The organism is Paenibacillus sp. S02 (assembly GCF_019454065.1).
Classification (GTDB): domain Bacteria; phylum Bacillota; class Bacilli; order Paenibacillales; family Paenibacillaceae; genus Paenibacillus; species Paenibacillus polymyxa_B.
In genome coordinates, this window is the sequence record NZ_CP073682.1 from 5,503,187 (window position 1) to 5,733,872 (window position 230,686).

Annotated in this window: 221 protein-coding genes, 1 pseudogene and 4 riboswitches (2 of these 226 cut by a window edge); of the genes and pseudogenes, 56 read left to right on the plus strand and 166 right to left on the minus strand. The window is 47.0% G+C overall.

Features of this window, described 5'->3' with window-relative positions; all coding sequences use genetic code 11:
- From KAI36_RS24440 to KAI36_RS24625, 38 genes are all read right to left on the minus strand, one after another.
- Positions 1–661: the 5' portion of a flagellar hook-basal body protein gene (locus tag KAI36_RS24440; RefSeq protein WP_220026246.1), read on the minus strand. It extends 167 nt beyond the left edge of the window; 661 of the gene's 828 nt are visible here — the first part of the coding sequence; the start codon lies at positions 659–661; its stop codon lies beyond the left edge, outside the window.
- Positions 662–674: 13 nt separating this feature from the next.
- A complete protein-coding gene (locus KAI36_RS24445; protein ID WP_220026247.1) occupies positions 675–1,559 on the minus strand; it encodes a flagellar hook-basal body protein in 885 nt (294 codons plus the stop codon).
- A 121-nt stretch (positions 1,560–1,680) separates the two neighbouring features.
- Positions 1,681–2,679, minus strand: coding sequence for a rod shape-determining protein (gene mreB, locus KAI36_RS24450; RefSeq protein WP_013312317.1), 999 nt, complete (start codon positions 2,677–2,679; stop codon positions 1,681–1,683).
- Between the two features lie 171 nt (positions 2,680–2,850).
- Entirely contained in the window at positions 2,851–3,138 is a 288-nt protein-coding gene (gene spoIIID, locus KAI36_RS24455) for a sporulation transcriptional regulator SpoIIID (protein ID WP_007432737.1), read from the minus strand.
- Between the two features lie 201 nt (positions 3,139–3,339).
- Complete coding sequence (locus KAI36_RS24460; RefSeq protein ID WP_220026248.1) at positions 3,340–4,080, minus strand: M23 family metallopeptidase; 741 nt, start codon at positions 4,078–4,080, stop codon at positions 3,340–3,342.
- Positions 4,081–4,150: 70 nt separating this feature from the next.
- The gene (gene spoIID, locus KAI36_RS24465; RefSeq protein WP_220026249.1) at positions 4,151–5,590 is read right to left on the minus strand and encodes a stage II sporulation protein D; all 1,440 of its coding nucleotides are present in this window, start codon (positions 5,588–5,590) and stop codon (positions 4,151–4,153) included.
- 227 nt (positions 5,591–5,817) lie between these two features.
- A complete protein-coding gene (gene murA, locus KAI36_RS24470; RefSeq protein ID WP_013312320.1) occupies positions 5,818–7,173 on the minus strand; it encodes a UDP-N-acetylglucosamine 1-carboxyvinyltransferase in 1,356 nt (451 codons plus the stop codon).
- A 323-nt stretch (positions 7,174–7,496) separates the two neighbouring features.
- Positions 7,497–7,748, minus strand: coding sequence for a DUF1146 family protein (locus KAI36_RS24475; RefSeq protein WP_013312321.1), 252 nt, complete (start codon positions 7,746–7,748; stop codon positions 7,497–7,499).
- A 346-nt stretch (positions 7,749–8,094) separates the two neighbouring features.
- Positions 8,095–8,508, minus strand: a complete 414-nt coding sequence (locus tag KAI36_RS24480) for a F0F1 ATP synthase subunit epsilon (RefSeq protein WP_013312322.1) — start codon at positions 8,506–8,508, stop codon at positions 8,095–8,097.
- A gap of 69 nt (positions 8,509–8,577) precedes the next feature.
- Complete coding sequence (atpD, locus tag KAI36_RS24485; protein WP_013312323.1) at positions 8,578–9,978, minus strand: F0F1 ATP synthase subunit beta; 1,401 nt, start codon at positions 9,976–9,978, stop codon at positions 8,578–8,580.
- A gap of 121 nt (positions 9,979–10,099) precedes the next feature.
- Positions 10,100–10,966 carry an ATP synthase F1 subunit gamma gene (gene atpG / locus KAI36_RS24490; RefSeq protein WP_023990707.1) on the minus strand — a complete coding sequence of 289 codons (867 nt, stop codon included), beginning with the start codon at positions 10,964–10,966 and terminating at the stop codon, positions 10,100–10,102.
- A gap of 214 nt (positions 10,967–11,180) precedes the next feature.
- A complete protein-coding gene (atpA, locus tag KAI36_RS24495; protein WP_013312325.1) occupies positions 11,181–12,695 on the minus strand; it encodes a F0F1 ATP synthase subunit alpha in 1,515 nt (504 codons plus the stop codon).
- A gap of 19 nt (positions 12,696–12,714) precedes the next feature.
- Complete coding sequence (locus tag KAI36_RS24500; RefSeq protein ID WP_029518507.1) at positions 12,715–13,260, minus strand: F0F1 ATP synthase subunit delta; 546 nt, start codon at positions 13,258–13,260, stop codon at positions 12,715–12,717.
- On the minus strand, positions 13,257–13,745 hold the full coding sequence (atpF, locus tag KAI36_RS24505) for a F0F1 ATP synthase subunit B (protein ID WP_023990709.1): 489 nt from the start codon (positions 13,743–13,745) through the stop codon (positions 13,257–13,259). The genes KAI36_RS24500 and atpF overlap by 4 nt, the downstream gene beginning before the upstream one ends.
- A 109-nt stretch (positions 13,746–13,854) precedes the next feature.
- Complete coding sequence (atpE, locus tag KAI36_RS24510; RefSeq protein ID WP_007432750.1) at positions 13,855–14,079, minus strand: F0F1 ATP synthase subunit C; 225 nt, start codon at positions 14,077–14,079, stop codon at positions 13,855–13,857.
- Positions 14,080–14,184: 105 nt separating this feature from the next.
- The gene (gene atpB / locus KAI36_RS24515; protein WP_013312328.1) at positions 14,185–15,009 is read right to left on the minus strand and encodes a F0F1 ATP synthase subunit A; all 825 of its coding nucleotides are present in this window, start codon (positions 15,007–15,009) and stop codon (positions 14,185–14,187) included.
- A gap of 29 nt (positions 15,010–15,038) precedes the next feature.
- Positions 15,039–15,419, minus strand: coding sequence for an ATP synthase subunit I (locus KAI36_RS24520; protein ID WP_013312329.1), 381 nt, complete (start codon positions 15,417–15,419; stop codon positions 15,039–15,041).
- Entirely contained in the window at positions 15,412–15,666 is a 255-nt protein-coding gene (locus KAI36_RS24525) for an AtpZ/AtpI family protein (RefSeq protein WP_013312330.1), read from the minus strand. Before KAI36_RS24525 ends, KAI36_RS24520 begins: the two co-directional genes overlap by 8 nt.
- Before the next feature lie 171 nt (positions 15,667–15,837).
- Positions 15,838–17,007, minus strand: a complete 1,170-nt coding sequence (wecB, locus tag KAI36_RS24530; RefSeq protein WP_220026250.1) for a non-hydrolyzing UDP-N-acetylglucosamine 2-epimerase — start codon at positions 17,005–17,007, stop codon at positions 15,838–15,840.
- Between the two features lie 110 nt (positions 17,008–17,117).
- Positions 17,118–17,747, minus strand: a complete 630-nt coding sequence (upp, locus tag KAI36_RS24535) for a uracil phosphoribosyltransferase (protein ID WP_013312332.1) — start codon at positions 17,745–17,747, stop codon at positions 17,118–17,120.
- A 353-nt stretch (positions 17,748–18,100) separates the two neighbouring features.
- Positions 18,101–19,366: an ABC transporter substrate-binding protein gene (locus KAI36_RS24540; RefSeq protein ID WP_220026251.1), complete on the minus strand. Its 1,266-nt coding sequence runs from the start codon at positions 19,364–19,366 to the stop codon at positions 18,101–18,103.
- A gap of 15 nt (positions 19,367–19,381) precedes the next feature.
- Positions 19,382–20,218: a carbohydrate ABC transporter permease gene (locus tag KAI36_RS24545; protein ID WP_220026252.1), complete on the minus strand. Its 837-nt coding sequence runs from the start codon at positions 20,216–20,218 to the stop codon at positions 19,382–19,384.
- Positions 20,218–21,099, minus strand: coding sequence for a carbohydrate ABC transporter permease (locus KAI36_RS24550; RefSeq protein ID WP_076294025.1), 882 nt, complete (start codon positions 21,097–21,099; stop codon positions 20,218–20,220). Before KAI36_RS24550 ends, KAI36_RS24545 begins: the two co-directional genes overlap by 1 nt.
- Positions 21,100–21,275: 176 nt before the next feature.
- Positions 21,276–22,526: a serine hydroxymethyltransferase gene (locus KAI36_RS24555; RefSeq protein ID WP_013312336.1), complete on the minus strand. Its 1,251-nt coding sequence runs from the start codon at positions 22,524–22,526 to the stop codon at positions 21,276–21,278.
- 120 nt (positions 22,527–22,646) lie between these two features.
- Complete coding sequence (locus KAI36_RS24560; RefSeq protein ID WP_220026253.1) at positions 22,647–23,234, minus strand: TIGR01440 family protein; 588 nt, start codon at positions 23,232–23,234, stop codon at positions 22,647–22,649.
- 220 nt (positions 23,235–23,454) lie between these two features.
- A riboswitch (ZMP/ZTP riboswitch) is annotated at positions 23,455–23,536 on the minus strand.
- A gap of 78 nt (positions 23,537–23,614) precedes the next feature.
- The gene (locus tag KAI36_RS24565) at positions 23,615–24,199 is read right to left on the minus strand and encodes a low molecular weight protein arginine phosphatase (RefSeq protein ID WP_029518516.1); all 585 of its coding nucleotides are present in this window, start codon (positions 24,197–24,199) and stop codon (positions 23,615–23,617) included.
- 104 nt (positions 24,200–24,303) lie between these two features.
- Positions 24,304–24,864, minus strand: coding sequence for a manganese efflux pump MntP (locus KAI36_RS24570; protein WP_023990719.1), 561 nt, complete (start codon positions 24,862–24,864; stop codon positions 24,304–24,306).
- Between the two features lie 142 nt (positions 24,865–25,006).
- Positions 25,007–26,254, minus strand: a complete 1,248-nt coding sequence (locus KAI36_RS24575; protein ID WP_103744770.1) for an L-threonylcarbamoyladenylate synthase — start codon at positions 26,252–26,254, stop codon at positions 25,007–25,009.
- Positions 26,255–26,409: 155 nt separating this feature from the next.
- Positions 26,410–27,102, minus strand: coding sequence for a stage II sporulation protein R (gene spoIIR, locus KAI36_RS24580; RefSeq protein ID WP_103744769.1), 693 nt, complete (start codon positions 27,100–27,102; stop codon positions 26,410–26,412).
- A 256-nt stretch (positions 27,103–27,358) separates the two neighbouring features.
- Complete coding sequence (locus KAI36_RS24585; RefSeq protein WP_103744768.1) at positions 27,359–28,552, minus strand: FtsW/RodA/SpoVE family cell cycle protein; 1,194 nt, start codon at positions 28,550–28,552, stop codon at positions 27,359–27,361.
- A 75-nt stretch (positions 28,553–28,627) separates the two neighbouring features.
- Positions 28,628–29,527, minus strand: coding sequence for a peptide chain release factor N(5)-glutamine methyltransferase (prmC, locus tag KAI36_RS24590; protein ID WP_103744767.1), 900 nt, complete (start codon positions 29,525–29,527; stop codon positions 28,628–28,630).
- A 3-nt stretch (positions 29,528–29,530) separates the two neighbouring features.
- Positions 29,531–30,598 (minus strand): peptide chain release factor 1, encoded by a 1,068-nt coding sequence (prfA, locus tag KAI36_RS24595; RefSeq protein ID WP_103744766.1) that lies wholly within the window; start codon positions 30,596–30,598, stop codon positions 29,531–29,533.
- Positions 30,599–30,868: 270 nt separating this feature from the next.
- A complete protein-coding gene (gene ychF / locus KAI36_RS24600) occupies positions 30,869–31,969 on the minus strand; it encodes a redox-regulated ATPase YchF (RefSeq protein WP_025721849.1) in 1,101 nt (366 codons plus the stop codon).
- 133 nt (positions 31,970–32,102) lie between these two features.
- Positions 32,103–32,594 carry a GNAT family N-acetyltransferase gene (locus KAI36_RS24605; RefSeq protein ID WP_103744765.1) on the minus strand — a complete coding sequence of 164 codons (492 nt, stop codon included), beginning with the start codon at positions 32,592–32,594 and terminating at the stop codon, positions 32,103–32,105.
- Complete coding sequence (fni, locus tag KAI36_RS24610) at positions 32,591–33,691, minus strand: type 2 isopentenyl-diphosphate Delta-isomerase (protein WP_103744764.1); 1,101 nt, start codon at positions 33,689–33,691, stop codon at positions 32,591–32,593. Before fni ends, KAI36_RS24605 begins: the two co-directional genes overlap by 4 nt.
- Positions 33,692–34,043: 352 nt before the next feature.
- The gene (locus tag KAI36_RS24615; protein WP_023990727.1) at positions 34,044–34,535 is read right to left on the minus strand and encodes a DMT family transporter; all 492 of its coding nucleotides are present in this window, start codon (positions 34,533–34,535) and stop codon (positions 34,044–34,046) included.
- Between the two features lie 58 nt (positions 34,536–34,593).
- Positions 34,594–35,298 (minus strand): Crp/Fnr family transcriptional regulator, encoded by a 705-nt coding sequence (locus tag KAI36_RS24620; RefSeq protein ID WP_103744763.1) that lies wholly within the window; start codon positions 35,296–35,298, stop codon positions 34,594–34,596.
- 59 nt (positions 35,299–35,357) lie between these two features.
- A complete protein-coding gene (locus KAI36_RS24625; protein ID WP_023990729.1) occupies positions 35,358–35,783 on the minus strand; it encodes a DMT family transporter in 426 nt (141 codons plus the stop codon).
- A 235-nt stretch (positions 35,784–36,018) separates the two neighbouring features.
- Between KAI36_RS24625 and KAI36_RS24630 the strand changes: the two genes are divergently transcribed.
- Complete coding sequence (locus KAI36_RS24630; protein ID WP_103744762.1) at positions 36,019–37,515, plus strand: phospholipase D family protein; 1,497 nt, start codon at positions 36,019–36,021, stop codon at positions 37,513–37,515.
- A 33-nt stretch (positions 37,516–37,548) separates the two neighbouring features.
- On the opposite strand, the gene cls is transcribed toward KAI36_RS24630, so the two are convergent.
- A complete protein-coding gene (gene cls, locus KAI36_RS24635) occupies positions 37,549–39,060 on the minus strand; it encodes a cardiolipin synthase (RefSeq protein WP_103744761.1) in 1,512 nt (503 codons plus the stop codon).
- Positions 39,061–39,264: 204 nt separating this feature from the next.
- Here cls and KAI36_RS24640 point away from each other — a divergent pair, with 204 nt between their 5' ends.
- From KAI36_RS24640 to KAI36_RS24655, 4 genes are read left to right on the plus strand one after another with little or no spacing between them, the layout of a single operon-like run.
- On the plus strand, positions 39,265–39,858 hold the full coding sequence (locus KAI36_RS24640; RefSeq protein ID WP_103744760.1) for a TetR/AcrR family transcriptional regulator: 594 nt from the start codon (positions 39,265–39,267) through the stop codon (positions 39,856–39,858).
- A gap of 44 nt (positions 39,859–39,902) precedes the next feature.
- A complete protein-coding gene (locus KAI36_RS24645; protein ID WP_023990733.1) occupies positions 39,903–40,244 on the plus strand; it encodes a DMT family transporter in 342 nt (113 codons plus the stop codon).
- Positions 40,244–40,558, plus strand: coding sequence for a DMT family transporter (locus tag KAI36_RS24650; protein ID WP_013312355.1), 315 nt, complete (start codon positions 40,244–40,246; stop codon positions 40,556–40,558). Before KAI36_RS24645 ends, KAI36_RS24650 begins: the two co-directional genes overlap by 1 nt.
- A gap of 56 nt (positions 40,559–40,614) precedes the next feature.
- Complete coding sequence (locus KAI36_RS24655) at positions 40,615–41,547, plus strand: 1-phosphofructokinase family hexose kinase (protein WP_103744759.1); 933 nt, start codon at positions 40,615–40,617, stop codon at positions 41,545–41,547.
- 107 nt (positions 41,548–41,654) lie between these two features.
- Here the strand turns inward: KAI36_RS24655 and KAI36_RS24660 are convergent, their stop codons facing one another.
- Positions 41,655–42,089, minus strand: a complete 435-nt coding sequence (locus KAI36_RS24660) for an Lrp/AsnC family transcriptional regulator (RefSeq protein ID WP_053326278.1) — start codon at positions 42,087–42,089, stop codon at positions 41,655–41,657.
- Positions 42,090–42,369: 280 nt separating this feature from the next.
- Between KAI36_RS24660 and KAI36_RS24665 the strand changes: the two genes are divergently transcribed.
- The gene (locus KAI36_RS24665; protein WP_068938936.1) at positions 42,370–42,831 is read left to right on the plus strand and encodes a VOC family protein; all 462 of its coding nucleotides are present in this window, start codon (positions 42,370–42,372) and stop codon (positions 42,829–42,831) included.
- Between the two features lie 169 nt (positions 42,832–43,000).
- Positions 43,001–43,465 carry a DUF3592 domain-containing protein gene (locus tag KAI36_RS24670; RefSeq protein ID WP_103744758.1) on the plus strand — a complete coding sequence of 155 codons (465 nt, stop codon included), beginning with the start codon at positions 43,001–43,003 and terminating at the stop codon, positions 43,463–43,465.
- An 11-nt stretch (positions 43,466–43,476) separates the two neighbouring features.
- On the opposite strand, the gene KAI36_RS24675 is transcribed toward KAI36_RS24670, so the two are convergent.
- The 4 genes from KAI36_RS24675 to KAI36_RS24690 form a co-directional block, all read right to left on the minus strand.
- Complete coding sequence (locus KAI36_RS24675) at positions 43,477–44,091, minus strand: LysE/ArgO family amino acid transporter (protein ID WP_023990738.1); 615 nt, start codon at positions 44,089–44,091, stop codon at positions 43,477–43,479.
- A 74-nt stretch (positions 44,092–44,165) separates the two neighbouring features.
- Positions 44,166–44,918 carry a molybdenum cofactor guanylyltransferase gene (mobA, locus tag KAI36_RS24680; RefSeq protein WP_181016549.1) on the minus strand — a complete coding sequence of 251 codons (753 nt, stop codon included), beginning with the start codon at positions 44,916–44,918 and terminating at the stop codon, positions 44,166–44,168.
- A 143-nt stretch (positions 44,919–45,061) separates the two neighbouring features.
- Positions 45,062–50,107, minus strand: a complete 5,046-nt coding sequence (locus KAI36_RS24685) for an Ig-like domain-containing protein (RefSeq protein WP_220026254.1) — start codon at positions 50,105–50,107, stop codon at positions 45,062–45,064.
- 97 nt (positions 50,108–50,204) lie between these two features.
- On the minus strand, positions 50,205–52,082 hold the full coding sequence (locus KAI36_RS24690; protein WP_220026255.1) for a motility associated factor glycosyltransferase family protein: 1,878 nt from the start codon (positions 52,080–52,082) through the stop codon (positions 50,205–50,207).
- A gap of 516 nt (positions 52,083–52,598) precedes the next feature.
- On the opposite strand from KAI36_RS24690, the pseudogene KAI36_RS24695 reads away from it, so the two are divergent.
- Positions 52,599–53,821: pseudogene (locus tag KAI36_RS24695) on the plus strand (MFS transporter).
- A gap of 183 nt (positions 53,822–54,004) precedes the next feature.
- On the opposite strand, the gene KAI36_RS24700 reads toward KAI36_RS24695, so the two are convergent.
- Positions 54,005–55,684, minus strand: coding sequence for a glutamine--tRNA ligase/YqeY domain fusion protein (locus KAI36_RS24700; protein WP_028540719.1), 1,680 nt, complete (start codon positions 55,682–55,684; stop codon positions 54,005–54,007).
- A 207-nt stretch (positions 55,685–55,891) separates the two neighbouring features.
- Between KAI36_RS24700 and KAI36_RS24705 the strand changes: the two genes are divergently transcribed.
- Both KAI36_RS24705 and KAI36_RS24710 read left to right on the plus strand, forming a co-directional pair.
- On the plus strand, positions 55,892–56,617 hold the full coding sequence (locus KAI36_RS24705) for a hypothetical protein (RefSeq protein WP_023990742.1): 726 nt from the start codon (positions 55,892–55,894) through the stop codon (positions 56,615–56,617).
- A gap of 84 nt (positions 56,618–56,701) precedes the next feature.
- Entirely contained in the window at positions 56,702–57,250 is a 549-nt protein-coding gene (locus tag KAI36_RS24710; protein WP_028540721.1) for a GNAT family N-acetyltransferase, read from the plus strand.
- Positions 57,251–57,348: 98 nt separating this feature from the next.
- On the opposite strand, the gene KAI36_RS24715 is transcribed toward KAI36_RS24710, so the two are convergent.
- From KAI36_RS24715 to KAI36_RS24775, 13 genes are all read right to left on the minus strand, one after another.
- Entirely contained in the window at positions 57,349–57,843 is a 495-nt protein-coding gene (locus KAI36_RS24715) for a GNAT family N-acetyltransferase (protein ID WP_039271600.1), read from the minus strand.
- A 104-nt stretch (positions 57,844–57,947) separates the two neighbouring features.
- Positions 57,948–59,195: an MFS transporter gene (locus KAI36_RS24720; RefSeq protein WP_068938950.1), complete on the minus strand. Its 1,248-nt coding sequence runs from the start codon at positions 59,193–59,195 to the stop codon at positions 57,948–57,950.
- Positions 59,196–59,241: 46 nt separating this feature from the next.
- Positions 59,242–61,374: a molybdopterin-containing oxidoreductase family protein gene (locus KAI36_RS24725; protein ID WP_220026257.1), complete on the minus strand. Its 2,133-nt coding sequence runs from the start codon at positions 61,372–61,374 to the stop codon at positions 59,242–59,244.
- A gap of 371 nt (positions 61,375–61,745) precedes the next feature.
- On the minus strand, positions 61,746–62,579 hold the full coding sequence (locus KAI36_RS24730; protein ID WP_025722197.1) for a formate/nitrite transporter family protein: 834 nt from the start codon (positions 62,577–62,579) through the stop codon (positions 61,746–61,748).
- Positions 62,580–62,967: 388 nt separating this feature from the next.
- Positions 62,968–64,329 carry an FAD-dependent oxidoreductase gene (locus KAI36_RS24735; protein ID WP_220026258.1) on the minus strand — a complete coding sequence of 454 codons (1,362 nt, stop codon included), beginning with the start codon at positions 64,327–64,329 and terminating at the stop codon, positions 62,968–62,970.
- Positions 64,330–64,721: 392 nt separating this feature from the next.
- Positions 64,722–65,198 (minus strand): glutathione peroxidase, encoded by a 477-nt coding sequence (locus tag KAI36_RS24740; RefSeq protein ID WP_039271605.1) that lies wholly within the window; start codon positions 65,196–65,198, stop codon positions 64,722–64,724.
- A gap of 87 nt (positions 65,199–65,285) precedes the next feature.
- Positions 65,286–66,089 (minus strand): hypothetical protein, encoded by an 804-nt coding sequence (locus KAI36_RS24745; protein WP_220026259.1) that lies wholly within the window; start codon positions 66,087–66,089, stop codon positions 65,286–65,288.
- 12 nt (positions 66,090–66,101) lie between these two features.
- Positions 66,102–66,995, minus strand: coding sequence for an ABC transporter ATP-binding protein (locus KAI36_RS24750; RefSeq protein ID WP_025722201.1), 894 nt, complete (start codon positions 66,993–66,995; stop codon positions 66,102–66,104).
- Positions 66,996–67,226: 231 nt separating this feature from the next.
- Positions 67,227–68,246, minus strand: a complete 1,020-nt coding sequence (locus KAI36_RS24755) for an LLM class flavin-dependent oxidoreductase (protein ID WP_220026260.1) — start codon at positions 68,244–68,246, stop codon at positions 67,227–67,229.
- A 104-nt stretch (positions 68,247–68,350) separates the two neighbouring features.
- Positions 68,351–69,514 carry an AI-2E family transporter gene (locus tag KAI36_RS24760; protein WP_220026261.1) on the minus strand — a complete coding sequence of 388 codons (1,164 nt, stop codon included), beginning with the start codon at positions 69,512–69,514 and terminating at the stop codon, positions 68,351–68,353.
- A 150-nt stretch (positions 69,515–69,664) separates the two neighbouring features.
- Entirely contained in the window at positions 69,665–70,678 is a 1,014-nt protein-coding gene (locus tag KAI36_RS24765) for an LCP family protein (protein WP_220026262.1), read from the minus strand.
- 91 nt (positions 70,679–70,769) lie between these two features.
- Entirely contained in the window at positions 70,770–71,672 is a 903-nt protein-coding gene (locus KAI36_RS24770; RefSeq protein WP_013312377.1) for a cation diffusion facilitator family transporter, read from the minus strand.
- Positions 71,673–71,881: 209 nt separating this feature from the next.
- The gene (locus KAI36_RS24775) at positions 71,882–73,531 is read right to left on the minus strand and encodes a DEAD/DEAH box helicase (RefSeq protein ID WP_220026263.1); all 1,650 of its coding nucleotides are present in this window, start codon (positions 73,529–73,531) and stop codon (positions 71,882–71,884) included.
- Positions 73,532–73,866: 335 nt separating this feature from the next.
- Here KAI36_RS24775 and KAI36_RS24780 point away from each other — a divergent pair, with 335 nt between their 5' ends.
- The 8 genes from KAI36_RS24780 to KAI36_RS24815 all read left to right on the plus strand — a co-directional run bounded on the left by KAI36_RS24780 (position 73,867) and on the right by KAI36_RS24815 (position 77,844).
- Complete coding sequence (locus KAI36_RS24780) at positions 73,867–74,490, plus strand: hypothetical protein (RefSeq protein WP_220026264.1); 624 nt, start codon at positions 73,867–73,869, stop codon at positions 74,488–74,490.
- A 39-nt stretch (positions 74,491–74,529) separates the two neighbouring features.
- Positions 74,530–75,174: an immunity 50 family protein gene (locus tag KAI36_RS24785; protein ID WP_220026265.1), complete on the plus strand. Its 645-nt coding sequence runs from the start codon at positions 74,530–74,532 to the stop codon at positions 75,172–75,174.
- Positions 75,167–75,574, plus strand: a complete 408-nt coding sequence (locus KAI36_RS24790) for a hypothetical protein (RefSeq protein ID WP_220026266.1) — start codon at positions 75,167–75,169, stop codon at positions 75,572–75,574. The genes KAI36_RS24785 and KAI36_RS24790 overlap by 8 nt, the downstream gene beginning before the upstream one ends.
- Positions 75,571–75,762: a hypothetical protein gene (locus tag KAI36_RS24795; protein ID WP_258382222.1), complete on the plus strand. Its 192-nt coding sequence runs from the start codon at positions 75,571–75,573 to the stop codon at positions 75,760–75,762. Before KAI36_RS24790 ends, KAI36_RS24795 begins: the two co-directional genes overlap by 4 nt.
- Positions 75,753–76,382 carry a hypothetical protein gene (locus KAI36_RS24800; protein WP_220026267.1) on the plus strand — a complete coding sequence of 210 codons (630 nt, stop codon included), beginning with the start codon at positions 75,753–75,755 and terminating at the stop codon, positions 76,380–76,382. Before KAI36_RS24795 ends, KAI36_RS24800 begins: the two co-directional genes overlap by 10 nt.
- 82 nt (positions 76,383–76,464) lie before the next feature.
- Positions 76,465–76,992, plus strand: a complete 528-nt coding sequence (locus KAI36_RS24805) for an SMI1/KNR4 family protein (RefSeq protein ID WP_220026268.1) — start codon at positions 76,465–76,467, stop codon at positions 76,990–76,992.
- Positions 76,976–77,536, plus strand: a complete 561-nt coding sequence (locus tag KAI36_RS24810; RefSeq protein WP_220026269.1) for a hypothetical protein — start codon at positions 76,976–76,978, stop codon at positions 77,534–77,536. Before KAI36_RS24805 ends, KAI36_RS24810 begins: the two co-directional genes overlap by 17 nt.
- Positions 77,537–77,538: 2 nt before the next feature.
- The gene (locus KAI36_RS24815; RefSeq protein ID WP_220026270.1) at positions 77,539–77,844 is read left to right on the plus strand and encodes an Imm26 family immunity protein; all 306 of its coding nucleotides are present in this window, start codon (positions 77,539–77,541) and stop codon (positions 77,842–77,844) included.
- A gap of 62 nt (positions 77,845–77,906) precedes the next feature.
- Here the strand turns inward: KAI36_RS24815 and KAI36_RS24820 are convergent, their stop codons facing one another.
- Positions 77,907–78,116: a hypothetical protein gene (locus tag KAI36_RS24820; RefSeq protein WP_220026271.1), complete on the minus strand. Its 210-nt coding sequence runs from the start codon at positions 78,114–78,116 to the stop codon at positions 77,907–77,909.
- 154 nt (positions 78,117–78,270) lie between these two features.
- Between KAI36_RS24820 and KAI36_RS24825 the strand changes: the two genes are divergently transcribed.
- Complete coding sequence (locus KAI36_RS24825; RefSeq protein WP_220026272.1) at positions 78,271–78,930, plus strand: hypothetical protein; 660 nt, start codon at positions 78,271–78,273, stop codon at positions 78,928–78,930.
- Positions 78,931–78,983: 53 nt separating this feature from the next.
- Here the strand turns inward: KAI36_RS24825 and KAI36_RS24830 are convergent, their stop codons facing one another.
- Positions 78,984–80,618, minus strand: a complete 1,635-nt coding sequence (locus KAI36_RS24830; protein WP_220026273.1) for a DUF6138 family protein — start codon at positions 80,616–80,618, stop codon at positions 78,984–78,986.
- A 158-nt stretch (positions 80,619–80,776) separates the two neighbouring features.
- Between KAI36_RS24830 and KAI36_RS24835 the strand changes: the two genes are divergently transcribed.
- Together KAI36_RS24835 and KAI36_RS24840 are read left to right on the plus strand one after the other, a co-directional pair.
- The gene (locus KAI36_RS24835) at positions 80,777–81,550 is read left to right on the plus strand and encodes an SMI1/KNR4 family protein (protein WP_220026274.1); all 774 of its coding nucleotides are present in this window, start codon (positions 80,777–80,779) and stop codon (positions 81,548–81,550) included.
- A 17-nt stretch (positions 81,551–81,567) separates the two neighbouring features.
- Positions 81,568–82,989: an SMI1/KNR4 family protein gene (locus tag KAI36_RS24840; protein WP_220026275.1), complete on the plus strand. Its 1,422-nt coding sequence runs from the start codon at positions 81,568–81,570 to the stop codon at positions 82,987–82,989.
- A 68-nt stretch (positions 82,990–83,057) separates the two neighbouring features.
- Here the strand turns inward: KAI36_RS24840 and KAI36_RS24845 are convergent, their stop codons facing one another.
- Both KAI36_RS24845 and KAI36_RS24850 read right to left on the minus strand, forming a co-directional pair.
- The gene (locus tag KAI36_RS24845; protein WP_013312391.1) at positions 83,058–83,672 is read right to left on the minus strand and encodes a TetR/AcrR family transcriptional regulator; all 615 of its coding nucleotides are present in this window, start codon (positions 83,670–83,672) and stop codon (positions 83,058–83,060) included.
- Positions 83,673–83,697: 25 nt separating this feature from the next.
- On the minus strand, positions 83,698–85,182 hold the full coding sequence (locus KAI36_RS24850; protein ID WP_220026276.1) for a phytoene desaturase family protein: 1,485 nt from the start codon (positions 85,180–85,182) through the stop codon (positions 83,698–83,700).
- Between the two features lie 424 nt (positions 85,183–85,606).
- Here KAI36_RS24850 and KAI36_RS24855 point away from each other — a divergent pair, with 424 nt between their 5' ends.
- Entirely contained in the window at positions 85,607–86,839 is a 1,233-nt protein-coding gene (locus KAI36_RS24855) for a PHB depolymerase family esterase (protein ID WP_220026277.1), read from the plus strand.
- Between the two features lie 189 nt (positions 86,840–87,028).
- Here the strand turns inward: KAI36_RS24855 and KAI36_RS24860 are convergent, their stop codons facing one another.
- The 10 genes from KAI36_RS24860 to KAI36_RS24905 form a co-directional block, all read right to left on the minus strand.
- Positions 87,029–87,136, minus strand: coding sequence for a putative metal homeostasis protein (locus KAI36_RS24860; protein ID WP_158659131.1), 108 nt, complete (start codon positions 87,134–87,136; stop codon positions 87,029–87,031).
- Positions 87,137–88,075: 939 nt separating this feature from the next.
- Complete coding sequence (locus KAI36_RS24865; RefSeq protein ID WP_220026278.1) at positions 88,076–88,951, minus strand: cysteine ABC transporter substrate-binding protein; 876 nt, start codon at positions 88,949–88,951, stop codon at positions 88,076–88,078.
- An 18-nt stretch (positions 88,952–88,969) separates the two neighbouring features.
- A complete protein-coding gene (locus KAI36_RS24870; protein ID WP_029518574.1) occupies positions 88,970–89,725 on the minus strand; it encodes an amino acid ABC transporter ATP-binding protein in 756 nt (251 codons plus the stop codon).
- Between the two features lie 18 nt (positions 89,726–89,743).
- On the minus strand, positions 89,744–90,421 hold the full coding sequence (locus KAI36_RS24875; RefSeq protein WP_013312399.1) for an amino acid ABC transporter permease: 678 nt from the start codon (positions 90,419–90,421) through the stop codon (positions 89,744–89,746).
- Entirely contained in the window at positions 90,402–91,067 is a 666-nt protein-coding gene (locus tag KAI36_RS24880) for an amino acid ABC transporter permease (RefSeq protein WP_039271644.1), read from the minus strand. Before KAI36_RS24880 ends, KAI36_RS24875 begins: the two co-directional genes overlap by 20 nt.
- A 219-nt stretch (positions 91,068–91,286) precedes the next feature.
- On the minus strand, positions 91,287–92,735 hold the full coding sequence (locus KAI36_RS24885; RefSeq protein WP_220026279.1) for a SulP family inorganic anion transporter: 1,449 nt from the start codon (positions 92,733–92,735) through the stop codon (positions 91,287–91,289).
- Positions 92,736–93,005: 270 nt separating this feature from the next.
- The gene (locus tag KAI36_RS24890; protein ID WP_220026280.1) at positions 93,006–93,563 is read right to left on the minus strand and encodes a hypothetical protein; all 558 of its coding nucleotides are present in this window, start codon (positions 93,561–93,563) and stop codon (positions 93,006–93,008) included.
- A 23-nt stretch (positions 93,564–93,586) separates the two neighbouring features.
- A complete protein-coding gene (locus KAI36_RS24895; protein WP_023990781.1) occupies positions 93,587–95,257 on the minus strand; it encodes an ABC1 kinase family protein in 1,671 nt (556 codons plus the stop codon).
- A 1-nt stretch (position 95,258) separates the two neighbouring features.
- Positions 95,259–95,618 (minus strand): phasin family protein, encoded by a 360-nt coding sequence (locus tag KAI36_RS24900; RefSeq protein ID WP_013312404.1) that lies wholly within the window; start codon positions 95,616–95,618, stop codon positions 95,259–95,261.
- A 102-nt stretch (positions 95,619–95,720) separates the two neighbouring features.
- Positions 95,721–96,359 carry a ThuA domain-containing protein gene (locus KAI36_RS24905; RefSeq protein WP_220026281.1) on the minus strand — a complete coding sequence of 213 codons (639 nt, stop codon included), beginning with the start codon at positions 96,357–96,359 and terminating at the stop codon, positions 95,721–95,723.
- Positions 96,360–96,787: 428 nt separating this feature from the next.
- On the opposite strand from KAI36_RS24905, the gene KAI36_RS24910 reads away from it, so the two are divergent.
- Complete coding sequence (locus KAI36_RS24910) at positions 96,788–97,237, plus strand: AbrB/MazE/SpoVT family DNA-binding domain-containing protein (RefSeq protein WP_023990783.1); 450 nt, start codon at positions 96,788–96,790, stop codon at positions 97,235–97,237.
- 133 nt (positions 97,238–97,370) lie between these two features.
- On the opposite strand, the gene KAI36_RS24915 is transcribed toward KAI36_RS24910, so the two are convergent.
- The 19 genes from KAI36_RS24915 to KAI36_RS25005 all read right to left on the minus strand — a co-directional run bounded on the left by KAI36_RS24915 (position 97,371) and on the right by KAI36_RS25005 (position 117,322).
- On the minus strand, positions 97,371–98,828 hold the full coding sequence (locus KAI36_RS24915; RefSeq protein WP_220026282.1) for a cobyrinic acid a,c-diamide synthase CobB: 1,458 nt from the start codon (positions 98,826–98,828) through the stop codon (positions 97,371–97,373).
- Positions 98,821–99,909, minus strand: coding sequence for a cobalt-precorrin 5A hydrolase (locus tag KAI36_RS24920; RefSeq protein ID WP_220026283.1), 1,089 nt, complete (start codon positions 99,907–99,909; stop codon positions 98,821–98,823). Before KAI36_RS24920 ends, KAI36_RS24915 begins: the two co-directional genes overlap by 8 nt.
- Positions 99,902–100,696 (minus strand): precorrin-4 C(11)-methyltransferase, encoded by a 795-nt coding sequence (gene cobM / locus KAI36_RS24925; protein ID WP_013373518.1) that lies wholly within the window; start codon positions 100,694–100,696, stop codon positions 99,902–99,904. Before cobM ends, KAI36_RS24920 begins: the two co-directional genes overlap by 8 nt.
- On the minus strand, positions 100,693–101,409 hold the full coding sequence (cobI, locus tag KAI36_RS24930; protein WP_220026284.1) for a precorrin-2 C(20)-methyltransferase: 717 nt from the start codon (positions 101,407–101,409) through the stop codon (positions 100,693–100,695). Before cobI ends, cobM begins: the two co-directional genes overlap by 4 nt.
- A 31-nt stretch (positions 101,410–101,440) precedes the next feature.
- Positions 101,441–102,697 carry a precorrin-6y C5,15-methyltransferase (decarboxylating) subunit CbiE gene (gene cbiE, locus KAI36_RS24935; protein ID WP_220026285.1) on the minus strand — a complete coding sequence of 419 codons (1,257 nt, stop codon included), beginning with the start codon at positions 102,695–102,697 and terminating at the stop codon, positions 101,441–101,443.
- Positions 102,690–103,835, minus strand: a complete 1,146-nt coding sequence (locus KAI36_RS24940; protein ID WP_160788661.1) for a cobalt-precorrin-5B (C(1))-methyltransferase — start codon at positions 103,833–103,835, stop codon at positions 102,690–102,692. Before KAI36_RS24940 ends, cbiE begins: the two co-directional genes overlap by 8 nt.
- A gap of 74 nt (positions 103,836–103,909) precedes the next feature.
- Positions 103,910–104,554 (minus strand): precorrin-8X methylmutase, encoded by a 645-nt coding sequence (locus KAI36_RS24945; protein ID WP_013312413.1) that lies wholly within the window; start codon positions 104,552–104,554, stop codon positions 103,910–103,912.
- Positions 104,555–104,933: 379 nt separating this feature from the next.
- The gene (gene cobK, locus KAI36_RS24950) at positions 104,934–105,713 is read right to left on the minus strand and encodes a precorrin-6A reductase (RefSeq protein ID WP_220026286.1); all 780 of its coding nucleotides are present in this window, start codon (positions 105,711–105,713) and stop codon (positions 104,934–104,936) included.
- Complete coding sequence (locus tag KAI36_RS24955; RefSeq protein ID WP_220028200.1) at positions 105,710–106,735, minus strand: sirohydrochlorin chelatase; 1,026 nt, start codon at positions 106,733–106,735, stop codon at positions 105,710–105,712. Before KAI36_RS24955 ends, cobK begins: the two co-directional genes overlap by 4 nt.
- 92 nt (positions 106,736–106,827) lie before the next feature.
- Positions 106,828–108,624: a precorrin-3B C(17)-methyltransferase gene (gene cobJ / locus KAI36_RS24960; RefSeq protein WP_220026287.1), complete on the minus strand. Its 1,797-nt coding sequence runs from the start codon at positions 108,622–108,624 to the stop codon at positions 106,828–106,830.
- Between the two features lie 309 nt (positions 108,625–108,933).
- Positions 108,934–109,119, minus strand: a riboswitch (cobalamin riboswitch).
- A 57-nt stretch (positions 109,120–109,176) separates the two neighbouring features.
- Positions 109,177–109,731, minus strand: coding sequence for an LOG family protein (locus KAI36_RS24965; RefSeq protein ID WP_023990794.1), 555 nt, complete (start codon positions 109,729–109,731; stop codon positions 109,177–109,179).
- A gap of 206 nt (positions 109,732–109,937) precedes the next feature.
- Positions 109,938–110,789, minus strand: coding sequence for a uroporphyrinogen-III synthase (locus tag KAI36_RS24970; RefSeq protein WP_220026288.1), 852 nt, complete (start codon positions 110,787–110,789; stop codon positions 109,938–109,940).
- Between the two features lie 101 nt (positions 110,790–110,890).
- Positions 110,891–112,045 carry a GerAB/ArcD/ProY family transporter gene (locus KAI36_RS24975; protein WP_220026289.1) on the minus strand — a complete coding sequence of 385 codons (1,155 nt, stop codon included), beginning with the start codon at positions 112,043–112,045 and terminating at the stop codon, positions 110,891–110,893.
- Positions 112,046–112,088: 43 nt separating this feature from the next.
- Entirely contained in the window at positions 112,089–112,313 is a 225-nt protein-coding gene (locus tag KAI36_RS24980; RefSeq protein WP_025720145.1) for a hypothetical protein, read from the minus strand.
- Positions 112,306–113,523, minus strand: coding sequence for a Ger(x)C family spore germination protein (locus KAI36_RS24985; protein WP_220026290.1), 1,218 nt, complete (start codon positions 113,521–113,523; stop codon positions 112,306–112,308). Before KAI36_RS24985 ends, KAI36_RS24980 begins: the two co-directional genes overlap by 8 nt.
- Positions 113,523–115,148, minus strand: a complete 1,626-nt coding sequence (locus KAI36_RS24990; protein WP_220026291.1) for a spore germination protein — start codon at positions 115,146–115,148, stop codon at positions 113,523–113,525. Before KAI36_RS24990 ends, KAI36_RS24985 begins: the two co-directional genes overlap by 1 nt.
- Positions 115,149–115,327: 179 nt before the next feature.
- Positions 115,328–115,666 (minus strand): hypothetical protein, encoded by a 339-nt coding sequence (locus KAI36_RS24995; protein ID WP_028540747.1) that lies wholly within the window; start codon positions 115,664–115,666, stop codon positions 115,328–115,330.
- 15 nt (positions 115,667–115,681) lie between these two features.
- A complete protein-coding gene (locus KAI36_RS25000) occupies positions 115,682–116,395 on the minus strand; it encodes a pirin family protein (RefSeq protein ID WP_023990801.1) in 714 nt (237 codons plus the stop codon).
- 69 nt (positions 116,396–116,464) lie between these two features.
- Positions 116,465–117,322, minus strand: coding sequence for a LysR family transcriptional regulator (locus tag KAI36_RS25005; protein WP_025720347.1), 858 nt, complete (start codon positions 117,320–117,322; stop codon positions 116,465–116,467).
- A gap of 181 nt (positions 117,323–117,503) precedes the next feature.
- Between KAI36_RS25005 and KAI36_RS25010 the strand changes: the two genes are divergently transcribed.
- Complete coding sequence (locus KAI36_RS25010; RefSeq protein ID WP_258296554.1) at positions 117,504–118,484, plus strand: DMT family transporter; 981 nt, start codon at positions 117,504–117,506, stop codon at positions 118,482–118,484.
- Between the two features lie 94 nt (positions 118,485–118,578).
- Here KAI36_RS25010 and KAI36_RS25015 read toward each other — a convergent pair whose 3' ends face one another.
- From KAI36_RS25015 to KAI36_RS25040, 7 genes are all read right to left on the minus strand, one after another.
- Entirely contained in the window at positions 118,579–120,567 is a 1,989-nt protein-coding gene (locus KAI36_RS25015; RefSeq protein WP_220026293.1) for a methyl-accepting chemotaxis protein, read from the minus strand.
- Positions 120,568–120,721: 154 nt separating this feature from the next.
- Positions 120,722–121,129 carry a DoxX family protein gene (locus KAI36_RS25020; protein ID WP_028540751.1) on the minus strand — a complete coding sequence of 136 codons (408 nt, stop codon included), beginning with the start codon at positions 121,127–121,129 and terminating at the stop codon, positions 120,722–120,724.
- 119 nt (positions 121,130–121,248) lie between these two features.
- The gene (locus KAI36_RS25025; protein ID WP_220026294.1) at positions 121,249–122,109 is read right to left on the minus strand and encodes a M56 family metallopeptidase; all 861 of its coding nucleotides are present in this window, start codon (positions 122,107–122,109) and stop codon (positions 121,249–121,251) included.
- A 3-nt stretch (positions 122,110–122,112) separates the two neighbouring features.
- The gene (locus KAI36_RS25030) at positions 122,113–122,526 is read right to left on the minus strand and encodes a BlaI/MecI/CopY family transcriptional regulator (RefSeq protein ID WP_023990807.1); all 414 of its coding nucleotides are present in this window, start codon (positions 122,524–122,526) and stop codon (positions 122,113–122,115) included.
- A 10-nt stretch (positions 122,527–122,536) separates the two neighbouring features.
- Positions 122,537–122,662 carry a hypothetical protein gene (locus KAI36_RS27515; RefSeq protein WP_256703601.1) on the minus strand — a complete coding sequence of 42 codons (126 nt, stop codon included), beginning with the start codon at positions 122,660–122,662 and terminating at the stop codon, positions 122,537–122,539.
- Between the two features lie 10 nt (positions 122,663–122,672).
- On the minus strand, positions 122,673–123,512 hold the full coding sequence (locus tag KAI36_RS25035; protein ID WP_025720336.1) for a response regulator transcription factor: 840 nt from the start codon (positions 123,510–123,512) through the stop codon (positions 122,673–122,675).
- Complete coding sequence (locus KAI36_RS25040; protein WP_025720334.1) at positions 123,488–123,883, minus strand: Fur family transcriptional regulator; 396 nt, start codon at positions 123,881–123,883, stop codon at positions 123,488–123,490. The genes KAI36_RS25035 and KAI36_RS25040 overlap by 25 nt, the downstream gene beginning before the upstream one ends.
- 184 nt (positions 123,884–124,067) lie before the next feature.
- Here KAI36_RS25040 and KAI36_RS27765 point away from each other — a divergent pair, with 184 nt between their 5' ends.
- Positions 124,068–124,397, plus strand: coding sequence for a YczF family membrane protein (locus KAI36_RS27765; RefSeq protein ID WP_071558103.1), 330 nt, complete (start codon positions 124,068–124,070; stop codon positions 124,395–124,397).
- Here the strand turns inward: KAI36_RS27765 and KAI36_RS25045 are convergent.
- From KAI36_RS25045 to KAI36_RS25060, 4 genes are read right to left on the minus strand one after another with little or no spacing between them, the layout of a single operon-like run.
- Entirely contained in the window at positions 124,287–125,432 is a 1,146-nt protein-coding gene (locus KAI36_RS25045; protein WP_025720332.1) for a GerAB/ArcD/ProY family transporter, read from the minus strand. The genes KAI36_RS27765 and KAI36_RS25045 overlap by 111 nt on opposite strands.
- A complete protein-coding gene (locus tag KAI36_RS25050; protein ID WP_025720329.1) occupies positions 125,429–126,538 on the minus strand; it encodes a GerAB/ArcD/ProY family transporter in 1,110 nt (369 codons plus the stop codon). The genes KAI36_RS25045 and KAI36_RS25050 overlap by 4 nt, the downstream gene beginning before the upstream one ends.
- A gap of 25 nt (positions 126,539–126,563) precedes the next feature.
- Entirely contained in the window at positions 126,564–127,805 is a 1,242-nt protein-coding gene (locus KAI36_RS25055; RefSeq protein WP_258382223.1) for a Ger(x)C family spore germination protein, read from the minus strand.
- Positions 127,783–129,417, minus strand: a complete 1,635-nt coding sequence (locus tag KAI36_RS25060) for a spore germination protein (protein WP_220026295.1) — start codon at positions 129,415–129,417, stop codon at positions 127,783–127,785. The genes KAI36_RS25055 and KAI36_RS25060 overlap by 23 nt, the downstream gene beginning before the upstream one ends.
- 224 nt (positions 129,418–129,641) lie before the next feature.
- Here KAI36_RS25060 and KAI36_RS25065 point away from each other — a divergent pair, with 224 nt between their 5' ends.
- Entirely contained in the window at positions 129,642–130,733 is a 1,092-nt protein-coding gene (locus tag KAI36_RS25065; RefSeq protein WP_025720322.1) for a GGDEF domain-containing protein, read from the plus strand.
- A gap of 87 nt (positions 130,734–130,820) precedes the next feature.
- On the opposite strand, the gene KAI36_RS25070 is transcribed toward KAI36_RS25065, so the two are convergent.
- The gene (locus KAI36_RS25070; RefSeq protein WP_025720321.1) at positions 130,821–131,318 is read right to left on the minus strand and encodes an Rrf2 family transcriptional regulator; all 498 of its coding nucleotides are present in this window, start codon (positions 131,316–131,318) and stop codon (positions 130,821–130,823) included.
- Between the two features lie 66 nt (positions 131,319–131,384).
- Positions 131,385–134,336: a glycoside hydrolase family 3 protein gene (locus KAI36_RS25075; RefSeq protein ID WP_220026296.1), complete on the minus strand. Its 2,952-nt coding sequence runs from the start codon at positions 134,334–134,336 to the stop codon at positions 131,385–131,387.
- Between the two features lie 234 nt (positions 134,337–134,570).
- Here KAI36_RS25075 and KAI36_RS25080 point away from each other — a divergent pair, with 234 nt between their 5' ends.
- The 4 genes from KAI36_RS25080 to metE all read left to right on the plus strand — a co-directional run bounded on the left by KAI36_RS25080 (position 134,571) and on the right by metE (position 140,627).
- The gene (locus KAI36_RS25080; protein ID WP_220026297.1) at positions 134,571–135,041 is read left to right on the plus strand and encodes an AbrB/MazE/SpoVT family DNA-binding domain-containing protein; all 471 of its coding nucleotides are present in this window, start codon (positions 134,571–134,573) and stop codon (positions 135,039–135,041) included.
- Positions 135,042–135,332: 291 nt separating this feature from the next.
- Positions 135,333–137,282: an anaerobic ribonucleoside triphosphate reductase gene (locus KAI36_RS25085; RefSeq protein ID WP_220026298.1), complete on the plus strand. Its 1,950-nt coding sequence runs from the start codon at positions 135,333–135,335 to the stop codon at positions 137,280–137,282.
- Entirely contained in the window at positions 137,279–137,776 is a 498-nt protein-coding gene (gene nrdG, locus KAI36_RS25090; RefSeq protein WP_023990818.1) for an anaerobic ribonucleoside-triphosphate reductase activating protein, read from the plus strand. Before KAI36_RS25085 ends, nrdG begins: the two co-directional genes overlap by 4 nt.
- 175 nt (positions 137,777–137,951) lie before the next feature.
- A riboswitch (cobalamin riboswitch) is annotated at positions 137,952–138,147 on the plus strand.
- A gap of 161 nt (positions 138,148–138,308) precedes the next feature.
- Entirely contained in the window at positions 138,309–140,627 is a 2,319-nt protein-coding gene (gene metE, locus KAI36_RS25095; protein WP_220026299.1) for a 5-methyltetrahydropteroyltriglutamate--homocysteine S-methyltransferase, read from the plus strand.
- Between the two features lie 87 nt (positions 140,628–140,714).
- On the opposite strand, the gene KAI36_RS25100 is transcribed toward metE, so the two are convergent.
- Positions 140,715–141,248 carry a DUF6985 domain-containing protein gene (locus KAI36_RS25100; RefSeq protein ID WP_025720312.1) on the minus strand — a complete coding sequence of 178 codons (534 nt, stop codon included), beginning with the start codon at positions 141,246–141,248 and terminating at the stop codon, positions 140,715–140,717.
- Positions 141,249–141,630: 382 nt separating this feature from the next.
- Here KAI36_RS25100 and KAI36_RS25105 point away from each other — a divergent pair, with 382 nt between their 5' ends.
- The 5 genes from KAI36_RS25105 (at position 141,631) to KAI36_RS25125 (ending at position 144,822) form a co-directional block, all read left to right on the plus strand.
- Positions 141,631–141,960 (plus strand): PadR family transcriptional regulator, encoded by a 330-nt coding sequence (locus KAI36_RS25105; RefSeq protein ID WP_023990821.1) that lies wholly within the window; start codon positions 141,631–141,633, stop codon positions 141,958–141,960.
- Positions 141,953–142,504 (plus strand): DUF1700 domain-containing protein, encoded by a 552-nt coding sequence (locus KAI36_RS25110; protein ID WP_025721844.1) that lies wholly within the window; start codon positions 141,953–141,955, stop codon positions 142,502–142,504. The genes KAI36_RS25105 and KAI36_RS25110 overlap by 8 nt, the downstream gene beginning before the upstream one ends.
- Before the next feature lie 4 nt (positions 142,505–142,508).
- Positions 142,509–143,360 (plus strand): DUF4097 family beta strand repeat-containing protein, encoded by an 852-nt coding sequence (locus KAI36_RS25115; RefSeq protein ID WP_220026300.1) that lies wholly within the window; start codon positions 142,509–142,511, stop codon positions 143,358–143,360.
- Between the two features lie 119 nt (positions 143,361–143,479).
- The gene (locus tag KAI36_RS25120; RefSeq protein ID WP_013312448.1) at positions 143,480–144,199 is read left to right on the plus strand and encodes a 3-ketoacyl-ACP reductase; all 720 of its coding nucleotides are present in this window, start codon (positions 143,480–143,482) and stop codon (positions 144,197–144,199) included.
- Positions 144,200–144,384: 185 nt separating this feature from the next.
- Positions 144,385–144,822, plus strand: a complete 438-nt coding sequence (locus KAI36_RS25125) for an AbrB/MazE/SpoVT family DNA-binding domain-containing protein (protein WP_071643672.1) — start codon at positions 144,385–144,387, stop codon at positions 144,820–144,822.
- 69 nt (positions 144,823–144,891) lie between these two features.
- On the opposite strand, the gene KAI36_RS25130 is transcribed toward KAI36_RS25125, so the two are convergent.
- Positions 144,892–145,350, minus strand: a complete 459-nt coding sequence (locus KAI36_RS25130) for a hypothetical protein (protein WP_071643691.1) — start codon at positions 145,348–145,350, stop codon at positions 144,892–144,894.
- A 120-nt stretch (positions 145,351–145,470) separates the two neighbouring features.
- Here KAI36_RS25130 and KAI36_RS25135 point away from each other — a divergent pair, with 120 nt between their 5' ends.
- Positions 145,471–145,632: a hypothetical protein gene (locus KAI36_RS25135; protein WP_013312451.1), complete on the plus strand. Its 162-nt coding sequence runs from the start codon at positions 145,471–145,473 to the stop codon at positions 145,630–145,632.
- Positions 145,633–145,657: 25 nt separating this feature from the next.
- On the opposite strand, the gene KAI36_RS25140 is transcribed toward KAI36_RS25135, so the two are convergent.
- From KAI36_RS25140 to KAI36_RS25195, 12 genes are all read right to left on the minus strand, one after another.
- Positions 145,658–146,821, minus strand: a complete 1,164-nt coding sequence (locus KAI36_RS25140; protein WP_220026301.1) for a nitric oxide synthase oxygenase — start codon at positions 146,819–146,821, stop codon at positions 145,658–145,660.
- Between the two features lie 150 nt (positions 146,822–146,971).
- Entirely contained in the window at positions 146,972–147,448 is a 477-nt protein-coding gene (locus KAI36_RS25145; RefSeq protein WP_220026302.1) for a Dps family protein, read from the minus strand.
- 411 nt (positions 147,449–147,859) lie between these two features.
- Positions 147,860–149,587: an adenine deaminase C-terminal domain-containing protein gene (locus KAI36_RS25150; RefSeq protein ID WP_220026303.1), complete on the minus strand. Its 1,728-nt coding sequence runs from the start codon at positions 149,585–149,587 to the stop codon at positions 147,860–147,862.
- Positions 149,588–149,615: 28 nt separating this feature from the next.
- Positions 149,616–150,674 (minus strand): ABC transporter ATP-binding protein, encoded by a 1,059-nt coding sequence (locus tag KAI36_RS25155; RefSeq protein ID WP_220026304.1) that lies wholly within the window; start codon positions 150,672–150,674, stop codon positions 149,616–149,618.
- A 16-nt stretch (positions 150,675–150,690) separates the two neighbouring features.
- Complete coding sequence (locus KAI36_RS25160) at positions 150,691–151,479, minus strand: ABC transporter permease (protein WP_013312456.1); 789 nt, start codon at positions 151,477–151,479, stop codon at positions 150,691–150,693.
- A 6-nt stretch (positions 151,480–151,485) separates the two neighbouring features.
- Positions 151,486–152,307 carry an ABC transporter permease gene (locus KAI36_RS25165; RefSeq protein WP_013312457.1) on the minus strand — a complete coding sequence of 274 codons (822 nt, stop codon included), beginning with the start codon at positions 152,305–152,307 and terminating at the stop codon, positions 151,486–151,488.
- Positions 152,308–152,334: 27 nt separating this feature from the next.
- Complete coding sequence (locus KAI36_RS25170; RefSeq protein WP_220026305.1) at positions 152,335–153,264, minus strand: nucleoside hydrolase; 930 nt, start codon at positions 153,262–153,264, stop codon at positions 152,335–152,337.
- Positions 153,264–154,337, minus strand: coding sequence for an ABC transporter substrate-binding protein (locus KAI36_RS25175; RefSeq protein WP_104497685.1), 1,074 nt, complete (start codon positions 154,335–154,337; stop codon positions 153,264–153,266). Before KAI36_RS25175 ends, KAI36_RS25170 begins: the two co-directional genes overlap by 1 nt.
- A 174-nt stretch (positions 154,338–154,511) precedes the next feature.
- Positions 154,512–154,856, minus strand: coding sequence for a hypothetical protein (locus KAI36_RS25180; protein ID WP_023990832.1), 345 nt, complete (start codon positions 154,854–154,856; stop codon positions 154,512–154,514).
- A gap of 402 nt (positions 154,857–155,258) precedes the next feature.
- Positions 155,259–155,570 (minus strand): hypothetical protein, encoded by a 312-nt coding sequence (locus tag KAI36_RS25185; protein WP_220026306.1) that lies wholly within the window; start codon positions 155,568–155,570, stop codon positions 155,259–155,261.
- Between the two features lie 32 nt (positions 155,571–155,602).
- Positions 155,603–155,899 carry a WXG100 family type VII secretion target gene (locus KAI36_RS25190; protein ID WP_220026307.1) on the minus strand — a complete coding sequence of 99 codons (297 nt, stop codon included), beginning with the start codon at positions 155,897–155,899 and terminating at the stop codon, positions 155,603–155,605.
- A 37-nt stretch (positions 155,900–155,936) separates the two neighbouring features.
- Positions 155,937–157,400, minus strand: a complete 1,464-nt coding sequence (locus tag KAI36_RS25195) for a hypothetical protein (RefSeq protein ID WP_220026308.1) — start codon at positions 157,398–157,400, stop codon at positions 155,937–155,939.
- Between the two features lie 81 nt (positions 157,401–157,481).
- On the opposite strand from KAI36_RS25195, the gene KAI36_RS25200 reads away from it, so the two are divergent.
- From KAI36_RS25200 to KAI36_RS25210, 3 genes are all read left to right on the plus strand, one after another.
- Entirely contained in the window at positions 157,482–157,838 is a 357-nt protein-coding gene (locus KAI36_RS25200) for a hypothetical protein (protein WP_053326329.1), read from the plus strand.
- 344 nt (positions 157,839–158,182) lie between these two features.
- Entirely contained in the window at positions 158,183–158,539 is a 357-nt protein-coding gene (locus KAI36_RS25205) for a hypothetical protein (RefSeq protein WP_220026309.1), read from the plus strand.
- A 197-nt stretch (positions 158,540–158,736) separates the two neighbouring features.
- Positions 158,737–159,078 (plus strand): hypothetical protein, encoded by a 342-nt coding sequence (locus KAI36_RS25210; protein WP_220026310.1) that lies wholly within the window; start codon positions 158,737–158,739, stop codon positions 159,076–159,078.
- A gap of 62 nt (positions 159,079–159,140) precedes the next feature.
- On the opposite strand, the gene KAI36_RS25215 is transcribed toward KAI36_RS25210, so the two are convergent.
- Genes KAI36_RS25215 through KAI36_RS25265 form a run of 11 tightly spaced genes read right to left on the minus strand, consistent with a single transcriptional unit; the run spans position 159,141 to position 172,196 of the window.
- A complete protein-coding gene (locus tag KAI36_RS25215; protein WP_220026311.1) occupies positions 159,141–159,281 on the minus strand; it encodes a hypothetical protein in 141 nt (46 codons plus the stop codon).
- Between the two features lie 27 nt (positions 159,282–159,308).
- Positions 159,309–160,703, minus strand: a complete 1,395-nt coding sequence (locus KAI36_RS25220) for a phage late control D family protein (protein ID WP_220026312.1) — start codon at positions 160,701–160,703, stop codon at positions 159,309–159,311.
- Positions 160,704–160,724: 21 nt separating this feature from the next.
- A complete protein-coding gene (locus tag KAI36_RS25225; RefSeq protein WP_220026313.1) occupies positions 160,725–162,746 on the minus strand; it encodes a DUF4163 domain-containing protein in 2,022 nt (673 codons plus the stop codon).
- A 17-nt stretch (positions 162,747–162,763) separates the two neighbouring features.
- Positions 162,764–163,912: a hypothetical protein gene (locus KAI36_RS25230; protein ID WP_258296543.1), complete on the minus strand. Its 1,149-nt coding sequence runs from the start codon at positions 163,910–163,912 to the stop codon at positions 162,764–162,766.
- Positions 163,909–165,102 carry a hypothetical protein gene (locus KAI36_RS25235; RefSeq protein WP_220026314.1) on the minus strand — a complete coding sequence of 398 codons (1,194 nt, stop codon included), beginning with the start codon at positions 165,100–165,102 and terminating at the stop codon, positions 163,909–163,911. Before KAI36_RS25235 ends, KAI36_RS25230 begins: the two co-directional genes overlap by 4 nt.
- Positions 165,103–165,128: 26 nt before the next feature.
- A complete protein-coding gene (locus KAI36_RS25240; protein ID WP_220026315.1) occupies positions 165,129–166,319 on the minus strand; it encodes a hypothetical protein in 1,191 nt (396 codons plus the stop codon).
- Positions 166,320–166,344: 25 nt separating this feature from the next.
- Positions 166,345–167,787 carry a discoidin domain-containing protein gene (locus KAI36_RS25245; RefSeq protein WP_258296542.1) on the minus strand — a complete coding sequence of 481 codons (1,443 nt, stop codon included), beginning with the start codon at positions 167,785–167,787 and terminating at the stop codon, positions 166,345–166,347.
- A gap of 2 nt (positions 167,788–167,789) precedes the next feature.
- Positions 167,790–170,651 carry a contractile injection system protein, VgrG/Pvc8 family gene (locus KAI36_RS25250; protein ID WP_220026317.1) on the minus strand — a complete coding sequence of 954 codons (2,862 nt, stop codon included), beginning with the start codon at positions 170,649–170,651 and terminating at the stop codon, positions 167,790–167,792.
- Between the two features lie 51 nt (positions 170,652–170,702).
- Positions 170,703–171,080 carry a DUF4280 domain-containing protein gene (locus KAI36_RS25255; protein ID WP_220026318.1) on the minus strand — a complete coding sequence of 126 codons (378 nt, stop codon included), beginning with the start codon at positions 171,078–171,080 and terminating at the stop codon, positions 170,703–170,705.
- Between the two features lie 2 nt (positions 171,081–171,082).
- The gene (locus tag KAI36_RS25260) at positions 171,083–171,607 is read right to left on the minus strand and encodes a hypothetical protein (RefSeq protein WP_220026319.1); all 525 of its coding nucleotides are present in this window, start codon (positions 171,605–171,607) and stop codon (positions 171,083–171,085) included.
- A complete protein-coding gene (locus KAI36_RS25265) occupies positions 171,591–172,196 on the minus strand; it encodes a hypothetical protein (protein WP_220026320.1) in 606 nt (201 codons plus the stop codon). Before KAI36_RS25265 ends, KAI36_RS25260 begins: the two co-directional genes overlap by 17 nt.
- A 370-nt stretch (positions 172,197–172,566) precedes the next feature.
- On the opposite strand from KAI36_RS25265, the gene KAI36_RS25270 reads away from it, so the two are divergent.
- On the plus strand, positions 172,567–173,751 hold the full coding sequence (locus KAI36_RS25270) for a sensor histidine kinase (RefSeq protein ID WP_220026321.1): 1,185 nt from the start codon (positions 172,567–172,569) through the stop codon (positions 173,749–173,751).
- Between the two features lie 138 nt (positions 173,752–173,889).
- Here KAI36_RS25270 and KAI36_RS25275 read toward each other — a convergent pair whose 3' ends face one another.
- Positions 173,890–174,846 carry a nucleoside hydrolase gene (locus KAI36_RS25275; RefSeq protein WP_220026322.1) on the minus strand — a complete coding sequence of 319 codons (957 nt, stop codon included), beginning with the start codon at positions 174,844–174,846 and terminating at the stop codon, positions 173,890–173,892.
- A gap of 211 nt (positions 174,847–175,057) precedes the next feature.
- Here KAI36_RS25275 and KAI36_RS25280 point away from each other — a divergent pair, with 211 nt between their 5' ends.
- Positions 175,058–175,651 carry a hypothetical protein gene (locus tag KAI36_RS25280; RefSeq protein WP_025721817.1) on the plus strand — a complete coding sequence of 198 codons (594 nt, stop codon included), beginning with the start codon at positions 175,058–175,060 and terminating at the stop codon, positions 175,649–175,651.
- Positions 175,652–175,731: 80 nt separating this feature from the next.
- On the opposite strand, the gene KAI36_RS25285 is transcribed toward KAI36_RS25280, so the two are convergent.
- From KAI36_RS25285 to KAI36_RS25295, 3 genes are read right to left on the minus strand one after another with little or no spacing between them, the layout of a single operon-like run.
- Entirely contained in the window at positions 175,732–176,340 is a 609-nt protein-coding gene (locus tag KAI36_RS25285) for a pentapeptide repeat-containing protein (protein ID WP_220026323.1), read from the minus strand.
- 37 nt (positions 176,341–176,377) lie between these two features.
- Positions 176,378–176,887 carry a MarR family winged helix-turn-helix transcriptional regulator gene (locus KAI36_RS25290; protein ID WP_013312480.1) on the minus strand — a complete coding sequence of 170 codons (510 nt, stop codon included), beginning with the start codon at positions 176,885–176,887 and terminating at the stop codon, positions 176,378–176,380.
- Positions 176,877–179,249: an ATP-dependent DNA helicase gene (locus tag KAI36_RS25295; protein ID WP_220028203.1), complete on the minus strand. Its 2,373-nt coding sequence runs from the start codon at positions 179,247–179,249 to the stop codon at positions 176,877–176,879. The genes KAI36_RS25290 and KAI36_RS25295 overlap by 11 nt, the downstream gene beginning before the upstream one ends.
- 168 nt (positions 179,250–179,417) lie before the next feature.
- On the opposite strand from KAI36_RS25295, the gene KAI36_RS25300 reads away from it, so the two are divergent.
- Both KAI36_RS25300 and KAI36_RS25305 read left to right on the plus strand, forming a co-directional pair.
- Positions 179,418–180,494: a GGDEF domain-containing protein gene (locus tag KAI36_RS25300; RefSeq protein ID WP_220026324.1), complete on the plus strand. Its 1,077-nt coding sequence runs from the start codon at positions 179,418–179,420 to the stop codon at positions 180,492–180,494.
- Between the two features lie 134 nt (positions 180,495–180,628).
- Positions 180,629–180,802, plus strand: a complete 174-nt coding sequence (locus KAI36_RS25305; RefSeq protein WP_013312483.1) for an aspartyl-phosphate phosphatase Spo0E family protein — start codon at positions 180,629–180,631, stop codon at positions 180,800–180,802.
- Positions 180,803–180,907: 105 nt separating this feature from the next.
- On the opposite strand, the gene cidR is transcribed toward KAI36_RS25305, so the two are convergent.
- The gene (cidR, locus tag KAI36_RS25310; protein ID WP_023990853.1) at positions 180,908–181,807 is read right to left on the minus strand and encodes a cidABC operon transcriptional activator CidR; all 900 of its coding nucleotides are present in this window, start codon (positions 181,805–181,807) and stop codon (positions 180,908–180,910) included.
- Between the two features lie 131 nt (positions 181,808–181,938).
- On the opposite strand from cidR, the gene KAI36_RS25315 reads away from it, so the two are divergent.
- Together KAI36_RS25315 and KAI36_RS25320 are read left to right on the plus strand one after the other, a co-directional pair.
- Positions 181,939–182,310 (plus strand): CidA/LrgA family protein, encoded by a 372-nt coding sequence (locus tag KAI36_RS25315; RefSeq protein WP_013312485.1) that lies wholly within the window; start codon positions 181,939–181,941, stop codon positions 182,308–182,310.
- Positions 182,307–182,984, plus strand: coding sequence for a CidB/LrgB family autolysis modulator (locus tag KAI36_RS25320; protein WP_013312486.1), 678 nt, complete (start codon positions 182,307–182,309; stop codon positions 182,982–182,984). Before KAI36_RS25315 ends, KAI36_RS25320 begins: the two co-directional genes overlap by 4 nt.
- A 115-nt stretch (positions 182,985–183,099) precedes the next feature.
- Here KAI36_RS25320 and KAI36_RS25325 read toward each other — a convergent pair whose 3' ends face one another.
- The 3 genes from KAI36_RS25325 to KAI36_RS25335 form a co-directional block, all read right to left on the minus strand.
- On the minus strand, positions 183,100–184,803 hold the full coding sequence (locus KAI36_RS25325) for a glycerol-3-phosphate dehydrogenase/oxidase (RefSeq protein ID WP_276572471.1): 1,704 nt from the start codon (positions 184,801–184,803) through the stop codon (positions 183,100–183,102).
- 228 nt (positions 184,804–185,031) lie between these two features.
- On the minus strand, positions 185,032–186,522 hold the full coding sequence (gene glpK, locus KAI36_RS25330) for a glycerol kinase GlpK (RefSeq protein WP_220028205.1): 1,491 nt from the start codon (positions 186,520–186,522) through the stop codon (positions 185,032–185,034).
- A gap of 190 nt (positions 186,523–186,712) precedes the next feature.
- On the minus strand, positions 186,713–187,549 hold the full coding sequence (locus KAI36_RS25335) for a helix-turn-helix transcriptional regulator (protein ID WP_220026326.1): 837 nt from the start codon (positions 187,547–187,549) through the stop codon (positions 186,713–186,715).
- Between the two features lie 212 nt (positions 187,550–187,761).
- On the opposite strand from KAI36_RS25335, the gene KAI36_RS25340 reads away from it, so the two are divergent.
- Entirely contained in the window at positions 187,762–188,508 is a 747-nt protein-coding gene (locus KAI36_RS25340; protein ID WP_220026327.1) for an SDR family oxidoreductase, read from the plus strand.
- Between the two features lie 375 nt (positions 188,509–188,883).
- On the opposite strand, the gene KAI36_RS25345 is transcribed toward KAI36_RS25340, so the two are convergent.
- Together KAI36_RS25345 and KAI36_RS25350 are read right to left on the minus strand one after the other, a co-directional pair.
- Positions 188,884–189,441, minus strand: a complete 558-nt coding sequence (locus KAI36_RS25345; protein WP_025721809.1) for a glycerol-3-phosphate responsive antiterminator — start codon at positions 189,439–189,441, stop codon at positions 188,884–188,886.
- A 206-nt stretch (positions 189,442–189,647) separates the two neighbouring features.
- Complete coding sequence (locus KAI36_RS25350; RefSeq protein ID WP_220026328.1) at positions 189,648–190,601, minus strand: alpha/beta hydrolase; 954 nt, start codon at positions 190,599–190,601, stop codon at positions 189,648–189,650.
- A 260-nt stretch (positions 190,602–190,861) separates the two neighbouring features.
- Here KAI36_RS25350 and KAI36_RS25355 point away from each other — a divergent pair, with 260 nt between their 5' ends.
- Positions 190,862–191,497 (plus strand): NAD(P)-dependent oxidoreductase, encoded by a 636-nt coding sequence (locus tag KAI36_RS25355; protein WP_220026329.1) that lies wholly within the window; start codon positions 190,862–190,864, stop codon positions 191,495–191,497.
- 98 nt (positions 191,498–191,595) lie between these two features.
- On the opposite strand, the gene KAI36_RS25360 is transcribed toward KAI36_RS25355, so the two are convergent.
- From KAI36_RS25360 to kduI, 8 genes are all read right to left on the minus strand, one after another.
- Complete coding sequence (locus KAI36_RS25360) at positions 191,596–192,756, minus strand: cation:proton antiporter (protein WP_220026330.1); 1,161 nt, start codon at positions 192,754–192,756, stop codon at positions 191,596–191,598.
- A 434-nt stretch (positions 192,757–193,190) separates the two neighbouring features.
- Positions 193,191–193,781, minus strand: coding sequence for a GNAT family N-acetyltransferase (locus KAI36_RS25365; protein WP_481856503.1), 591 nt, complete (start codon positions 193,779–193,781; stop codon positions 193,191–193,193).
- A gap of 62 nt (positions 193,782–193,843) precedes the next feature.
- Entirely contained in the window at positions 193,844–195,205 is a 1,362-nt protein-coding gene (locus KAI36_RS25370; protein WP_220026331.1) for an MFS transporter, read from the minus strand.
- Between the two features lie 92 nt (positions 195,206–195,297).
- The gene (locus KAI36_RS25375) at positions 195,298–196,449 is read right to left on the minus strand and encodes a winged helix-turn-helix domain-containing protein (protein ID WP_220026332.1); all 1,152 of its coding nucleotides are present in this window, start codon (positions 196,447–196,449) and stop codon (positions 195,298–195,300) included.
- Positions 196,430–197,668: a CynX/NimT family MFS transporter gene (locus tag KAI36_RS25380; protein ID WP_220026333.1), complete on the minus strand. Its 1,239-nt coding sequence runs from the start codon at positions 197,666–197,668 to the stop codon at positions 196,430–196,432. The genes KAI36_RS25375 and KAI36_RS25380 overlap by 20 nt, the downstream gene beginning before the upstream one ends.
- A gap of 247 nt (positions 197,669–197,915) precedes the next feature.
- Positions 197,916–198,692 (minus strand): 2-dehydro-3-deoxy-D-gluconate 5-dehydrogenase KduD, encoded by a 777-nt coding sequence (gene kduD / locus KAI36_RS25385; RefSeq protein WP_220026334.1) that lies wholly within the window; start codon positions 198,690–198,692, stop codon positions 197,916–197,918.
- Between the two features lie 49 nt (positions 198,693–198,741).
- Positions 198,742–199,386 (minus strand): bifunctional 2-keto-4-hydroxyglutarate aldolase/2-keto-3-deoxy-6-phosphogluconate aldolase, encoded by a 645-nt coding sequence (locus KAI36_RS25390; RefSeq protein WP_025683172.1) that lies wholly within the window; start codon positions 199,384–199,386, stop codon positions 198,742–198,744.
- A 79-nt stretch (positions 199,387–199,465) separates the two neighbouring features.
- Positions 199,466–200,296: a 5-dehydro-4-deoxy-D-glucuronate isomerase gene (gene kduI, locus KAI36_RS25395; protein ID WP_023990866.1), complete on the minus strand. Its 831-nt coding sequence runs from the start codon at positions 200,294–200,296 to the stop codon at positions 199,466–199,468.
- A 340-nt stretch (positions 200,297–200,636) separates the two neighbouring features.
- Here kduI and KAI36_RS25400 point away from each other — a divergent pair, with 340 nt between their 5' ends.
- Positions 200,637–201,593, plus strand: a complete 957-nt coding sequence (locus KAI36_RS25400) for a sugar kinase (RefSeq protein ID WP_025721975.1) — start codon at positions 200,637–200,639, stop codon at positions 201,591–201,593.
- Positions 201,594–201,771: 178 nt separating this feature from the next.
- On the opposite strand, the gene KAI36_RS25405 is transcribed toward KAI36_RS25400, so the two are convergent.
- The gene (locus tag KAI36_RS25405) at positions 201,772–202,785 is read right to left on the minus strand and encodes a LacI family DNA-binding transcriptional regulator (protein ID WP_023990869.1); all 1,014 of its coding nucleotides are present in this window, start codon (positions 202,783–202,785) and stop codon (positions 201,772–201,774) included.
- Between the two features lie 224 nt (positions 202,786–203,009).
- Positions 203,010–204,419, minus strand: a complete 1,410-nt coding sequence (locus KAI36_RS25410) for an MATE family efflux transporter (protein ID WP_104497654.1) — start codon at positions 204,417–204,419, stop codon at positions 203,010–203,012.
- A gap of 357 nt (positions 204,420–204,776) precedes the next feature.
- Between KAI36_RS25410 and KAI36_RS25415 the strand changes: the two genes are divergently transcribed.
- The 3 genes from KAI36_RS25415 (at position 204,777) to KAI36_RS25425 (ending at position 208,225) form a co-directional block, all read left to right on the plus strand.
- Positions 204,777–205,784, plus strand: coding sequence for an acrylyl-CoA reductase family protein (locus KAI36_RS25415; protein ID WP_220026335.1), 1,008 nt, complete (start codon positions 204,777–204,779; stop codon positions 205,782–205,784).
- A 235-nt stretch (positions 205,785–206,019) separates the two neighbouring features.
- Complete coding sequence (locus KAI36_RS25420) at positions 206,020–206,580, plus strand: RNA polymerase sigma factor (RefSeq protein WP_220026336.1); 561 nt, start codon at positions 206,020–206,022, stop codon at positions 206,578–206,580.
- On the plus strand, positions 206,540–208,225 hold the full coding sequence (locus KAI36_RS25425; protein WP_220026337.1) for a DUF4179 domain-containing protein: 1,686 nt from the start codon (positions 206,540–206,542) through the stop codon (positions 208,223–208,225). The genes KAI36_RS25420 and KAI36_RS25425 overlap by 41 nt, the downstream gene beginning before the upstream one ends.
- A gap of 109 nt (positions 208,226–208,334) precedes the next feature.
- Here KAI36_RS25425 and KAI36_RS25430 read toward each other — a convergent pair whose 3' ends face one another.
- From KAI36_RS25430 to KAI36_RS25490, 13 genes are all read right to left on the minus strand, one after another.
- Positions 208,335–209,159 (minus strand): carbohydrate ABC transporter permease, encoded by an 825-nt coding sequence (locus tag KAI36_RS25430; protein ID WP_220026338.1) that lies wholly within the window; start codon positions 209,157–209,159, stop codon positions 208,335–208,337.
- Complete coding sequence (locus KAI36_RS25435) at positions 209,159–210,025, minus strand: carbohydrate ABC transporter permease (RefSeq protein ID WP_053326352.1); 867 nt, start codon at positions 210,023–210,025, stop codon at positions 209,159–209,161. The genes KAI36_RS25430 and KAI36_RS25435 overlap by 1 nt, the downstream gene beginning before the upstream one ends.
- A 16-nt stretch (positions 210,026–210,041) precedes the next feature.
- Entirely contained in the window at positions 210,042–211,274 is a 1,233-nt protein-coding gene (locus KAI36_RS25440) for an ABC transporter substrate-binding protein (protein WP_220026339.1), read from the minus strand.
- A 154-nt stretch (positions 211,275–211,428) separates the two neighbouring features.
- Positions 211,429–212,229, minus strand: coding sequence for an ABC transporter permease (locus tag KAI36_RS25445; RefSeq protein ID WP_220026340.1), 801 nt, complete (start codon positions 212,227–212,229; stop codon positions 211,429–211,431).
- Positions 212,226–212,954 carry an ABC transporter ATP-binding protein gene (locus KAI36_RS25450; RefSeq protein ID WP_220026341.1) on the minus strand — a complete coding sequence of 243 codons (729 nt, stop codon included), beginning with the start codon at positions 212,952–212,954 and terminating at the stop codon, positions 212,226–212,228. The genes KAI36_RS25445 and KAI36_RS25450 overlap by 4 nt, the downstream gene beginning before the upstream one ends.
- Positions 212,955–213,298: 344 nt before the next feature.
- Positions 213,299–215,374, minus strand: coding sequence for a ribosomal protection-like ABC-F family protein (gene abc-f / locus KAI36_RS25455; RefSeq protein ID WP_220026342.1), 2,076 nt, complete (start codon positions 215,372–215,374; stop codon positions 213,299–213,301).
- 103 nt (positions 215,375–215,477) lie between these two features.
- On the minus strand, positions 215,478–215,621 hold the full coding sequence (locus KAI36_RS25460) for an RAxF-45 family protein (protein WP_016822706.1): 144 nt from the start codon (positions 215,619–215,621) through the stop codon (positions 215,478–215,480).
- A gap of 80 nt (positions 215,622–215,701) precedes the next feature.
- Positions 215,702–216,880, minus strand: a complete 1,179-nt coding sequence (locus tag KAI36_RS25465) for an MFS transporter (RefSeq protein WP_134903870.1) — start codon at positions 216,878–216,880, stop codon at positions 215,702–215,704.
- 68 nt (positions 216,881–216,948) lie between these two features.
- A riboswitch (purine riboswitch) is annotated at positions 216,949–217,048 on the minus strand.
- Between the two features lie 57 nt (positions 217,049–217,105).
- On the minus strand, positions 217,106–218,065 hold the full coding sequence (locus KAI36_RS25470) for an acetylxylan esterase (RefSeq protein WP_220026343.1): 960 nt from the start codon (positions 218,063–218,065) through the stop codon (positions 217,106–217,108).
- Between the two features lie 11 nt (positions 218,066–218,076).
- Positions 218,077–219,126, minus strand: coding sequence for a glycoside hydrolase family 130 protein (locus tag KAI36_RS25475; RefSeq protein ID WP_220026344.1), 1,050 nt, complete (start codon positions 219,124–219,126; stop codon positions 218,077–218,079).
- Positions 219,127–219,187: 61 nt separating this feature from the next.
- A complete protein-coding gene (locus KAI36_RS25480) occupies positions 219,188–220,021 on the minus strand; it encodes a carbohydrate ABC transporter permease (RefSeq protein WP_025721962.1) in 834 nt (277 codons plus the stop codon).
- Between the two features lie 2 nt (positions 220,022–220,023).
- Positions 220,024–220,908: a carbohydrate ABC transporter permease gene (locus KAI36_RS25485; protein ID WP_220026345.1), complete on the minus strand. Its 885-nt coding sequence runs from the start codon at positions 220,906–220,908 to the stop codon at positions 220,024–220,026.
- A gap of 67 nt (positions 220,909–220,975) precedes the next feature.
- Entirely contained in the window at positions 220,976–222,298 is a 1,323-nt protein-coding gene (locus tag KAI36_RS25490) for an ABC transporter substrate-binding protein (protein WP_220026346.1), read from the minus strand.
- Positions 222,299–222,533: 235 nt separating this feature from the next.
- Between KAI36_RS25490 and KAI36_RS25495 the strand changes: the two genes are divergently transcribed.
- From KAI36_RS25495 to KAI36_RS25505, 3 genes are all read left to right on the plus strand, one after another.
- Positions 222,534–223,709: an AGE family epimerase/isomerase gene (locus KAI36_RS25495; RefSeq protein ID WP_220026347.1), complete on the plus strand. Its 1,176-nt coding sequence runs from the start codon at positions 222,534–222,536 to the stop codon at positions 223,707–223,709.
- Positions 223,706–224,905, plus strand: a complete 1,200-nt coding sequence (locus KAI36_RS25500) for a glycoside hydrolase family 130 protein (RefSeq protein WP_220026348.1) — start codon at positions 223,706–223,708, stop codon at positions 224,903–224,905. Before KAI36_RS25495 ends, KAI36_RS25500 begins: the two co-directional genes overlap by 4 nt.
- Before the next feature lie 211 nt (positions 224,906–225,116).
- Entirely contained in the window at positions 225,117–226,130 is a 1,014-nt protein-coding gene (locus KAI36_RS25505; protein WP_220026349.1) for a substrate-binding domain-containing protein, read from the plus strand.
- 157 nt (positions 226,131–226,287) lie between these two features.
- Here the strand turns inward: KAI36_RS25505 and KAI36_RS25510 are convergent, their stop codons facing one another.
- Both KAI36_RS25510 and KAI36_RS25515 read right to left on the minus strand, forming a co-directional pair.
- On the minus strand, positions 226,288–226,500 hold the full coding sequence (locus KAI36_RS25510) for a cold-shock protein (protein WP_023990889.1): 213 nt from the start codon (positions 226,498–226,500) through the stop codon (positions 226,288–226,290).
- A 245-nt stretch (positions 226,501–226,745) separates the two neighbouring features.
- A complete protein-coding gene (locus tag KAI36_RS25515; protein WP_023990890.1) occupies positions 226,746–227,261 on the minus strand; it encodes a DUF2179 domain-containing protein in 516 nt (171 codons plus the stop codon).
- Between the two features lie 156 nt (positions 227,262–227,417).
- On the opposite strand from KAI36_RS25515, the gene KAI36_RS25520 reads away from it, so the two are divergent.
- Together KAI36_RS25520 and KAI36_RS25525 are read left to right on the plus strand one after the other, a co-directional pair.
- Positions 227,418–227,594, plus strand: a complete 177-nt coding sequence (locus tag KAI36_RS25520; protein WP_013312524.1) for a CsbD family protein — start codon at positions 227,418–227,420, stop codon at positions 227,592–227,594.
- 255 nt (positions 227,595–227,849) lie between these two features.
- Entirely contained in the window at positions 227,850–228,896 is a 1,047-nt protein-coding gene (locus KAI36_RS25525) for a stalk domain-containing protein (protein WP_220026350.1), read from the plus strand.
- A gap of 80 nt (positions 228,897–228,976) precedes the next feature.
- On the opposite strand, the gene KAI36_RS25530 is transcribed toward KAI36_RS25525, so the two are convergent.
- Both KAI36_RS25530 and KAI36_RS25535 read right to left on the minus strand, forming a co-directional pair.
- Positions 228,977–229,774 (minus strand): copper amine oxidase N-terminal domain-containing protein, encoded by a 798-nt coding sequence (locus KAI36_RS25530; protein ID WP_220026351.1) that lies wholly within the window; start codon positions 229,772–229,774, stop codon positions 228,977–228,979.
- 185 nt (positions 229,775–229,959) lie between these two features.
- Positions 229,960–230,686: the 3' portion of a hypothetical protein gene (locus tag KAI36_RS25535; protein ID WP_220026352.1), read on the minus strand. The gene runs 377 nt beyond the window's last position; the window shows 727 of its 1,104 coding nt (coding positions 378–1,104); its start codon lies beyond the right edge, outside the window; it ends in the stop codon at positions 229,960–229,962.

Sequence of the window (230,686 nt, forward strand, 5' to 3'; positions counted from 1 at the left end):
CAGCACCTGCCACACCTGCTGCTCCGAATACATTTGCCTCTGTTACACCATTCAACAACACGAACAGGTTATCATCCCGCTGTTCCAGTCCTTCTGGACGCTGTACATCCATTAGCTTGATTCTCTGACCAACTGTCGGAGCCCCAGTTCCATTAGCACGAATCAGCAATTCGCCATCCGAGTTAATAGCCACCTTGGAACCCGCTGGAGCAGTCACAGGAACATCATTGTTATCCAGCACGGAATAACCTTCAGCAGTGGTCAACATCATCGTCGCACTATCATTCAGATCAGGAACAAAATGAAAGCTACCGTCACGGGTCCAAGCTTTTTGCCCATTTCCCTGAACTTCAAACATGGCATTACCTTGAATCGCCAGATCGGTAGGAAGTCCCGTCTCCTTGAGCGGACCTTGCTCCATATTTTTCATGATTGCGGCCGTTTTAACTCCGTAGCCCAAATTATAGCCGAGCGGCATGGCCCGTCCATTTTGGAGATACGTTGAAGGCTGTTGCTGCACGTTGGCCAATACATCTTCAAAGGAACCCTGTTTACTCTTATAACCAACTGTATTGATATTAGCAATATTATCGGCAATTAAATCCAAACGTTGCTGCACACTGGCCATAGATACCATTGCGCCAATCATGGAGTTGTTCATCACTTACCCCCTGTTATACACGGCCTACTTCATTAACGGCCTTGTCCAAGCTTTTATCATAAAATTGAATTACCTTCTGATTCGCCTCATACGCTCTTAACGCAGCCATCATATCCACCATCGACTGTGAAGCATCTACATTAGATACCTCCAGATAACCTTGACGAACGGATACAGCATCGTTAGCAGTCATCATTCTAGCTGTAGCACCGTCAGTATCATTCAGGCGAAAATTCCCATTGCCCTCACGAACGAGCTGGTACGGACGATCAATGACACTAATACCGAGCGTCGTTCCCAATGTCTGGTTGGACTGGCTATCTACCAATTCGCCCCGCTCATTTACTTTAAGCTCTGAGACAGCCACCGTCAATTGAATCGGGTTTCCATTCGTATCCAGCACCGCTGAGCCAGTCGATGAAAGCAATGCTCCCGCTCCATTTACTTGAAAATGTCCATCACGTGTATAACGAACGTTACCATTACTGTCCCGCACCGTAAAAAACGCTTCTGGACGGTAGGTGACTTCACCGTTAGCATTGATGAATTTCCCCGCCTGATCAAAAGCCATAGGTTGACCAGTAGCTGGGTCGTTCACATTAATATTGGACTGTATCGCAAAATCCGTCGCTTGTCCACTGTCCTTTAATGCTCCCTGAATGTAAGGGGAGAGGCTTTCCTCAGCAAAAACGCCAGTATTGAGCTTGCCGACCGTACGGTCCGGGTTATCAGGGTTACCACCCGTCATGGAAATAAGCATTTCGGGGAAAGAACGCTGAACACTATTCTCCTGTTTGTATCCCGTCGTATTCATATTAGCAATATTTTGCGTCACGGTGTCATGGCGTCGTTGTTGTGTCATCAATCCGGCGGCCGCAGTATATAAACCTCTCAACATGTATCGTGCACCCCAATCCTATACTCTGCTAAAATCATATGCTCGCGCAGAGGCACGGAAGCCAAAATGCTAGGCAACCTGTCTAACCGCACACGAGTCTCTTATAGTCACTATCGGCAGATTAGAACTTTTTCTTAACCACATGATCCAAATTATCCAGCATAATTCCTGTACCTTTAACAACACAATGCATTGGATCTTCGGCAACCAGTACCGGAACACGCAGTTCTTCAGCAAGCAGCTCGTCCAATCCGCTAAGCAAGGCACCGCCACCAGTCAAAATAACACCACGGTCAATAATATCAGCTGACAGTTCCGGTGGGGTCTGCTCCAATACAAACTTGGCCGCAGCAACAATCGCCGATACAGGATCTCTAAGCGCATCCTGCACTTCATCCGCAGAAATACTTAACGTTTTAGGCAATCCGGATACCATATCCCGTCCACGGATGTCCATCTCTGCACGACGTCCGCTCGGATGCACGGTTCCGATAGCAATCTTGATATCCTCAGCCGTACGTTCCCCGATCAGAAGCTTGTACTTCGTTTTTACATATTTCATGATGGCTGTATCAAATTTGTCTCCTGCCATTTTAATGGAAGAAGCTGTTACGACATCCCCCATAGAGAGGACTGCAACGTCAGTTGTTCCGCCACCAATATCCACTACCATGTTGCCGCTAGGCTCAAAAATATCCATTCCTGCCCCGATGGCAGCCGCTTTTGGCTCTTCCTCCAAAAATACTTCCTTGGCCCCGCTACGCTCCGCCGCTTCACGAATCGCTTTTTGCTCCACTGAGGTAATGTTCGTCGGCGCACAAATTAGAATACGAGGGTGGCTGTACCAGCTTTTTCCCCCTACCCGATTGATAAAATATTTTAACATCGCTTCTGTTACTTCAAAATCGGCGATGACACCATCACGTAATGGACGGATGGCTATGATATTACCAGGAGTACGTCCCACCATGCGGCGCGCTTCCTCTCCGACAGCCAGAACTCTTTTTGAATCGCTTTCTATCGCGACAACGGAAGGTTCGTCAAGAACAACCCCCTTCCCTTTGACGTGGATAAGCACGTTGGCCGTACCGAGGTCGATACCGATATCATTACTGAACATATTAAAAAGGCCCCCAAAGTGATATTTTAAAAAGCTAAGATTCGACAAGAAGCGGCAAATATATGTATAAACCTACGGTTACATGTCATTTTTCGTCTTGTACCATCTTTTAACATATCATACTTCAGGGGGTTGATTCAATGGCTTTGCCAGCCAATTCACTATATATTTTTAGGACTTGCCAGAAACGAGAATCTCCCTTCGTTTGCCACTCGTTTTTTTGTACTTAATTTTCGTCGCTTCTCCTCCCCGCAGATGGCGGATGGATTTATGGTATTCGAGAATGTGCTTCACCTGATCGGCAAGATCCGGGTTGATTTCAGGCAGCCGTTCGGTCAGATCTTTATGCACCGTGCTCTTGGAGACACCAAATTCCTTGGCAATCGTACGGACCGTATTCCTTGTTTCCACGATACAGCGACCGATTTTGATGGTCCGTTCCTTGATGTAATCGTGCACGCTCCCGCCTCCCTACTGTGGATAGTTTGGTACATTATATGAGGAGCGTGCCTATATATTCGCGGTTTGGCGGGAAGACATGCTTCGGAAGGCCTATTTATTTGGCAAAAGCAGCTTATGTTTACCTTATGCACAAAAACTACACAAGAAAAAAGCAGGGAATATCGATTCCCTGCTTTGCATGCAAAGCCATGACCAAATTTATTTTTTAGGAAGCAGACCTGCTGGATTCACCGGCTTGTCATCCTGATACACTTCAAAATGCAGATGTGTTTTCAAATCCTTTTCAAGCTCGTTACGACCCGCTGAAGCAATCACATCGTTTTGTTTCACTTGATCGCCTTCTTTTACTTTCAGATCACTCAAGCTTTGGTACACCGTTTTGAGATTATTATCATGCGTGATTTCTACGACATTACCTACCAGCGGATGTTGTTCCACACGAGATACTTTGCCACTCAGGGCGGCTCTCACTTCAAACGCCTGATCGTCGGCCCGGGAAAGATCAATTCCAGTGTTAGCGGTAAATGTTTTATCGTACTCTACCATAGCTGCCGCCTGCTCATCAGCGGTCGCGTTCTCATCAAAGAACGGCTTTACGACCTGTACTGCGCCAGCATCTGCTACTGGCCATACGATATTTTCCGACTGGGCAACTACTTCCACGCTTTCTGGCTGTTGTCCGTTAACATCGGTATTTACTGCACTTGTGCTTTGTACCGATGGACTAGCTGGGTCAGGTTTGAAAGACTTCTGGCTGGCATCCTGATAGACCCACACTAAGGTTAGTATAATGGCTGCTGCGGCAATGTAGGCTGCCGGGTATGCCCACCTTTTGGACAACAGCTTTTTCCACGAAGACGGCCGCGAAGCTCTTCCACCCTGAAAGGTTTTGGGTGTTTCTTCATGGTTTTGGTTCTGGTTTTTATTTTGTTCATTCATTTGCTCATCACCTCAGTAACCAGTGTTACCGGGTGCAACTCTTTTATACTTCAAAGTTTCGAAATATTTACTAACTTAGAATACGAGAGGCTTGCGCAAAAGAAATGCCAGTATAATAGTGAAGGAGAATTTGAGTGGCAGTATGACCTTCCTTGGCCATTCCATTGGCTCCCCACTGACTCATACCAACACCATGACCATAACCATAGGTTGTTATAGCAATCCGATCCCCTTCAGCCTTCCACGTAAACTCAGCCGAACGCAGCCCCAGTTTGTTACGGATTTCCGGCCCTGTAAAGATTGAACCACCAACCTCAATCTTCTTGATGCGATGTCCTTCTGTCTTAGAGAGTATACGAATCTCTGGCATTCTCCCTCCTCCAGTAGAAGCAGCTATCGCAGTACGACTCAACCCCAATCTATCGAACACACTCTGACGACTCAGTGTGACGGTTTCTGTATAACGCGGGGCCAACTGCTTGTCCCATGGACTTGACACACTTCGTAAATAGGGCACTGCCTTCGCCCATACATCCTCTGAATTTTCGGTATAGCCATTGCTAGTAGAAAAAAAAGAGGCCGTAATGGGCTTCCCCTCATATACCATGATCGTATCCTTGGTGTCTCGTACGGCCTGCTGAATTTTAGCCAGCTCTGCGGATTTACCAGAATGCCCCCATTCTCTAGTAAGTTTAGCTTTAGAGATATAAGCCTGATGTTTAACAGTATCCGTCACATCTGCTCCCGCCGGGGCACCGCTGGTGTCATCAGCTAGCAAACGCCGGGCAATGAAGGTACGCGCGGCAATGGCCTGCGCTTTCAGTGCCTCGCCCTCGAAGCTGGGCGGCATTTCGGCGGCTACTACGCCGACAATGTATTGCTCCAGCGGTAACGTCTCCGTGCGACCGGTAGACGTGACGTACACACGCACGTCCGGCTCTGCCGCCACCGGCACGCTGCGCGTTGGAGCAGCGGGCACCGCCGGTATCGGCGGGACACCCGGCAGACGCGTGACGGGCGTCTCGCCCTTTGCCGTTACGCTAGGCGCAGCCGGTGCTGCCGTGCGACTGCTCGGCGGCACCGGCTGCGCCGTCTGGCGAGGCCACGCCATTAGCGCGGGCACAGCCATGGCAAGCACCAGCACCCCTGCCATGGCGGCGAATGGCAGCCATGGGCGGCGGCTGCCCCAGCGCGGGGCACGCCCGGCGGAAGGACGCAGGTGCGGTAGCGGCACCTGCAGCGGACTTGCAGCGCGTGTGTCATGGACCGCTGCTCCAGCAATAGGCAGAGCCGTATCAACGGAGTTCACAGCGGAAGGCACGGCTGTTATACGCCGATTGGGCTTGACGCCAGTCGACAATGTACCTCTTGTGTCCGGTTGCTGTTGCATAAGCTTATTCTTCTGTAACGAAGTAGCTATAGAGCCAGAGCCTACCTCCGCAAGTGAAGCCTGGCGATGTTCCTTAGGATGATGAATGGGTATACGGATGCGAACCTGTGAATCTTTCATAGGCTGAAACCTCCATCAAAGGGCTAAGTGTCCGGCTGGAAGTACAGATATACTCCAGCAGATATTTTCAATCATATGAAGTCGTCCACTTTGATAGAACCGTTTTAAGAGAACTGAAAGAATGAAAAAAACTGACTGCAAACAACAAAAAAACCAAGCCCTTTCGGACTTGGTTCCTTATTGTTCAAGAATATACTTATGCAACATGAAGCTACATACGTTAAAGCTTAGGCGAGGGAAGGCTGGATCTTCTTAAACAGATTTCCCGACGTCTCTTCCGGCATTACGCGCTCTGTACTGGGTGAATGATCCAGTTTGGACTCTTCCACGGTCACTCTGTAAATGTCCGCTCCCAATCCAGTCAGCTTCTCAGCCAAATGAACGTAACCGCGATCGATGTGATGTACGCCGGATACCTCCGTTGTACCTTCCGCAATGAGTCCGGTCAGAATTAACGCAGCACCTGCACGCAAATCTGTAGAGGTTACTTTCGCACCTGTCAGCTTAGCATTACCAGTTACAATGGCGGAACGACCTTCGACCTTAATTTCCGCATTCATGAGATGAAATTCATCCACATGCATGAAACGATTTTCAAACACGGTTTCCGTAATAATGCTCGTTCCTTCAGCGGCAAGTTGAAGTGCCATCATCTGAGACTGCATATCGGTAGGGAAACCAGGATAAGGCAACGTCTTAACATCAACGGCCTTTAACGGCTTATCTGCAATGACACGAATTCCGTTCTCATCAGGTTGAATGGTTACACCCATTTCTTCCATCTTGGAAATAACCGGTCCCAAATGATCGGATATCGCGCCTTCTACATATACGTTCCCGCCTGTGATCGCAGCAGCAACCATATAAGTACCTGCTTCTACCCGGTCGGGAATGACCGTATGTTTTACACCATGCAGCTTCTCAACGCCTTCAATACGAATAACGCCCGTGCCCGCACCGCGTACTTTGGCACCCATTCCATTCAGGAAATTTGCGAGATCAACAATCTCAGGTTCCTTAGCAGCATTCTCGATGGTAGTTACGCCCTCAGCAAGAGTAGCGGCCATCATAATATTCTCGGTTGCTCCTACGCTGGCTACATCCAAATAAACTTTAGCTCCACGTAGACGCCCGTTACTTTTAGCTTCAATAAAACCTTGGCCCAGGCTAATCTCCGCGCCCAATGCCTCAAAACCCTTCAAATGCTGATCAATTGGTCGCGTTCCGATTGCGCATCCGCCTGGAAGCGAGATTCTTGTACGTCCCAAACGTGTAAGCAGCGGCCCCATAACCAAGAATGATGCGCGCATTTTCCTAACCCACTCGTAAGGGGCTTCACAGGAAATTATCTTCCGCGCGTCAACACGAATGACCTCATCTTGGTATGTAACGCCTGCTCCTAAGGACTCCAGCACTTTGTTAATGGTCATCACATCGTCTAGAGGAGGTGCATCAATAATAACACTTTCTCCTTCTTCTCCTAGCAGAGAAGCGGCGATGATCGGCAGAACTGAGTTTTTGGCTCCGCTGACTTTGACACTCCCGGTCAATCTGTTGCCACCGCGGACGATAAATTTGCTCATCTATGTTTCCCTCCGCGCGTCATTTCCCTTTTCCATTCTGGAAAAAAAGAACATATTCCGCTATTTTCATGCCTTGCTTTTTCATTACATAAAAAAACAAGATTTTACTAATACCCTAACTGCCATCATACCACTGATTAAAACAAGTATACAAGCGTTTTTTGTACTTGACGACCATTGTACTCTAACTGATTCAGCTAGCTATACATGTATGGTTCTTTTGTTTACCATTGTTAACAATATGACGCGATGTTATTCGACAATTCCCGCAGAGACACAGTCATAAGGTCATATAACCCGCCCACTTCATGTTAAAACAAATTCTAGAGCATCTGACTCCAAGAAATGTAGCTCAACAGGAACCCAGAAACCAACTGTCCCAAAATTATAGCAAGAAACAAGTGTAGCAATCTGCCTTGCGGTCCTTTGGGTTGCCGGATTAACAAATCCAGCTTAAAGCTCTGTAAAGCCCACCAAGCTAACGCTATACAGATGAGCGACACGATCATGGAGATCAGCGCGGTCATACTCGCCGATTGACTTAGCTGTTCAGCCAATTGCTGTTTCCCGTTCAACCATAATTCCTCCCATCTGCGTCACAGACTTCTTTATAATACTCGGCGAACGCCTAATATGCCAGTGCTATTTCTGTTTTTAGGACATTTATTTCGACAAAATGTGATTAATCACTTCTGTTTCGTGAATTTAAAAGGTACTAAATACCTAGCAGCCGGGCAAGAAGTAGGACTGTACATTTGGTAATAACAGCTAAAAAAGGGCCCGATCACAGTGATCGAAGGAAGCAAGGTTCTCCCTCACCTTCTACCGGACATTCTTTGGCAGAAATTATGAAGTGGTCTCCTTGTCGTTCCATCCGTATACTATGCCGAACCCTTTTAAAATTCCACTTAAAATCCAATATTAATTCTTATTGGTTCTGATGCTTGTAGCATTTAAACGGTTAAGCGCCCGTTGCAGAGCTACTTCCGCCCGATGGTGATCTATCTGTTCCTGTTTGCTCTGGAGCCGCAGTTCTGCCCGCTCCCTTGCCGCACGGGCACGTTCCACATCAATTTCTTCGGAACGTTCCGCACTCTCAGCCAAAATGACCACTTTATCCTTGCGGACTTCAAGAAAGCCCCCATTGACCGCGATCACTTCGGTTTGACCACCGATTTTAATGCGTATCGGTGCAATCTTCAAGGGAGTGACCAAGGGAAGGTGTCCGGGTAAAATCCCAAGATCGCCTTCCGAGCCGCGAACACTGATGCTGTTTACCTGTTCTGTATAGACCAGGCGCTCCGGCGTCACAATCTCTAGTAAATACGTGCTCACTTGAATCCCTCCTGGAAGCTGTCCGCAGACAGCTCACTTCGTAAGGCTCGGCTATTCTTTGCCTGTTGTTTACAACGTTTTAGCTTTTTCAACTGCTTCTTCGATGGCTCCTACAAAAAGGAAGGCCGCTTCTGGAAGATGATCATACTTGCCTTCCAAAATTTCTTTGAAGCTTCGCACAGTTTCTTTAACCGGCACATATTTACCTGGGAAGCCGTTAAATGCTTCGGCAACGTGGAAAGGTTGAGAAAGGAAACGCTGGATTTTACGCGCACGTGCTACCAACATTTTATCTTCTTCACTCAGCTCGTCCATACCCAGGATGGCAATGATATCCTGAAGCTCATTGTAGCGGGCCAAAATTTGTTTTACCCCTTGTGCTACATTGTAATGCTCTTCACCCACAACGTCTGGAGCCAAAATACGGGAGCTTGATGCGAGCGGATCAACCGCTGGGTAAATACCCATTTCGGAAATTTTACGTTCCAGATTCGTTGTAGCATCCAAATGGGCAAACGTCGTGGCAGGAGCCGGGTCAGTGTAGTCATCCGCAGGCACATAGATCGCCTGAATGGAAGTAACAGAACCTTTTTTAGTAGAAGTAATCCGTTCTTGCAATTGACCCATCTCAGTAGCCAGCGTAGGCTGGTAACCTACTGCTGAAGGCATACGTCCCAACAGGGCAGAAACTTCAGAACCTGCTTGGGTAAAGCGGAAAATGTTATCAATAAAGAGCAACACGTCACGGCCTTCTTGGTCACGGAAATATTCCGCCATCGTCAGACCTGTGAGAGCTACACGCAAACGTGCACCCGGAGGCTCGTTCATTTGTCCGAACACCATCGCTGTTTTGTTGATAACGCCGGAATCTCTCATTTCATGGTACAAGTCATTTCCTTCACGTGTGCGTTCACCTACACCCGCAAATACAGAAATACCACCATGCTCCTGAGCAATATTGTTAATCAATTCTTGAATGGTTACGGTTTTACCTACACCAGCACCACCAAACAATCCGACTTTACCACCCTTGGCATAAGGAGCCAGCAAGTCGATAACTTTAATACCGGTTTCGAGCATCTCTGCTTGAGTTGTCAGCTCATCGAAAGAAGGAGCTTGACGGTGAATCGGATTTCTAGCCGTTTCACTCATATCAGCACCATTATCAATTGGCGTTCCAAGCACGTTAAATACGCGTCCAAGAGTAGCTTCGCCGACAGGTACTGAAATAGGTGCTCCCAGATCTATGGCTTCAGCTCCACGAACCAAACCATCTGTGGAAGACATGGCAATACAACGCACACGGTTGTCACCTAGATGTTTTGAAGCTTCGAGCGTCAGATCAATTTTGACTCCGCTCTCCAGCACAGTCCCAATATGAATGGCATTCAGGATTTCCGGAAGCTGTCCACGTTCGAACTCAACGTCGACAACCGGACCCATGATGCTCACTACGCGTCCTTTGTTCATCTTTTGGTTTCCCTCCTACAAGCTTGCACAGCCGCAAATCCGAACCACTCTGATTTGTTTTGCGCCTGCAATTTATCATAATAGTGTAGACCCTGCTATAAAACAGTCGCAACAAGCCTGATTAAGACTGAGCGCTTGCCCCTGCAACGATTTCCGTAATTTCCTGGGTAATAGCCGCTTGACGAGCCCGGTTATAGGTCAAGGAAAGCTCACCAATTAACTTGGAAGCATTCTTCGTAGCAGATCCCATCGCCGTCATCTTCGCTCCCAGTTCACTAGCTTTACCATCCAGCAAAGCGCCGTAAATGAGCGTTTCCGCGTAACGCGGCAGCAATACTTCCAGCACTCCTTCTGGTGAAGGCTCATACTCATAGTTAATTGAGGATGAAGCTGTAGCTGAATCCGGTGTTGCCATTGGTAACAGACGGTCAACTGTTGGAATTTGAGTCAATGCGTTGACAAAGCGGTTATAGCATAGATAAAGCTCATCAAATTCTTTAAGTTCAAAGCCTTGTACAGCCTTGCTTGCAATTGTTTTGATATCTGCAAAAGCAGGTGTATCCGACAGATCTGTTACCGATTCAGCGATAGGAAATTCACGACGTCTGAAATAATCCCGTCCTTTTCGCCCAATGATGAAAATCACAAATTCATCCTGTGAACGGTGACGTTCAGAAATCGTCTGCGTAACCTGTCGTAAAATATTGGCGTTATAACCACCAGCCAGACCACGATCAGATGTAATGATGAGATAAGCAGTCTTTTTAACCGGACGCGTTTCCAGCATTGGATGCTTGATGTTATTCGCTCCAGAAGCAATGCTACTCACAACTTCCTTAAGCTTTTCCGAGTAAGGACGAGCCGACTCCGCTTTCTCCTGAGCTTTTCTCAGCTTGGATGCAGCGACCATTTCCATCGCTTTCGTGATCTGCTTCGTACTCTGCACACTTTTAATCTGACGTTTAATCTCGCGCATACCTTTTGCCATGATTTCACCACCTTTAAGCTCCAGCAAAGCCAAAGCTAACTTCGTAAGCAATCCCTTAGCTTGGGCCAAGTCCAAGCACTTCGTAAGATTCAAATCCAGCCGGACATATGTTAAAGGGCCTGTTATTGAGGGTAAAACATGCCAAGGAAGCCAAAACCCGGAGGGCACGCTTCCTTAGTACATCTTTCATCATAAACAGGCAAATTCCAATGTATTAAACCGACGTGGCGAATGATTTTTTGAATTTCTCGATAGCCGCCTTCAAAGCCGCTTCGTTATCAGCAACCAAGTCTTTCGTGTCGCGGATAGATTGAAGCACGTCCTGATGGTCAGACACCATGAAAGACAGGAAGTCTTTTTCAAAACGTTTTACATCCGCTACAGGAATATCATCAAGGAAGCCTTTTACAGCAGTATACAAGCTCACTACTTGTTGCTCTACAGCAAGCGGTTGGTTAACACCTTGTTTCAGAATTTCCATCATGCGTGCGCCGCGATCCAGACGAGCTTTTGTGGATTTATCCAAGTCGGACCCAAATTGGGAGAACGCTTGAAGCTCACGATATTGAGCAAGATCCAGACGCAGGGAACCTGCTACCTTTTTCATCGCTTTAATCTGAGCTGAACCACCTACACGAGATACGGAAATACCTACGTTGATCGCCGGACGTTGCCCTGCATAGAACAAGTCAGCTTCCAAGAAGATCTGTCCATCCGTGATGGAAATAACGTTGGTTGGAATATATGCAGAAACGTCGGAAGCCTGTGTCTCGATGAACGGCAATGCGGTTAGTGATCCTCCGCCCAACTCATCATTTAGCTTCGCTGCACGTTCCAGCAAGCGAGAGTGAAGATAGAAAACGTCACCCGGATATGCTTCACGACCCGGTGGACGACGCAGCAACAGGGACAGTTCCCGATAAGCTGACGCTTGTTTAGTCAAGTCATCATAAACTACAAGGACATGCTCGCCTTTGTACATGAAATACTCACCCATGGCGCAGCCAGAGTAAGGAGCAATGTACAGCAATGGTGATGGTTCGGAAGCAGATGCCGTAACGACAATCGTGTATTCCAGCGCACCGTGACGACGCAATGTTTCAACAACTTGAGCTACCGTGGATTGTTTTTGACCAATAGCGACATAAATACATTTCATGCCGTTACCTTTTTGGTTCAAAATTGCATCAATTGCGATAGAAGTTTTACCTGTTTGACGGTCACCAATGATCAACTCACGTTGACCACGACCAATCGGAACCATCGCATCAATAGCTTTAATCCCCGTCTGCATAGGCTCATGTACCGATTTACGGGCCATAACGCCTGGAGCCTGACTTTCAACCGGACGGAATTCTGTTGTAGCAATCGGCCCTTTACCGTCTACTGGTTGTCCCAGTGGGTTAACTACACGTCCGATCAATGCTTCCCCTACAGGGACCTGCATGATCTGACCTGTACGTTTTACTTGACCGCCTTCACGAATGTCGGAGAATTGACCCAAAATAACAACACCGACATTGCTTTCTTCCACGTTGAGCGCCAAGCCCAATACGCCAGTGTCGAATTCAACCAATTCACCGGCCATAACTTTTTCCAGTCCGTAGACGCGGGCAATACCGTCGCCGACTTCAACAACAGTGCCGACTTCAACGACCTCGATATCATTTTTATATTGTTCAATCTGACTTTTAATCAATGAACTGATTTCCTCAGGTTTGATACTCAAGTGTGTTCACCCCTATCTTCTATACTCGTCTGTTAAAGGATTTCTCGAGACGATCCAGCTTGCCGGCCAGACTGCCGTCGTACAGTGTATCGCCGATAACCACTTTCAATCCGCCCAGCAGACTCGGGTCCACTATATTTTCCACACGGATTGTTTTATGTTCACGGGCTCCGAATTCCTCGGCTACCGCTGTTTTTTCCTGATCACTTAAAGCATAAGTCGAATACACCTTTGCATGAGCAAGTCCCAGCTTGTATTCCTGAATATCGAGGTATCCGGCAAGGAGAGATTCGAACAAATCTGCTCTACTACGCTGAATCAACAACTTGATCGTGTTAATTAGCGAGGCAGAAAGCTTGCCTTCAAAACTGTTAGCCAGAACTTGAAGCTTGACCGCTTCCGTAATGTTAGGAGAATTAATGAATTTACGGATTTCAGCATCCCCCGATACAGCCTCTACAAAAGCACGTAGCTCCTGCTCGGTTTCCATAATGGTCTGTTCCTGCTCTGCCACTTCAAACAAAGCTTTCGCATACCGTTTGGCTACTACCGTATCCCGGCTCATGCTTTGCCTCCTACCTCTTTAAGGTATTGGTCGACAAGCTCTCCCTGGACTTGGTCTTCCTTGATTTCCTTTTGAATCAGTTTGGAAGCAATTTGTACCGAAGCTTTACCCACTTCGCTGCGCAGTTCGGCAACCGCCTTATTACGCTCGCTTGTGATTTCACGAACAGCTTCGTCTTTCAGGCGGACAGCTTCGTCTTTAGCCTGAACAATAATTTGCTCCGCTTGTTTGTTACCTGTTTGTTTTGACTGCTCAATAATGTCGTACGCTTCCTTACGTGCCTGCTGGAGAGCCTGCTTTTGCTCCTCAACATAAGCAGCAGCCTGTTCACGCGTCTGTGCCGCTTCATTCATTTGCTGTAATACAAGCTGACGCCGCTTCTCCATAACGGAAAAGAGGGGGCCGAATGCATAACGCGTCAGTAACCAGTACAAGATCAAAAATGCAATGATTGTGAAAACGATACTTGTCCAATTTAAACTCAATTGAAGTCACTCCTTTCCGGTGAACGTCGGTTCTGGATCTTTCATGTTCAAACGAACAAAGAAGGCGCGGATGGCTGTGCCTTCCCCGCCAAACCTTGCTTCCATTCAATTAAGCACCTGCGTAGAAAATGAATGCCAGAACGACCCCGATGATTGGCAGGGCTTCGACCAGACCTACACCGATAAACATTACCGTTTGCAACGTTGCTTTTGCTTCAGGCTGACGAGCGATACCTTCAACTGTTTTACTTACGATCAGACCGTTACCAATACCTGCGCCCAAAGCGCCCAAACCTACTGCGATTGCAGCTGCGATATATGCCCAAACTCCCATTTTAAAAAATCCTCCTTAGTGATGTGTATTTGTGTTTTACATGTATTTGCAGTTAAGAGCGAAGCGTACTCCTGAACTTAACTAAAAACCGGAAAACGAGCTTGTCTAATGCTCTTCTTCATGCGTGTCAATGGACTGCGAAATGTATACAAACGTCAGAATCGTGAAGACGAACGCTTGAATACTGCCGACAAAGATACTAAATCCTTGCCAAACAACGAGTCCCAATACGGAAGCAATCCAGCCTCCTACACCAAGTGCTGTCAATTTCAGCAGAACACTGATCAAAACCTCACCGGCAAAAATATTACCGAATAGACGCATACCATGTGTCAACAGTTTTGAGAACTGCTCAATCAAGTTAATTGGCAAAAAGAAAGGAAATGGCTGAACGTAATGCTTGAAGTAAGCTTTGGTATTACGGAAGATCCCCAGGAAATGAACCAGGACAAAGATCATCAATGCCAGTCCAATGGATACCCCTGCATCTGCGGTAGGTGATTTCCACCAGCTGATGCCTACATGGGCAGCTTCGCCCGGGTGAGACGCCTGTGCTTGTTCTAATGCTTCTTTGACTGGAATGATTTCATGTCCAAATACTTGGGCACTTTGCACATTATCGAATTCGGTCACAATCCCGAACGGTAAGCCCAGCATATTTCCCACGAAGATGAACATGATCAGCGTCATCCCCAAGGAGAGGAATGGCTTCCCTTTTTTCAAATCCATCGTGCTGGTAATCAGTCCTTGAACGAATTCTACGACCCATTCCATAAAATTTTGCAGCTTGCTTGGATTGTCCACAGACAAATTGCGCGTTGCAGCAAATGCCAGTCCAAATACAATCGCGCAGGTCACAATCAGCATAATAATGACGGACAAGTCAATGTTAAACCCGCCCAATTGGATAATCGGTGATTCATGCAACATGTTTTCTCACCCCTTTCTCAGTTGAGCTATCATTTTTCCTGAAGCGCGAATATGATGCCTATAATTAACAGAAGAAATTGCCCAGTCACCAGGCTTGCCATTACAGCGATCTCATGGAAATAGGCCGGAAATTCTATCGCCAGCACCACTGCCAAAATTGAGGTCCCTAATCGAACGCCAAAGCCAATACCAAACACTCTCTTCTTTCTTTCACCGGCGGCCGCACTCGCAACCTGTCGAATTTTGTAGGCCATATACAGCACATTTAGACAGCTTACTCCCGTTCCCAGAATGATTCCGTGAGCAATGTCACGGTGTTGGGGCATGAAGGCGGAGACCAGGAAACACAGAGCCATAATACCAAGCGCTACGATCCATAACATTTTTTGCATACGGGTCATCTCATTCATGGTTATCCCTCAGTACCTTTCCGATCACAAGGGCAATACTTAATGCGCCTACAACCAAGCCTGCGAGAACGCTTACGCCAATCCAAATTCCGGATCCACCAAGTTTGGCATCAATCCATTTTCCGGCATAGAAACCACCCAGTGTGCATATCGCCAAATCAATGCCGATCGCGCTCACCAGTCCTATAGCCTTGAAGGCATTTCCGGTGTTATTTCGGTTGTTGTTTTGCTTGGAAGGTTTGACCACTTTTCCATGTCACCCCTGCAATTCCAGTCCATTTTACTTAAATATAAGATGCTTTGTCAATTGAGATATTTTAGCGCCCTAAAGTATAAAATCAAACGACAAAGCATCTTAAATTGCTGTATCCCTTGGTAACCGTACAGTTTAACTGTATGCTTGCCTTGTAAAGAATAATTATATCGGACGAACACCTTTTGTGAACATTGTGTGAAATTCTTCAGGACGTTCGGATTGAACACCATAATGGTGCAAAATCGCATTGACAATTCTTACTGATGCTTGTCCATCGCCGTAAGGGTTCGCTGCCTGACTCATAGAATCGTACAACGCGGAGTCTGTCAAAAGTGCCTTGGTCCGATTGTACACGTTCTCTTCACTCGTACCCACCAGTTCCAAGGTACCCGCTTCAATTCCTTCCGGTCTTTCAGTCGTATCACGCAGCACCAGAACAGGTACTCCGAACGAAGGCGCTTCTTCCTGAAGCCCACCGGAATCCGTAAGGATCAGATGTGTATGTGGGTAAAAATTGTGCAGATCCACAACATCCAGCGGATCAATCAGCTTAATACGCGGATGGTTGCCTAAAATCTCAAATGCAGGTTCCTTCACAGCCGGACTCGGATGAACCGGATAAACAATAGCGATATCCTCAAACTCATCCGCAATTCGCTTAACCGCATTAAAAATCTGACGATGCGGTTCCCCTTGGGATTCCCGGCGATGTGCTGTCATGAGAATCAGGCGTTTGCCCTGAGCCCAGTTCAGTACGGGGTGCTCGTAATCCTGGCGAACCGTATACTGAAATACGTCAGTTACTGTATTTCCTGTAACATATATTCGAGATTCAGGTTTGTTTTCCTTCCGCAAATTTCCAGCTGATAAAGAAGTAGGCGAGAAATGCAGATCAGACAGCACGCCTGTGAGCTGACGGTTCATTTCTTCAGGATATGGAGAAAGCTTGTTCCACGTCCGCAAACCCGCTTCCACATGCCCTACTTCAATCTGCTGCATAAAGGCTGCATAGCTGGCGAGGAAAGTGGTCAGCGTATCGCCGTGAACCAACACGATATCGGGCTTGGCCTCACGCAATACAGGTTCCAGACCTTGAAGTACCCGTATGGAGATTTCATTCAGTGTCTGGCGATCCTTCATTACGTCCAGATCATAGTCAGGGTGAATATTGAAAACTTCCAGAACCTGATCAAGCATCTGGCGATGTTGAGCCGTAACGCATACCACGGACTCGATATGCTCCGGGTGACGCTGAAGCTCCAAAATAAGAGGAGCCATCTTAATCGCTTCCGGACGCACACCAAAAATTGTCATCACTTTGATTTTGGACATTTTCTGTTGAACCCCTTTTCATAATAAATGTCCGCTTCACAGATCTTCCATTATTCAGAAAAACGACCTGTCATAACGTCCATAGATTTTGCCGAACCGCCAAAGGCAGTCTACTTGGTTCCGTACAAGCGGTCTCCCGCGTCACCAAGACCCGGAATGATGTATCCATGATCATCCAGACGCTCGTCCAGTGCAGCGACATAGATGTCTACATCAGGATGCGCATCCTGCACAGCTTTGACTCCTTCAGGAGCAGCAATCAGATTCATCATTTTAATTTGAGTGCAGCCTCTCTTTTTCAACACATCAATCGCCGCAATTGCCGAGCCACCCGTTGCAAGCATCGGATCAATCACGATCAATTCGCGCTCTGTTACATCTGTAGGCAGCTTCGTATAGTATTCTACGGGTTGCAGCGTCTCAGGATCGCGGAACAGTCCCACATGGCCTACCTTTGCTGCAGGCAGCAGCTTTACTACGCCATCCAGCATACCCAAGCCTGCACGCAGAATCGGAATAAGACCTAGCATACGTCCCGAAATCACTTTACCTTCTGTCTCAGCAACTGGTGTCTGCACCGTAATGCTTTCCAGTGGGATATCCCGTGTGATTTCATAAGCCATCAATGTTGCTACTTCATCCACCAGCTCGCGGAAATCCTTAGTGTTGGTCCGTACATCGCGGATAAATGTAAGTTTGTGTTGGATCAAAGGGTGATCGCAAACCACCAGTTTCGCCATAATATATTCCCTCCGGTATTATCGTCACGTTCTTTCGCGCCAGCATATCGAACTACCCTGAGTCGAAAGGATCTATGTAACCTATTTGTACAAACCAAATAAGCACAGATGCAATGCGTGCCTGTAAATCCTGTTTATTATAACATTCCCTTGATTGATTTAACACCTGCCACCACAACCTTTTGTCAAGGGAAAGATATGACATGTAAAATACTTAATAGGACCGCTTTAGGTGTGACTTTTGTCACATAAAAAACACATCAAAAAGGCCCTGACGGCACTTGACCGTCAAAGCCTGTGGACTTTAAGCTTCCTGCCCGAGCTATAGCCTTTGCATCCTCTTGCATCATTCTTTATCTATACTTCAAATTGTCCCATGCTTCCTGAAATTGCTGAAGCATTTCATCCTTCGTGATCACCCCTGCGATATAGGCTTGCATACTACTGCTTAAATCCTGATTCAGTCCCTTCGGGAAGCGTTGGAAGTTCCAGCTCCATATCTTGCCTTCCCTCACGTGCCTAGATATTTCTGCACCTAGATCGCCTGTCGTCTCGTCACTGGACGTGATACTTTTGAAGGCGGGAACAAACTTAAATTCCTTGGTGATATAATGCTTGCCTGTTTCTGATGTGACCAACCAATTGAGGAATTCTTTTGCCTCCTGCTTCACAGGCGAATTTTTGTTGACCACCCAGTTCGAGGCTACTCCCACAGCGAGTCTACCTCCTGTGGAGGGATCATTGTCTATAGGCGCAGGCAGAATACCCAAATTCAAGTTAGGATTAATTCCATCCATTTGCGGTTGCGTCCAGTTCCCCTGGTGCATCATAGCAGCCTTACCTGTCGAAAACAGTGTCACTTGTGTATTGTAATCCGTCGTGAGCGGATTGCGGTTCCCATATTTTATAGTTAGGTCAAGCAACTTCACCCACTGATCGAACACGGGGTTACCGGGGATGCGAGCCGTTCCTTTGTTTAAATCCGCAACATAACTTTCCGGGTTCGGCTGTCTGGCAAACGGGATATTGATAAAATGGTTCCCCAGAACCCACCATTCCGCATACCCGTTAGCAAAAGGTATAATCCCTGCCGCCTTCAGTCGCTTGGCTGCTTCCTCCAGTTCATCTATCGTCTGAGGCAGTTTGGTTATGCCCGCTTTTTTGAACAAATCCTTGTTATAAACAAAACCAAATCCTTCTAGGTTCATAGGCTGTCCATAAATCTTACCGTTAACCGTCATCGGCTTACGAGCGAAATCATCCAGATCCTTCACCCATGGCTGATCCGACAAATCCTCCAAGTACTCCAGCCACGTATCGCGGTCCTGGTAGCCCTCATTTGTAAAAATGTCCGGCTGATCGCCTGATGCGAATTTAGCCTTCAACGAAGCACCGTAGTCCGTACCACCACCGACAGATTGGATATCCAGCTTGATGCCCGGGTGCGTTTTTTCATATTCTGCCTTCAGCTTATTTAGCGGTTCCGAAATCTCTACTTTGAATTGATAAATGTGTATCGTTTTCGTCTCACTCTGTTGAGCCTTCGTATTTCCACAACCTGCAAGTGTACATGCGAGCAGCACCATCAAGGAGATGACAAATAACGCTGTTTTTTTCATCGGTTTTCCCTCCCTTCAGCCTTTGACCGCACCGGCTGCAATGCCAGAAACGATGTATTTTTGCATCACCAGAAAAAACACAACAACTGGCATGATCCCCAACACCAGGGCTGGCAACGCCAAGTCCCATTGCTTGGTGTACTGACCAAACAACATATAGGTTGCAATCGGAATGGTGCGCAGCTCAGGATCATTCAAAATGAGCGAAGGCAACAGATAGTCATTCCAGATCCATAAGGTATTCAAAATAAGTACGGTTACGAACATAGGCAGCAGCAGTGGACAAACGATGCGAAAGAACACCCCATACCGAGATGAACCGTCCACTCTTGCCGCCTGCTCGATCTCAATAGGTACCGTTTTAATAAAGCCATGAAAAAGAAAAACGGATAAAGGCGCTCCAAAACCCAGATAACATAAGATCAGTCCCGGTATACTGTTGTTCAAGCTCAATACGTTGGACACTTCCATAAGCGGCAACATAATCGATTGAAAGGGAACTACCATCGCAGCCACAAGCAAACCGAATAGGAACCGATTAAAAAGAGTGTCATGCCGAACCATCTGGTAAGCGGCCATCGAGCTGATTAGCAGCAAAAGCGCATTACTGACGATCGTGACAATCAGTGAATTCCCCAGTGCTGTGGGAAAGTTTATTTTATTCCAGGCGTTAGCATAGTTTTCAAAACGGAATGTTGTCGGCCACGAAGCGGAATGGGCCAAAATGTCGCCAAAGGATTTAACGGAGTTTACGAGCAAAAAATAGAACGGAACCAGAAAGATTAACCCGATCACAATAAGCAATATTTCAGCAGCCCATGTGCCCAAACGATAGTTCGACGTTTTTCCCATTACATTTCGACCTCCTTTTTCTTCGTGAGACGCACCTGAATGCTGGTAATGATGGCAACGACCACAAAGAAAATCATAGCTTTGGCCGTCCCTAATCCAAGTCGATTATTTGTAAACGCTTCATTATATATGTCCAACGCTACAGACTCTGTCGACTTGAAAGGTCCCCCCTTCGTGAGAGCCAAATTCAACTCAAATACTTTAAAGGACCAGGATATCGCCAGGAACAAGCAGACGGTCACCGCTGGCATAATAAGTGGCACTACGATATGACGCAAAATCTGTCTTCGGCTCGCACCGTCGATTTGGGCCGATTCAATAAGGGCATGCGGAACATTATTTAACGAGGATATGTAAATAACCATGAGATAACCTGCATATTGCCATACAAACACAATGACAGTTCCCCAAAAAGCAGTTGGCCCATCACCCAGCCACGGCAGTTTAAAAAAGGAAAGCCCTGTCGCCTCTCCTACCGCAGAAAAGCCGCGTACAAATATAAATTGCCAGATAAAGCCGAGCAGCAAGCCGCCAATCATATTGGGCATAAAAAATACAGTTCGCAGTGCATTACGGGTACGCAACGGTTTGGTAAGTGCATAGGCTAGGAAAAAGCCAATCAGGTTTGTCAGAATGACACCACATACGGTAAACCGGACCGTAAACCAGAACGCATTACGGAAATCTGGATCATCCCTAAAAATATGAACGTAATTCCCCAAGCCGAGCCATCGGATATTTTCAGATACTCCATCCCAGTTCGTCATGGAATAATACAGCCCCAGCAGGAACGGAATGACCATAATCAAGACGAAAAACAACGCCATCGGTCCTACAAATACGATTTGCTGCAATAATTGCGCGGATTTTCTTTGACTCAATGCAATCACTCCTTTGTCGTTGATCATGAAGGAAAGCGCGCCATAAACCCTTACTGTAATCGCTTATTACCCAAAAATGTAAGTTTCGAGTCGTTCGGAAGCAAAAAAAAGGCTGTTCTCCTCCGGCTTACGGAAGGAAAACAGCCTTTAACATAAAGATTATGAATGTTGATGAATTAGTATTGAGTTCCTGGATAGATCGGGAACTTGTCTGTCAATTCGCCAACCGCTTGGCTCGCTTTGGACAATACAGTATCATCTTTCGGATTTTTAAGGGTTTCGGCAATGATTTTACCGATCTTGACCATAGCCTCTTCATCCATACCACGAGATGTTGCAGCAGGTGTACCAATACGAATTCCGCTTGTTACGAATGGACTGGTCGGGTCAAAAGGAATCGCATTTTTATTCACTGTGATGCCCACGGAATCCAATACATGCTCCGCTTCTTTACCTGTGATATTCAAATTGCGCGTATCCAACAGCATCAGATGGTTATCCGTACCACCGGATACAATGTTAATCCCCTCAGCCAGCAGTGTTTCAGCCAGCACCTGTGCGTTGCGGACTACGTTTTGCGCATAGGTTTTGAACGATGGCTGGAGCGCTTCACCCAAAGCAACCGCTTTGGACGCGATCACATGCATCAGTGGCCCCCCTTGAGTACCAGGGAAAATAGCTTTATCAATCGCTTGCGCCCATGCTTTGCGAGTCAGAATCAGACCCCCACGCGGACCACGCAGCGTTTTGTGTGTCGTTGTTGTTACAAATTGGGCATGCGGAACTGGACTTGGGTGAATTCCCGCTGCCACGAGACCTGCGATATGTGCCATATCCACCATAAACAGAGCGCCTACATCATTGGCAATGGAAGCAAAAGCTTCAAAATCAATAGTACGCGGATATGCACTCGCGCCAGCTACAATCAGACGAGGACGGTGCTTGAAGGCTGCCTTGCGCACTTCATCGTAGTCGATGCGGAAGTTGTCTTCACGTACACCGTAAGCAGCAAAGTTATACAACAAGCCGGAGGCGTTTACCGGACTTCCGTGTGTTAAATGGCCACCATGCGCCAGATTCATACCCAGTACAGTATCTCCAGGTTTGAGAGCTGCCAGATACACCGCCATGTTGGCTTGTGCTCCAGAGTGAGGCTGCACGTTAGCATGCTCGGCGCCGAACAGTTCTTTTGCGCGGTCACGTGCGATGTCTTCAACGATATCTACATGCTCACAGCCACCATAGTAGCGTTTGTTCGGATAACCTTCAGCATATTTATTTGTCAGCACGGAGCCCATAGCTTCCATTACTGCTTCACTGACAATGTTCTCGGATGCGATTAGCTCGATATTGTGGCGTTGTCGTTTCAGTTCAAGTCCCATTGCTTCCATCACTGCCGGGTCACTTTTACGTAGGTGTTCCATCATGATTGATTACTCCCTCTCCATAGTCAATTGTTGGGTATACAAGCAAACGCCTGCTCCTCTGTTGGGTACCTCATCATCAATGCAAAAAAGATTAGTACAAACATGCCGCCATGCCAAATGCTAATCGCAGTTTCCGCCGACTTCTTGCTCCAGACTGTACACCGCCCGTTGTCCGCCAATAAGTGGGGGACGGGTGATCGCTGCTGTCACACGTGCTTCGCCAATCCAGCGAAGGCTTGGGCGAAACGGAACAGCAATGGGTCGCAGATGCATGCCAATCAGCGTTTCGCCGATGTCTATCCCGGCATGAGCCTGCACGTTCGCCGCCAAACACGCGTCGCTCATAGAACGATAGGCGACGGTAGCCATAGAGCCTCCTGCTGTACGAACAGGAACAGCTGCAACCTCCATCAGTCCCAGTCGCTCCAGCACAGCCCGTTCAACGACCAGCGCTCGGTTCAAATGCTCACAGCATTGAAACGCCACATCAAAGCCATACTCCCTGCGAACGGACTCTACTCCAGACAACAGTTGCTGAGCCACATCGAGCGCTCCCGCCGTACCAATCCGACTTCCAGCCACTTCACTTGTGCTAACGCCAATAACCAGCAGGCGACTAGCCTTGAGACTGGCTGCTTCTGCGATTTCCCGCACGACAGAAGTGGTCTGTGCTTCCAGCGGAATCTCATGATCTAATTGTTCCACCATTGGAACCTCCTTTGGTTGAACAGTCTCTCAGAGACTAGGCACGGTCTCATGCCCCAAGTTCAACACACTCTCTCCTGATCACAATCTGACTATATTATAGCCGATGTTTCAGATTTCGAGCAGAAAAAATGGAAGAACCTTTAATGGAATCAACTCTCAGCTAAAAATCTGGCATAACTTGTATATGAAAAAAAGAGCAGTCCACACCTATGTGGAATTGCTCTTTTGCCCAGGCGACCGGCCGTATCTCCGATGCTCCATCGTGGTTAATCCCACTTTTGTCGCCAGTTACATCGGATTCTCATTTTTCCACCTTATCTTAACGGATTAACCGCCGAAAATCAACAGATTCCGTACAAAACAGATGAGTAATACCAATTTTATTCGGAAGAAGCCTTTAGCTTGTCCAGCAGCTTATGCAGCGCCGTACGGATTTCCGCAGCTGTGACATCGTAGTCTTCCCGCGAACCGCCAAACGGATCTGAAATATCAAAGCCCGGAATCCGTTGGTGTAATTCAATCATTCGTTCACGCTCCTGCGCCGATAGCTCTTGTCCGAGTGAAGCCATCAACTGCTGTGAAGCATATAAACCATCCAACTCCTGTACATCATTCAACACCGCATCCCGGTTCTCCACATATTCCTTAAGCGTAAATACTTTGCCCGCCGTTTGGGGAAAGCGCTGAATTACGTGCTGTTTATGTCCTTGCGTCAAGGTTAAGATCAGATGCGCCCACCCAGCAAGCCCGTCGCTCAAAGGGGTTGAAGTGATCTGATCGGATATATCATGATCACGTAGAACCGCCTCTGCATGTCGGGATATCGGCGTGCCTTCCATCGCGGCTACTCCCGCAGAACGCACTTCCAGTTCTAGCCCATGCTCAGCAGCCAACTTACGCAGCATCCCTTCAGCCATTGGACTGCGACAGGTATTCCCTGTGCATACGAATAAGATATTCTTCAACGTTTTCACCCCCCGTATGTTAAAAAAATATATAAACAGAGGATTACTATAATTCTAATCCCTTACTATAATCCTGCATTTATTTTACACTGTCTACGCTAAAATCAAAACATAAACATAAAGCCGAATGCCAGCAAAATGGCACCGCCCACTGCTTCTCCATAATCTCCTAGATTGCGGCTGACCTTGCGACCCAGCAGCAGACCCAACATCGCCATTGCTCCCCCGCAAAAACCAAACGCCAGAACGGACAGCACCAGATCACTCTGGAACATACCTAGTGACACTCCTACAGAAAATGAGTCAACGCTCACCCCAAGTGCAAACAGCAAAAGGCCTAAAGGCGAACGATGATCCAACACCTGTACGCCGTCCCCTTTAAAGGAATTATACACCATATGCCCGCCCAAAAGGATGAGTAGCCCCCCTGCGAAGTAGGCCGTCACATGACCTAATAAAGAACTCATATAATGGCCTGTGAACATTCCCAGCAATGGCATCAGAATGTGAAAAAAGCCAATAACCGTACTGATGCGCAGCACGTCTCGCAGGCGTATCCCCTTCATGCCGATCCCTACGCCCAGCGATAACGCATCCATTCCTAGCGCTACCGCCATGATCAGAATCGTTACAACCTGCCCGGCATGGGCAGAGGCTGCCAGCATACTCCATCCCTCCATTATCCGTCTGTTCTTGTACACGTTATGCGGACAAGGGGCAAATCAGTACAAGCATACACTGAAAGTACCCCATACCGAGACGAGGAGGGAGGAAAATTTAATATAAGAGGCTCTGATTCGACAGAAGCTACAAGCGGACGATTCGGTGACCTGCCGCTTTAAGCAGGCGGTTCATGACGGCGTCTCCCAATCCTTTCGGCGGACAGGATTCCGCCAAAATGTAGGTGACGCCGTCCTCGTCGCAGCGGCGCAGCACGCCGTACAGGCGCTGCGCTGCCTCATGGAGCGCGTCCAGCTTGCCTAGCGTGTAGACGCGTTCTCCGGCGTAGCCGGCGGCATGCTCGTCGAACGCGAGCACTGCCGTGCGCTCCCCGCGCGCGGAAGCCTCCGCCAGCGCGGCGCGAATCCAGCCCGTCACCTCAACGGATGACGGGCCTTGTACCACGCTCAAGCGGCCTCGCGGCGCGTAGTGCGTGTACTTCATGCCCGGCGAGCGCGGCGCCGGGCTGTCCGCGTCTTCCCCGGGCGTAGCAGTCAACGCCGGGTCCAGCACGACGGCGCGAGCAACCGCAGCGAGCTGCTCGGCCGTCACGCCGCCGGGGCGCAGAATGGTGACGGTTCCGTCGTCACCCGCCTGCACCACCGTGGACTCCAGTCCCACCCCCGTGGGACCTCCGTCTAAAATGCCGCCGATGCGGCCCTCCAGATCCTCCCGCACATGCTGTGCAAGGGTGGGGCTGGGTCTTCCCGAACGGTTGGCGCTTGGCGCAGCCAGCGGACAACCCACTTCAGCGATCAAACGAAGCGCTATCGGATGATCCGGCATGCGCACACCGACTGTATCCAGCCCGGCTGTCACACGCGGTGATAGTGCCTGCGGCACTACCGGCAATACGAGAGTCAGCGGTCCCGGCCAAAACATATTCATCAGCGCTCGGGCTGTATCGTTTATTTCTACTACCATACCCTCTAATTGAACAGCATCAGAAATATGTACAATGAGCGGGTTATCGGAGGGACGTCCTTTGGCAGCGAATACCGACTCCACCGCTTTTGTACTACGAGCATCGGCCCCCAGGCCGTACACGGTCTCCGTAGGAAAGGCTACCGTCTCTCCAGCTTGGAGGAGTAAGGCGGCCTCGCGTATGCCCTTTTCCGCCGCGATCCGAGTCTGTTCATCCCAAATTTCGTCAGAAACATCCCCGTCAGTGTTGCTCACAGGAACCAAACATCTTACATCCCACCATTGGGTATGGGAAGACTTCAATGCCTGCTTCAGCTCGCGAATTCCCTGTTCATCTAGCTTTTGCTCCGATTTTTCCTTTTGCACAAATTTTCCGCGCAAGTCTTGCATTTGATTCGATTTATCGCTCATATCAGATCATCCCATATCTTATTGTCATATACAGGCCAGTGATTTCGCCTGATCCTATAAGGCTACTTTGAAAGATTAGTTCATTTGGCTCTGCCATGTGTATATCTATCGTAAGTTCCATTATAGCATATGGGGAAACTTACACTCCTCAACGTTTAGGCAAACAAGCCACTCACCCAGTTACACAGTCCCGTAAGTGCATCCCACAGAAAAAAACGTACTTCCGGCTCCTTGTCAGTAGCATTCGTCCGACTATCTCCATGATTCGTTTTTGCTGATACCGTTTGTGCCGCTGCTTCCCCACTGCCTGCATCAATAAAACATAGCGGAGGAAACAACACGCACCACCAATTTTGCCCTTTTCCTTGCCCCAGCGTAACCCGAAGCGCTTCATAATTCCCTGCTGGGTAGACCAGACCACCGTACATTTTTGTCGGGAAAGGTACGCTCGCCAGTTCCACCTGATGATCATACGCAATGCCGCGACGAGCCAGTTCCATACCTACCAAACGGTCAATTTCAGGTAAATGAGCATCAATCAATGATCTCGCTTGGTCTAAGCTTTGCGGGTTTTCCAGCTCACCCACCCAGGCATTCATCTGCTGCACAATAGCGTCCCGTATTTCACGTTTAACCAACTGATCCTCCGGGCGATCCGAATTGGCCAAAATACGCAGGCGAATGGAATCATGTGGAATCACTTTCAGCCCTGCTGTAGCCACTCCTGATGCTAAGGTTCCTCTTGTTCCAGTGGTCATAGCAGCATCCGTCTTTTGACCTTCCCAAGACATCATTAATATCGAAATACAAAATAGTATCATTGCGGCTTGCTTTACCCAACTTCTCATTTTTGTCCCCCCAAACCCAAACTCTATCATGTCTATCAGTCTGTCCGGTTTGGGAGAGTCTAAACCTATGATTCTTGTAAAAGATTCAGGACCACTTTACAGATTTTTTTAATAATACCCTCAAATCATGCTACACCAAGCTTCTGACCCTCACCGAGGAATATGAAAAAGCCCAGATTTCACAATCTGGACTCTCTCGTTGCACCGTTTCAACTCACACAAATACCAATCATTATCTAGCCACATTCCACCTGTACTAGGCTTTTTTCGCCTTCGTCAAGCTTAGTCTGGAAGGCTGTGGCAGATCATCCTCCAGCTCTTGGCCGTGCACCTTAATACTCATAACCAAGCCGATACTAGCCATGTTAATAAGCAACGAGGTACCACCATAACTTATGAACGGGAGCGTAATCCCCGTAAGCGGCATAATGCCCAGAAACGCACCAATATTCTCAAAAATTTGGTACAGCAACATGGACACAATCCCGACAATAATATACGGTCCGGCGCGATCCCGGCATTCCAGCGAAATCAGGATCATGCGGTGAATCAAAATAAAATATAGCAATAGCAGCACTGAAGAGCCTACAAAGCCAAATTCTTCCGCTACGACCACAAAAATAGAATCCGCGTACGTATAAGGAACACGCCCGGACTGTACCGAGGTTCCATGCAAAAAGCCCTTGCCCATCATCCCGCCCGAGGCTATCGCCAGCTTGGCATTTTTGGTATGATAAGACGCCTTCGCGGTTGCCTCTTCCGGTACCAACCAAGGGTCCAAACGCTCAACCCAGTGACTACGGCCAATCCCCTTCATAAAGGAATCAATCTCATCGTGAAACGAAATATAAGCTTTAATCCCGCCGCCAACAGCGACTGCAAATACTATGAATCCGATTAACGCATGGGATGCCTTCACATTACCAATCCATAGCATACCGATGACGATGACAATGTAACCGAGCGCATTACCCAAGTCATTTTGTGCCATAACCATGGCAAACGGGACAAAGCTCACCAGAGCGACTGGAAGAACATCCTGAATAAAATACAGCTTGCTCTTGCGCTTTTTGATCAGCATATAAGTCAGAAAAATGATAAGGACCAGCTTGAATACCTCAGCAGGCTGAAGATTCAAGCCCCCAATTTTCAAAAAGCCCTGAGAGTTGTTAACCGTCCCGCCAAAAAATCCGAGACCCAACAAGAATATTCCGCCTCCATATACGTACAAGGCTTTTTTAATGAATATCCGAAAATCGACCATCGCTAAACCCAAGATCGCCACAAAACCCAATATATAATACCCGATCATCTTCTGGTAGTCATTGCCGTGCTCTGCCAAGTTCGTAGGGCCCCTACCTGCACTGTATACCGTTATGATACTAATTGCCATGAGCAAAACCAGAATAAAGATAACCGGACCGTCAATTTTTTTCAATTTCTGAAGCATGATTTCCCCCTGAGCCGTTTCTCGGTCATACCCCTCTTATTCTAAAGGAAAGACTCGCAAAAAGAAAATGCAGCACTACTCCGAGACACCTAGGACATGTCGCTCGATCCCTGCAAGGTCAGGAACGATTATAATGTTCTTCCAATGACCTGCCTGTTCCAACAGGCCAGCCACGTCTCTGGCCTGTCCCATCCCCAGCTCAAACCCGATTAGCCGGGGCGGAGCCTGAAGGAGTCCGAGCTGCTCCAGCATTGCCCGATACGGGCCAAGCCCGTCAGGACCACCATCCAACGCCATCCGCGGCTCATGGTCGCGTACCTCTGGCTGTAAGCCAGCGATGTCAGCAGCCGGGATGTACGGCGGGTTGGACACGAGAATGTCCACCGCTGTCCCCGCGAACGGCGCCAGCAGATCGCCCTCGCGGAATTCTACGGCTGCGCCGTTCGCAGCAGCATTATGGGCCGCCACTCTTAGCGCAGCGGCCGAAATATCCCCTGCTGCGACGCGCCAGCTCGGTCGCTCAGCCGCCAGTGTCACGGCAATCGCACCGCTGCCCGCGCCGATGTCAAGCGCCTGCGGAGCGCCGCTTGGCCACAGCCGATCGCCGTGCTGGAGTATCGCCTCGACGAGCAGTTCTGTCTCAGGGCGCGGAATCAGCACCGACGGCGAAACCATGAACGGGCGGCCATAAAATTCCTGCCGTCCGATAATATACTGCGCCGGTTCACCCGCAGCTTTGCGGGCTATGATCCGTTCCCACGCCTCCTTGGCGGTGGAAGGGAACGGATCACCCAGAGCGGCGTAAAACGCCGTACCTTCCAATCCGAGCACATGCTCCAGCAGCAAACGGGTATTATGCTGGGGCTCCAGAACGCCACAGCTTCCTAAAAAAGAAGAAGCCTCAACCAAGGCTTCTCTGACACTCATGTTCCGTTCCGGCGACATTCGATACACACAATCGCGTTCGTTCCCCAAAACTTAAACCTCTTGTTCCATCAAATCAGCCTGCTCTGCAATCGTGAGCGCCGATACGATTTCTTCGATCTCCCCGTTCATCACCTGGTCCAGCTTATGCATAGTTAGTCCAATACGATGATCCGTTACACGGCTTTGCGGGAAGTTGTAGGTACGGATACGCTCACTGCGGTCCCCGGTACCTACTTTGCTCTTACGCTCGCCTGCATATTTGGCTTCCTCTTCCTGACGCAACATATCCGAAATACGGGCACGCAAAACTTGCAGCGCCTTCTCCTTATTGGAGTTCTGGGATTTTCCGTCCTGACAGGTTGCCATAATACCTGTTGGCATATGCGTTACACGCACCGCCGACTTGGTCGTATTAACGGATTGTCCGCCCGCACCGCTGGAACAGAACGTATCCACGCGAATATCCTTGTCGGAAATTTCAATATCCACTTCTTCTGCCTCAGGCATAACGGATACTGTAGATGTCGATGTATGAATACGTCCACCTGATTCCGTCGTCGGAATCCGCTGTACGCGGTGTGCGCCGCTTTCGAATTTCATTTTGCTGTATGCACCGCGGCCGTTAATCATGAAAATAACCTCTTTAAAGCCCCCGAGATCATTCATGTTCGCGTCCATCAGCTCTACACGCCAGCCTTGGGTATCGGCATAACGGGTATACATCCGGTACAAATCAGCTGCGAATAGTGCCGCTTCGTCACCACCCGCTGCACCACGAATCTCAATAATAACGTTCTTATCATCATTCGGGTCCTTCGGCAGCAGCAAAATACGGATTTTTTCATCCAGCTCCCGCTTGCGAACACTTAGTTCATCAATCTCCATTTTGACCATTTCACGCATCTCGTCGTCCAGCTTTTCACCCTGCAAGGTTTTTGCAGCTTCCAGCTCTTCAACGACATTTTTATATTCGGTATATGCTTCATAAGCAGGCTGTAAATCAGACTGTTCTTTGGAATAATCTCTAAGTTTTTTGCTATCGTTCGCTACATCCGGATCGCAGAGCAGTTCGCTCAGTTTATCGTAGCGGTCCGCCAATGATTGCAATCGGTCCAACAAGCGATTCACCTCTTCAGTTAAATTAATATGAAACCAGCTTCAATTTCACTGGCTACAGCTCTTTATTATACCAACTAATTCATGAATTAGCTACAAGAAATACTGACTAATTTAGGATTTTGCAAAAATCCACACAACATGCAATACAATAAAAAAGTCGCCGCCCTAATATAGGCAGCGACCACGTAATCTAGCACATTTCAGAACACACATACATGGAGTCATCGTCTTTTATATACGAATCGAGTATTGTGCTCTGGAAATTATTTATTAAACATTAAAACGGAAATGCATAACGTCTCCGTCCTGCACCACATATTCCTTACCTTCCAGACGAAGCTGACCACGTTCCTTAGCCCCGTTCATCGAACCAGCAGCGACCAAATCGTTGTAGGATACAACCTCGGCACGAATAAATCCGCGTTCAAAATCCGTATGAATTACGCCCGCAGCACCCGGTGCCTTCGTTCCTTTGTGTATAGTCCAAGCGCGTACTTCCTGCACACCTGCTGTGAAATAGGTATACAGGCCCAACAAGCGGTAGGCCGCTTTAATCAGACGGTTCAATCCGGATTCAGCTAATCCAAGTTCCTCAAGGAACATCGCCTTGTCTTCGCCTTCCAGCTCAGCAATTTCAGATTCTACCTTGGCGCTGATCGGTACCACTTCTGCATTTTCAGCTATGGCAAAATCACGTACCTTTTGCACATATGGATTGCTGTCAGCTTCCGTTACGCCATCTTCGCTGACATTAGCTGCGTACAATACAGGCTTCATCGTAAGCAAATGAAGATCGCGTACAATCAACCGTTCTTCATCCGACAATTCTAAGCTACGCGCCGGTTTATCAGCATACAGCGTTTCCTTGATCCGCTCCAGCACTTCAACCTCTTGGGTATACTGCTTGTTGCCACCCTTCATGTTTTTGCGGGAACGTTCAATACGCTTGTCTACGCTTTCGATATCCGCCAGAATCAGTTCCAGATTAATGGTCTGAATGTCGCTGATCGGGTCAATTTTGCCGTCCACATGGGTAATGTTCTCATCTTCAAAGCAACGTACCACATGTACAATCGCATCCACTTCACGAATATGAGCCAGAAACTTGTTACCCAGACCCTCGCCCTTGCTCGCACCGCGCACAAGTCCTGCAATATCAACAAATTCAAATGCCGTTGGCACCGTTTTATTCGGTACAACCAGTTCAGTCAGCTTATCCAGCCGCTCGTCTGGTACTTCAACAACGCCCACATTCGGGTCAATCGTACAAAATGGATAGTTTGCGGATTCCGCACCCGCCTGCGTTATTGCGTTAAAAAGTGTTGATTTGCCCACGTTCGGCAGACCCACAATCCCCGCTTTTAAAGCCATAATCAGAACAACTCCCGTTTATATAAAATATGCGTTATGCCATCCGTTAGTTTACCAACCCACATTATATATGAGAACCTATACACGCGGCAAGCATACGGTTATGAAATTCAGGATTTTGCTATATCTCTATTTAGATTTCTTTGCTCATCTGGATATCCGTAACCCGATAGCCCGATTTGCGATATACATGCAAAGCTCGCTCATTATGCCCAAATACATGCAAACCGATGCGAACAGCTCCCAGTCGGCGAGCCTCTTGTTCCAGAGCCCCCATCGCCAACGTGCCCAGACCCCTTCCCTGATATGAATCGTAGACAAGAATATCCAGTAGAAAAGCTTCTTTTCCTTGCGCGCCATCCGTAATATTGAACCAGATATAGCCAGCTTCCTCCTGACTCTGCCCCCCGGCCTCAGAAAACATCAACATATACAGGTGAGCATGAGGTGTGTCTAGTCTCTGTGGCAGGTATCGAGCAAAACTTTCTGCCGCACGTTCTGGTGCTTCTTCTACCGTCCATGTACCTGCTTGGATTTTCTCATCCGCATAGTCGGCAAGCGAGCGTTGTTCAAATCGTTCATATTGCTCCTCATTCATCGGAACCAATGTAATAAGTCCGCTCATCCGTTTACCTTCTTTCTTAGTCGAGTCGTGTCTTTAAGCCCTTCTATTCCATCTACCCCAATGCCAAACATGACCGTGCGGAGTTCCAGTTCGACCTGCTCCAAGCGTGCTTCCAGCGCTTCACTGGAGGCAACCGCCGAACCGAGCAAAGAACGCCCGAAGCCTGCCATGTCAGCCCCCAGAGCGAGCGCCTTCGCTGCATCGACACCGTCTCTCAGTCCACCGCTACCGATCAGAGCACCATGTGGCTGAGCAGCTCTAACTTCCACGATACAATCAGAGGTCGAATTGCCCCAATCCGCAAACGCCTCCGCCGCGGCACGACGCACAGGATCAGGATTACGAAATTTCTCCACTTGGCTCCAGCTTGTCCCACCTGCGCCAGCGACATCAATAAAGGCAGCACCCGCATCATACAGTCTCGATGCCGTCTCGCCATCTATGCCCCAGCCTACTTCCTTCACTCCTACAGGCACTGAAAGCTGACGACACAACTCCTCGATGCGCTGAAGCAGGCCGCTAAAATCCAAATTCCCTTCGGGTTGAAAAATCTCCTGCAATCCGTTCAAATGCAGCACCAACATATCTGCTCCGGCAATTTCCACTGCACGGCGACAATCGTCCACGCCAAATCCGTAGTTCAGCTGCACCGCACCCAGATTGGCAAGGATCGGGATACTGGGTGCCAGACGGCGAACCGCAAAGGTTGAAGCTAATTCTTCCCTTTCCACCGCAGCCCGTACCGAACCGACGCCCAATGCCCAGCCGCGTCTCTCCGCTGTCTCTGCTAATCGCTCATTAATCGCTCCTGTCTCGGCGCTGCCGCCTGTCATGGAGCTAATAAGCAGTGGCGTTCGTACAACCTGTCCTAAAAAAGTAGTATCCAGACGAACCTCGTCAAAATGCACCTCCGGCAGAGCGCAGTGCTTAAAGGCATATCGCTCCAGCCCGCTGGTGATGCCTTGTCCGGCCACATCTTCTTGCAAACAAAGGCGGACGTGCTCAATCTTCCGTTCGCCTGTCCTCGCGGCAGGCAACAAAGAGCCGGATTTATTAAAACCGTCAGGCGCTCCTTTTTCATTCTCTGTACTACTCATCTATGTTCCACCTCATCCAAAGTCACTCTGTTTATTGTATCAAGTTCAAGAAGCACAAATAAGACCGTTCCCGAACACGGTAACCGATCTATGTATCGTCTCTTATATCAAATATCGTAGCCCTTAAAGTGGCTATTTTAAGATACTTTCATTGTATCATGGATGGAAAAATATATACACGATCGTGAACATTTTTTCTTACCCATAGGTCATGTTCAAAATTCGCAATAAACCAGTTATTTCGGAAACTCTACAGAAAAGCCGCTCCTAATTGAGCTGCCGCTTTTCTGCAAAATGCCTACTCGAAAGGACAATCCCTATCCCAGCAAGATAAAGGTCATTACAATCTCCTTTATCCCTTCATCGAATCAGGTACAGATGAAATGCTTTCTGCTTGCTCCTTCGTACGCCCATGTCCAAATTTGAATACGAGAATACCACCGATAATGACCAATACACCGATCAACTTATTAAAGGTAAACGGAATCTTTTCTAATCCCAGCCATCCTAACGAATCCCACAACAGGGCGGTACCTAATTGTGCCGTCAATACAATGGAGATCGCATAGGTCGGGCCAAGTCGCTTCATTCCTTGCACCAGACAGAACACAACACCGACACCAATCATGCCACTGAACCAGTACCACGGCTGCATATGCTGTAAAGCAAATGTATTTTTCCCTTCAAAAATAAGACTCCCGAGTAAGGAAGCCAAGAACCCTGTACCCAGCACCAATGTTGTTGTGGCCCACGATCCTGTCCGTTCATTCACCTTATTATTGAATATCGTTTGCAGACTGACCAAGGCACCTGCGATAATCGCCAATACAATTCCTAATAACATATATTAACTCTCCCTTGATGATCCTGATATTCTTCTGCCTTTATCCTAAATGCTCCTATTACAATGATTCATAAATATTATGTCCTGCGAGTTCACTCAAACCTTTTCTGTCCCGAATGACAATGTAGCCTTTTGTCCGTTCAACCCATCCATCTTCAATCATTTTGCGAATGACACGGTTGAGATGCCTATAGCTGGTTCCGATCAAATTCGCCACATCTACCAGACTAGATGCACGTAATTCCTCATGAAAAGCCGAATTCGATTCGTCAAAAGAAACCGATAGCAGGTAGCTCGCCAGCCTGACTTCCACCGGATACATGAGATTGAAACTGGAAAAGTCGGAGTCCAGGCAAAACTTTCGCGTGACAATATCCAATAGAAATTGCAGCAAAGGAGCATAGTCTCTGCCGTATTTGTTCATCCATTGGTGGTGAATACCGATCACATAGATCGGAGACACTGCCTCTACTGTGTTGATAACGTGACTACTCCGAATATATTCAACATCTCCTATGACCTCGATCGGTGTTTTGAAGCAAAGGATCAGGGTTTTCCCTTCTGTAGAACTGGTATAAATCTTGACCTTGCCCTGCACCAGTATATATAGATGTTCGATGGAGTCCCCCTGTGAACAGAGCTTTTCCCCTTGCTCCAGACGATGCAACGACAAATAAGGATGTAGTGGCTCGTAGAGTATGGATTCCAACTCATGCAACTGCAAAAAATATTTTAGCTGCTCTTGATCCTGAATTTCTCTCATTCCTAAGCTCACCTTCAATTTCTACATACTAAGCTTTCTTTACAAGTTAAAATTCTATTTTAGAGCTTCAGAATAATTACACCAGCGATCATCATACCAATACCTATAAATTGTGGCAGCTTCATCTTTTGCTTCACTATACCGAACCATCCCTTGATATCTACCAGGAAAGTTAAACACAACTGCGCAATCAACAACGCCGAGATCGTGAACGTAACCCCAATATGTTGGATTGCCGTGACTTCACTAAATATAATAATAGCTGCAAAGGCACCGCCCCAAAGATACATTGGCTTTACCTGTTTCATTTCAGCTACATTACCATCCCTTGTAAACATCCAGACTAATGCTGCCAAAATAAAACCTATTAGCTGAGTAACAGTGGCCGCCGGCCATGTACCGATATCCTGACTAATCCGTGTATTCGCTACCCCCTGTAGCGTAATACAAGCTCCTCCCAGAAAAGCAAACAAGATTCCTCTCATAAATCGTTATTCTCCCCATGTAAATGACTTTTCTATATATTAAAGTATAGGGCAGACTCTCTATAAAGGACATATGTCCTCAATGAATAGTAAAACATCCTCCATTTCATTCCATTCAGTATCCGCGTCAATCCTGCACACTTGCGTTAATAACTTGACAGTATCCCATCATAAAACTGCATGTTCCGGCACGATAAAATGGAATGCAGCATTCAATTAAGGAGTTGATCGTCATATGACTACACGTGATCCGCTGCATTCTGTGCCGGAATATCAAAGAAGAACCGAGAAAAAGGGTCGGGCTTTTAAAATCGCTATTCTGGTACTTATTCTCTGGCTGATTACCGTCATGCTGTATCAGACCCATAAACCATTGCCTCCATTCGTCTCCTATGAAAGTCAGGAATATTCAACCCATGAGGTAAACTTCTGGACGGATTTGACCTATCCCACCGGGGATGGAAGCACTGCACAGCATGAAGGACAAATTTTGAATCGTATGCTCGGGATCATTGATGAAGCCCAACAATTTATAGTCATCGACCTGTTTCTGTTCAATGACTATAAGCATAAAGGTCAACGCTTCCCCCAAGTCAGCGCACAAATGACCGATCATCTTATTGCCAAAAAGAAAGCTCATCCTGATATGCCTATCTTTTTCATTACAGATGAAGTCAATACCAACTACAATTCTGCCCCCAATCCTTTGTTGGAGAATATGAAGCGAGCAGGGATTCAAGTCGTGCAGACCGATGTAGACCCGTTGCGGGACTCCACGCCCATCTATTCGGCGGTGTGGCGTACCTTTTTCCAATGGTTCGGGCAGCAGGGCACAGGCTGGATTCCCAACCTGATGGCCAGTGACGGACCTGATGTTACGGCCCGCTCCTATCTTAAGCTGTTAAACGTCAAGGCCAATCACCGAAAATTGGTTGCCAACGAACAGACAGCGCTCATTTCTACAGGCAACGTGCACGACGCAAGCGCTTATCACTCCAATGTAGCGTTGGAGGTGAAGGGGCCTATCATCGGAGACATTTTACAAACGGAGCAGGCGGTGTTGGACTTTTCGGGCGGTGGGCAGCTTCCTGCCTATACACCACAGGCTGAACCCAAAGTTCCATCGAGTAAGGACAGCTATCGGATCAAATATCTAACTGAGGGCAAGGTGTACACCTCGGTTCTGGATGGCATCGGGCAGACGAAGAAAGGTGACAGCATTCATATGGGCATGTTTTATTTGGCTGACCGTAAAGTATTGAATAGCCTGCTGGATGCCTCTGCGCGCGGTGTAAACATCCAACTGCTGCTGGACCCCAATGAAAACGCGTTTGGTCAGGAAAAAATCGGCATCCCCAATCGTCCGGTTGCCCAAGAGTTGTCCGATAAATCGGGCGGGAACATTAAAATTCGCTGGTATCATACCACTCATGAGCAGTTCCATACCAAACTGATTTATATCGCCAAGGCGCAAGGAGAGCATATCATTTGGGGTGGCTCTACCAATCTGACCCCCCGTAATCTGGATGATCTGAATCTAGAAAATGAATTGTGGGTGGCCGCTCCGGCGGACAGCAAGCTGACCCGACAGGTTGCGGCCTATTTTGATAAGCTATGGAATAATCAGGGGGCTGAATACAGTTTGGATCTAGCAGCTTACGAGGATCATTCAACATTTTGGAAAGATATTATATACCGTCTACAGGATATTTTAGGCTTTACTACATTTTAACTACGGGATACTGCTGTAGCGAATTCGTTTATGTTACAGCAGCGGTGAAAGCAGCCGCGCGAGTGATTCCATCAAACGTTTGAATAGACGTTTTTTCATGAATTCTTCGCGTACGATCAGACTGGCAGAGTGCAAATCTCGTTCGTAGTCTGTTACCATCTGCTGCACACTGTGCGTCTGAATTAACAGAGCGTTAACTTCAAAATTCAAATGAAAGCTACGCATATCCATATTGGCTGTCCCAATGGTCGCAACTTCCCCGTCAATGATGAGGAGCTTGGAGTGGAGGAACCCTTTTTCATATTCATATACCTTGACTCCAACCTCCAGCAACGACTGGAAGTACGAGTGAGACGCGAGAAACGGTAGCCATTTATCCGGTTTTGCGGGAAACAGAATACGCACGTCCAACCCGGACAGAGCAGCCATACGCAAAGCAGTCAGGATATCTTCATCCGGGATAAAATAAGGAGTGGCAATCCAGACTGATTTTCGAGCGGACGTAATCATGGAGAAAAACAGATTTTTAAGCACTCTTCGCTCATTATCCGGGCCACTGGCAATAATCTGCACGCCTCCGTCCGTAATTGGTTCAATATTGGGGGACAGATATTCGCTATCCAACACCGACTCACCCGTCATGTGAAGCCAATCCTGTAAAAATATAAGCTGCAACGTCCGCACAGCTTCGCCCTTCACAATCATATGCGTATCACGCCAAAAGCCGTAGGCTTTGTTGCGGCTGAGATACTCATCTCCCACATTTAGACCGCCAATTAATCCGATATTACCGTCGATGACTACAATTTTACGGTGATTACGGTAGTTTACCCGGCTGGAGAAGAACAAGATCCGAGCGCCGCCGTACGCAACAACCTCTACTCCTGCATCTCTCATTTCCTTCAAAAATGACTTCGACAACTGAATACTGCCCACCGCATCGTACATAAACCGAACCTTAACACCCGCTTTAGCCTTTTCGATCAAAATCTTCTGAATGCTAGTACCGATATCATCCGACCGGAAAATGTAATATTCCATATGGATATGATGCTGCGCCTTGCGCAATTCTTCCAGCAAAGTGGAGAAGGTTTCATCTCCATTGTTCAGAATTTGAGTTTCTGTCGCAAAATAAATCGGGGAGCGGGCCAGTCTGCGGGCCAAACGCATCAACTGCTGCTGCTCATCTGTAAAGCAGGTCAGATCTCGTTTGACTTGCAAAGCATCCTTTTCAATGCGGTCGTAAGCCTGTTGGTCACGCAATGCCTTTTTATCATACTTGCGACGCTTGAATACATTTTGCCCAAACAGAAAATAAAGAGGAAGTCCAACGACTGGCAGCAATGCCAGCAGCAAAATCCAGGACATCGTGGTGGAGGGATTACGATTCTCCGTAAAAATAATCAGACTGATGGAGATCACTGTCAGGGTGGAAAAAATACTGATGACAGTTCCTTCATTTTTGCCGATGTAATTAAACAAGCCAAAATAATAAATAATAAACACCATAGCCGCGATCAATACGGCCAGTAAGCTTCGCCTCATAACTAACCTCACTTCCAGTGGACTGCATTTGACAGGTATTCTTCATTATATTGTACATGAGCCCCTTATTTCTTCCCACTTTTTTATTAAAATGTTGATAAAAAAATCCAAAGAAAAGCTTTATACAAAACGCAATGATGCTGGGTTGACACTTACTTTTTTTCGTGCAAGAATAAACTAACGAACGTTAGGTAGGTGAAAATAATGGGGATGGAAGAGATTCGAAAGGCCGCTCTTTTTCAATTTGCCACCAATGGGTATGAGGGAGCCTCCTTGAGCAGTATTGCCGCTGAGGTCGGTATCCGAAAACCGTCTATATACGCGCATTTCCAAGGCAAGGAGGATCTGTTTTTACAGGTAGCGAGGCATGCTTTTCAAGAGCAGAATTTACGTATTTTTGAATACTTTTCAGAACGCAGGGATCAGCCGTTGCATCATACCCTGCATGACTTCTTGTTTTGGATGGGACAGGAATATGAGAGCAACAACTCAGCCAAGTTTATGCTTCGCTTTTCCTTCTTTCCGCCTGTATCGTTGTATAACGAGGTGCTGGATATTGTTAATCCTTTTCTGGACAAAATGGAGCGAAAATTAACTCGCCGCCTCCGGAATACACGGGATCGGGAACCCTTTGGGCATATGGAGCCAGTGGATGTGGCTTTAGCCTTCATGACACTGGTGGACGGAATCATGGTGGAGCTACTGTACAGTGGAAGCATCAACTACCACCGAAGACTGAACGCTGCATGGCCTATTTTTTGGCGCGGGATTACGTTAACCTCACCTCATGAAGCGTGAAGCCGGCGAACTTATAAAATCTATTTTTGAGGAGAACATTCATCATGAATCGCAGTTGGATTTACGTTTTTGTTGGCGGCCTGATTGAGGTCGTATGGGTATCGGGTTTGAAGCATGCGGATTCTGCGCTCGCCTGGGCTGTAACTGTGCTGGCTGTGGTGGCCAGCTTTTATTTAATCATGAAGGCTGCGAAGCGTTTGCCTGTAGGCACGGTATATGCTGTATTCACCGGACTGGGGACAGGGGGAACAGTCGTAGGCGAAATGCTGCTATTTGGGGAACCATTTCAATGGTCCAAAACGCTGTTAATTGCCCTTTTGCTGGCAGGTGTGGTCGGCTTGAAGTTAGTTACCGACCGTGATGTTCAGGAAGGGAGTGGTGCATAATGGCTTGGATTGCATTGGTTATCGCGGGATGCTCGGAAGTGTTAGGAGTCATCGGTATGAAGGGAGTTACAGTGGGCAAAGGCTGGAAGTCCTTAGTGCTTATGGTCTTATCCTTTGTTCTTAGCTTCTCTCTACTCAGCTATGCCATGAAAAGTTTGCCTATGGGAACTTCCTATGCGGTATGGACAGGCATCGGAACGGTTGGCAGCACGATTACAGGCATGTTCTTGTACGGTGAACAAAAAAGCGTACTGCGTGTTTTATTCATCGCCATGATTCTTGCCGCAGCATTGGGATTAAAGCTGATATCTTAGCATGAGCGAATGGCATCAAATGTTGCAAATTGCTGATCTTAAAGGAGTGATGCCTTGTGATTACCACCGTAACGCTTAACGCGGCTGTGGATAAAATCTACACGGTTGCAGGCTTCGGTTTGAATGCCGTCCACCGCATTGAAGGCGGCCTGACGGTGCCGGGCGGCAAGGGCGTGAATGCCGCTCGCGTCATTCGCACGCTAGGCGAGCCTGTACGAGCGACCGGGTTTGCTGCCGGACACACTGGACGGCTACTCATTGACGGGTTGAGCGCAGAAGGCGTAAGCGCCGATTTCATTGAAACGGCTCATGGGGAGACCCGTCTCGCCATTACCGTGCTCGACCCATCCGCACGCACGCAGACCGAGCTGATTGAGAGCGGGCCAACCGTTGGGCCGCTTGAATTAGCCGCACTACGGCACAAAATCGAGACCCTTGCCGAGGATTCGGCTTGGGTCGTATTCTCCGGCAGCCTGCCACCCGGCTGCCCGCCCGATCTGTACGCCGAGCTGTGCACGCTGGCGAAGGCGCGCGGCGCGCGGGTGGCGCTGGACGCGAGCGGGGAGGCGCTGCGCTTGGGGCTGCGCGGAAAGCCCGACCTCGTGAAGCCTAACGAGGACGAGGCCGCCCACTTCGCGGGGATCGACGCAGAGCGCCCGGATGCCGCTGAAGCGGCGGCAGCAAAGCTGCTGGAAGCCGGAGCGCAGCTGGCCGTCATCTCGCTCGGCGCGCGTGGGGCGCTGGCGGTAACGAGCGATGCGCGCTACCGCGTGAGCCTGCCAGACGCGGACATTGTCAGCGCGCTCGGCAGCGGTGACGCCATGGTCGCCGGGCTGGTCACCGGCGCGGCGACGGGGCTGGATCTCCCTGCCATGCTACGGCAGGGAGCGGCCTGCGGCACAGCGGCAGCTCTGCACGCCATGGCCGGGAAGATCGAGCTCCAGGACGTGAAGCGTCTGGAGCAAGGCATTACGGTGACGCTGTTGTAATTCAGCGTCACTTTTTTTTATTTCATCCAAGCATTCGCTTATCTTTATTTCACAAATACAGTTATTCCGAATGCTCTATATTCCAAATGTTCGGTTCTCCGATTGGCTTACAACAAAACCCTGTTTTCCAGTATATTTTTCATACAAATATGCGACTTCGAAGGACCCAGCTTGACTAGTGAATCCTGAAGCTCTGCAATTTCCTCTACCGACGCGGTTTGTACCTTAATGAGATAATTAAATTCCCCACTAATGCGAAATAAATCAGTGACTTCCTTCGCCTCTCTACAAAATTCAACCAGCTCTTGGCAATGTTCTGTCTTTATTAGAATAAATGTAGTCGTCCCTCGATTCATTTCCCGTAAATTAAATACGGTACTATATCCGGAAATAATCCCTCGTTCTTCAAGCTTGGTTATCCTTTCTTTAACAGACGGCTGTGACATCGAGATTTCTTTACTGATTTGGGAAATAGTTATCCGAGCGTCATGCTGAAGCAATTTCATGATTTTGTGATCTATATCGTCAATGTGATGCTGCATATCGAGTCCCTCCTAACCTGAATTTAAAAAATAATATTTTTCACCCAAATTAACTTTTTTTCAATAATTAATATAGTATAAAAACCTTACTTTAAATATATAAGCACCACATAATTATTCATATAATAAGGTTTACTTACATGAGGATTTTGCAAAAATCTCATAAGCGACTTCCAATGAACAATATATAGATCGAAATGGTTTAGTTCGTCTATATATTGCACTTCGGAGCGACTGGAATCGAATTTTGCAAAATCCTGAATCAAAAGGAGGATCTGAAATGAGCGTAAAGGGACTAGCGCATGTTGCCATACAAGCTCGTGACTATCAAGCGACCATTGCATTTTATACCAAGGTATTGGGATTTAAAAGAGGACATCACTGGAGTCTTCCGTCTTTTCGAATTCAAGAGGCTTCCATGCTGATCTCACCCGATCAGAGAACCTGTCTCGAAATTTTTGATAATGATGCTGTCATTCCTGCCCAAGGAAAAAAAGCTTCATCCGAGCAAGAGATTGCTCACGGGGCTTTATTACACTTGGCATTTTACGTAGACAATGTAGATGAAATATATCAAAAAGCCCTTGCCCACGGAGCAAGAACCTTTGTGGAACCCAATCAGCTTACACTTGGCGAACCTCCTCTGGTTGTAACAAATGCATTAGTCCACAGCCCTAATGGTGAGGTTATCGAATTTATCAAGGATGTTGATTTTGATATGTCCCTATCGAGCAAAAAGTAATCCTCGCAGCTATTAAAAAGATCCACTTCCCGGTGAAGTAGGATCTTTTTATATTCCATACAGCTCTGCCGTTATCTCTATGGAAGAATTAAACTGTTCCTAAAAAACGTCCGATATATTGATTATCGCTTATTTAAAGGAGTAGATTATCATCTCAATTGATTTCAATGTGTATTGGTTTCATTTTAGCTCCGATCTGCTGATGCCATTGTTCAGCTTGATTGGACTGCTACTCATCTATTTTGGATTCAGAACGATCCGTCGTCATCGTTATCGTAAACGCCACTGGGTCCGTACCAAGGGGCAAATCGTTGATGCGCATATCGAAGTAGATATTGATGTCGTTCCCTTTGACCGAGATGATCCGGTAGATACTAGCTACACCCGCCGATTAAAGGTGCGCTTCTATACAGCTTCAGGTGAAGCCGTAGAATTCTGGAATCCTTATAGCACCAACCTAAGCCTCAACCGGGTTGGCAGCAAAATTAAGGTATTATACAATCCATCCAACCCTCGGGACGCCCGCATTGCAGGCGGTATAAATGGTGCAGGCTGTCTGGCCTTTATACTGTTTTTGATCGGTGTTCCCTTTGCTTTGAGCGGGGTATTCGCTGTTTTGAAGTTTTTCCTCTAACCAGGCTTGGATCACATACTGGTAATAAAATTTATCGCCATATACATTGCCAGGCCTAAAATAATCAGTGCCGATATTTTGTTGAGCACAGTACCAAACTTTCCTTCTGAATCCATACGTCCCACGAGACGCCCCGCCGTTGCCAGACCGATAAACCATATCCACGATACTGACACGGCGGCCAGGCCGAAGGCCCAGCGTTCCCCACCGTCATATTGAAGGGAGCTGGTTCCAATTACACCAACAGTGTCGAGTATGGCATGTGGATTCAATAGCGATACCGAAGCGGCAAAAATCATCTGGCGCTTCGGCCGCATCGCCTGACTTTCTCCTGAGGAAGCTGCCTTCGACCTCCATAGAGTCCAGGCCATATACAGCAGAAACAAACAGCCCGCTGCATAGAGTACGTTCGTGAGCCATAGAAATTGCTGCAAAATAAGAGATACGCCCCCAACCGCAAGCGTGATCAGGATTGTATCACAGATACCCGCTGTAATGACAGCAGGCAGTGCATTGCGAAACCGCGACTGGGACGCCCCTTGATTAAACACAAATACATTTTGTACCCCCAAAGGCAAAATCAAACCCAACGCCAATAAAACAGCATGGATAATAGCTTCCAACATGTTATGTACTCCCCTCAAAACCATTACACTTCTTCTCTCTCATCTTCCGTTATTTCCTTCCGTTCTTGATGTAGTTATCGTTCTGGGTTTTCCAGGTTCTGTGCACGTTCGGTACGTTTTTGTATATGCTCCAATTGCTCCACTGTAGTCTGATAATCTTGCGGGTAGTTCATATTAAATACAGCTTGCCGCCACATCTCTAAGCTCGCACCTGGCCAATCGCCCGCTGTCTCATAACGAACGTTCAATGAATCTAGCCAGTCGATCAGACGAAGACGTCCACTACGCAGACATTGCTCGGCAGACGGCAACACACTTTGATGGTATATGCCTAGCAGCGGATTTATACGTCCATCCACAGAGGCAATCACTGCCTGTAATGCTGGTTCTGCTGGCTGGGGCGATGAGCCTTTTCCTGTCAAGGGTGCATGATCCCCCTGTACTTGTTGTTTTCCTTGTTCACTGCTTGTCTCTTGCGCCGCTGTCCAGTTCGTTGCGTGAGTAAGCAAAGCACACAATATCTCTGGCTGCACGAAGGGCATATCGCAGGCAACGACAATGCCCCACTCCGTTCTGGAAGCAGAAAGTCCCGCATGAATACCGCTCAAAGGCCCTAAGCCGGGATACAGGTCTTTTGTCGTTTCCAGATCAAATTCTCTATACTGCTGCGTATCCCGGGTCACTACAATAACCCGTTTTGTTACCTGCCCTAGCACAGCAGCTATTCTCTCCAGTACCGTAATCCCTCCCAGCTGAAGCAGCGCCTTGTCCTGTCCCATTCTGCTGGAGCGTCCGCCTGCCACGATAATTCCAGTCACCTCCACCATCACCATCGCACCTCCTTTTTGCTAGACAAATTCTATCATTAAACACGAATAAATCTAATAATATCATCTATATAAAGTATAAAAAATGGCGATCCACCTGGATCGCCAAAAAAGAGGGTGCCTATTCGTCTAGTTCATTACTTTTAATTCGTGAACTTAATAAGTTGCAAAAATCGTTTTATTATGGAAGTAGCCTCCGCCCGGGCCGCCTGCTGTTTGGGCGCAAGCAAGTCGGGAGAGACACCCTTAATTAAGCCTTGCTCTGTAGCCTGCGCCATAGCATCTTGAGCCCAAGGAGAAACAGTAGATGCGTCACTGTAAATCTCTTTATATTTCTCATTAGCAGGACCAGCATTCAGTGTTTGAGCGTAATGTGCAGCCTTTTCGGTAATAACCACGATCTCCTCGCGAGTAATCAATCTTTCTGGTCCAAATGACTGATTCCCGTAACCACGGATCAGACCAGCTTCCACCGCTGCTCCAACACTACCAGCATACCAGGCATTCTCTTTCACATCTGTAAAAGGCTCCGTTAACGGCTTCTCCTGCATACCAAGTCCGCGAACAAGCATTGCCACAAATTCAGCTCTTGTTACCGCCCGATTCGGTTCAAAAATATCAGGCTGAACACCTTGGACAATCAACTTGTTTGCCAGCATCTCTACATCTTTCTGCGCCCAATGATTTTCTAGATCCTTAAACTTTTTGTCTGCTGAGACTACAGCATAAATGCTGTTATGATTTGATTTGATGATTGCCTCTAATTGTCCATCCACATTCTGTATCAACACGGGAACAGACGACAACACACCTGTCTTAGGATCGAACCAAACGGCCGCTATATGCTTAGGATCAACTTCATGATCGAGAATCAATTTCCGTTCCACGTAATGCCCGAAAAATTCAGTGATCTCCTGATCTCCAGCCATAAGCTTGAAATCAACCGGGTTTACCACAACATTCGCTAAACCCGTGTCTGCAATAGCTTGTCGCACTTGTGCACCGTTTTCGCCTGACAGCGCTGAAATTTCGACGATCAGGTTGTCTTCAGGATATAATGAGACCAATTTGCCAACCAATTCAGCAGAAAGAGTAAACTGGGCTACTGCTGTGTGAATGCTAATCGGCACCTTTGAATTTTCTTTCTCATATTCCTTTAAAAAGGTAGAAGGTATACTCACTTTTGCTGCTTTATTGTACCCCGAGGCGTCCACGACCAACTCTTTCTGCTCACCGATTGTAACATTCAGGGCTTGGCTGACGTCTCCATCATTCAAACCAATAAGTTGAATAGTGCGGCTCTTATCGGCTGCTGTCTTAGCATCTGTTAATACGGCACCCGTCTTAGTCTCTGTTTGGGAAGCCGCTGACGAAGTACCCTGATCAGACGTTTTTTTATCCTTAGAACGATGTGAGCGTTCATCTAGCGTACGGAACGTCCAATCCTCCGGCGTATGCATACCTACATACGGATTCATTGCCAAATCCGTCAGTGCTCCCGAGGTAATTTCCACATAATAGGGCTTTCCTTCTTCCAGTCCACCTGATAGCTTAAATTCTACTATCTTTTTCTGGCCTGACACCTCATATATCCTATTCGAGTCCCCTGCTCCAGATATCCGCAGCTCGCGAACTACGGCTCCTCCCGAAGCTTCGTGCAGTCTTACATATCCGCGGTCCCATCTTACTGACTCATTGAACTCCATGTTAAAATACGCTTTCCCTGGACCCATACCACTTAAATAAAGACCTTCCGGTGACTTCGATACCAGCTTTGGCGCCGTCTCATCTGCTGTCATGAAGTTCCACATGCTCTTGTCCCAAACCGCGTTCGATCCCTGCCCTCCACGGTCTACAAACATGCCTGAGCTGACTTCTACATAGTACCGGGTATTGTCAGACAACGGATGGTCCAGCTTCATCGACACGTGCTGACCGCTGATTTGTACCGTACCTCCTGCAACCGTTCCTCCGCTCACATCAATCCGTCCAACCTCGGTTCCATCCCACTGATGCAGGGTGAGATGGCCTACGCCCAGTCTCATCTCTTCACTAAAAATCATGTCCATGCTCGGCGTGAGCGCCTGACCGCTTCCCTGCGGATACAGTTGTGTATAATACGGCTGCATATCTCCCGTACGGAATGCCCATTCCTCTGGAGTGTGCAACCCCGCATACGGGTTCATTGCCATATCCGTCAGCGCTCCTGAGGTGATTTCCACATAATAGGGCTTCCCTTCTTCCAGTCCACCCGATAGCTTAAATTCTACTATCTTTTTCTGGCCTGACACCTCATATGTCCTGTTTGAGTCCCCTGCTCCAGATATCCGCAGCTCGCGAACTACGGCTCCTCCCGAAGCTTCGTGCAGTCTTACATATCCGCGGTCCCATCTTACTGACTCATTGAACTCCATGTTAAAATACGCTTTCCCTGGACCCATACCACTTAAATAAAGACCTTCCGGTGACTTCGATACCAGCTTTGGCGCCGTCTCATCTGCTGTCATGAAGTTCCACATGCTCTTGTCCCAAACCGCGTTCGATCCCTGCCCTCCACGGTCTACAAACATGCCTGAGCTGACTTCTACATAGTACCGGGTATTGTCAGACAACGGATGGTCCAGCTTCATCGACACGTGCTGACCGCTGATTTGTACCGTACCTCCTGCAACCGTTCCTCCGCTCACATCAATCCGTCCAACCTCGGTTCCATCCCACTGATGCAGGGTGAGATGGCCTACGCCCAGTCTCATCTCTTCACTAAAAATCATGTCCATGCTCGGCGTGAGCGCCTGACCGCTTCCCTGCGGATACAGTTGTGTATAATACGGCTGCATATCTCCCGTACGGAATGCCCATTCCTCTGGAGTGTGCAACCCCGCATACGGGTTCATTGCCATATCCGTCAGCGCTCCTGAGGTGATTTCCACATAATAGGGCTTCCCTTCTTCCAGTCCACCCGATAGCTTAAATTCTACTATCTTTTTCTGGCCTGACACCTCATATGTCCTGTTTGAGTCCCCTGCTCCAGATATCCGCAGCTCGCGAACTACGGCTCCTCCCGAAGCTTCGTGCAGTCTTACATATCCGCGGTCCCATCTTACTGACTCATTGAACTCCATGTTAAAATACGCTTTCCCTGGACCCATACCACTTAAATAAAGACCTTCCGGTGACTTCGATACCAGCTTTGGCGCCGTCTCATCTGCTGTCATGAAGTTCCACATGCTCTTGTCCCAAACCGCGTTCGATCCCTGCCCTCCACGGTCTACAAACATGCCTGAGCTGACTTCTACATAGTACCGGGTATTGTCAGACAACGGATGGTCCAGCTTCATCGACACGTGCTGACCGCTGATTTGTACCGTACCTCCTGCAACCGTTCCTCCGCTCACATCAATCCGTCCAACCTCGGTTCCATCCCACTGATGCAGGGTGAGATGGCCTACGCCCAGTCTCATCTCTTCACTAAAAATCATGTCCATGCTCGGCGTGAGCGCCTGACCGCTTCCCTGCGGATACAGTTGTGTATAATACGGCTGCATATCTCCCGTACGGAATGCCCATTCCTCTGGAGTGTGCAACCCCGCATACGGGTTCATTGCCATATCCGTCAGCGCTCCTGAGGTGATTTCCACATAATAGGGCTTCCCTTCTTCCAGTCCACCCGATAGCTTAAATTCTACTATCTTTTTCTGGCCTGACACCTCATATGTCCTGTTTGAGTCCCCTGCTCCAGATATCCGCAGCTCGCGAACTACGGCTCCTCCCGAAGCTTCGTGCAGTCTTACATATCCGCGGTCCCATCTTACTGACTCATTGAACTCCATGTTAAAATACGCTTTCCCTGGACCCATACCACTTAAATAAAGACCTTCCGGTGACTTCGATACCAGCTTTGGCGCCGTCTCATCTGCTGTCATGAAGTTCCACATGCTCTTGTCCCAAACCGCGTTCGATCCCTGCCCTCCACGGTCTACAAACATGCCTGAGCTGACTTCTACATAGTACCGGGTATTGTCAGACAACGGATGGTCCAGCTTCATCGACACGTGCTGACCGCTGATTTGTACCGTACCTCCTGCAACCGTTCCTCCGCTCACATCAATCCGTCCAACCTCGGTTCCATCCCACTGATGCAGGGTGAGATGGCCTACGCCCAGTCTCATCTCTTCACTAAAAATCATGTCCATGCTCGGCGTGAGCGCCTGACCGCTTCCCTGCGGATACAGTTGTGTATAATACGGCTGCATATCTCCCGTACGGAATGCCCATTCCTCTGGAGTGTGCAACCCCGCATACGGGTTCATTGCCATATCCGTCAGCGCTCCTGAGGTGATTTCCACATAATAGGGCTTCCCTTCTTCCAGTCCACCCGATAGCTTAAATTCTACTATCTTTTTCTGGCCTGACACCTCATATGTCCTGTTTGAGTCCCCTGCTCCAGATATCCGCAGCTCGCGAACTACGGCTCCTCCCGAAGCTTCGTGCAGTCTTACATATCCGCGGTCCCATCTTACTGACTCATTGAACTCCATGTTAAAATACGCTTTCCCTGGACCCATACCACTTAAATAAAGACCTTCCGGTGACTTCGATACCAGCTTTGGCGCCGTCTCATCTGCTGTCATGAAGTTCCACATGCTCTTGTCCCAAACCGCGTTCGATCCCTGCCCTCCACGGTCTACAAACATGCCTGAGCTGACTTCTACATAGTACCGGGTATTGTCAGACAACGGATGGTCCAGCTTCATCGACACGTGCTGACCGCTGATTTGTACCGTACCTCCTGCAACCGTTCCTCCGCTCACATCAATCCGTCCAGCCTCGGTTCCATCCCACTGATGCACGATAAGATGACCTGTTCCCAGTTCTACGTCTTCGCTGAATAACATAGACAGATTTGTGGACAATGAAACTCCACTTTCCTGCTGTGGGGATAGCCATGTATAGTGCGGTGGCTCTTCCATTTGCGCCTGCATATAAACTGATGAAGCCACATTCAGTGGAGATGTATCCGTAGTGAATCCATCCGCTATATCTGCATTTTCTATGATTTCACTGCTAGGACTCTCCGTCGCAAACGTTGCTAACATATAAGGGTTGGCTAGATTAAATACCTGTGTTGTCAGTACACTTGCCTTAATCATTCTGTTTAAACGTTTCGTGTTTCTTTTTTTCTCACTCATAACATACTCCTTTTTATTTAGGACCCTTTGCCCGTGGTATTCGATCCTAGGTGTTTGAAAGTTTATTCCTAAGAACCACATAAAACGAACTATACACCTAGTTTTTCATGCCATTACATTGACGGATATGCTCATGAACACTTTCATCTGCATAAGTATGAATAAAGCAGTGAAATTTATGGATCTCGTTCTTGATTTCCATATAATCCTGCTGGCATTTCCACATGAAATCCCCGAAGTATAGCAGAATTTGTTCACCTCTGATCAGAGGATTCCTACTGCTCTGAATGGCGCCCATTTTACTGTACAAAAACTCATACCGCATACGATGGCGAGGCAGAACATATATTTTGAAAAAACAATTACCTAATAATGAGGCAAACAAGTCGTCAAACTGTCCAAAGGACACGTTCAGCATATTGGCCTGCTTCAGACTGAGCTTATGTTTGATGCCGAGCAAAGCATGATGAATCTGCTTCATAATCGCTTGAAAAACCTCTTCATCTCGCTGAAGCTCTTCAATGCGTGACCTCAAAAACAAGAGATCGTATTCCGAATTACTGCTTGTTTGCAGCCATGAATCGTCAATCGGACTTTTTAACCGCGTCTGGATTATCTCTTCCAAGTTTTGAAAGGATGTTCCCTTAATAACAGCACCCTCACATGTTGTATTAATAAATTCAGTCTCTCTCGCTATATTGATGTAAAATTCCATTTCCGTTTTCATTTTAATAAAAGAATGATTTGTGACAACCAGTTGGCCATGAACACCATCAACACGCGGTGAATTAACACTAACCGGAATTCCTTGAGAATTGGTGATCCCCTCAGCATAATATTGTTCATCCCGATAAGCTAAATTTTGCCCTACCAACACAACAGGGTCTGCTTTCATCTGGATCAGACATTGGAGTGCAATGACCGCTACTGATGGAGCATCGTTAATAATCGTTGGTTTATTTCCCTCCGGTGTACGCAATACGTGTTTGGAGAGTTCATCCTGAGAAATGATGATATGCATAAGACGACCTGGATAATGATCGAGTGTGTGTTTACCGACCGTACTGCCGAAAATAAGTGGAATTGAATCAATTCGCTTGTCGATCACCTTTTGAATTACATTTACGTTGTATTCGTTCGGGTCATAACTGAATGTGCCGTGCGGATAAATGCCATGCTCCACCAGCGTGTTCACTGCCGATCCTACTGTAAACAGATAAGCAAGATTGTTCTCACGAATATGCCGCAGGTGCTCAATTTCGTCGTTAAGCGAAGGGCCAGCAGATATTACTAAGACTGGCTTGCCCCTAATATGCTCTGAGCCCGCGTGCAGAAAATCTGAACTATGTAAAATATAAGGAAGATTATGAATACTGTTTAACGCCCACTTTTTTTCGTACACGTTATTGATAGCCATTTTGTCCTTCTTGTTAGAGACCATTTTGTACAATATTTCATTAAACTTCTTCAGTTCCGCAGCAAATAAGGAGTGATACGGGAGCCATGGAACAACTAGTACCCCAGATACACGGTCGATCAACCTATGCAGTGTACCGATTGTCTCTCCTGTCATTCCTCCTACCATAACCTCTTCGATCATCTCATCAGCCAGCCAATCGTTTTCATTCAGATGCTGCAAAAAAATATTCATCAAACCAGTGTCGGGCTCGACGATGGAGAAGCTGGTATTCGGGTACTTGCGTAGAAATTCACGAATATGATACCCAAGTCCTACACCAAAAAAGATCACGTGCGCTTGAGGTTTAACCTCGTTAAAACCCAAAACAAATAATTCTGCTTCCCGCTCAGGCTGCTCAGGATCATGTAAATAATATGATTGTCCCTCACGAGTCAGTATTACATTGGGCTCGTTGGCTTCAGAAGTCACCAACTCAACTCCTTCTCCTGCCTGAAGCAAAAGAAGCCGAGGAAATCGGTGGTACAAGGAATTGTCTCTATGATGCTGTAATGCCATTTTCCATCCCTTTCCACCCGATATTTCATAAAACCAACTATACAGGCCAGTCGATTAAACCTATATCATTTCTTATGAAGCATAGTATTCTGATTTTATGTAATATCTGCGACAATGTATTTTTATTCAGGAAAAAATAATCCTAAATTCTCCTGATTATGGATTAAGTATCGGCTATTCTATGTATAAACTTTAGGTCTTAAGAACCTATTTATAAATAAAGATTTTGTAACTAACCAAGCATTTACTTGGACTAACCATATATAGTTTCAAATGCTGTAGTTCGTCTACATGTCGCCCCTTGGAGCAACAAAAACAATAACTAGTAAAATAGCGAAATAATCATTAAGTTTGCTTAAACCAATATCAAATTAGTATCTTCTAATAATTATTACATAATTGTTAATTTATTGGTTTGTTAACCCTTTCAACACATGATACATTGGAATAAAGAACCTCCCACAGATCGGCATCGATGCGCAATTCTCTATCGGGCTAAGAAAGGAATGGCTTGTCTTGCAAAAGAGAGAAATTCAAGAGACTCCTCTATATTCCTTAAAACTGTATAATTTTTTTCTATATGGAGCTATGGTCATTTTCTCCAGCTTCTTCCCGTTGTATCTGCAAGATATCGGCATGGACAAGCTGGAGATCGGGAGTCTGATGGCTATCGGACCTTTTGTATCCGTATTCGCGAACCCTTTTTGGGGCTATACAAGCGACCGGAGCCGTAACCTCCGACGTATTCTGCTATTTATGATTATAGGTACCTTGTTATTGCTGCAAGCTTTATTTCATGTCCATACGTATATCATGATTTATGTGTCGATGATTGGTTTTTATTTTTTCCAAAGCCCTTTATTTGCGCAAAGCAACAGCCTAATTCTCAGCTATATTGAGGGCACAGACCGGAAATTTGGTTCATTCCGTATATGGGGTTCCTTCGGCTGGGCTGTGACAGCAGCAGTTGCCGGTATAGTTATTGACCAAACGGGGATATCCAGCATATCCACCATCTTTACGGTACTTCTTCTGGCTGCATTAGTCTGCACCTTGTCGATTCCACCACTGAAAAGCACTGTGGAGACAGCGACCATTCATTTGCGTGGCTTTGGCAGCGTTTTAATGAACGGATACTTTATATCCTTTATTTTATTAGGCATCCTTGTATCCATCCCGAATTCGATCAACAGCGCCTTTATGTCCCTGTACATCACCGAGCTGGGCGGGTCCAAACAGATGCTTGGTTTTGCCGTTTTTATGTCATCGGTATTCGAAATTATTGTCTTTTTGCTGTTTGATCGCTTCTTGAAGAAAAAAATGACTGTGATGGTCGGCTGTTTGGCACTCGTCAGTTTGCTGTTTGCCTTACGTTGGGAACTGATGGCTCTGGCCACAGACCCGATTCAGATTGTGTTCATTCAGGCTCTTCATTGCGTCACCTTCGGTGGATACTTCTATGTAGGCACCCAATTGACCGTCCTGTTCACCCCTGCAGCTTACCGATCATCCGGACAGGCCGTATATACTTTGACCTGGAGTGGTATATCCGGTATCGTAGCAGGTTTTGCGGGAGGTTGGCTATTCCAGAACTTTGGCGGAGAAATGATGTACCATGCAGGGGTCTTCTTTGCCCTACTTGGCTCTGCGGGCTTCGCTATCATGTGGTATATGCTGTACAAGAACGGTTATCAGCCAGGACTGCCAGCGGGCACAAACGAATAGAAGAAGCCCCTTAACAACACTAGAGGAATGAGGTATCCCCTTCCCTTCTGGCTTGTTAGCAAAGGCAATAGAGTATCGTCAAGTCAATGATCATGTATAAAGAGCGTGCATGCGTAAAATAAAGGAGTCTGCCGACGGCAGACTCCTTTTCAACTTGGTCGCACGAAGCTACCATCTCTCCCACACTTTCCAACAACCTATTGCTTAGGCAATTGGAAAGAGCTTTTCAACGATACAACACGGTTAAATACAGGCTCACCCGGTTTGGAAAGCTTCGGATCGACACTGAAATAACCATGACGGAAAAATTGGAACTTGTCCTGCGATTGAGCTTCTTTCATGTTCGGCTCGACATAGCCATGAGCAATTTCCAAAGAGTTCGGATTCAATTGGTCAAGGAATGTTTTTTCCGATGCATCCTCTTCAATCTCTTCCGTGTCCTCTGCGTTAATCAAAGGCTCATACAAACGGAATTCGGCAGGTACAGCCTGAGTAGCCTCCACCCAGTGGATCGTGCCTTTCACTTTACGTCCTGTAAAGCCTGATCCGCTCTTGGTTTCTACATCATAGGTACAGTGAATCTCCGTTACATTTCCGTCCGCATCCTTAATCACATCGTTGCATTTAATGAAGTAAGCATGTTTGAGACGCACTTCATTACCAGGGAACAAACGGAAGTATTTGCTCGGCGGATTTTCCATGAAGTCCTCACGCTCGATATAAATTTCACGGGAAAACGGAATTTGACGTGTACCGAGTTCCGGATTTTCAGTATTATTTTCCGCCTCCAGCATTTCAACTTGTCCTTCAGGATAGTTTGTGATAACCACCTTCAACGGATCTATGACTGCCATGGTGCGAGGTGCCTTAAGCTTCAAATCCTCACGTACAAAATGCTCCAGTACCTGCAAATCGATGACTCCGTAGGCTTTGGAAATGCCTGTCTCATATACGAAGCTGCGAATGGCCTCCGGCGTGTAGCCGCGACGACGTAAACCGGAAATCGTCGGCATACGCGGATCATCCCAACCATCTACGTGCTTTTCATCGACCAGAAGCTTGAGCTTACGTTTGCTGGTTACGGTTTGAGCCAGGTTCAGCCGTCCAAATTCGTATTGGTGCGGTACCTTTTCCATCTCGCATTCAGCTACAACCCAATCGTACAGCGGGCGCTGATCTTCGAACTCCAGCGAACAGAGCGAGTGCGTTACTCCCTCAATCGCATCTTCCAGCGGATGAGCATAGGAGTACATTGGATAGATGCACCATGTGTCGCCTGTATTGTGATGTGCTGTGTGTGAAATGCGGTAAATAACCGGATCACGTAAATTAATGTTTCCTGAAGCCATATCAATTTTGGCACGCAGCACCTTTTCACCATTTTGGTATTTGCCTGCACGCATCTCTTCAAACAGCTTCAGATTGTCTTCAACACTTCGATCCCGATAAGGGCTATTTTGCCCCGGTTCGGTCAGTGTGCCACGAGTTTCGCGGATTTGGTCCGCGCTTTGGTCATCCACGTAGGCTTTACCCTTTTGGATCAGCAGGATGGCACGCTTGTACATTTCTTCAAAATAATTGGAGGCAAAATGTTTTTCCTCCCATTCATAACCGAGCCACTTCACGTCCTCCTGGATGGAGTTCACGTATTCCGTATCTTCCTTCGCCGGATTGGTGTCGTCAAAACGCAGATTTGTGCGTCCTCCGAATTCATCTCCTAACGAGAAGTTGATCCAGATAGCTTTGGCATGTCCAATATGCAAATATCCGTTTGGTTCAGGCGGAAATCGTGTAACAACCTCCTTTACCTTACCCGTACGTAGATCCTCTTCAATAACATTTTTAATAAAATTGGGGGGAGTGATCGGCTTCTCCACGCTAATCAACCTTTCTTCCGTATAATCTGTGTATAACCTGTTCCCTTAAATATACCCTTTCACACCGCATAACTCAATAAAATGAAAATCCTTATGCTCTCTTCAGCAAAAAAAGTGACAAGTTATGAAAAAGAGTTAACATTTTCGGCAAATAAATTCGTTATAGTGTATATATCTTTTATTTTGTCCGGAAAAGGAGACCCACCCGTGTTTAAGCTGCTCATTGTGATCCTGCTGTCTATGCTTTTGTCCTCTTCCGTCATGACTTCCGGTCATCCTTCATCGGACCCGGTGAACGAAACCGTACAATCTCGTCCGCTAGCCAGCGCTCCAGAAGACCCCTCCGTCCATTTATATGCCGTGAATCCGTCACAGGGACTATTCCATTCAGCTGTACTGGAAATCGGCCAGCAACGTCGCACATTCCGCTGGTCGGGCTCGGCAGATATCTCCACCGCACCACAATTATATTACAGGGATGTAAACGAGGATGGTGTCCGTGAAGCCGTCGTGATCATCACACGCGCCTCGGGAACGGGTGTCGAATTGCAGGAGCTGCATATTATTAACGCACAGACGATGGAAGAATATGCGGTCGAATCGGCAGCATATGCTGTGTCCCAGCGCGTACACAGCTCAGTGGAGCTACGTGACCACAACCGCCAGGTGCATATTACTGTCACGATTGACGGTGCTACACAGACGATGGACCCTAAAGCATCCGTATTTTACGATGATCCAGTGCAATTTACAAAACATCTCGATTTTAACTCCGTCGTAATGTATGATGCCGAACAGCTCCCTCTGCAAGCCACTGTATCTGGCAGTGTATCCCCGACCGAATTTGTAGGGGATTTGGATTTGAAATATGTATACGAGCATGAACGGTTCCGGGTGGGACCTATAGAATTTGAAGCTTCCTCTCCCTTTTGACGACTCTCGCAGAATAAGGTAGCATGGGATTAAATGCTAGACTGGCTGGTTTAGCGATTTTCCGAGTGAAAGAGGGGATCAATCATGTTTACATATGCGTTGGACGAACGCACAGTCCTTCGGCCGCTCACCAAGGAGCATGTGCAGCCTCTGTTTGAGCTGATCGAAATGTCCCGTGACCGCCTGCGTCAATGGCTTCCATGGGTAGACTCTACTACGGAAATCAGCCACACAGAGCAGTTCGTACAGGGCGCCTTGAAACAAGCCGCAGAGAACGGTAGCCTGACCGCCGGAATTTGGATAGACAACGAGCTTGCTGGCATCATCAGCTACCATGAGATCAATTGGACTCACCGTTCGGTTAGCATCGGATACTGGCTTGGACATGGATACGAAGGGCAAGGTCTTATGACCAGCGCCTGCCGCGTATTCGTTGAATATGCTTTGATGGAGCTGGACTTGCATCGGGTCGAAATCCGTTGTGCAACTACGAACCGCCGTAGCCGCGGTATTCCGGAACGTTTGGGCTTTGTGCTCGAAGGCATTGTACGCGAAGCGGAATTGCTGCCCGACGGCTACATGAACCACGCAGTGTATGGTATGCTTCAAAATGAATGGAAGCAACTTCGGTAATATTGTATTATACAACAACGCCGCAGACCTGATCAGGTCTGCGGCGTTGTTTGTTTAGGCCGGACATAAAACCGAATGTTGCTATCTGTGCCTCCCGCCTATTTTAAGAAATAGGCCATTAACACATCATCCACGAATTGGCCTGCTATGTAAAACTCCTCATGCAAACGTCCTTCAATCGCAAAACCACTTTTTTCATAAAACATAAGGGCTTCCGTGTTGCATGAGAGTACACGCAAACTCAACTTGCGTATGCCCTCGGCAGCTGCAATGTCCTTCATGGAGTTCATGAGCGCCGTCCCAATACCTTTGCGATGATAGGCTGGATGTACAGCTATATTTATTTCCAATACATGACAATTACTAGCCAACAGCGTTGGAGGACGAAATCCAATATACCCGCAGAGTACTTCCTGTTCGATGGCGACCAGTTGGGAGCCCGGAGGCGTATTGCGCAAAAACTCTCCGCGAGACTTCCAGGACAGCGAAGCGGGAGCCGTACGTTCATTCCATACCAATTCATCCAGCGCAATCAGATCAGGAGCATCCTTCATCTCCGAATGACGTATCGTCAAGGGTTGACTTGTAAACAATTCCTTTCAATCCTTCCTGTGAAGGCTTTCCTGAAGCAATAACTGCAATCATTCGTCACTTATTGTACCATAATCACCGCTCATTACTGAACTTTTATTAGGACTTAAGAACTGGGAACATCAGCCTTGGAAGTAGTATCAAAAGTATCCAAATCATGTCGGTAACGGTTCAACCAGCTATGCAGGACGAAAAACAGGATCGACAACACCGCTACGCCCGCTGCCAGCCAAAGTGTAGGCGGTAACCCACCACCATCATACAACTTCCCCATAATATAAGGTCCCATTACCCGTCCGGCTGCGCCAATGCCCCCCACAAGCCCAATGTAAAAGGGTGCACCCCGACCTCCATGATCAGACAGGAATGCTGGAACCGCAGGTGCAATCAGCATTTCTCCCAGGGTCGCCAGAACCATAGCAAATATCATTCCAGTATAGTTCTGTGTGCCCAGCATGACAATATAAGCCGCCAAATAAAATCCTCCGGCCCATGTCATTTGCGCTGAAGCGTGATGAGCGTACAGTCGTTTTATCCAAAAAATAATGGGTTGTGCGGCAAAAATAAGGATACCATTCAGCGTCCACAGTAACCCATACATTGTTTTAGGCAAGCCCTGCTCAATAATATGGGGAGACACTCCTGTATTCCAAATCGAATTGCCGAACCATAAAAAAAGCGAGCCTACCCCCACAAAGAGATACAATCTGGTATCACGAAACAGCAAACGAGCTGGTATTTCCTCTCTTTTCTTCACGGACTTGCTGAGCTGTACTTCTCCCTCTTCCCGATCCACCCTACTTAGATAAGACCAGAAAAACCCGGCAAATACCGCAGAAGTCACCCCGTTCATCACAAAGCTGAGCTGATAGGAAAGGTCAGCCAGAACGCCACTCAATCCCGTACCCACTGCAACCCCAATATTGTTAGCGACATAAATAATATTAAACAGCTCTCCACGACGGTCAGCGAAACGAAAACCTACAAAGGCCTGAATCGCAGGCACAGATACGACATTAAAAAAGCCGATAAAGCCCATCATGATGACAAACGCTACCCAATGACCACTGGTAAATGGAAGCGTAAGAAGTCCCAGCGCGTTCATCGCCAGTGAACCAACAATCAGTTTCTTGGCTCCAATACGGTGATAAAGGGCTCCTCCCAGCACTTGACCAAAAATTCCGCCTAGAGACTGCACTAAAATCGCAATTCCCGCATCTCCCATGCTACGGTTCAGCTCGTCAAATACGTACATGCTAACCAGCGGCCACATCAGGGAACTTCCGGCGGAATTAATCAGACTGGCAACGAGAAACACTTTCACTTCTTTCGGATAAGACTCCAACCATTTCATATCTTTTGTTTCTCCTTTTGCATCTGACGCCATAAATGGCATTATCTCATTTGCGCTTCACATTCACCACCGTTGAGAAGAAAGTAGCCCCCTGTCCCATATCCGACAGCCGATCAGAGGTTAACACATTGGCACGCTGTCTGCGTCCTTTGCCTTCCCACCATAATCCCTGGCTAATCACTGTACCGGGCAGCATCAGATCGGTGACTTTGGCTTTCAGCTCATACGTCCCCCGATCATTCCATACGGTAACTGGTTCCCCATCCGCGATGCCTCTTGTCTGAGCATCCTCCGGGTGAATTTGTAGCAAGGGCTCCCGCTCCAGCCGCTGATGCTTGGGTAAGTTAGCGAAAGTAGAATTCAGAAAATTATGGTTTGGCGGTGAAATAAACATTAATGGAAACCGCTCGTCCGCTTGCGGTCGATGCTCTCCATCATACCCTTCAATCAGCGGCACATATGAAGGCATCGCGGGCAGACCTGCTTGTTTCATTTTCTCCGAATATAGTTCAATCTTGCCTGAAGGCGTGGTTAGACGATCCAAATAAGTGGCCTTTGGCGACATATCGAGCTTTACAAAAGGTGACTCTTTTAAGGCTTCCAAGGTTACACCGTTGAGATATGGGTTCGTCGGATTATCAAGCGCGCCTGCGATCATGTCCTCTTCACTTTCCGTAAAGGCAGCTTCGTCAAAGCCCATAGCCCGTCCGAGCAGGCTAAACAGCTCATAATTGCTTTTGCTTTCTCCGAGTGGAGCAATGACGGGTTCCTGCATCTGGACATAGTGATGCCAGTAGGATTTATATAGGTCCGTACTTTCAAAGGAAGACGCTGCAGGCAGCACAATATCGGCATAACGGGCCGTATCGGTAAGAAACAGGTCATGAACGACTGTGAACAAATCCTCTCGTTCAAATCCTTCAGTCACCCGTTCTGAATCGGGAGCTACAACTACCGGGTTACTGCAGTATACGAATAACGCCTTAATCGGCTGTTCCTTCTGTAGCAGCGCTTCTCCGATCCGGTTCATGTTGATCACCCGGGCATCGGGGTTCTGTCGCAGATCAGGACGCGCCAGATTGGCGCCGTTAAACTTGCCATAAGCGCCATTAGAGCGTGACGCTCCCCCGCCGTGCTTTAGCCATTGTCCAGTGAGTGCAGGCAAGCATGTAACCGCACGTACGTTCATACCGCCATTATCATGATGCTGAAGCCCATTGCCGATATTGATATACGCTGCTCGCGCAGTTCCGTACATTTCCGCTAAACGGATAATATCTGCTTCCGGCACGCCGGTAATCCGCGAAACTCGCTCTGGTGTATATGTCTTAACATGCTCGCGCAGTTCCTCATGGCCTACCGTGTAGCGATGTAAGAATTCGTCGTCCGTCAGTCCCTGAGCGAACAGCACATTCATAACACCCAACGCGAGCGCCGTATCGGTCCCCGGATATAACGGAATGAACCAATCCGCCCATTGCGCCGTCCGGTTGCGATGAACGTCAATAACGACCACCTTAGCACCTTTTTTACGTGCCTTCTCAGCCAAAACGACCTGATGCATGTTGGTGCTAATGACATTTCCACCCCACACAATAATGAGGTCTGCATCCTCCGTGTCCTCCGGGCTGGTGCCGCCTTTAAAACCCATAACGGACGCCCAGCCTTCATTCCCTGCCACACTGCATATCGTCTGATCCAGTTGGCTTGAACCCAGCGCATTAAAAAATCGGCGATCCATTCCATCCACACTCAATACGCCCATATTGCCATAAAAGCTGTAGGGGAGAATAGATTCCGATCCGTCCGTACGTATCAGCTCCTTGAACCGACCAGTAATGGTTTCGACCGCTTCCTCCCAGCTAATTCGTTCAAACTTCCCTTCTCCTTTGGGGCCTATACGTTTCAAAGGATAGAGCACCCGATCAGGATCATATACCCGCTCCGTCATATTGCGAACTTTGTTACAAATAGCCCCTTTGGTAATAGGATGATCCGGGTTCCCAGTCACCTTGACTATCTTTCCATTTTCCTTGTGAAGCAGGAGCCCACACGTATCCGGGCAATCTAACGGGCATACAGCCGGAAAAATACCGTCCTGCTGCTCCGTCATCCGCTGTCCCCTTTGTAAGTCTTGTTGAAGCGTGGCCTCAGGAGGCGCGCTATTGCGATGATCCATAGTGTTGATGCTCCTTTCCGTTACCGTTTCCAAAAATTACACTGCTCTTATCATATCCACAGCTTTGACCTATGGCAAGAGAAGGATTTTCCCACACAGCCGCTCTCCAAAATATTAAAAAAATCCGTCTGCTGCATAGAGCAAAACGGATTTTTTAAGAATCATAATTTTTTTCGACATCCTGTTTCATCATATCTTACCGAGGGTAAAAGAGATCAAGGCATTATGGACGAGAGCACACTCATCCTCCATGCCAAATCATGGACCACTCCCAAAAAAATCCGCCATGACAGGTTTCGTTCCCCCGGGCCTGTCATGGCGGATTTGCTTTGTTCATTGCTGTTTAAAGTACCATAATTAAGCAAGATCACTCAACGGATTTGATGTGCAACCGAAGAAGTAGTTGGAGATTCATTCACTGGATGTGCGTTGGCTTGAGGCTTTTTCAAATAGGCCAACCAGTAGGCTCCAGCCACAAACAGGCTACCTCCTACCAAATTCCCCAGCCAGACCGGAATGAAGTTCATAACATAATCTGCCCATGAAAAGTGGCCTGCAAAAATAGCCGCCGGAATGAGGAACATATTGGCAACAACGTGCTGAAATCCAATAGCGACAAAGGCCATGGTCGGGAACCAAATCCCCATAATTTTGCCGCCAATTGAGTCTGTGCTATAAGCCAGCCATACAGCCAGTGCTACGAGCCAGTTACATCCTATACCCGATATAAAAGACTGCAAAAAGCTTTCATGTAGCTTATGTCCTGCCATATCCACCACTTTGTCCAGGTAAGGGCCCGTTTCTGTCAAACCCAGCACATGGCCAAAGAAAAATGCAACGAATAACGCACCCGCAAAATTACTGAGCGTAATAATCGCCAAATTACGGAACATAGCGCCGGTCTTAATCCGTCCTGCCCATCTCGCCAAAGGGACAGCCATCATATTGCCGGTCAGCAATTCTCCGCCAGCGATCAATACCAACACCAGACCTACAGGGAACACGGAAGCTCCAATAAAGGTAGCAATACTCCCCCATTCCTTAGGTGCACTTGCGATGACACGTATATCCAGCAAAAACCCGAGTGCAATAAATGCACCTGCCAAAAATCCCAATACCACCGACACAGTCCACGGGTTGTTCGCTTTAGCCACTCCTGTTTCTACCGTCTTTTCGGCAATTTGCCCCGGTTTATAGCTTGCCATATGTTCCCGCTCCTTTAACATCTTTTTACTCGAATATTCTTCTCTCATATTTTAGTTAAAATCAGTGATTTTGTTTGTGAAAAAAATCACTTTAATAGGCATTAAAAAAACAGCCCTTGTAAAAAGGACTGTCTTTTCTGTATTATTACGTCTACTGCGCTACTACGCGCTTTACATTTAATTGTATTCTTCCTTTTCAACTGCTCTCAAGAACCAAATAACTCCACCGAGGCCTACCAGCGCTACGACTACAAGAAAAAGGATATAAAACAAATCCATAATCTACTTACCCCCTAATCCTTATGCTACTCTATATTGTACTATAAGGATTCGTCCATACGTCTCAGATTGTTGACAAACTTATGAACAATGTCACAGACAAACCGAATTATACAGTAACTGGATTCCGTTCGGATATTGTTGGCAATGCTTGTAAACCTGCTGCGTTCAGGAAATTCCAAGGCTTGTTATAATGCGGCTGGAAGAAGAAATCGACAAAGGCCAACTGGTCAATGGTCATATGATTTTGAATGGCTACGGATAGCGTGTTAATGGATTGCGTCAAATCCACCTTCGACATAATTTGTGCCCCCAAAATTCTCCGTGTCTCCTTCTCATATACCACTTTCAGTAATACCTTTTCGGAGGTTGGCATAAATTCAGGCCGGTAGCTGTCTTCAATGGTTACAGCTTCTACAGTCATGCCTTCGTCCGTTGCCGCCGCTTCCGTCATGCCTGTTCCTGCAATATTGTCTTCGTAAATTTTGATACCCGAAGTTCCTTGGGTTCCCATGTAGGCAATGGTTGGTTGTACCAGATTACGTGCTACCAGCGTACCCATACGAACTGCGTTGGTTGCCAAAGGGATATAAGCCGTTTTGCCTGTCGGATTATAGCGGATTGCACAACTGTCACCTGCTGCAAACACGTCCGGGCAGCTACTTTGCATATAGTTATCCACAATGATCGCACCGTTAGGCAACATATCTACCTGACCTTTGAGCAGATCCGTTTGAGGTCGGAAACCGATGCAGAGAATAACAAGCTCTGTTTCATATTCTCCTTTAGAGGTCACGACTTTACTTACCTTACCGTTCGTACCCTCAAAACGACTCACCGTCTCGCCAAGTACCAGCTTAATGCCATGTTCCTTCAGGGAACTTTCAATCCGGTCTGTATACTCATGGTCCAAATACTTATTCAATATACGATCAGCACTGTCGATCAGTGTTACATTTTTACCGTTCATTTGGAAAGCTTCTACCAGTTCAACACCAATGTATCCAGCTCCGACGACTGTAATGTTCTGTACATGCTGGGCTTTCTCAATGATATCATTCGAATGATTATAGTTTTTACAGAGCAAAATATGATCAAGTTCAATGCCTTCCAGCTTCGGAATAATAGGCCATGATCCTGTGGTCACAATTAATTTATCAAATGTGTCTGTAAATTCTTCGCCTGTTTGGAGATTACGTGCATGCAGCGTCTTGCCTGCCGTATCCACACTCGTTACCTCATGAAGCATCTTGGTCTCTACACCCAAGTCAGCCAGTTGATCTGGAGACGAATAAAACAGTCCGTGCGGATCTTTGACGACACCACCTACGTACAGAGCAATACCACAAGATAAGAATGAAATATTATCATTACGCTCATAAACGGTAATTTCGGCATCTGGATAACATTTAGCTGTGTTGACGATAGCTGCCGTGCCTGCGTGTGTACATCCGATAACTGCTACTTTCATGTTAAATTCCTCCTTGGTGTGTGGGCATAAAATGTATAATAATTGTGAATAGTTTCACGTAAACAGCTCGTTAGCGTTTGTGATTTATTTCACTTCATGTGCTTATTATAGTGTGATATTTTTCACATTACAATAGCTTTTTAAGATATTCACAATTTGTCCACATTTAAAAAAGAAAGGATATCCGAGTTCAGTCGTTTGCTGAAATGTTTCTTTGCTCCATCCAGTTTTCCCTGTAAGCCCCCTGATTATGCCCTTGGAATCGACCTTCACATGATGCAACACCCCTTAGACAAATGCATATGTAGAGAACAAAAAAGGGACCGTTTCCCGGAGACATTCCGGAAATCAGACCCTTTTTAAACATATACGTTGGAAGTAAAGCGAAGCTACTATAGCAATTGCTCAATAGCTGCTTTCATCGCTTCTGGTGACTCCTTCGGTTCAAAACGACCCACAGGTACACCTTCACGATTCACAATGAATTTCGTGAAATTCCACTGAATTGTCCCATCTTCCTGTTCTCCAGGCTGTTGCTTTTTCAAATATTCAAACAGAGGCGCTGTATCCGGTCCGTTGACGTCCACTTTGGCGAATACCGGGAAACTAACCCCGTAATTCAGTTGGCAAAATTCAGCCGCTTCCTCGCTGCTGCCCGGCTCCTGACCGCCAAATTGGTTGCAAGGAAATCCTAATACAACTAATCCCCGATCCTTATATTCGTCATAAAGCTTTTGCAAATCCCCATATTGCGGGGTAAGTCCGCATTTACTGGCGGTATTCGCAATAACCAGCACCTTACCGGTGTAAGTATCCAGAGAAACCTCCTGATTCGCTGGTGTTACGGCATTATGTGAATAGACAGACATACAGCATCCTCCTTCGTGTCGCTTGGTTTAGGTTACATAACCTATTTTAACCAAAACGTGACGGACATGCCAACATCCACAGTGACTTTACCGTGATGCCATCACTTCAAGTCTGCGTTCTTCGCGTTCGGAAGCGGACATTTTTGGGCAAGCATAACAATACCGCTGACCTCCACCTGTCTTGTAATATTGGCAACAGGACGGTTTCATGTAGGTATTTTCACCGGGGCGGTAAGGATTGTCCAATTCAATGAGACGAACCGTAAATGGATTTCTTTTACGCCCGAATACCTCTCCCTTCAGCTCACGTGTCACATACATATAATCTTGTTCGAAGCGCTCCACATCCTGAGGATCAGTCAACAATGGCTGTACTCTATCCTTAAAATACAGCAATGTCAACGGAAACTGTCCCCACATTTGCCCAATAGATGCGCTCCCCACTGCAGCTATTGCCTCCAATATGGGCCGCATCTGCAAACTGTAAAAGTCACGTAATACTTGCTGAGCCTGTTCGGAAGAATGGTCATCCCCATTGTTCCGCGTATTGTCCAGCTCTGTTAGGTCGATGACCTGGAGGCTAATAGAAGGATATTGACCTTCATAACAAATATGAAATCTGAGATTGGAAACGGACAGATCCAGACGGCGTTCACACAGAGACACCATAAAATGCTGCGCAAACACGAGACCACGCAACTGGTTCACAAAATAAACGGCTGCGGTTAAATCGTCTTCAGCACGTAGAAGATCGCCGTAATACTCCATCACAGAGCGGATTTTCTCTGGTTCAAGCCATTCGGCCACTGGCCCGGAATATACTGCATCCTCCGGCGTGACTCTCACTATTTTCGCTAGTTGCTCAAGTTGATCGTAATCCAGTGGTCTCATGGTATGTCCTCTTTAACCTCTTGCCGCTACTTGTGCTCTAGCATCACGTCGCTCAGCAACAGAACCCACAGGTTGCTTATCTTCCATATTCATTTCTTTTACTGCTTGGCTTACCGCAGGCTGTCCAGCCAAAGCATACGGAAGACAGAGCGGTACACCCGTACGAGGATCTGTTACAATATCCGCTTCGATCCCGAACACCTCACGCAGCACATCAGGGGACATAACCTCAGTTGGAGTTCCTACCGCCTCGGCTTTCCCTTTTTTGATCGCAATCATATGCTGAGCATACCGGGCGGCATGGTTCAAATCATGCACGACCATAACAATGGTGCGCTCCTCCGAAGTATTCAGATACTCTAGCAAATGCAACACTTCCAGTTGATGCGCCATATCTAAAAATGTCGTCGGCTCATCCAGAAACAAAATATCCGTATCCTGCGCAAGCGCCATAGCAATCCAGGCACGCTGACGCTGACCACCAGAAAGCTGATCAATCGGACGATCGTGGAACTCGCTCATTCCCGTTACTTGAATGGCCCATTCTACCATTTTGCGATCTTCCGCTTTCATGGACCCAAAACCTTTTTGATAGGGAAAACGTCCGTAAGATACCAGTTCCGTCACGGTTAATCCTTCCGGTGCAGTCGGATTTTGTGGCAAAATAGCCAGCTGTTTAGCTACTTCCCGGGTGGATTGCTTATGAATGGATTTACCGTCAAGCAGAACACTGCCGCCCTTAGGATTCATGATGCGAGCCATCGTCTTCAGAATGGTGGACTTGCCAGAACCATTTGCGCCCACCAAGGCTGTGATTTTCCCTTGAGGTATTTCTACGTTCAGATCTTCTACAATCAATCGATCTTCATAAGCAATATCCAGATTTGCCGTTTTCAGACGAAACATTTGGAATCATCCCTTTCCCTTATCCAATATATATAGTCACGGGCTTAACGCACGACTTTCATCAAAACTTCATTCTATCTTTATATAATAAAGATATTGATAATCATTATCAAGTGTTAACTGGTTTATTTCCTATATCATACAGTGCATATCATCGAATATTTCCTCAAAAAATTCAAAAAAAGATCACAGCTCCTCGAAGCTGTGATCTTTTAAATCCGGCGGATCGCATTATGACCGTACAGAAGACAGTCCAAATGCTTCAGCCATGAGACGTATAGATTTCATTTTGGCATCAAAGTCGTGAATAATGCTCGCAACCATGATCTCCTGGGCATTATAGTCCTTACTTAATTGCTCAATCTGACGCTTCACCTGTTCGGGCGAACCGACCACCATACGTTTGCGATTCTCACGAATACGCATCCGGTCAAACGGCGTATACGGATACGCCAGTGCCTTTTCGACGGAAGGTGTTCCAGCGGAGCGCATTCCCTGCTCTAATAGTACAAGAGACAAGTCCATACTGGAAGCCAACCGATTCGCCTCCTCTTCGGTATCCGCACAGATCGCAAATACGGCAACAAGCGAACGCGGTTGGTCACTATGCTGGGAAGGCTGGAAGCTTTCCTGGTATTCCTTCATAGCCCCTGTGCCGCCTTCACCATTAATGAACTGCGCGAACGCAAAGCCCACGCCACGCTCGGCTGCCAGACCTGCGCTATCACCGCTTGAGCCGAGCAACCACATTTCCGGTACAGTTTCTATGAGCGGCATCGCCTGTAGCGAACCGAAACGGTGATCATGGCCCGTGCTGTCATGCAAATAAGCTAACAGGTCATCCAACTGCTCAGGGTACAGATCAACACCACCCCGCATTTTGCCTTCTTGCAGTGCTCTGGTAGCAATGGGCATTCCTCCAGGCGCTCGTCCCAGACCCACATCAATGCGTCCCGGATACACCCCCTCCAACACACGGAAGTTTTCCGCAACTTTATAAGCGCTGTAATGGGGCAGCATCACACCACCTGACCCCACTCGAATGGTTGAGGTACGGGCAGCCAGATGCGAAATCAGTACCTCCGGACTGGAGCCTGCAAGATTTGCGGCAGAATGATGCTCTGATACCCAAAAGCGATGATAACCCAAGCGTTCCGCCTCTATAGCAAGCTCAGCGGTCTTTTGTAATGCTTGTGCATGCGTCATGCCTTCCGATACCGGAGATTGGTCAAGAATGCTGAGTTTTATCATAAAAGTCTGACCTTTCTATTTTGGAATAAGGATAGACATTAATTATAGCACGCAAAGCCACAGTTACCCAAGAGGGGTCAATATCGATTTTATAGTAGAAAAGTTTATTTTTCGTAAAGACTTGTGTTCACTTTATCCGCCTCATAGAGATGCGAACGCTTTTTAAAGAAACTGTACAGATGTGTAACGATTACTTTCAAGACAGCGTAACCTGGAACCGCCAGTACGATTCCCACCACACCAAACAAATTGCCTGCCGTCAGAATAACGAAGATAATCGTGATCGGATGTACTCGAAGAGATTTGCCCATAATTTGTGGAGAAATAAATTTACCCTCAATGAGCTGTACGACTGTCCATACGATAACCATCTTGAGCAGCATAATTGGTGAGGTGACCAAGGCTACAATTAACGCAGGTGTAATGGCAATGACGGGACCTAAGTAGGGGACAACGCTCGTAAAGGACGCAATGACTGCAAGCGTCAGAGAGTAGTCCAATCCAATGATTAGATAACCAATATACAACAGCGCCCCAATACAGAAGCTGACAATAATCTGCCCACGAATATAGGAACTGACCTGATGGTTCATTTCGGTCATAATGCGGTCTGTTTCTTTACGAAACATAGGCGGGAGCATTTTCAAGATAAACTGTGGCAGCTTGTGTCCATCTTTTAGCAAGTAGAACAGAATAAATGGAACCGTGGCAATCGCAAGTACAGTTTCTGTAACCACGCCCAAGAAGCTGCCCACACCCGTCCATGCATTATTAATAAAGCTAGATAACTTTTCAGAAGCTTTGGAGGCCAGCTCAGATGGATTAATTTGAATGGTGTTCTGGAACTGGTTTACAAAATCGCTGCCGATCAGTTTCTCGAATTGTCGTTGTACTTGCTCGCTATAGGCAGGAAAATTCTGGATAAGCCCCTGTATTTGATCGCGGATTACAGGTACCACCGATGTAACCACAATCGCAATAACCCCTATAATGAGCAAAAACAGTACAATAATGGAGTATATTCGTTTCACCTTATTGCGCTCCAGTACATCAACCAATGGATTGAGCAGATAGTACAAGACGCCGGATAAAATGACAGGGAGAATTATCGTTTTCAGCAGCACTATGACAGGTGTGAATATGTATGAAATTTTGGTAAGCACCAAGATATTCAAGCCGATCAGCAGCAGTACCAGCAGGAATAACACAAACTTGTTGTTCAGAAAAAACTTCTTGAATCGGTCTTTCCATGCCGGAGTTATTTCCACACCACATTCCCCTTCTCTTTACACAATTGAGTATACGTTCTTCATAGATACGATATAATTTTGGAACAAAATATACAAGGTTATACCCAAATAAACACAAAAGCAAACAAAGTTGTACGTCATCGTACAAACTTCGCTTGCTTTCGAAGGTTATGGAGTATCATTTATTGTAGTTGTAGCATCCACCGTCGTGGTCACAGGTTTGTTCTCCTGTTCAAAAAGATTCTGTATGAAGCGCTTGAGCTTTCTTTCGTCCACACCCAACACCTGCGCACCCTTAATGGTTGCCCCGCGCACCAATTCATTCGGCGGGATTTGCTGCTTCGCTACTGTTGTTGCATCGATATTAAAGCCCAATGAAGCCAATTGCAGTATTTCCGTAGTACTGAGATTCGTTTCAATATAAGGAGAAATGCTATTTAAAATACTTGGCAGTTTAATTAGAGATGAGGTTGACTGAATTTTACCGCCAAGCTCGGTAATGAATTTGCGTTGCCGCTCCGTACGCGTAAAATCGGAAGTCGCATCATGACGGAAGCGTACATATTGCAAGGCTGTTTTACCGTCCATGTGCTGCATTCCCTTTTTCAAATCAATATCAAACTGGTGTTTATCTGCCTTGGAGGTATAGTGCATATCTTTTTCGACATCCAGGTCAATACCACCCACAGAATCAACCAGCGCAATAAAGCCACTAAAATCAGTATATACATAATATTGAATCGGTATCCCCAACAGGTCGCTCACGGTCTGTCTGGTCAAGTCTGGTCCACCGTAGGAAAAAGCAGCATTCAATCTACTTTGCCCATGACCTGGGATATTGACGTACGTATCACGAAGAATCGACATAAGTGTAGCCTTTTTCGTAACCGGATCAATAGAAGCAACCATAACGGAGTCAGAACGCCCTGAATCCTCTCCACGGGAGTCGCCGCCTAGTAGCAGAATATTCACTCTTTCTGTCCCATCCCATTCTGGTGGGAGCGATACCTCTACAGGTTGTACATTGGTTTGAGTTTGTGCCTGCGGTTTGAATTTCGAATCCTGTCCGGAAGCAACCGAAATTTGATTCGTAAAATGATATATAGAATACGTATAATATCCGCCCACTAAAAGAACCGCCGCAGTCACAGAAATGCCTAACCATTTTAAAAATTTTCGCATATTTTCGGGTAACCTCGCTTTTATTCATCATCGTTCGGCTTTTAAAAGCATACCCTCCCTGCAAGTTATCTGTCAATTCGCGTCGTCTGTTCTAGTGATCGTCCGCATACCATGGATTCAAATGGACAAGCACCTCATAAACCCGCGGTTCCCGCTTCATGACAGCCCCCTTAATCAGTCGGATAATATCGTGTCCCTGCTGAATCGTCAAAGAGGCATCCACTGAAGCGCGGATATCCACGATAATATAATGGCCGTGCTCACGGGCACGGATACGGTCAATACGTTGAACCTCGGCTACACTCAGTGCGGCTGCGGCGTAGCTTTCAATCTCCTCTGTTGCAATAGCTTTTTCCATAAGCACATCTATGGATTCACGGCCCATTTCCCACGCCAATTTCAGAACTAGCAATGCCACTACGAATCCCGCAATAGGGTCGCCGTAGGATAAGATTGAAATGCTCCAGTGCTCCCCAATCAGCCCCAAACCGATACCCAGTACAGCAGCCCCAGAGGCGTAAACATCAGCGAGATGATCTTTTGCCGTTGCAATAAGACCCTGACTATTGGCCGCTCTCCCGATACGAATCGTGTAGATATACAACCACTGTTTCCAGAGCAAGGAAATAATGGCGGCCACCAATGCCAGTATATGCTCCTGTGGCATCGGTTCGAACAGTGCTGCAATCGAATGATAGCCGATAAATATGCCCGCTCCAAACAATATGACCGCCACCACGCTTGCACCGATCACTTCTGCTTTGCCGTGACCATAAGGATGATCCTCATCCGGCGGCTGGCTGGATATGCGCATCGCTCCCAGTGCCGTTGCAGAGGCAATCACGTCCCCGGCATTATGCACACCATCGGCCACCAGCACCTTGCTGTTGAACATAAGTCCTGTAATAATTTTAATGCCGGTTAATAGGATGTTGCTAATCAAGCTGATCCATGCTGAGACCATGGCGCGCTTGCCCATATCCTGTTCCTGCATGATGTATAACCCCTCCAAATTTATCTTTTGAAAAATGTATCCTAAACGCTAATCGTTTATTTCAAGGTAGCTACGCTGCTCATGTCATCTTATGGTGCTGCTCCTTCAAGCGGTATGGGTGAAGATTACAATAGCCCCGGAAGATGAGCCTCCCCGGGGCTATTATGATAACCATAGCGGAGTATTCTATGAGAATACTCCTGTTTTATCTATCTGGACCGTCCGCGACGGCCTCCTTGTCCTTGACCACCACGCGGGCCGCCTTTGGCTTGTCCACCGCGGCCACCTTGGCCTCCGCGCGCAGAACCGCCGCTACTGCGGTCATATCCGCCACGCTCGCTGCTTTGTCCTGCCGAGCGGCCTTGGCCTCCGCGTGCAGAACCACTGCTGCTGCGGTCATATCCACCGCGCTCGCTGCTTTGTCCTGCCGAGCGGCCTTGGCCTCCGCGTGCAGAACCACCGCTGCTGCGGTCATATCCACCGCGCTCGCTGCTTTGCCCTGCCGCGCGGCCTTGACCTCCGCGTGCGGAACCGCCGCTGCTGCGGTCATACCCGCCGCGCTCGCTACTGCCGCGGCTAGAGCGACGTTCGCCGCCTGTGGCATCACGACGGCCCGCCTGTTCGCGGCCGCTGCCTCGGCGTCCACCGCCGGAGTCGTTGCCGCCGTAGGAACGGCGGTCGTTTCTGCCCGAGCGGCGTTCTCGACCCTGCCGATCAGCCGTATCGGAAGCAGGTCTACGCTGTCCGCCGCCCTCACTGCTGGTGAATGTGACACCAGCAACTTTCTGGATGTTCCGAAGCTCTGGAACATCCCTTGGCGTAGCGAGCGTCACCGCCACTCCTTTGCCTCCGGCACGGCCGGTACGCCCGATGCGGTGGATGTAGCTTTCGGCATCCTGCGGCATGTCATAGTTAAAGACATGCGTGACGCCTTCTACATCCAGGCCGCGCGCAGCTACATCAGTCGCTACGAGCAATTGGAGTTTCGCTTCACGGAACGCCTTCATCACTTGCTCCCGCTTGTTCTGGGACAAATCTCCGTGGAGCTCACCGCTCTCAAAGCCCATCTCTTGCAGCTCTTCGTTCAGTTTGGCAGCCCGGCGCTTCGTACGGCAGAAAATAACAGCCAAGTACGGACGATCCGTATTCAGCATATCCACCAATGCCTGTTGCTTACCACGGTCTGTTGTTTGCACAACGACCTGACGGATTTGGCTCACCGGAACGGAAGAAGCGGATTTCACTTTGACATCTACGGGTTCGTTCATATATACACGAGCCAGCTTGCGAATACCGGCTGGCATCGTAGCCGAGAACAGCATCGTCTGTCTCCGATAAGGAACCTCCTGAAGAATCGTCTCCACATCGTTCAAAAAGCCCATGTGTAACATTTGGTCGGCTTCATCCAGGACCAGCATTTTAATACCACCCAAATCCAGCGTGCCACGTCTCAGGTGATCCAGCAGTCGCCCAGGTGTACCAATAATCAGTTGTGCGCCGCCTTTCAGTTTACGAAGCTGACGCTCTACGTCCTGTCCTCCATAAACAGCCAGTAAAGACAAACTTGGCTCCGTCGCAGCCAATCTGTTGGCTTCCTCTGTAATTTGGAGCGCCAATTCACGCGTAGGCGCAATCACGAGCGCCTGCGGGTGTCGCTTATCCAAATTCAGCTTTTGTAGAATCGGCAGTAAAAACGCAAGCGTCTTCCCTGTTCCCGTATGTGCCTCGGCGATAACATCCTGACCTTCCATCAACAGTGGAATCGACTCCTGCTGTACAGGAGTTGGGGATGAAATTCCCTGTTCTTTCAAGGCTTCTACCCAATGCTGCTCTACGCCTAATGCTGCAAAATTCTTCAAGTTGTATTCACTTCCCTTATCTGTATTCAATATGTGTCACGTAAAATAGGTTCATGTGCCATATGACATCTATCGTTCCATAGTTCAGAATTCCCATTTTTGTATCGGTTCTCATTCTACCCTTTTCAGGAAGGGAGCTTATCCGTTATCGTTGAATCTGTTCATGTAACCAACATACGGCCGCAATGCGGCTCAGGCCCGTTCCATCTATGACTTTCCTAGTATACGCGAAGTTGAACTGGTTTCCAAACGATTTTAATGAACAGTACCACAGCCAATGTAAAAGGTGAATTCGATCTTCATGTCATATATTATGGTATATGAATTGGTAATTCATGAATAAAGGATGGATGCTTGTGGTTAACAACCTGCATTATAATTTCATAATGACCGGTTCCTTGTCGGAGAAGCACACTTTGTTTGCCGAAGAGTGCTTTACTAACCTGTTCGATTGTTTTGAAACACTCCTGAATATATCAGGAATCCGCAATACCCGTGTGTCAGTCTATCAAGCCGGGGCTAAAAAGGCCAAACACGGTAAGATTCGCTGGGACAAGCAGGAGTTGCTTCGTATTGTAAGCGATGATGAATTGATTCCGCTGATGCTAGCTATCGAGGCTCCCAGTATCAAATCATCCTATAACAAAGGGACAACGCCGGAAGTGTACATTCTTTTGTCCAATGACCCCCTGTGCCAATCTTCTAATCATTGCGGCATGCTCGTTTCAATCCGTCAGGACGTTTATGAAAGTATCGACCAAGCAATCGTCGAAGACGTTATGATGAAGCTGAGCCAGTGGTTAAAGGCAAACAAGCTGCTACACAGCTCGCGTAACTTTTATGCTGGCAGTAAAGCACGCGCTATTATGGATATTCTTCCATTTGTGCTCGAACAGGATACCCCGGATATGAAGTATGTTTTTCAATCGTGGACTCCGTTCCCTTTACCACACACTTAAACAATCCGTCATACCATTAACCCCAGGAGGCTGCAATTTATGCAAATTCAAATTCAAAAGGTTGAAAAAAAAGAGAACGAATATCTCATTCATTATCAAGCCGGGGGAGCGTTGCCGTTCGTTCCGCATGATATTGTTCTGATTCATGGCAAACAGTATTTTATAGGCACGATTTTGAAAGTAGAGCCGGAACAAGCCCTTGTACGTATCAATCCAGAATATGAAGACCAACTGGCAGGGTCCATCGGACTGGAACTGGCTTTCTCTCCAACCGTTTCTATTCAAGGAGCAGACAGCATTGTCGAGAAGCTCGGCTATTTCCCTCCCTTTCATTATGACCGAATTACAGCTGCTAATATGACGAAAGACCAGATTACGCTGACGATTGAGCTATCCTACGCTAGCGTGCTTGTCCCTAAATCACCGGATCTGGAGCCTTCGGCTGAGGCACCTGTAATCCCTGAAGCTCCAGTAAAAGACGTCCCACGCTATGCAGTGACTTTTACATTTCTGGAAACCAAAGAGCATGTATTAACTCCTGTAGAAACAGAAAACATCATCTTGCAGCTTGATTTCCGTTATGAAGAAGCAGACATGGTCGTTGATATCGATGCCTTATCGGGACTGTCAGGTAGCTTTCTGTGCAGAGGTATCCACGCAGAGATTAAGGAACTGAATGAATAAACAGGAGGCTCGTGAGCTATTACGTTGTCATTCTTTTATTCACGATGATCTAGATCATCCCAAAATGCAAAACGGATTTCTAGGGATGCTCCGCCCCTTCCAGGGAGAACTAATTGAGGATAATTTCCATGAGCTGATGACCATCATTGAAGTTCTCGCAGATGAGTTGGAGAAACCATCCGTAGAACAGGAGCTGATTGCCGCTCTGTGGGGGATTTGCCAATATACACGGGCATGGGCATTATATCCTGACAGTATGCTGCAGCGAAACAACCTGCTGACCGTAGAGCAGATCAACACCCTCGACGATTGGATTGATACGATCTCCTATGCGGTTATGGTACTGCTGGAGGGTGGCGGACCGGAAGAAGCTTTATCGAACTACAGACATGAGAGTTGATCCGCAGTGATACATATATCTTAGTCAAGGGGGCCGCTTTTGCACTGCTTCGCGCACATAAAGGTATGCCTTTCGCACAACATGCTCTGAAGCAATTATTGCAGCATGAGGAATTCGGTGCATCTGCCAAACGGGAGCTGTCCACATCATCGACAACCAAAGGAGAATCACTCTACTTATGCGTGTAAGAATATTTATATTCATATTGATTATCGGGATTATATGTGTGCCTGCCTATTTTATTATGAGTAGCTTTGGATTATTTCAAAATGAAAAGGTGCTTGTACATTACAAGCTTGCCATTGAGGTAGAGGATAAAAAGTATGATGCCTGGCCTTTAATCAGCAGCTATACCGCTATAGATAAAAAAGGGGACAATCGTCAGCTCTACTATCAGGCGGAGGGCTCAGGCATAGAGTATCTGTTTCAACTGGCGTATGGACAATATGAACTCCGACCCTCCAAGGAAAATCCTTTTCTGGACGGGGGAGTCCACTACACCATGGACCATCCTGAGTATGTGCGTGAGGAAAAGCAGTATGAGAATGCTAGCGACTACACGGAATTAACCCATTATTACAATCAGCAGGAACAGATTATTTATACCTATAATCCCAAAGCCAAGCTCGATAAAACATACGTCCGTTCCATCATCACCGCTGGGATGACTCGCACGACCGGTAGATCAAGCCGTGCGGTAAAGGATGACTATATCAATATCAGTAAGCTGTTTAAGGACAAGCTGGGAGTGAATGTGAAAGTAGATGTGGATGAGGACAACAAAATCGTCACCCTATCCATGACATGATCTCACAAACGATGCACCGCTGCGTCTTCTCATTTCCAAAAAGAGGTCTATGGTTTACTAGGATCAAGGAGGCTGGTTGTTGATGCCATTCGCAATTGAATCAGGGCTTTCGCCTGCCCAGATCGCGGCATTGGAGGAACAGATACAGCATATATTGCCCGCTGGCTATACACGTTTTCTTTCACAATATAACGGTTTTTATGTAGCCGCCCCTTTTTATTGCAATGTGCCCTTCGATCGCGTGGATAACGGAGACATTGATTTGACTTGTTTTTTCGGATATGAGGTATCCAACAAAAATCATGACCTTCTAGCGATTAATGATGAATTTCTGGATGAAATCAATCATGTCGAGAACGCTTTGTTGATTGGTGCAGATGCGGGCGACAATTTTTACGTTCTAATATGTAATGAATACACCCCGTATGTGTACTACTGGGACCGCACACATCTTCATGCTTATGATGACAAACTGAACTATAATATTGCAGAGCAGGACGAATGTGGACATTTGTATCTGGTGGCAACAGACTTTACAACGTTTTTTAATCAGGTAATTGAACGACTCAACGAGCAGAAAGGGAGGCCTACTGATGACAGAAATACATAACCCTAATTGGGGACCGGCTTATTTAGAAGGTTGGGTTGTACCCGAAAACCCAGAGGCATGGGTCGAGCAGGAGTGGACCGGTAAGCTTCGTTCACAGGCAGGACATACGAAATTCCACATTTTTTATTATGGAGAACTTATGGACGAGCTGATCACTGGAACTGAATTTGCACCCCAGCTCATTATTGCAGAAGAGGCAGTCACAGGTGAACAGATCGTGATTTTTGACGGAACCCGCCATGGTTACGATGCTCTGCTATGCGAAGTTTATACCAAGGAACAGCAAAACAATCGCACTCCCCTGCTGCCCTATCTGGACGAAGATGGTGAAGATACTTTCGAGGTAAGCTTGACCGCTTTTTATAATGTTGATTGGGATGACGAGTTTGCAGACGATGTGGATGAGAATGGACAGTTAGAGCTGATCAACGGCGAACGATGCGATTTTGAAGATGCGAAGCGGAACGGCTATGACGCGATCAGCATTACGATTACCAGCGCTAAAGGTCTAAAAACAGAGATCATTCAGGACGAGTTGGCCTGACGATGGTGTTCAAAAGAATCAAGCATCGGGAAGGCGATATTTTTGTTATCCCCCTGCATGACGGCCGATTTGAAGTTATATTCACCGCCACCCAAAATCTGACCAAGGGAGTATGGCCTATTATCGATCAGCGCCCTCTATCCGAGGAACAACAGCAGCTAAAATATTTTAATTGTGCGGGCCATCTGTATTGCGGGGATGAATATATACGCAATCTGGAACTGGAAGAATATAATCAATATACTGTAATGGGCGTGGCTGGATATGAGTTGGTACAGCAATATTTAGCCCAATATGAAGACCACTAGCAGAAGAATAGCAGCGCAAATAACCACCTTGAAGTTTGATACCAAGGTGGTTATTTACGCTGCTAAAAGGGCTCGAACGTATAAGAGAATGGTGTACACTCTGTCCCCAATACCGACTTCACGCGCTCTTCATCCACCAACGCTTCGACGAGGCTATATAAATCCGGGGCTGCATACCGAAAATTGCCCCATGTGCGTAGATTCAAAGCATAGACTGCCTCATCATAATAAGCCTGAAACTGCGGACGTTGCAGCCCTGTAAAAATGCTCATGTTCACCCTCTCCTTTTGCACGTCCTATTCACCTTTTCACCCTTCGGTGCATTGATAAGGCTATTTTCAAGTGTTAATGTTGTTAAGGAATATTACAACATATGAATCATAAAATTTACGTTTTTACGCTCTTTTCGAAAAGGGGGGAACGAATATGGAGCAAAAGCGCTTCAAAGATGAACATGGATATAAATATGACTTTAGCGCCGTGATCAGGAGAGGAGAACAGGTAGCTGTTCACTGTCCCCGTTGTCAGGGCCAAGCTTTTATTTCCAGATCCAAAAAAGACTGTTATTACGTCGTTCGATGCTCTCATTGTTACTACACGTATCAGCAGCCAGAATCTTATACATTCTATGCACGCGGCGTATGCAACCATTGCGAGCGGTATTTTAATATCGAAATCCATGATGACCGAACGAAACTCCATAAAAATACGAATATAAACTGTCCGCACTGTGAGACACGCAATCAGGTTCCGGTACATCGTGTGCAATCACGCGAATGGCATACGGACGTGATCCAAAACGGAAAAGACCCTATTTTCCAGCTTCAGCTGTACTTCCTTGATTACTATCGGGGTAAACCTGTCTGGGCTCTTAACCGGATACACCTGAATTACCTGCTCTCCTATATCTCTGCCGAGTTGCGAGAAAAGCCTACATCCGGTATGATGCGTACGGCTTCCCATTCCATTCCCAAGTACATTAAGGATGCGAAGAATCGACAGGCCATCTTGAGAATATTACAAAAGCTACAGCATAAGCCACCGGCTAAGAGAGGAGCCTCCATACATGAGCATACAAACTTTTGACAGCCTTGAAGCATTGATTCGTGCCGTTGGCCAAACAGAGATCAATGATGCTTTTATGGAATAAGCGTCTCCAGTAACTCTTTTACCTCAGGGACAGCCTGCTTCAGGCTGTTTTTTAGTTTCTTCGCGCCACCCCATATACGATAAACAAGCACCTCTTGTTCGTAGTCCTCCAGCTTCTCAAGCTCCTCCACCAGTACCTGTGCCTGCTCTACGGTTTCGATTCCGGATGACTTCAGTGGTTTGGCAGACTCGTTGCCTGCCAGTAGAACTCTCGTCCAAACGGGGATCGTGTCAGGTGTTAGCCCATGCGCTTCGTCAAAAGTAGCCGCGTAACCGTCCTGTACGGACTGATGTTCACTGTCCACCAGCTTCATATAACGATTCACTAATGGGAAATAGTTCTTTCCTTTTAGGCCCAGTCCCATCACCGCATAGGTTCCCGGCATCGCCGACTTTTCACCGGGCTCTACATCGTTATACCACTTGAACTCTTCCATTACGGTTTCGGCATATTCAGCCAGCAACGGATGCAGCGCAGGGTATTCAAGAGCATTGGCGAAGAAACGATGTAACGTAGATTTAGCCAACTTGGGTACAGGCAGGTAGTTTTTCACCTTGCTTTTGAACTTCATCCGATATTCCTTGGTAAAGCCCTTTCTTAAAATATCGCATAAATATACGAGCGCTTCTCTATAGCTTTCTTCTTCCTCTGAACGAATCTGAACCTCCAGCGTTTGCAAAATATCATTGGCTTGGCAGATGACTCGCTCGCTTGTATATAACGCTGGGATGCTTCCTGATCCGCTCTCAAGCCACACGGAAGCCTGCTCCGAACCTAGCTGTGCAGCAATCTTCAAATACTTCTGCCGTGCATCGGCATCGGTCGAGCCCACCCGCATCGCGGTAAGCAGGAACATCTCCATACCTGGGGCAGAAATTTCCGAAGGGAGAATATCGGGCTTCACTTTATAATCCAGCCCATAGCTTTTTTCCCTATCCGCATACTTCAGCAAAAATTCATCTTCAGCCCAATGCTTTAAGCCACTGTTGAGCTGATACCTCCATGCTTCCTCACGCTTGCGGCTGACCTTCACTTTGGCATCCATTCGATTCAGCAGCTCATTCATCCGCTGGGCGTTTACAGGGTACAAATGAGGATCAAGCAAGTGCCTTACTAAGAAAAAATCGTCCTCTTCCTTCGGGATGGCTTTACTGGCAGGGTCGAGCTTTTGCTCCACAAACTGTTGGATAGTGGTTAACAGGTGCTGCCGTTTATCTTCATTTAGGAGTGAGAATGTAAAATGACTGGCCTTATTCTCCAAGACTACTTCCAGATGAAAATCCAGCCGATAACGAAAGAACATGGAACTGAATTCTTCCGACTTAAATAACGCCTCTATCTTTTTCCTAAACATAGGCATCCATTCGTCCTGTACCTGCTGCAATGTTACCCCATCTGTAAACCCAGAAATTTTCGTATCCGGTCTACGATGATCCCAATCAAACGGTTCGTAGGTATCCACCCACAGCCCATCCTTCTTACAGGTAACTTTTAAGTATTCATGAATTCCTTCGTGAAGGACACTTTTGATTTGGAATTCGGCGATGCGCTTTTGCTCAGAAGCGTACGCCTCATCAATCGCCTCAAAAATTGGATCTATGTAGACTTGTACCCCTGATGTCATAAGATGTGTTCCTCCTTCGTCCCCTCACAAATTGTAGTTCCTATGAAATTAAGATAGACTAATCTATAACTATTTTATTTCCTGATTATAGCATATCTCTCATTTACTTTTGGGCTCTATCCCTATAGATAGAGTGCCGGAAAGCAGGTGTATTTTACATGTATTGGGTTTCCACACAGCACACACCGGTGGCTACCGATGAACTGACAAATTTTGAGCATACCTATGGAATAACTTTACCACCTCCCTATGTAGCATTCCTCACCCGCTACGGGCCAGGCACCTATTGTGGCCTGCTGATGATTGAATGGCCCGATCCTCAACTATTGCAATCCTATACGGATTACGAACTGTGGACGCATGATGATAACTGCCCAATTACAGCACAGCAGCTGGGCGAGTGCGTAGTCATCGGCAGCTCCATAGATGGTGACTTCCTAGCGATTCACCCTCAAGTTGAAGGCTTGCTGTGGCTGCCACGACACTCGGAGATCATTACTACAAAGACTTTAGATGTTCAAGTTCCATTCACAGAGACATTAGAGCATATACTACAGGATGAATTTGGAAGAACGGAGCCATTCCCCCGTTATTTCGAACCTGTCAGCCCAGACAAAGCCGCTACATTCCTGCTGTTTAGTCCCTCGGATACGGCCGAGGCCTACAATCCAGACAATCCGAGCGATCAGGCGCTGAATTTTGCTCCGGCATCCTTACAAGCATTGGCTCAGCGATTTAAACAGCATTTTAACTCAAATCTATGGATTGAAAATGAGCATATCTGCATGGCTTTTCTTCAGACTCTTGGCGGATACGTGCGTTTTAACTATGCATATGGACGCGAAGTGGCGATCATTTATGAACCCAAAGCGATAGCACTTCGTGATGAAATTCTAGCATTCTTGCAAAAAGAGCATTGTCAGGTAGAGTAAGAGGAGGACGAATACGAATGACAGTACATTTTGCACAAACCTTAGAAAAACTGGAACAAATCGTTGATCGTCTGAGACAAAGTGGGATGCCTGATGTGGTATACCAATGGACCGAGGGGATTTCTACAGGTGAACTAACTGAGCTGGAGGAACGGCTGCAGATGCCTTTGCCTGCCTCCCTGTCTGAATTGATACAGCGGTGTGGCAGCTTAAATCTACTATGGTGTCTCCCCCAACACTGTATTGTAGCTGATGGACCGGAGTGTTCATATAAAAACAGCAATGATCTTGAACAAGAGCAGTGTATCCTAGACGATATCACAGGAGAGTTTGGCTGGAATCATGAGTATATTGGCTATTTTACATCCTATGGGGAAGGTACCGACTCAGCAGCGGACGAGCAACGATATCTGATCCTTAATTATAATGGTGCGGGTGATCCTATACTGCTTGATATGGCGACATCCACTACAGAGCCAGCGGTGTTCTGCTATCATCACGAGCTGGACCAGTTCACGCTGCTCGCGGAAAATCTACCCGCCTATATAGACACCATGCTCACCTTGCACGGGCTATGGCTATGGGATTGGTTTAAAGTGGCCGATGAGCATGGCATTCAGCTAAACAGCCCACCACTGCAACTGTGGCAACGCTGGTTGAACATGTTTTGCACGATGAAGCTGGAGAATGCGCAGTCGTTGGAGACGCTGATCCATTACACCACCATGCATGGCGTAGATCATCCTGCTGTGTTGCAGGCTTTTCAAGCCTATGATCCAAAGGATATTTTTCTTGCCTGGGAGCAGCACTGGCAGAACATTCAACATAGCCAGGTTCCATTCTCTACTTGGGCCGTTTTGGTAGGGGAGACTGCGGGGATTGGGGCTGCTGATTGGGTCCGCTCCTTGTGGGAACCGGAAACCGCGCAAGCATGGACATCTTTAGCTCAAAACAATACCCTACATGCTAAGGGTGCATTTGCGTCCACACGTGCCTATCTGAGCGCCCGCTGCCTACCCGAGCAGGAAGGCTTGGTATGTGTTTGCAATCACCTGCTACAGCATTCGGGCGCAGAAGACAAATTAGAAGGATACACCGCTAATGGGCAGCTACAGCATTTTCGTTCACCACAGGTAATTAACTGGATGCGGGATAAGGTCAATCATCCGGTGGATGGCTGGGCAATACTTTTCGCCCACTCCCGTCCTACAGCTGAGCAGTTGATTGAATGGCTATCCGATAGCGAGCTTCATCAGAAAATTGCAGCGGAGGCGCTGGATATTATGATTCATCGGGATCTTCTTCCCGCTCTGGAAGCAGACGCTTGGGCCAATATCTCAGATCTGCTTCTTGCTTCTTTGCAGCTCGTTATGCTCAAAAAAGATAAACGTCGTATTGAAGCCGTGCTTAAGCAGCTTTCAGATTTGGAACTTCGTTAATCTTTCGGAATGGTCGTATGCGGATTCACATGTACAGTGATGTGAGGTAAAGAAAGTTAGCCGCTGCGTCAGCGGCTTAACCCCCTGAGGAAAGTATCTATAGTGAATGCGATCAATTCATCATTGGATTTTGCCATAGGAAGTTCAAAATTCAGGAGCAAAGATGTCAATCCGTGCAGCATACTCCATACGGATCTGGCGATCAGGCGCTCGTCTCCTTGAATGATGCAGCCTTCCTCCATAGCGGCTTTGAGCCCAGCTTCAAGCAACTCAAAGCCTTTAAAGCGCCCACTGTCTATAAGGCTGACCAAGCTTACAGATTCAAGGTTGCTGATAAACAGGATGTTGTAATATTCCGGGTTAGCCGTCCCAAAACGAACATACGCATCAGATACCGTTTTCAGTGTGTCCAGCGCATTCGATCCCGCTGCCTGTGCTTCATCCACACGCTGCTGAAGAGCCTGTAGGAACAAGGTATTTCCTTCTATCAGCAGTTCACGGACAACGGCTTCCTTATTGGCAAAATAATGATAAATAGTCGTTGGTGAATATTCGATCTGATCCGCAATTTTGCGCATGGAGACTTCGGCATACCCTTGATTCAGGAAAAGCGACCGGGCGGCCTCAATGATTTTCCGGCGGATTTCACTGCTTTCACGTTCTCGGCGTTTGATATGTTTCATGAGTAGATGTACTTGCCCTTTCTGCCTACCCCAATTTGGCGGCGATACGATCAGCTTCCATTATACCCGAGTTCATAGCCCCTTGAAACCCGCCCCCAGGCTGTGTCCACGCCCCTACCAATGACAAACGGTCTACTGCTGACTTGTGCTTCAGCCTTTTTATACCGGACTGCCGGACCGTTTGTGCGTAGCCATAAACGGCCCCGTCGGGATTAGCGGTATACCGCTGCATCGTGCGCGGTGTGCCCAACTCGGCCACCACTACCTTGCTGCCAAAACCCGGATACAGCTGTTCAAGACATCCCAATATCTGTTGTGTCACGGCTTCTTTTTTGGCTTTATATTCAGGACGTGCAGTAGGCCAGTTCTCCAATTTATCCAAAAATGTAATTGCGATGACACCTTTTCCCGGTTCATTGAGCTTAGGGTCCATGGCGTTATAATTGGTGAGCATCCAGTTGCCTTTCGTATACTGGCCACTCATCATAACTTCATAATCTGTCTCCGAATCCAGCTCATTACGTAGGATTAAGTCTTCTTCGGTGATACCAAGCTCATGGGGTTCACATGATAATCCCAGATATAGCTGGGTGAGAGACGTGCCAGTTTCCAAACTGCTGACAGCTTCCAGCTCACGACGGGCAGCATCATGGTTTTCCAGTAGGCGGCCATAGGTATGATGGGGACTGATACCAGACACAATCCAGTTGGCTTTATATACATCCCCTTTTTTCAGACGGACACCAGCTGCTTTACCGCGTTCGAGCATAATCTCAGATACCTGACTGCGCAGATGAACTTCTCCTCCCGCTGACTTAATAGCGTCAACCAGTGCATTGGATAAAGCCTGTGCGCCTCCCTCAATGTAATACGTCCCCTCCAAATGATAGCCGATCCAGGGAATGAAAAAATACAAGGCCGCAAGCCGCTTTGGAGGCAATCCATAATAGGCCCACAGCGCGGTGAAAAATTCCGTGAATCGGTCAGACAACCCGAACTGGCTTACAGCTTCCCAGGTAGTCATTTGCGTCCAGCGGAAGAAGGTTCCTGCTTTGAGCAGGCCAGCCGCCTTGCGCCAGGAAGTGAGAGAAGAAAAAGCAGAGAAGCCTGTTTCAAAACGGCGAATGCCCCCGAATAGACTGTCAATGGCTTTCACCTCAGCAGGAAACATGTTTTTGAGGAGCTGCACATACTCCTGAACATCGGACGGAATATCAATGGTCTGCCCTTCCCAACGAATGGAGTAAGGGTGCTTTTTGCGGAGAGGAACAATTCGCTGGTCCGCATTGCAGTCCTTTAACAGCCGACCGAAGCTGCCTTCCTCGAGTCCACCAACACCATGCAAGGAGACATCAAAAGTGTAGCCCTTTCTTGTAAATTCAGTTGCGAAACCGCCAGGCAGAGTGTGGCTCTCAAAAACAGCTGTTCGGTAACCGAGCGCGGAGAGTCTTGCTGCACAGGACAAGCCACCCAGTCCTGCGCCGATGACAATAACATCGTATTGGTTCATGATTTCATCCCCCTTTTGTTAACATTGTTATATAAGTTAACAGTGTTAAGTTAAGGAGATTATATACCACAATATTACCGTTGAAAAGCCCGGTATCTTGGTTGCCCGCTATAGAAGAATACAATGAGTTCGATCTATCTACTTCTAATTGCAAGCCGCTTTAAGGATTTTTGTAGAATCCTCCCGTTGCGAAGGTAAAACTTTTTTTATAAAAAAGATCCAAAAATGTAGCGCTTTCACTTGTCAGAATCTAATGAAGGTGCTATCCTTCAAGTGGGATTGTTACTGAAAAGGCAAAACCCGAGTACACTTGTGTACCCGGAGTTTGCCTTTTTTTGATTTGTATGAATTCCACAGCATACAGTCAACCATCCCGAACATGTAGTAAGCGCTTTAAAAAATGACACCAAAGGAGATTAATCTCATGCAAAGAAGACGTTTTGCCCTTGTTTTATTATCTTTCGTGTTCCTGCTTACGATCTTTTTCCCATCCGCCAGCTCTGCCGCAGCAGCCGATGTCCCCGCGCCACAGGCTACCCTGCTTACGCAGGTACAGCCCTTGGGTGAAGTCGTATCTGCTGTTGTACTGAAATACAGCACCAATATTGACGGGGCATCCTTATCCACTTCCAGCTTTCAGGTTCAATCTGTACTCAATGATGTATATACAGACAGAACTGTGACCGGTGTATATACCAATGATACCGGAGCTATCACCAACCGCAGTACTCATGGTAAATATGTCGTAATTGAGCTGGATCCGCAAGATAAAAATGCAAGTACCCTTACTTATGATGCAACAAGCGCAGTTAACCGCATCAACACGTTGAATTATAATATTACTCAAAAGAAAGATATTGCAACTTCAAAGAAAACAGTCATTCCAGCCTCTGCACAGACTGTAAAAGCAACGGATAAAATTACACCGATCGTGGACGATTTCCAAAAAAACACCTTTGAAAATAAAGAGGGCTTCAAGCTGAACTACTTTACGTTTGAGCCTAAAGTAGAGCCCGGCAAAACCTATCCTCTGGTTGTGTTTCTGCACGGAAACGGCGAACGTGGTGACGGAAACGGAGTAAACCTGCTGGCAAATGCCGGAGCTGTTACTTGGGCTTCTCCTGAGCAGCAAGCCAAACACCCATCCTTCGTAATCGCTCCACAAAGCCCGATTGACCTGGAGCATAAATTCATTTGGGCGGATGAGCCACGCAACAGCGCTGTAGCCGATTTGGTACGTGAAACGGCGTTAAAATACCCGATCGATACCAACCGAATCTATATTGTTGGTATTTCTCAAGGAGCTATGGGAACATGGAGATTGTTGGAAAAAAATCTTGACTTGTTCGCCGCAGGTGTGCCGATTGCCGGTTTGACCAACTATGAAAAAGCCGTTAACATGTATGCGCCTGTTGAACCTACACACGTCGAGGTATTGAAAAACGTTCCGATTTGGGCCTTCCATGCTGCAGACGATACCACAGTAAGTCCTAAAAACTCGCAAGAAATGGTCGCTGCCATTAAAGCACAAAACGGAAACCTCATTCACTTCACTGAATACGAAGCAGGGATTATCAAACCTACAGGACACTTCTCCTGGGTTCCGGCTCTGCAAAATCAGGATATGATTGAATGGCTGTTTGCACAAAAGAAATAAAATTGTTTCCATAGCTCTAAAAATAATGCGCCAGAACGGTTCGATACCCGCCTGGCGCTTTTTTATATCATTCAAAAAAAGGCACCTGCCTTCCTGTGTACCACCATTAGGAAAGCAGGTGCAATATCAAAACGAGGAGACTGAAAAATTTGACACTGGTATTGCCATTTGCAGTTAACTTGGAACCTGCTACTTCGCCCGTTTCGCAGCTTTGATCGTTCTCAAAGCTCGTCTGCGAGTTACCTTGTTCGGACTCTGAAGCTGTCTTCTGGCAGTTGCCACATCTGCTTTAGCCATGTGCACATCACCATCCTATTCACTTAGGCTCATATTGGGAGCATGCACCTAAAGACTGTTATTAATGATTATGATTCTCATTATCATTTAAGATTATATAATGAAATCTACTAGCATGCAAGAGCTTTTGGGGGAGTAGTACATTCATAGAATATATTCTAGATGATGGAAATTGAAAACAATAATTTCTTTTGAAAAGGACCCGTAAGAAGTCACTTGGGCTCATTCCCCTTTGCATAGTGTCATCTCACAGGTCTTTCTTTATTCTTTGAACTTATCACATCATTACTTAAATAAGATCAAAACACTTTAAAAAGTATTTTTGTAGTTAACAAACTTCACCAAACAATATACAATATTAAAAGGTGAGCGGGTTAATGTACGTGTACAAAAGGAATCATTATGCTAAATATTAAAAATGTTGTTAATCGAATCAAAGCCAAAGTGACTACTTTGAAGCCGTCTCTCAAACTGGTCTTCAACTGGGTAGTCACTTGGGGTCCGTTCTTCTATGGCTTGTTCTGGGCTATTCGATTAATAGCATTACTAATCGGCTACCCATTTTAAATAGGTAATTTGGCGGGTTACGCAAGCTCAACCGATATTCAGGGTCAATACTTGGCAGTCTTGCCCTGAAAGAACTCTCCAATAATACACATTCACGTTACATTGACTAGAGATGCTATCTGCCGAAATCTCTTTCCTTTAATAATGTATTCTGCTTACTATAAAGCAATACCAAAAGAAAAAAGACCCCATTCTTGGCAGTCTGGGTCTTTTTCTTTAAAGGAATTCATTATGCAAATATATACTATTCGGGATTACCCGAGTGTTACCCTAAAACATTATATAAATAGATCTACATTACTTTAGAATTCACTTATATTTTAAAATGCTCGTATAAACGTGTCAAGCCTCTTTACCCAATTCTTGCAATCATTAATCCACTTTGCCGCCCTCTACGACCAATTGATCTGTAAAGCCCTCTCCGTAAACGGAGGTCAATGTGTCCTTATAGGCTTGATGCACAAAGTTTTCCTTGCCTAATGTAGCCAGCTCATTGTTGATCCAGTCTAACAGCTCCTTATTTCCTTTTGCTACTGCGGGTGCAATTGTATCTTGACCACCAAAGGCCGGGATGGTTACGGTAAAGCCGGGGTTGGCCTTGGCCCAGGCGATCAGCTCTGTATTATCGTTGGCAATGGCGGCGCCGCGTTTGTCTTTGAGGGCTGAGAAGATTTCTGTGTATTGATCGAATTTAAGCAGCTTGATGTCAGGATAATTTTTCGTAAAATAGGTTTCAGCCGTCGTTCCCTTTGCCACAATCAGCTTCTGGTCCGAATTCTTCAATTGGTCAATCGTGGTGATTGGAGCGCTGTCAGGTGACACAATACCAAAGGATAATTTCATATACGGATTGGCAAAATCGACTTTTTCTTTACGCTCATCCGTCACCGTAAAGTTAGCCATGATGATATCTACCTTGTTGGATTCCAAATAGGCGACCCGGCTGGCAGCATCCACCAGAACAAATTCCACCTTGGACTCGTCACCCAAGAGATCTTTGGCAAACCGCTTCGCAATATAGACGTCAAAGCCTTGATTCTTCCCTTCCGAATCCACGTAGCCAAAAGGCGGCTTATCTGCAAATACACCTATTCGAATTTTGCCATTCTTTTTAATGTCCTCAATCGAGACAAATTTAGCCGAGCCTGAACTACCGTTGGTATTTCCGCCTCCTGCACATCCCGCCAAACCAACAAGCAGCAAGCTCAAAGCCAGTAATAACGTCGTGAACTTCATTCCTTTTCTCATCTGTATTCATCCCCCTGTTTATATCGTTTCGTACTGAAATATATCCAGAAAGTGCTGGGCACGCTCTGTTTCCGGTTGGGTAAAAAATTGCTGTGGCGTAGTCATTTCACATATTTGTCCTTGATCCATAAAAACGATACGATCTCCTACCGACTTGGCAAATCCCATTTCATGCGTCACGATAATCATGGTCATGCCCTGTTGTGCCAGCTCTCGCATGACATCCAGCACCTCTCTGACCATTTCCGGGTCCAAGGATGCGGTGACTTCATCAAAGAGCATAATTTCCGGGTTCATACACAGGGCGCGCACAATCGCAATCCGTTGCTTTTGCCCACCTGATAATTGTCTCGGATACGCATCTTTGCGATCCAGCAGACCCACTCGCTCCAATAGCTGCTCCGCTTGCTCAAGTGCCTCCTGCTTATTTCTCCGCTGAACTTTAAGCGGGCCGAGCAATATATTTTCTAAGACCGTCATATGCGGAAACAGCTCGTAGTTCTGGAACACCATTCCGATATGCTGCCGCACCTCACGCCAATTCACTTTCTTATCCGTCAGGTCCTGCCCTCTATAACGGATATCTCCACTCTGGACCGGCTCCAGACCATTGAGACATCGGAGGAGCGTGCTTTTTCCACATCCCGAAGGACCGAGAACGACCACGACTTCCCCCTTCGTTACGTCCAGATTAATCTGTTGCAGTACTTTTCGGTCTTCGAAGCTTTTGTGCAGCCCTCGAATTTCGAGTAAAACCTCCACAGCCTCTCCCATGACATCCACCCCATCCTGCTAATTTTGCCATCTGCGTTCAAATCTTTTGGAAAGCCTGGATAACGGATAGCATACGAGAAAATACAATATGAAAATAAAGCCGTACACCCAGAAGGATGCCGAGGGCGCTTTGATTACACCAAGCTCAATAATCTGCTGCCCGACCTTGACCACTTCCACTACACCGATCAGCACCACTAATGAAGTGGTTTTGATCATCCGTGTCGCCAGATTAATAGAACCGGGAAGCATTCGGCGCACTGCCTGGGGAATGAGCACATGGCGGTATAACTGTCCATATGTCAGTCCCAATGCCTGCCCGGATTCCACCTGATGCTTGGGCAGTGATTCCAATGCACCACGAACGATGTCACCAATCTCGGCCGCTCCCCACAGGCTGAATACGATAATTGCTGTCAATTCCCCGCTGATATTCACGTTCAACAAAGGAGTAAATCCAAAATATACGACATACAACCACACCAGAATTGGAATAATGCGGAATGTCTCCAAATATAATTTCAGCACAAACCGAATCGGTCTTGATTTTAAGGTGCGCAGCAACCCCATCAAAATGCCTAATAGAGTACCGATAATAATGGAAAGTAGCGCAATCTCCAGCGTAACGAGTAATCCCCCTAATAGACGCTCGAAATTGGAACCTTCAAAAAGTACATTAATCCCCGAATTCAGCATATCGCACCTTCCTTTCCACCCACGTCAGCAGTATCGACAAAGGTAAAAGCAGGACGAGATATGCCAATACCAGCAGAATTAGCGATTCCGTCGTTTTGTAGTACATGCCGATCAGGTCTTTTGCCACATTCATCAGATCTAATAAAGCAATGGCGCCAACAATGGAAGTCTCCTTGAGCAAAAAAATCGCATTCGCTCCCAGAGACGGAACGCTGATGGCAAAAGCCTGTGGCAAAATAACATATCTCGCCAGTTGTATCTTGGACAGTCCGAGACTCAGCCCGGATTCCGTCTGGGTTTTACTCACTGCTTCCATTCCCCCACGGAACGCCTCAGCCATATAACCCCCGCCCAAAAAGGTCATGCCCACAATGGCACACGTCATTTCGCTCATATGCAGACCTATTTTCGTAAACCCGTAATACAGAAAATATAACTGTACAAGCAGCGGCGTATTTCGGGAAAGCTCAATATAGGCAACAACGATGCCGCTAATTCCCCTTACCTTGTAATACAGTACTGTGCTGCACAGCAAACCGACGACTAATGAAAATAGAATAGCAAAAAAGGCGATCTTCAACGTCAACCACATAGCTTCTCCATATAACGGCAAGCTCTCTACAATAAACTCCCAGTCTAAGTTCATATGTGCATACCTTTCAATTTTCAATTATTCCTATGTATTTTCTCTGCTTAATAACAATGATTGTATTCCTGCCCAATTATTACGTCAATACTTTGATGAAAATTTGTCATATTTATCTATGGTTTAGGAAGAAAAGTGTTGTTATATTTCAGAAATAAATAAAAAAAGCTTGAAATGAATAAATTTCATTTCAAGCTTTGATTTATGCTATACGATTCATCACACGAGCGGCTCGGTAACAAGAGGGCCGCCGAGCTTCTCTACAATTAAACGGCTCTCCTCATTTAATCCCCGCAGAGTGATGGATTTGCCGGATCTCGTATACTTTTGCAACACCTTGCCGATGGCAGTAACTGCGGAGTGATCCCAAATATGAGAATGGCTAAAGTCCACAACCACACGTTCTGGATCATCCAAAGGTTCGAAATGATCGACAAAACGAGTTGTTGATGCAAAAAACATCGGACCTCTGACATGGTACACCTTCTCGTCGTTGTTCTCCGTTGCGCTGATGCGAATTTTAGCCATTTTCCAGCCAAAATGCAGGGCACTCAGCAGTACGCCCACGATCACGCCCTTGGACAAATCATGCGTAGCCACCACGATGATCACCGTAACTACCATAATTAACGTATCTGCCTTCGGAACCTTGGCAATGTTTCGCAGCGATTTCCAATCCACAGTTCCAATACACACCATGAACATGACTCCCACCAATGCGCCCATTGGCACTTCCTTTACAACCCCGCCAAGCACGAGCAGCAGAAAGGCCAAGAATACCCCAGCCGTAAAAGTGGACAAACGCCCTCTCCCGCCTGAGCTGACATTAATGACGGATTGTCCGATCATGGCACAACCACCCATACCACCAAAAAAGCCATTTACAAAGTTGGCAATCCCTTGCCCGCGGGCTTCCCGGTTTTTATTGCTTTTCGTTTCGGTCATTTCATCCAGAATACTGGCTGTCAGCAGCGATTCCAGCAGTCCAACCAGTGCCATCGTAAAGGAATACGGCAGCAAAATCCGCAAAGTATGCCACGACCACTCAATTTGTGGCAAATGGAATGAAGGCAGCGAGCTGGTTAGTGTACCGATATCTCCTACCGTTTTCACATTCAATCCAAATACATACGTAATGATCGTCATGATGATGATTGCCGTCAATGGAGCAGGAATGCTTTTTACAAATATCGGTAAAATATACACAATAAGCAGCGTCCCCGCTACCATCGCGTACATGATCCAATTAGCTCCATGAAAGTGGGTGAGTTGTGCCATAAAGACGAGGATCGCCAGCGCATTCACAAATCCGGTCATGACCGGCTGCGAAATAAAGCTGATAAAGCGACCTATTTTCAAAACACCCAGCAGCACTTGAATGATTCCTGCCAAAATGGTAGCTGCAAACAGATATTCCACGCCATGATCCTTCACCAGGCCAACGACCAGTACAGCTACGGCCCCGGTCGCTGCCGAGATCATCGCCGGACGTCCACCTGCAAAAGAGATGACAATGGCCATTGAGATGGAGGCGTACAGTCCGACCATGGGATTGACCCCCGCAATGATCGAGAAGGCAATCGCCTCGGGAATTAGTGCTAGCGCCACAGTCATGCCTGCAAGTATATCGGCCCGGATATTACCGAACCATTGTTGTCTAAGATTCATACTGTCTCGTTCCAGCCTCCTATATTTACAGAGAGTAGCGTGTTGACTCGCAACCCGTGTGTTTCGGGCATCCGTCCAGCTGCCAATCGCCAAGGCTCTCCTATCATTCAGCTCGTCTCTCTCAAACGAACCCGGTCCGTTACATTCAGTCCATCATTATAACGTAAGGAATTCGCAGAGACGAATGAGTTAAAAGGCTGTTTACAGAAATAAATCATCTATTTCCTTGAAATATCGCCCAGTATCTTCGTCTTATTCGTTTTCTTATATTTAAAATTTTCGCAATTCCTGTACAAGTTCCGATAGGGCTTCAGCAATTTCCGAGTCCGCATGGTGCTGGAGTAAGCTTTCAAAGTCAGGCAGTGCTTGCTTCAATAATCGATAGCTATAGTCATAATAACTCCAAAAAGCTACCGGATCATAACCGCGTGCTTCTCCCTCTTCCCACTCCAGTTCATCTTCTTCTGGATCGCTGTCTGCCGGCCATAGATATTTTTCGTCCAGCAGTATGGTTAGAGATTCCACAGACTTCTGTGAATCCTCTTGTGCATTTTCCATGTCCAATGCTCCAACAACCGCATGATACAGTTCCAACTCACTCAGCGTGATATCATCCGAATTTCTCGTATGCATATTACGCAATAAGAAAAGTAACACCCATGGCGTAACCTGCCACAGTGTGCCTTGATGCTCTATCAGATCAGCAATTGCTGCGTACTCCCCGTTGGATATCAATTGTGGCAACTCCGTGCCCCTACCATAAGGAGTAGTCAGGCGGTGCCATGGCACCTCTGCTATTAAGAGATTATTCATCTTATGTGTATCCATAACCCCTCCTTCCTGGTCGGTATCTAAAACCTTCCCGATTTAAAAATGGAATACAGTAAAAAGGCAACCATTAAGAGAGCGACAACAAAGCCGATTTCAATAGCAGGTACGTTCCACAGCATGGTCGCCTGATGATTCAGCGATGAACCAATAATCAGTCCGACCATAATAATGCTGAACGCTAACAGCACGATACTGAATGACAGGCGGTTGCTGATCTGATCCAGCCTGCGCAGAAGCATTTCCAGCTCCGGCACAGTAACCTCCAGCTTAAGCTTGCCCTTGCTGATAATCGAGGCCAAATGTCTCGCCTGTCCTGGCAGTTCCATCAGCGTCTCCACCAGCTCGGTTGCACCACCCAGCAGCTTGCCTCGGATACGACGACCACTGAAGCGTTCCTTCAACAGCTTGTTACCAAAGGGCTCAGCCAAAGCGATAATACTGAGATCAGGGTCCAGATGCTCCACGACCCCCTCCAGTGTCAGCAACGCCTTGCCTAGCAACAGGACGTCCGACGGCAAACCAATCCGATGGCGCTGCGCTGCGCCAAATAGGTCGTTCAAAGCATCACCAATACTGACCTGTGAGAAAGGAACGTCTGAGTAATCTTCGCGTATCTTGTCCAGATCGGCACGCAGCGCATTCAGGTCGGTGTCCGGTTCGACCAGACCCAAACGTTCGATAGACCGAACCATGGCATCGGTATTTTTGCGCATCAGGGCAATAATGAGGGAAGCGAGATGATTCTTCATCTCTTCGCTCAGCCTTCCCGTCATGCCAAAGTCCAAATAAGCGAGACTGCCATTTTTCAGAACGAGTAAATTCCCCGGATGGGGATCGGCATGAAAAAAACCTTCCATAAAAATTTGATGCAGCATGCTGTTCACCAGCCGCTGCGCCAGTTCTTTCAAGTTATATCCACGGCGTAATAGCTCTTCACGACTACCCAAGTGAGTTCCGTCTAGAAACTCCATGGTCAGTATACGGGAAGAGGTATGATCCCAGTATATTTTCGGAATATAGATATGTGGGTCCTGCTCAAATTGGAGCGCAATCTTCTCTGTGTTACGGGCTTCATGGTTGTAATCCAGCTCCTGAATGAGCGATCTCCCCAGCTCCTCTACCATCTGGCGAAGCTGATACCGCTCTACCCATTCCCAGCGCTTGGCTGCCATAGCGGTCAGTTCCCGCAAAATGTCCAAATCTCGCCGAATGATGCGATTAACGCCAGGACGCTGGATTTTAATGGCGACCATTTCGCCGCTGTGCAGCTTGCCCAAATGCACTTGCCCGATCGAAGCAGCGGCCAGCGGAACATCGTCAAAACGAACCAGTATGTCCTCTAATGACGTGTCCAGCTCCTGCTCCAGAATGCCACGCGCCGTTTCAGATGAAAACGGCGGTACCTGATCCTGAAGCTTAACCAGCTCACGGATAATAGGCTCCGGCAGCAGGTCAGCACGTGTGCTTGCCAACTGTCCAAGCTTGATGAATGCAGGCCCGAGATCCTCCAGCACAAGTCGAATCCGTTCACCTAACGTTTTGGACTCGGGAGTTTCTCTCGTCAGCCACTTGCGAGGCAATGACAGCAGCTGGAACAGTCCCATTTCTTCCACCATATAGCCAAAGCCATGACGCGCCAGCGCCATGGCAATTTCCCGGTAACGACCGGCGTGCTTCATACGAACCGCCATTTTAATCCAGCCGGTTCGCTTCTTCAGCGTCGCTCGAACCCGTAAGCGCCGCCTTTTCTTTTTCCAGCTCCGCTACCTGTTTTTCCAACAATGCCACACGCTGCTCCAAACTTGTAACATCATTTTCGGTAGGTACTTCCAGCTCCTGCAAAATGCGGCTAACCTGTTCGCGGATCACTGTTTTGAATTGTCCCTGTTCCTCTGCCCCTCGTTCGATCAGACGATCGACCAGCGCTTTGGATTCCGAGGGCGCAAGTTCTCCCCGGTTTACGAGATCCTCGACGGCTTTCTCCACCTTTTCTTTGCTGACAACGGTGAGGCCCCACCCCAATGAGATGGCTTTTTTGAACAAATCGCTCATAATATATCCTCCCCTACCTGTGATTACCTATAGTATAACCTGAAAAGGGGAGCCGCATAAAGCTCGCAGCTCCCCTTCCTCAATGAATGGAATAATCTATGTTTAACCTGGAAAGCGTCCAGCCCACTTGGCAGCCTGAAGCAGCAACTTGCGGTATCCCTCGTGCTGGAAGCTTGGCTGATTATGTCCAGGCATCAAATAGACGACCCGACCCAAGCCATAGGACAGTGACCATGCCGCCGGCCACCACTCGCCCTCATGTTCATATTCCATCAGTAGTGTTTTTTCAGTGAATGGATCAAAGTCAAAACGATACGGTTCCTCTTGGATCTCAAACGGCTCGATTCCTTCCATAATCGGATGATCCAGGGCCGTCACTTTGAAGGAAAGCGGTCCGGCAGCCGGATGCCGCAAGAAACGCGCCCCCATTAATTGGGCAATTTCATACCGTCCTTGCAATGTGATTCCGTTATGCAGCACAAGCAATCCACCCCCGCCGCTAACATAGGACAGCAATCCTGCTGTTTGTTGAGGAGACAGAACCTCCTTGCGGCTATCACAGTACGAGATACATAGATCGAATGGGGTTAGATTTTCCTTGAGCAGCATTTTACGATTCTCACTGCATTGTACAGTCATCCAATCCTGTAAAATATGGCTAATCTCTTCGTCCACCCCTTGCAGCGGGTGAAACTCCGGATACGAATAATCTCCTAACAACAATGCTTTTCTTTTTTCCATGATAAATCCTCCTTGCCTGACTTGTATATAAGGACTTTAAAGGCGGGACCCGTGTCATTTATTCTTGTTTGTGGGGTCAAAACGCTCAGAAAATTCCGTTTGGCCCTCATCCATTTCCCATAACACCGCCATCATTGTCCGAGCTACGGCATATATAAATAATTCTACAGACGGCCTATTAAATCCTTTAGCAGAAGATTATAGCATATATGTTCGCTCGGGATAAACTTATTCAAAATTTATAAATCTGAACGATGGCGATTCGGCCTGTTTATGGTATACTCGTAAGAAAAAAAGTGCGTCCATGCCTGATTAACAATAAAGGGCCGCTTTTTGTAAGAATTTATGCTTGCGGTTATAGAATTGATAAGAATTGCCTCAAACCTTATACATTCTATAAATCTTAAAAAACCGGGGAGGTTGCATGAATGAAAAGGACTGGAATGACCCGGCCCTTGGACAGCTTGGGGCGAATTGTGCTACCTAAAGAGTTGCGCATGACGATGGAGATTGACATCGGCGATCCATTAGAGTTTTTTATTGAAGACCAGACACTCATGCTCCGTAAGTACAAATCAACCAATTGTATTTTTTGCGGTGCGGTTGATACCAACACCTACTTTAAAGATCAGTTTATCTGCGATGAATGTGCAGCCTCGATGAAAACGGAAGATTTACTTCCGGTCACCGCGACTGAAACCCATTCACCCCCACTTAAGCAAAATATGCATATGAAAAAAATTTATCAGCGCACAGATGTTATTTTGGAGAAAATGAGAGAGCTTATGGAAGAACATCCAGCATCTTCACAAAAACAACTCGCCTCCATGCTTGGTGTGAGTCAGGGAAGGATTTCCCAGCTGAAAAAGCTCATGTAAGCGAATCACCAAAAAAGTAATGTATACGCTTCCAAACTATGTAAGGTTTAAGTCTATTGATATTTAGAAAAGCCGGACCCTTTAGGGGACCCGGTTTTTTTGTTTATATGAAGTAGTAGACTCGTTTGCAAAACTATTGACCGTAAGCCCGGCATTGTTCTACCCAGCGTGCTGCCGCCTTGGGAAGAGAAGCGAGATGAATATGCGTGTAAGCTGCCAAAAGGTTCCCTTTCGCATAGCCCTCGCTCTGGAGACCACGCATTCCCTTGGTTTGATAGGCATAGGAGTAGGGGGCGGATGATTCATCATAGTGCATGACAGAATAATGAAATTCATGTCCCCGAATGGTCTCTCCAGCCTCCAGCAGCAAGCAATCCTGCAAAGCGGTTGCTTCCCGGTATCCCAGTGCGGCCCGTTTCTCTTGCATGCGGACGTCCGACGGAATAACCCCGGCCATGTGATGGGCATTACCCATACGATCCGTAAGTGTCCGTGCCAGTACCATATAACCGCCGCATTCGGCGAATACTGGCATATCCCGGCTCACCGCGTTGCGGATATCTTCCAAAAAGCCCGTATTTGCAGCGATATCTGCGGCAAACTCTTCGGGGAAACCGCCGCCCAGGTATAGGCCGCTTGCCTGCTCAGGTACGCGTTCTCCCGCCAGAGGACTGAAATAGACAATCTCTGCTCCCGCCTGACGTAGCAAATCCATATTTTCCGGGTAGTAAAAATTGAACGCCGCGTCTCTGGCGACGGCGATGACGGGACGTTCCTCGGTATCAGCTTCATGCCCTGCTGATGGAAGCCGATCCGGGGAAAATAATGGGTGCTCGGGCGGGCTGGGCGGCGGAGCCGAATCTGCCAATGCCCGCAGTGCATCCAGATCCGTACCCGCACGGATCAGCTCTGCCGCCCGTTGGAAAAGCGGCTCCAGCTCGCCGCGTTCCACAGCGGGTACCAGGCCCAGATGACGCTCGGGAATATCCAGCCCGTCATCACGCTTTAGCCAGCCGAGCACGGGGATGCCGCACTCCTGCTCAATCGCCTTTTTGACGATGCCATAGTGCCCTTGGCTACCGCAGCGATTCACAATTACGCCCACAATGCGCAGCTTGGGCTCCAAGCGCTGAAAGCCGAGCACAATAGCGGCGGCGCTTCGTGCCATACTGCGCACGTCGACCACCAGCAATACAGGGCTGTCCGTCAGCATGGCGATCTCAGCGGTCGAGCCGGTGTTGCTGAGTGGGTCCTTGCCGTCATATAGCCCCATGACACCTTCAATCACGGAAATATCCGCGCCTTCGGAAGCACGGATAAAGATTTCACGCACCGTATCTGGTGAGGTCATCCATGAATCCAGATTACGGGAAGAAGTCCCGGTCGCGGCAGTATGATAGGTCGGATCAATATAATCCGGTCCGCACTTAAAACCCTGCACTCGCAGGCCGCTATCGGCGAACGCCTTCATCAGCCCGAGTGTAACAGTCGTTTTGCCTGCACCGCTGCCTGTGCCAGCAACAACAATACGGCTTCTGCGCGTAGCGGCAGATGGATCAGACTGTACAGCCTGCTTCATGACGTCAGTCATAGGAAACCCGCGCTACAGACAACGTCATATTGCCGCTTTTTTTCTTCTCCAGCAACCAATGGTCTGCACATGAAGACAACAGGGCTGATGGTTCGCTGACCCCATATGCGCCAGTGTATTTGAAGACGGTTTCCGATGGATTGGGAAGCTGCACCGTATTCAGCTCTGACGGAGTATACGTCACCAGTTCCCAACCGTATTTGGCGCAAAGAGCAAGTAAGCCCTCTTCGTCCTTTTTCAGATCAATAGTGGCAATATTCCGTACGCTTTTCACGGACAAACGCAGCTCTTGCAAGGTGTCCAGCACACCCGCCTCCAGCTCCTCTAATGCAGTCCCACGGTTGCAGCCGATGCCAAGCACCAAGCTTTTCGGACGGTACAGCACGCCATTAGAAAGAAGCTGCTCCTCTTCCTCCGGCTCCAATAAACGGTCACTCACGACCAACGCGGCGTTAAATGGTTCTTGTAATGCTTCTGCCGTCGAAGCATATACCTTGATATGTCCAGGTACAGGCTTGTCATAACGCCACCAGTTCCGTTCGCCTGTCTCTTGTATGACCGCAACAGGCTCCTCGTTCACAACAGCGGCGCTCACAGGAGTGGCCTTGTCGAAGCTATCGACCACCCAACCCAATTCCCGACCAAACATGTCCACCGGAATCGTGCCCTGCACGTCTGATGCAGTCGTGATTACAGCACGTGCGCCTAGTACAGCCGCTACATGGCGGGTCAATTCATTGGCGCCACCCAAATGGCCAGACAATACGCTAATGACATGCTCGCCGCGATCATCAATGACAACTACCGCTGGGTCTACCTTTTTATCCACCAAAATTGGTGCAATCATACGAACTACTGCACCGAGAGAAATAAACAAAATAATTCCGTTATATTGTTTAAATAAATCCGGCAAAATCAGCTTGACCGAGCCTTCGAACAACTGAATGCCACGCTCCTGCTCGTCGCCACGCTCAAACTTGGACATGTAATACACATCCGTGCCCGGAAAGCTGGCTCCCAAATTGCGGACCATTTCCACTCCATGCTTCGTGATCGCCACAGCGGCAAACGGATTACTCACCGGGCTTCACTCCCTTCCGGTAGCCATGGGTGAACGACTTGTCGTACAGCTTGGAACGATGCGCGTCCTTGTCCACCAGTCCAGGGTCCAGCGCCCAGCCTGCCAGAATCATGGCATGCATCGTAATGCCTGCTGCACGCAGATCAGCTGGCAATTGGGCAAGCGTCGTGCGTACGATCTTTTGATCCGGCCAGGTCGCTCGCTGTACAACCGCTACAGGTGTGTCCTCACTCCAGCCTGCCGCCAGAAACTCAACGACTACCTTCTTCGCCAGCGTTGCACTGAGGAATAAGGCCACTGTGCAGTGATGGGATGCCAAATCACGCAGCTTTTCCCGATCCGGTACAGGTGTACGGCCTTCGGCACGCGTCAGAATGACGGTCTGCGTCAGGTCAGGCACAGTTAGCTCTGCACCCAACACGGCCGCAGAAGCAAAGACCGAGCTGACGCCCGGCACGATTTCGTATGCTACTCCGCGCTGCTTCAGCAACACCATTTGCTCCAAAATGGCACCGTACACTGCCGGATCGCCTGTATGTACGCGAGCTACACTGCGTCCAGCCTGCACAGCCTCGCTCATAATCTCGACCTGCCGCTCCAGATCCATGCCTGAGCTTTGCAGTACCTGCGCCTCTGGTTTGGCCGTGGCAATCAACTCGTCGTTCACGAGTGAATCCGTGTACAATACCACATCGGCCGTGCGTAGAATCCGGGAGCCTTTGACAGTAATCAGCTCCGGGTCGCCGGGACCTGCTCCTACGATATATACTTTTGGCTCCAACGTCATTTGCTCACCACCATTAAACTCAAATATTCAAGTTCCTGTCCGCGCAGCTCACGTGCGTTGCGCCATACCATTTCATAAGGAGAAGTGACCTTGGTAATGACAGATGCACGGCCCCCAAGATTGAGTTCATCCAGCACATCCAAAATCAAATCCAGCACCTTGGCAACCTTGATAAACACGACCGTATCGTGATTCTCAATCGCCCGCTTCATCGCTTCCCGATCATCCGTAGCCGGAATAATACCGACCTGCTGATCTCCGTCTGCCAAAGGCAATTCCAGCGCTGCCGCCGCCCCCAACACAGACGAAATGCCCGGAATAGATACAATCGGCACCTCAGGATGGAGATCCTTCATGAGCCGTGCCAAATGAATAAAGGTACTGTACAGATTAGGGTCTCCCTCTGTGACAAAGGCTACATCCTTGCCTTGACTCAGTGCCTCCCAGCAAGCAACCACCGTTTTGTTCCATTCACGCTCCAGTACAACCGGGTCCTTGGTCATTGGAAAAATGAGTCCCAGCATCTCCTTTTCCTCCGGATTGACGTACAACTCCACAATCTCGTGAGCATACGACTTACCTCCCCGGCGTTTCTTCGGATAAGCCACAACTGCACATTCCTGAATCATGCGATACGCCTTGACTGTAATCAGCTCGGGATCACCCGGCCCCACGCCTACGCCGTAAAGTGTTCCTGTTGCCGCTGTATTCATGCTGTCTCTCTCCCCCTCTTGAATTACCAGCTTACTCCCCTGCTACTTCATCAGCCACGTCCACCACCGGCTGTCCTGTAATAACATATATCGGATTGAGTCCATCAAAACGAGTCATATTCAAAATCGGCTTGCTACGCGCTGTTTGCAGTAACGTCACCGAAGTATCGAGTCCTGCTGCTTGCATCGCCTTCATACCGTCATGCAGCGTCTCAATCGTTGCAGCATTCACTACAATTCGTCCATCCTTACGCAGACGGGAAGCGCACAGACGAATCAGCTCAGCCAATTCTCCCCCGCTCCCACCGATAAACACCGCATCCGGGTCTGGCAGATCTTCCAATCCGGCAGGCGCTTTGGCATGAATGACCGGGAAATCGGTACGGAATTTGATTTTGTTTGCTTCGACATTAGCCAGATCACCTTCGTTCTTTTCAATAGCAAATACTTGCCCGTACTTGGCCAGGCGCGCACATTCCACAGCTACAGAGCCGGAGCCTGCGCCGATGTCCCATACGATGCTTCGCTCTGTCAGACGTAGCTCGGACAAGCTGAATACGCGTACTTCACGCTTCGTGATCAGCCCTTTTTCCGGCTTGCGCTGGTGAAATTCTGCATCCTCGAAGCCAAATCCCCGACGAATTGCAGGCACGTCTTCTCCCTTACGGCGGCGTAAAATAACCACATTCAATGGTTGGAACGTTCTCTGCGCCATCTCTTCCAGCGTATAATGCTGATAGGCCTCATCCGGTCCGCCCAAATGCTCGCCGACAAAGGCATCATATTCCGTCATGCCATAATGCAGCAGATAGGCAGCGACGGCGGCGGGATGATTTCGGTCATCCGTCAGCAGCGCGACCTTGTTCTGTCCGTCAATCCGCTGCGCCAATCCGGTCATCGGACGGCCGTGTACGCTTTCCAGCACCGCATCCTGCCAGCTTTCACCGAGACGCGCAAACGCCAGCTGAACCGAGCTGAGATGCGGCAAAATATCCAGATGTTCAGCCCCCAGCTTGGCAGACAAATAACCTGCAATTCCAAAAAAAAGCGGATCGCCTGACGCAAGCACGACAATATCCTTGTCCTTGCGCAACCGTCCCAATTCTTCTACCACGGCAGATAAGCCGCTCTTTAATGCTCGTTTTTCCCCTGCGAATGCCTTGAAAAAGGCTAGCTGGCGTTCTCCACCAACCAGCAGGTCGGCACGCTCAATGTGCTCCAGCGTCTCCTGCGACAGACCTGCCGCTCCATTTTCACCGATACCAATGACACGAATCACTCTACTCACCGACTCTCGCCCTCCCCAGCACGTTCCCTTTCATCGTTACCAGTACCATTTCCACGACAATTCCACCACCTGCATGATCCAGACAATGCTGACATCCATAGGTACACAGCTTTTCAAAAAAGCTCAGCGCATTCGCTTCGGTCATCATATCCGCCACCTGCGTAGCTGTATTTGCCTCTGCCACTGCCGCTGCAAGCGACTCGTCCACACCTGCTTCACGTGCGACCTCAGCCAAAAAGCCAAAGTCCACCGGAGCGCTCTTGGAGTGAACCATCATGACACCTTGAGCTACCTTCGACAGCTTGCCGGGCATACCGACGAGAATAATCTTTTTCATTCCCAGCCGTTTCCCGTGCTTAATGGCAAAGCCGACAAAATCCCCCATCTGAATAAAGGCCTCTTCCGTCAGCTGATCGTACATTTGCATCGCATATTTTTCACTACTGCCACCTGTGGTCAGGACTATTTCCTGGCAGTTCATCGCTTGCGCAACCGATATGGCCTGCACGACACTGGCTTTATAAGCTGACGTGGAAAACGGAACGACCACACCACGCGTACCTAGTATGGAAATACCGCCAAGAATGCCAAGTCGCCCGTTCAACGTCTTCTTGGCAATTTCTTCACCGTCCGGTACGCTGATGACGACACGGACACCTTTGGCCGATCCATGCTCCTCAAGCACGCCTGTCACAGCCTCCGTAATCATCCGGCGCGGCACCGGATTAATCGCTGCTTCCCCGACAGGCACAGGCAGACCGGGCTTTGTTACCCGCCCCACGCCGATGCCACCGTCCAGCTCAATGCCCGGCTCCTCGCGCCAGCTAACGGACGCGATAATTTTCGCCTGATGCGTGGCATCTGGATCATCGCCACCGTCCTTGATCGTCGTGCAGGAAGCTTCGTCCGCGTCCAACACAGGCTCGATCAGCTCAAACGCATGATCAAAGCCCGCGGGCAGCGATATCACTGCTTCCTTCGGCGGAATGCCCGTGATGAGCAGTTGTACCGCTCCTTTGGCCACTGCAGCCGCACAAGCTCCAGTCGTAAAGCCTGACCGCATTGGCTTGTCCGGTGCGGGAGCTTCACCGCTTTTCATCCGTTTGGGCCTGTCAACGGACGCCGCTTCCTTTTCCATGCCAATTCCTCCTTAACCTCTTCTGCTGATCATGTTCCAATTCATTTCATGATACAGCAAACGGACAACCGCATCTAGCGGACAGCCATTAAGGAGATCGCATTCAATGCTGCTACGACAATTGTACTGCCGCCCTTGCGTCCAATATTCGTAATGAACGGAATATCCAGCTTGCGCAGCTCGTCCTTGGATTCTGCCGCCGAGACGAAGCCTACGGGCATGCCAATTACCAGTCCGGGCTTAGCCGCTCCTTCTTTTACCAGACGAATTAACTCCAGCAACGCTGTCGGTGCATTACCAATGGCATAGATACCGCCTTCACCCGCCTGAATCGCTTTGCGCATCGAAATAATGGCACGTGTCGTATTCAGCCTTTTCGCTTCTTCCATGACATCAGGGTCAGATATGTACACATGCACATCCCCACCAAATTGACGGATACGATCCTTGCTCAGCCCCGCTTGAATCATTTGCACATCCGCCACTACCTGCTGCCCTGCGCGAATAGCTGCAACCCCGGCTTCAATCGCTTTTGGATGAAACACCATGCTGCGGCCCAGCTCAAAATCAGCAGATGCATGAATGACACGCTGTACAACGGGATATTGCTCTGCTGTAAAAGGATGCTCTCCCAGTTCTTCAGTGATCATCTCGAAGCTTTTGCCCTCAATCTCCTGCGGCTGTACCGTTAGCGGTTTGAAATCTGTTTTAAAATCCATCGTATCGACCACTCCCTTATGGAAAATTAGAAAATTAAATTAGCTTAGAACATTAAAGTTACCTATTGTTCCACTACGCAGTCGGATGGTGCTTCCCATCGCCACCGCCCCCGGATTCCTTGAATAAAACCTATGATCAGCGTAGAAATCCGGGGACAAAAGCGACCGCTACGCTTGTACAGCACCATTCCGACTACTCCGTTTTATGTTCATTTTTCAAGTTCGTCTTATATAGGGAAAATGACATTCATGTTAAGGAGTTACAAACACCTCTACACAAAAACTGCACATTTTAAGATGACTATATTTTAAATACACGCCAGAAATCGTTCTGAATTCATCGGATTGACTGGACCGACCAGCTTCATAGGCTTATGTCTTAAAGCACAGACTCCTCTTTGTCTATACGCAGAGCGTCAATCACTCCGTCGAAATGATCAAATACTGTGCCGAATTCCACTTCCGGCCTGGAAATCAAAAGTACGTGAATCCCCAGCTCCAATGCAGATTGAACCTTTTCATCCACTGCTCCCGTGCGTCCGCTTTCCTTGGTGACCATCACGGTCGTGCCATAGTGCTTGTACAATGCTTCATTCATCTCGCGGGAAAAGGGTCCCTGCATGGCAATAATATTTTTTTGCTCCATGCCCAGCTCGCCGCATTTCTCCATATTGTCCAAGCGCGGAAGCATGCGTGCAACCAGACGAATCTCCGGGTCTCCGAGTAAATGCTTGGTGAACGTGCCGAGCGTCTTACTGCCTGTCGTAAGCATTACAGAGCCTTTGAGTTGCTTCGCTTCTAATGCGGCCTCTTCATAGGAAGACACGATGTGGAGCAACGGATGATTGTCATACACCAGTCCCGCCCGCTCGTAGCGAATATAAGGAACTCCGGATACGCGAGCGGCTGTCATCGCATTCGCATGTGCTTCTTCTGCAAAAGGATGACTGGCATCAACGACGGCCAGTATTCCCTGCTCCCGAATCATTGCACTCATTTCATCGGCTGTCATTCGGCCTGTACGTACGTCTAGTCCCGCTTCGGACAAGCTGGCTGCCGCGCTTTCGGTTACGACCGAGGTCAATACGTTAAAGCCATTGTCACGGATTTGCAGCGCCAATTCCCTAGCGTCGCTCGTTCCGCATAGCATGAATATCATGAGCCCTTCACCTGCCCGCTTCCGTTCACTACAGATGGCGTATGTGAATGCTCGTGATGGTGATCATGGTCATCATGGCTTTGAGCATGGACATGCTCATGAGTGTGATCGTGGCTGTGTGTATGGTGATCATGATCATGATCGTGATCGTGGCCATGGTCATGGTCGTGGTGATGATGGTGGTGCTCCTGTGCCTCCAGACGGAACTGGCAGTTATCACAATTGGCCGTAACCTTGCCAAACAAGCCTTCCTTAGCTCGCTCCAGCACCAGTTCAATCAATTGGGGATGGAAACCAAAATATCCGCCCATCTCCACTTGTAATGCAGGATGAGCCTCGGCAAATTCCTGGGTCATTTCTCCGATGCGCTTAATCAGCACACCCGTGAACAGAAAATAGGGAAGCACGATAATCTTTTTGGCCCCCAATCGTACACAACGCTCCAATCCATCGGGAAAAGAAGGCTGCGTCACACCGATAAAGCTGCTCTCTACCCACGTATAAGAAAGCTGCTCCCACAGCATACGGGTGATTTTGAAAAAGTCACTGTTCGCATCTGGATCGCTACTTCCGCGTCCTAATACAAGTACCGCCGTTTCTTCGTCGGATACCTCGGCAAATGCCTCTACAGCACTATTCATTCCCGCTGGAATTGCAACCGGACGTGCCTCTTTCAAGCGGCTTTGCAGAATGCTGACGATTTTCTCGTGAACACCAATCGGACGTCCGTATACAAATTCCACCTGCGGATATTTCGCCTTTGCCTGGTCAATAGCCATCGGAATATCAATTTTGGCATGTACCGCTGCGAACAAGATAATCGGAATAAGAACGACACGCGTCGCCCCTTTCTCCATACATGTTTGCATCCCATCAGCAATGCTGGGACGTGCCAACTCCAAGAAACAGGTTTCCACGCACATATCCGGTACCCGGTCTGCCACTGCCTGTGCAAATTCCAGCAATTCCTGGTTCCCCTCCGGGTCCCGACTTCCATGTCCAACCAACAATATTGCATCCACTGCTGTTTTTTCCTCCTCTTTAATAGGGATAACCTGCATGACGCCCTATTTTATATATATGCTTGTATTCAGTTCATCAGGCCTTCAGTCCATTAATCACCACAAACCGCATTCACTTCTACCGTTGCTGGTGCATCTTCATGCCGGAAACCCGCAACGACACCTACACGTTTAAAAAATTTATGAAAACGCTCGTTCGGGTGCCCTTTTTCCTTATATTCAGCGATAACATTCTCCACGATGTCAGTAATCTGATCACCTGGAATCCCTTCCGCTACAGGCTGAGCGGCATGAGCATTGCGGCCGAATTTTTTGCCGCCGAGGAAGAGATCGTATCCTCCCTTGCGATAGACGATTCCGATATCCTCCAGCACCGCTCCATAGCAAGCCATACCGCATCCGTTCAATGCAATACTCGTTTCCTTGGGTGCCTGTAATCCGCCAAGTACAACCTGTAGATGCTCAGCCACAGGTACAGCGTCATCCTTCTCCATATTACAGAAGTCGCACGCCTTCACCTTAAACACATCGCCAATCGGCATGACGATGAATCGTTCATCCCGCAGCCGTCCGACCAGTTCCTCGGGATCTGCGCACGGTACACGCAGCACGATCTGATGATCTGGCGTGTATTCCAACTCGCCGTCATCACCCGCTACCTCGGCGAGCAGCGCCATCTGGCGAGCGGTGAACTTCTTGTTTCCCACACCCGGGGAAACGCCCACCTCAAACAGCGCAGGCTTGCCAAAGCCGCCTGTCGCCGTCCCGGCTGTAGCCCCCGCTCCGGCCACCGCTGACGTTCCGGCGGTGCTCTCGGCGGTAGGCGCTTGCCCGCTCCAGCGAGCGTTGGCTGCACCAGGCAGCTTGCCGCCAACAGCGAGGCGGCTTAGTGCCTCTGCTGCCAGCGATGCTGGGGCTGCGCCGGTTTGCACCGCAGTCGTTGCCTGCACGGCAGCCATCGCTTGCGGGCGTGCCTGCGTCGCAACCGCAGCGCCGCTCGCGGAGGGTCCAGCGGGCGTAGTCGGTGCTGCGCCTGCCTGCGGTGTATCCTCTTGTGCGCCCAGCGACCACGGCTCCGCTTCCGTGCGGAGACGCTGGTGCGGCTTGAGTGCCTGCTCGGTCGCATCTAATGTGTATTTGCGCTGATATCCGCGCGGAGTCACGATCAAGCCGTCATACACCGTCGTCGAGGAATTGCCGATGATTACAGTCGTCAGCATCCCAATGTCATGGTTGAGCATATCTTCCAGCGTCGTTACAATAACTTGCTGACGTTCACGATAAGCACTTTTCACCAACCCGACTGGAGTTTGCGGATCGCGGTAACGCAGCAAAATGGACTGCGTCTCCACAATCTGGCGGGTACGCCGACCACTGCGCGGGTTGTATAATGCAATCACAAAATCGGCCGAAGCCGCTGCTTCTACGCGCTTCACAATCGTTTCCCATGGGGTTAGATGATCACTCAGACTGATCGTGCACGCATCATGCATAACTGGCGCCCCCAACAGTGAAGCACAGGACTGAATAGCCGAAATCCCCGGTACGACTTCTACCTCAACTCCGTCCTCGCGTCGCCAGCCTTTTTGCATCAGTACCTCATACACCAGTCCTGCCATACCATAGACTCCCGCATCTCCACTGGAAATGACAGCTACCTTCTTGCCCATCTCTGCTTGGCGAACCGCCTCCTGCGCACGGCTCACTTCCTCTGTCATCCCTGTGCGTACAATCTCCTGTCCGTTCAACAACGGACGGATCAAATCAACGTAGGTATTGTAGCCGATAATGACCTCACTTTCGGCCAGCGCATCCAGCGCCCGTTTTGTGATATGTTCCATATCTCCTGGTCCAAATCCAATCACCAGCAATTTTCCTAATCGGCTCATCGTGCTCCTCCTATTCATCCTTTTCAGGGCAGCTATGCTATCTATTTCAATGATTTATGCACATCGTGTAACTCAAAAAACCCCATCCTGCCCGGATGGGGTTTCTATGTACGCATCTCTCATCAGACGAACAAACAGCGTAAGAAGACACTATTTGTCTTCCTCCAGCCTGCCGTTGTTTTCCATCTGACTGTTTACGCTTCAAACGCTGCTGCACGTTCATATCCACGCAAACCTCTAGCCAACATGGAAAAAGCAACGTGTGCCTGATTTCCTGATTTCGTACACCATCCTCTCCGCGAAGGTTAACGGTGCATACAGATCAAGGTAGGTCTCCTGGCTTGGCATCAACGGATTCTTTCGTCTTCCCCGTTTTTCACGAGTGACCATTTTAAAAAATCCTCTTCCTTACAGTGGCGGGACCGCTCGGGATTTGCACCCGATTCCCTGTTACCCTTTGCTCAACCGCAAAGGCACCTTGTCTGTCCGCTATTTGATTATGGGTCTTATCATAACCTTGCCTCAATCAGTTGTGCAAGCACGAAAAACGCTTTATTTCAAGTTCTCTGCTTTATTTTTTAACATATGTAGCAATTCGTCCGGGTCCGCAGAGATACTTAATAACGCTGGGTGCTCAGCCCCGGTAAACCCTTCTTGCACGCTATGACGCACCATTTCTACTAACGGGTCAAAATATCCATTCACATTCAACAGCCCAATGGGCTTGCGATGAATCCCGATTTGCGCCCAGCACAATACCTCGAATAGCTCCTCGAAGGTTCCCAAGCCACCCGGAAGGGCGATAAACGCATCGGCCATCTCGCTCATTGCCGCTTTGCGCTCATGCATGCTTGCTACCTCAATAAATTCGGTAACTCCCCGATGAATGATCTCTGCATCAAATAACAGGGTGGGCATAATGCCAGTGACCTGACCGTCACCCGCCAGCATTCCATCCGCCACCTCTCCCATCAGCCCCCTGCTAGAGCCACCATAGATCAGACGGATATGATGGCGAGCCATGGCTTCCCCCAGCTTGCCTGCAGCCTCAACATATACCGATGAATGTCCAGGTCTGGACCCGGCAAATACGCAAATAGAATTCATTAACGTCTCAGCTCCTGTCCTAAGTATCATGCATCGAAACTTATTCATTATATTAGATAAACATTTTCGCTATAACAAAAATCTTTGTCGATGCATGTCCAACAAAAAAAGATAAAGACCTCGTAGGCCCTTATCTTTATTTTACTCTGTATCCCAAAATATAAGTTCATTTTTTAGCATACTGCATTTATAATTTTGATCTCATTTCAATGACCATTCACGATCTTCAGACCACAGCCATGCACCGAATCGTTATGTTCAAAATATTTACCCAACTCCACCATCATCGCGCCCATACGCTCTTCGGTTGGAAACACGACTCGGTCAATCCCTTCTTCCACAATGGACTGTGCAGTCACCTTCCCTACGGATACAGCAATCACATCCTCACGAAAAGCTTCCAGTAAATCCTCGATTCGATTTTGCTCTCTGGCATATTGGGCCAAAAATCGGATTTGCGGACCACTTGTGAACGTAACAGCATCAACATTACGATGGATAACATCCTCCAGTAACGCCTGCAATTTTGCTTCCTCAGGTGGGATATGCTTATAAGGAAGTACCTGGCGGGTCACTGCCCCCTGCTCGTCCAGCCACTTTACCAACCGTGGAGCTGGATCGCCATGCAGTTGCAACAGTACTTCCTTCCCCTTCAGATCGTATGGGGCGAAAGCTCCTGTCAATCCGATCAAACTTCCGTCCTCGTCTCGTACTGCTGGCGTAAAGCCACGCTTTTTGAGTCCATTGACCGTCTTGTAGCCCCGCGCTGCAATGTTGGAGGATTGCAGCAACTCCATAATCTGCTCGGCAACGCCCATATCCTCTGCCATATCGAGCAGGGCATCCAGCCCCATACCTGTTGTGAAGATGTACCAGTCCGGAGGGTGCTTCACCCACGATACAACAGCGTTGCGCAGCTCGATATCATCCAAAAAAACGGTGCCCTGGGCCGGGCGATGTACTGGCTCACCCCCCATCTTCACAACTAGCAGCGCCATTTCTTCTGCTTTACGGGGACCAGCAAGAGCGACTCTCTTACCTGCCATGCGTTGTGCCATTCTGTTGCCTCCCTTGTAGAAGTCATATTTCTTTCTACCAAGTATACAATCAGAGGGGTAAAAGACAAATAAGAATTACTTTTCCGATAAATACAGTAATCTTATAAGTGGTCGTGTCCTGTTCTGCCTCCATGCTGGCTTTCTTTCTGACTACTGCTATCCCGCTCTCCGTTAAATGCCTTATCATCTCCGCCTCTTCCTTTAGATTTGGATCGGAGCAACATCCATAGCAACAAGGGCATGATAACAAAAAAAATGATCATCACCACGGTCCACTCCCGGCTGAAATCATAAATTTGCACGATATTGGAGAACAGCATAAACGAGCAGACGTAACCTAACAAACCTACGGGCCAAACCATCAGACTCCCCCATGCATGGGCAAACATACGCTTTACCGCCAAACTGGTAACGTACAGATCAACCCCAATCTTCGTAAGAAAGGTCGGTACAGTCAGTGCTGCCACGAACAAGTCGAACCGATCCAGAAAGTCCGTTAGCTGCAATTGACGCACTAGTTCATAGGATGGATAAAATAGCCGGGACAAGATAGGAACACCAATAACCAACTCCGACAGCAACACCAGCATGGTCAGGAATGCGGTTCCGAGCAAATGCCCATACCACGCACTACGCCCATTATAGCTCTTCCCAGAAATCGCAAAGGGAACCATCATGATATCGGCCATATATCCCAGCATGCGCCAGCTGCCCTTGATCACTCCCTCTACTTCCGGATGTAAATAGGGTCTCAGTACCGAAAAATCCATATTACGCCCGAAAAAAAGCGGCATGGTCAGCAGCGTCAGAATCAACAATGGTACAAAAATCTCCCCCATATTGACGATGGTGCTTATTCCGCCTTTGGCCATAAATGCCAGAGTCAAAAGCAAAATAAGAGATACGATAACTATCGGAGTCAGCGGCAAAAGTACAACCTCCACCAAATCCGTGATAATTCTCAAATCCCGTGCAAAAATGATCAGAAATAAAATAAGGTAGACTGCAAGCAGCATACGTCCTAGCACAGGGTGAGAGCTTACCATGGCCTGCATCAGGTCCTGATCAGGAAAACGCCGCTTGAGTCTCAACATCGCCCAAATCGGCAAGCATAGCACGATAGCTGCAATTACACAGGTCCAGTAGGCATGTTGATTCGCGTAATCTGCTGCCTGCGCCGGAGCATGTACAAGGGTAATACCGACCTCCATCAATACACCAAGCAGCACGATTTGTCTGGTTGTGAACTGTCGCATGCAGGTACATCCTCCTTTTGCCCGCAGGCATCCATTACACGATTTACAACGTAGGGGGGAGCCACATGTCAATAAAACGGGCCAGCCATGTAGCCACATAAACAGTGCTCTTCGTTGATGTTCCGTAAATCCAGATACCAATGCTAATGACATACAATACGCGTGAGATCCAGCGATTGACGGCAGGTGCATCCCTAATACTTTTGCGATCAATCAGATACATGAAGAGCATAGCCAGCAATAAAGGTAATAGAAATACTTTATTCATTCTGGATTTGCTCCTTTTTGACCCCGAATGGTTTGGTGACCGCACCGATATTTTCAATATGCACGACCGGATCTATAGTAACCTCCACCTTGGGATACAGTTGATCCCATTGAGGTTTAATCCGTTCCCATTCATCCGGGAGACTCGTAATGATAGCCCGACCCAAACCAAGCACGTCTGAATGATACTTTTGCTGAATCACCCGAACAGCCTCTCCTAGCTCCCTCTTGATTTCCTCAGCAACCTGCCGCTCCAGCCACTTCAAATTTTCCTCATGGGAAATATCGAAATTTGTCTCATTCTCCTTCACATTCCCATTGCAGTTCATATGAACGTTCATGCGAATATCGTTCCCACGAATATATGGCTTGATATGGACATTATTTTCGATGAGATGTACAGATAAATAACCCGTACCTTTGGGAGGAGGGATAAATATTTCTGTCTCCTTGGCTTGCTCCATACCCAAAAGCAGAAACCGACTTAGATGGTTATCTATAATCCCTGTTAACCTGTCTTTGCGAAATACAGCCAGTCCGTCGACCTGAATATTCGTCTTCTTGTCTTTAAGACCAGAGGGCCCGTTCTTTACCAGAGACATCACCGGCACCACCGGGTCAATGCCATCCAGCAGGACGGAATTTATCAGCAGCTTAACAGAACGAGGTTTTTTCATATAGGAATAGTTGAGCTCACGCACCATTTCTGCCGGATATTGCTCAATCGGGGCATCTGCCTGAAGCACTTCCATCGCTGATCCCTTCGTAATAACAACCAGGGAAGACAGACGGTTTTGCGGAATACGCGCCAGTACATCCATCATTTTGTTAATCCCTTCCCGCGCCAGCGTCTCACCGAACAGCAGCACCCGTCGATGGGAGTAATTCAGCGTTCGCGAAACCGCACGCTGTTCCTCGGTGCTTGCTCCCCGGAAGCTTGGGCCTGTTTTGGACTCCAGGTAGTAGGATTTCGTACCACTTGTACCTCCCCCTCCTCCTGTACTGCCCGAAGATCCAAGTTGTCCGGGCAAAGCGATTTGCATCGTTACCCGGTATTGATCGCCTTCTTTATCCAGACCCGTGCCCATCACAAAGGCCACATCGTTCACTTCGCGGCGATCCCAGCATCCTCCCAAAAGAACAGAACAAAGCAGCAAACAACAGAGCACAGCCGCTTTACGTATTTGTTGTGCATCGGATTTGGGCTTCATCACCATCCCTCCTCGGTTGTAGGCGATCCATTCATCTTTTCCTTCGCTCGTTTGTTGTTGTCTTTACCAATCCAGGAAGGACGTTTAGTCATTTTCCACCAAGGCGCACGAACGACGATATCCTTTTGATCCATATGGTTGTACGGGCTATATCCGCTCATATAAGGAACACCAAACGATGTTAGCTTGGTTAGATGCGTAGCAATCAGCGTTGTCGCAATAATGATCCCAAACAATCCGAATAATCCCGCCATCAGCATAATTGGAAATCGTAGCAGACGAACTGTGATGGCAAAGTTAAAACGCGGGATGGTAAACGACGCAATACCTGTGAGCGACACGATAATAACCATCGGTGCCGATACAATCCCCGCTTGTACAGAGGCCTGCCCGATGACGAGCGCTCCAAGGATACTGACAGCCTGACCGACCGTTTTGGGGAGACGAATCCCCGCTTCTCGTAACGCCTCAAAGGAAATTTCCATCATCAGTGCTTCCACCAAAGCGGGGAAAGGGATAGACTCACGTGCTGCCGCAATACTCAAAATAAGCGTCGTCGGCAGCATATCATGATGATAGGTCGTCACCGCTACATATAATGCAGGCAGAAAGAGAGCCAATATGAGAAAAAGAAAACGAATCCAGCGCACCATATTACTGATAAAAAAACGCTCATAATAGTCTTCGCTCGCTTGCATCATCTGCCACATCGTGACTGGCCCAATCAGGGCAAAGGGCGTTCCGTCTACAAAAATAGCAAAACGTCCTTCCAATAATTGCGCAGTGACGGTGTCAGGACGTTCGGTGTATTCCATTTGCGGAAACGGCGAGAACGGATGATCCTCAATCAGTTCCTCAATATATCCAGTCTCCAGAACACCATCAATTTTAATATCGCTAAGCCTTTTTTTAACATCCTCCACCAGCTTCGGATCTATGATCCCTTCAATATAAGTAAGGACGACGCTCGTTTGAGTTTCTGTTCCGATGGTCATGCTGTACATCTTGAGCTTGGAGGTTTTCAGCTTGAAACGTAACAGTGCCGTATTGACGCGAAGTGTCTCTGTGAATCCTTCACGCGGTCCACGAATAACCGATTCGGTCTGCGGTTCCTCCACTCCACGGCGGACGCCCCCCTTGGCGCTAAAAATATACGCACGAGGCGTGCCATCTACGAACAAGGCGGCATTGCCGTCCAGTATCGCTGCCGATACCATCTTCCATTCGTCCATCGTTTTGGTCTGGGACATGGAGATACGAGTTTCATCCAGCGGCTCCAATTTGCCGTTCACTTCAGGGTCCTTGAGCATCATGCCCAGAATGACAGGCCGCAGGATATGATCCTGCAAATCCTCCGATTTTACCGTACCTTCAAAATAAGCCAACAACCCTTTGCGTTCAGGGGAAATCATGAGCTCTCGATAGACGATATCAGAGCAATCCTTGAAAATATCACGCAAAGCAATCAAGTTGTCTTCCACACTGCTACGTAGCGGCTGTTCCAGCCACGAAGACTCAGGCAGTCCTTTAGGCACAATGGAATTTCGTGTTTTGCGGTCTGCGGCTGGAATCGCTCTCCGGCTCCACGGTGGCTTCGGCAACTTGGGAAAGCGCCCTTTCTTCATCGTTATTCCCCCTTTACGAATGAGCGGAACAGATAATATGACATATAGGATGTACCAGCCTGCAAAGGATTATGTATCCAATGAACTCAACATGTTGAACGGATAACAAAAAGACCCTGCAATGATGCAGGGTCTTCGGAAATCCATTATAAATCTGAAAATTTATTATAAAGGAATGATTAATCTCCCCAATACTCCTCGGGATGGTATTCAATCTCAGAACTAGCTTTGAACGTAAGCTCATCTGTCTGATCATGATATTCCACGCTTTCCGGGGTGACGTAATACCAATGCTTCACCACGGGTCCATCGTCTACCGGCGTTACAAAACGAAATACGTTCAACTCCCCGCTATAACGCACAATCGCCTCCGCCGTCTCATGGGGCAGTCCTTGAAGCGTAAAGCGAAACACGCCGTCCGCCGATTCCAAATGGCAATCGAAAACCTGCTTGCGGCTGTCAGCAAAGCTACGTCCCGTGACGGCATGCTTGATCAGCCATGTTTCCTGCTGCGCCATTGTGCGCACCTCCTTTTAGGGCAAATCAATCAACATATAAAAAACAGAATCTTCTGCTTTCAGTGAGAGCTTCGGCTCCTGCTCAATACGAGCGGAATCGCGTCCTTGCAGAATATGTTCACCGTTCACACGCAGCGAGCCTTCGATGACGAATAGGAACACGCGCCGACCCTCGGCCTGTGTGAATTCTACTTGCTCTCCAGGCTGAAGCTTGCTTAAATAAATCGTTAAATCCTGGTTGATTGCAGCTATTTCACCCTCCGTGCCTGGTACGCGCTTTCCGGCAACGACAGGCAGAAGCTGACCGTGAAGACGCTCAGGATTGAACGCTGTAGCCTCATATGACGGTTTCAGGCCTCTCGTATGCGGGCTAAACCACAATTGCAGTAGACTGACATCCTCCGTTTGTGAAGCGTTGTGCTCCGTATGAATGATGCCGTGGCCCGCTGACATTCGCTGAATGCCTCCAAAACGGGTCACCGCTACATGTCCACGGTTGTCTTCATGACGCAGTTCCCCATACAGCACAATCGAAACAATCTCCATATCACTGTGCGGATGCGCCCCAAAGCCCCGTCCCGGTGTGATGACATCGTCATTACAGACACGCATAGGACCAAACGCTGTATTGTTCTCATCCTGATACTCCGCGAATGAAAAGCTGTGACTCCCCCGCAGCCAGCCCTTATCGAAGCTGAATCGGGAAGCCGCCGGATATATTGTAAACATAATAGCCCTCCTTCAGGAAGAAAAATGAGATCAAATCCCTCTCATTGTAACCGAGCCCAAGCGATAAAGCTACGCCTCTGTCTGAGTGATAATCTCATCTATAAAAGACTGCAAAGTACTGGTAACAAAGGCTTCCTTACGCCGGATAAACACCGTTGTTACTTCATTGTACGGCTCAGGCATCGCATGACCGCATACAAGGCCTTGACCCACCAGCCCGCTGATCGAAGATTCGGGAAAAACAGTCATTCCAATACCAGCCGCCACGCTGCCGATAATTGTCTCAAATGTCCCAAACTCCATAATCTGCTTGGGAATAATCCCCTCCATCTTGAGCCAAGTTTCCAGCCGTCCCCGGTAGCCGCAACCTTTTTTATACAGCAGGAGTGGACGGGTTGTAAGATCCTCAACAGAAAAGTCATCTCCTTGGGATACGAGGACCAGTTTTTCCTGAAATACATCAAACTGTTCAATGAGCGGATGCTTAACCGGCCCGGTCACAAAAGCTCCATCCAGCCGCATTTCTGCGACCTCCTGCACTAGAGACTCTGTAACCCCTGCCTTGAGGGACAACTCGACATCCGGGTACTTGCTATAGTAAGCATGTAAAATGGCCGGGAGGGCAATGACAGTCTCCACAATGCCAATCTCCAGCACCCCCGAAGGTGCAGAGGTATTCTGAAACGCATGTTTCATTTCCTCGAATTGCGATAAAATGCTTTTCGTATATTGCAGCAGACGCTTGCCCTCGGCATTGAGGATCATTCCCCGCTTATGTCTATTAAATAAAGGCGTTTGCAGTTCCTTTTCGAGCAGCTTGATTCTGGCCGTTACATTGGACTGGACATAGCTAAGCTCGGCTGCAGCCTTGCTGACACTGCCATGCGCAGCCACCGTCTGGAAAATGTTTAAATCGTTCAGATCCACTACTGCTCCCCCTTATTGTGAAGGACAAGGGGCCATCAAAATTGACGCGCCTTGTCACTTATTATCATTTTAAATGATCATAATGTTTATTTTCAATCATTTTACCAACAGCTTCCTATCCTTTATGATGTGTCCATAAGATATGTCCGCTGAGACCGGCAAGGAGGAGCTTTTGTACACCATGAACAGACAAATCATGACCGGATCTTTATTATGCCTAATCGCCAGTATGTCCTGGGGAGCGATGTTTCCGGTTTCGCACATTGCATTACAACACATCAATCCACTGTACTTTTCATTTTTGCGCTATTTATCGGTTACACTCATTTTAGTCGTGCTATTGTGGCTCAAAGAGGGACGGACAGCATTTCGCTTTGAGGGCAAGGGCAAGACGTTGTTATTCTTCGGAACCATGGGATTCACCATTTATAATATGGCCGTTTTCCAAGGACAGCACGCGATGGGGGCAGCAGGTACTCTGGTAGCCTCTATAATGGAAGTGCTAATGCCGATGATTTCCATTGCGATGGTGTGGATCATGACCCGGAAAATGCCTCCGAAATATACACTAATCAGCATGGTGATTGCGCTGGCTGGGGCTTTACTTGTGATCACGAACGGAAAATGGACCTTTTTCACACTTGCCGGACAACATTTACTGCCGCTGCTGCTTATTTTCGTAGGCGTCGTCGGATGGGTCGTATATTCCATGGGAGGCAGCCATTTTGCAGGATGGTCTACTCTTCGGTATTCAACCCTAACCTGCCTGCTCGGAACTCTCGTCTCCTTCGTAGTCGTCACATTTGCCTCTGCTTTCAACTGGGTTGTGGTGCCGGACTGGCAGGCTGTGTGGTCAGTTAAATACGAAATGAGCTTTATGATCCTGCTTCCAGGGCTAGCTGCCCTGCTTAGCTGGAATGCCGGAATCCGAAAGCTGTCTCCACTGAACGGAATTCTATTTATTAACTTTGTACCGATTACCACGCTGGTACTCATGTACTTCCAAGGTTATGCTATTAGCCGTTTTGAACTATATGGGACAGTGCTAGTCATTTTCGCACTGATTCTGAACAATATGTTTCAGAGAAGTTCGCTGCGTCCTTCCGACAGCTCACGGGATGTCAGTTTCCGTCTGGATCGCCGCAAGTCCTTCCAACGTTAACTTCTAACCCTGCAAACCAAAAATTATGCTAAAGACATTAAAAAGCGCCTGGATACAGAGTACAATCTCCTGTATCCGGGCGCTTTTTATTATTTTAAGATTTTCCTTCAACCTGAAACCGTCCAACCAGTTCGCGTAGCTCCTCTGCCATTTGGCTCAGGTCCGCTGTAGATGAAGCAATTTCCTCGATAGAAGCGAGCTGTTGCTCAGCTGCCGCTGAGATCGACTCGGTGTTGCTCGCTGCCTCGTCCGAAATGTGGGAAATATCGCTCATAATATCTACGACACCTACAGTCCCCCGTGCCATTTCCTGAGTCACTCCGGTAATGTCATTGATATGCTCCATAGCTCGTTCCACGGCTTGGCTGATTTCCGCAAAGGATTGCTCAGACGTGGTTACCGAATCAATGCCTTCCGTCACCCGTGTCCGCGCTTGATGCATAGCACCCAGAGCATGATTCATATCCACCTGCATCGCTTCAATGCGCTCCGAGATCAAAGTAGCCGACTTCGCTGATTCCTCAGCTAGCTTACGCACCTCCGTAGCGACCACGGCAAATCCCTTACCATGATCCCCAGCGCGTGCGGCCTCTATGGACGCATTCAGAGCTAACAGATTGGTCTGTTTAGCGATACCGGATATAACGCTGATAATATTCACGATTTCACCGGAGCGCTCATTGAGGGAGTCCATGGCCTGTCCGAGATCGTTAACGGTCTCGTCGATGTCATGCATCTTCTGTACAGCCTGCGTAGCAGCCTTGCTACCTTCCTGAGCCGACTCGGCGTTCATCTTCACATGTTCAGATACGCCCACCATACGCTCGGATACGTTCGCTGCTTGCTGAGCAAGCTCCTCCATATGTACAGAACCGTGCTTGACGCTCTGCACCTGACGTTCGCTGCCCACAGCTACTTCCTGGATAGCAATGGTGACATGCTCAATCGCTTGGGTCGTCTGATCTGCACCCGCAGCCAGCTCCTCCGCTGAAGAACTTACCCGATCTGTCGTTTCGTGTACGCTTCGAATCATCGTGCGCAAACTATCGACCATAGTTTGGAAGTGAGAAGACAATTCGCCTACCTCATCCGTTTTTCCAGTTTCCAAATCGCCCGTCAAATCTCCTTCACTGATTCGTTCAGCTGATTTTTGCAGCTTACGAATCGGTACCAGAACAGAACGGGTGATCAGGAAAATCGCGATAAGCGCAATCACCAATGAGGCAGCCAACACAAAAATGGTTACATAACGCATGGCAGCGGTGGCATCACTAATCTCGGATTGATAGAAGGTACCTGCTATTTTCCAGCCGGTATCTTTATTCGTTACATAGTTCAGGTACTTCTCTTGGCCTTCATACACATATGTATACTGCCCGCTCTGCGCAGCATACATATCATTTATAAAGCTTGCATCAAGAGATGTACCCGGCTTAGCCGTAGGGTGGACTACAAATTTTTTCGTATGATCCAAAATGATGATATACCCCTCCTGGCCGACTTTGATGGAGGCCAGTTTGCGTACACTTTCCAGATTTAGAGAAATCCCGATAACCCCGGACTGGTCGGAAAGCGTCTGAGATACCACCACAACAGGAATACCCGATGAATTGATGATAACAGGGGTGATCGCTACCTTACCGGGTTGCTTCATCGCTTCGATGTACCATGGCCGTGTGCGAGGATCAAATGTCCCTTCGTCCTCCTTGGGCACCCCCCGAATCATCAGCCCGTCCGGTGTTCCAACAAAAATATCCGTCGCATCTTCGTGCAAGCCCTTGTATTGAATCAGTTTGGGCTGAATCAATGGGCTGTTTCGACCATCTATCATTGAGGCGTCCAGACGCTCCGCCAAATACTTCGCATCTTTAATTTTACTGGCGATTGCGTATTCAATAATCGAGTTAGCCGTCGCTACACCCTGATTTGCACTGCTGTAGAGCTGTTTTTCCATAGCATTATATGATGATTTATAGGTCGCAATGGAAATACTTAAGCTCGGAATCAGCAAAACAAGCAAAAAGCCTAAACTTAGCTTGTTCCTGAGTGTCCATATAGTTTTTCTCTTTCGCGTTGTTCCCATGTTTTTTCCCCTTTGCTCATAAAACGATATATTTGAATTACATTCAGTGTTAGTTATATCGGTTGAAAGTAACAAATGATTTACAATAAAATTTCACAAAGGAGAAAAACAAAAACCGCGCCCTATGAGACTAAGGACGCGGTTATATGAACATTTAGACCTGTACGTTACTGTTTTCAGCCTTTTTACGGCCAAATAACTGATCCACTGCCAGAAAACGTCCACCGACAAGCGCTTGCTGAAGGCTGGTGAACAGAATCAGCAGATCAAATTCAATCGAGCCAAAAGGCTGTCCTTTTTTAGCGGTTAGCAATACACCGATCATAACGATGGTCAATGCCGCCCCAGCCAGTCGTGTTCCGATACCCAGAACCAGTGCAATACCCCCAACCAGCTCAACCGTGGCGACCACAGGAGCCATCCAACCAGGGAGTCCGATGCTTTGGAAGAAACCAGAGGTTCCGTCTAATCCCTGAAACTTTTGTGCACCGTGAACGATAAAAATAACCCCTGTAAAGATTCGTACCAACAACAATCCAATATTCATAAGCGTTTGATTCATTTGCTCATCTCCTTTTAAGTTGTATAAAAATTCTGTAACAAACTACATAGTGTAGTGTAATGCACATCGAGAATCGGGAGCGCGAAAGGCGCCACCCGTAGGAAACATTTCTTGTCCAACTAGATTAGCGCCAGTGCGAACATAAGTGTCAGCATCACTAGCACATAGCTGGAAAACATAATCGAACGCCAAGGCATTTGAATGACAGGTTCTTGCTGAGGGTCTAAAATACGTGAGATACGATAATTAATGGACGTTTCTGCAAACGAGGAACAAGCGGCGGAGTTTACCAGGCGAGTATTGGCAGGCGTCATACTCAGAAGCTTGAGCAATGCGCTCCCAATCCCAACTGGTGAACCAGCTCGATGAATCGCTTCGTTATCAGCCAAAATTTCACGGGCCGTCTTATAATGATTGGTAATGTGACGCAGCACCGGCAAGTAAAATAGCTGTTTAGCACACACTTGCAGCAACCAGGTCTTCAACGGATCATAATGTTTCATATGATAGGCTTCATGGTATATGACCGCTTCTTCCTCGTGCTTGTCCAGTACGGACAATAGTGCAGAGGACAATACAATACGTGGCTTCCATAATCCCATGGTGAAGGCGGCTGGCTTGGCATAATCAATGACCCATATCCGATCGATCCCGAGTTCACGATATCGCTCACCCAGTGCTTCGGTCAGCGCCAGGTCACGCATTCGGTGCAGTCTGCGAAAAGCTGCCCTGGTAGCCATACACTGTCTGACTGCTTCTCCTCCGGCGATAGTGAAGGTAACGAGAACCAGCCCGCTGAGCGCATCCACCATGTAGCCGATTCCGTAGTGTTGCAACAAGCTTCTGCATATTTGAAACACGTTATAATTCAATTTCCAGCCGAAAACATGCTGCCCGGCGTACATACCCATCTGTATAAGGGCGAAACCCGAAATCAAGGCGCCTGCTGTAAACAGTAATTTAGAACGTGTTTTCCACATCGTCTACATATCCTTTTTCCATTGTTTAATTTTTTGTTCCAGACGTTCGATCAACTTCGGATCGGCCACCTCCAGAGCATCAATCATATGATTGACAGCAAGCGGACCAAATTCATCCACCAATTCGTGACTCAGTCCCTTGGATTGCTCATCCATGAACTCATCCCTGCTTAATACTGGACGATATAAGGACGTTCTCCCACGTATACTCTTACTCAGTATTCCCTTTTCCACTAAACGGTTCATCACGGTCATTACCGTATTGAAGTTAAAGTCCCGATCCCCCTCCAACGCGGTCTGCACTTCTTTGATACTCCGATCCGAAGTGGACCATAAAATATCCATAATTTTGGCTTCCAGAGGTCCGAAAAATCGGTTAAGCCCGGTTTCGCCAGCTTTAAAATTCAGTCGTTTCATAAGAAGCACCTCACACTACCGATTGTAGTGTATATATCCGGATAAAGTCAACCGTCACACCTAATGTCAGTTTCTTCATGGAATCATATACAAACCGCCGAATGTCTCCATCCGGCGGAAATTCATCGGTATTCATAGCTTTTAGTTCAATCTGCCAATCTGTATCCTACACCTCTTACGGTTGCAATATATTCAGGTTCCGCAGGTCGATCATCCAGCTTCTTGCGCAAACTTTTGACATGCACATCTACAACGTTGCTGCCTCCTACAAAATCCGTCTCCCAGATATCGTGCATCATTTGCTCGCGGGAGATCACTTTGCCTTGAGCATCAATCAGCTTCAGCAGCAAATCGTATTCTGTTTTAGTCAGATTCAATTGACTCTCTTCTTTATATACCAGCATTTTATCTCGGTCAATCCAGATGTCCTTGAATACCGTACGACGGCTGGCTTGCGCGGCCTGACGGGAAGTTGCAGGATGGCGTACAATCATCCGTTCAATGTCATGCACCATATGATTGGAAGCCAGCGGCCACACCAGCACCTCTTCTGAAGGGAGCAGCTCATGCGCATGTACAGACACCCGATCCTGAACCACATACATAACCGGTGTGTCTTTCATATGTTCTACCTCGAGACGATTGCGGATATCCAGTAATTCACTCTGTGGTTCGGTGGCGGTCAAATCGTAAATCAACAGATCGCTTCCCAGATGACGCTGCACTTCAGGCTCCCAGCGATGAAAAACCATCACATCAAAACACGCATCTGACAACGTACGCACCAACCCATGAACTACACCCGGTACCGAACTGATCAGAATGATACGACGTGTAGTCGGACAATACAAAGGCTCATTGGAAGGAACAGTCTGCACCGTAGGTGTAGAGGGAGCTGCTAACATCGATGTCCAACTGCCCTTCACCCGTCTAGGCATGTCAGCCACTTTGAAACGATTCGTTATTTGATTCGCTTGCTTTGACATTCCTTACACACTCCTCCGAATACGACATGGGCATGGGCTATATTATACCCCGTTTCATGCGCAACCGTGTCAATCCAATCATGTGGGACTTCACTCATCACTTCATCTACTCGGCCGCATACCTGACAAATAATATGCTGATGATCGTCCATCCGTCCATCATAACGACTAGCAGCTTCCCCCAACTTCAATTCACGGATTAGTTCCTTATCCGTCAAATAACGTAGGGAATTATATACTGTTCCATAGGCCAGATTATATCCGCGCTCCATCAACCGATTCATAACATCGGCCGCAGTAGGATGATCGTGGGCTTCACGAACCACATCATATACCGCTTGGCGCTGCGAAGTTAAATTTAAAGTTCTCATACCGCATCTCCCTTAACCAACGCAGATTATATTAATTACAAACTTACAATCACAATAAAGATCAATTTAGAATAAGTATAAATCTTAATTTATTTCAAGTCAATGGGATCGGATAAATTGAACGGCTTTGCAACACAATGTATACATGGTACATCTCAGCCCATACACATCGGAGGAATATTTTATGAAAATACTATGGATATTCACCCTCTTTATGATACTTATGCTCGGCACCAATCTGCTAGTGAACTGGCTATTCGGTACTCATACCCCATGGGAGCCCATGGCATTGGCTTTTAGTACTATGCGTCCATCCGAATATATCGTCTTGTCAGGAATGCTGCTCGTATTCTTTGTGACCGTGGCAAAAAAACAAATTGAGTACGGATTTCGCTTCCTTTTTTCACGATGGTCCCGTTTTCTGAAAGTTTCCGCTTCTTCCTCGGGTTCTAACTCTGCTTCGATGCAAAAGAGCGGCCAAAAAGAGCAGCAAGGGAAAGATGTAAACAAATAACGGATGAATATAAATAAACGATAATCGTCCAAAAGCAAGGTGCTCAATCATGCTGGGTGTTTGTACCTGTGACCACAGTAAGACAATGATCCCGACAAAAAGCAGTGTTTTCCGGTAGGGGAGGTTAAAAATATCGGAGATCCCGAGCACCGCAGCATAGAAGAACAGGGCAATTTTAAAAAAATCGCCGATAATCATCGTCATCAGAACAATCACATCCAGACGCTGTAAATATTCTGAAAACTGTACATTCCCAAATGTGCTGAGTAAAGGAAAGATGGAGCGCTGTGCAATGTCAGTGCCCATAACAGCCACATTTAGTATTGCGGCTTCAGCTAAAACGAGACCACCTACGATAATGCCCGCATAGCCTGTTCTGGCCATCTGCGACGTTTTTTCCAAATGGGGCACGAACATCATAAAACAAATCATTTCTGCGTATGGAAATGCCAAATGTTCCCGAATGGCTGAATGAAGCACAGATTTAAAGCCATGCTCCATCACCGGCGTCAGCTCATGCAAATGAATGCTGTCCGATAAAATCAACAGTACATTCCCCACAAAAATGACGGTCACCACTGCAATAAGCATTATTTGTCCTGTTCGAGCTAATACTTCAAATCCTAACCAAAGGACATACATTACGCACAAAACCATAAGGAAGGCAACGACCAGGTTGGGCGTTTGCTCCAGTACGGAAATACGAATCAGCTCTGTCTCATCGCGCAAATTCCCACCTGTTAGAAATAAAAAAAACAAAATATATAATACTCCCATGACTGTTCCACATGTATGACCGACCAATTCGCTAGCATAGGTTGTGAGAGGCTTACCAGGGAACGTTTCAGCTGTGTAGCAGTACATTCGGAACAATACCATACCCAGAATCATAGCAACGAGTTGAATAATCCATGTGTCCCGCTGCATATAACTATCCATATTAATGGTGACTGCGTTCCCAATCAGAAAATGAAACATAAGAATGAGCAGTTGTCCGGTGCTGATGTATGTTTTGTTTTCAAGACGATGACTCACGAGGCATACCCCTTTCTTTTTTTGTTGCGGATCTTTTTCAGCCATGACACCATAAGCAACAAGAAAGGAAAAAACACAGCAAATACCGGAAACATCCATTTCAGTACAAACTCGCCTGTTGCAAGATGTTCTTGATAACCTTGGGTCATCAACACGCAAGAAACAAGCATGATAAGCCCAAACGGCAGGATCAGTTTATGGTACGAAACACGCAATACATCTTCAGCAGCCTTAACCGCTGCATAATAGAAAATAAAAATTTTAAAAAAATCAAAAATAATGACAGTCATGACCCCAATTACATCCACTCTATCGACGAAATCTGATATTTCGACCTTGCTGATCATAGAAAGCAGCGGGTAAGTGGCCCGTTTGAATACGTCCTCCCCAAGCACAACCACATTTGACAGTGTAACAAAAGACAGGATCGCGCCTCCCAACAATACAGCGGTGATCCCAACCCCGTTGGCACGGTAGCTTTTCTTTAATGTGGGAAGGATCATCGCAAACGTGACCATCTCACCGTATGGCAACATCAAGGCTTGTGAATAGACAACCTCCCATATCGGCTGCCAGCCATGCTGGGCAATAGGAAATATATTGCTCATATGAACAATACCTGACAATAAAATCATGATATTCGTAGCGCAGCCCAGCAGCAGCAGCAAGAATAACAGCATAAGTCCCGTCCGGCCTGCGACCTCAATTCCCAAATGCATCACATACATGACAAGACCAATCATCAGGACACAGACGATAGTTAACGGCGTATGCTGTAATGTCCGATCGGCAATCAGTATTCCAGTATCTCGAAGATCGCGTGCTCCGCCGTAAAGAAAAAACACAATATATAAAAAGGCAAGCACGCTCCCAGCAGTTTTGCCTAGGAGCACCTTGCAGTACTGTGTCATGAGCAGGTCGGGAAAGTGGCGGTGAAGGCTGCCGTAGCATAGAAAAAGTAGGGCTCCCAAACCTGTGGCGATAAGAATAGCAATCCACGCATCCTTGCCCGCATCTCTTCCGGGAATAGACATCATGGACGTCCCCAACTCAAACAGCATCATCAGGGAAATCATCTCTTTTGCGTCGATTTGTATCTTTTTCAATGCCTTCCCTCCTTTCCCGATTTCACTAATTGGACTCTCCCTTCGAATAAGGGTTAGTCCGTGACTGTGTATGCTTCAGTACCGAAGTCACCTGAACACGAACGGTGCTTTCTGCAAAATAGCGGTTCCATTCAGGTGAGAGTTTTTTCCACTGTTCAGGATGGCTTTTCTCCAGTGCATGGCCTAGGCCGAGTACATCACTACGGCTACGCTGAACCTCCTTAACCGTTGAAGTAATCACTTTTTTTGTTTCCTCTCCCCACTGTTTCTGCAAGCTATACATAACCTCTGGACTTTTTAAATCAATCGAGCACTCGGCTTCCTGAATCGTCCCGGTCTGCTCCAAATTAATAACAAAAACCGGCTTCCCTTGCTCGATCAGACTGTGTACATGAGTTTTAGAATACAAGGTTTCGATTCCAATGATTTCACCTTTTTTGCCGCAGCTCAACGCGGTTTCAGCACTTTTCACCTTGTTATTCACCATAGATAGTCCCAACGCTTGGTCATCGTCCAGCCATTGGATGAGACGATCCTTCTGGAACACTCCCATACCCTTGATGCTAACAATCGCTTCGGGCAAAATACTATCCACGTTAGCCTTAAGGCGGGCCTGCTCCAAATTACCTTCTACTTCTACACCAGTAAGGACAGGGCCACTACCTTTATTGGACATACTCCGGATAACATCGTCTAGACTCACTGCGTAATCCCCGGCGTACATACGCTGGGACGCTTCCAGCTTACCCGAGATATCATTAGCAGGAATACGACCGATTGCAGTCATGGATGCCAGTACGTTCTTGGCCGTTTCACCGCGTGCTACCAGCATTTTCATCGTTAGTCGGGGCTCCGCAGCCCTTTCCAAATAATCCAACGTATCCCCGATACCACGTCGAGCCAGCTTTTCTCCAAAAACGACAATCCTCGCATGGGCCAGAGAAACTACCCGCGGAATCTTCTGTGAAGCTTTGCGAATTACTTGAAAAAGGTTGCTTCCCTTTTGCTGATACAGCACGACTGGGGTATTTCCTCGGGCCTTAGCCCCGGCAATTTCATCCGCTACGATAATCTGTAGGGAAACCTCATAATCCGATTCCCCATCCGCATCAATGCCTATAGCCGCGACTACTGCCCGCTGGTTCAACTCCACTGAATCCCAGCAGCCAGAGAGAAGCGGCATGACTAGTAGCCCCACCAAACTCAGCACCCATATTCTCCATTTAAAGGTTACTGCGCTTCGTTCACTCCCCTTCTCCAGATGCACCCTGAGCGCCCCCCTCCCGCATCGGTGAAGTTTTATCGGAAGGGGAAATCCCGCTTCCATCCTTCATTCGTGTCTGATTCGTTGATGTAATACTTTTAGGACGTTTCCGCATCATCCAAAACGGCATTCGCAATACGGCATCCTTTTGACTCTCCAGCACAAAAGGACTGAAAGGGGCCATGTAGGGCACCCCAAAGGAGCGAAGGCTGTTCATATGAGCGATCAGCGCAATGAGCCCCAATGTAATGCCATACAGTCCCATAAATGCAGCCAGCACCATAAAAACAAACCGGAACAGTCTCCCGGCTACCGCCATGTTATATGTCGGAATCGCGTAGCTGGCAATCCCCGTCAGCGCTACTACAATCGTGAGCAGCGGAGTGACAATTCCAGCCTCCACAGCCGCTTGTCCCAATACAAGCGCACCGATAACGGATACCGTTTGTCCGCCCACACGGGGCATTCGAATACCTGCTTCTCGCAAGATTTCAAAGGTGATTTCCAGAATAAACGCCTCCAGAAATGCCGGAAAAGGAACGGATTCCCGCTGCGCTAGTATGCTGATGAGCAGTGGGGTTGGTATCATTTCATAATGATAAGTGGTTAAAGCGATGTAGAGAGAAGGCCCCAAAATCAGAATAATAAAGCTGATATATCGGATGAGTCGGACGACAGTCGCCATGTCGTAACGTTCCGAATAATCGGAAGAACTTTGAAAAAATTGAGCAAATACAGTAGGCATCACCAGTACAAATGGATTTCCATCCACAATGAGTGCCACCCGACCCTCCATAATGTTGCTGCTAATTGTATCTGGTCTTTCTGAGTTGTAAATTGTCGGAAATGGTGTGAGATTTTGATCCTGTATCATCTCTTCTACCATGCCTGACTCAAATATGGCGTCAATATTGATGGCTTTTATCCGTTCGCGAACTTCATCTACAACACTTGAATCTGCAATATTCTTCATATATAGTATGGCCACATTCGTGAGGGACGTACTTCCCACTTTGAACATCTCCATCGTAAGATCGGAGCTTTTAATCCGCCGACGTACAAGAGAGATGTTCGTGAACAGGGATTCCACAAATCCGTCCTTCGGCCCCTGGACGACAGACTGTGTGGAGGGCTCGTTAACCGCCCGCGTCTCTCCTCCACGTGTGCCGCATGCGATGGTTTTTATACAGCCTTCCAGTAAAATGATCGTATCTCCCATCAAGAGTTGTTCCATCATGGAATTCCAATCATCGCACTCCTTCACTTCACCCAGTTCCAGCGCGTGAGCCTGTATTTGATTGTAAAGCTCTTCTGCACTTTCCACCTCAGCAGCCACCTCGGCAGATGGGCGGCTAAGCAATGATTTCATGACGAGTTCATTCACCGTATCCGTCTTGACCATACTATCTAGAAATACAATAGCGGCGGGCACATCCGCCTTTAGTCCGACATTAAAACGACGAATCAAGAAGTCTGGGCTGTTTGACGTCGACTCCTTAATTTGCTGCAAGTTGGTATCCACATGAGCCTCGATCTTTAAAGAACGTGAAGAATTTTCATTATTCTTGTCCGCACCCGACTTTTTATTATGTTTGCGATAGGGATAGCGAATCATGAGCAAACCTCATCTCCAGTAAGGCAGCAATAGATACCGCCCATTTTTCCTTATTCTTGTATCTTTGGAGTATGCTCAATCTATTCCCAGTTATGCACCAAACACGTGAACGAAACGTTATAAGCGCATTAGCGTAATAAATTTCAATAAATTCTTCATTTTCAAGCTTAATGTCAGTTTTTTTGATAAAATGAAGAAATATGCCTCTCGGGAGGGTTAGCATCTTGTTCAGTACGTTTTTTGTAAATACCTGTATCCTTGTCACCTTTTTGTACATAACTGGCCTCATATCACAAAGATATAAAATCCGTTTGCACACCTTGAAGCGTAAGATACATTGGATCGGAGGCGCCCTTTTTGGGTGCTATGGCATTGTTATGATGTACTATTCAATTCCAGTAGGATTTAATACGATTGCTGATCTTCGTCATTTGGCCATCGTAGCTACCGCAACGTACATCGGCGCCCCAGCAGCACTCATGGCTACCCTGTTTATATGTGTAGGTAGATTATTACTGTTTGGTATCAACACTCAAGCCATTGTAGGCGCTATTTTTATGATGCTCGTTGGCCTGGGGTGCGCTTTGCTGTCACATCTGTCCTGGTCACGTTTACCCAAGCTGATCATTATGAACGTTTTTGCTTTGGGCATTATATTCTGTTCCCTTACGATTAATTTGAAAAATGTTGATGATGTTCTGCACGTTTATCCACTCCAATTCTTCATTTCCATGGTCGGCGGGTGTCTGCTGTATCTCATTGCTGAATCTATCAACACATCCAATGAGCTATTACTTCGTCTGGAGCATACCTCCTACACAGACCATCTCACTAATTTAAGCAACAGAAGACAGCTTGAGTTCTCATTGGAAGAGAAGCTCCCTCAAGCTCGCCAACGTCATGAGCACTTATCTGTACTGGTGTTGGATATTGATCACTTCAAGGAAGTCAACGACACCTATGGGCATGCGGCAGGAGATGCAGTGCTGCGCCAGCTTGGGCAGATTTTAATGGAAAAATGTCGTCCTAATGATGTAGTCACCCGCAGCGGAGGGGAAGAATTCACCGTGCTTTTGCCGAATTGTGCTTTTCGGCAAGCGTTGCGCATAGCTAATCAAATTCTTAGTGGAGTAAATCAGCACGAGTTTATTTTAGCGGACGGTCTTGTTCTCAAGGTCACGGTGTCCATCGGCGTGACGACTTTTCCTGGTACCGGGGAAGATATGTCCGGGGCAGCCCTGTTAGAGCAGGCAGATAAAGCACTATACGAAGCTAAAAATGCAGGACGTAACCGGGTTTGCTCATATGAAATATAATTTGAGACATGACCATTTCATAGAAATAGCCGATACAACCCTCTCTTGAGAGTCGTATCGGCTATTATCATTTTGAATGAAAATGTGTTAATCCCTCTGGGAAGGAGACTTGGCATCCTTATCTTCATTATGATTGCATTTTCCCACCACGAGTGATGTACGATTGGCAAGCGAAGCCAGCGTATGGGACCCCCATACTTCCAGCATACGTCGTTCGCTCTCGGCTAAAATTTCGGATACGGCTATCGCCAACTCCTCACAAAAAGGATTGGTTTCCGGTTCATGCATCATACCCGGGAAAATCGGATCACATATTTCAATGGCGTGGTATATATCGGCAAGTGTAATATGGTCGGCCGAACGGGTAAGCACATAGCCTCCCTCACGACCTTCGCGTGCTGCAATCAAATCTGCCTGTACAAGTCGCGTCAGCACCCTGCGCACCAAAGTGACTTCGCAGTCAATGGAACGGGCAATAGAACCGCTGGCACAGAGTTCTCCGTGCTTTTCCAAATAGACAAGCGCCTTTACCGCCACCCCAAGCCACTTGGGCGTTGCGGTGCGTAGTCGTTTTTCACTATTCAAATGAGATGACACCCCTAAGCTGTAGAAACTTCGTTGAATGCATTGTACGTGATGTCAGAAGTAAGTTCAAGCCTGAAAGCCGGAATCCTCTGTAGCATTAGCGCCCAATGTAAAATGAGCTAGCCGCACTTCCCCGCTCAACAACAGGTATACATCGCGTGTGCCAGAGACTGAATGTACCGCTTCCGAAAGCGTAACCCATGCTTGCGCCCCTCCTGTATTGCCCACGTTCACACGTGCCACAGCTTCGCTGTCCGGTGCATCCAAACGCAGCTCAATTGTAGCATCGCTACTGTTGCCTGACACGCGGCACTGAAGCTCGACCACACTCACCGCATCGATGTCTACGCCATGAAAGGCAATCCAACCGGAACGTTGAGGTGTGCGCGGACGTACACAGGCCTCCCTTTGCTCCTTGCTTTCATCCAGTACGATGTCGGAGCAATCATCAAAGTTTTCAGCGCGGATACTTCGTCCGGCTTGGCGTGGTGGAATAACTTCGCCACGAACGTACACAGGGTGCTCTAACCGGATATCCGCTGAGGAAGCGCCTGCCAGCAGTGTATATTCGCCCGATTCAACGCAATAGCAATCCCGTGTAACATCCCAAATCGCCCAATCCTTCATCCGAATCGTAAAGGAAACCGTTCGCGTCTCACCTGCCTCTAAGCGAATACGTTGAAAACCGCACAATGTCTTCAATGGTCGCTTTACTCGTGAGGCACCAGGCCGTACATAGAGTTGTACAACCTCTTCACCAGCAGCTACGCCCCTATTTGTCACCTCTACCCACACCTGGAGCGTATCCACGGCATCCAGTGCAGCAATAGATTTTACGCTATCCTTTGGGGCATCCGTACGCAGGTCATTATATTCAAAAGGCGAATACGTCAATCCATGGCCAAACGGATACAAGGATTCACCTTCAAAATATTGATAGGTACGACCACCACGAATAATATCGTAATCTTTGATGTCGCCTAATTGATCCTCGCTCTGAACCCAGGTCATGTTCAAACGCCCCGCTGGCGCGTAGTCTCCAAATAACACATCCGCTATTGCTGTACCCTGCTCTTGTCCCGCATGAGACGTGTATACGATCGCTGGAATATGCTCCTGAACCCAAGGGATGGCAAATGGATAGCTGCCCGTCAGAACCACAATCGTATTCGGATTGACGCGATACACTTCCTCGATAAGCCGTTGCTGGGAAGCTGGCAGTTCCAAGCCTGGGCGGTCATTCTCTTCCTTTCCATTGATGAGCGGGTGATTTCCAACAAATACAATTGCTGTATCTGCCGCTTGCGCAGCGGCTATCGCTTCCGCTAAACCATCTGACACCGTCTCTACCTGGAATGTTTGGCTCTGTCCTGAAACTGTCGAGGCTGTCGGGGCGTTACTTTCTACAGCGTTAAGTGCAGATTTTTCAGCCTCCCCTACCTTTAATGAGCCCTCCGTTCCGGCAATCACTGGTTTGCCATTCCATGTTGTCCACAGATGCTCTCCTTGTCCAACAGGAGTCAGCCCAAAGACCTCTTTGACATACCAGCCATACGCTTCATCAGCTGTCACACGGAGCGTTTCCTCATCACTCGTCACGTAAGTACCCAGATGCTCATCATGTAACGTCACACTGCCATAGCCCCAATCCGTCATGGTCAATACCGTGGGCTCTCCATCCTGGGATAGGCGCATCTCACCAGAAGAATCAACTGCGAGCTTCGCTCCATCATTCGCCGCCGTCAAGGTCACGCGATTCTTGGCATCACGGTACACGACGCGTTCCTTTGCGTCCTCACCTTCCAGTTTGGCACGAATCGCCTCCAGCGGTGTAACCCGGTAGGGCAGCGTACCGGAATACCAGTCGCGGTACACCTCATTGCCATGCGTACCAATGACCGCTACTTTGCCGCACCGGGCAGGGTTCAAAGGCAAGAGTTCATGCTCATTTTTAAGCAATACGATCTGCTCCCTCGCCGCACGCAACGACAATTCACGGGCTTGCTCTGTCAGGAGAGCTTCCTCTCCGATTGAGGCATAAGGATTGTCTGCCGCCGGATCAAATTCCCCCAAACGAAAACGGACACGGAACGTATGGAACAATGCCCGATCCAAGTCTTCTTCTTGTAGCGTTCCTTGCGCCAAGGCTTCACGAATCGCCTGTTTGGAGAGTTCCGCATCATCTGTAATGCTGTCAATTCCCGCCCGAATAGATTCGGCCACGCCAGGCGTATGGGAATCGTAATACTGATGATCGTTGACAATCCCCATGACATCACCCGCATCACTTACGACAAAGCCGTCCATCCCCCATTCGCCCCTGACAATATCGTTAACCCCATGATATAACGTAGCGGGCGTTCCATTAATCAGGTTGTAAGAAGTCATCATCGACTGGGCTCCGCCTTCTGTAAAAGGCTTCTCAAAGGCTCTTAGGTAATATTCTCGCAGGTTTCGTGGGTCTATACTGGAGGAGCCACTTCCCCGATCCACTTCATTGTTGTTACCCAGAAAATGTTTTAAAGTGGCAACCGCTTTCAAATATACCGGATGATCCCCCTGTATCCCCTTGACTAACTCCTTTGACAACTCTCCCGTCAAATACGGATCTTCGCCGTAAGCTTCCTCATTGCGTCCCCATCTCGGGTCACGCTCCATATCCACCGTAGGTGCCCACAGGGTCAGACCGTTTAATTTGGGATCACGGCGATAGTAAACACGTGCCTCATCTGCGATAACAGAGCCGATTTGGCGCATTAATTCCGTATCCCAAGTACATGCCAATCCTACAGGCTGAGGAAATGAAGTCGCCTCACCTAACCACGCTATCCCGTGTGCCGCTTCCGTACCGTGCTTGTAAGCTGCGACTCCCAATCGGTCAATGGCCGGCTGGTATTGCAACATGGATTCAACCTTTTCCTCCAAGGTTAGTCGCGAAACGAGATCCCGTACACGCTCATCCAGATGAATCTTCGGATCTTGAAATAAATATTCGATACCCGTTGTTTCATGACTCATATCCGTCATCTCCTTAGCTTAATTAAGATGATAAAAAGTACTTTCATGAAAGCGTTTTAATATATCATAGCTAAAAAGGAGTACCCCGGCAACAATACCGAAAACATCCTATACTGGATGAAAGAGAGACCACAGCATAAAGACAAAAAAAGTTGTATTTTACCTTCAATATACAAAGCTAAAAATAATATTTTTTGGTATAATCAGGATATATCATTGAAGGAGGAAGAGCTAATGAAAAATACCGGAATGACAAGGCCTCTGGATCAATTGGGGCGGATCGTACTCCCTAAGGAAATGCGCACCACAATGGATATCAATATCGGTGATTCACTTGAATTTTTCGTAGATGAAGAAGGATTTGTATTAAGAAAATACACGGGTGTCTCCTGCAAATTTTGCGGCGCGGTGGATCATTTAACTTATTTTCGGGACAGCTTTATTTGCGCAGAGTGCATCCAGATATTAAAGAACGATGAAAATGTGCATGCCACAAGCACCGATGCTATCCAGGCTCAAGAACATTCCAAGCCGACCCGAACCAACACAACCTGGCAGCCCAAGCAATCTAGAGTGCAGCAAGGTGAAATGGTAAAAAAGCTACGCAAGCTGATTCAGGAACACCCGAACCTGCCACAAAAAGTGTATGCCGAAATGCTAGATATTTCCCAAGGCCGGGTGTCCCAGTTGAAAAAGCTACTCTAAAACTTCTCAAAACAATATCCCAAGATCATATACTATGTACTCGCAAGCCTATCATTTTCATCGCAACTACGATGGCCAGATATAGAGTAAGGTGCATATCCGCGGATGTGTCCCTTACTCTATATCTGGCTTTTTTATATCGCCCACTCCTATCAATGTGACAATAGTCACATACTCTCAATGTTTACGTATATACAATATATAGATCGAAACAATTGGTTAACACAAGATATCATCAATATGTTGTTTTTGTGAAAAATATATATATTTTACTATATGGAGGGTTTTACGATGAAGGTGCTGGAGGAACATCAATTATACGACATCGGCGAGCGGGTCATTGGGGCACAAGATCTGGACATGCTGCGGGAGAATGCGAATTTGAATGGAGAATCGTTCAGCGGCAAAATGAGCAAGCTTGGGTCCGAGTATGCCAAATGGTATGCGCGCCTGCGGGTACTTCCGCCTGAACTGACGAACGCGATTGACCACGGATATGTATATGTTCACGATTTGGACCAATATGCGCTCGGAACTACGAATTGTATCTTTATCCCTTTTGGTCGTTTACTGCGAGACGGCTTCAATACAGGCAACGGCTCTGTGCGCACACCGCAAACAATTATGTCCGCTATGGCACTAGTCGCCATTATTTTTCAGTCTCAGCAAAATAGCCAATTCGGAGGTGTCTCCGCCAATAAAATAGATTGGGACCTTGCCCCATACGTTGCCCGGTCCTTCCGCAAGCATCTGCGCAAGGGACTACGGTTGTTCGAGGAAGAGATAGAATCCAGTCTGTCTGACGACGAACTACATATGGCCAATCCCTATTTGCAAGAAGTCTGCCCTCGTTCATACGCATTCGCACGCGAAGAAACGGAAACGGAAACCCGGCAGGCTGCCGAATCGCTCATTCATAACCTGAACACCATGAGCAGTCGGGCGGGTGGACAGATTCCATTCACTTCACTGAATTACGGAATGTGCACGTCTGCTGAAGGACGGCTTGTTACTCAATCGCTGCTGGAGGCCACTATTCGCGGCTTGGGTAGCGGGGAAACTCCTATTTTTCCGCAGCATATTTTCCAATGCAAAGAGGGAATCAACCAGGCAGAAGGCGACGTCAATTATGATTTGTTCTTACGGGCGGTAGAATGCTCTAGCAGACGGATGTATCCCAATTTTGTGAATGTGGATGCCACCTTCAACCTGCCTTTTTACCGTGCTGATGACCCGGATACCATTATAGCGACAATGGGTTGCCGTACCCGTACCATTTCTGACCGTTTCGGCAGAAACCGGCAGAGTGGCAAGGGAAATCTCTCCTTCAATACCATTAATCTGGTGCGGCTTGGCATTGAGTATGGTATTTGCACAGGCAAACGCCTGACACCTGACCGTGATCGCTTTGATGCGAGACTGGAAGAAGTTATGCGCATTGCGGTGGATGGCCTAATCCATCGCTATCAAATCCAGACAAGCCAGCCGGCCAAAGCTTCGGACTTTATGATGCGTGAAGGGGTATGGGAAGGTGGAGAAGAACTGGCGCCAGATGATAAGGTGGGAAGCGTACTAAAGCACGGTACGCTTTCGATCGGGTTCATCGGGCTGGCTGAGTGCATGAAGGCACTATACGGGAAACACCACGGTGAGGATGATTTCGTATACCGCGAGGCACAGCGAATCATCACTTCCATGCGCGTGTATTGCGATCGAATGAGTGAATATCACAACTTAAATATTACATTGTTCGCTACGCCTGCCGAAGGTCTGTCGGGAAAATTCACATTGCTGGATCAACGTGATTTCGGAATTATCCCTGAGGTAAATGATCGAGAATATTACACGAATTCTTTTCATATTCCCGTGTATTACACGCTCCCGGCTGCTCGTAAAATCAGCTTGGAAGCTCCGTTCCATAACCTATGCAACGCTGGTGCGATTTCATACATCGAGCTGGATGGTAACGCGCGGAATAACCCGGATGCGTTTCTTAAAATTGTTCAGTACGCGCTGCATCAGAACATCGGCTACTTCTCCATCAACCATCCGGTGGATCGTTGTACGGAATGTGGTTATGAAGGGATTATCGGGACAAGCTGCCCCCAATGTGGCACAGATGAGGAGCATACACACTTTCAGCGCTTACGTCGGGTAACCGGATATCTGACAGGAGATTATACCGTTCGCTTTAATGCTGCAAAACAGGCAGAGGTTCGAGACCGGGTGAAACATAAGTGAATTTGTGTGGCTACATTCCGGAATCTCTGAACGAAGGATACGGCCTGCGCACCGTCGTGTTCATTAGCGGTTGCCGTCACGCCTGTCCCGGATGCTTTAATCCAGCGTCGTGGAGCTTCCGTGCAGGTGAGCCATTCACCCCCCAACGACAACAGGAAGTCATTCGTGACATCATGGATAATCCGTTGTTGGACGGACTGACTCTCTGTGGGGGAGATCCGTTTTTCTCAGCAGCAGAATGCTCGCAATTTGTGCGTGACTTCCGCGAGGCCTGTCCCGACCGAACCGTGTGGGCTTATACTGGCTTTGTCTATGAAGATTTACTCACAGATCAGGAGCGACAGGAGCTAGCGCTTTTGTGCGATGTGATTGTGGATGGTCGTTTTGTAGAACAGCAAAAGGACCTGACCCTTCCCTTCCGGGGCAGTCGCAACCAGCGTCTGGTAGATGTAAAAGCCAGTATTCAGGCAGGCTATACCGTTTCATTGGCTTAACGCGAAGTTTACCCAGCAAGATGCTATATATCTAAGACAAGTCCCCATCATGGGTAAGGCTTGTCTTTTTTCATATAGCTAACAGATTCCATTGGAGTTTCTATTGCGCATCCTGTAAGTTTCACTTATGATGGTGAACAAGTATACGAGTGCATAATTATTCGTCATACCTTAACCGCATAGCTTGGAGATAGGTGTCTGTTCTATTCAGATCAGGCTTAAAAGGGAAGCCGGTGCAAATCCGGCACGGTCCCGCCACTGTAAACGGGGAACTTTCAGCTGTTCATATATCCACTGGTCCACAGACCGGGAAGGAATGCTGAGAGTCATGATCCGTAAGTCAGGAGACCTGCCTATTTTAACAACATCGCAAGTACCTACGGAAGATAGGGAGGTGTTAAGAGCAGTCGCCGTATTTTTGATTTTTTAATCACGGAGGCATTCTTTCCCCTACTTATTTTTAACTCTGGGGGGAAGAATGCCTTTTTTGGTACGTAAAAATAAAACAGCTACCCACTAGGAGGAAAAGTACATGTCCATTAATGAATGGCCTGAATTGTCCGGCTTGATTAGCAGTAATCTGGGATATCCGCGTATCGGCGAAAACCGGGAATGGAAGAAAGCACTGGAACGCTTCTGGAACGGCAGCATTAACGAAAGCGAACTGCAGACGGAGATGAAAAGATTACGGTTGGAGCATCTGAGCAAGCAGCGTGACAAGGGGATTGATCGCATTCCTGTCGGAGACTTCTCCTATTACGATCACATGCTGGATACATCTGTGATGTTCGGTCTGGTACCCGAACGGTTCAACCATCGTCCCGCAGGTCCGGTTCCTCTGTCCGTGTATTTCGGGATCGCTCGTGGACAGAAGGGAGCAACAGCCAGTGAAATGACCAAATGGATGAATACCAATTATCACTACATCGTTCCTGAATTGGCAAACGCAGTCCCGGTGTTCACTGAAAATAAACCCTTACAGGCTTATCGTGAAGCAAAACAAGAACTAGGCATTGATGGGAAACCGGTCCTCATCGGCCCCTATTCATTCGTTACCCTATCCAAAGGCTATGATCGTAAGGATTTGGCCACCATCGTACGAAGCTTCCTGCCACTGTACACCCGTATCCTGTCTGAACTAGCGGCAGAAGGCGTTCAGTGGGTCCAAATCGATGAACCTGTCCTGACCACCTCATTCCCGGCAGAGGATTTGGACATTATTCAGGAAGTCTATGAAGCTTTGACTCAAGCTGCGCCCTCTTTAAATATAATGCTGCAAACCTACTTTGGCAGCCTCGATCATTATGAGCGTCTGTCTGCACTTCCGGTACAGGGACTGGGTCTTGATTTTGTGTATGATGATGGCGAAAATCTTCAGCATATATTACAGCATGGCTTCCCTAAAGGAAAAACGCTGGGCGCTGGGGTCATTGACGGGCGCAATATATGGCGCAGCGACCTGAACGCTGTGGCTGCCCTGCTGGGTCAGTTAGCAGAACAAACCACTGCCGCACAGCTTATCGTACAGCCATCATGCAGTCTGCTGCATGTGCCAGTCAGTCTGGAGGCAGAGCAAAAGCTGGACAAGGAGCTGGTGCAAGCGCTGGCCTTTGCCGATGAAAAGCTGGAGGAAATCGCCGTCCTGACGGCTGCACTTGGCAAACACGATCCATCCGCACTCGCCAAGCTTGAGCAAAGTGCGGATGCGGTAGCCCGTTTCAACAGTTCAGCGGCACGCGTACAGACAGCTACCGATCTGGCCGACCTGTTGGCAAAAGAGCCTCTGTCACGCAGCGTTCCTTTCGCCGAGCGTCGTGAGATTCAGCAAAATAAGCTGAAGTTGCCTCCACTGCCTACGACGACCATTGGTAGCTTCCCGCAAACCGCCGAGATCCGCAAGGCCCGCCTGCACTATCGCAAAGGAGAATGGTCTGCCGAGCAATACCGGGCGTTCATCCAACAGCAAATTAAGGAATGGATTGATATTCAGGAGGACATTGGCATTGACGTGCTTGTTCATGGGGAATTTGAGCGGACCGACATGGTTGAATTTTTTGGCGAAAAGCTGAACGGCTTTGCTTTTACGCAAAACGGATGGGTGCAGTCCTACGGCTCCCGCTGTGTTAAACCGCCGATTATATACGGAGACGTTTCCTTCGATCAGCCCATGACCGTGGAAGAAACGGCATTCGCCCAATCGTTAACCTCTAAGCCTGTTAAGGGAATGCTTACAGGCCCTGTGACCATTTTGAACTGGTCTTTTGAACGTAACGATATTCCTCGTAATCAAGTTGCTTTACAGTTGGCTCTGGCATTACGGGCAGAGGTAGAGGCACTGGAACAAGCGGGCATCGGCATGATTCAGGTCGATGAGCCTGCAATTCGTGAAGGGCTTCCACTGAAAAAAGAACAACAGCAAGCCTATCTGGATTGGGCGGTTCAAGCCTTCCTTGTGACCACGGCCACCGTTGAGCCTGCGACCCAAATCCATACGCACATGTGCTATTCCGAATTTCAGCATATGATTCAGTCCATCTCCGATATGGATGCCGACGTTATATCTATTGAAACTTCGCGAAGTCACGGAGAACTGATTGTCAGCTTTGAAGATCAGGTATACGACAAGGGCATCGGTCTAGGCGTGTACGATATCCACAGTCCGCGCATCCCCGATGTATCTGAAATGCTAAGCATGATCCAGCGTGCCCTGCGCGTACTGCCATCAGATTTGTTCTGGGTTAATCCGGACTGTGGTCTGAAAACCCGCACCAAGGAGGAATCTGTCGCCGCCTTGCGACTAATGGTACAAGCGGCTCAAGCAGCCCGGGCTGCATTGGCTGTATCCAACTAATTTTTTTATCGTATCGAATCGCGCCATCATTTCACCATATCCTATTCCCCTTCCCGGCCCTTTTTGCTAAAAGCCGGGAAGGGGGATTTATTCTAGGTCATATAATGTATAAACACCTTGAATATGCTCCATTTTCATCTGCTTCATATGTACGCCTAAGCCATGTTCTCGATCCCAGGAGCAACTAAAATTCAAATACAGTTCATCCTTTGCCGATGAGTCGGAAATCAGTATAGACATAAGTTGTATTCGATCCAGCAATTGTTCCGGCCGCTCCACATAAGGCGCATATTCATTGGGGTCCTCTCCCCATGTACTGTAAGCATTCCGGTACTTTTCCACTATGCCAGCATAATGATGGTGTATGGACTCCAACACTTGAGGATGAATAGCTGACGAATATTCCATATACTGCTCCCATGTCTTTTTTTGCAACTGAGTAGGTTCTTCTATAGTCTGTGCCTGTTCTTCGGAATCGGCTCCCACGATAAATTCGACTTCTACTTCCGAGGGTTGCCCGCAAAAATTAAGATGTACTACACCACGCAGAACAATCTCCTCAGATACATCCCAAGACTCATCATCCTGTTCCAGTTCCATATACCAATGTTTCCAATCCACCCTTTACCCACCTCTTCATAAAAAGTAATCTTTAACCCTATTGAATACTTTACAATCTATCATTTTAATGAATGAAATTAAAGTAGCATCCTATTGGTGCTTCCAGCCATATTTCGAGGAATTTCCAAATAAAAATACTTTTTTCTACAACATTCGCTATTCAATAAAGCCTTCAAGAAAGAAAATCTGCCCATTTTGGCACAAATATTTTATTATTAAAAATTTAGTACCTTGCATTAATCAGTACATGATGTTAAATTATACCTGACTACTGTTCTATAATTAGTACCCGTGACAAATTATGCACAAACACACGTTTCTTCCCCTTATTCCGAACGACACCTATGAATCATTGATAACATCCAGGAAGGGAGCACCGCTCGTGAATGTGAACATCCAATTCAAAAAAGGGGTACTGGAACTGTGCGTTCTAGTTCTAATTGGACGCAGAGACCGTTATGGCTACGAGTTAGCTCAAGCCGTCTCCCGTCATATTGAAGTAGCTGAGGGAGCCCTATATCCACTGCTTCGCCGTCTGGTATCAGAAGGATACTGCACAACGTATTTACAGGAATCGACCGAGGGGCCTCCCCGCAAATATTATCGGCTGACCGATACTGGCAGCCATTATACAAGAATACTTACGCGGGAATGGAATGATTTTGTCCATCATGTCGCAAGCCTACTGGAGGAAGGGAATTCCGATGAATAGAAAACAGTTTCTTACAGAGGTAGAGCAGCTTCTTTCTCCTCTCCCTGCAGAGGTACGCAATGAGCTGCTTAGTGATTTGAGCCAGCATTTTGACTACGGGTTGGTTAATGGCAAAAGCGAAAGTGAGATTGCCAATGAACTGGGTAACCCGGAGGATATTGCCCGAGAAGCGTTGGATGATCCCAATGCAGCCTGGAACGCTTCTCCTCCGCTTCGTCAGGGAAGCTTCGCACGTAATCTTTTTACTTTCTTAGGGCTACTGTTTCTCAATTTGCTAATCTCCATCCCGATTATGGCTACCCTATGGGCAGTATGGGCTTCATTGGCCGTGGTATCGGTCAGCTTCATTGCAGCCCCCCTTCTCGCCGTTACTGATTATGCACTAAACAGCACCTTTTACCCGGCCAAATTCTTTTTCTCTATCACGCTGACGGGTATAGGTCTATTGCTGCTGCCTGGAGTACGTTATCTCCTACTCCTTATGGTCAAGGGCACAGTACGATACTGGAAATGGAATTTGACTACCCTGAGGGGAGCTTACTAACAATATGAATAAAAAGTGGTTTATTGCAGCAGGCCTGTGCATTGTCATCGGTGCAGCCGGAATGGTGGCTTACGGTGCCCCATGGAATCAACAAGTCATGAAGGAAACAACTGCGATTAACAAAAAATGGACGTTTACACGTGGTCAGCTACAGAAGCTGAAAGTGGACAGTTCTGATGATGTCTCTATTTTGTTTACTCCTGGCTCTGGCGACCAAGGTACGATACGCATTAGCGGAGAAGTTCAGACAAAAGTAGCCGACCAGATTCATAATGCCCAAATTGAGAACGGTAAGCTTACCATTCAATCGGAGCCGGCCCCTTCCTTGTCATTCTTTTCGATCACTCCTGATTTGGATCAAACGATTACCGTAGAGATGCCCTCTGGCGAAACACTAACTGACCTACAGGTAGATGCACATTCAGGGAATGTAAAACTTCAGGATGCCTCCGTGCAGAATACTTCCATCACCGCTACTTCAGGCACTGCCGAGATTACAAACCTCCAAAGTACCCACCTGATTGCAAATTTAACATCCGGCAATTTTACAGCCAGTCAGCTTGCAGCAGATATGGAGTTGAAGCTTACTTCAGGTGATGTTACCATTCGCGATTATAGCGGTAATGGTCTTCTCTCCCTAACCTCAGGGGAGACAAATATTACACAACGTGCCGTAGCCAACTTGGAAGTGAATGCTGATTCTGGTGACGTGAAGATTAAGCAAGCTCCCGATTTTAAAGGTGTTTATAATGTCCGCTCTGACTCTGGGAGTATAAATACTCCCGAATCTGTTCCCGGTAGTGTGAACGTGATTAAGGTCGAAACCACTTCAGGGGATATTTATATTTCCAAATAAAGACCTCTAAATGAATACCTCATCAGAGGCGAAGTTTGGTTCAATGAGTTTAACCTTGTATAATGTAACCATGTGCTCAGATGCACAACCACGTTATGGATTGATAAGGAGGAGACTGGATGGAACTTAAGAATAAAACAGCCATTATTACAGGGGCCAGCAAAGGAATCGGTAAAGCAATTGCCGAAACTTTAGCTAAGGAAGGCGTCAACCTGGGATTAATTTCACGCACATTGACTGACCTGCAAAAGCTGCAGGATTCGCTGGGGAGTACATACGGTGTGAAAGTGGTGAGTGCTGTTGCAGATATATCGGATCGCGCACAGGCCGCTGCCGCTGTAGCTTCACTGGAACACGAGTTGGGCGCTGTTGATATTTTGATCAACAATGCAGGCATTGCTACCTTTGGTACAGTCGCAGATATGGACCCCGAAGAGTGGGAACGTATTATTCGCGTAAACCTGATGGGAACCTATTATGTCACACATGCTGTTCTTCCAAGCATGCTGGCACAAAAGAGCGGAAACATTATTAATATCTCCTCGACGGCAGGAGAAAGAGGTTTTGCAACAGGCTCAGCATATTGCGCGTCCAAATTTGCTTTGATGGGCTTCACGGAAGCACTGATGCAGGAAGTTCGCAAATCTAACATTCGCGTTACCGCGCTGACTCCAAGCACTGTCAATACAGAACTGGCGGCAAATGCAGGATTGCCTATTGGTGATGAAGATCGCATGCTTCAACCGCAAGATTTGGCCGATCTGACATTAGCCGCATTGAAACTGCCTCCACGGGTTCAATTAAAAGTAGCCGGTATTTGGACAACCAACCCACAGTAATTCGACACGACATCTTAGATTCATTGGCTGTACAATGCTCCGGCAGACGTAATTGTTCGTCATGCCGGAGCTTTTTTTCAGCATAGCTATACCAAAACAAACTGTAATATAAGCGCTTTTTACTTCCAGCATATATACATACAATTCCTACAACTATAAGCGCATTTCAGGAAAGGGGAAAAATGATGAAGAACACAGGAATGACACGGCCATTAGACCATTTGGGCCGCATTGTGCTGCCCAAGGAGCTGCGCAATTCTATGAATATTAATATTGGAGATGCTCTCGATTTTTTTATTACCCCAGAGGGACTGATGATTCGCAAGTATACGGGGGTTTCTTGCTATTTTTGTGGTGCCGTAGATCATTTGAGCTATTTCAGGGATCATCTGATATGTAAAAGTTGTATTGAAAATCTGAAGAGCGATAATCCTTCCAGTCATTTGAGTGAAGCACGTTCTGTCCAGCCCAAGAAAAGAAGGAGTTACAGAAATCAGAATGATCTCCTAAATAAACTAAAACAGCTCATGCAGGAGCATCCTAATGTATCTCAAAAAGAATTAGCCGAAATGCTCGAACTATCCCAGGGACGCGTGTCGCAGCTTAAAAAGCTACTCCTTTAAATGATCCGGTCCGATCTCGTCTGTTATTATCAACAAAAAAAGAGCCTGACGGCTCTCGGATCATCATCGTTACGCAATGTCAGAATGCTCCATAACCGGGACTCGATAGGCCAGCAAGGACTCGTCTATTACGGCAGAAATAAACGTTGCTTCTATTTCAGGCACCAGTCTAAGCGCATAATTCCATGCGTTTTCTTCAATTTGCAGCGCAAGTCGTTGCCGGGTCCCAATCCCGCTCTCTTGCTCCAACGCATCGGAGAGGTCCACTAATTCCGTATCGGCGGCGTGCCCGATCTCATGTGCAAGCACAACCGTAAAATACTCCTCAACTCGATCAACGCTGCCGAACATTTGTAAACACTGTGTTTCAATAACGTCCGTATACATGGTAATGGCGTGAGCATTCATGGCATATTTGCCCCCAATCAGCCTTCCACCAGGAAAACGTTTCTCCAGCTTGACTGTCACACCTATAGCAGCCCGTTCCAAAAGCTCAGCGACAATGCGCTCTGCCTGATATCTTTCCAACTTAGCTTCGCTCCTCAAACCAGGATATATAAAGTTATATTTACTCTAAACTCATGAAATCATGGATGTGTTCATACCATACACAGTACGATATTATACCTTTTTACAAAGGAGAATACCATGTCAGAAGATTATTATATAGGCTGGGGAACGCTTGCCCTTATTAATGCCGGTTTGGCACAATCCAAAAATCGGAGCGGGCTAAATTGGTTTCTGCTCTCCCTATTAATAGGGCCACTGGCTACCCTTTTTATCGTTGCATGGGATAAGCTAGAATCCTAATCCAGCAATTAGGTCATTCCCATCATTATCCGGAATGAAAAGGGCAACCTTGGCGCTTCTGCTGAAGCACTGCATCTGATGCTGTATTAGCCTGCCTCGACATATACGGCTTATCTTGAACTCCGAAATTCGGCTTCACAAGCCGATTATCGTAGGAACTATGAAAAATATGCGTTGTCGCCGGGGATAGCGGGGGGATTAGCCATGTCCAATTGCCTGTCAGTGCGCGCCCAGCCTTGGCCTCCCGTTCCTCAAACAGCTTGAATTGTGCCGCTGCGGTATGGTGGTCGACAATGCTGACTCCCGCCTTTTTAAAAGAATGCAGCACAGCAATATTCAATTCCACCAGCGCCCGATCACGCCAAAGCGTTGTTTCACTCGTCGTATCCAGCCCCATCAGCTTAGCCACCTGTGGCAACATATTATAGCGGAAGGTATCTGCAAAATTACGGGCGCCGATTTCTGTTCCCATATACCAGCCGTTAAAGGGAGCCGCCGTATAGATGATACCGCCAATCTCCAGCGTCATGTCCGAAATCATAGGCACGGCATACCAACGCAATCCCAAGGAAGCGAAACCCCAAAGTTCCGGATGCTCAATGTCTACCTCCATCACCAAATGTTCGGGAATATCAAATAGCTCGGGAGGCCGCCCGCCTGCTTCCACAACCAGTGGCAAAATATCAAAAGGAGTCATCGCTCCTTGCCAGCCCATATCTTTACAAGTATTGGTAAAATCCACCGAGATCGGGTCCCCGATAATCCCTTGATCGGTTTCATATCCAGCGTAACGAATGAGTTGATGGTTCCAGATGCGGATATTCGGCTGCCCCGGCTTGGAGGCGCGAAATACAGTAAGCGTTGGCTTAATTTTACCGCCATTCGTTCCTATGCGTATATGCTCCAATAGCTCACGTACCACTTCCGTCGCATCTGACGCGCCCCGCGCATCCCTGACCAAAAGCTTGTCCCAAAACAAGCGACCGATACAACGGTTGCTATTGCGCCAAGCCATGAGTGCCCCGTGTTCCAGCTCTTCGTAAGTATGATCATACGTTCCAGTTGTCTCTATGTCGTAACGAATATGAAGAAGCCGGGCTTCCGCTTCATCGCGGCTTCGGCCCAGCTCCTCATAACATGTATATATAAACTGCTCCGCTTCATGCAAAAGCTGTCGTTTCACTTCCATAACACACACCCCATCCCGGCAACTCTATGACTCAAGAGCCTGTGGTCTTCCACGCCTTCACGTTATTATACTCCAGTGGCAGAGTGGAACCAACGGGATGTGTATCTTGTTCACCTGATCTCCATATACATGGAAATATATCCCAATATCTTATCCCAAATACGCACTCAGCATCCAGATATGTTTATCCATTGCTTCTCTCAAGCCGTTAAGAAGATCCTCTGTGGCTTTATCCTGTGCTGCTTCCGCTGCTTCCATCCCATTAGCCAGTTCAACAGTGATGGTTTTAAAATCAGCAACAACGGACTTCACCATATCGTCAGCTGTCTGCTCACCTGCGGACTCCTGAATAGCTGAAAGTTGCAAATGCTCCTTCAAGGTCGCAGCCGGACGGCCACCAATAGCCAACAAACGTTCAGCAATCGTATCTAGATTAGCTGTTGCTTCATCGTAAAGCTCTTCAAATTTAGCATGCAGTGTAAAGAATTTAGGTCCTTTCACATACCAGTGGAAATAATGCAGTTTCGTGTACAATACAGACCAGGTAGCTACCTGACGATTTAATGCCTTGTGCAATTCTTGAATAGCCTCTTGTGTAGGTGCGTTCGTATGATTTAATGTACTCATGTTAAAATCCCCTCTCGTTATCATTCAAAATATAGTTGGTGTAAAGCTTGGATACTCGTTAGTAGTAGTGTCTGATTTTCTTCAAAATCCCATGCGTCAATCCAATAAATATTAATCAATTAATTTAGACTTAATCTAAATCCTGTTTTAATTATAACACTCTGTCGATGTTTTTCAAGTCTTTATTCGGTTTCAATCATGAAGATTACGTGAATTGATTGTAAATCTACATGCAATCGGACATCCACAATCAGGACTTGTTTATCTTTTATACATAGGTTACATCAATAGGAGGATAGAAGATGTTAATTTTGTCTGCTAAAGCATCTGTATTTTAGGCAAAATCCATAACCTACCTCATACCTAACCAAGACAAAAAAGAGCCGGCCCTTAAAAGGGGCGGCTCTTTTATTATTCTTGTATCTCTGAAGGTTCCACGATTAAAGGTACAACCTTGCCAGCATTTACATCAATCAGACCATGATCGGTAATCTTCAAGGCTGGGCTGACTGGCAAAGAATGCGTACTCAGCGACATGATTGGATTGTAATGGCGGTAACCCAGCGACAGCAAGGCTGAACGCAGCGCCTTCACATGCGCTGCAACCATTTCCAGCGGTCCTTCTGTTAAAATCCCGCCTACGGTTAACGGCAAATGGGACAGCACCTTGCCATTTTCAACTACGCAAAAACCGCCTTGGCTGGCAAGAACCGTATTCGCGGCCAATATCATATCTTGCTTGTTATGCCCTACGACCAGCAAGTTATGGTTATCGTGCGAATAGGTGGTTGCCACTGCCCCACGTTTAATCGTATCTCCCCCGATCAAACCGTAAGCACGGTTGCCATTCTTTCCATATCGCTCAAACGTAGCGATGAGTCCATGTTCACCATGTTCCCATACCAGTTCACCCTGCTCCACATGTGCAGGTGCAATCCGTTCACTCGTAAAAGTTGAGCCATCCTTGACCATCATAACACGGCATTGATGTGTGCCATCAGCTACATCCATCTTTACAGTAAAATCCTGCTCGGTGAGCGGATTGAGCTTCACACTTTGATAAAAATGGGCGGGGAAGCGACATTTTATCGGTGCCTGATGGTATTCCTCGAATTTATCAAAAACCTTGTGTCCGTCCTTATAGACTTGCTCCACATCAAACTGACCAAGATCGGACAGCAATACAAAGTCAGCTATTTTTCCCGGTGCAATTGTTCCGCGGTCATGCATACGCATCCGTGCAGCAGGAGTAAACGTAGCTGCATAAATGGCATCCTCGGGCTTCATGCCCATTCCGATAGCTTTACTTACGATATGGTTCAGATGCCCTCGTTCTACGAAAGAGTCTGGCATCACATCATCCGTTACGAAGCAAAAATGTTGTGCCACATCTTCCTGAATAAGATAGTCCATCACTTCAGGGGTCATGGATTTTTCCTGGATTTCAATAAACATCCCGGCGGCCATCCGCGCCTTCATACCTTCAATACTTTGGTGAGTATGGTCTGAGCCTATTCCCGCATAGATCAACTGATGCAGGTCCAGATCAAGCAGCTGCGGCGTATGGCCTTCAATGATCAGCTCCGGGTAATGCTCACGAACATGGCGTAAGATGCGATTCGTCTTGCTCTCCGGATCACGAATGACATCCACATAGTTCATAATTTCACCCAGGCAGATCATTTCACCGGTTTGCAGCAGGGCATCTATCTCGGGAATATCGATCTCGCCTCCTGAGGTTTCGAGCGGCGTTGCCGGGACAGAGCTTGGAATACCGTAGAACATATCAGCCACGCAATCTTTGCTGGCTTCCATCATTTCCTGAATGCCTTCCAATCCGAAAACATTCGCCATTTCGTGCGGTTCCGGTACAATCGTCGTTACCCCATTGCGAATCAGCCCATAGGAAAAGGTTGCCGGTGTCACCATTGTGCTCTCGATATGCAGATGGATGTCAATCAGGCCGGGAATCATATATTTCCCATGCCCCTCTACAATCTCAGCCACCTCAAAAGACTCCAGACCACGCTGACCGATATACATAAACTTACCGCCAAGTATAGCTACATTACCTTCTTCGAACGTCTTGTAGTAACTGTTATACACCTTAACTTGTAAAATCATTTTGTCTGCACGCATGATGTATCTCCTTCATCGAACCCGCTGATTATTGGACCAGCACCATTTTATCTGCCGGAAAATGCAGGGTAACCCGCTGACCACTCAGGTAAGGCGTATCCATTTCCTGATTAGCCGTAAAGTTGCCTTTCGCCGTTTCTACCACATACTGATAGCTACGCCCCAGGTAAGTACTTACCTTAATAATACCGGGAAGCTCATTTTCTCCTGTCTCGTTGCCTTCTGTTCGAATGACCAAATCATCCGGGCGAATAGCGCCCTGACGAGCACCCGGCTGGGCAGTACCCTGATTACGCGCTACGCCGAACGAAAGATCGCTTGTATTCAGTTGAATACGATCCCCTTCTTCAGTACGCTCGTCAAAACTCAGAAAATTATTAAACCCAATAAAACGGGCGACAAATTCGGTCGTCGGATATTTAAAAATGGTCGATGGAGCATCTAATTGTTCGATGTTCCCCTTATTCATAATCGCAACCTGGTCAGAAATCGAAAAACATTCCTCCTGATCATGCGATACATATACGGTAGTGATGCCCAGTTCCTGTTGAATACGGCGGATTTCCACACGCATGTTTACACGCAGGTTAGCATCCAAGTTACTCAGAGGTTCATCAAACAACAGCAGATCGGGTTCAATCACAAGCGCTCGCGCAATCGCAACACGTTGACGCTGTCCGCCTGACAATTCACCGGGGAAACGTTTTTCAAATCCCCCCAGGCTAACCGTATCCAGCATGGCCATAACGCGGCGCTTTACATCATCTTCCTTTACCTTGCGTAACCGCAGACCAAAGGCAACATTATCAAAAACGGACAAATGCGGGAAGAGTGCATAACTTTGGAATACAAAGCCGAAGTTCCGTTTATTCACTGGAACCCGAGTATAATCCTTATCGCCAAACAAAAATGTTCCTTGTTTAGCTTCGAGAAATCCTGCAATGAGACGAAGTGTGGTCGTTTTGCCACAACCACTCGGTCCGAGCAGCGAGAGCAATTGCCCCCGTTCGAGTTGCAAATCGAAATCCTGCAAGATCAGTTGGTTGTCATAAGCGACCGATACGCGATCCAGAGTAAGCAGTGCCATAAGGTTGAAGCCTCCATTACCTTTTAGTGAAGTAAGACAATCCCATCAGTCGTTCAATCAAGAACATCAGAATACCGGTCAAAATCATCAGCATAACCGAAATCGCTGCAATCGTCGGGTCAAAATAATTTTCGACGTAAGTCAGCATTTGAATGGGCAGGGTGCTGAAGCCCGGTCCTGTCATAAAGACGGAAATGTCGACATTGTTGAATGATTCCAGAAAGGCAATCAGGATAGCCGCAATAATACCTGAGCGGATGTTGGGCAGAACCACCTTGAAAAAGGTTTCCAGCCGTCCAGCCCCCAAACTAAGCGCTGCTTCCTCAATCGCAAAATCAAAGTTAGACAAACTGGATGCAATGACTCTAATAATGAACGGCAACATAATCACCGTATGTCCGATCAATAGTCCAGCATATACTGGTAAATGGTAAACAATGATCAGATAGCGCAGCAGTGTAAAACCAAGAACAATACCTGGTATAAGCAACGGGGAAAGGAACAAAGCATTCAGCGCATCCTTCCCGCGAAACGAAAAACGACTAAGTGCATAGGCGGCAGGCATACCGATCAACAGTGCCAAGATGTTGCCTAGCAGAGAAACGACAATGGACGTTTTGAACGTGGACATAAACAAATCCACTTCAAAAATATTTTCATACCAGCGCAAAGAAAAGCCCTGCGGAGGAAATTTTAATACCGTGCCCGGCTCGAAAGAAGTGACCGATATGATCAACAGCGGACCGAGCAGAAAGATGAAGACCAGCAGGCTAAAGAAGCCTAGTCCGTAATGTTTCTCCCGCATATCCACCTACCCCTTCGGATTGAGTTTATGGGCCGCCTTATTTAAGAGACCGACCACGATAAATGTAATAACAATCATAATTGTTGCAATAACAGAAGCTAAAAACCAGTCGTTTAGCGTCATCGCATTCTGATACAAAAATGTAGCGATAACCCGCTGTTTTCCTCCAAGTAGTGCTGGTGTCGTATATGCAGTCAGGCTGCCCACGAAAACGAGAATGCTTCCAATGATCAGGCCCGGCACAGACAGCGGAAATACGATTTTACGAAATGCGCTAAATCTGGAGGCCCCGAGGCTCTGAGCAGCATGAACAAGATCACCGTCGATATTTTCGAGTACACCAATCAGTGAAATAATCATCAGCGGTAAAAACAAATGAACCAGACCAATAATCATCGCTGCCGGAGTATACAAAATATTCAGCGGCTCATCCACGAGTCCTAAACCGATGAGCACGTTATTTAACAGCCCCTTGCGACCCAGAATGACCATCCAGCTGAATGACCGCACCACCGGACTCGTCAACAAGGGGAAGATAGCCAGCGCTAGCAAAATCCCTTTACGACGCGGGGCCTTTTGCGAAATATAATAAGCCGTCGGGAAGCCGAGTAATACGCACACGAGTGTCGTTACGACACTGACTTCCAGCGTAGTCAGCAATATTTTCAAAAAATAAGGGTCCTTGAAGAAATGGAGATAGCCTTCTAGGGTGAATGAGCTGTTCTGTACGAAGGTCGAACCGATCGTCAACACAATCGGAATGACCATGAACACCGCCAGAAAGAGCAGACCTGGCAGCAGCAGCCAATACAAGTATGTTTTCTTCATGGGTAGCTCCTTGCGGTTATCAAAATGTTATTCCTTATTCAGCACCTGGATAAACAGCTCCAGAAAAGCTTCACTGTCCACCTGTTCGCACACTTTCATATTGGGGCTATGATTGAGGCGGTTCTGTACATCGCCCACTGTTTGTCCATCACATATGCGACTCGAGGTTTCCACGTCGACATACAACAGCGAGGTATCTACTAACCTCGAATTCAACGCGACACCCACGGCAAGCGGGTCATGAAGCGCACACGCTTTTACCCCGTTGCGTTCTTCATAACGCTTGGTATAAACGGCCGTGCTTTCAGCTACATAATTACGAATTGCTGGGCGGGTCAGACGAGCAATATGATCCGTAGTTAGCAGAGCCTTCCGTGTTACATCCAGTCCCACCTGTATCAATCGACCAAATCCTGCATGAAATACGATTCGTGCGGCTTCAGGGTCAGCATACATGTTGTACTCCGCTACAGGTGTAATATTGCCGCACCCGTGAATAACACCGCCCATAAAAATGACCTCATTGACGTGATCCGTCAGCTCGGGACACTTCAGCAGCGCCAGTGCCAGATTGGTGAGTGGGCCGGTGCAAATAAGCGTCACTTCCCCTGGGTGAGCCATCACGGTATCAATGATGATATCCGGTGCAAAACCTTCGGACGCAGACATGGCTGGTACTACTCCACTCAATGCACCTCCAATGCCGTCTTCTCCATGGACACGGTGCTCGTGCAGGCCTTTACGTATTAAGGGAGCCTCTGCCCCCCGATAAACCGGAATATCCGGTCTATCCAAAAGGTCGAGGATTTTGCATGTGTTCAATGTTGCTTGTTTAAGTGAAACATTACCGCATACCGTAGTAATCGCCTGAATATCCAGCTGACCACTTTTGGCCGCTAGTAAAATACCCAACGCATCATCAATGCCCGTATCTACATCTAGTATGACCTTTTTCATTATTGTGCAACTTCCCGGTTCCAGCGATCTGTCCATGCCTTGATATGATCGTTAACGAACTTCATATCCAGCTTGGTCAGCTTGTTCACTACATCCGCACCGTACGTAATTCCCTCTGTATCCGCACCGGACAGTACCACCTGCGTATTCACCGGAGAATCAACCTTTGCCTTGGCAGATTTTTCTTGAACTTCCTTGCTCAGCTGCCAGTTGATAAATTCCTCAGCCAGCTCCTTCTGGTCGGAGCCTTTCACTACATTAATCGTGTTCATTACTGCGTAAGCACCTTCACTAGGAGCTACAAATTTCGCTCCTGGCACAGCCGCCTGCAAATCTTTGAAGTACATTTCCATGATCGGACCGCCCGCAATTTCCTGTTGACTAAACATGTTCACGAACTCGGACGTTTTACTATAAAACTTAACGATATTCGGACTCAGCTCTTTCAGTTTTCCGAAGGCTTGGTCTTCATTAAACTCCTTACTACCCGCTACTTTGGAGGCTGCATCTACCATCATGGGTCCGGCAGTCGCCGTAATGTTCGGCAGAGTCACGTTTCCTTTGAACTCATTGCCCCACAGGTCAGCCCAAGAGGTCACATTCTTTTTCACCAGCTCCGGATTATAGGCAATACCGAGACGCCCAACTGTATAAGCAGGACCATACTCCTCACCCAGTGGTGCTTTGGCAATGTCATAAATTTGGTTCAGGTTCGGCACCTTGCTGCGATCCAGCTTCTCAAACAATCCCTGTTGAATTCCCTGTTGAGCATAATAATCAGACAGATAAATCAGATCGACGTCTGTGCTGCCTTGACTGATTTTGTTCAACCGTTCTGCGTTATTTCCAATTTCGACTACGATGTCAACGTTATGTTCCTTTTCAAAAGGCTCGTACACTTCTTTGTTAAAAAAGTCCTCGGAAAAGCCCCATGTTGAAATAACTAGTTTCTTTTTCCCATCAGCTGAGCCATCTTTTCCATCTGTCTGACCGCCAGTAGCATTGCTGCCGCAACCTGCCAGTACCACAGATGCCAAGGTCACAGCCATAAATCCTTTAAACCATTTTTTCATATGAAACTCCCCCTGTTTTTTATTCTGCACACCTTATGACACAAAAAAGAAAAGTACTCTTGTAAAACAAGAATACTTTTCTTCGTAAACAAAGAATAAGTTGATCCCGCTGCGCGTTATAACAGGTTCTCCCCTCAGATAGATCCGAAGCGAAAAGCCGAATATCCAATTTTATTAGGATTCTTTCAGTATGATGTTCGTAATTGCCCACTGCGTTGCTGCATCATAATCGCGCAGTAAAGCCTCTATATCGAGCTCCATATCCTCAATCAGCTTCTCGCGAAGTCTCTTCTTGTACAGCATGGACATTCGGAAATCCACTTCCAGCTTCAAGCCGGGGGCTTCCACTTCCAATGCCGCCGAGCGTGGAGAACGCCGGTGCTTCGCCACAAAGGTAACAATGTTGTTCTCAACGGTGGCCCGCAGCAGCGTGGTCCCGAAGCCGAACAGTTCCTTTGAAACTTCATTGTAAATCTGGCACATCCGCTTCTTGCTTTCGTTACTGTCGAGCAGCGTCAATGAACCCACCCTCATCAGCATATTACGTACAATCAATCTTTCAACACGATAGATTATACATAAATATACGATAAATAGCAAACAAAAATCCCTAATTCAATAACATATGATGCGAAAAAGCGAACAATATGTCGAACTTTGTAGCTTTTCAACATTTTTACACTTTTTTTAACTCATCCTCAAGCTTCCGAACGTTGCTATATCCCCCCACAGGATAATTTAAAGTAGACTCCGGTAAATCTCTGGCCAAAGGTTTTATCGTCGTCACTCCAGAGGAAATTTTTTTCTTCTACTATATATGTGGTTTTTACTTAAATGCATTTAACCGTACCCCGCGGGAGTCCCCTAGCGATTGTACGGTTTTTTTATGTTATATAGCTGACTGGCCAGATGGGAACCCCTTCAAGAAAAAGCCGATTGAATCCACGAGGACACGACAAGAGTAGCTGGCCACAGCAGCATAAAGTTAGCAATCATATACGCCTTCTTAAAAGCATAACGATGATAAAAATACCAACAACTCCATGATATGAATATTCCTATCGGGTAGCTCATTATGACATAAGCAAAAATATAACTGATGAGATAATCTCCAGCTGTTGGTGCATCGAAAGAAAATGCGACCACCATCAGCATGACCGGATAGGCAAATAACGTTAAGCCATAAACGATATTCAATATAAGTAAAATGACAAATGCATTTTGATCTTTCATGATGTTCTCCTAACTATTGCAGTCCGCCTGTATCACCATTGTGCAGCCCGTTTGCGTCTCTCCTCACGCCGATCAGCTTCTTCCATTTTCCGAATATAACGTTTCAACTGCTCTTTATGATCGTCCAATTCCTGTATTCGTACAGTTGTGCCTTGGAGAAACGTCTCCATTTTACGTGTTAATTCAGTAGCTGATTCTCCCCGCCATTCATGCAGCCGACCATATATATTTTTCATCTGCTGCTCCTGATGCTGAAGTCTTTGCTTTAGCTGCTCGCATTGCTGTACAGCCCTCCGCAGATCCCCCAGGCTCAAAGATATTCTGCCCATCTCTTTTGCCCCCTGTTGTGTTCTTACAGCTGATCTATTACTGATCCACCATCGTGAATTCCTGACCCTTGCGATCTATATATTCTGCTATCTCCGTAATCGATTCCTGATACCAGCGATTAATCCGATCTAACGTTGCCGTTGCACTATGCGCAATTGGGGTCAAAGACTGACTTTCACTTGTTCCGATATGAGCCTGAAATAACTGGATGGATGCTCGGGTATCGCTAGAGAACCCATGCAGGCTGGAACGCATCTGGTTAGCCGCATGCTTTAGCTCCTCAGGTGTTAATTGAATTGTGCCCCCATTTTTGTTGCCCACAAAATATGCCCCACCATGGGTGCGACCATTTTGCTGTCCTTCTCCCATCAGATTCACTCCCAATGCAGTAGCAGCAAACTGCCCGAAGGCACCCATTTGTCCACCGTAACGTTCAACCAGATCGCCCACGACTTCCTTAAGCTCTGCTCGCGCGGCCAGCATCTGCTCGTACGCCTGCACCCGTGGATTGCCTTCCACCAATTGACCGTCCATCGTGTACAGTGGATTGCTGATATTTCCATTTTCATCAAATGTAAAGTTTTCCATGCTATGAGTGTGCTCTCCACCTAATACAGAATTATAGAATTTGGTGAATGCATCTTGCTGTATCATAGGCAGCGTAACCGGGACAAAAACAATTGGGGACCATTGAGGACCAAAAATAAGATCTCTCAATTCATTATTTTTTTTAAGTGGAACTGAAACAGGAATAGTAAACTTGGCTGCATTGGCAGTCTTATAATCACTCCCAATATGGTACGTTTCTCCCACATGTTGGTTAGCTTTAGTAGCTCCCCCACCAACGGTATCTCCGGGATGGGTAAAAGCCACATTAGTCTTTTTGAACTCTCCTGCTTTTACCCTCTTTTGAAGATCTTCAGGCAATAAATGTACAATGCCCGGAGCAGCAAAACTCACGGATGATAAACCATTTTTCACTGCAATATATTCTGCTTCTGCACCGCCTAAAGAATGACCTGTCGTAGATATTTCGGAAGCGGGGTACTTCTTCTTCACTTCGTCATACAGTGTTTGGGCTTTTGTAAACTGATTATCTTGATACTGGGCTTCATAATGTTGAAATGAGCTTTGTACCTGTGGGGGGAGCTTTTTTATCTCTTCTTGATTATTTGCATAATAATCGTGAACTTGATTTAAAGTTTTTGCTCGTCCGCCCACGACATCGCTGATATCCGTTCCTATGTCCATCACTCTACTCCATATTGGTCTTCCTCCTGGTTCAGTTCCCCTATACCCTATAATCACCTGATTGCTATCCTCATTATGAAAAACGGTCGCATCGAATCCAGAACCGTTCGTGTCATGTAATAGTTTCTCGTCTAAATCAACAACCTTCCAACCGGGAATATCTTCATTTTTATAAGTCTTTGGATCAATATCCAATAGGTAAGCCTCATCTGCTATCTTCCAGTATGTTTTTTCGCTAATATACTGCAACTATTACCCCACCTTGTCTAATCACCTAATATATTATAAAGTTAGAAAAAGTTGATACTTTCAAAAAAGGAGCATCAAAAATTGAAAAAGAAAAAAATTTGGGTTACTGCTCTTATCTTATTCTTCATCCTAGTAGGAGCTCTCTATTACATGCAGTACGCATCAAATGTAAAAAAAGAAGAAGCCGTTAGAGCAGGTATACCTATTGGAAAAGAGTACATCCAAAAATACTATAGGGCTGATTTCATATTTAAGAGTTATGACTATATAGGTAGCTATGTTAATAATACGGTTCATCTAATCGGCTATATAAAAGGGCATGAAGGTCAATCGATATCTATTGCTTACGATTTTGAAAAAAAAGAAGTGCTTAGTGTAACCGGACCGGATTGGTTCATTGACAGTCGATACCCTAAAAAGAATGTTCCACCATTTTAAATATCAAGATTAGTATCCCAAAAAAATACACATGATTCATTTCAATTTAAGAATATATTTTTCCAATCTAAGGAAGTAAAATCATTATAATACTTCCTGTTTACTTGGGGTATAGTTGAAGGTGAAAATAAGTATAAAGTCGTTGGTTACTGCATTTCTGGTCGTGGTTCATACCTAATAACGATTAGGACTTTGTAACTGGATGTTAGAAGAAATTTGCATATATGAACATAATTTTTAGAGGTTGTATTGAGCTAATCCTTATATTGGCTATAATGAGCTATTCTATTATTAATAGACAGAGCAATAATGTTTCTGGGTATATAAAAGGAGAAGAATACAACTTGAAGAAGAAAAAGGTTTGGGGGAGTATCCTTATATTACTTTCCATCCTTGTTGGAATCTTTTGTTACATGCAATATACAGCGAATATAGAAAAAGAAGCATACGTCCAATCTGGCATACCCATTGGAAAAGAATACATTAAGAAGTATTATAATGCCGAGTTTATATACAAAAATTACGACTTTATTGGCGGCTATGTTAACTCTACCGTTTATCTCCGTGGCTATATAAAAGGGCATGAAGGCCAGACAATCTCAATAAATTACGACTATAAGAAAAAAGAGGTGCTCTACGTGACTGGACCAGATTGGTTCATCGACAGCCGCTATCCCAAAAGGATTGTTCCGCCATTCTAAAATCAAGTCTGTATTCAAATAATCAGCCCCATCACAGATGATTTCCCCCTAAATATAAGGAAATAGTATCATTATAATATTTCCTGTTACTGGAGATATATATTTGCAATAAAATTAAGAACCAAGTGATTGTTCACTGCATTCTGGTTGTAGTTCACATTAAATTATAAATAGCATGTTAGGGGAATGTTGCGCAAATGAACACAATCCTTAAATGTTGCACAGTTCTCATCATAATATTAACCATTCTGGGAGGCTGTGGTTTTTCTACTGCTCAAGAGGAAGAGATAGTGGAGACTGCTACTACTGTCAGTATCAAATATATTGAAACTCACTATAATACGGATTTCGTATTAAAAAACTACACTATTGAAGAAAACAGTGTCTTTGCAAGAGTACATCTTTACGGCTATATAAAAGGAAATGATACAGACTTAATTAGGATATCCTATGACTTGGACTCAAAAGAAATCGTCAATGTTACGGGACCGGATTGGTTCATCGACAGTAGGAATCCTAAAAAGAATTCAGAATATTGAACCATGATTGCAGAAAAGGCTCCCTAGGAGCCTTTTCTAGTCATCGTTAGTCATATTTAACGCTATTCACCTTTGGTGCTATGCTTAGTTACACGAATAAAGGGATATTCACCTTTGCTTATTTTACGTTTCCATTCTTGAATCATATCTTCTTGGGTCGGCGGTTTCTCGTTTACAATTGCTCCTGTAGTTTCTTTAGCCATATTCTTTACCCTCTCACGATGGATTAGTTATTGCGTCTTAATCTTTTCTCCAGTCATTTTGATGTTACCATCCATTTCTACCAAACTCGTTTTACATTTTAAACCGATAGCATCCTTCGCGGTCACCTGTATCGTGTTACCCGCATTGAATACCAGGTTTCCGTCAGCTTTTACACGGATATCCTTTTTGCTTCGCAGTTCAATGCCATGGTCATCCAGCAGTCGAATCACCACTTCATCGTCGTTCCCCGTAATTAAAATTTCATTTTTCTCAAATATAATGGCTTTGCGGTACTTGGTCATAAAGATTTTCGTCGACGGGTCCTTAATAAAGTCACCGCCTTTGGATCTCTTTCGGATCGAGTGAGTTACAATGGCGTCTTTTTCTTTAGAGGTCGGAAAGTAGATATCTACAAAGTCAAACAGCTCTGGCATGCAGTACCATCCGGTATTCCCTTCCGATGTATAAAATGTAGCCGTTGGAAAAGAGTAGGTTTCCTTGACGTTCGGCTTGACCTTATCCATTTCATAAAAGAAAACCTTCACATGATCCTGTTCAATTCCAATGACCTTGGACTTCAATGATATGCCACGAATGCTCTCATTTACAATCAAATCCTGTTTCATTCCATCCGATGTAGTCAGCACATATTCATGCCACAAGACACTATGCCGTATAAACGCAACAGACTTCAGGACGTATAAGGTTTTCCCTTTGAATTTAACCTCTGCGCCAATATGCAACAGAACATCTTTGGCCCCTGTCGTTTGTACTTTGTAATACAAAAGATTGTCGTCCTTGCTGGCCCCTGGCTTGGTTTTTCTGGTCATCGAGTAGTTATACTGTTTGAGCTCACCTTGATTGACACCATCCGGTAATCCAAAATAAAACTGAGGTTTGTCTCCAATCGGATCAGGTATCAGTCCCCAACCAAGCCGAGACGCTATACGTTTCAGAAACCACCAGTCCGTTTCGTCGAATTGCATCGTAAATTCCTGTAAAAGCTGATCTTTTAAGCGGCTCGTACAATTGGCTTTGGGATATGATTTGAGTACATGTTCAAGTAATGCCTGCACCTTCATCTTCACATTTTGAAAAGATTTTCTATGAAGCACTTCATCCAGCTGGCTTGTATAGGAGAGGGCTTCGACGACCAAATAGGCTACATTGGACACCAACTTGATTCTGAACTGCGTGACTAATCCCCTAAATAATACAATCTGCTTTTGATCATCATTCACATAAGAAACGACTAACTTAGCTCCTGCCTCCATATGATCTGTGTACTCTTCCATTTGGGCACCCGTTAACACACCTGTCAAAAAGACTTTCACATGCTCATTCATTTTCTGTACAACTTTAACTTTCGGATTTTTAAGAGATAAAACCGTTCCGTTATACTTGATGATTGGATATCCCATGTTACCGCTCCTCTATGTCGGTTAGTTTACGTTTATGCGTTGTTTGCTTACGTATTGAATGACATCTTTAATGGTTTGATTATGTCCCTGATCGTTGAGAGCCTGATCCAATGCAGGGAGCGTGGTAAAGGTTTTATTTTTTTTCTGAAAATATATGCCTGCCATAGGGAATTCATCAACTCTACCAGGTCCATGAATCCCGTTGTCAACATTGGCAATGACGATAACATCCTTCAACCCATCCTTATTTACATCCTTGAAGGCCACCGCCTCTACACCTCCATAGCGCGCTACCCACTCATGGTTCCCATAGAAATCTGGGAATGGATACAGAATATGTCCTTGGTCATCCAATAGGAAGAAAAAGAATTTACGAAGACCTTCCGGATACCCATATGTGGATACAAATCGTACTTTCCCAAAGCCTTCAAGAGTAGTTTGAAAAGACTGTGACTCTTCAATTTCATATTGGTTGGTATCCAATTTTTCACCGCCAACTGTGGAAACAGACTGATCCTCAACAGAACTTAGCTCACTCCATAGTTCCTCATTCTGCCTGATATTCTCTGGAATTTGTGCAAAACGAATTTCATACTCCGCATGGTCCCCTACTACATGAGCCATAGGTACACTCATCCCCAACGAATCATTTGTGAGATAACTAAACGATTCCATTTCTACTTCCGCAAGCGAACCTTTGGTTACATCCGCGTTTGCTAACAGTTTAATCAAATCATCTTTTGTGAAATCACCGATTAACCCTTGTTGCTCTGGCTGAACAGCTGTAATCTTCCCGCTTTTTATAAGCTCAATAAAAGGTTTCTCGACCTTTACCAGATCCCTCAATCTTATTCTTGAAGCCTGCTTCATATCCAGATTCGTCGTATAAAACATATGACTAGGATAGGCTGCGTCCTTCACATAATGAATACCCGTATATTGAACACTCAAGAATCGTTCACTTTGTCGTTTGATCTCATAATCAATTTCAACATGGACTCCAGAATTGGAATCCGCATAGTTTTGTAATCCTTCTAAAGCATCAGTCTTAAGAATTTGGTTTAAAGATTTCTGCTTTGCAATATCCTTGAGTTTTGTAATTTGAGGGTATTTAATCATGATCCCATGTTCTGAATATTTCTCTTGAATGAGTTCATAGCTTTGCTGTTCACTAGTATTCGAGGCGGTGCTATACTCAGAATCAATACGGACTTCTCCACTGGTGGAAAACTCAATGATAAGGTTCTGTTCAGAATCATCACTGTTTATTAAGAAACCATCGCCGTGGTCTAAAACTTCGATACTCATGCTATCATGCTGCCGATTCTCTAAAATAAACTCATCTATATCCTCGTTCAATTCCCACGCATCTGGAAGCTTTATCTTATCTGTTACTATTTCTTTCTGTGTCCATTTTTCTCCGGAGAATTCCCACAACGCAACAAATACGGGGTCTGGATGATATATTGAAACATATCCCCCTAACAACAGCTGTATTCCCTGGTCTGAATCCCGAACCATAAAATCTGTAGCTAATTCTGGCCCGTCTTCCTCAAGCATCTGGGCATGCACAAGTTCTTTCGTACTCCACCACTGAATAAATGTATATTTGCCTCCGATCGTACCCGTTACCGTAGTGGGTGCTCTATAATTCACAACTCTCACATTTAGCTGCCCACTTTTTAACTGAAACGATTTTGTTAAGATAGTAAGATTGTAATTAAATTTTTCTACTAATTCTCCGTCCTTCAGCTCTGCACTCTCCGGTTCGTTTAACAACAAATTGAGTCCCTGTACGAACTCCTGAATCTTATTCCTTCTGACTTCAGCGTCTCCCTCCTCATCGTCGACTATCCGGAGTGTTTGTACTAACGCATCCAGCTTATTCGAATAGAGAATCGCTTCAGCTTTATTGGGAAGAGGAAGCTCACGATCTTCTTCTACTTTTGAAGAACTAGGCTCCTTCACGCAGCCGTTTAGCACCACAAAGGAAAATAACAATAACAGGATGCAACATATACGACCGTTCTTTAAGTGATTCATGCCGGGTATCACACTCTCTACAATTTATCATTTACCTCTATGCTCATAATCTTCCACCTGCCCGACTGTTTTTCCAACGTAAAAACAAGTCCTTTGTCTGTTTTCTCTTCATTTGAATTACTTCTTACTAAAAAGGTCTGCTGATTACCCTCATAAGCGATTTCTTTTATATCTAAATCTAATCCCGTATAGTCCATAGCGGAGAAATCTATGATATCCTCAAAATCATATTTTGGGTTTGCTGACAAAGCAGTGAATTTCGCCATCTCAGGCAAGTGTATCAAGAAGCGATTCATAAGATAATGATCTTCCAAATAATTTTGGATAATATCTTTAGGAACCGTAGGGTATACAAATTTTTTATCTTTATTTCCATATAATACTTCTGATCTTTCTGGTCCAGTCCTGTCAAATTTCTGATACGTCATGATTGTATGTTGTTGAGTATCCTGAAAACGGTAATAACTCACATCCTCAAAAACACTATCTTTATTAATATCCTCCAGCTTCCTGATTCCTTGCCCTGTTGCTTCTGGATAATTGTAATTCAGGTTGCTAATTCGGTTATGGTCTAAAGTAAATATAGAGAATCCTTCGGCCTCATCCACTTCGCTAGTGGAATATACCACGATAAATTTTTGTTCTGTTTGATCCAACTTCATGATCTTCACATCTTTATTAAGATGCACAACCATAACTGGGTCCTTTAATTTATCAATGATGTGATAACCAGCATCCTCCCGGACTACAAATATGTCGTCAATTTTCTCTTTTTCTAATCCAAAAGCAAGCACGTATTCCAGCTTTCCATCACGATCCAAATCTTCTTTTAATATTTTTTGAATATGCTCACCTTGGGGTTGAATTTTCTTTATAAACTGATCCAATGTGTCAGAATCTGTAGCGCGAGCACTACTTCTTTTATTTATTGGAGTAACAATATTGCTATTTTGATCTAGTTCTTGAGCAGCAGGCTCTGGTTCAGTCACAGCTTTTTGCTCTACCACTTGAGTGCTAGGTTTGATGGGATCAACTGCCTGCTGCTTCTCATTCGTAGATTTTTCCGAACATCCATTCAATAGCAGGCTAAATAACAATATTAAAGATAGTATTCTATTTTGTTTTATAAAGTTGATTTCAAAAAACTCCTCTCTCACATTGTTCATTGCACGTTTATACGTTGTTTACTTACGTATTGAATGATATTTTGAAGCGTCCGATTGTGGCCTGTTTGATTGATACTCTTATCCAATTCAGGCAAGGTAGTGTATGTGTTGTCCTTTTTCTGAAAGAAAATCCCCGCGATAGGGCGCGTTTCTATTCCGTGCGCATTTACCCCTGTGATATAATCCGCAATTATGACAATGTCCGTACGCCCGTCATGATTTAAATCCTTAAAGCTTACTGCTTTAATCCTGTCAATCATCCTACCGTTGTTACCATAAAATTCGGGGAATTCGTATAGTATCTTCTTTTCCACATATTTGTCATTGTTAACTTCCAAAAAAAACTTTGCTTGTATCAGATCATTCGTACCCTCATCTTTTAATGTAGATACAAACCTTACTTTCCCCCACCCATTAAGAGAAGTGATAAAAGATTGTCCTTCTTGAATAGTATATGGTTCCAGATTAGGGTCGGGCTGAGCATCTTCTTCTACATAATCTGCGCTACGTTGCTGTTTTATGGATTTCTCCATGTTGTAATCAATGGTAATATTATACACATTTTCCTTTTTAGTGTCCCACAGAATCCTCAAATGCAAGCCGTTTTTGGAGTAGAGCAGACTCCCATTTGTTACAATACTCGGTTTGCCGTAGAGCTGTAGTACTTTGCCAAGGGTATCACCGATCTTCAATCCTCTTTTTGTTTTAAACTTGGGACTTTCCAAACTCACAGCTACCAGATAACTTTCCCCATCCACCAGTTCCTCACCTTCAAGCTCAATCTTAGATAAGACTACAAATCTTATTTCTGGGTCCACATAGTTAGGATAAGACAAACTCCACCTTCTGTAAGTCCCGTTCCCACTAATATATCCTCGATTGGAACTATCATATCCCTCACCGTAACCCAACTTATGAATAAGTTCTTTAATGTCTGTTTTTTTATCAATCTTGTGTGATTGATATGAAGTTTCAAAGTCCTCGTCCTGAAGGGGCTTCGGATCGGCAGATACAACAGTTTTGGCTTTGTCTGTTCTTTCCTCTGGATAGTAGCCAGTATTTTCTTGCTTAACTTTAGCAGTAGCTGTTTCCTCATGGTTATAAGTATTAATATCTGAAAGACTACATGCGGATACTCCTAAAGCCAAAAAAAGCAATATAATGAAATAACCGTAACCTGGCTTGTGCACTTCTTTTCCCCATTTCGAGATTCAGTTTATCGTTTGCCTGTTACCGTCCACTTATGATTTCGATGACCAAGATTATCTTGAGCATTTTGAAGTGCTTTAAAGGTAACATTAGGAAGCTTTATACCTTCTGAGCTAGCGATATCTTGGGCTGTACTTTTACTAATACTTGATAAATATAAGTCATAATTATCAGATTCTTTGTTACTAAGTTTGTCATATATGGATTTCACATTCTCGCCCCATGCACCATGTCCAGCATACGGACCATAATCTACTGTTTTCGAATTCATTCTTACAATTGGGGTTATCCAATTGCAGTACTGATATATATCACCCTTACCTTTAATTCCATCCAGGTTATTACTTTTAACTACAACTTGTCTGAACTCTTTGCCATAATAAATATATCCCAATATTTTTCCGAATATTAAATTATGTGCCTTCACCAAATCCTTTGCATAATTAGTCTCGACCCCATGCTGACCATCAGCTGCACGATTTGTACTGCTCGTATTAAAGCTTCCCGTTCCTTCCTGAATAATAATAGCTAATAAAAGACGTGGATCAATCTGAATATTATATGTCTCTTGTATGCTTTTTGTAGCTTCCCACAAACTGTGCAACTTTTCTTGATTCCATTTTTGTTTAGTGAAATTTAATGAGCGCTTTTTGAAATATTTTTCAGCCTGAGAATTACCATTATATTGGAATTCAACAGGTATCCATTTTCCAGCCGGAGTCTTTACGTTCGTTTTTGCAGGTTCATCTTTCGGTTCATTGGTGATGGGTACTTCTGGTGATGCCTTTTCAGTAGTATCGATCAGACCCAGTTTCTCTCGTATAGCTCGTCCCGCCTTCTCAGCAGCTAGCTTTTCTTTGATATTCCCGCTTGCCTCAGCAGCCATCCAACGAATTGTTTCTTTTTGCATTTGCTCTTGAGCCCATTTGGGGAACGTGACCATTTCGCGTAATTTGCTTCGAAGTCCCTCTGCCAGCTTTTGCGCTTTACGCATGCCGACTTCGTCACCATTGGCTTGAGCGATATACCAATCTTCTTTGTATTTACGCAGCCAGGACTGGGCCCAGTCGGGATAATTCAGTTTCTGTTTTTTCTGTTCTGCCACCAGATCAAAAGCCTTTGCTTTCCTGTGTGCATTAGCAGTTGCTAAAGCTTTCAACATAGGTGTTGCACCAAACGTTGGCTCTTTCCACTTCATAGGCTATCTCCCTTTTATAAGAATGCTAGAAAAGCCGTACATCGGATATACATGTATCCTGATATTTCGTTCCACGTTCAACTGATAAAATAGTAAGTTTAATAAATGAGGTATTAATAGGCTCTTTAAATTTCTTAAGTGTGTTAAAATCATTCATTTCTAGAGAGGAACCATCTGAGAATTCCAGTTTTAGTTTTTGAACTCTGTTATTCTCCCGATAACTTTTCTCAGATTTAGCATATCCGTTAATCAACTCGATCCCCTTTACCTTCTGCAATGACCCCAGATCTAACAGTATAGTTTCCCCTTCCCCGTTGCCTTTCACACCTTCACACCATGCAGTAGATGTATCTCCATCCAACAGATTTTTGGCATCATAAGTCTGCGTGCCTTTACTTGGCAGAGTGGATGAAGCTTTAATTTGATGCACTTTTATTTCACTATCATATTTAGAAAAATCATTAGCAGTATAAAACCACTGCACAGGCGTTGCTGTATTCCCATTAATTGTAGTGATAGTTGCAGCTTTACTTTCTAAACCTGTATTTATATTCAGTTTATAATTAGACGGCGAGTCTAACTTTTCAAACCATAACTCCGACCCATCACGAGACATTAAAGGTCGTTCCATCCCTTTGCCTAAAAGGTGCTCCTCTCCATTATTTAAATTTAACAAGTACGTTTTATTTACAGACATGGAGTCAATAGAATAGATTAATTGATTCTTCTGAGCCCATTGATTGACTATTGCCATACCAGAATCTATATGGATTTTCTTAATGGTTCTATAATTTGATACATCAAATATGACAATATTCTGCTGGCTGTCGGTAAAACAAAACTGGGTACTGTCTGGAGAAAATTGTCCTTGATGAATGTCATCTATATCTATAGAACTTCCATCTAATTGAATAGCTGTTGATTGATTAGTTAACGTGTCATATATATACCCTTTGTCTTTATCCTCATATAAATACTTGGTTAAATCAGACGAAATTACTGGATGGTTATAAGGCAGCTTAAATTCATTTACTTTGTTACCCGAATCCAAATCATAAATCTGTACTATTAATCTCGCTTCTTCAAATAAATCTAATACGAATGCGATTTGACTCCCATCTTCTTGGATTCTCCCTACATTTACATAAGAATCTCGATATTTCTCTTTATCCTCCTTCGACTGTAGGAGACTAATCAGTTTCTCGGCACTTAAGAACCGTTCAACTTTTGAGCCTTCCAGCTGAACTAAAAATTCTGCTGGATCTTCTTTGCCTTCTTCTACGGTTAAAGCCCATTCTTTCTTGCTATTCTCTTTAACAAGCTCCGTTTTATCATTTTTATTAGCTGATTCCACCACTTCTGAAGTCATATCTACCGTTTTTGAAGAAAAGGGAGTAGAGGCTTTTTGAGAAGCATTACATGCTGACAACACGATTAAAAAAAGAATGATTAATATGTTTCTGATCATCTTCACTTTGATCTATCCTTCCGATCAAGAATAGCTAGTCCTGTTACAGGATTAGGTCTTTCATCCAATGAATTCTTCACCACACCTACTGAACTCAAAAATCTTACATACTCATCTTTATGGACTGTAATACAACCTGTCGAAGTCGCTCTACCTACAGTATCGTTATTGTTGCCTTTGTGTATATTTATTCCATCTGCAGTACAATCCTTTTTTTGACTTCCCTTGGTAGCAGGAACTATTCCACCATTTCGAATACGCAAAGCAGGATAAGTATGCCGATGTCTTCCCCCTAGAAATTCATAAACTCCATCTTTAACAGTTTTATCCTTGCTCTCGTAATCTGGAAGCGTACTAGCATTTTTACTTGTGTACTTAATCTCGCCGTCTATCACCACAATAGCCATCGCTCCATACCGACCTTCTGGATGATCGAGTTGTTTGTGACTATAAGAGCCATCTCCTTCAAAGAAAAACACAAGGGGTGCCTTACGGTTTGAAGACAGTTTCTTTTGAATGATACTGTTATTGGTGTAATCGTTTATTCTGTACAGAGCTCGAGCCTGATTACCTTTTACACCCTTACTACTTATATAGTTTTCGATCTTTTTCACCGCTACCAATCCATCTTTATAATCATCAGGATTTAATGGCTTCGGTTCCTCTTTCGTTGGCCTTTCAGGAGTGGTCGGAGCCTTCTTCTCCGTCTGCGTCTCCGTTTTCGTTGTTGTCGTTGTTGGAACAGTCGGCGTTGCAGCCTTGCTAACCTTGGGCCATGGAAGAACGCCATTGGCTACTTGATGCAGGTACACTGCGAGCACATCACGGCCATAGCCCTTATTGTCCAAGCCGTATTTCTTCGCAAAGTCCTGCAATGCAGCGTTAAGCTCCTTATCCCAATCGCCTGTAGTTGGAAGCTTGTACGAGAAGCTATCTGGATACTTCTTGGCAAGCTTGTTCAAATTCTCCCTGGCAAGCTGGCTGTTCACGCCATACTTACTCCGCAGAGCAGCTGCTTCCTTGGCTAGAGCCTTTTGATCAGCAACGGTCAGCTTATGGGCCGCATCTGCGTATTGTCCAGACAGCTCCTCCAATCGATTCGCATCGAGATAGGAGTTGGCAGAATGCCCACGAATCAGCTCGTTGATCAGCACATTGTCACGCAGCTGGTTCGCGAGAAGGTGCATCTGCTTTTGCTTAGCCTTATCATTTGCGCCGTAAGCTTCCCACCACTGGGACGTGTATTCATGCATTTGTGCTCTGGCCCAGGCAGGCATACGATCTATTTCTGCCACCTGTTGACGCAATTGCTTGGCCTTGGCTGCTGCTTCCTTGGCCCCCTTTTGGTCCCCTGCTGCCACGGCTTTGTAGTAGTCCGTTTTATATTGAAGCAGCAAATCCTGTACCCATTGCGGATATCCCTTCCCCTTTAATTCTTGAATTAGGGATTTATAGGCTTTCAGCTCTGCATCTGGCACCTGATTTTTCATGAGCTTACTAGCCTTGATATGAAGCGTTCCATCGGTTCGGATATAGCTGGTTTTGCACGTCAGAGATATTTCGCGAGTAGCGGTCATCTGTACCTTTTTGCCATGCAGCACCAAGTCTGTATCGGCGTGAAAGGTAAGATCGTGATGACTATACACGTGAATACCGGAAGCAGGATTTAAGCGTACAAGTATCTTTTCTTTTTGGGTGGAAAGTGCTACTTCTTTGTCATCGAATCTCGCCACTTTTTGAGTTTTGGTATGAAACAGCTTTCTTGACGGCTTGCTGATTTCATCTCCTTTGTAGTCTCTCTTACGCAGGGATTGAACCACACGAGCTTCCTTTTCTTTGTTAGAAGGAAAATACAAATGAACATGATCCCCTAGCTCGGGCATGCAATGCCAACCGATTCCATCACTGGTATACATGGTGGGGTAAGAAAACCAGCACCCCTCAACTTTGGACTGCACAGAGTCCACGGACAAGTGAAGTTTAACGGATTCATTTTCACCATCTAACTCAATGACTTTCCCTTCAATAGAGGTACCTTTGATTAACTGGTTATGTATAGCCTCCCTCGGAATACCTGCTTCCGGAACGAGAACGTAGCCATATGTCATGATGCCTTGCTTCATCTCTGCATGAATCTGATCAATAATCCAATGCTTTCGTTGAAACACGACGACATCGCCAAGTTCAAAACGCTTCGTATCCTCCAATTCAGCATATGTATATTCTGGACCTGACTTTGTTTTTTGGAGGGAAAAGTTAATGCTGCGCAGTTCACCTTTCACCTGTTCTTTCGAGGTACCTAACCATAGTCTCGGAAACACGGATGTAATCTCAGCAATCAGTCCAGCTTGCAGATGAGAGGCCATTCTTTTTAGAAACTCCCAATCACTCTCCCCATACTGGATAATAAAGTCGTCCAGTTTTCTGTCGCTGTCCGTCAGGTCAATAAAATCCCCGTGTGGATAGGTATCGATGAGTTTGCGGAACAGTTGATAATACGTCAAGTTGCTATTTTGAAACGAACGGTTTTTCCGTTGTTGATCCATTAGATATGTAAAAGAGGCAGCCTCTATGTACATGTGATATACGCCATTCTTGAATGCAATTCTAATATTGGTGACGATTCCTTTAAAAATGCTAACTGTCCCTCGGTCTTCATCCGTCTCATATACCTCTAGCACATCCTCATCATGCGCTAAACCGTCATACTTCGCATGATCCTCATCCGGTATGAGAGCAGTAATGTACACCTTACCGTGTTCATTTATCTTCTGTGTCAATTCAAAATCAAGCAGCCTGATAATTTCATACGGTGCATTCACTCTAATATTTCCATAAGTCAGCACAGTTCCTGCCAGTCCCATCTTACTCCCCCCGTTTGCTTTTCATGTGATGCAAACCCTACATTCTGTTAACTATTCCTGCCCGTCTGTGGTGAACGAGATTTTTCCACACCACATGCATAAGTTCGTGGAGCAGCTCATAAGAGCCGAAGATTGATCTACGTATACATCCTTTTTTCCATTCAACCAAGGCATAGAAACGCTCGGTTTGCAGGGCTGCGGAATGATTTTTCCGGAATTTCCTTTGTTAGCAGAAGAAACTGTAGGATTATGCATACTACGGCACATTCCGAAAGAAGGGATATGCGTCTGCGAGTGAAAATCCTGAATATTCCCTTGCAGTTTGTCGCCAATACTAATCCCTCTGTTAGCTGAGACACTAAATCTTCCCGTATGACTTCCATAGCTGCAATGTATCTGTGCCCCATCCACTACATAGCTCTCACTCATTCTTAGACTCTCCTTTGTATAGATGGCCCCTCTGTATCGACCTTTTGTAATTTCAAGCCTGCCAGATTGAACTTCAAAATACATTCAGCCACATCGAGGTCTACAATGATATGATGATTGGCATCCTGAACCCTGAATATTTTATGATTCTCCACTGCATGTTCATCTAGAATGATTTTCTTCAGTGTACCGTCCCTATGATATTCACTACATGGTGATAAACACATCAGGCTAGGCGGATTTGCCAGCCAATACCTTGTTTGCTGCATTCGCTGCATATCGGCAAAAACAACCAACTTCCAGCTTAATCCGGATTGATATATATCAAAGATTTCCTTTAGTTGTTCAGAAACGATGGATACCGGATGCTCTATAAAATCAATATAGTCCGCGTCACCTGATACATAAAATTGTAAAATAGATTCCTCATCAGTACATGATGAGCTTTCTGCCCATTCCAATAACTGCCTGCGATTCGTCTCTACTGGATACATATACTCCGTAATACGATTATCCTGTTGAATCATGTAGTACTCCATAAGCTGTTGAATACACCACCTCACTGATTCCTTTATACTCCCCTATTCTTATTTCCAATTCGTCCTCGCATTTCAACGCCTTGAATTCAGGTAAATGTACAGCCTGCTGAATAGCATCTTTCGCTAATTTCAGAATATATTGATGAAATTCCCCTGCAGCCTGGAGTACAAATCGCTCCACATCAGGCTGAAAAATCTTATTCATATAGGGTTTTCGAAGCTGATTCAATTCACCCTCCACTTCTGCTAAAAAGCGGAATACCCAGCCTGCATCATAGATTCCATAACAAGGTTGAGGATCAAAGAACCAATTTTTATCATAGGCTTCGACGACATAGTTATAGTTGCGATCCATCAGATACGTGCGCCTCATAGAATAAGTAATGTATCCGATCCTTGTCTTGGCCACTTCTGCGGAATGGGCTTGCAGGCAGATCGATTGAAAGGATTGAATAAAAGAAAAAATGAGCTCATCTTTTCTGTGTTCATACAAATACGCTGCTTGATGTAATTTCTGGTTCAATACATCTTCCGCATAGGTCTTATGGAAGTGTTCTAGGGCTTCCAGTCTATTCATAATTCCACCTCTGAACCTATTATATAGAATATTTACATGATATTACTGGTCCTATTCTCCTATTTAATTACACTTTTTTCATATGATGAGATTGCCAACGAATGTATAAAAAGCCAAAAAAATAATCAGATAATTTCATGAATGTGTATTCGCATACACCAAACCCTCAAAAAGACCTCCGCACTAGACCTAAGAAATGAAGGTTTGCGCAAGCGAATAGGTAAATGGAAGTAGAAAGATCGGTTTATAATGAAATAATCATGTATAATTAATGATACGCTCCAAAAACACATTCAGAGGATCGGGAATGGGATACACAAACTGCTAGAGTTTTTGGATAACCACCACTTTGCATCAGGATTGGAGATACATGATTAGTTCACCTACAGGTTTTTATAATAGTATTCAAGAGGCTACCGCGCATGTCATTGATGTGCTAAGTGGTATTTTACATGTAAACACCATTTTTATTGCCGCTAATGACGGCATTACGAATGTGATTGTAGATTCATTTAACCGGGAAGAGGTGCTCGTTAAGGAAGGGGATGTGCTCCCTTTCGAGCTTAGCTATTGTAGTCTGGTGTTGGACCATCCTGCGGATCACCTCACGATTTCAGAAACGACTATTCACCCGCACACATGTGATTTAGATGTGACTAAAACCATTGGAAACCACTCATTTACAGGAATCCCTATTCGCATGAAAAATGGTCAGGCTTACGGAACCATTTGTATCTTGGACGCGCCATCTGTGCATTTGACGGAAGCCGAACTGAAGGCCCTTCAGGCTATGGCTGTGTTTCTGGGTTATGTGGTAGAACTGGAGAAAGACAAGATAGATGCTGAAATCTCTTCTATGAGCAAGTTGGATTTGATATCTTCCCTGAGTAATAAAATTCGGTTTTCGCTAACCGAAATATGGGGAGCCACCGATCTCATGTTGACGACGGAGTTAACAGAGGAACAACAGCAATATATGAGCATCATGGAGTCGAGCAGTCGCTCGCTCATGACGTTGTTGAGTAATATTTTGGATTACAGCAATATGGAGTCCAGGCAGATTGATGATATTGAAGATCCGTTTGATCTGAGAACGATGATGGAAAATGTATTGAGCCTGTATACAGAGGTAGCCTCGCAGCGGAATCTAGAGTTAAAGCTCGACTGGAATCTCACCAGCTCACCTATTTTTATCGGGGATGAAGCTAAAATTCGCCGTATGCTGATTAATTTGGTAGATAATGCAGTGAAGTTTACAAGCACAGGAGCTGTCACTTTATCTGCAACCACCCAATCCGTGACCGATGCACCTGAGGTTGAACTGGAATTAAAGGTGAAGGATACCGGAATCGGTATATCTCCGAATAAATTGAATTTTTGGCTTGAACATGACCGTGGATACTCTCTCTCATATGGAAATCCAGGCTTGGGTTGGCAGATTACCAAACATCTATTAAAACGAATGAATGGTAAGATGACTGGGATCAGTGAACCTGGTAGCGGGACGGAGATAACGCTCCAGTTCACCCTGAAAATATACCAGGAGTCTGCCTGAAACAGAGATTAGCTTGTGATGATATGGCATATCCTATAATAGAAGCCCGCGACGCATAACGTCACGGGCTTTATGTTATGGGTACGTGTCACTAGGCAGTATTATCGCTCTATGCCGCACGTTTGTGCATAGCCAGACTTAGTAACGTTTGGGAGCAGCCAGCTTGGCCAAATCCGCCATATACGTAAAAAAGGCTTCTGGATCTGTATCATATACCAGGTTCACAGGACGTCCATCTGCCTGTTCCACCGTTCTGCCCTGACTTGGTCCTTCTGCGATAACGCTGCAATGCACCGTCTTTTTCTTGACAATGTCCGGGCGTCCTACGGATGCAGTGGTCAGTACATCCCACAAGTAGTAGGTTGAGTTCGTTTCGCTATAAACGAGCGGCGGACATCCTGCATAGCAATTGCCCAAGAAATCCACGCCTTCATATCGGCGCTCGGCAGCCCAACGATTGCGTACTGTTGGGGTTAATGGCACTTTGCTTGTGCTTTCCAGCGCTACCAGATCAATCGTGATGCCGCTTTGCCACACCCGATATGCCGCATCCGGGTCCCAGAATACATTCCACTCTGCTGTGCCGTCGTGCTCCGGTTCCTCCACATTCCCTTTTTCAAAGGTGCCACCCATCCATACCAGCTTTTCAATCTTTGCTTCAATATCCGGTGCTTCATCCAGCGCTCGCGCCAGATCGGTTAGCGGTCCAGTGAATAGCAACAGCGTCTTACCTTCAGCTCCGCGTACCTTTTCGATCAGATGCTGATGAGCTGGCAGGGATGAAAGCGGTGCTTCCATACGCCCTGATTCATTCAGTACGGGTAATGCATCCACATAGAAGGAATGTAAACGCCAAGCGGCAGGAAACGGATTTTTACCGCGTGAATTAGACTTTGCGACTTCCACAGGCCCTTTATTTTGTCCAAAACGATCAATAATTTTACGGCTGGCATCCGTCGCAGGCTCCAGGTAACCATCTGCTGGAATCACCGATACTCCGGTCAAATGAACCTGCTCCATCTGAAGCAGCATAAAAAGGGATACTAGATCATCCACTCCACCATCATGATTAAAATAAACGTTTGTCTGACTCATCTGTCTCTTCCTTCCTTTATCCCCGTAAAACAGGCTTGTTCTTATCGGCAACCATCCTTCATTATGCCTGATCGCTTCACAGGAGTAAATGTGGGATAGTGCGTGAATCAGGGATTTTTTGCTTACTCCATGCTTAAGAAAGATAGAAATGTGTGTAATAACAGGGTAGAATCATGGGTCCTAATCGGAAGTGTATGAAGGAGAGATGCATATGACAGCCCGAACAATAGAAGAGTTGGAGCAGATCCGTAAAGAATGTAAATCCATGGTGACAAAAAGGGCTGCGGCTTCAGGTGGAGCGGTATTAGTTCCAGTTCCAGGGGCTGACGTTCTTGCTGATGTTGGCATTTTGATGCAGCTACTGCCAGCTATTAATGGAAAATTCGGATTATCTGAGAAGCAGCTGGAAGGTCTGGACGCAGAAACAAAATCCATGGTGTATGGTTTTATCACCTCGATTGGCAGCAAGCTGATCGGGCGACTCATTACCCGTGAAGTCATCGTGCAGATTTTGCAAAAAATGGGCATTCGTATCGCTACCAAGCAGGTTAGCAAGTTTGTCCCCCTTCTGGGGCAAGGGCTAGCCGCGGCAATTGGCTTTACTGCTATGCGAACCATTGGTAATCGGCATGTCGATCAATGTTATGAAGTAGCCAAACGCTTGCTGGAGCAGCGAACTGCCGCAGATATCGCGCGCAACTGGACGGTTCCACAGCAGCCTCTGGAGCCTGTGGGAGTTGATCATTTGCCAAACCGGGACCCGGAAGCAGCAATTCCACTACTGCCGGCATCCACTAAAGATTAAGTCCTTCAAATTCAAGTCAACCATCCATTTCACCCACACGGGGTACTGCAGATCGAGACAGCTCTTGTATCCCGTGCTTTTTAGCCTTCCACCTTGGCTCCATAGGAGCGAGCTACTGCTACTGCCTGCTCGATATCCAACTTGGCTCCGGTAATGTCCAGATCTTTAAAGTTCACGCCATCCATCTTCGCACCGCGCAGGTCTGTTCCTTGAAGATGGGCTTTGTGCAGTCTTATCCGGGTAAGATCCGCCTCCCGCAAATCTGCCTTTTCCAAATTGCATTCGGATAAGTCAGCTTCCTTGAATCGTATTTTTCGCAAATCTTGTTTTCTTAAATCTGCATGACGCAAATTCGTATAAGACCAGTCTCCGCCCGTAATTGTGATACCATCCATATTCGCCCCTGCAAAATCTGAACCTACCAGCTTGCAGTTATCAAATCGGACTACAAACAGATTGGCGCTGGTGAACAAACAATTGGTAAAAGCCGACTCCTTGTAGTGAGATGCATTCAGAATGGCTCCGGTAAAATCACAGTCCACAAAAGTACAGCCTTCCACGAGGGACTCATTCATCTCCACACCCCGAAAGCGACATCGGGTAAACTCGCAATTTCTCCACTCGCCTTCTCTGGCATCCATTGATCCAAAATCACGGGCTTCATAGACCTCATCTGTATAAAAGAACATGTTCTCTCTCCTATTCCTTATTCCTTATATTAGGAATTCAGCATTTCGGCAAGGACCGCTCAAAACCGCCTTTCATTTTTCCCAGTAAACCCTTCATCATCTTATGATCCTGCGGCGTAAACTCAGACATGCACGACCGAATTAACTTCGTATAATAAGGGACTATCTTACTTAACAGCTCTCGTCCCGCCTCTTTTAATCCGACAGTCACCATCCGCCCGTCACTCTCATGAGCCACACGTTCAATCATGCCATCTCGCTCTAATCCGTCGATCAGCCCCGTCATGGTTCCACGCGTCACATCAGCTTTTTCCGCCAACTCTGATGGTGTCATGCGATGTGGCGAATGGCAATGCAGCAGGCTAAGAACAATAATCCGGCCCTGAGAAGCCCCCAACTTGCTAAAATCGGTATCCATTTCTCTGAAAATACCGTTAGCCAAGCGTGCAAATGTCACAAAAGTCTCTATATTATCCACTTCGGCATCTTCATGTCCAAAGCTACGCAACACCCCGCGTATGGAGTCATTATGAAAATTAAAGTTCATAGTCTATCCATTCCTTCCTTAATCCCGCTTGTTCCGTCAGACGGTAGCTTTTCCATTCGTCTGGCAGCAAAGAAGCATACGGTTCCTTGGCAAAACGATCATCTACCAGGACCAGCAATCCTTCGTCGTGCTCTGTGCGAATAAGTCTGCCACCTGCCTGAAGAACCTTGTTCATCCCTGGATATACATACGCATAATTGAAACCATTCCGTCCCTGTTCGGAAAAATAATCCCGCAGCACATCCCGCTCTGCTCCAATTTGTGGCAAGCCGACGCCGACGACCACTACCCCATTTAAGCGATCCCCAGGTAAATCGACACCTTCAGCAAACACACCACCCAGTACGGCAAAGCCAAGCAAGGTGTGCTCTTGCCCAGGCTGGAAAGCCTCTAGAAATCGATCCCGCTCTGGTTCCGTCATCCCCGGACTTTGTACCAACGTATTTGCGGACACGTCCCGAAGCATAAACTCCTCATATACCTCACGCAGATATGGATAGGACGGGAAAAATACAAGGATATTTCCTTTCCGTTCCACAACCAATGCAGCCAGCATATCCGCAATCGCCCCTTTGGAACGCTCACGATCCCGATAACGGATGGAGAGCGGCAGCAGACGTACATCCCACTGCTCCTGATGGAAGGGGGAAGGAACCTGTAACGTATAATCTTCCTCGTTTGCTCCGAGCATGTCCCGGTAATAAGCAAGCGGTGTCAACGTTGCGGAAAAATAAATGGCTGAGCGGTAGCCCTTAATAGCTTGTCCCAGCAAGTGAGAAGGATCGAGGCAGAACAGCTTGACCCTCACTTCACTGCGCCCCGCTTCCACATAAGTAACGTACCGTTCATCATATAAAGCAGCAATGCGCAGCATATTCTGAGCGGTAAAATACGTATCTAGAAGCAATGCATAAGCCGTACCCTCACCGCTTGCGTGGCTTGTACTGCCCCCCGTCACCAGTTCACGTTCAGCTGCTTCCACAAAAGGCGCTAACAGCTCCAGCACCTCTTGCGGTGCTGCTGTCTCCACTGCTTTTCCTGTATCTGCATATTGCTTGCGCAGCGTAATCATATGTGCGTTCACTGCACTCGCAGCCGCAGAAATCTCTGGGCATAGCAACTTAAATTCTCGTTTCAGTTCCAAAAAAGAAGATTTCAAAATTTCCGCCGAAAACATGTCCCGGCCGCGTTCTACCAGATTATGCGCCTCATCCACCAGTACAACACCTTTTCGCTTGTGCTCCTCCAGCAATCTTTTCAAAGAAATCCGTGGATCGAAAACATAATTATAATCACTGATTATACCATCCGAGGCATACGCCACATCCAGCGAAAATTCAAAGGGACATACCTTATGCTTGCGCGCATAATGCTCAATCACCGCCCGGGTCATTAACGTCTCATTCGCCAAAATATCGGATACCGCACCGTTGATCCGGTCGTAATAGCCCTCGCACATGCTGCATGATCCAGCATCACAATCATTTTCATCCTTAAAGCAAATTTTATCCTTCGCAGTCAAAGTCACCACATGCATGTGCAGCCCTTGGGCCTGCATTCTGGCGTAAGCTTCTTCGGCTGCTGCCCGAGTGGTGGTACGAGCCGTTACATAATATACTCGCCTAACCTGCCCCTTACCGATAGCCTTGATCGCAGGAAACAAGGTGGATACCGTTTTACCAATGCCTGTAGGCGCTTTGGCAAACAGGTTAACCCCTTCGGCAATCGTCTTGTACACCGAACCCGCGAGAGCTCGCTGACCCGAACGATACGTATCAAAGGGAAAGTTCAACATAGCAATGCTGGCATCCCGCTTTTTCGCATGTGCTCTCAGCAGGAATGCATACGGTGCATAACCAGCAATCATCTCTTGTGCGAAAGCTTCCAGCTCAGCAAAGGATAGTTCTCGTCTGAATCGGCGAATGTCTTCACTGTGTGCCTGTACATAAGTAAGTTGGACCTGCATGAAATGATGTTGCTCCTCACGGGCAATCATATAGGCATACAGAAATGCTTGTGCCCAGTGTACGGGTTGACCGTCACCCTGAATATCTTCGAGGGGCAAAGAGATCGATTTAATTTCATCAACCGTCCATACTCCATCCAGCTCAATCAGTCCGTCACAGCGGCCTTCAATGATAAACAATTCGTCCTTATACGAAATTTCTGTACGTAAATGTACCTCTTTGCGGTCATGCTCCTTGTAACCTTTCTGGATAACCTGATGCACGCGAGTTCCTTCGAGCATACTGCTATTCGAGCGAAAGCCGCTATGAATGCTGCCGCTCCGATGCACATATTCCACAAGTGGACGCACCGATATGTGAATTGGTTCCTTCATACGATCACCCGTTCCGGTCATAGTCCTTCCACTGTACCACGTAGATAAACGAAACGTAAGGGACATAAGAATCGTTTGTGGTCAATTGGTATTCACTCATGCCTACTTTTTACCGAAATATAGAAACGAGGCCTTTTGCTTTATTCCCCACGATACTACAACTCTCATTTCAGCATAAAGGATAGGGATATGTTAAAAGAATTAATTAACAATTTTGCGTTATTAACAAGCTTCTTATTCTTTGGAAATTTATTTTTCCGGAAATATGAACGTTACCTAAAAAAACATGTATTCATTTATCGGGTAATGAACGGTTTAATGCTGGGTCTGTTTGGCATTCTGTTAATGATGACCGGTTTATGGATCCGTGGGCACTTTGTGGTCGATCTGCGCCAATTGGCGATTATCATATCTGTTTATATGGGAGGATCGGTATCCGGTCTGCTGACCACCTTGATCATAAGCCTGTACCGTATTTACATCACAGGTGGTTGGACAGATGTTTCTCTGACTGCTACCGTCAATTGCTTCATGACACTGGTCATTTCACTTATCTTTATTCGAGAAAAAAGCCTAACACTCCGCAAGTGGATGTCGGCCGTGTTTGGAGCTGCTGTAGTGTCGCTGTTATCTACTTTCTATGTAGTTAACCCTCCTGATAATGAATCTATGATAATAATCACAACCGTTAAGTTACTTGGCGGCCTATTCACTTATTTTATGATGTCCCATATCAAAAAAACAGAACGGGCTGTTCATCTGCTGGAAGAAGCTGCAAATCGGGATCATTTAACCGGACTCTACAGTCCGCGTGCTTTCGATGCGCTATTCGAAGAGGTCTTTCATACTTCCAAGACTACAAAACAACCCTTTGGACTCGTGATGCTGGATATTGACCACTTTAAAAATATTAATGATACGTATGGTCATTTGAACGGAGATACCGTCTTAAGCCAATTGGGAATGCTGTTAATCCGGGAATCTACAACGAGGGCGTACCCCTCCCGTAAGGGCGGAGAGGAATTCGCCATTCTGATTGGAAATTGTGATAGTCAGAAAGCAGCAAGCTTTGCCGAAAAGATTCGGAAAGCTGTGGAAAATGAACGTTTTCTTTTGAATGACGGAACCTCGATCTCTCTAACCGTATCCATTGGAGCAGGCAGTTCACCTGTCATTGCATCGAGGCACTTACTGGAAAAGTCAGATGAGGCATTATATGAAGCTAAGCGTTCAGGACGCAATCAGGTGAAACTGGCAAAACCATAAATATTAGTCGCTAAATGTCAGGAAAGCTGGATTATTGTTAATAAAAAGTGGTAAAATGGAAATAACATCGTTATCAAAAAAACTTCTGCCGCTAGTGGAGACATGCCTTACAATCGACATGGGGGGTGGGCTTTGTGAACCTCGAACAATTGGAAAAACTCATGGAAAAAGAACGCCGTGAACTGAATCGCATGGCTGACTTACACGGATTAAAAGATGAACGTGTATTGGACAAATCCTCCAGACTTGACCGTATTATGGACAAGTACCTTCACACCAAGCGTGCAATAAACCAAACACACTCATAGAAGCAAGCTACATCGCTGCCCCTCAGGGCAGCTTTTTTATGATGTAAGCAGTATTCGTCCTCCTTCGGTACACCTCTGCATCGTACTCACCTTCTTGTTAACTGACTACTTCCCGCCATATTCCGTCCGCAACAATTGTTGTGTGAACGATATCCATTCTCTGGCGGCAAAGGACAGATAACGATCGTTCCGCCAGATCATCCCCAAATGCCAAGGAATGACGGGGTCCACCAATGGAAGAACACGCAAGCGCTCGGAATCCAGATCTCGGCAAATGGCCTCCGGCAACAGCGCTACTCCCAGGTTTGCAGCAACCATTTCGCTAATCAGATCCCATTGTGAGCTTTCGTAGACTACACGCGGCTGAAAGCCAGCACGGACACATTCGGCAATGATACGGTCATGCAGCGTAAAATCCTCACGGAACAGTACAAACGCCTCCTCCGCCAACGCAGATAATGGTACCTCCTTGCACTCTGCCAATGCATGCGTAGGATGAACGAGCAAATTCAGCTTTTCCTCCACAAACAGAAAAGTCTCAAACATATCTCCAACCGCAGGCAGCACAATCACCCCGATATCCAATGCCCCGGCTTCTACGTCCTGTTCCACTTTCTTCGCTCCGTCCTCAAATAATTGAATAGTCACATCAGGATATGCCTTATGGAATTCTCCAATGACACGCGGGAAAAAGCTCGATCCGACCATAGGGGGCAGGCCAATACGGATATGTCCCTTTTTCAGGTTCATCAAATCACTCAGCTCCGAGGACAGGCTCTGAAAGGACTTTACAATCGCTTGTGCTTGAAGCTCAATTACCTTTCCCGCGTCCGTCAATTCGATTCTTTTGCCAATTCGGTCGAACAAAGCGACCCCCAGTTCATCTTCCAAACTTTTAATCGTCTTACTGATCGTCGGCTGGGTAATAAACATGCTCTGGGCTGCCTTTGTAAAGCTACGCAACCGCGCGACTTCCAAAAAATATTGTAAATGTCGGATATCCAAAGCTACACCTTCTTCCATAGACAAACGGAATAGATTACATTCTTTATATGCATTTTACTCATGAAAGCTTGTGATGTAAAATTTCATTACAGTTTGAAAATAACCGATCTCAAAGATAGGAGCCATTATATATGAAAAGCTTCATACGCGGTGTCCTCCAGATCGCCGTCCTGATGGCCTTTTCGCTCATCCTGAACGCGGTAGTCTCCTGGCTCCACCTGCCTGTACCCGGTAGTATCATTGGTATGCTGATCCTTTTTATTCTGCTGCAAACCGGCTTGGTCCGGCTAAGCTGGATTGAAGTTGGCGCAAATTGGTTGCTGGCCGAGCTGCTATTATTCTTTATCCCCTCCGCTGTCGGCGTTATGAATTATTGGCCGATGCTGGAACACGATGGTATGAGCATTATGCTGGTCGTGTTGCTCGGCACCTTTCTGGTGATGGCCTGCACAGGTATGGTCGCTAGTCTGCTTGGTAAACGAAAGGAGCATAAATCATCATGACCGGTCTTCTATGTATTGTATTGACACTCGCTATTTACTGGATGGCCAAACGCATGTACCGCACACTACCCAAGGTGTATTTGTCTCCATTGCTCATTACACCTATTGTTATCATTTTGATTCTGACGCTGACGGGTGTGAACTACCGTTCTTATAATTCGGGCGCTCACTTGCTGTCCATGCTGCTACAGCCAGCTACGATTGCATTTGCTGTCCCTTTGTACCGATATTTCCCTGTGTTAAAAAAACACGCGACCCAAATCGTGCTTAGCGTGCTGTCTGGGTCTGTTGTAGCCGTGTTGTCCTCCATGGCGCTTGCTAAGTGGATGCACCTGAATTCTTCGCTGCTGAGCAGCCTGATTCCTCGCTCCATTACGACGCCCATTGCGATGAATGTATCGCAAACGATTGGCGGCAATCCGACGGTCACGGCTGTATTCGTTATTCTGACCGGATTGAGCGGTCTTATTATCGGTCCGATGATTGTAAAGCTGTTCCGTATCGAAAATGAAGTCTCACGTGGGGTGCTGCTCGGTACCGGTGCTCATGGTACAGGCACTTCCAAAGCATTCGAGTTCAGTTCGCTGACGGGGACGATATCCAGCATCTCGATGGTGCTCGCCGCTCTCTTTACCTTGGCGGCTGCCCCGTTCCTGTTCCACTTGATGCTGTAAGCAATCTGTATACAAAAAAGCAGCGATTCTCTTGTTATGAAGAATCGCTGCTTCTTTGCTTTCAGTCCATGTCTCAAAGCAATGGACGGCTCAAGGGTATATATCCTTCGCGGCCTCAAATAGCTTTAACGTCACCGGGTTTCACCTTTGCCTCTACAGGCGTTACAGCTTCATACAGGTAAGCATCCAGCTCAGCCGTATATTGTCGTTCTTGCGCGGCGCTCCAGCCTGCACGTTCAGACATCCATGCGATGGCGGGCTGTTTCCAGCGCTTCACCTCGTCAATCTGGAAGAACAGAGCGCCAGTTCGGCGTATAAAAAAATCAGACGGTGTCACTGTCATTTCCTGTTCCATCGCATACAGGAGCGGGACACGCACTTCCACAGGCAGCGCCGCTTCCTTCTCGGTAGCCTCCTTCATGCTCTGTGCCGCTATGGCAAACAATCGCTCTGTGTTGGAGCCATAGCGGGTAGCCCATGCTCTAGCTATATCCGGCGACAGGCCGAGCGCAACACCTGCTGCGGTTTGCTTACCTACGTACGCGTCCCAGCCCGCTGAGCCTCCTACGCTGCCACCCGAAATCGGGATATGTCTGGTGCGGCATGCCCGGAAGCTCTGCCCATGCAAGCGCCCCAGCTCCCGTACCGCACGATCCACGACGAGTTCGGACATTTTCCGGTAGCCCGTCAGCTTGCCGCCTGCAATCGTGATCAGACCTGAACGGGATTCCCAAATTTCGTCCTTACGTGAAATTTCCGAAGGGCTTTTACCGTCTTCATAAATGAGCGGCCGTACCCCTGCCCAACTGGATTCTACATCCGTAACAGTCAGCTTTACATCTGGGAACATTCCGTTGATCGCTTGAAGCACATACGCCCGATCTTCAGCGGTCATCCGAGGATGCGCCGTATCCCCCTCATACACCGTGTCGGTCGTACCTGCATAGGTTTTTCCATCACGTGGGATGGCAAATACCATGCGTCCATCCGGTGTATCGAAGTACACTGCCTGTTTAAGCGGAAAGCGCTTAGCATCGAACACCAGGTGAATACCTTTCGTCAGGCGAAGCACCTTTCCTTCTTTGGAGCGATCCATTTCCCGCAATGTGTCTACCCATGGTCCGGCTGCATTAATAACCAGCGAAGCTCGAATTTCGTATGGCTTTCCCGTTACCCGGTCCGTTACGCTTGCACCGCTTATTCGTCCTTCGTCATACAGCAGCTTGTCAGCCTTGGCATAGTTCACCGCCAGCGCCCCTCGTGTAACAGCTTCCTTCATGACCTCAATCGTCAGGCGAGCGTCATCTGTGCGGTACTCCACATAGCTGCCGCTTCCCTTCAATCCGTCACGCTTCAGCAAAGGCTCGCGCTCCAGCGTAGCTTGGATGTCCAGCATGCGGCGGCGCTCACTGCGCTTAACGCCAGCAAGGAAATCATACACCAGCAGCCCGACAGAGGTGGTGAATGCGTTAAACGTGCCGCCCTTGTGAAAAGGAAGCAGCATACGCTCCGGTATGGTCACATGTGGACCATTTTCGAATACGATTGCCCGCTCCTTCCCGACCTCGGCTACCATCTTAACTTCAAACTGCTTCAAATAACGAAGACCACCATGCACTAGCTTGGTCGAGCGGCTGGACGTGCCTGCTGCAAAATCCTGCATCTCCACCAGTGCTGTCTTCAAACCACGATCCGCCGCATCCAGCGCAATACCCGCCCCTGTAATGCCGCCGCCAATGATTAAAATATCAAAATGCTCATGTCCCATATGTTCCAAAACAGCGGTTCTCTCCTGCGCAGCAAATCCCTGCTCTCCCATCATTTATCCCTCCAGCTTTGTATATATTCACGATGCAATCTGCCAACCGAATCATCATAAGGTACAAAAAAAGACCACGAACATCGCTGCGGCGGATGCCGAGCGGTTCATGGTCTCTCCAAGTCTCCTGACGAGTATTAACTTATCTATATCGTAGCACACACGGTACGCTATGAAAAGGGAAATCTGCCTGTTGCCAGATGGCTGCCTTCTATCGCAAAACCGTCTCTACTTGAACGCCATTGCGGCATGAACTGCCTTTTTCCAGCCACCATAAAGCTCAGTCCGCACGTCCTCACTCATGGACGGAGTAAAGGTATGATCACTCTGCGCATATCCCCGGATTTCATCCAGACTGCTCCAAAACCCGACTGCCAGTCCCGCTAAATACGCCGCACCGAGTGCAGTTGTCTCGTTCACAGCAGGTCGTTCTACAGGCAGATCGAGAATATCGCTCTGGAACTGCATCAGGAACTCGTTCATCACTGCGCCTCCATCTACACGCAATGAGCGCACAGGTACACCCGAATCGCTCGCCATGGCAGTTAGGACATCTTTAGTCTGGTAGGCCAGCGATTCCAGTACCGCTCGTATAAAGTGCTCCTTGGTCGTTCCCCGCGTCAAACCAAATGTCGCGCCGCGCACGTCACTGTCCCAATACGGGCTGCCTAGGCCTACAAAGGCCGGGACAAAATATACCCCTTCCGTCGAGGTCACACGCGCCGCATACGCTTCACTATCTTTGGCCTCGCGGAACATGCGCAGCCCATCACGCAACCACTGAATAGCAGACCCAGCTACAAAAATGCTGCCCTCCAGCGCATACTTCACCTGACCATTCAGCCCCCATGCAATGGTCGTAATCAGTCCATGTTCCGAGTCACAGGGTTCATCTCCAGTATTCATCAGCATAAAGCATCCCGTACCGTATGTATTTTTAATCATGCCCTTGTCAAAGCATCCCTGACCAAACAGAGCTGCTTGCTGATCGCCTGCCGCTCCGGCAATAGGGATTTCCTGTCCAAAAAAGTGATAATCCACCGTATGCGCATAAATCTCAGAGGATGATTTCACCTCTGGTAGCATAGACGCAGGAACGCCGAGAATACCCAGCAGCTCCTCATCCCATTTTAGCTCATAAATGTTGTACATGAGTGTGCGGGCCGCATTGGAATAGTCCGTTACATGTGCTTTACCACCGGACAATCTCCAGATTAACCAGGTATCAATCGTACCAAACAGCAAATCCCCGCGCTCCACTTGAGCTCGTGCCCCTTCGACGTTGTCGAGTATCCATTTGACCTTGGTGCCAGAAAAGTAGGGATCAATGAGTAGTCCCGTTTTGCTATGAAAAATATGATCAAATCCACGGCTTTTCAATTCCTCGCAGATCCCGGTTGTTTGCCGTGACTGCCACACCAACGCATGATATACAGGCAGACCCGTATGTTTATCCCACACCACTACGGTTTCCCGTTGATTCGTAATACCAATCCCGGCAATTTGGCTGGCTTTCACACCTGATTCCGACAGGCAGGAGGCGATGACGGCCAAAATAGAGCTCCATATTTCATTTGCGTTTTGCTCTACCCACCCCGGCTGGGGAAAATACTGTGGGAACTCCCGTTGTGCCTTGTATACCACTTTTCCCTGCCGATCAAACAAGATGGCCCGCGAACTGGTTGTGCCCTGATCCAAGGCAAGAATGTATTGCTCCATCACTTCCCGATCTCCTTGCTTATAATGTTATGATGCCCACTTTTTAGGCTTATCCAGACTTATTCTAAAAGTCCTTGGCCCAATAATGAAACAGCGGCGAGCTAAGACAAGAAAATAAAGTCTTAGACTGCCGCTGCTTGTATTGAACTAACGTTTCCCGTTAGCGAAATGACCTGACTTTCTATCGTCCTCAAAGAGATCCCTGTAATAAATCTTCTAACAGCTCATTAGTTCCTGTGTTTTCGATTGGCGTATATATCCCCATCACGAACTCACCACTTTCAGAGACTGTAAAAGTATTGTAACGAAATGTCAATAGTCCTGCTTGAGGATGATGTATCACTTTTTCCCCTTCCGAGTTTCTGGAAACATCATGTCGTCCCCACCACTCTCTAAACTCCTCGCTCCTGTCACTTAACATGTTAACTAAATCCTGATACCACGAATCATTCATGTGCAAGGCGTATCGGCTTCTGAAATGGGCCAACAGCATGGTGGCGACGTTTTCCCAATTAACTATGCGAGCTTTGTTATCCTTCATCATAAAGATGCGCCAAAGAATATTTCTTTCAATTTCTGCTATTTGGTTAAAGTCTCCACACAATATACTTGTCATTTTGTTCCAAGCAAAAAGGTTCCATCGTCTGTCGATGACATAGGCAGGGTATGTTCCCAGCTTGTCGAGAACCTGTTGAAGGGCTGGAGAAATGGATTCATCTTCTGTTACGTTTGGAAGTACAGAATGGTTAGCCAATACGAATAGATGGTTGCGTTCGTCATTACTGAGTCGAAGTGTTCGCACCAAACTCTCCAGTACTTGTTCCGACACTTGAATATCCCGCCCCTGCTCCAGTGCGGTGTACCATGGTAAGGAAATGCCTGATAGACTTGCCACTTCTTCTCGCCTCAGACCAGGCGTACGACGACGTGAGGTCTCAACCCGAAATCCCACATCATGCGGGGATAGACGTGTGCGACGGGTCCGAAGAAAATCAGCTAGTTCTTTTCGTCTTCTTTCAGAATTCATAACAATGATACACCTCTATATCCTGATAGAATTTATAACAGTATCCGTACAATTAGCATTCAGAACAGTACTACAAATACAGACCTATTTGGGCGTTTACAAAACTGATTATAATCGATTTGTCGCCTACAGTGTAGGAGAAATCGGCAGTCAAGGCTGAATAGGTTGTACTTCCGTTCCATAACAAATAATCGAAGAAGAGAGGATTTAGGGTGAAACCAGAACAGAACGATCGTAGCAGTACTTTGAGAGGCCAACGCATTATTCTCTTCGGAGGAACTTCTGGAGTTGGATTTGCGACAGCCGAAGCCGCTGCACGGGAAGGAGCGTCCGTAGTCGTAGTATCCAGTCGAAAAGAGAAGGTTCACAATGCGATCTTGCGCCTCCCCCAAGGTTCGGAAGGGCATGTGGTTGATCTATCTAGCGAGGAGCAAGTTCGAACATTTTTCAGCCAAATTGGTGAATTAGACCACTTGGTTTTCTCGGCAGGCGATTCATTACTAATCAAAAATCTCAGCTCAATTGACGTGGAGACTGCACAGCGATCCTTTAACCTGCGGTACTGGGGAGCGTTTATGGCCGCAAAATACGGAAGTGAGAACATCAGACAGAACGGTTCCATCATTTTAACTTCTGGCATTGCCGGAGTCCAACCTCAGAAGGGTTTGACGGTCGCAGCCAGCGTATGTAGTGCTGTTGAATCTCTAGCCAGGGCGCTGGCTGTCGAACTCAGTCCGCTTCGTGTCAACACCGTTAGTTTAGGGCTAATCCGTACTGAGATGTGGGACAATATTCCTGAGGAAGACCTAAACGCGATGTATGAAACTGCCGGAAAAGATCTCCCTGCTGGCCGAGCGGGAGAACCCGAAGACGCAGCTGAGGCTTATCTTTATTTAATGCGTGGAAAATATTCCACCGGACATACCATTGTCGTGGATGGCGGTTCTACACTGGTGTGATTTAATTGTACAAGAAGTGTAATATGCCTATACTTTACGCTCCAATGAATTTCACATCGAGTCACTACAGACTCAATCATGGAGTTGCCTCCAACAACAAGGGTACTCTTAATGTCAGCATGCTTTAACCCATTACCATTCAGCAATGAAAAGACTGTACGAGGTCACCATGATCATGTTCCTAGGTGGCCTCCCACCAAATAACTTCTTTATATAGGGAACTGCTTAAGTCCTCGATCAAAATCTTGAAAATCAGAATTCTACTGATTTAGATCAACCTCGTGATAGGACTAAACAAACATCTTGCAGAAATACCCAAGATACAAAATGAGTTTTTTTGAATTTATGCAAAATACATATGATCAAATCTATAATCTATTGCTTATAATGCTCGAACAGTTGTTTATTGGAGGTCGTAACTGCTGTAGCTCCCGCAGCCAACGCCGCTTCCACATCCTCTGGGGTGCGAATAAGTCCGCCCGCCAAAATAGGAATGCCCGTGCGTTCGCTGACCTCCTTAATCATCGGTGGAACAACACCGGGCAGTACCTCAATATAATCAGGTCGTGTTTTTTCCACCAGCGCGTAGCTTTTTTCCAGCGCAATCGTATCGAGCAGGAACACCCGCTGTACAGCAAGAATCCCCTTCTTTTTAGCGGTTGCAATCACCCCGGATCGGGTCGAAATAATCCCAAATGGCTTAATTTCCTGACACAAATATTCAGCCGCATACTCGTCATTCTTCAAGCCTTGCACCAGGTCGGCATGCAGAAGCATTTGCTTGTTGCGACTCCTAGCCATCTGGTACAGGTTGCGCAGCTGCGCTACATGCGTATCCAGAAAAACCGCATACTCATAAGAGCTGTCCAAAATACCCTCCAGCTGCTTCATATGCTTAGCTGCAGGTAAAATGCGTTGTCCCTGAAATGGCATGGATATCCCCCTTAAAGCTGAATGTCGGTCAAACTCGTTCAAATTTTATATTATCACTCTGTTCGACGAAGGTGAAGCGGTTTCATTGCAGATATGTATAAAGGCTGCCTTCCCTGCAATAGATGTCAGCAGGAAGAAGACAGCCTAATCGTTCAAAAAACTGGATCAAATCACACGACGGCACCCTTAAAATACTCTATAGTGCACTAGCCCTCAAACCCTTGGCGCAGCCATGAGGTAGCGAGCGTGATCGCACCGCGCTTGGCCGCGGTTTCCGACAATGGGTTCAGCATCACAAAGTCGTGTATGATGCCTTGAAAGCGTGCAGCGGTCACATCTACCCCCGCTTCACGCAGCTTGTTCGCATAGGCCTCACCTTCATCGCGCAGCACATCGGCCTCACCTGTAATGACCAGCGCACGCGGTAGCCCTTTGAGCTGTTCTGTAGTGGCACGTAACGGGGACGCCGTGATCTGCGCTCGTTCGTTGGGATCCGTCGTATATTGATCCCAAAACCATTGCATTCCTTCGCGGCTCAGGAAATATCCTGTGGCGAACTCCTGGTATGATTCCGTGTCAAAGGAAGCGTCCGTCACCGGATAAAATAACAACTGCTGCCGGATGGAAGGACCACTGCGTTCTTTGGCCAGCAGCGTTACGGCCGCGGTCATGTTACCGCCGACACTGTCTCCGGCTATCGTCAGCGTATCGGGCTTCAATCCATGCTCGCGCCCATGCTGTGCCACCCATTGAACGACCGCGTAAATTTCCTCAATTGCCGTCGGATATTTAGCTTCAGGTGACAAGCTGTATTCCGGGAATACAACTGCTGCCTGTGAGCCGACTGCCAATTCACGAATCAGACGATCATGCGTATGGGCATTACCGAATACCCAGCCTGCTCCATGAATATATACAATGACCGGGAGATCGCTTGTCACTTGTTGTGGGCGAACAATTCTGACCTTCACCTCGCCGCCAGGCCCACCTGGAATAGTTAGATCCTCTAAATCTGCGGCAGGTTTGTCTGCTGGACCGGATTGGACCTCATTGACCGTTTCACGTCCTTTTTCAGGACCCAAATCATATAGAAACGGAGGCTTGGCATTATCGTCTGCAAATTTTTGTGCTGCGGTTTCAAGCTGTACTTTTTTACTCATATCGGTTCACTCTTCCTTTCTTATCTGTGGTCTACATATATCCAATATGGCTTAAGTTGGCTCATTTAGTTTCACCTTATATATTTAAACGAGTTCCTCTCTTTCCAATCGGAGGACTTTAGTTTGCCCAACAGAAGAGCTTGACTTTTGTTTTATGTTGTAACTATAATAGTTACATATTAAAGTTCGTAAATGCACTGAGTACACTTACGATCAAACGAATGAATCATCCACATCATATTTATAGGAGGCTATCTATTATGAAAATTGCAGTTATTGGTGCAACCGGTAAAGCAGGACGTAATATCGTAAAAGAAGCATTAGACAGAGGGCATGAAGTAACCGCCATCGTCCGTGACTCGGCTAAAGTAACAGAAAGTCGTGCTACTGGAGTACAAAAAGACGTTTTTGATCTGAAAACAGATGATCTGAAAGGTTTTGACGTAGTCGTTAATGCATTTGCCGCTCCACTCGGACAAGAGCATCTGCATGTCGATGCAGGTAACGTACTAATTGAAGCCCTGCGTAATGTATCCGACACTCGCCTGATTGTCGTAGGTGGTGCAGGCAGCTTGTTCACTGACGAATCCCAAACACTTTTGGTAAAAGATGCTCCTGGCTTCCCTGATTTCGTATATCCAACAGCAAATAACCAAGGAAAAAACCTGGAAATTTTGCGTGGTACCAGCGACCTGAACTGGACTTTCATTAGTCCTTCTGCGGAATTTGCTCTGGGTAAACGTACAGGCTCTTACCAAGTGGGAAAAGACACTCTGTTGGTTAATTCCAAAGGTGCAAGCTATGTCAGCTATGAGGATTATGCGGTTGCCGTAGTGGACGAAATCGAAAAACCGCAACATCTGAACCAACGTTTCACTGTCGTATCCGAATCCTAATTCCTGCACCTTAGCAGAGACCCTTCGCTCACTTTCCCATGCTGCATGGAAATATGAATCCGAAGGGTCTTTTGGTATGGCTTGTTAGTGCCAGTCTCTTACTTCTCTATCTGGTTTAAAGACTTCCTATCGCTAAAACATAGCTTAAGAATCGGAGGCGAAGCCAAGGTCGTCAGAATGATGGCAATGATCACCGATGTAAAGTATTGCTGTGCCAGCAGACCCGTTTGCAATCCGGTAGCTGCGATAATAAGTGCGACCTCGCCTCGAGATATCATCCCGGAGCCGATCGCAAGGGCAGAACGGTTATCGAAGCCCGTCAGCCGCGCCCCGAGACCTCCCCCGATTAGCTTTGTCACCAGCGCAATCAGTGTCAAAACAACAACAAATCCGAGCTGCTGTCCTACTCCCTCAAAGGAAACATTTAATCCGATGCTAACAAAAAATACAGGAACAAAGATGGAATAAGCGATGGGCTCCACCTTTTCTTCTACGACGTGCTTAAAGCTGGTTTGTGCGATGGCAATCCCGGCCGCAAAGGCTCCGATAATCCCTGCCATCCCCAACATATCCGCAAAATACGCAAACCCAAAGCAAATAATCAACGCAGTCGTGATGACTGCTTCTGTCACCTTGAGTGGAGCAAGTATTTTCATAATCCATGGAACAACGAACCAGCCCCCCAGAATAGCTACGACGAAGAAAACTAGCTTTTTGCCAACAAGAAGCCCCAGCGAAGTTTCTCCACTCATACCGAATATACTCATTACTACCGCTAGCAGCACCACGACAAGCACATCATCCAGCACTGCCGCACCCAAAATGGTCGAGCCTTCCCGGGTATTCAGCTTATTCATATCCTTGAGTACCTGTACTGTAATGCTTACCGAGGTAGCACTCAGAATAATTCCTAGAAACCAGCCTTCATGCACCGAGAATCCAAAGGCTTCCCCTACACCAAAACCACAAATTAGCGGTAAAATAATACCTCCAACCGCCACAGCTACCGCAGGCTTCCAGTTACGTCGAAGTTGATCCAGGTCCGTCTCTAGTCCAGCAATGAACATCAGCAGCAGCACGCCGATTTCAGACATATCATGAATCAGCGAATCATTCTGAACCCATCCTAATACGGCTGGGCCCAGCACAATTCCTGCGATCAGCTTTCCCAGCACTGCTGGTTGACCGAGTCTGACAGACACATGACCTGCGACTTTTGTGAACAACAGAATCAGCAGAAGATACAATATAAATTGCATAGGCTGATAACCTCCTTTGGTTTAATCCTTGAACTTATTTGCGCATAATTCACGATATTGAAGAAAACTGATAATCGAGGATTTTGCAAAAATCCCATAAGCGACTTCCAATGAACAAGATATAGATCGAAATGGTTTAGTTCGTCTATATCTTGCACTTCGGAGCGACTGGAATCGAATTTTGCAAAATCCTGAGTTATAAAGTGTAAAACAAACGTGCAAAATATGTGTCTGACCTTAACGGACAACTCGCAAAATAAAAAGGAGAACCCGAGATACAGCACAGGTTCCCCTAAAAAGACATAAAGGAGCCTTGGTGACAGGCTCCTCCGGTAATTCATATATTCATTTGATGTTGTCGGTCATACTTGCGCAAACAAGCAACTTTATCTTTTAATTATATCTCTTCTGTAAACCCGTGTAAACGTGTTGAATTAACTTTCTGCTTTTTTCACATAGCGGTCGCGGTATTCGTGGTCCAGCATACTCATCAGAATCGAATCATGGTATTCATAACTGTAGAATAAAGCATCCCGTTGTACACCTTCACGCTGAAAGCCTACTTTTTCATAGCAACGAATGGCACGTTCATTAAAATCAAATACATTCAGCTCAATCCGATGCAGATTACAGATACCGAATCCGTAACCCAGCATGAGTACAAGCGCTTCGGTGCCGTAGCCTTTCCCCTGATTTCCCTGCTCATTGATCGCAATACGGATGTTGGCACTGCGGTTCATGCTGTCCATATCCTGCAGGGCTATATCCCCAATGACACGATCATCTTCGCGAAGCGCAATCAACAGCAGCAGGCTTGAGGCATCCTGTCCTTTAGCTTCAATATAACGGGCAATTTGATCCTTGGTAAAGCTGCGTTGTGTGCCTGTCAGCCGCCGCACATCCTGATCGAACAATGTATTATAGTATAGCTCGGTGTCCTCTACGTTAACGGGACGTAAGTATACCCGTGATCCTTCAAGTAACCGTGCCACAGGCTCTGAGGCTGAAGTTTGTTGAGTCATCATGATCTCTCCCATGCTAAAAATATAAATGACGAAAATCGAAGCAAATTATTGCGCAAGATCGACTACGCAAGGTCTGCATTTTGCTCCGTAGTCAGGCTAGAATCAGCGAGGGACTCGCGCCAAATCACGGATTGAAGCAGCAGTCCCGTCAAACCCAGGATTCCAACAGTCATCCCGATCCAGACAAAAGCCGTGCCCGCCCCTGCTATTCGGATCAATACTCCTCCGGCAAGCGGTGAAACGACCATGATTGCTCCAATCACGGTACTTTGGATACCAAAGACGCGTCCTACCATATCAGCAGGGGTTTTGGCTTGTAATATATAGTTCTGGGTGATAATGTACAGGCCGTTGCCCACGCCCAGCACGGCCCCGATCATAAGCAGTACGGGCAATCCTGTTCCGGGTTGCGCCCAGCCTAAAGCAGCAATAGCTCCGCCAACCAGCACATATCCACCACCGAGCCCCCAGCCTGCGCTTATGCGATTCAAGCGATTAAGCACAAGCATGCAGCCGACGGCGCCAGCCCCAATGGCTGAAACCAGCCAGCCAAGCAGCGATTCATTACCCGGAGCGAGCACTCGCAGCAATGTAGGGAACTGGTAATCGATCATGAGAATGGCGATTAAGCCGAAAAGTCCGAATATGAGCGTATGCAAAAGCATTCGACTGCGCCATAAGAACGCCCAGCCCTCACGCCATTGGTTGAAAAAGCGAGATGCGCGGACATGCTCCTCCCGCATTTTGGCTTCATCAGCCTCAGACGCTGTATGCGCAGCCGACTTTCCTTGCTGCTCGGCTGCAACAGCTTGTTGGTCTGCGCTAACCAACGCCGGACCGATTCCGCGCAGCGGCCACAGCAACAGGCCGGAACAGAGACGCAGCAATGCATTGAGAATAATGCATGCCTGGGGGGACAACACAGTCAAGGTCATAGCGCCCAGTAATGGCCCTGCCACTTTGGAGGCCTGATTGACCAACCCATTCAGCGAGGTCGCCCGAAATAGGTCGTCGCTGGTGACTACTGTGCGGGTCAAGCCTTGCTGTGAAGGCATTTGGAATACGCCAGCCGCCGCGCGCAGACCGAGCAAAGGCAGCAGCCACACCGGACCCGGGACGGCGAGAACGGCCAGCGTCAATAAGGCAATAGCTGCATCGCAGACGATCATCAGCCGGGCCTTGTGTACCCGGTCGGCTAACGTGCCCGCGATGGAACCTAGCAGCAGACCCGGTAGCGCCATCACTACCGGAATCAGAGCAATCATCATAGGGTCGGCTTCCCAGCGATAGGCAACGAGCACCTGAATGGCGATAGCATCAAACCAATCGCCAAAGGAAGCAGCCGTGTGCGCCGCAAACATCCGCCGAAAACGGCCATTGCGCCAAATGCTAGGCGTGGATTGCAGTTCTTTCTTTTCCTTCATTATCTACTCACCCTGCTCTCATTTTCAGCTTCTTTAGCAATAAGAACATTCTAGCGGGTCTATATCAGAGGAAAATCAGACAGCTAAAAACATCAGACGACAGAAAGTGTTTGCTCCAACCAGCGCCTTAGCGCTGGACGATGCAGTGTTAAACTGTTATCCCGGTCAAGCCGATCATATTGAGCCGCATATTTCTCTTCCAGCGTGGGATAGGAGCCGCAAAGCTTCAAAAAACTGCGGATTTGGCAGACCGCCTTGATTTTTAGCAATTCCTGTTTAGCCATATCAAGGGTGTCCAGCCCTTCATCCATGAGCCGCTCGGCGTTGCCCACATCTCCAGTACGTAAAAGCATAAGTCCGCGCATCATGCGATAACGGCCCAATTCACGCAAATACGGAGCCTCCGACAGCATGCCTTCCAGACGATCAGACAGTTCCGCAGCCTTTTCCATATGATTGGAAGCCAGATGCATGTACATCTCCATCAGTGCAACAGGCATCACAAATTTATCAAGATCATCCCGCTCCATGACCATCAAGGTCAGTGGTAGACCTTCCTGTGCGCGTTCAGGTTTTCCATTTTCCACATAAGCCTCCAGGATGTTGAGAATGCGTAATTCCCGTTCCTGATCACTGGACAGCAGCCTGCTGGAAAGCGCACACTCACATAGAGCAAGCCCCTCATCCGTCACCCCTGCTGTGCACATATATAGCAGTAGCATCCAATACAATCGGTCTGCGCGTGTAAAGTCCTCCCGCTCCAAGAACCAGGACACATCCGCCTGTACAAAACGGGTATACATTTGATAAAAGACAGACAATTCAAAACCCATCTGCTCCTGCTGGGCAGCCAGCGCTACAATGGAGTTCCCCTGCCCCAACAGCTGGTATTTCCGGAATAGTCCATGTACGGCGTCCTGCACCTCCTGATCGTGCAAGGACGGATGATTCTGTGACTGCACGTCAGTCAAGGTCAAGCTGTAGCCATACCCTCTGACCGTATGAATACGGAGCACATCCCATGATTTAAGTTTTTTACGCAATCTGTAGATATGATCATCCACCGTACGCTCCACCGGATACTCCAGCGGCCACACACGATCCAGTAGTTGTTCCCGGGTGAACACCTGATTCCGGTTATCGTACAGAAAGCGCAGCAGCGCAAACTCTTTAGCCAACAACATAACACGACCTGCACTACAGATCACACTGTAACCGTCTGCATCAAATTGCAGTCTGATCATCCACCTCGCCTCCGACATATCGTTTCTTGGCTGCACCTAGCCCTATAAACATAAGCAGAACACTCAGGCACAAGAGCAGCAGCAGCGGAATTGTCCAGCCTTGTGTCGCATCATGCAAATAACCGAACAGTGTCGGCCCGGTCGCTGCTAGCAAATAACCAAAGGATTGCGCCATACCAGACAGCTCTGCTGCCTGCTGCGGTGTCCGCGTCCGCAAATTAAAGAACATCATCACTAACGGGAAAGCAAAACCACCCGCTATACCGATACAAATGACCCAAATCACACTCCACTGTGTAGCTCCAAGCAGAAATCCACCCAGACCGATAAAATACAGCGCCGCCATAATCAGAACCAATACCCGCTGATCCTTCACCCGTGCCGCCCAAATAGGCACAATAAAGGTAAATGGCATTTGCGAAAACTGCAGCACAGACAGCATCCATCCCGCAGTCTCTGAATCCATTCCCTGTCCGCTCATCATTTCTGGAAACCAGGCGGCAGGAACATAGAACAGAGCAGATTGCAGCCCCATAAACAGCGTCACCTTCCAAGCCAAAGACGATGTATATACATTCACGGTTCGGGCAGACACTGCCGCTTTATTGGCTGTTTTGCGTGCCTTAAGGAGCTGGGGCACCCAGAGTAAAATACCTACGACACCCACAATCCCCCATACTCCCAAAGCACCTCGCCAGCCCATACCTCCATTTATAGCCAGCGGTATACTCAGGCCAGATGCGGTTGCTGCGACCACATTCATGGATACTGAGTATACGCCGGTCATTAGTCCGCTGTTGCGAGGAAACTCCTCTTTGATCAGACTGGGCAGCAACACATTACACACGGCAATAGCCAGTCCCAGCATGGCGGTCCCGATAAATAATGCGGTCACCCCCAGCGTTGAGCGCACCACAATACCTGCGGTCAACAGCAGCAAGGCTGCAAAAATAATAAGAGACGACCCAAAGCGGCGCGACAGTTTGGCTACAAAGGGCGACAACAGGGCAAAAGCCAGCAGCGGCAATGTCGTTAATAGACCACTCAGTGTATTCGAAATATGCAAAGAATCCTTAATCAAACCGATAAGAGGTCCTACCGAGGTAATCGAGGCGCGCAGATTGGCACCTACCAGAATGATCCCTACGGCAAGCACCCAAGGACCGGCATGCCACAAAGATTTGTATACCAAAGCTCGTTGGTGTTGCTGTGAACTCATCTCTCCATTCTCCAATCCATCTGTGTTATGCTCAAAGGCTCCAACCAAGTGTACGGCTGGAGCCTAGCAATTTTTATCTCATTAAATTATAAAGGCATTCGTGCCATATGCATAGGACGGATCGACACAGCGCCCCAAGTCTTCAAGTTCACCATATAGCTTCATTGAAAAAATAAAAGCTGCCTGAAAGGATAGTTTCCTTTTGAGGCAGCTTTCAGTTCATAAACCTCGATGCGACCAGCGCTGCTTAACGTACCAACCAGCCGCCGTCCACCGCCAAGATATGACCGTTCATGTAGTCGGAACCCTGACTGGCGAGGAAAACCACAACTCCCATCAAATCAGACGGATCGCCCCAACGACCCGCAGGAATACGCGACAAGATTTCTTGATTGCGACTTTCATCCGCACGGATTGGAGCCGTGTTTGCCGTAGCAATATAACCCGGCGCAATCGCATTAATCTGAACGTTATGAACCGCCAGCTCGTTCGCAAATGCCTTGGTCAAACCAGCTACCGCATGCTTGCTCGCTGTATATGGCGGAACGAATTTGCCACCCTGAAAAGCAAGCATAGAAGCGACATTGATAATCTTCCCGCTTTTTTGCTCTACCATCACCTTTGCCACTTCCTGGCTCAGATGATATACGGCATTCAGATTGATCTCCATGACAGCGTCCCAATCCTCATCTTTATACTCCAGCAGAGGGGCGCGACGAATCGTACCTGCATTGTTTACGAGGATATCAATCTTGCCGAATTCCTTGACGCATTCTTCTACAATCTTCTTAATAGATGCTTTATTCGTCAGATCCGCCTCATGAAAGACAACCTTCACACCTGTAGGTTCGACCAGACGTCTTGTTTCTTCATAATCATCATTGTTAGCTACAATGAACAGGTCTGCGCCCGCTTTGGCCAAAGCTACGGAATACCCTTGACCCAAACCACTGTTGCCTCCTGTTACAATTGCCGTTTTACCTTTCAGACTGAAAAAATCCAATGAAAAATTGTCCAGACCCATGCCTACGCCTCCATCACAAATTAGTATAAAAACCTATAATTCCTGAAGCCTACAGCGCTGCGCGTACTTCCTTATACTTAGCTACATAACGTGCTGCATTTTCTGTGATCAAGTCGTAGCGACCCTCTTTGGCTGGAGCCGTCAAATTACCCCCAATTCCCACGGCTACACATCCGTTACGCAGCCAGGTTTCCATATTGTCCAGATCAACGCCACCAGTTGGCATAATCTGTACATGAGGCATTGGACCTCTGACGGCCTTAACAAAGTCCGCCCCCATCGCACTTCCTGGGAACAACTTCACGACATCGCTACCCAATTTCATGGCTTCCTTGATCTCATTTAGCGTCATACAGCCGGGCATATAAGGAATCGCATACAAATTGCACAGCTTCGCTGTTTCTTCTTCAAAAGAAGGACTCACGACAAACTCTGCTCCGGCCAGAATAGCAATTCTCGCCGTCAGTGACTCCAATACCGTTCCTGCACCAATCACTGCCCGATCTTTAAATTCGTCTCTCAATCTTCGAATGACCTGATCCGCATCCGGCGTCGTAAATGTAAGCTCAATATTATCCAAGCCACCTTCAATGCAGGCTTTAGACATTAGATATGCTTCCTCCGCCGTGTTTCCCCGAATGACTGCGACGACACCTACTGAAGTGATATGTTCCAAAACTTTCTTTTTCGTCATGTTCCTGATCCTTTCCACGAATGGGATGACCATGTACCCTAAGCCGCTTGCAGGTCTACGCTCCAATACACTGATCGGATTAGCGCAACTCGCTCATGGCAACCTGATCCATGTCTTTGTATGTTTTATTTTCACCGGCCATGCCCCAAATGAAGGTATAGCTGCCCGTAGCCGCACCGCAGTGGATAGACCAAGGTGGAGAAATAACGGCTTCATCATTCTTCATCACCAGATGGCGCGTTTCGTTCGGTTCACCCATCAGGTGGAACATTCTCGCATTCTCATCCAGTTCAAAGTAGAAATACACTTCCATACGACGGTCATGAACATGCGTCGGCATGGAGTTCCACACACTGCCGTTCTCCAACGTCGTCATCCCCATAACCAATTGGCAACTTTGAATGCCTTCATCATGGATAAAGCGACGCAACGTACGGTTGTTGGCTGTTTCCTGCGAACCCAGACTTTCAGACGGTACATCGGCAAAAGACTGCTTCGTCGTCGGATACGTGGTATGAGCCAAAGCTGAAACGATATAAAATTTCGCAGGCTTTTCACTGGAATCGCTTTCAAAGATCAACTCCTTGCCACCTTTACCTACGTAGAGACAGTCTTTTGTGGCCAGCTCGTAAGTTTCACCATCCACCTTGACCGTACCGCTGCCCCCGACATTAAAAATGCCCAGTTCGCGGCGCTCCAGGAAAGTTTCCGCTTTGATTTGATCGTTACCTTCCAGTGCAACAGATTTATTCACGGGATAAATGCCCCCGATAATGACACGATCTTCATGCGTATAGACCAGCTTTACCTCCTCAGGTACAAACAGTTCCTGGATCAGATAGTGCTGACGCAACTCTTCAGTCGTAAAATGCTTGGCATGTTCGGGATGAGTTGAATAACGCATTTCCATAAAAACATTCCTCCTGTTTAGATAAACTTTTTTATCAACGGAATTGTTATAAAAGCGGTTTCTAACTCTACTTCTTAGCTAGAATTGTAATAATTATCTAAGAGGGTGTCAACCCAAAACTTCACCATTCCTAGAAAAAACCTTAATATACACGAAGTTTTACACGCTTTTTACCTTTTGATAAACAAAATCGCATTTTTTTATCTATATTACCCAAAAAGTTTTTAGCAAATATATCAACTTCATCATTGTGAAAAACCGATTTATGTGATAATTTCAATTTATTCAGTTGGTGCATGCGCTTACAGATTAAGTTTACTAAACATAAGGAGGAATACAAATGACCTCAACATTGGATGCTGTTACCTTCGGAGAACCGATGGCCATGTTTTATGCCAATGAAGCAGGCTCTCTGGATGAGGTGCGTTCATTCACCAAAGCGTTGGCCGGGGCAGAGACGAATGTTTCAGCCGGTTTGGCGCGTTTGGGTCTACGGGCGGGACTCGTGACCAAACTCGGCGAGGATACGTTCGGCAAGTTCATTGCCAGTGCGCTACGTCAGGAAGGGATCGACACCCAGAACGTCATGTTTACCAAAGACCACTCTACCGGCATGCTGATTAAATCCAAAGTTACAAGTGGGGACCCAGAGGTGGAATACTTCCGCAAACATTCCGCCGCTTCCACATTAAGCATCGCTGATTTTAACGAGGCTTACTTTTCCGGAGCTCGCCATCTGCATTTTACAGGTATTTCTGTCGCCCTCTCCCCTGAGTGCCGTGATTTCGCACGACATGCGCGGCAATTTATGAAAAAGGCTGGCAAAACCGTATCCTTTGATCCGAACCTCAGACCCAAGTTATGGCCTGACACGCAAACGATGGTAGAGGCGATTAACGAAGCATCTGAGGGGTGCGACTGGCTTCTACCCGGCATTCATGAAGGTAAAATATTGACAGGCTACACCTCACCGGAGGATATCGCTTCCTTCTATCTTGACCGAGGTACCTCGCTGGTCATCATCAAGCTGGGAACCGAAGGTGCATATTACAAATCCGCAGATGCTGAGGGATACGTCAAACGCTTCCGCGTAGAGCATGTTGTTGATACCGTAGGCGCGGGTGACGGATTTGCAGCAGGTGTTATCAGCGCACTGCTGGAAGGCTTGCCCCTGGCAGAGGCAGTCAAACGCGGTAATGCCCTTGGCGCACTGGCTGTCATGTCAGCTGGAGATATGGACGGCTATCCGACACGAGCCGGGCTGGAATCCTTTTTGCTCAGCGCCAGCACGAATTAATCCGGATTCATTCCCCGCATAGCCTTCACCGCTATTAGCGCAAGCTCAACAAGGCCGAAAGAAGTCGGCCTTAACTTTTAATAGCCCGTATTCGCATTTGTGTGACCTGAGTAGCATACGCAAGCTCAGGTCGTACAAAGGAATACGGGCTATTTTAAATATATGACATGATGCTCGTCTACAACGTTTTAACTGATTCTCCTCGATTAATATCCGGCACAAATCGGTAGATAATCGGAACCGATTCGCCGCCCTCCTCAATGCTGGACAGCAGCGTCTTTGCCGCTTGCTTCCCCATATCCGCAATCGGTTGCGTAATAGTCGTAATCGGCGGATTGTAAATATGGGCAAACTCCGCATCGTCAATCCCGATAATAGACAACTCCACCGGAATGCGTATACGGCGGGCATTTACATATTTCAGCGCCTCTGCTAGCACAATATCATTCCCGGCCAACAGCGCAGTCGGCGGCTCTGGGAGCTGGAACAACTCCTTCAGTGTCTGCTGGATTTCTTCTCTCGGCACACTGCGCATATACTCTTCTCGAAATGGCAAGCCATGCTCTTCCAGCGCCTTTTTGTATCCGCTGAGCCGCTCCACCCGTGGAGTAATCCGATTCAAGCCAAGGGGCAAAGTAATCAGCGCAATTCGCTCATGTTTGTGAGCCACAAGTTCCTGAATCGCCAGCTTAATCGCCATTTCGTTATCCAGCAGCAGGCTGCGCGTATTCACCCCGTCTACCAAACGGTCCAAAAACACTAACGGATACTTTTCACGAATGAGCTGGTTGTAGATATCTGCATGCTTGCCTGTCGGGAAGATGATCAGGCCGTCTACCTGCCGAGCCTTGAGCATCTCAATATACTGGCCCTCCTTGTCCGGATTTTCATCGGCGTTGCAAATGATCACCTGAATGCCAAAACGCTGCAATTCCTCCTCAATCGCACGGATAGACTGGATCGAAAGGGTATAGTCAATGTTGGCTACAATGACCCCGACCATAAACGTCCGGTTTTGCTTCAAGCTGCGGGCCAGCCCGTTAGGCTGATAGTTCAGCTCTTGAATAACCTCGGCAATCCGGTCTCTGGTCTGGTCGCTCATATATTTATATCGTTTGTTCAGAAATTGCGAGACAGTGCTTTTAGACACTCCTGCCTTCTGGGCAACATCTTCAATCGTCGGCTTCTTCATCGGTACACTCCTTGTCTTTCATGTACTGCGTTAGTGCAACAAAAGTATATCTTTTTTTTAGTAAATTTACCATACTTCTATTTATGAATGCCATTATGATATAAGTAGAACTTCAAAGTTGCCTATCGTGCCACCGTGTAGAAGTATGGTTCTCCAGCAGCAAAAAGAGGCAGCTCAAGATGTTCTCTTGAACTGCCTCCACGTAACCATAAATACTGCTCGGATCAGTGTGCCGGAACGGGCGTTACAGACTGATCTGGTGTATCGTGCTCGACCAACGCATGCTTTTCCCATAACCGGCTTTTCCAGCGGGCATACATGATGACAGCACGAGTCCATTCATCAGCAGCAATCGCCAGCCACACGCCGGCGAGCCCCATGTCCAGCTTGAACACAAGCAGATAACCAAGCGGCAAGCTCATGCAGACCATGGAGATCAGGCCCATAAAGACCGGGAACTTCGCATCTCCAGCAGCACGCAACGAGTTAATAATGACGATATTCGTTGTCCGGCCAGTTTCTAGCAGAATGCTAAGTAAAATGACCTGTGCTCCCAAACGAATAATTTCAGGGTTTTCCGTGAACAAACCAAGCAAGGGAACACGGAAAAAGATGACCACCGCATCAATAATCACGGTCACGAGCAACGCCCATTTCACACTGGTCAGTACACGTTTATAGGCAGTATCCTTCTGTCTGGCTCCCACGAGCCTTCCTACCACAATAGCCGTACCCATACCGACTGCCATACTGAACAAGTAAATATAGCTTGAAATATTATTCGCATATTGACGTGTCGCCATTGCTTCTGCGCCAAGATAAGTCACGTACAGTGTGAAGATGAGCTGACACGACTGATACATAATGGACTCCAGCGCGGATGGTACACCAATGCGCAATATTTTAGAGATGAACTTTTTGGACAATTGGACGTAATATTTCCACTCGACACGAACCTCAGTGACCCGGTACATCAGCCAGAAGAAGATCAAGAGACAAATAAAGCGGCTACCTACTGTAGAAATAGCAGCTCCCTCTACTCCAAGTGCAGGCATTCCCCAATGCCCAAAAATCAAAACATAGTTGCCGACCACGTGGATCACGTTCATAAAAACCGATACATACATCGTTTCTTTGGTAAAACCATGTGTACGAATGGTCGCCGCCAGCGCATTAATCAATGCTTGAAGAAAAATGGCACCCCCGACGATGCTCATATACGACTCCGCGTAAGCCAGAATCTCACCCTGGACATTCAGCCATTGCAACATGTGCGTACCAAATACAAGAAAAATTACGCTAAGTAAAAGACCTACCATCAAATTCAACGTAATGGCCGTACCTGTAACCTGGGCCGCTTCGACTAGTTTCTTAGAACCGATATATTGAGCTACGACGATAGCAGCGCCGTTGCCGATAACCTCCAGTACAAGGATGGCAATTGAAATAATTTGATTGGACGCGCCCACACCCGACACTGCATTATCAGATACAGAACTGATCATGAACGTGTCGACGCTCCCCATTAGCATAAACAGAAACAATTCAAGGAAAATAGGCCATGTTAAACGGAACAAATTCAGTTCCTTAGCTTCGGACAATACCGAACCTTTTTTTAGTGCTCTGGTTGTCATTCATTCACCTTTCTTCATAGATTTATTTAACGATCAAAAGGTATGTTAGCACAGTCATTCTGAAAATACATCCCGTTTACGTAAAATGATTTGCAAAATGCGTAAGAATTCATTTATCACCCTCTTTATAATTGATTATCGAACTTTATTGAAACAGAATATTGAAAGAATATACCAGGAATCTGGTCTTTTCGACGTAATTATGAGCTAAAGAGTATAATAGAATACGAGCCTGTGAGCATTGCCGCTGACAGGTTGTGAAGATTGTTGTATGCTTCCTAAGCATAATTTGTGAATTAAAGATGGAATATATAGGACATTCTTAGGGTTAAAAGGTAATAAAGGAGGCTTTTACAGATGACTCAATCATTTCAAGCTCTTGTCGTCGATCAGACGCAGGATGGTGAAGTTCAAGCAGAGGTACGTTCTCTGGAAGCTAGCAGTTTACCTGCTGGAGAAGTATTGATTCGTGTCGCTTATTCCAGCATCAATTATAAAGATGGGCTTGCTGCCCGCAAGGATGGCAATATTGTCAAAGCCTATCCGTTCGTACCAGGCATAGATTGCTCGGGAACCGTCGTCTCTTCGGAGGACAGCCGCTTTAGCGAAGGACAAGCGGTGCTCGTTACCGGATACGGGCTGGGTGTGTCTCAATTCGGGGGATTCAGCCAATATGCACGCGTGCCTGCGGACTGGGTGGTTCCACTTCCAGACGGACTCACGCCGAGAGAGGCGATGATTTTCGGGACAGCTGGATTCACCGCAGCCCTGTCGTTATATCGACTGGAGCAAAACGGCGTTACTCCGGAGCAGGGCAAGGTACTCGTCACCGGAGCGACGGGCGGCGTAGGTGGGGCAGCCATAGCCCTGCTGAACAAGAGAGGCTACCATGTCGTAGCCAGCAGTGGCAAGGCTGATGCTCACGATTACCTCAAGGCGCTCGGAGCAGCCGAGATCATTTCCCGCGAGGAGGTCTACGACGGTGCGGAGAGCATCCGCCCGCTGGGCAAGCAGCTTTATCAAGCGGCTGTTGATCCTGTAGGCGGAAAGCCGCTCGCTTCGCTGCTCAGCCAAATCGCCTACAACGGCTCTGTAGCCGTGAGCGGCCTGACGGCAGGCACCAAGCTGCCTACGACGGTGCTGCCGTTTATTTTGCGCGGCGTAAGTCTGCTGGGCATAGACTCTGTCTTCTGCCCATACGACACTCGCGTAGCGATCTGGAAGCGACTCGGTAGCGAATGGAAGCCGGAGCAGCTGGAGCAGCTCGTTGAGCGCGAAGTCGGATTGGCTGACCTGCCAAGCGCGCTCGAAGATATCCTTGCAGCCCGCTCGCAAGGAAGAACGATTGTACGGCTGGTTGACTAAGCGGAGTAGGTCCGCAAGCTAACCATTGACGGTTTTCGCGTGAAGAAGTGTCATCCCATAGAGTCTAGGTTAGGAACATGTGAGAAGCCTGTAAATCTGCAGTTTTGAGATTTACAGGCTTCTTTTTTTCATGTGGTACATTTGAAGCAGAGGATTTACTTTTCGCAACCAAATGAACCTTTTGAGGACCTCAGTTGTTATATAGATAAACTGCACGAGAAAGGAGAGCACATCATTGGAGAGTAATCGAGAGTTGTTTGATTTGTATCAACGAGATGTATACCGAACCTGCTACTACATGGTACATAATGCATCGGATGCAGAGGATTTAACACAGGAAGTGTTTATCATCCTGTTTCGCAGCAATCGTGAACAGATCGAACAACTAAAAGCCTGGATTATGAAAATTACGGTCAATCATTGTCTGAATTACCTTAAACGCCAGAAAAGCCTGCATTTGAAGGTATCGGCTAATCCCTATCTATTTAGCGGGGCGGAAGGTAAGCCTGTAGACAGGCTGGTGGAAGAACGCGAATCAGCAGAGGAATGGGCCGTTTATATGAATCGTCTTCCAGCCAAAATCCGCGCTGTGCTGACACTCCGCTATATGCATGATTTCACGCTGGCCGAAATATCAAAACTGCTGGAAATTCCGCTGGGAACCGTCAAATCGAGGACTCACAAAGGACTAAAGTTATTGGAGCAAATACTGCGGGATGCAGGGGGACAAATTCCCGAGATGGAAGGAGAGAACTATGAACAACATAGAAAAGGCATTGAAGCGCAAGTTAAATGATGATTCGGAAATGGCCTATCCTGACTTCGATGAGATGTGGAACCGGATGGAACAGACAGGGCATACTGCCCCTACGCTAACCGACGCTTCCGATTCATTCACTCCGCACCGACACAGAAATTGGCGCAAAATAGCTATCGCCGCCTCTCTGAGTGCACTTCTCGTTGCCGTTCCCGTCTATGCCGCCATCCATTACAATTGGGGCGATCTGCTGCACGGAAGAAGCGGCATTCAGACGGCACTAAATCAAGACCTTGGACAGCCGCTGGAGCAATCCGTAACCAGAGACGGAGTGAAGCTGACGCTGCATACCGCTATTGTCGATGAGAACCGGACCGTGATTCTGTACAGCTTGGAGGTCGGAAAACGCGCAGAGAACGAGTTTTGGAATGTCAAAGGCGTATCGCTTAAAAGTGCTGCAGGGAAAAGCAGTGCAGGCGAGTATAGCTTTCAACAATGGGACGAGAAAAACCAACGTTATAACGGCTACTTTGAAAGCGATTGGACACCGCAGCAAGAAACAGAGAACGTGCGGCTGACCGTAGATCATATTGAGCTCACCAGCGTTCAGGAACTGGAATTGCCGCTCGATATCAAATCGCCTCAGATGCAGACGTTCAAGCTGGATCGTAACGGCTTACAAGATTTGAAGGTACAGGTATTCGAACAAGGGAAGGATAAGCTAATGCTGTCCTCGGCAATTACCTTCGATTCGTCCAAGCCGAAGGAATGGGACAATCCACAAATCATTGCCTACAAAGGTGGAGAACCTGTGCGGCCTCAACCTGGAGGGACTTTTGGTACACCCGGTGAGAACGGGGAATACACAGCCCAGCAGTATTTTACTAAAGCAGATATACCGGAAGGACAGACTACTTTCAAACTGCAATATGCGCAAACTGAGAAAAGTATAAATGAACCCATAAACCTTGATCTGCAGCTAAGCAAGAAGAAAATGGAAAGCGGAACGATTAAAAGCGTGCTGAACACCCCATTGGAGAACGGCAAGCCGAATTTTACGCTAGAACAAATGATTGTCACACCTACACAAATCCGTGTCACGATCAGAAGCGAAAAGAAATTCGCCATGTTACCTTATCAAAAGTACTTTCTTTCTGTGAACGGCACAACGCTAGAGGGTAGCCGTTGGTCTTCACCTGATCAGGAACACGATCTGAACACGATCCGTTTTGAACGACCGTCCAATCTTGTGATTACCAAGGACACTCCTGTTACTTTTACAAGCAAATACAAGGTTACGACCCATTCGGATGACAAAACGCCACAGCGTTTAACTGATATTTCTGAGCAAAAGCAGACGCTAACGACGCAAATCGGTGGCTATCCTGTGAAGTGGACCTACTACAAACAGGGATCGGACTTATTCGTAGAAACCGAAAGCGAGGACGCTCACTTTGGAGGGATTAACCAGACGCATATTGGCCTGGGTAAAGAACGGATTATCGGCAAGCCGATCACAGCCAATTTCGCCGGAGACGGCAATAACAAGGCAGTGGATGTCTACAAGAACTTCAAAGGGAAGGAAGCTTCTATCTATATGTTCTACTATACAACGGACGACCCGGAAGCAGAGACAACCGTACCCTTGCAGCCTCTGACAAGCAACAGCGAAGCATCTAAATAGCAATGCTATAAAAAGAGGGTCCTCTATACCTGTGTGAACCGTGGTATAGGGAACCCTTTTTTTATTTTCCTAGGAATGCACAGTCTGCCCGAAACGATTGGCTCCCGCCTTACTTCACAGAACCTTGCGTAACGCCATTGATAATCCATTTTTGTGCAATCAGATAGACAATAATCATCGGCAGCAAGGCCATCAGGTACGAAGCAAAGGCCAGATTAAAGTCGGTATTGAACTGCCCCTGAAATACATACTGGACGAGCGGTAACGTATATTGCTCCGCATCGCTGATAATAATGAGCGGCAGCAGGAAGTCGTTATATGTGGACAAACAAGTGAGAATTCCCACCGTAGCACTGATCGGCGCCATCAGCGGGAATATAATGCGCCAAAAAGTACCCCATGTCGTCGCACCATCTACCGTGGCTGCCTCTTCCAATGCCACCGGAATGGAGCGAATATAACCGACATACACGAAGACATTAAACGCCAAACCGTACACCGTATGCAGCATAATGAGACCCAACAGATTAGTCATATGAAGGCCTGAGGCCAGTTTTACAATCGGCAGCATGATGATCGGGAACGGTATAAACATGGCGCTCACAAAGTAAAAATATAATCCCTTAAAAAAGCGTCGCTGCATATTACGGGCAATTGCATAAGCGACCATCGAATTGGTTAGCAAAGTGAGTATGACCGTCGATGTCGTGACCATCACACTGTTCTGAAAAGCGCTGAAGAAATGGGTCATTTCCACTGCACGACTAAAATTCTCCCAATGCAGCTCGGTCGGAAAGGCAAAGGCGGAATGTGCCATCTGCTCGGGATTTTTAAGTGCTATCGTCACCGTCATATAGAGGGGAAACAGAATAAATATTGTTCCCAACGCTACCAGAAGCAGCACAGGCCAGTTGGTACGTCTGCTTGCTTTCATCAGTTATCCATCTCCCTTCTCTGGAGGAATCGCAGCTGTAAGATGGAAATGATCGCGATCACAATAAAGTAAATAACAGAGTTAGCCGACTGATAAGCAAATTCTCCACCTCTAAAGCCCCCGGTGTATATCAGGTGGGAAATCGACTGGGTGGCCCGTCCCGGCCCGCCATTCGTCAAAGCCACGATCTGATCGAACACCATCAGGGAATTTTTCATCGCCAATACCATATTGATCGTAAAAAATGGAGCAATTAACGGAAAGGTAATGCTCCAGAATTCGCGCCATTTACCCGCACCGTCCAGGTTGGACGCCTCATACAGACTTGTCGGAATGGTTTGCAGCCCGGCCAGATAGAGAATCGTATTAAAGGCAATCCCCTGCCATACAGCTACGATGACAACCCCCACCCAAGCCAGTTGTTCGCTGCCCAAAATGTTCGTCGACAATGAGGTAATCCCTAAATTTTGCCCCCAAATCGTAAACACGTTCGAGAACAAGTAATTGAATATGTAACCCACGATTAGCACGCTCAAAATATTAGGCAGAAAATAAATACCGCGGAAAAAGTTACGAAACCGTATTTTAGCATTCAGCCCTAGCGCAATCAGCAAACTAAGGATATTAGTCGCAATGGTAACCACAATCGCAAATTTGAAAGTAAACCAGTATGCGTTCCCCACATTGTCATCCTGAAACAAATTAATATAGTTCTTAAACCCGACAAAGTGATACTGATGACCAAAACCGTTCCAGTTCGTAAGCGAATAATAAAATCCCTGCAAGGCAGGCAAGGTCAAAAATACAAAAAACAATAGCACCGCCGGCACCGTCATCCAGTAAAAAGTCGTTAGTCGCTTATTCATGTCTCTTCCTCCTCTCCTATCGGCGGTTAGCTACCTTATTCCACTCACTGTCTAACTTGGCCAGATAAGCGTCGATGTCTCTGTTTTGCAGGAAGGCCTGCACAATAGAATTCAATTGGACCGCTTTGGGAATATAGTGATCGGCAAAATCAATGACGCGGCCCGATTTAAAATAAGGCAACAGCTCCGCCACACTCGGATCATCCTGCGTAACTCCCTTCACCGCTGAAAACAGCGTTTGCTCTGTAATGTATTGCTTGCTGTTCTCCGGCTTCAACAAGAAGGCAATGAACTCCTCGGCCTCCTTTTTATGCGGGGTGCTCTCCGAAACGGCCAATAGTGTATCTATACCGGACACCAGTTTGACCGCCTTTTCGTCATTCCCTGTCGGTAATGGGAAAAAACCAAGCTCCACTTTCGGGTTAGCTTTGCGAATTTCAGATATGGCCCACGAGCCCTGAATGTACATCAATCCCTGCCCGTTAGCGAAGGCACGATTACCGTCGGCATAGTTTTTGCCAAAATTATCACCATGTCCGTATTTCAATAGCTCCAGCTGCTTTTCAGCAACCTCGCGGTACTTGTCCTGAAAGGTGACCTGATTTTCACGCCGTTGCAGGAAAAAATTAATGCCCACCAGATTCGGGCTCAGCGCATTAAAGGGGAGATTCGTTTGCCAATCATCTTTATATGTAAAATAGAACGGGATTTTCCCAGCAGCTTTGATCTTTTGCGCCGTTGCAATCAGCTCATCCCACGTTTTGGGCACCTGTAATCCCATTTCCTTAAAAAGCGTTTTGTTATACATCACACCATTCGCATTCGCAGCATAAGGAATTCCATACACGGGATCGACCCCGGTCACATCCTTAAGCATTTTGAGGTAAATCGGGTCAATCGTACGTGGCAATTCTGTATTCGCCAGATCCGTAAAAATACCGCTTTGTGCCAAAATGGAGTAGGTATCAGTGGCCCCAAGCCCCACGATGTCAGGTACATCGTTTTTGACAACCCGGGTCAATAACACGGTCTCTGCCTCCGGTGGGTTGACCTGTGTCACTTCAATACCGGGATGTTCCTGATTGAATTGAGAGATCAGCTTATCGAAAGAACCCTTGGCCTCCGGCTTGTTCTGGAAAAATTCAATCTTCACCTTGCCCGAAGCATCGCCCTTGTTGCATGCGCTTACAAAAAAAGCCAACAAAAGGATCGCCGCCAGTGTAGACAGCTTTTTGACCCAACTCCACATGCTCATACCTCCTTTTCCCCTATGTCAATCTATGCGGGACTAGACAATTAATACCCGTCCCTTATGGAAAAGAAACGATAAAAGATCCAACTAACCCTCAAACGGTCGGTTGGATCTTTCTTTTACTTTTATGATGTTCAGGCTACGGATGCCCCTAATACAGATAATCATCAGTCACAAAACGGCGGTATGCGCCCCAAGTAAAAAAGATAAGATATAGACTAACCACGGTGATAATCGCCCCATTCACAGACGAATTCCCGATTAAGGACCTATCTAATCCTGTATGCTGCATATACGGAATAATCATAAATGCGATCACATTGTATAGGTATGGGATATGAGAAACAAAAGAGACCAATTTTAAATACAATGAATCAAACAACAGAGAGCCCAGATTGTATACCATACAAACACCGATGGCATACGTCACACTTTTGCTATACATAGCGATAAAACAATAAAAGGAGCTTATTGCTAATAATGAGGCAAGCGCCCAACCATAGTATTTAAGCATCTGCAGTCCTTGAGATCCGGACAGCCCCGCATCACTTACATCATAGGAAAGAGTCCATACTTCAACGATCACCTGCGAAGATACTGCAAATACAATGAGAAGAAACAAAATAGTAGCATTTAAAACCAGCAGCTTACTCCAGAAAATCTGCCCGCGGGTAAATCGGCGCATAAATAACAAACGCAGTTTCCCGCTTCGAAATTCCTCTGTGTATACAGCGGCAGCTAAAGCAGCCACAGCTATGTTGCATACTAAAAACAAATTCTCACGCAGACCAGTAACGACAAAGTTTAAGGATAATACCTCTACAGGAACCTTCATCGTGCGCAAAAAATATACTCCTGTCGAACAGGCTAGAATCGGTGTACATAATACCATGAGCCAGAACCACTTTCGTCTCCACAATCGCTCGAACTCGCTGTATATTAATGATTTCATAGTCCCATCAATCCCATAAAAGCATCCTCTAGCCGTTGACCGTCCTCTACTAGTTGATCAGTAGGTCCCTGCCAAACTAGCCTGCCCTCTTTGATAACCATGAGTTCGTCACATGTCTGTTGCAGTTCATCCAACAGATGACTGGAGATAAAAAAGGCATAATTCGCTGAATCACGTAGCTGAAGCACAATATCTCTCAGCTCCCTCATTCCCATAGGATCAAGCCCATTGGACGGTTCATCCAGCAATAAAAGCTCCGGAGCCCCCAGCATGGACTGCGCAATACCTAGCCTTTGCTTCATTCCCAGTGAATAGTTTTTCACCTTGTCATCCCCCCGTGTTTCCAGCCTCACCTTTGTAAGCAAATCTTCAATATGTGTCTCCCGATCTGAGGGCGCAATCTCAAAGTGTAACCGTGACAAATTGCGCAAAACCTGCCTGCCTGTCATATAATCAAAAAAGACCGGAGATTCAATAATAGCCCCCACCTTGGACAGCGCCTTTTCCCGATCCGTCTGTACATCATATGAGGCTATCTTTACAGAACCGCTGGTTGGCTGCATTAATCCGGTTATGATTCGCATCATTGTGGTTTTACCAGCCCCATTAGGCCCGATGAATCCATATATCTTCCCTTTCTGAAGCTTAAAAGAAACACGGTCTAACAAATGCCTTTTCCCCATTTTTTTCGTTACCTGACTGACCTCCAGTAAGGAGTCCGACATACTATTCCCTCCATCCATAACAAATCACAACATAGTTCCAACGCGTGCATTTGATATGTAAGATCATGATGGATAACATAAACTTCATTTAACAATGAATCATATTATTTATTCAATTTAAAAATTATCATATGTTGCGAAATGCAAACAACTTTCTTTATATGTAAAATATAATAACAATAATACATCAATACCATTTATCTTAATTAATGGTCATTAATTTTCGTGATGATATCTTTGTCTTTACACTGCAAAAAAGGTAGCCCTTCAGTAAACGTTCTACCTCAGGGCTACCCTCTATATAAAATAAACTGTTTTCTAGCCAGTAACTACTAGCCTGTCACCTACTCCAACTCAACCCACTCGCCGAGCAACGTGTCCAGCTCAGCTTGCAACCGCTCACGCGCATCCCACAGCTCCGCCATGTGGATCGTGTCGCCGCTTGTGCCGAGCAGCTCCAGCTCGGCATCCGCCGCCGCCAACTCTGCTTCTTTGGCGGCGATGGACCGCTCCAAACGCTCGCTGGATGCCGCGGGCGTGCGTGATGGCTTCGCAGCCTTCGCTCCACGTGCCTCAGACCCGGCAGCGGGCGAGCCCAAGCGATTTGAGCGTGCACGGCTCGTATCGGCTCCCGCAGTCGCTTCCGTATGCGCAGCCGGCCCCGTGCCATTGCTCACTGCACTGGAATGTGCAGCTGTGCCCGAGCCTGAGCCGCCACCGGATGCGGATCTGCTTGCGGATGTCGGGCGTGTCCCGGTATCGCCCCCGTTCTGTAGACGAGCGTTTTCCAGCTCCCGCTTCTTCGCTCGGTACTCATCAAAGCTGCCCAGATAAAAGGTCAGCTTTCCAGCCTCCAGCTCCCACACACGCCCTGCCAGCTTATTCACAAAATAGCGGTCATGTGAAATCGCCAGTACCGTTCCCGTGTAGGTGTCTAACGCTTCCTCCAGCGCCTCGCGTGAGTCAATGTCCAGGTGATTCGTCGGCTCATCCAGCACCAACAAATTTGGCTTTTTCATGACCAGCAACGCCAGCCGCAAGCGGGACCATTCGCCACCGGACAGCATGCTCACAGGCTTAAACACATCGGCACCGTAAAACAAATACTTCGCTAGCAACCCGCGTGCCTCGCCTTCTTCCACCCCTGCTTCCTCCTTGAAGTAAGCAAGCACAGTCGCCCGGCTATTCCGTTCTCTCTCCTGCTGCGCCAAATATCCATACTCCACGCGCGCACCCCACTGGACCGTGCCTGCATCCGCGCTTTCCTGACCAAGCAGCAGCTTGAGCAGCGTCGTTTTGCCTGAACCGTTATCACCCAGCAAGGCCACCTTTTCACCGAATTCCAGGCTGCCCGTTGCCCCGTTTAATATCTGACGCTCTCCATAGGCTTTAACAATTTCTTCAAACTGCAGCACCCGGCGACCGGAACGATCCTCCAGCTTTAAGTGAAATTCCGCCCCCTGCGGGTCCAATACAGGCCGCTTCACCAGCTCCATACGCTCCAACGCCTTACGAATGGAGGCTGCTTTTTTGAAAAACTTTTCGTTGTCGCCATTGCGCCCCCACTCTTCAAAACGCCGAATGGCCTCTTTCATCTTTTTAATCCGCTTTTGCTGTTCCTTATAATCTTCAAATTGCAGTAGCAATCGTTCTTCCTTTTCCTTAACATAGCCGCTGTAGTTCGTATAATACGTAAACGCCTCGCCATCCTCAAGCTCAATCATTTTAACGGCGACCCGATCCAGAAAATAACGATCATGAGATACAACCACACACGCACCTGTGTAGCCCTGCAAAAATTGCTCCAGCCATTCCAGCCCCTTCAAATCCAGATGGTTAGTCGGCTCATCCAGCAGCAACAAATCCGGCCGCCCGATGAGCTGTGATGCCAGCGCTATTTTTGTTTTCTCTCCACCCGACAGCGAGCCGAAGCTGCGCGTATACATTCCTTTGGGAATACGCAGACCATCCGCTACCTGATCAATATTTGCATCCATTTCATAGCCGCCGTTGCGCTCAAACCGTTCTTGCAAGGCAGCATACGATTGCAGCAGCTTCTCCAGAAGGTCCACGTCTGCTGCCACAACCGGATCTGACATTTCCCGTTCCAGTGTGCTCATCTGATTGCGGCAATCCTTCAGCTCACGATAGGCGTAAGCCAGCGTTTCGTACACAGTGAAGCTCTCAAACTCCGCCGGAATTTGCGGCAAATAGCCAATTTTCGTATCCTTGGCGATGACGAGTTGCCCTTCATCCGGGCGGGACAAACGTGCGATTAGGCGTAATAGGGTGGTTTTACCGCTTCCGTTGCGGCCGATGAGTCCCACCTTTTCTCCCGTATGGATATCAAACGATGCACCATCCAAAATCAGATTGGCAGCGTGGTATTTTTTCAATTGTTGACCGTTTACTATATACATGTTCAGGCTCTCCTTTATTTAGGAAGACCCTTACCCGGGTAACACAAAAAGAGCCGCAGGAGCAACCCCGCGACTCTTCGGAAGATACAGCAATCCGTTCGAGTTAAGGTAGGCGTCTTCTCGCGATGTTTACAACCGTATGATTAAAATTGGACAGACTTCTCCCGTTGTATGGAAAAGCATGAACAATGCCAGCCATAGCAATCGGCAGCTGGCTAATACGGTTGTTCAGCATCTCGTGATTCACCTACCTCACCTCCTTCTTCATAATTGTGTGTAGTATAACATGTTTGCTCGCATTATAAAAGAGGGCGATGGTCCAGCGAATTATGAAACAGAGTGGTGCCCTCTGACAGCCTGCGATGTCCCCGCTCTGGTAATCGAAAATACGCCGCAGACAAAAGCAACAATCACAAATGCCCCACCCACCCAAGCGTTCGTGGCAACAGATTCACTATTTTCAATCACTACTCCTCCCAAGGCAGAACCTAAAGCGATCCCGACCTGGAGTGCGGAGAAATTAAAGCTTTGCTGAATACTACCCGATTCGGGTGCATTTTCAATAAGATAACTTTGCATCGGGGGCGACAAGGCCCAACTCAGTATGCCCCAGATGATCAGTAGTGGCGCAAATACATAAATCGAGTGGATTGAGAATGGCAGCAAGAACATCACGGCGATAAACACACCTACGACGACTAGAATACTTTTCGCTGTGCCGAACCGATCTGCCAAAGAGCCGCCAATAAATCCGCCGCTCACTGCCGCCAGCCCAAAGACAAAATAGGCCACACTAATCCACGAAGCGTTTAAGCCCATCATATTTTCTAAAAATGGAGTGAAATACGCATATAACGTGTAATGGCCCGCCAGTGTCAGCGTGGTCACCAGATGAGCACTGATGACCTTAACATTTTTTAAGGATTTCAGCTGATCGCGCATAGGCACAACATGTTCCGTCGGAATCCGCTCCATAAACAAGTTGATAACGATCATAGCAACGACCGTCAACAAGGCAATGATCAGGAAAAGCACCCGCCAGCCAAACGCATTTCCAATCAGCACCCCGGCTGGAATACCTAGAACGATGGAGGAGCTAACCCCCATGGAGATGACACCAAGGACACGGGCCTGATAAGCCTTGGACACCACTTTGACTGCAATGGTCAATGACAATGTCACGATCAGCGACCCGCTTGCAGCGGTAATGATACGGGATACAAACAAAACAGCATAATTCGGACTCCAGAAGGCCAGCAGACTTCCCAGAATAAAGATAAACATCGACCACAGATACAGTCGTTTTCGTTCAATTTTGGCGGTCAACGCCAACAAAGTTGGCCCAGCAATAGCATACACAAGCGCATAGATCATGATAAGCTGTCCTGCCGTGCTTACGGAGACATTCAAATCCTGTGCAATTTGGGGTAGTACGCCACCGATAATCAGCTCCACTAAACCCACCGTAAAGGTCGCAATCGTTAAAATAACTACTTTGAAGTTCATTACATTAGCTCCTTTGCTGTCATGTAAATCCCTCGTATTACGCAAAAAAATCCTGACCACAAGAAATGTACAAGACGTACACTTTTTGTAATCAGGATTTATCGGTTCCTGGTAGAGACCCTCAAACCATATTATTGAGGTTATACAAATGGGGCATTCATTTATTACGCATTCACGAAGGTTATAGCTATTACTATAAAGGAGCCTGTGGCTAAGTTCAACCCCCTACAGCCGCAAAAATTCGCTCATGGCACGATCCGACAGATAGGGTAGATACTCATGACCGTATTCATGATACAGGAGTATTTCCTTGTCTGATACGATTTTATTGTACACCGCAAACTGCGTGGAGGGTGGACAGATGGTGTCCGACAGCCCTGTCACAAACAATACACGACCACGAATACGATCTGCCAAATGTTGAATATCGATGTAGCCTAGTCGGTGAAAGAGCTCCTCCTCGCGCATATGATTCGGATCAAACCAACGAAAATAATAAACCAGTTCTTCATATGCAGATGTAGTAGCATCCAGCGCCCAAGCTCTTTTATAGTCCGACAGAAATGGATATACCGGAACTGCCATACGGACACGTGGCTCCAATGCAGCGCAGGCAACCGTTAAGGCCCCTCCCTGGGAGCAGCCAAATGCGCCGATCCGTTCAGGGTCGACCTGCTCCATAGACATCAGAATGCGCACCGTCTGCACGGTATCCAAAAATACATTGCGGTAATACAATCGATCCGGGTCCGGGTCGTCAATCCCTCGAATGATATGACCGCGAACCGTCGTTCCTTGAACCTGCAAATTGTCCTCAGACAGCCCTCCTTGCCCCCGGCAATCCATAGCCAGCACGGTGAATCCGTGTGCCGCATAGCTCACCTTGTCGAACCAGTCACCACTGTCGCAGGAATATCCATGAAACATGGCCAAAGCTGGCCCTTGTTCCGTAAGGTGCTTAGGACGAGCCAGCTTCCCATGAACCTTTGCTCCGCCCACTCCAGTAAAATATAGATGGTAACAATCCACCATCGGAGAGACAAAATCGGCAGGCTCCAGTGTATAATCAAGCGGCTGCCGCTCCAGCTCCTGTAATGCCCGTTCCCAGTATGCGTCAAAGTCCGGCGGCTTCGGGTTACTCCCCATATACGACTGCAATTGCTGTAAAGACATATCCTCCGGCATTTAGTTTCCTCCTACATCCGGCCCGACTCACGATCGTCTGCGACCACTTCATCCGTTGCGATGACATACTTCATAATGTCAGACACTGTCGTGTATGCAATACCTACATACGTGTCAGCGGCTCCATAATAAATCGCAATCCGCCCGGTGTCCGCATCATGCAGCGTAGCACACGGGAACACCACATTCGGCACAAAGCCCCGTTCTTCGTACCATTCCTCCGGGGTCAGCACGAAATTAGAGGAACGATATTTAACTTTAGACGGATCATCCAGGTCAAGAACGGCTACGCCCATACTGTATACCAGCCCATTGCACGTGCCTGTCACCCCGTGGTAGAACATCAGCCAGCCCTCTGTCGTCTCAATCGGAGCCGGTCCGCCGCCAATCTTTACCGATTGCCACCAGCCCTGTCCGCCCTTGCTCATGACATGACGGTGCTTGCCCCAATAGACCAAGTCAGGACTTTCACTCAGAAAAATGTCGCCAAACGGTGTATGTCCGCTGTCGCTCGGACGGGATAGCAACATAAAGTTTCCGTTTAGCTTGCGGGGCAACAGCACACCATTGCGATTAAACGGCAGGAACGGATTTTCCAATCGTACAAAGCTTTTAAAATCCTTCGTTTGTGCTATCCCCAACGCTGCACCGTAAAAATCTGTACACCAGATAATATAATACGTATCCTCCACGCGGACCAGACGCGGATCGTAAGCATAATTAGGCTGGTAATCGCTTCCTTCCTCATCGACCAAATGCAGACGTTCTGTCTCAATGTCCCAAGCCAACCCGTCGTCACTCCAGCCTAGATGCAAATGCGGACGTCCATTAATCGTTTCAGCCCGGAATACCCCTACAAACCGTCCCTCATACGGAGCTACTGCACTGTTGAAAATACGGGCAATGCCCGGTACCGGATTACGCCCAATGACCGGATTCTCACTATGTCTCCATACCGGAGCCTCACTGCCTTCAGGCTTATCCTGCCACGGCATTTCCGGCAGACTATCTCCCACAATTCTTACGCTATTTACTCCCAAATCCACATCCAATTTATTCATACGTTTATTCCCCTCTCACCGAGATACTTGATTTCACCGAATTTTCTATTTCGCCGTTATTCTACTTCACTGAACCCTGCGCGAATCCGTTATAGATATATTTTTGTAATGATAAAAACGCAATCAGCGTCGGAATAATGGCAATGATAATGCCTGCGCTAATGACTTCCCATTGCGATCCATATGGCCCTTTAAACTTGAACAGCGCCGTCGATATGACCTGAAGGCTTGTTTTGGGCATATACAGGAACGGGGTGTAAAAGTCGTTGTAAATATTAACGCCCTTGATAATGATCACCGTCACAATGGCAGGCTTCAGCAGAGGCAAGATAATGCGCCAGTAGATCGTCAGATAGGAGGCCCCATCCAGCATGGCCGATTCATCCAGCGCCACCGCAATGGAATCCAGAAATTGCAGAAAAATATACACTGCAATAATATCCGTTCCCAAATACAGTAAAATGGCTGCCCAAGGCGTGTTAAACAACTCCAGCTTGTTAATGATCTGGAACGTCGACACCTGTGTCGTCACCCCCGGAATGAGCGTGGCGAGCAAGAACGCACCCAGCATGAGACTTTTGCCCTTAAATTTAAAACGGTTCAAAATATACGCAATCATGGAACCCGTCAAAGTGGCCCCGATGATTGAAATCAACAGGATAAAAGCTGTATTCACAAATCCGGTTAGCATATTTCCGTTAATAAAGGCCTTGGTATAGTTAGCCCAATTCAGCCAGTTCACGGGGGGAGTCAGAGGACTGGTTGCCGCATATTCAGCCTTCGTCTTCAAAGATGCAAACAAAATGACGACAATCGGCAGCAGTGCAATGAACGCACCTAGTAGTAGCGCGGCATACTTGATGCTGCTGCCCAGTATTCTTTTCAGCTTATACATGATTAGTCCTCCTCTCCCCGAATTAGCAACCGTTGAAGCAGTGTGACAGCAATCACGATCAGCAGCAGAACGACCGCCATCGCTGAGGCCAAACCGACCTTGCTGTATTTGAATGCCACATCAAGCGTCTGAATGACGAATGTTTCACTGCCGTTGGAGCCACCGGTCATAATATACGGGATATCGAACGCACTGATCGCCCCGCTAATCGCCAAGATGAGATTCAACTGCAAAATCCGCTTGATACTCGGCAAAATAATAGAGCGGAATTGATGCCAGCGGTTAGCTCCGTCCATATCAGACGCTTCATACAGATCACTGGATATGGAGGAAATCGCACCGAGAAACACGATAAAGTTAAAGCCCATGTATCTCCAGATCGACGTGCCAGCCAGCGAAATATTGATAATCTCCGGGTTACCCAGCCACAGCTTGATATACGAACCCAGCCCCACTGCCTGAAGCAGTGTATCAAGGGTACCGTCTGGCTTAAAAAAGAATAGAAAAATAAAACCAATAGCTACCCCGTTCATCAGGGAAGGAAAAAACAAAACGCCTTTAAAGAAATTTTTAAACCAGGTTTGAAAGCTGAGAATAGTTGCAAAATAAAGGGCCAGCCCCATCTGTACAAACGTGGCTACAAAGTAATACAGACTGACTTTAAACACCGAGAAATACTCGGGGTCGGTAAAGATTTTGATATAGTTTTCAAAACCCACATATTCCAGACGCTTACTATAGCCGTTCCAGTCCGAAAAGCTGTATTTAAACATATTGATCACCGGCAAGTACGCAAAAGTGATCAGCAGCGCTAGCGGAATAAATGAAAAGGCAACAATAATCGCCAATCTTTGTTTGGAGTAGCTGAGATTCGAAAATTTTAACATGCTGCACCTCCTGGCTATCCGTCCATCGACTGCTAAGTCGATCCTTTCTTTTCGTCAGTTCAGATGGCTATTTTGCTTCCTTTGCAGCCACTTCAGCACGCGCCTTCACCCATGCGTCGTTCAGATCCTTCATAATGGTGTCATACGATTCCGGGCGGTTACCGACCGCTGCCTCAATAATGCGTTTCTTGAAGTCAGGCTGCCACAAGCCGATTTCTCCCTTTTTGTCGATTTTATCAACAATCCCTTCCTGTCCTTTCGGGGACGGAGTGAGCGTTTCAAAGACAACTCCCTGATCTCCGTACTGCTTCAAAATGTCAGGTAATTCCGCCCCCTGTAGTGGACTAACGCTACCTGCCTGCTCTACGGCATAGTTGGACTTGTCAGTAAACCAGTCCACCCAGGCACGAGCCGCTGCTTTATTTTCACTATTTACGTTAATACCAAGGTTGTAATCGCCTGCCAGCGGAACAAGCACCTTTTGGGCGTTGGTTGGAAAAGGCATAAAGCCGATATCTTCCTTGTTTGTAGCAGTACTTTTAATCTGGTCAATCGCCCAAGAGCCAAGCACCATCGTACCGATTTTGCCTTGAGCAAGATCCGCCTTGGAGGTCTCCCAATCCGTAGTCGTTGGATCCTTTTCAATCAGACCATTTTTAGCCGCATCGTACAGAACCTTATACAGCTCATAGTGAGGCTGACCCTTCGTAAAATTGTCGTCTGTATTCGGCTGTGTGACATTCACATATTCCTTTGTACCCGCCACTGTTGCCAAATCAGCTTCCCACTGGGTCAGTGCCCACCCAGAGGCGTAGTTCGTAAACAGAGGAATTGCCTTGGTTTTATCCTTAATCTGCTGTAACGCTTTCAGGAATTGATCCGTGGTTTTGGGAAGTTGTGTGATTCCCGCGTCCTTGAACACTTTTTTGTTATAAATCACCCCGGAGTACGTCATCGCTACCGGAATACCGTAGACGTTGTTGTCCACCATACGTTCTTCAATGCCGGTATACTTGCTTTTCATCTCCGTATAAGTGCCCAGTGGTTCGAAAAATTCGGGTAGTTCTGCAATTGGGATACTGGTAGGAATCAACAAAACATCTCCATAGTCCCTAGTCCCCATCCGAATTTTGATTTGGCTCTCATAATCGGCCAATGCCTGAAAATTGACCTTCACGTTCGGATAAAGCTTGTTAAATTCTTTGGCGTAGTCTTGAAACACGGTATCTACAATATCCGTCCGCTGTGTGATAACCGTAATTTCACCTTCCACATCCTTTGGATCAGAGCTGGCTGCTGGTGTATCCGATGCTTTTGGAGCACAGCCTGCAAACAAACCCGCTACTAGTAGCACTGACAACAATGGCATCAAAACTTTAGACAACTTCATGAAACGACCCCTCCCATTTTTTTAAATAAGGTTATCGTTAAGCTAACAAAAGTTATTTTATTATGATAACGCTTACTATGTCAATTACATTATTTTTTTGTACAGTACACTTGGCTATTATCTTGTAAATAAACACAAGACGAGAATAGTTGACAGTTTACAAACACCTAGATATGATACTTCTGTAAAGTTAACGATAACTTAATAATTTATTTTCCGAAGGAGGCTTTGTCTCTTGGAAACACTACTGGACGAAATTAGACAGGAATGGAAGGAACACATACTCCCATTCTGGCTTGGACTGAAGGATGAGACACACGGTGGGTTTTACGGCGAAGTGGATGTGGATCTGCACACTCATAACCAAGCCGACAAAGGCGGGATTGCCACTGCACGGCTACTCTGGTCATTCTCGGCGGCTGCCCGTGTAACAGGGGAAGATACCTATGCAGAAGCCGCACGACATGCATTCACATTCCTGCGAGATCACCTGCTTGATCCATTACATGGAGGAATGTATTGGATGGTGAACTACACCGGGCAACCCGTGGACACGTGCAAGCATGTATACGCGCAGGCATTCGCGATCTATGCGCTAGCAGAGTATGCACGTGCCACAGACGACCCGAATGCATTGCCACTAGCTATGGAGCTGTTCCACCTGCTGGAGCAAAAAGGATATGATCGCACCCGACAGGCATACGGCGAACAATATGACCGCTTGTGGAACACGCAGCCTAATGAGCTACTCAGCGAAAATGGGGTTACCGCGCATATCACCATGAATACGCATATTCATGTTTTGGAGGCGTATACCCAATTGCTGCGCGTCTGGCCAAATGAAGAGGTTCGAGATGCACTGACGAACGTACTGGATATTTTATATCATCGTGTTTACGATGCTTCTGCCCGACGATTGGGGGTATTCTTCGATCGTGAATGGCGCTCTCTGCTTGACCTGACCTCATATGGTCACGACATCGAAGCCAGCTGGTTGATTGAGGACGCTATGAGTGTGCTGGGTTATTACCCGTCAGAATACGTGGATATGGTGATGGATATTGCCAATGCGGTAGCTGAGCGCGCTGTTCAGCCAGACGGATCGCTCATCAACGAGCGGGAAGGAGAGCGGGTAGACACCTCACGTATCTGGTGGGTACAGGCCGAGGGGATGGTTGGTTTTTACAATGCATTTCAACGTACAAAAGACGAACGTTTTTTGCAAATTGTCCGTAATCTATGGTCCTATACCCGGCAATATATCATCGATCCGCGCCCCGGAGGCGAATGGTTCTGGTCAGTTCAAGCGGATGGTAAGCCAGATGCGAGAGAGATTGCAGGACCCTGGAAGTGCCCTTATCACAACAGCCGATTTTGCATAGAAATGCTAGAAAGGATGGAAAACCAATGATCCATAGCAAATATAATGAGCTGCGGTTGCAGCAAGAGGAACTGATTACACGCCCCAATGAGGTTAAAACTACCTTTTATAATGGTATCTACGAACGCTACCTCTACCCAGTGCTCACACGCCATCATGTTCCACTTCACTGGCGGTTTGATCTGGATGCGAAAACCAATCCCTTTTTCATGGAGCGGCTGGGTGTAAATGCGGCATTGAATCCAGGGGCAATCTATCATGAAGGAAAATACATTCTTGTTTCGCGTACCGAGGGACTGGATCGAAAGTCATTTTTCGCTTTGGCAGAGAGCGATAACGGCATTGATCAATTTCGGTTCATTGACGCTCCCCTAGTATGGGAGGATATCGACCCGGAAGAAACAAACATGTACGATATGCGACTGGTAAAGCATGAGGACGGCTGGATTTATGGTATTTATTGCTCAGAGAAAAAAGACCCTGACGCGCCACCTCACGATACCTCCAGTGCTGTCGCTCAGGCTGGACTGGTCCGTACTCGTGATCTTCGTACATGGACCCGGCTTCCCAACATCACTACCCAGTCCCCACAGCAGCGCAACGTTGTTCTGCACCCTGAATTTGTGGACGGTCAATACGCCTTCTATACTCGTCCCCAGGACGGATTTATTTCCACCGGCTCGGGCGGTGGCATCGCCTTCGGCCTGTGCAAAGATATTACACAGCCCGTGATTGAACACGAAACCGTCATTGATGAGCGTTGTTATCATACGGTGTACGAAGCCAAGAACGGACAGGGGCCAGCCCCGATCAAAACCAGTCGCGGCTGGATTCATATCGCTCATGGGGTACGCAATACGGCCGCCGGGCTGCGGTATGTGCTGTATACCTTTGCCACCAGTCTGGAAGACCCTACGCGCGTCATCGCTAAGCCCGGCGGGCACTTTTTGGCTCCTTATGATGAGGAACGCGTGGGCGACGTTTCGAATGTTATTTTTTGCAATGGGGCAGTCGTTAACGAACAAGATGAAGTCTTTATTTACTACGCATCCAGTGATACCCGTATCCACGTAGCGACGACCACCATCGCTCGACTGGAGGACTACACCTTCAATACACCATCCGATCCCTTGCGCTCTCTCAGTAGCGCCGCTGTTCGCCGTGAGCTGATTCATCACAATGAAGCGCTATTGCAAGCACACTCCCGTCCTTCCCAGCGGACATAAGCCGCAGGCTTTATCCTGCTTGCGGAACCATGTATACTATCCATAGAACAACTGTTACCCGCAGGCTAACAGTTGTTCTATGGGCAGCCATGCTGCCAGTCTTTGTATCTTTACAGGCGGCTAAGCTACTGATATATTCCCCAGCATTTTGCATCCATTCTCTGGATTAGGCAAAATGCTTATCTTTTTAAAATTGGAAGGCGGAACAGGAATGAAGAGCAACGTAACGATGCGGGACATTGCAGATAAGCTGGGAGTAAGCAGCGTGACCGTGTCGAAGGCGCTCAATGACAAGGATGGGGTTAGCGAGGAGCTAAAAGAGCGTATTAAGACGCTCGCGGGCGAAATGGGTTATCGTTTCAATACCGTTGCCAAGTCCATGAAGGAGGGCCTCACCTATAACATTGGTGTTGTCATCCCTGAACGTTTTACTGGCCCTGGCCAATCGTTTTATCTGCACATCTACCAGCAAATTTCACGGGCACTGGAGCCATATGGCTACTACGGTATCCTTCACATCCTCCATCGCGAAGACGAAGAACAGCTTAATCTGCCACGTATCTATTACGACCGCAAGGTGGACGGCTTCATTCTCCTGGGCCAAGTGAGCAAGCCATATATTGAGCTTGTACAAACCATGGACCTGCCCAAAATGTTTCTCGATTTTTATGATGAGCATGCTGATATCGACTCCGTGGTGACGGATAATTTTTACGGAGCCTACGAGCTGACCAACTATTTGATCGCCCAGGGACACCGGGATATTGCATATGTGGGTAATATCTATTCCACCAGTAGTATTCAGGATCGTTTCCTCGGCTACTATAAATCCTTGCTGGAGCACAGGTTGCCCCTCCGTAACGAGTGGGTGCTCAGTGACCGGGACGATGAAGGTACTTATGTTGAAATGGAGCTTCCTCAGCCGCTACCAACTGCCTTTGTATGTAACTGCGATCAGGTCGCTCACAATCTGGTGCATAAGCTCATTGGCCTGGGATACCGCGTACCTGAAGACTGCTCTGTGGTTGGCTTTGACAACGATGTATACGCCACTCTTATTGTTCCGCAACTGACCACGGTCGGAGTAGACATCGAGCAGATGGCACGTACCGCGATTGATTCGATGATGAAAAAAATAAGCCATCCCAGCAGCCGCTTTGGTCGAGTCCTGGTGCAGGGACATATTGTATATCGTGATTCCGTGCAGCCCATTGAGAGACCATGATCAATGCATACCTTACTTGGGGAGAGGTCACCGCTATTCTCAATGTTCCACAACCAAAAGCCGCTCAGCATGTCGCTGGAGCGGCTTTTGACATTCATAAATTCTGCAGTGTGATCATCGTACTCACTTTCAATTGTGGATTTTACAAAATCCCGGATTAGGAGCGCTGGGCGACAAAGGAATTGCCCGCCCGATTGAGAATCGGCAGCATCCGCATTTCTTGCCCCATCGAGGCTTGGCAAAGTGGACAAGCCGGCTCGTTCAAAAAGGTGAAATCCGTTCGCATCCAACCGTTGCAACCCTCGTTTGTACACGACCAAATAGCCGTATTTTCCTCTGGAATGATTTCTGGGGCCTGGCGTCTGTACATCTATATCCCCCCTCGGTTTTTATAGGGTAATATCCCCTGTCGGCTTACTGTCAATTTCCACCTGTGCCATTATTTTTTTCAAAATTCGATTCCAGTCGCTCCGAAGTGCAAGATATAGACGAATTAAACCATTTCGATCTATATCTTGTTCAAGGGAAGTCGCTTATTGGATTTTTGAAAAATTCACCTGTGCGGGTATTAATATGCTCCAACCTCCAAAAAATATGCGCAATTTACCAAAATGTTTATTTACGGATAGCCTTGGTCCAGAAGCCGCCATGAAATTGCTTCGGCTCTACCGTAATGACAAAAGCCTTAGGATCCAGCTCCAGAATGGACTGATACAGCTTATTCTGGTTTTTCCGTTTAGCCAAAATTTCCATCACCAGGCGCTCTCCATCACGCCCACTGCCCAGCCAGGCTGTAACACCGTATCCTTTGTCCCGCAGCGCATTGGCAATTCCTCCATTGATCTCATTACTGATCACCTTAACGGTGACATAACCAAGCGCTATTTTTTCCTCAATCCATGCTCCAATAAGAATGCCCAATGCATAGCCAATGGCGTAGACTGCAAGACTTGCCACTTGATCCAGATACTTAAGCACAACGTTCAGGCCCAACACATAGACCGTAACCTCCACGGTGCTAATGAGCGCAGCAATGTACTTCTGTCCTTTCAGCGTCAGAATCATGCGCAGTGTATACGCCGATACGTAAATAATTTGAATAACAAGAATAAACAATAAAATTTTGAGCATACGCTCACTCCCCACTTCACGTTCTGATTTAACCCGTATCCAACATTATACCCCCGTCTGTGATATACAGCCTCTGGTTTCGTATTACCCTCGCTCGGGTAATGACTAACTACAGCATGCTGAATGAAAGTTCGATCACATAAGGAGGGCTACAACATGAAGGATAACGGAACTAGCGATAAAATCAAAGGTAATGTGAACAAAGCCAAAGGTGAAATCAAGGACCAAATCGGGAACGCTACCGATAATAAGTCCCTTCAAGCCGAAGGTAAACTGGATAAGGCCAAAGGCCATCTTCAGGAAACAGCAGGCAAACTGAAGGACGGCAAATAATCCTGAATGGATAACCTCGACGCACTGTTTTACCAACAAGTCTCGCTGTCTTGTGCAGCGGGCTTGTTTTGTGTTGTTCGGATACTTTCGGAAAAACTTTTGCGCAAACAGGGCAACTTTTACGGTTGCTGTTGCGTCTAACCAATATAAGCACAACCCATAATGACTCTCCAAGCTGTTGGATTTTGTAGGCATTAATGTTACTCTAGTCTATGAACCAGGCTATAATTCTTAAATAAAGGGGTAGACCAACGAATGAAATCACTGAAATCTATCAAAAAACCTGTCATCATCACTGCCGTATCCGCCTTGGCCATATCCGGGGCTCTTTTCAGCCAATCCACATATGCCGCACAAGTGACTAAGCCGATCCAAGCAGTATATAACAATATCAAAATCATCTACAACGGAACCGAGGTTGCTTCTGATGCCAAAACAGAACCGTTCCTGCTGGATGGCGTTACGTATATCCCACTGAAGCTGGCAGGTACAGCTTTGGATAAAAAAGTAACATGGGATGGCACAAACAAACGCGTAGTCATTGCTGACAATGGTGTTCCCATTGATCAATCTACAGTTACGGCGCTGAACAACCAGATCACGACGCTGACTCAAGAGCTCAACACAGCAAAAGCAGCAAACACAACGAAAGACGCTACCATCGCTCAATTGCAAAAAGACAATCAGACGCTAAAAGATGACGCGAGCAAAAATAGCTCTAGCTCCTTGAAGGATCTCCAAAAGAAGCTGAACGATGATCACAGCGATGACTACAACACCAACTCGGATATTACGTTAGATGGTAACAAAAACGATATTACGGTAACCATTGAAATGACAAAATCCAGATGGACTGACCTAACCGACAGCAGAAAGAGAAGCTACTTGGAGGACATCGTGGATGATATTTTGAAAGAGTACAAAGATGCCGATGTTGAAGGCACAGTGAAGAACTCTAGTAATAGGGATAAAATGGCAACATTTACAACCAACAGCAGAGGCGATGTTACTTTGAAGGATGTAGCTTCTTCCTTGGATGCAAGTACGATTCAACGCGATTTGGTTAATAGATATGGCAATTACGCTGGAGTTGGCTTTGATTTCACCGTAAGAGGCGACAGCAGTGAAGCTAGCGTGGATGTATATGTAAAGACTGACGCTTGGAACAATACACTTACTAATGCGCAAAGAAACTCTCTTATAGAGAACGTTCTTTATGAGCTTAAGAATAGAAACTCGGTATCTCGAGTAGTGGGTAAAATTAAGTCCAGCGAAAACAGCAACACGATAACTTCATTCTAAATTTCACTTTTTCAAAAAAGCGACAAAGGCCCTAAAGCCTTTGTCGCTTTTTTAATGATGTACAAGCAACCTGCATTCAATTATTGAATCAGCCTGCCTACGGAAGTGATATATTTTATATAATCATTATCAGCGTCAATTGTATCGATATTCATTGTATAAACCAAATGACCGTGGCTGGTTATTTTCACTTTGTGAAATGAACCGGGTTTAGAATAAGGATCTACAGTATAGGTCCCTTTGCTATACACAATCATAGGATTAAAGTCAATTTGCTTGAAGGCGGGCGATAAGTCGCTCTTATACGTAGCATTAATATTCAATACACCTTGCCTTTGATCCCAGTCAAAGGAAATAAGATCAAATGCATTCGCATCAATGACTTGGGCCAAGTCTTGTCCCTTAAACCTCATAAGAACTGGACTTTCCGTAAAGCTATCATGTCTTAGTTTCAATAAGCCACGTTTGGGATCCCACTCCATCTTCGCATCTGTATCTTTCAACAGGATGGATACCGGCAAAAACATTGCATTACTTAGCATGATAGGGACTGTATCCATTGTCATGGGTTCGCCGTTAACCGATATTTTGGGTGATCCAATCGTTGCCGTTACATTACGGTCCATTAGATCAACAGAAGCGGTTTTGTTCGCTGCATTATAAGTTACTTTACCGCCCAGTATATCCTCAGCTACTTGGAGCGGTATAAGTAGTCTTCCCTTCTTATCCACAAAGGGTGATGCAGGGTAGGTGTATAAAACGTAATGATCATTGACCTTCAGGTGTATGGGGGTATGATCTTGAGCCGATGCCAAATTCGGGTTTGTAGTAGCAAAACTTAGTACAATCATAAGGCAGACCAACAGTCTGATTTTCATAATGCCCTCCTAATTATTTTGTTTAGACTAAAAACCAAAATTATGGTGGAGGAGTCCAGTTGAGTAAGCTTAACATGGAAAAACATCTGCCAAGCCACATTGTTGTAAGTCCCACCCAACAACAAAGGAAATGACAGATGCTATTCAGTATATTTTAGCTTGAGCCATTGTTTAACTAATTGTTCTTATCGGTTGTTGATCCACACAGTTGGACCATAATGAGTAATATAATCGGCGGGCCAATCAATCGTACCGAACCACTGACTTCCATCCCAAAAAGAGTAATCCCGATAGTCATCCCATGGATAATAATAATCTGAATTGAATTTTGAGACTACCAATTCTGAAAACTCTCCATTGATAGCACTTCCATAAATATTACTGCCATCAAAGTTTTTTTTCGCTATTGCCGTCACTCTCTTAACAGACATGGATGATAGATCTGAAGAGTCAAAAGAGGTTTGCATAACGACGACTTGATTGTAGGCGACTAATAGATAAGCGTTATAGGTACTATTATCAATATAAAATTTAACTGAATCTTTTATGTCGTGATTTTCCCACGTCTCTAAAGAGTATTTGAAACCATTATTGTTCCTAATATACCCCTGCCATACTCCTCTGCCTGTTTGATAGGAAAATCCCCCCTCAATTCCCCGTCCATTCTTTGCATCAAAACCGTAATACATCCATGGCTGTTCGTTTGCTCCTAGGTACTTAGCCCTTGGCGTAATCACTTTTGCATTAACCCCATCAAAACCATCATAATCCAATTGAACCCTTGAAAAAGTTCCCGTCGTCCCTCCACTCACTTGCGATGGAGTGGGATTATTTTTACTTGATATGGAAATATCATGTTTGTTGCTTGATTCACTCAAAGAGCTTGTTTCCGTATAAGTAGCATCCGTTACA

What these genes read in the sequence shown, in the direction of transcription:
- metE (WP_220026299.1), top strand. Translation starts at nt 138,309, where the DNA reads ATGTCCATTAATGAATGGCCTGAATTGTCCGGCTTGATTAGCAGTAAT.
- KAI36_RS24890 (WP_220026280.1), bottom strand. Translation starts at nt 93,563, where the DNA reads ATGGATACACATAAGATGAATAATCTCTTAATAGCAGAGGTGCCATGG.
- KAI36_RS24745 (WP_220026259.1), bottom strand. Translation starts at nt 66,089, where the DNA reads ATGAGACCACTGGATTACGATCAACTTGAGCAACTAGCGAAAATAGTG.
- KAI36_RS24765 (WP_220026262.1), bottom strand. Translation starts at nt 70,678, where the DNA reads ATGCGAAAATTTTTAAAATGGTTAGGCATTTCTGTGACTGCGGCGGTT.
- KAI36_RS25390 (WP_025683172.1), bottom strand. Translation starts at nt 199,386, where the DNA reads ATGACGAAAAAGAAAGTTTTGGAACATATCACTTCAGTAGGTGTCGTC.
- KAI36_RS25435 (WP_053326352.1), bottom strand. Translation starts at nt 210,025, where the DNA reads ATGAATAAGCGACTAACGACTTTTTACTGGATGACGGTGCCGGCGGTG.
- KAI36_RS24570 (WP_023990719.1), bottom strand. Translation starts at nt 24,864, where the DNA reads ATGCTGGCAGCCTCTGCCCATGCCGGGCAGGTTGTAACGATTCTGATC.
- cobJ (WP_220026287.1), bottom strand. Translation starts at nt 108,624, where the DNA reads ATGAGCCGATTAGGAAAATTGCTGGTGATTGGATTTGGACCAGGAGAT.
- mobA (WP_181016549.1), bottom strand. Translation starts at nt 44,918, where the DNA reads ATGGTGGAGGTGACTGGAATTATCGTGGCAGGCGGACGCTCCAGCAGA.
- KAI36_RS24880 (WP_039271644.1), bottom strand. Translation starts at nt 91,067, where the DNA reads ATGAACTTAGACTGGGAGTTTATTGTAGAGAGCTTGCCGTTATATGGA.
- KAI36_RS24605 (WP_103744765.1), bottom strand. Translation starts at nt 32,594, where the DNA reads ATGAGCGGACTTATTACATTGGTTCCGATGAATGAGGAGCAATATGAA.
- KAI36_RS25250 (WP_220026317.1), bottom strand. Translation starts at nt 170,651, where the DNA reads ATGGGACTGGCAGGAACTGTGCTGACTTATGGAAATATTAGAGTGAAT.
- KAI36_RS24675 (WP_023990738.1), bottom strand. Translation starts at nt 44,091, where the DNA reads ATGTTGGAAGCTATTATCCATGCTGTTTTATTGGCGTTGGGTTTGATT.
- KAI36_RS25335 (WP_220026326.1), bottom strand. Translation starts at nt 187,549, where the DNA reads ATGAATTCTGAAAGAAGACGAAAAGAACTAGCTGATTTTCTTCGGACC.
- KAI36_RS24730 (WP_025722197.1), bottom strand. Translation starts at nt 62,579, where the DNA reads ATGGCAAGCTATAAACCGGGGCAAATTGCCGAAAAGACGGTAGAAACA.
- KAI36_RS24965 (WP_023990794.1), bottom strand. Translation starts at nt 109,731, where the DNA reads ATGAATTCTATTTGCGTATTTGCCGGGTCCAGACCTGGACATTCATCG.
- KAI36_RS25450 (WP_220026341.1), bottom strand. Translation starts at nt 212,954, where the DNA reads ATGTCGGACTCCTTACTGGAGGTCAGTCAGGTAACGAAAAAAATGGGG.
- KAI36_RS25015 (WP_220026293.1), bottom strand. Translation starts at nt 120,567, where the DNA reads ATGGGAACAACGCGAAAGAGAAAAACTATATGGACACTCAGGAACAAG.
- cobM (WP_013373518.1), bottom strand. Translation starts at nt 100,696, where the DNA reads ATGACGTTGGAGCCAAAAGTATATATCGTAGGAGCAGGTCCCGGCGAC.
- atpD (WP_013312323.1), bottom strand. Translation starts at nt 9,978, where the DNA reads ATGAACAAAGGACGCGTAGTGAGCATCATGGGTCCGGTTGTCGACGTT.
- spoIIR (WP_103744769.1), bottom strand. Translation starts at nt 27,102, where the DNA reads ATGAGAAGTTGGGTAAAGCAAGCCGCAATGATACTATTTTGTATTTCG.
- atpB (WP_013312328.1), bottom strand. Translation starts at nt 15,009, where the DNA reads ATGTTGCATGAATCACCGATTATCCAATTGGGCGGGTTTAACATTGAC.
- KAI36_RS25375 (WP_220026332.1), bottom strand. Translation starts at nt 196,449, where the DNA reads ATGATCAGACTGCAATTTGATGCAGACGGTTACAGTGTGATCTGTAGT.
- KAI36_RS24755 (WP_220026260.1), bottom strand. Translation starts at nt 68,246, where the DNA reads ATGATAAAACTCAGCATTCTTGACCAATCTCCGGTATCGGAAGGCATG.
- KAI36_RS24910 (WP_023990783.1), top strand. Translation starts at nt 96,788, where the DNA reads ATGAAAAGGACTGGAATGACCCGGCCCTTGGACAGCTTGGGGCGAATT.
- KAI36_RS25425 (WP_220026337.1), top strand. Translation starts at nt 206,540, where the DNA reads ATGAACAACATAGAAAAGGCATTGAAGCGCAAGTTAAATGATGATTCG.
- KAI36_RS24575 (WP_103744770.1), bottom strand. Translation starts at nt 26,254, where the DNA reads ATGAGCGATAAATCGAATCAAATGCAAGACTTGCGCGGAAAATTTGTG.
- KAI36_RS25060 (WP_220026295.1), bottom strand. Translation starts at nt 129,417, where the DNA reads ATGATTCGCTATCCCTATCGCAAACATAATAAAAAGTCGGGTGCGGAC.
- KAI36_RS25075 (WP_220026296.1), bottom strand. Translation starts at nt 134,336, where the DNA reads ATGAGTCATGAAACAACGGGTATCGAATATTTATTTCAAGATCCGAAG.
- KAI36_RS24800 (WP_220026267.1), top strand. Translation starts at nt 75,753, where the DNA reads ATGCGTGTAAGAATATTTATATTCATATTGATTATCGGGATTATATGT.
- KAI36_RS24710 (WP_028540721.1), top strand. Translation starts at nt 56,702, where the DNA reads ATGTTTACATATGCGTTGGACGAACGCACAGTCCTTCGGCCGCTCACC.
- KAI36_RS24660 (WP_053326278.1), bottom strand. Translation starts at nt 42,089, where the DNA reads ATGCAGCATCACATTGACGATATAGATCACAAAATCATGAAATTGCTT.
- KAI36_RS24780 (WP_220026264.1), top strand. Translation starts at nt 73,867, where the DNA reads ATGAATAAAGGATGGATGCTTGTGGTTAACAACCTGCATTATAATTTC.
- KAI36_RS25190 (WP_220026307.1), bottom strand. Translation starts at nt 155,899, where the DNA reads ATGGGCAGAATATCTTTGAGCCTGGGGGATCTGCGGAGGGCTGTACAG.
- KAI36_RS24460 (WP_220026248.1), bottom strand. Translation starts at nt 4,080, where the DNA reads ATGAATGAACAAAATAAAAACCAGAACCAAAACCATGAAGAAACACCC.
- KAI36_RS25415 (WP_220026335.1), top strand. Translation starts at nt 204,777, where the DNA reads ATGACTCAATCATTTCAAGCTCTTGTCGTCGATCAGACGCAGGATGGT.
- KAI36_RS24445 (WP_220026247.1), bottom strand. Translation starts at nt 1,559, where the DNA reads ATGTTGAGAGGTTTATATACTGCGGCCGCCGGATTGATGACACAACAA.
- KAI36_RS24630 (WP_103744762.1), top strand. Translation starts at nt 36,019, where the DNA reads ATGACTACACGTGATCCGCTGCATTCTGTGCCGGAATATCAAAGAAGA.
- KAI36_RS25525 (WP_220026350.1), top strand. Translation starts at nt 227,850, where the DNA reads ATGAAATCACTGAAATCTATCAAAAAACCTGTCATCATCACTGCCGTA.
- KAI36_RS24855 (WP_220026277.1), top strand. Translation starts at nt 85,607, where the DNA reads ATGCAAAGAAGACGTTTTGCCCTTGTTTTATTATCTTTCGTGTTCCTG.
- atpG (WP_023990707.1), bottom strand. Translation starts at nt 10,966, where the DNA reads ATGGCAAAAGGTATGCGCGAGATTAAACGTCAGATTAAAAGTGTGCAG.
- KAI36_RS24845 (WP_013312391.1), bottom strand. Translation starts at nt 83,672, where the DNA reads ATGAAACATATCAAACGCCGAGAACGTGAAAGCAGTGAAATCCGCCGG.
- KAI36_RS25040 (WP_025720334.1), bottom strand. Translation starts at nt 123,883, where the DNA reads ATGAGAACTTTAAATTTAACTTCGCAGCGCCAAGCGGTATATGATGTG.
- spoIID (WP_220026249.1), bottom strand. Translation starts at nt 5,590, where the DNA reads ATGAAAGATTCACAGGTTCGCATCCGTATACCCATTCATCATCCTAAG.
- KAI36_RS25245 (WP_258296542.1), bottom strand. Translation starts at nt 167,787, where the DNA reads ATGATCAGAAACATATTAATCATTCTTTTTTTAATCGTGTTGTCAGCA.
- KAI36_RS24735 (WP_220026258.1), bottom strand. Translation starts at nt 64,329, where the DNA reads ATGAAAGTAGCAGTTATCGGATGTACACACGCAGGCACGGCAGCTATC.
- KAI36_RS24810 (WP_220026269.1), top strand. Translation starts at nt 76,976, where the DNA reads ATGACAGAAATACATAACCCTAATTGGGGACCGGCTTATTTAGAAGGT.
- KAI36_RS25520 (WP_013312524.1), top strand. Translation starts at nt 227,418, where the DNA reads ATGAAGGATAACGGAACTAGCGATAAAATCAAAGGTAATGTGAACAAA.
- cobI (WP_220026284.1), bottom strand. Translation starts at nt 101,409, where the DNA reads ATGAATACAGCGGCAACAGGAACACTTTACGGCGTAGGCGTGGGGCCG.
- KAI36_RS25290 (WP_013312480.1), bottom strand. Translation starts at nt 176,887, where the DNA reads ATGAACTTTAATTTTCATAATGACTCCATACGCGGGGTGTTGCGTAGC.
- KAI36_RS25110 (WP_025721844.1), top strand. Translation starts at nt 141,953, where the DNA reads ATGAATAGAAAACAGTTTCTTACAGAGGTAGAGCAGCTTCTTTCTCCT.
- KAI36_RS24970 (WP_220026288.1), bottom strand. Translation starts at nt 110,789, where the DNA reads ATGGCACAACGCATGGCAGGTAAGAGAGTCGCTCTTGCTGGTCCCCGT.
- KAI36_RS25025 (WP_220026294.1), bottom strand. Translation starts at nt 122,109, where the DNA reads ATGTGGAAAACACGTTCTAAATTACTGTTTACAGCAGGCGCCTTGATT.
- mreB (WP_013312317.1), bottom strand. Translation starts at nt 2,679, where the DNA reads ATGTTCAGTAATGATATCGGTATCGACCTCGGTACGGCCAACGTGCTT.
- KAI36_RS25265 (WP_220026320.1), bottom strand. Translation starts at nt 172,196, where the DNA reads ATGAATAGACTGGAAGCCCTAGAACACTTCCATAAGACCTATGCGGAA.
- KAI36_RS25260 (WP_220026319.1), bottom strand. Translation starts at nt 171,607, where the DNA reads ATGATTCAACAGGATAATCGTATTACGGAGTATATGTATCCAGTAGAG.
- KAI36_RS25300 (WP_220026324.1), top strand. Translation starts at nt 179,418, where the DNA reads ATGTTAAAAGAATTAATTAACAATTTTGCGTTATTAACAAGCTTCTTA.
- KAI36_RS25085 (WP_220026298.1), top strand. Translation starts at nt 135,333, where the DNA reads ATGAAGGTGCTGGAGGAACATCAATTATACGACATCGGCGAGCGGGTC.
- KAI36_RS25175 (WP_104497685.1), bottom strand. Translation starts at nt 154,337, where the DNA reads ATGAAAAAATGGTTTAAAGGATTTATGGCTGTGACCTTGGCATCTGTG.
- KAI36_RS24650 (WP_013312355.1), top strand. Translation starts at nt 40,244, where the DNA reads ATGGCTTGGATTGCATTGGTTATCGCGGGATGCTCGGAAGTGTTAGGA.
- KAI36_RS24900 (WP_013312404.1), bottom strand. Translation starts at nt 95,618, where the DNA reads ATGAGCGATTTGTTCAAAAAAGCCATCTCATTGGGGTGGGGCCTCACC.
- KAI36_RS24640 (WP_103744760.1), top strand. Translation starts at nt 39,265, where the DNA reads ATGGGGATGGAAGAGATTCGAAAGGCCGCTCTTTTTCAATTTGCCACC.
- upp (WP_013312332.1), bottom strand. Translation starts at nt 17,747, where the DNA reads ATGGCGAAACTGGTGGTTTGCGATCACCCTTTGATCCAACACAAACTT.
- KAI36_RS24665 (WP_068938936.1), top strand. Translation starts at nt 42,370, where the DNA reads ATGAGCGTAAAGGGACTAGCGCATGTTGCCATACAAGCTCGTGACTAT.
- KAI36_RS25465 (WP_134903870.1), bottom strand. Translation starts at nt 216,880, where the DNA reads ATGAACTTCAAAGTAGTTATTTTAACGATTGCGACCTTTACGGTGGGT.
- KAI36_RS25150 (WP_220026303.1), bottom strand. Translation starts at nt 149,587, where the DNA reads ATGCGTGCAGACAAAATGATTTTACAAGTTAAGGTGTATAACAGTTAC.
- KAI36_RS25485 (WP_220026345.1), bottom strand. Translation starts at nt 220,908, where the DNA reads ATGTTAAAATTTTCGAATCTCAGCTACTCCAAACAAAGATTGGCGATT.
- KAI36_RS24895 (WP_023990781.1), bottom strand. Translation starts at nt 95,257, where the DNA reads ATGGCGGTTCGTATGAAGCACGCCGGTCGTTACCGGGAAATTGCCATG.
- KAI36_RS25490 (WP_220026346.1), bottom strand. Translation starts at nt 222,298, where the DNA reads ATGAAGTTGTCTAAAGTTTTGATGCCATTGTTGTCAGTGCTACTAGTA.
- KAI36_RS24915 (WP_220026282.1), bottom strand. Translation starts at nt 98,828, where the DNA reads ATGACTGACGTCATGAAGCAGGCTGTACAGTCTGATCCATCTGCCGCT.
- KAI36_RS24865 (WP_220026278.1), bottom strand. Translation starts at nt 88,951, where the DNA reads ATGAGAAAAGGAATGAAGTTCACGACGTTATTACTGGCTTTGAGCTTG.
- KAI36_RS24980 (WP_025720145.1), bottom strand. Translation starts at nt 112,313, where the DNA reads ATGAATAAAGTATTTCTATTACCTTTATTGCTGGCTATGCTCTTCATG.
- KAI36_RS25380 (WP_220026333.1), bottom strand. Translation starts at nt 197,668, where the DNA reads ATGAGTTCACAGCAACACCAACGAGCTTTGGTATACAAATCTTTGTGG.
- KAI36_RS25355 (WP_220026329.1), top strand. Translation starts at nt 190,862, where the DNA reads ATGAAAATTGCAGTTATTGGTGCAACCGGTAAAGCAGGACGTAATATC.
- KAI36_RS25080 (WP_220026297.1), top strand. Translation starts at nt 134,571, where the DNA reads ATGAAAAATACCGGAATGACAAGGCCTCTGGATCAATTGGGGCGGATC.
- kduD (WP_220026334.1), bottom strand. Translation starts at nt 198,692, where the DNA reads ATGGGTCTGGACAATTTTTCATTGGATTTTTTCAGTCTGAAAGGTAAA.
- KAI36_RS25440 (WP_220026339.1), bottom strand. Translation starts at nt 211,274, where the DNA reads ATGTGGAGTTGGGTCAAAAAGCTGTCTACACTGGCGGCGATCCTTTTG.
- KAI36_RS25230 (WP_258296543.1), bottom strand. Translation starts at nt 163,912, where the DNA reads ATGAACAATGTGAGAGAGGAGTTTTTTGAAATCAACTTTATAAAACAA.
- cobK (WP_220026286.1), bottom strand. Translation starts at nt 105,713, where the DNA reads ATGATATTCATGCTATGCGGAACGAGCGACGCTAGGGAATTGGCGCTG.
- KAI36_RS24785 (WP_220026265.1), top strand. Translation starts at nt 74,530, where the DNA reads ATGCAAATTCAAATTCAAAAGGTTGAAAAAAAAGAGAACGAATATCTC.
- KAI36_RS25505 (WP_220026349.1), top strand. Translation starts at nt 225,117, where the DNA reads ATGAAGAGCAACGTAACGATGCGGGACATTGCAGATAAGCTGGGAGTA.
- KAI36_RS25530 (WP_220026351.1), bottom strand. Translation starts at nt 229,774, where the DNA reads ATGAAAATCAGACTGTTGGTCTGCCTTATGATTGTACTAAGTTTTGCT.
- KAI36_RS25020 (WP_028540751.1), bottom strand. Translation starts at nt 121,129, where the DNA reads ATGAATCAAACGCTTATGAATATTGGATTGTTGTTGGTACGAATCTTT.
- KAI36_RS25320 (WP_013312486.1), top strand. Translation starts at nt 182,307, where the DNA reads ATGACCGGTCTTCTATGTATTGTATTGACACTCGCTATTTACTGGATG.
- KAI36_RS25430 (WP_220026338.1), bottom strand. Translation starts at nt 209,159, where the DNA reads ATGAAAGCAAGCAGACGTACCAACTGGCCTGTGCTGCTTCTGGTAGCG.
- KAI36_RS24790 (WP_220026266.1), top strand. Translation starts at nt 75,167, where the DNA reads ATGAATAAACAGGAGGCTCGTGAGCTATTACGTTGTCATTCTTTTATT.
- KAI36_RS24750 (WP_025722201.1), bottom strand. Translation starts at nt 66,995, where the DNA reads ATGTTTCGTCTGAAAACGGCAAATCTGGATATTGCTTATGAAGATCGA.
- murA (WP_013312320.1), bottom strand. Translation starts at nt 7,173, where the DNA reads ATGAGCAAATTTATCGTCCGCGGTGGCAACAGATTGACCGGGAGTGTC.
- KAI36_RS25345 (WP_025721809.1), bottom strand. Translation starts at nt 189,441, where the DNA reads ATGCCATTTCAGGGACAACGCATTTTACCTGCAGCTAAGCATATGAAG.
- KAI36_RS24820 (WP_220026271.1), bottom strand. Translation starts at nt 78,116, where the DNA reads ATGAGCATTTTTACAGGGCTGCAACGTCCGCAGTTTCAGGCTTATTAT.
- KAI36_RS24830 (WP_220026273.1), bottom strand. Translation starts at nt 80,618, where the DNA reads ATGACATCAGGGGTACAAGTCTACATAGATCCAATTTTTGAGGCGATT.
- KAI36_RS25275 (WP_220026322.1), bottom strand. Translation starts at nt 174,846, where the DNA reads ATGAGTCAGACAAACGTTTATTTTAATCATGATGGTGGAGTGGATGAT.
- kduI (WP_023990866.1), bottom strand. Translation starts at nt 200,296, where the DNA reads ATGGAAATGCGTTATTCAACTCATCCCGAACATGCCAAGCATTTTACG.
- KAI36_RS24585 (WP_103744768.1), bottom strand. Translation starts at nt 28,552, where the DNA reads ATGCTTCAGAAATTGAAAAAAATTGACGGTCCGGTTATCTTTATTCTG.
- KAI36_RS25140 (WP_220026301.1), bottom strand. Translation starts at nt 146,821, where the DNA reads ATGGAAGTGAAACGACAGCTTTTGCATGAAGCGGAGCAGTTTATATAT.
- KAI36_RS24645 (WP_023990733.1), top strand. Translation starts at nt 39,903, where the DNA reads ATGAATCGCAGTTGGATTTACGTTTTTGTTGGCGGCCTGATTGAGGTC.
- KAI36_RS25370 (WP_220026331.1), bottom strand. Translation starts at nt 195,205, where the DNA reads ATGAAGGAAAAGAAAGAACTGCAATCCACGCCTAGCATTTGGCGCAAT.
- KAI36_RS25030 (WP_023990807.1), bottom strand. Translation starts at nt 122,526, where the DNA reads ATGAAACGACTGAATTTTAAAGCTGGCGAAACCGGGCTTAACCGATTT.
- KAI36_RS24985 (WP_220026290.1), bottom strand. Translation starts at nt 113,523, where the DNA reads ATGAAGCCCAAATCCGATGCACAACAAATACGTAAAGCGGCTGTGCTC.
- KAI36_RS25170 (WP_220026305.1), bottom strand. Translation starts at nt 153,264, where the DNA reads ATGAAAAAGGTCATACTAGATGTAGATACGGGCATTGATGATGCGTTG.
- KAI36_RS25000 (WP_023990801.1), bottom strand. Translation starts at nt 116,395, where the DNA reads ATGTTTACAATATATCCGGCGGCTTCCCGATTCAGCTTCGATAAGGGC.
- KAI36_RS24905 (WP_220026281.1), bottom strand. Translation starts at nt 96,359, where the DNA reads ATGGAAAAAAGAAAAGCATTGTTGTTAGGAGATTATTCGTATCCGGAG.
- KAI36_RS24685 (WP_220026254.1), bottom strand. Translation starts at nt 50,107, where the DNA reads ATGAGTGAGAAAAAAAGAAACACGAAACGTTTAAACAGAATGATTAAG.
- KAI36_RS24885 (WP_220026279.1), bottom strand. Translation starts at nt 92,735, where the DNA reads ATGAATCTTAGACAACAATGGTTCGGTAATATCCGGGCCGATATACTT.
- KAI36_RS24690 (WP_220026255.1), bottom strand. Translation starts at nt 52,082, where the DNA reads ATGGCATTACAGCATCATAGAGACAATTCCTTGTACCACCGATTTCCT.
- KAI36_RS25115 (WP_220026300.1), top strand. Translation starts at nt 142,509, where the DNA reads ATGAATAAAAAGTGGTTTATTGCAGCAGGCCTGTGCATTGTCATCGGT.
- KAI36_RS25500 (WP_220026348.1), top strand. Translation starts at nt 223,706, where the DNA reads ATGATCCATAGCAAATATAATGAGCTGCGGTTGCAGCAAGAGGAACTG.
- KAI36_RS24520 (WP_013312329.1), bottom strand. Translation starts at nt 15,419, where the DNA reads ATGAATGAGATGACCCGTATGCAAAAAATGTTATGGATCGTAGCGCTT.
- KAI36_RS24720 (WP_068938950.1), bottom strand. Translation starts at nt 59,195, where the DNA reads ATGAAATGGTTGGAGTCTTATCCGAAAGAAGTGAAAGTGTTTCTCGTT.
- KAI36_RS25220 (WP_220026312.1), bottom strand. Translation starts at nt 160,703, where the DNA reads ATGGGATATCCAATCATCAAGTATAACGGAACGGTTTTATCTCTTAAA.
- KAI36_RS24975 (WP_220026289.1), bottom strand. Translation starts at nt 112,045, where the DNA reads ATGCGACAGTTCACAACCAGACAAATCGTGCTGCTTGGTGTATTGATG.
- KAI36_RS24555 (WP_013312336.1), bottom strand. Translation starts at nt 22,526, where the DNA reads ATGATGGAACACCTACGTAAAAGTGACCCGGCAGTGATGGAAGCAATG.
- KAI36_RS25405 (WP_023990869.1), bottom strand. Translation starts at nt 202,785, where the DNA reads ATGAAGAAGCCGACGATTGAAGATGTTGCCCAGAAGGCAGGAGTGTCT.
- KAI36_RS25155 (WP_220026304.1), bottom strand. Translation starts at nt 150,674, where the DNA reads ATGGCACTGCTTACTCTGGATCGCGTATCGGTCGCTTATGACAACCAA.
- KAI36_RS25350 (WP_220026328.1), bottom strand. Translation starts at nt 190,601, where the DNA reads ATGAGTAAAAAAGTACAGCTTGAAACCGCAGCACAAAAATTTGCAGAC.
- KAI36_RS24770 (WP_013312377.1), bottom strand. Translation starts at nt 71,672, where the DNA reads ATGCAGGAACAGGATATGGGCAAGCGCGCCATGGTCTCAGCATGGATC.
- KAI36_RS24850 (WP_220026276.1), bottom strand. Translation starts at nt 85,182, where the DNA reads ATGAACCAATACGATGTTATTGTCATCGGCGCAGGACTGGGTGGCTTG.
- KAI36_RS27515 (WP_256703601.1), bottom strand. Translation starts at nt 122,662, where the DNA reads ATGAATACCGATGAATTTCCGCCGGATGGAGACATTCGGCGGTTTGTA.
- KAI36_RS25255 (WP_220026318.1), bottom strand. Translation starts at nt 171,080, where the DNA reads ATGAGTGAGAGCTATGTAGTGGATGGGGCACAGATACATTGCAGCTAT.
- KAI36_RS25285 (WP_220026323.1), bottom strand. Translation starts at nt 176,340, where the DNA reads ATGTTCTTTTATACAGATGAGGTCTATGAAGCCCGTGATTTTGGATCA.
- KAI36_RS25445 (WP_220026340.1), bottom strand. Translation starts at nt 212,229, where the DNA reads ATGAAATCATTAATATACAGCGAGTTCGAGCGATTGTGGAGACGAAAG.
- KAI36_RS25210 (WP_220026310.1), top strand. Translation starts at nt 158,737, where the DNA reads ATGAACACAATCCTTAAATGTTGCACAGTTCTCATCATAATATTAACC.
- KAI36_RS25510 (WP_023990889.1), bottom strand. Translation starts at nt 226,500, where the DNA reads ATGTACAGACGCCAGGCCCCAGAAATCATTCCAGAGGAAAATACGGCT.
- KAI36_RS25120 (WP_013312448.1), top strand. Translation starts at nt 143,480, where the DNA reads ATGGAACTTAAGAATAAAACAGCCATTATTACAGGGGCCAGCAAAGGA.
- KAI36_RS24870 (WP_029518574.1), bottom strand. Translation starts at nt 89,725, where the DNA reads ATGGGAGAGGCTGTGGAGGTTTTACTCGAAATTCGAGGGCTGCACAAA.
- KAI36_RS25295 (WP_220028203.1), bottom strand. Translation starts at nt 179,249, where the DNA reads ATGACCGGAACGGGTGATCGTATGAAGGAACCAATTCACATATCGGTG.
- cls (WP_103744761.1), bottom strand. Translation starts at nt 39,060, where the DNA reads ATGAGGCGAAGCTTACTGGCCGTATTGATCGCGGCTATGGTGTTTATT.
- wecB (WP_220026250.1), bottom strand. Translation starts at nt 17,007, where the DNA reads ATGTCCAAAATCAAAGTGATGACAATTTTTGGTGTGCGTCCGGAAGCG.
- KAI36_RS25225 (WP_220026313.1), bottom strand. Translation starts at nt 162,746, where the DNA reads ATGAATCACTTAAAGAACGGTCGTATATGTTGCATCCTGTTATTGTTA.
- KAI36_RS25010 (WP_258296554.1), top strand. Translation starts at nt 117,504, where the DNA reads ATGAACAGACAAATCATGACCGGATCTTTATTATGCCTAATCGCCAGT.
- KAI36_RS24815 (WP_220026270.1), top strand. Translation starts at nt 77,539, where the DNA reads ATGGTGTTCAAAAGAATCAAGCATCGGGAAGGCGATATTTTTGTTATC.
- fni (WP_103744764.1), bottom strand. Translation starts at nt 33,691, where the DNA reads ATGAGTAGTACAGAGAATGAAAAAGGAGCGCCTGACGGTTTTAATAAA.
- KAI36_RS24840 (WP_220026275.1), top strand. Translation starts at nt 81,568, where the DNA reads ATGACAGTACATTTTGCACAAACCTTAGAAAAACTGGAACAAATCGTT.
- KAI36_RS25165 (WP_013312457.1), bottom strand. Translation starts at nt 152,307, where the DNA reads ATGAAGAAAACATACTTGTATTGGCTGCTGCTGCCAGGTCTGCTCTTT.
- KAI36_RS24560 (WP_220026253.1), bottom strand. Translation starts at nt 23,234, where the DNA reads ATGGTGGAACAATTAGATCATGAGATTCCGCTGGAAGCACAGACCACT.
- abc-f (WP_220026342.1), bottom strand. Translation starts at nt 215,374, where the DNA reads ATGTATATAGTAAACGGTCAACAATTGAAAAAATACCACGCTGCCAAT.
- KAI36_RS25475 (WP_220026344.1), bottom strand. Translation starts at nt 219,126, where the DNA reads ATGAATAAATTGGATGTGGATTTGGGAGTAAATAGCGTAAGAATTGTG.
- glpK (WP_220028205.1), bottom strand. Translation starts at nt 186,522, where the DNA reads ATGGAGCAATACATTCTTGCCTTGGATCAGGGCACAACCAGTTCGCGG.
- KAI36_RS25515 (WP_023990890.1), bottom strand. Translation starts at nt 227,261, where the DNA reads ATGCTCAAAATTTTATTGTTTATTCTTGTTATTCAAATTATTTACGTA.
- KAI36_RS25270 (WP_220026321.1), top strand. Translation starts at nt 172,567, where the DNA reads ATGATTAGTTCACCTACAGGTTTTTATAATAGTATTCAAGAGGCTACC.
- KAI36_RS24540 (WP_220026251.1), bottom strand. Translation starts at nt 19,366, where the DNA reads ATGAAAAAAACAGCGTTATTTGTCATCTCCTTGATGGTGCTGCTCGCA.
- KAI36_RS25145 (WP_220026302.1), bottom strand. Translation starts at nt 147,448, where the DNA reads ATGAGTACATTAAATCATACGAACGCACCTACACAAGAGGCTATTCAA.
- KAI36_RS25325 (WP_276572471.1), bottom strand. Translation starts at nt 184,803, where the DNA reads ATGGGAGAGCAGGGATTTGCTGCGCAGGAGAGAACCGCTGTTTTGGAA.
- ychF (WP_025721849.1), bottom strand. Translation starts at nt 31,969, where the DNA reads ATGGCTTTAAAAGCGGGGATTGTGGGTCTGCCGAACGTGGGCAAATCA.
- KAI36_RS24945 (WP_013312413.1), bottom strand. Translation starts at nt 104,554, where the DNA reads ATGGATTTTAAAACAGATTTCAAACCGCTAACGGTACAGCCGCAGGAG.
- KAI36_RS24620 (WP_103744763.1), bottom strand. Translation starts at nt 35,298, where the DNA reads ATGAGAGAAATTCAGGATCAAGAGCAGCTAAAATATTTTTTGCAGTTG.
- KAI36_RS25240 (WP_220026315.1), bottom strand. Translation starts at nt 166,319, where the DNA reads ATGAAGTGGAAAGAGCCAACGTTTGGTGCAACACCTATGTTGAAAGCT.
- KAI36_RS25280 (WP_025721817.1), top strand. Translation starts at nt 175,058, where the DNA reads ATGACAGCCCGAACAATAGAAGAGTTGGAGCAGATCCGTAAAGAATGT.
- KAI36_RS24500 (WP_029518507.1), bottom strand. Translation starts at nt 13,260, where the DNA reads ATGAGCCGGGATACGGTAGTAGCCAAACGGTATGCGAAAGCTTTGTTT.
- KAI36_RS25365 (WP_481856503.1), bottom strand. Translation starts at nt 193,781, where the DNA reads ATGATGACTCAACAAACTTCAGCCTCAGAGCCTGTGGCACGGTTACTT.
- KAI36_RS25125 (WP_071643672.1), top strand. Translation starts at nt 144,385, where the DNA reads ATGAAGAACACAGGAATGACACGGCCATTAGACCATTTGGGCCGCATT.
- KAI36_RS25360 (WP_220026330.1), bottom strand. Translation starts at nt 192,756, where the DNA reads ATGCAATTTATATTGTATCTTCTGCTGATTCTGTTGTTCACAAAAGTC.
- atpE (WP_007432750.1), bottom strand. Translation starts at nt 14,079, where the DNA reads ATGGGAGTTTGGGCATATATCGCAGCTGCAATCGCAGTAGGTTTGGGC.
- KAI36_RS25410 (WP_104497654.1), bottom strand. Translation starts at nt 204,419, where the DNA reads ATGACAACCAGAGCACTAAAAAAAGGTTCGGTATTGTCCGAAGCTAAG.
- KAI36_RS24740 (WP_039271605.1), bottom strand. Translation starts at nt 65,198, where the DNA reads ATGTCTGTCTATTCACATAATGCCGTAACACCAGCGAATCAGGAGGTT.
- KAI36_RS25160 (WP_013312456.1), bottom strand. Translation starts at nt 151,479, where the DNA reads ATGCGGGAGAAACATTACGGACTAGGCTTCTTTAGCCTGCTGGTCTTC.
- KAI36_RS25480 (WP_025721962.1), bottom strand. Translation starts at nt 220,021, where the DNA reads ATGTATAAGCTGAAAAGAATACTGGGCAGCAGCATCAAGTATGCCGCG.
- KAI36_RS24940 (WP_160788661.1), bottom strand. Translation starts at nt 103,835, where the DNA reads ATGGAAAAGGAAGCGGCGTCCGTTGACAGGCCCAAACGGATGAAAAGC.
- KAI36_RS24625 (WP_023990729.1), bottom strand. Translation starts at nt 35,783, where the DNA reads ATGAGAGGAATCTTGTTTGCTTTTCTGGGAGGAGCTTGTATTACGCTA.
- KAI36_RS24725 (WP_220026257.1), bottom strand. Translation starts at nt 61,374, where the DNA reads ATGGATCATCGCAATAGCGCGCCTCCTGAGGCCACGCTTCAACAAGAC.
- KAI36_RS24875 (WP_013312399.1), bottom strand. Translation starts at nt 90,421, where the DNA reads ATGCTGAATTCGGGGATTAATGTACTTTTTGAAGGTTCCAATTTCGAG.
- KAI36_RS24825 (WP_220026272.1), top strand. Translation starts at nt 78,271, where the DNA reads ATGGAGCAAAAGCGCTTCAAAGATGAACATGGATATAAATATGACTTT.
- KAI36_RS25315 (WP_013312485.1), top strand. Translation starts at nt 181,939, where the DNA reads ATGAAAAGCTTCATACGCGGTGTCCTCCAGATCGCCGTCCTGATGGCC.
- KAI36_RS25035 (WP_025720336.1), bottom strand. Translation starts at nt 123,512, where the DNA reads ATGTCAAAGCAAGCGAATCAAATAACGAATCGTTTCAAAGTGGCTGAC.
- KAI36_RS25400 (WP_025721975.1), top strand. Translation starts at nt 200,637, where the DNA reads ATGACCTCAACATTGGATGCTGTTACCTTCGGAGAACCGATGGCCATG.
- KAI36_RS24860 (WP_158659131.1), bottom strand. Translation starts at nt 87,136, where the DNA reads ATGGCTAAAGCAGATGTGGCAACTGCCAGAAGACAGCTTCAGAGTCCG.
- KAI36_RS24545 (WP_220026252.1), bottom strand. Translation starts at nt 20,218, where the DNA reads ATGGGAAAAACGTCGAACTATCGTTTGGGCACATGGGCTGCTGAAATA.
- KAI36_RS27765 (WP_071558103.1), top strand. Translation starts at nt 124,068, where the DNA reads ATGAAAATACTATGGATATTCACCCTCTTTATGATACTTATGCTCGGC.
- KAI36_RS24990 (WP_220026291.1), bottom strand. Translation starts at nt 115,148, where the DNA reads ATGAAGAAAGGGCGCTTTCCCAAGTTGCCGAAGCCACCGTGGAGCCGG.
- KAI36_RS25135 (WP_013312451.1), top strand. Translation starts at nt 145,471, where the DNA reads ATGTCAGAAGATTATTATATAGGCTGGGGAACGCTTGCCCTTATTAAT.
- KAI36_RS24615 (WP_023990727.1), bottom strand. Translation starts at nt 34,535, where the DNA reads ATGTTATTAGGAATTGTATTGGCGATTATCGCAGGTGCCTTGGTCAGT.
- KAI36_RS24835 (WP_220026274.1), top strand. Translation starts at nt 80,777, where the DNA reads ATGTATTGGGTTTCCACACAGCACACACCGGTGGCTACCGATGAACTG.
- KAI36_RS24805 (WP_220026268.1), top strand. Translation starts at nt 76,465, where the DNA reads ATGCCATTCGCAATTGAATCAGGGCTTTCGCCTGCCCAGATCGCGGCA.
- KAI36_RS24995 (WP_028540747.1), bottom strand. Translation starts at nt 115,666, where the DNA reads ATGGCGCAGCAGGAAACATGGCTGATCAAGCATGCCGTCACGGGACGT.
- KAI36_RS25185 (WP_220026306.1), bottom strand. Translation starts at nt 155,570, where the DNA reads ATGAAAGATCAAAATGCATTTGTCATTTTACTTATATTGAATATCGTT.
- KAI36_RS25470 (WP_220026343.1), bottom strand. Translation starts at nt 218,065, where the DNA reads ATGCCGGAGGATATGTCTTTACAGCAATTGCAGTCGTATATGGGGAGT.
- KAI36_RS25215 (WP_220026311.1), bottom strand. Translation starts at nt 159,281, where the DNA reads ATGGCTAAAGAAACTACAGGAGCAATTGTAAACGAGAAACCGCCGACC.